Here is a 230,686-nt window from a genome sequence, read left to right as displayed (position 1 = left end):
GATCTCGCTGCCGTGAGATGAACGAGATGATCGGCACCGGTCGGTCGGGGTTGGCGGACTCGATCAGCTTGACCAGCTTCTGGATCTCGTCGTTGACGAAGGTCCGCTCCCGCATCCGCGCTTGGAGCCACAGGATGAGCTCGTCCAGGAAGAGCACCACACCGTCGTAGCCGAGATCGCGTGCGTGCTTGCTGATCGCGCTCAGCCCGTCGTCCAGCGACACGAAGGAGGCGGCGACGCCCTGCGCGTTGCTCGTGTACGACTTCATTGGCCCGTTGACCAGTGCCGCGACCAAGTTTTCGCGGCGCTGGTCGCCGGGAGGCGCGGCGAAGGCGGCGTCAAGCAGCTCGCCTGTCCAGGCTGCGGCGGGGACGGAACCGATCGGCGTGAGGTCCCCCTCGTCGTCGTCGGTTGCGACGGGCTGAGGGGCGGCGGGCGCCGCGGACGGCAGCAGAGTGACGAACATGTCGTCGCCGAGGGTCTCCCGCATGGCGCGGGCGTCGGCGAGCAGGAAGTCCGCCTTGTGCACGGGCGGGACCGGGGCACCGGGATGCAGGGCCCGCACCGTTTTCACGTAGCCGTCGAGCAGCGCGGAGTCCAGGTTCACGGCGCCGACCAGGTGGTACGGCACCATGAGGAACTTCTTGCCCGGCAGCCAGTCGTCGTGCTCGGCGACCGCCTCGCGCAGCCGCGGCTTGGCACGTACCGCAGGCTCCCCGTTGAGCACCGCGTGCAGCACGGTGAGGAAGTGGCTCTTACCCGCACCGAACGATCCGTGCAGGTAGGCGGCGTGCGACTTGTTCTTCTTTACCGCGCTGCGGACCAGGCGCAGCGCGGTGTCGAACTCCCTCCGCAGCTGCTCGGTGACGACATACTCCTCGACCGAACCCGCGGCGGAACCGCTGAAACCCCTCGACAGTTCGACCTTGAAGTCGCCGGCGAGGACGTCCTCCTTGATGTCGAGGACGTCCCTCAGCGTGATCTCACTGCCCCTGGCCATCAGCCGCTCCCACTATTTTGCCCGCCGTGCACCACCGGCCGTCCAGACCGGTCACAACTGTTCCATCTTGCCAGCTCAGCAAGGTGGGCGCGGGTGGGTGACGAGATCAGCCGCCGGTGGATCCGCCACGGAACCCGCGCTTCTTCTCCGGCCGCCACGCGGACAGGTCCGCATCCGAGAGGTGGCGGTCGGCGCGGCCCTTCTCCAGGGCGGTCCGGAATTCCTCGGCCGGGTTGCCGTCCCACTCCTCGTCGTGCGCGTCGTACCACTGCTCTACCCACGGCATGAGCTCCCGCAGGCCCGCCAGGAGCGGCACGTAGCGGGGGTCCTCTACTGGCCAGCCGTCCTGCTCGTTGCGGTCCTGGACCAGGTTGACCAGGGCTTCGGCCTGCTCGCGGCGGTTCCAACCGGCCCAGCCGAGCAGCATCGAGGGATCGGTGTCGGTGGACGCCCCCGGGTAGGAGACGAACCGCTCCTTGGGCACGTCGAGCTTGCCCCGGTTCGACCAGTAGGAGTGCCGGAGGAAGTCGGCGCCGCTGTACTTCGGCGGTGGCTTGATGCCCAGCCGCTCCCCGGTCCGGTCCTCCTCACGCTGAAGATGCCAGACCTGCTCCCACTGCTCGCGCTTGCGCAGACCGGAGTCCTTGTAGCGCAGAGCGGCCAGGTAGGGCACGTGCTCGGCCTCCACGGCGGCTTTCAGGACGGTGGCCAGTGAGGCGTCGCGGTCGTCGAGGTGGTCGGCGGCGTACAGCGCGGCGACCGCCTGCACCTCTTCGTCGCCGCGGAGGGCGTCCGCGAGCTGGTTCACAGTGAGGGCACGCGGCGCGTCGTAGCCGTTGCGCTCCTCGTACCAGAGCTCCCTTCGCTCGGTGGCGTCGAGGAGCCAGGAGCGTACGGCGGTGGCTTCGCGCTTCGACCACTCCACCAACTGCCAGCGCCGCTTGTACTCGGGGCGTTCCAGGAGGCGGATGTTCTTGTTCGCCTCGATCAGATCGAGGCGTGCCTGGACGATCTTTTTGTACGTCTCCGGCCAGGTGTCCGGAATCACGTACGCCGGCCTCGAACCGTGCCGCTCGAACCACGCGGTCTCGTCGTTCTCTGCGAGGACGCGGCGGGCGAGCGCGATCTCGAAGGCACGCTGACCGAGGGCGAGGTCGGCGGGGGCGTCGGCAGGCGCCGAGCTCGGATCGGCCAGCTTCGCCAGCACGTCCGCCAGGTCCCCGGGAAGCGTGGTGCGGGCGACCTCAGAAGGCGAGAGTAGCCCGTAGGACCCGTACACGTACCAGTCCAGCTCCTCCTGGATCAGAATCATGCGGGCACGGATGGCCTCCTGGGTGTCACTGGCGGCATCGAGGGCGGCGCGGGTCGGGGGAGGGCCGGGGGCGGCGGCGAGGGTGGAGGGCTCGTGGGTGGCGAACAATTGGGCGAGAGTGTCGAGGGCGCGGGGGTGGGGCAGGGGGAGGTTGTCCGGGAGGGGGAATTCCTGGAGCTTGGTGCCGGTGAATTCGTAGTGAGAAATCCACGCTTCAGGAGCCCAACGATTACCACCCCCGCTGGAATTATCTGCGCCACCCTTGGCCTGACTCACCTGCTTAAGCCAGAAACAGGCCGACGAAGAATTTAGCACCCCCAATAGTTCGAGATGATGTTCCTCGCTCGCCCCCTCAGGCAGCTTGATCACCGGGGCGGACTGTTTGAACACCTTCCCGCCCCGGTCTAGGACGAAGTGGTTATGGGTGGCGACGAATGAGAAAGTCAGGGAAAGAGGGTTTCGAAGTTTATTCGGGTAGATCTCCTGCCACTCATACCAAGACATTCCACGTTCGAGCATGGGTGTGCCGAATCGCTTTCGTGAAGAAATTGAGATTCGGTACGGGGAGAGTGCCTTTTGCGTCGTTCCGATGGAGCTGAATGGCAGTGTTTTGAAATCGCTGTCATACACCCAGATGGAATCGAACTCTGGCTCCAGTGAGAAATCCCGGATGACGTCGCCTGTAATGAGCGGAATTGTGGACTCCACTCCGAGTCGTGCCGCTGCGCCGTTGCGTGGAAGCAGGAACAGGTCGTCTTCTCCTGTGACGGAGGTGATTCCCATGGAGTCCGCACGGTCGGACAGCCTCTGGCGTCCTGCTGACTCGATGGCTGCCATCGTGGCGCCCGCGCCGCCCCCGCTCAGCGACCAAGGGAACGGAGCGAAGCGCCCCCGCTCCGCATCCTCGACGCTCACCCACTCCGACTCGCTCCCTGGCTTTCCGACCAGCTCCGTAATGGAAACCCAGACCGGCCCCAGTGCCCCGTCCTTCGGAATGCTCGCCTCGCCCCGCACTCCGAGGACTGCCCGAATCGACTTCCCCTGCCTTGCGAACTGGTTCCTGCCGGCCAGAATCACCGTCGGAGTACCGTGCCCCGGAATGTACGCCCCGGACGTGTCGATGATGTGTGAAAGCTCGACCCCAGGGAAGTCCCGCTTGCGCTTGTTTTTGGGATCCTTGTACGTTCCCCCGTGGAAGTACGACTCGATCAGGACCTTCCCAAATTCTCTCTTCATGAACGAATTCGCCGTGATCTGCCCCGTGAACCCGCCGTCCCGCCCGCTGCCGCTCGCCCGCTGCGCCAGTTCGAAGATGCGCTGCGCGAACGGGACGGACAGCGCATACTTCCCGGAGCAGGCCCAGTACACATTCCGGTAGTTCTGGTTCTCCTGCTTGTCCTTGACCGTGATGTACGGCGGGTTTGCCACGACCACGTGGTACGAGCCCCGGCCGAGCAGGTCGACCTCGGCCTGGTACTCCTTGATGTCCTCGGTCCGGTACGTGAAGACCTCACCCCGTTCCGCCTCGTCAAGCGTCGCGTCCGCCTCCTGTCCGGCGTCCCGCCCGTGAAGGAGCGAGTCGCCGATCGCCACCCGGATCGGCAGCTTTGGCGCCCCACGGAGGCCCCGTACCCCACACTCCTGCAGTGCGGCGGCGAGTAGCCGGAAGCGGGCGATGGAGGCGGCGAACGGGTTCTTGTCCGCGCCGTGGACGGACTCCAAAGAGCGCCGGATCAGCAGCATGTCCTCGGTGCCGGGCTCCTCGTCCCGCCATTTCGCGAGGATCCGCTTGAAGAGGCCGAGCAGAAAGTGTCCGGATCCGCAGGCAGGGTCGATGCAGCGCAGGCCCCGCACTTCCGCGTCCGCGCCATCCCCGTAAAGCTCCCCCGTCCAGCCGTCCGGCCGGTGCTTCCACGCCGGGGCGAGCCCGAACTCCTCGATGGCCGGTTCCAGAGTGAGGTCGAGGATGAACTTCTCGACAAATGGGGGGGTCTGCAGCAATGCGTACGCCTTGCGGGCGTGCTCCGACAGGTGCTGGTACAGGTCGCCGAGGAAGCGGGTGTCGAGGTCGTCGCTGCTGAAGTCATGGCGGATCGTGCCGTCGGCGCCGCGCTCGCGCCAGAAGGCGAGGAGGCGGGTGGCGGCCCCGTAGGAGGGGGTGATCTCCCAGAGCGGGTTGTGGGACCGGTCGAAGAGGCCGGCCGCCGTGGGGTGGGCGTCGGCGAGCGTGGTGAAGGCGTGCAGCAGCCAGTCGCGGTCGTTGCGCTCGGGGTTGGTCCGGAAGTACGCGTCGTGGTGGTCTTGGGCCTCGGTGAGGCGGTCTCCGGGGCCGGAGAGCAGGGCGTCGGAGATCAGTCCGTTGTCCTCGCTGAACCGGACGAAGACACAGGAGAGGACCCAGGCCGCGGCGACCTGGACCACCCGGTCCTCCAGCCACGTCTCGTACATGGCGCCCGTCGTCCGCTCGGACTCGACGGCTTCGTCGTACTCGGCCCGCAGCGCCGTCGCGAACTCCGTTTCTTCCCCCGCGCGCTTCCGCAGGTCGTCCTGGAGGAGGGCGACCTGCTTCTGTAGATCCTTGAGCAGCGCTTCGTGATCCAGCAACGTGCCTGACGTGCGGACATCCTCGGACGACACCTGCGGGACCTCGTTCCTTCGTTCGGGAGACGCCTGCCGTGTTGCTCCCACGGCTTCGGCCTCCCCCATCCTGCCAGCAGGGCGAACCCGACATCGGCCCGAGCCGTCTCAGGGCGCCTTGCGTACCCCGCCCAGGCGGCCGACCCCCAGATAGAGGCGGAAGATGTCGGGCATGTCGACACGATTCTCGCTGCGTTCCGACATCAGACCGAGGTCGACCAGTTCGTTGATGAGGCCGTCAAGATCGTTGGGGTCGCGTGGGCCGGTGCGCGGTTCCTGTTGGTCACCGGCGGTCGCGGAGCGAGCCATGTCCTCGCGCAGCAGGTCCGGCAGTCCGGCCTCGGTCCAGTGGTGGCGGACCCAGTTCCGCCCGATGGGTACCTGGAGTCCTTTGAGGAGTGTCACCGCCCTCGCGGTCCAGGGGAGATCCTCGGCTGCCTCTCGGACCCGTACTTCGGACGCCTTCTGGACTCCCTTCTGGATCGCCTCGTAGTGCAGTGCCCAGTCGTGCGTGGCGTACTCGTCACGGGTCACGGCGGCCGCGACGGCGAGGGTCTTGAGGAAACTGCGGGGGCTGATCACCTCCTTGCCGTCCATGAGGTGATTGGGCAACCAGCTGTAGGTGGAGCCCTTGCGGAAGTTGCTGCCCATGTAAGGTCCGGCAATCTGGGTGAAGAGATCGGCTTGCGCCTTCCTGTCGCCGCTGAGGCCGGACGGCGGGGTGTACCGGAGGCCGTCGGTATCGGGCTGCCAGCCACCGGTGACCGTGCGGAAGCGGCGTGCGATCTCGCTGTCCTGGTTGCCGAGGGTATGGAAAAGGAGCCCGTACAGGTTGACCGGGGCCCAGGGCAGGTCGGTGGCGGTTCCGGCCAGCTTCGAGGCGTCGGGGAAGAGCAGTGTCGCGTTGCGGAACATGTCAGGCCGCAGGAAGACCTTGAAGCGGATGTTCCGGGTGCCGATCCGCATCTCCAGGGCGAGCCGCAGCAGCGCCGCGACCATCTGGTCCCGTTCGGCGGGCTGGGGGTGCAGATGTTCCAGGGCATCGAAGAGCAGCAGCCGTACGGTGTTTTCCCTGTGGGCCTCCCGGTCGGCCTGTTCCACGGTGAGCTGTGCGGGGCCGGGGTGGCTGTGCACCCAGGCGGCCCGGTCCCGCCAGTCGGTCAGCGCGCACACCTCGGGTTGGCCGAGCGCGGTGAGCAGGACCGCGTACCAGAGCGTGTACGGGTCGGTGCCGTCGTCGATCAGCCGGCTCAGGAGCATCCGGCTGGGGTAGCGGGCCGAGTCCATGTCCGCGCCGTGTCCTGGCGAGACGGTCAGGCGGTTCAGACGGTTGATCCGGTACTCCTCGGCGGCGTAGGCGCGCAGCCGGTCGTCGAGGAGCGAGCGGTACCAGAAGGTCTTCCCGACGCCACGGCCACCGAGCACCACGGTGTTGTCGACGTAGAGCGCCGTGCGGTGCGAGTCCGGCATGAAGAGGGTATTCGGGGTCGGCGGGCTGGTGTCGGCGTCCACGGCCTCGTCCAGCGCCTCGGACAGCAGCTCGCGGTACTCCTCCGTCTGGATCGGTTCGGTCACGGAGCCGTTCCCTCGTCCTCGGAGTCGATCGCGCCGACGCGGCCGTCCGTGACCAGAGGCGTTGCGACTCGCAGGAAGTCGCGGTAAGCGGCCTGCACGAAGGCGCGGTTCTGCCAGGAGGGGGATTTGAGTGCGTCCATGCTGACCAGGCCGGGTTCGAAAAGGATCGGGATCGCGTAGTGCGGAGCGGCTTTGTCCTTTTCCGACGGTGCGAACACCTCGGAGGCCGAGCCGGCGTCGTCCGCAGGAAGCTCGTCGTACAGCGTCGCGCTGAAGTGCTCGAAGGCGTGGCCGCGGAACGACTGGAGATAGGCGTCCATGGAGTGGTGGGCCGAGTCCGGCACCATCGAGGCGACCATCTTCAGCCGCTCACGGATCCGCTCCGCCTGCCCCGAGGTCTGCCAGGCGGTGAACAGATCCCGATAGCCCGTCCACGTCTGGGAGTTGTCCGCGCCGAAGAGCAGCGCCAGATCACACAGTCGCGAGATGGTGACTGCGGCGACATCGTGGATGCCGGCCCGGCTGTCGAGCAGCACGACGTCGGGGCGCCGCTCGCTGTCACCGCGGGCCACAGCTGCTTCGCAGGCTTCCACGGAGCGCCGCAGCCGATCGGCGAAGGACGCGCCAGGAATATCAGCGTACACACGATTCAGTTTGTCGACGTAGCTGTACGGGGCGGCGTCGGTTCCCCTGCCGCGAGCCGGAGCTACCCACAGCTCGCCAAGTCTGTTTCGCGCGTTGTAATTGCTGTTGGCCACCAAGTCGAGGTCATCCGGGTCGGAGACCGCCGACTCCACCAGGTGATCCACCAGCCCGTACGTCGGGAGCTGGTCTTTGGCCAGTAGTAGCGGGCCCACCCCGGGGGATTCCAGGTCGAGGTCCACTACGAGGACTACGAGTCCCTGGTCGGCGAGGTGGCGGGCCAGCATCGCGGTCGCGGTGGTACGTCCTACCCCGCCCTTGAACCCGTACATGGCCGTGCGATATGGGCGGGAGTCGGAAGGTGTGTCGTCCGGTGCGGACACCTTCGCCCAGTCCTCGCCGACCACCGTGTTGTCCAGGAGCCGAACGCTTCCCGCACCGCCCGGGGGACGCAGCGCGTCCGGAACGGCACGCGGCGAGGCCAGCAAGGTGTCGGCGGCGAACATCGTGGAGGCCAGGGTGAGCGGCTGGGAGGTGATGTATGCGCCAAGGCGATCGGCCAGTGCGCTGTGCCAGCGTTCCTGTGTCTCGTCGTCCACCGGCTGTCGGCGGTCGTCGACGATGAGGGTGAACCGGCCGAGCACATCCCGTACGAGCAGGACGTCGAATCCTTCGTCACCCGTGGAGCGGGCCAGCGCGAGGGCGCGGGGGCCGGCTTCGTCGAAGCGGACCGGAGCGCGGCCGGGGGCGTCAGAGGCGTTCATGGAAGACTTCCAGGGTTCCGGTGATTCGAGCGGACTCGTGCAGGGCGAGGATGAACTGGGCAGCGTCGTGCAGCGCGGTGACGGTTGCCTCGGTGATGTGATCGCAGTGGTGGTAGCGATCCTGCTCCGTCCAGTTAGCGAAGGCGGAGAGTTGGTCACCGAGGGCGGTCAGCAGGTGCTGCCCCCGGCGTCCGGTTGCGAGAACTGCCAACTCCGTTTCGGACCAAGGGAGATGCCCGTACTCTTGCACTCCGCCTGTCGGCTTGGGTATCCAGGGCCTGTTCGCCTGCTTCCCCTTGGGTGGTTTCGGCTTCATGCTTGCCTCGGTGTAGCGCAGCAACAGGCTCTTCAAGGCGCACTCCGCCGCGAAGCCGAGATGGTGGTCGGCGTTGGGCCAGCGCTTGCGTTTGCAGAGGTACCGGGCGTCGTCGTAATGACGTCGTGCGGCGCTGGCGTAGTGGTCCTCGGTCGTCATCTCGGGCACACAACGGATCATAGGACGCGTTCGTCGGCCGGGGAGCGTAGGTCACGACAACTCAGCAGTCCTGAGCTCCGCCCTCGCATCGTCACTTGACCGCCGTCTGCAGCTCCTTCAGGAACAGTCCTTCAAGGACCACCCACTCGCTGACCCGGTCCACCACATCCACCGTCCGTCCTTCCAGCGCCGGTGTCGCCCGCGGATCCTCCATGGGAACCAGGAGCCACAGCCCGTGCGGAAGGTCGGCGGGACGACGCGCGGCTTCCTGCAGCGCGACCAGGAGCTCCCGTCCGCCTGCCTCCCAGTAGCGGGCGATCAGGGCACTCTCGTGCGCCAGGACGACCGTGCGCGGTTCCGCTCGTTCGGCCAGGGCGACGACCTGTGCGGTGACACGTTCTGCAGCGAGCCGGGTGTAAGAGGCGAGCCCGGCGCCGAGCGAGCCCGACACGGAGAACTTCGCGTCAGCCTTGAGCAGCGCCTGCCACTGCACCCCCTGTTCCTCGGCCAAGTCACGGAGTGAAGCCAGGAACAGGTCGCCGAGCGAGACCATGTTGACTCCGAAACGGTTGGCCAGGCTCGCGGCGATGCCGGGCATCTCGGCCCCCTTGAGCGTGAGGGCGACGAAACCGCCCCGGCGGCGCGCCGCCGCCAGGCGTGCGGCGAGCACCTCGCGCGGGTCCAGGCCCTGGGCGAGATCGCGCTGCGCGGCGGCGATCAGACTGCCCGTGCTGGTCAGCGCGGAGGCAGTGAGCGCGAGCCCAGTGCTGCCCGCTTCGGGTACCCGCGGCAGGAACCGCTTGCGGTCCTGGTCGTACTCAAGTGGGAAGCCGGCCTTGGTGAGGGCCTCAGCCACCTCGATGTACGTGATGCCGTGGAGCGCGGTGAGCCCGGGGAAACGGGCCCGCACCCGGACGAGCAGCTCGTCAGTGCTTATGCCTACACCCGGCCGCACCCCGGCAGGGGCCTGGGAAATCAGCAGAGCACGCGACAGACCGAGGGCCAGCGGGAAAAGCTCAAGGCGCGGAGAGGACCCGACCCGGACCGCCATGGACGCGGCCAGCTCCACGAGCCGGGTGTCAGCGACCGGCACCATGCCCTCGGGCGCCGGCACGGCTCGCAGTTCGCGCAGCACCGTTGCCCGGCCGGGCAACGGATCCCGTGTGGCGATATCGGTTGCCACCTCACCGAGCCGGGCGGCGTAGTCCGCGAGTTCGGCGGGAGTGGGATCGTCGGCCCCGGGCTGGTCCTCCAGTGCGAGCACGACGTGACCACCACGCCGCAGAATAGCGAGCCGAGCAGCGGGCTCCAAGTCGCCTTCGACGTGGGTCGTGGTCTCCGGACGCTTCCGGGCCTCGGTGTCGGCCGCTGCGCGTACGACGGCGAGGGCCTTGCCCAGCGTCTCGGCGGGATCCGCGCCCGCGCTCGCGCCGTGCCGGACGCGCAGCTCGGCCGCGAGCTCAGCGGCGGTTGACACCCGTCCCTGCCCCAAAAGGAGGACCACCAGCTCGTCGCGGACCTTGCAGAGCCACGGCTGGGCGGCCCATTGGTCGTTCGCGGCGACCAGGTGCTGGGAGACAGTCGGTTGGCTGATTCCCAGGGCTTTGGCGACAGCCGACTGCGCGGGCCAGGTCTCCAGCGGCACGCATCCGGGCAACTGGAGAGTGGCCGACACGACGTCGGGGCGGGGTTTCTTCGCCCGGCGACCGGAATCCTGGGGGGTCAACCGGGCAGCCAGAGTATCCACGGACTCCAGGAACTCCTCGGGGGAGTCCGGGGGCAACGGTACGGGCGCCGTGGCTGCCGGCCGCTTCCGCAGGTCCTGGGTCCACTGCCGGTGGCGCCGGTTGAGTTCCTTGCGGATCACGTTGCCCGCGCCGCGCGCACGCGAAATGGTGTGCGGCGCGATGTCGAGCAAGGCACCCACGGTGGCGGCGCCAAGGGAGGCCGCGACGGACACCGCGCGCGGTGAGAGCCCAGCCGCGTCCAGGGGGGTCTTCAATGTGGCTGCGGCCGCGGCTTGCTCGCGAATGTCCTCGACGTCCTCGCCCTGGGAGCCGAGGGTGGCGGGCGTGGTCGCCGGAGGAGTCGAGTCCGCCTGGCGGAACACCTGACGCCAGCCCTCCTGCAGATCACGCAGGCTGTCGAACCTCTGCTCCACATCACGGTGCAGAGCGCGTTCGAAGAAACGGGTGAGGCCCTCGCTGAGGGCCGGTTCGAACAGCTCGCGGGCGACGTAGAGGTCGGCGGTCGGCACAGTCAGCGGAGAGCTCTGCCCGTCGCCCCAGGTCGGACGCACCCCCGAGGCCATCTCGTGCAGGGTCACAGCGGCGGCGTACCACTCGGCGTGGTCGTCGTACCTGGCGCGGCTCCCCCCGCCGAGGAACGGATCGAGGTAGCCGCGGGTGCCGGCGTGCACATCCTGATCGGGGGCGTCGGCCAGCGAGAAGTCGAACAGCATCAACTGCCACGAGCCGTCGTTGCGCTTGAACAGGCCGAGATTGTCCGGCTTGATGTCGCGATGGCGTACTCCGCGTGCGGCCAGGCTGTCTAGGGCGTCGAAGAGGTCGTTGCCGAACCGCTCCAACTGGTAGTAGCTGAGACGGCCCTCGCCACGCAGCCGTGACCCCAGGCTCACCGCTTCCCGGTCCCCGGCGGCACGGAAACCGCCCGCGAACTCGATCTCAAGGACGGTCCGCGGACCGATCTCCCGCGGCGGGGCGAGCAGCTTCACGATGCGCCCGCCGCCCACCTCCTGGAGCGCCTTGGCCTCGGCGTACAGGCGTGCGTCCTTCTGCTGATCCAGGGCGATCTTGAAGACCCGGGGGGAGTCCTGGTCACTCGCAGGTGCCTCAGCGGTCACGGTGCGGCGGACCAGCACCGCGCGGGCCGTGGCACCGGTGCCGAGGACGCGTGTCACGGTCCAGGTTTCGTCCAGAGGCTGGCCCGGTTGCACTGAGAGCGGGTCGGTGACCACCGTCCCGGGGCGGTCCAGCGGGGTGGCCTCGGCCTCCGCGGCGTCGAGCAGTCCCAGGAAGTCGTCCACGGACGCCAGCCGGTGCTGCACGTCGGCGGCGGTCGCCCGGAACACCATCGAGTCCAGCGCGGTGGAGAGACCGTCGGTCACCGCGTAAGGATGCAAGCCGCCGTCCGCTGTCAGCCGGTCCACCAGCGCACTACGGCGATCGGCGGGGGGACGCCCGGTCAGCAACAAATAGGCCAGGCTGCCGACGCCGAAGACGTCGAGATCGACTGGATCGGCGAACTCCTGGTCGGTCTCGGGAGCCAGGTACACCTGGGCGACATCCGCGATCAGACCCGAGTCCAACGGAGTGTCGCCGAGCGACCGGTGCATGGTCGTTTCGAAGTCGCGAGCGGCGGTTTGCCAGTCCGCGATGTGCAGAGTGGGGTCGGTGCCGTCCTCGCGTGCCGAGACGTACACCGAGCGGGCCGAGAGCGCCCGGTGGTAGAGGGAACGGTTGTGGGCGTATCGCAGGGCTTCTGCCAGCTGACGCACGAGGTCCAGTCTGAGCGCAGGTGTCAGACGTCCCCCGTACGCATCCAGGTACGCGTCGAGCCGTAGATCCGTCTCCCGGTGCCGGAAGAGAATGGCCGGCCCGCCCTGGTGCTCCCGGATCTGCGTGGCCTGCACGATGCCCCGGTGATTGATGCCTTGCAGTACCTGGTACTCGCGGCGGGCCGCACGGTCCACCTTCTCGCGCTGCTGCTCCGATGCGGCCTGCCCGGCCAGGTAGATACGGACCCGGCCATTCTCCTGGACCAGTCCGTCGACCCGTACCGCCAGCCGGTCCTCCCAGCCCGGGCCCGCATCCAGGAGACGCGGTTCGAGCTTCCAGCCGTCGCCGAACCGCAGGTGCGCGGTCGAGTGGCTGATGCCGATGTGCTTCATCAGCTCTTCGAGCAGCTGAGCCGTGTTTGGGGTGACGCGCCAGCTGTCCCGCTCCGGCGGCAGCCCGAGCAGGCCGTCCCAGATCTTCGGCAGGCCACTCGAACCGCCGTTGCGGCCGTAGACGCCGGTGCGCTGCACTTCGTCCAGTTCGCTGACGAGATTGGCATCGTGGAGGAAGACGGCCGGCCTGATGAAGGGAATACGCCGCGGGTCGATCTTCCGTGCCCGGGCCGCACGTTCCAGCTGACCCTTGAGCTCCTTGGCTTTCATATCGGTCAGGTGCAGTGGGTTCTTCAGAGTCCGCACCCGGTCCGCGTGAAACTGCCAGGTGTCCCCATGATTGACGACCCGGCCTGGATGCCCCTTCAGCTCCACCAGGTAGACGCCGCCCGGCGCCGCGATGAGCAGGTCACACTCGTTGACCCGTCCGGAGGCTGCGGTGAACTGGAATGTCGCCCACGCCCGGTACGGCTCGGCGTCCGGTAGCAGCTGCCGCACATGGTCCAGTCCGTCCTGCTCCCACTCGTAGCTGGACTTGCGCGGCTGGAACCAGCGCTCCCGCCGCGGCGGAGGGCCGGGCCGGGGCGCAGACGGCCGCGGAGCTGATGTCACCGGGAAACCTCCGGATCTGGGGCATCGGTATTCGACATGAAGGTCTTCGGACAGTGGGAAGCCGGATCCTGGCTCGCACTTTTACTCCGCCCGGCCAGTCATCGTAGTCGGGCCGGCCGGATGGCCGTGATCAGTGGCCAACCCCATCTTGCTCGTGAGATTGCCGGTACCGCTACGCAGAAACGGCAGCGTCGTGGCCTCGCCATGATGGCCCGGGCGCTCCACCGCCGGCTCCCTCTACGGCGAGGCAGATCGTTGCGCAATGCAGGGTGCTTGGAGGGCAGGCTGATCGTGAGCGGTGCGCCGGCGGAAAGCGCGGGCTCTGGACCGTTTGTGTAGCCCGCCCGTTTCCTTGCTCTCTGGATGCGGGGATCGATGTCGGCCGGCTGCTCCGTGCGTTCTGCGCGGCCTGCCACGCCTCGCTGATCCGTGAACGCCTCAGCAGCGCCTCCAGTTTGGCTTCAGCGGCGATCTGTTCCGAGGCGATGTCGACATCGATCGCATGCACCAGCACGGTGATCGCCGCGTCGGTGGCGATCAGCGCGGCCTGACCCACATGATCAGGGACTTCCTTGAGGATCTGGAAGGACGCTGTGCGCGTCTCGAATCCCTCGTCGGTCATGTGCCCGACGTCGTGGTGGAAGGCACGGTCGCGTTCTTCGGTGTTGATCAGCCGCTCGGTCACCCAGCGGGCGACCGCCCGGTACTCCTCCCCCGTCCGCTCCGGCAGCTGCAGGGCGGCGAACTCGGCCACGTGTTCCACGACAGCGTCCTGCCGCACGGCCGAGGTCATGTCCGTGCGCAGGGTCACGAAGTCAATGGCGGCCAAGGCCAGCTCGGCCATGCGGTATCGGTTCCACCCGCGTTCCTTTTTGGCCTTGCTGCTGTCCAGGGCCACCAGCGGGGAGCCCACGGCCAGGGCCCGGATCCGCAAGGTGATGCTCTCGTAAACTGTCGACGGCTCTTTGAAGATCACCAGTTCTGTCCCCCCAAGTTCATTTCTGGCGCGCTGAGTTCAAGCTAAAACACGGCACTGACAATGGTCATGGAATTCGAACGCATGGCATATTCCCTGCGGGGATATTGGCGGATGTATTGGAGCCCGGGGGCACGCTTCAGGTCGAGTGTGAAGCTGGCGACTCCGTCGGTGCTGTCGGTCGGGGTGAGCGTGTAGCCGTTCCCGGAGTAGGTGTCTGGTCCGGAGCGGGTGAGTGGGTCCCTTGTGCCGCGACGCCAGAGGCGACGCGGCTCCAATTTCCGCTTCCGTGAGCGCTTCGGCTCCCGCTCAACGATCACGGTCTGAGGCGCGGCAGGCACCTCGTCGACAGATGCCGGGTCGAAGTGTCCTGGGGAGCTCCTGCGCATCGCCTCGACGTACACGGCCGCGGGGTCGCGCATGCGGCAGCTGAGGATGTCTTGGAAGTTCATCGCGACCGTCTCTGACGGCCATGAAGCCCAAGTACGCCTCTCTGTGCCTGACGGGCGGAATAGAGCAGGTGCTTAGAAGGCACCTGCTCTATCCACTGTGCTACGGAGGCTGACCCACGCGAAGGCAGCTTCCGCGGAGGCGCGAGGGGGCCTATGGGCGATCGTAGAGTCCCGTTCGCCGGAGGACACGAGCGCTCCTTGATCGAGCCGTACCCAGGGTTTCCCTTTGGTTGCGTGCCTTCAGTTCCTCCCGAAAAAACCCTTCACCTCATCGGCATTGGCGATTCTGGCTGAAGAGGCGAAGGTGTCGTGCCTTAAGTTACTCCGCAGGGTAACGATGAAGGGCGTCATTACCGAGGCCATGCCGCGTCTCGCTGAGCCCGGTATCTGGAGCGCTGGAGACGGGGTGTTTTAGGAGTACGGACGAGTATCCGCTTGCGTCACATGAGTGCAGACCGCCTCGAGGTTCTATGCATGAGAACCGCTCCGCCGCATCGGTTGAGGAGACGCTCGGCTCGCGCCAAATCTTCCGGCGTGTCTATCGCCACACCGTCGTCCAGGACGGGAACCATGTGTACGGCGTGACCGTGCTCGATGAACCGCAGCATCTCCACACCCTCGGCGCGCTCCAGGGGCCCCTGCTGGAGTTGTAGGAAGTATTGGAGAGTTGGGCCGGTGAAGCCGTATAGACCCAGTTGGCGTAGGTACCTCGGGCGGTCTCCTTTGGGATAGGGGATGGGCTGGCGCGAGAACATCAGGGCCTCGCTGCGGGCCGTGACGACGACCTTGACGACGTTGTGGTCCAGGACGGCGCCGACGTCGACCAGCTCGGTGTAGGCGTTCACGGCGAAGGTGCCCGGCGGCCTGTACTCCAGGGCCTCGGAGACGTCGTCGATGGCGGTCGGCGAGATGAACGGTTCGTCTCCCTGGACGTTGATGTACCCCTCGGCAGGCAAGCGCTCGGCGACCTCCGCTACGCGGTCGGTGCCGGTGAGGTGCTCTCCGGTGCGAATGCAGTCGATGCCCAGTTGGCGGCACGCGGCTTCGATGCGTTCGTCGTCGGTCGCCACGATGGCTCCGTCGAGGCGTTTGGTCTCCAGGCAGCGCTGGTGGACGTGCCAGAGCAACGGCTTGTCGCCGAGGAGGGCCAGTGGTTTGCCGGGGAAGCGCGAAGCGCCCCAGCGGCAGGGTATGACGGCGACGTGTCGGCGCGGTTTGGCGCCGGTCGGTTTGGCTGTGGTGGCGGCCACGGCGTCCTCCTGGTGGTCGGGTAAGAGCGGGGCTTCAGACGAGCTGGGCGAGCTTCGCGCGGACGGTGAGTGAGGCGGCGTTTGCGAACGGCCGCCACTGGTAGCCCTCGACCTCCTCTTCTTGAAGCGCTACCGCGTGTTCTGCCCCGAGTTGGAAGGCCCAGCGGAAGTCCACGTGGTGGTGGGCCGGCTCGTTCTTCGACGGGTTCGCGTCGATCGTGTGCTCGTCGATGTCGAGGGGGAACGTTCTCGTAGCCGGCGAGGGGGACGACAGCGCTGGGCGGAATGCCGGCCTCCTCGTGCAGTTCGCGCAGGGCGGCATCGCGCAGGTGCTGGTCAGCCGGTTCGTTGTGTCCGCCGGGCGCCAGCGGTTTCCCGGACGCCTTGTGTGCGATGTGCAGCACGTGCCGTTCGCCGTTGATGAGGATGGCGCTGCAGGTCACGTGGGCGGGAAAGGTCTTACGGCTGGTGGGAGCTTCCGTTCCGGCGAGCGCGGCGAACAGCAGGGTCAGGGAGTCACGTTCGTTGGGGTGGCGGGCGAGGTACGCCTCCGTGACGGCGCGGATGTGGTCGGTGGAGGGAGGCAACGAAGTCACCTTTCGAAGTGGCGGAGCCAGATTCTGGCGATGGTGTCGCGGTCGGCCGCCGGCATCTCGTGCAGTCCGGGCTGGAAGCGGGCGTGGCTGAGTGCGGCGGTGGCGGCGAGTATCTCGGCCTGGACGAGGTGGATGTAGGTGCCGACGGCGGCGCCGTGCACGAAGTTGACTGCACCCCCGTCGGCGAGAACGTAGAAGTAGTGGCCGATGACCTCGTATCGCGTCAACTGGGGTCCGACGGGCTGGCGTTCGTAGAGGTCGTGGAGGCTGCCGAGTTCCAGTTCGTCCTCGGAAGAGGTCACCGATCCGAGGTACGCGCCGTTCCGCAGGGCGGCGAAATCCTCGTGCCGAAGGGCGAGATTGCCGGTGGCGCACAGGACGAGTTCCGCGTCGTGGACGGCCGCGGTGGTGGACGCGCTGGTGCGGAAGCCGAGGGAGTGCGCCTGTACCCGCTTCACCGGATCGTTGTCGTACACGGTGACGCGCAGGTCCTGGGCGCGCAGGGTTTGTGCGATGGCGCGGCCGATTTTGCCGAAGCCGATGACGCAGGCGTTGCGGCTGGTCAGGATGTCCCCTCGGGCGCGGACGAGGGCGTCGGTGGAGAACACGATCGACCGGCCGACGAGGTGGTCCTCGCAGTCCTTGAGCGGCGAGCGGGCCACGGACACGACCGGACACGGCAAGGAGCCGAGGGCTGCGTACCGCTGGTGACCGTTCTCGGTGTCCTCGACGACGCCGAGGATGCGGCCGGAGAACTTGCTCATGAGAGTGTCGAGGCTGGCCGCGAAGTACCCGCCGATGTCCACCAGGACGACGTCCTGGCCGCCGGCCGTGTCCTCCAGGTAATCCAGGGCTTGCGTCTTGTCGGTGAACCGCTCCCGGGTCAGGTTGTGGATCGGCAGGGTGCGCCGGACGGCGTCGAGGGTCGGCTGGTGGATCGACCGGGGCTTGGGCAGTACGGCGCCCACCGTGGAGACCGCGGTCATGGCGCGCAGGAATGCCGGTCTTTCCGGGAGCAGGTGCGTGATGACCAGCGTCGTGATCGTTTCGCCGGCGGGGAACTGCGCGGTGATCTGCCGGAAGAAGGCGTCCAGCCGCGCTTGCTCGGGAGTTTCCACTACCACTCCTCTCGGGCTTCGAGGCGTAGGGTTACGCGGCCCGGCTGTAATCCGGAACCTGGGCAGCCAGCGCCTGCATGTGTGCGCGCAGCCCGCTGTGGAGGTCAATTCGCGGCTGCCAGCCGAGGACTTCTCGGGCACGGCCGGGGTCGGCGCGGGTAACGAGGACGTCACCGTTGCGCGCTTGGTCCTGGTGGAGCTGGATGTCGCGGCCGGTGAGGCTGGTGGCGATGTTGATTACGTCCAGCAGCGATGCGTTCGATCCGCCGCCGACGTTGATGGCGCCGTGGGCGGTCGGCACGACGGCGGCGGCGATCGTGGCGGCGACCACGTCGTCGATGTAGGTGAAGTCGCGACGCTGGTGGCCGTCTCCGTACAGACGCAGGGGTTGTCCGGTGAGGGCGGCGTGCAGGGCGCGATGGGTGAACATGTCGGCGCGCTGCCGGGGGCCGTAGACGGTGAAGTACCGCAGGGCGACGACGCTGGGGCCGCTGGGGCGCTCGGCGTAGGCGAGGCAGAGCTGTTCCTCGGCCAGTTTGGTTACGGCGTACGGGGAGGCGGGCTTCGGGCGGTCGGTCTCGAGGCTCGCTCCGCCCTCGGCCGGACCGTAGACGCTGGAGGAGGAGGCGACGACCAGTCGGGGGACGCCGATCCGGGTGGAGGCGTCGAGGACGCGGTGAGTGGCCAGCACGTTGGACGCGAGGTAGTCGCCGAACTGCGGTCCCCAGGAGGGCCGTACGCCGGGGATGCCGGCGAGGTGGAAGATCGCGTCCGCGTCGATCAGGAGAGGGTCGATCGCGCAGTGGAGGAGGTCGGCCGTGACGTGGTGGTATCCCGGGCGCCCCCGCAACGCAGCGAGGTTGGCGGCGGCCGTCGGGTCGGTGGACGGGTCTCGGCGGTCCACGCCGATCACGGTGGTGCCGGCCTGGACGAGGGCGTGTGCGAGGTGGGACCCGATGAATCCGGCGGAGCCGGTCACCACGGCCCGTCGAGGGGCAGCGTTGGTCGGGGGCTGCTCGTGCTGCGGCACGGGGATCTCCAGAGAGGTGTCGTCGAAGAAGGGGGTCAAGTGAGCCGGGACAGGACGGTTCTCCCGTGCGCGCTGAGAGTGGAGTCGCACTCCTGGTGGCCCTTGACCAGGGCCGTGGCCGCCTCGATGGCGCCGAAGGACTCCAGGAGGCGTCGCTCGGTGTCGTTCGGCGGCCGCCCGTAGCCGTCGAAGAAGGCGGTGCGGAGGTGGGGTGCGGCTTGCCAGCGCCGGAATTCGAGCCGGGCGAAGTCACGGACGCGGGCGTCGCGTCGCATGTGCTCGAAGTCGAAAATGCCGAGGGTGTCGCCTATCAACCAGTTACGCGGCTGGTAGTCGAGATGGCAGACCGCACTGTCCATGTGGCTGGTGCCCAGGATCGCCGCGTGGTGCTTCAGCAGGTGCTCCTCGGCCGCGTCGATCAGCGCAGCGTGGGCGGCCCGGTCGATCCACCACTGGAAGCGCTCGGCGAGTGCAGCGCCGACGGCACCGCCCTGGGGCATGGAGGTAGCCCGGTGCAGCCTGCCGAGCACGAGGCCGGCCTCGTGGTGGGCCAGTTCCTCCTCGGGTGAGCCCGGGGCCACGGTGTCCGCCCGGTCGCCTGTGAGCGCGGTGAGCAGCAGGGTGAAGGTGGCGTCGTCGCGGCCGACCAGCTCCGGCGCATGGCCGGTCAGATGGGTGCCCCACGCGCCGTAGGCACCGAGTTCTCCGGCGTACCGGTCCCGCTTCGCGTGCTGCTTGGCGATGAAGTGACGTCCGTCGTCGGCCACCAGGCGCATGACCCGGGGCGGAAGCCGGGGGTCCGGTGCGATCTCGACGGTGCCGAGGCAGTGGTGCGCCAGTCGGATCCGGGGGTCGTCCGAGGTCGCGATCACGGGGTCGGCTCCGGAGTGAGGAGGCTGAGGTGCTCGGTGTCGTTGTGACGGTCGAGCATCCAGCGGTTCTGGCCCAGGCGGTTGCGGTGGTGTTGCCAACGGGTGATGGAGGCGTGGTTGTGGGTGAAGCCGGCCGGCGAGCCGATCGGGATGCCGAGCAGCAGGGTGTGTGCGGTGATCACCGTCTCTCCGTGGGCCGCGAAGACGACGCGCTTGCCGTGGTTCTCTTCGATGAGCTGGTTCAGGTTCCTGCTGGCGCGCTTCAGGAACCCGTTCCAGGTGTCGGAGCCGGCGGCCCAGGGCGTGTCGGGATGCGCGTGCGGTCCGCCGTCGGCCGCCGTCTTCACCGCGTCCCAGGGTTGGCCGTCGGCATCGCCGTGGACCGGGCCGTCGAGACGGTCGTCGTGGCGCACCGGGATCTGGAGCGTCTGGGCGATGATCTCGCCGGTCTGGACGAGACGGATCCGTGGGCCGGTGTAGACGACGTCGAAAGGCTTCTTCAGGTGTTCGGTGGCCAGGCGGCGTGCGGCCTGTTCGGCTTGGGCGTACCCGAGGTTGGTCAGGCCGGTGCAGGTGCGCGGGCCCCCGACGAGGCCGTCGGCGTTGCACTGGGCCTGGCCGTGCCGGACGAAGACGAGTTCGGTGGTGATCATGAGGCTCCTCGGTGGCTGAAACGGAGGTGCAAGCTGTAGCGGTAGCCGTTGCGGCCTACGTACGGGGCGGTGAGCACGGCGTGCAGGCCCAGGAAGCTGTCGAGCTGGCCTCGGTCCGTCGTGCCCAGCCGGGCGTCGTGGCGTAGGGCTGCCGCGTTGTACGCGAGCAGGGCGGTTCTGACGGCTCGGTCCGAGAGCGGACCGTAGGTCAGGTGGAGTGTCGCGATGAGCTTGGCGAGGTCGTAGCCCATCGGGGCGAGGGACAGGTCGTCGGTGTCGACGGCGACGATGTCCTGCGTGTTCGTGACGATGAAGTTCCGCGGGTTGCTGTCCTTGTAGAAGGCCCACGGTCCCTGGGCGGTTGCTTCCAGCAGGCCGAGCATCGCGTGCAGGGCTGCCTTGTTCCGCAGGTAGCCCTGGTCGTGGCGTCGCCGTAGGGCGAGCTTCCGGGGGCCGAGGTAGTCGTCGAACGTCATGCCGTCCTGGAAGTGGTGCGGGGTATCCAGCGACGCGGACCGCAGGTCGCTGGCCCAGGCGGCACCGTGGGCGTGGCCCAGCAGTTCCGCCATGCGCGGGAGGTCCTCGGGGCGTACGGAGCGGCCCTCGATCCGTTGGAACGTCAGGGTGTCCGGTCCGGCGGTGTGGAGTGTCGGCTGCCGCAGCGGCTTGGCGTGCTCGGTGATCCACCGGTAGTGGCGCACAGCCGCCGCAGCGCGCTCCGGTGTGGCGTAGTGCTTGGTGAAGGGCGTGAGGGTCATGCCGGCCGTCCCTCGATCGGCTGGGCGACGACGAAGGTAATGCGGGACCGGGTGGTCAGCGGCTGGTCGGGAAGGAATTCGTGCAGGGTCGCGGCCAGGGCCCCGGGGTTGCCGTACAGGCCAGGCGCGAGGTCGTACTTGGGGTTGGTGGCCAGGTACTGAGCCGTATGGTCATGGCCCTCGAAGGTGAAGACGTGCTCCTCGTCCAGGACGGCGATCACGTCGAGCGAGGAGGAGGCCAGGTCGGCGAGGTTGCCGCTGTGGACTGAGGTATAGAGGCTCTCGTGCTGGGCGGCTCGCGGATCGAGGCCGGCGGAGGCGACCAGCTGGTCCATCTCCTGGTAGCTGTCGACGCCCTTGGTGACGAGCACGGCCAGACCCCCGGGGGCGAGGACCCTGGCGATCTGCGCGACGACGTCCTCGGGGTGCGGCGAGTGGTAGAGGCAGAACGCGGCGACTACGACATCGCTCGACCCGGCGGGCAGCGGGAGGTCGTGGAAGTCGCCTTCGACGAAGTCCACCGTGCTGTCGGGCAGCTCCTTGGCGCGCTCGCGGGCCTGGGCGAGCAGGGAGGAAGCGGCGTCCAGGCCGACGACGCGCTGCGGCCGGAGCCGCTCGGCGATGACGAGGCTGCTTGTGCCGCGACCGCAGCCGATGTCGAGCACCACGCCGAGCCGTTCCGGCTTCGGGTGGTGGGTCTGCACCAGGGTGACGATCGTCTCGGGCACGGGGCGGCCGACGGTCTTGGCGCGCATCAGGGTGCTGGTCCGCCCGGCCAGCCGCGAGGCATGCCCGTACAGCTCCCGTTGCCGGGCGGGGTCCAGGAACGCGTTGGGCTTGTTCATGCCGCGCCCCCTGACCGGGGGCGCGGGCCGGTCAGGACTGCTCGGCGGCCACATTCCGCAGCCAGCGGCGCGTCTGGCGCCGGTTGGCCAGCAGCACCACGTCGGCGCCGGAGCCGAACTCCTCGATCTTCGCCATCACGCGCGGCCGCATCTTGCGCCGGTACGTGGCGACGTACTTGATCACGCCCCAGTGGATGCGGTTGTGCACTCCGTTGCCCTTGTGCCCGGCACCGTGCCGGATCTGGCGGGAGAAGATCCCGTACAGCGCCGCCACGGTCGACACGTCCATCAGGACCACCGTGTCGCAGGCTTCGAGCCGTACCTGCAGCGTCGAGTTGTAGTTGCCGTCGATCACCCACCGCGGCTGCGCGACCAACTCGCGCTGCACGTCCGTGAACTTGTCCATGGGCAACGCGTTCCACTCGTCGTCGTAGAACGCGGCGTCCAGGTGCGTCACCGGGGCGTCGAGGATCGTGCCCAGCTCGCGGGCCACGTGGGATTTGCCGCTGCCTCCGCAGCCGACGATGGCGACCTTCTTCATGGTGCTCCAGCGTAGAGAGATTCGAGTGTTCGGCGGACCCATCCTCCGGGACACGCCCGGATGCTCTGGGCGCCGTGGCCTGTCGAGCGGTCTGCATCAGCCAGCTCCCCGCTCGGTCCTGGGGGCCTGGACGAGGCCGTGCATGACGGATTCCAGGGTGTTGACCTGCCTGTTCAAGCCGAACAGGCGCAGGCGGTCCACACACCCGGCGATCAGGTCGGCATGCTGCGCGGTGCCGGCGATCTCGCGCAGGTAGGAGAGGCGTTCGAGCACATCGCTGCCGGAGTGCACGACCAGTTCCTGCGGGACGAACCGGTCAGCGAAGCGGATGTCCGCCGGGGCCAGCGGCAGGCACCCAGCGAGTACGGCCTCGAAGATGCGCTGGGTCATCTGCCCGACGGCGGCGTACCGCTGAGGCAGCATGAGCACCGTGGCCAGGGACCGGCCGTAGACGCCGACGGCAGCCTCGAACGGGATCCGGCCCACGAAGCGGACGTGCGGCCAGCGGTCGGTCTTCGTCCACTTCCCGGCGACCAGGTGCTCGACGCGGGCGGCGGCCGGGGCGAAGAAGCGGTCGAAGGGATCGTCGCGGTCGTACTGGTTGCCCACGTAGCCGAGCACGAGGTCCCGCCGCTGCGCCGCGAGGGCCGTGGGGTCGGCCTGGGCGACGAGGTCCTCGGCCACGGGGAAGAGGAGAGAGCGCGCGCCGGGGGTCGGCGCGAGGGCGGCCTCGCAGACGCGGGTGTGGGCCGTACGGCGCCACACGCTCTCGGCGCGTAGGGTCCGGTCCTTGTCCCAGATCACGGTGGGCGTTCGGTGCCGGACCGTGTAGTGGTTGATGAGCTGTGCCTGCCGGTGGAGGTCGCAGGTGTGCCCCTCTGTCCCGCAGACCGTGGTGTTGCGCCCGGGGATCGCCCAGCGCCACTCCAGGAACAGGGCGTCGATGCCCGGGAGGCCGTCGTCGAAGGTGTACGCGTCGCCGAGGTCGTCGCCGGCTTCGAGGCGATCGCGGTCGGCCTGCAGGAAGACGATCTCGTGACCGCGGGCGAGGAGGGCGTCGATGAAGGGGTGGCGGTGGCTGCGACCTCCGTCCGGGGTGTCGGTGACGCCGTTGCCGAGGAAGCCCCAGAAGCTGTATCCGATCTTCACTTGGTGATCCACCGCCCTTCGAGGAGCAGGGCGTCGAGTCCGGAGTTGGCCAGGCAGTCCAAGGCCATTTCGGGTGTACCGCAGATCGGCTTGCCCTTGACGTTGAGGGACGTGTTGATCAGCACGGGTACGCCGGTCCGATGGCCGAAGGCGGTCAGCACCGCGTGCATGAACGGGTTCTGTGACCTGGTGACGGTTTGCAGGCGGGAGGTGCCGTTGGCGTGCACGATGGCCGGCACGCGCTCGCGCGTCTGCTCCATCACCCCGGAGGCCATGGACATGTACGGCGCCGGCTGACCGAGCGTGAAGAACTCGGCGGCGCGCTCGGCCGGGACCATGGGGGCGAAAGGCCGGAACGGTTCGCGGAACTTCACGGTGGCGTTCAGCCGCTCGACGACGCCGGGTTCCAGCGGGGAGGCGAGGATCGAGCGGTTGCCCAGGGCACGCGGCCCGGCTTCGACGCCTCCCTGGAACAGTCCGGCGATCGTGCCGTGGGCCAGCTGGTCGGCGAGGAACTCCGCGGACTCGATGCCCAGGGTCTTCTGGTGGAGGCCGGGCCAGGGGGTGAGGTCGAGGGACTGCTCCTCGTAGGAGGGGCCGAGGTAGCAGTTGCGGGCGATGCCGGCGACCGGGCGCGGGCTGCGCCCATCGAGGTGCACGGCGAGGGCTGCCCCGATCGCGGTTCCGGCGTCACCCGGTGCCGGCGGGACGAACACCTCGTCGAAGATGCCAGCCTCGATGATCTTCCCGATGCTCACGCAGTTCGTGGCGACTCCGCCTCCCACGCACAGGCGCCGGGAGCCGGTGAGCACACGGGCGCGACGTGCGAGGTGGACCATCACCTGTTCGGTCCGCTCCTGGAGGGCAGCCGCCAGGTCTCGGTGGACGTCGGTGAGCGGTTCGCTCGGGTGCCGCTCGGGGCAGGTCTCGGCGACGAACCGCCGGGATGTCCTCGGGTATCCCGACGTGAGGGTGCGCGTCGGGAAGTAGCCGGGGTCGATGCGGAAGCCCGTGACCGTCGTACGAACGGCTCTTGCGAACAGGTGGCGGAAGCGGGCGGGGTCACCGAGGGCGGCCAGAGCCATGACGGTGCCTTCCTCGTCGCCCCGCCGCCAGCCCAGGTGCTCGGTGACGGCGCCGTACACGTACCCGAGGGAGGCCGGGTCGTTGATCGCTTCCAGGGACTGGACGCGGGGGCGACGAGTGCCGTGGCCGTGGGCGATGGTGGTGGTCTGCCGCTCGCCGAGGCTGTCGACCACGAGCACGGCGGCTTCCTCCCAGCCGGAGGCGGTGAAGGCCGTGAGCTGGTGGGCGCGGTGGTGCAGAACCGGTGTGACGTGGGCCGAGGGGAACTGGCTGCCGAGGACACGCAGCCGCCGCCGGGTACGCAGGGCGACCTTGGCGAACCCCTGGGCGCGGGCCAGGCTCCGGTCGCGGGTCGTCGGCGAGAGGGCCATGCACAGGGCGGCGGGCGACTCGGCGAGGTAGCGGGCGGGCTGGAAGTTGTAGGCGACGGCATGCACGTCGGTGGCGCGCAGTTTGGCCTGGTCTAGAAGCCACCCCACGGCGCGGGCCGGGTAGAGCTTGGTGTGCTTCTGCTCGGAGAGGCGCTCCTCCTCGACGAAACCGACGAGTTCACCGTCCACGAGAAGGGCGGCCGACGAGTCGTGGGTGTACGAGCACAGGCCCAGGACGATGGAAGGTGTGCGCTTCATGGCGGCGGTCACCTTGCCCCGGCCGTCGCGGCGCGCTTGGCCGAGCGCCGCTTCAGCTCTCCGTACCAGGCGGTGAGGGCCTGGCCGAGGGGTCCGTCGATCGTGTCGGCCGCGCGCCACGCCTGCTCGTGCTTGCCGTCCTTCCACAGCCGGTAGCTGCGCAACGTCTCGGCCATCGCGTCCCAGCCGGGGTGGCCGGTCACGTCGCGGGCCTCGACCTGGGCGAGTAGACCGGCGAAGCCCGTCCAGGGCGTACGCAGGTCGGGCATGATCGGGCTCGCCGAGAGCGAGGTCAGCGCGTCGGCCAGCTCGACGTGTTCGTCGTAGATGTGCATCGAGCCGATGTGCAGGTGGAACTCGCCGAGTTCCGCATCGAGCCACCCGGCGACCAGCTCGTGCAGCACGGTGTAGAAGAACACGTCGTACGGCATGCCGATCCACACGTCCTGGCCGCGCATCGTGGTCGCCATATGCAGGCGGCCGGCGCGCAGGTGGAACCGGAAACCGAGGGTGCAGGGCACGTCCTTGTGCCCGGAAGAGTCCTGGACCGGGTCGTAGAGCTGGATCAGGGCCCGCCGGGAGTCGGGGTCCGCCTGGAGGATCTCCACGACGCGGGCCAGCTGGTCCACCTTGCCGGCCCAGTTCCGCATCCTGGGTCCGTACGCACCGAGGAGGACGCCGTCGTCGGCGAACTGCCGCAGCCGGTTGTTGTAGTCGAAGATCCACGAGGCGTCGGATCCGGACAGATGCCAGACCGTCTCGGCTACAGCGAAGGCCGGATTCACGATTCGGGACGGCGGTGCGTAGAGCAGGCGGGCGCGCGGCTGGGTGAGCAGCAGGTGGACGTCACGTACTTCGCGGGTGGCCATGCCCCGTGGGCTGACCTTCTCGCCGGACTTGGCCAGCGTGACAGCGCCGGCGAACAGCTCGGCCATGCTGTCGGCGGTGAGGTGTGTCATCGGACGGATACTCCTTCGTCCTGAGGCGACGCAGAGGCGCCCGCATTCTGGTGGTTGAAATCGGCGGCCTTTGGGACGGATGCGGCGCGGTCGGTGATGAGGCGAGCGATCCGAGCCGCGCTGTCGCCACGCCACCGGCACACCGCGTCCAGGGCCGCCTGCCTGTTCGGCGTACGTGCCTCGCGTACGCCGGAGAGCACTTCGGCGACGTCACCGGGGTCTTCGCACCGGGTCGCGAGTCCGTGACCGGCCAGGTCCAGCGTGCGTTCGCCCGGCGGGCCGATTTCGAGTACGGGGACGCCGAGCAGCGCGGCTTCGATCCCGCATGTCGAGTACGCGCTCGCCAGGGCGTCAGCGCCGGCGAGGCAGCCTCGTGCCCCGACCCGGGGATCGGCCACCGCGACGGGCGGCCCGCCGTTCCGCTTCACCAGAGTGGCGAAGGCGTCGGCTCCCTGCGCCGGGTGTGGAGCGATGACGAGACCCCAGTCGCCGTCCGCCTCGGCGAGCCCGTCCAGGAGGAGGCCCGCGTGGGACTTGAGGTGATCGGGGTTGAAGGGCTGGCAGGCCCACACCGCGATCCGGGTCGGCGCGCGCCGGCCCCCCCGGAGCGAGCAGCTTCTCCAGGTACCGCCGCTGCGCCTGGCGGCTCAGGCCGGCGAGGACGTCGAAGCGGGGCTGCCCGAGTACGTGCACCTCGGCCTCGGGGTGGCGGGCCCACCCTCGGCCCAGGGCGAGGTCCCGCTCGCCCATGACGATGATGTCGCGGCTGTGCAGGGCCGGCCAGGCGACCGATTCCGCCGTCCACGCACCGTGCTGGACGTACACCGAGTTCGCCCCGTGCCGCTCGGCGGCGTGTGCGGCCAGCACGCCCAGGGGGCTGGTGTCGTTGCTCAGCAGGACGGTGTGCGGCCGGGTGGTCGACAGAATGTCGTCGAGCCAGCTCTCCGCCCGCACCACCGTCCGCCACGACGGCTGGGTGCAGCCCCCGCTGGTCTCCAAGAGCACGGACAAGAGCCGGACGAGCCGGGCGAGTTGGACGCCGTGGCCTCCCACCTGGACGACGTGCTCGTCGTCGGGACGGTGGAGGCCCTCGGCGGTGCCGGAGAGGGTGAAGAGGTCGCTCGGAGCCGAGCGCAGCTCCATACTCGTTACCGGTCCCGCGCTGCACCGCTCGGTGGCATCGGTGGCGAGATCGAGCAGGAGACTCTTCTGCCCGTCGCGCGCCAGTTCGGCGAGAACCGGGGTCAGCGTGGCAGCGTGGCGGGAGGTCCACGACAGCGCCAGAACGTCCTGCCGTCCGAGGTCCGAGGGGAGTGGACTCGGCTCCGTGTTCGCCGTACTCGTCCGGGCGCGGTTGCGGAGCTGGGCGGAGCGGGTCGGGTTGTGCGGTGCCGCAGCACCGAGCACGTACGCGACGCCGGACCACGTCACGGTGTAGGCCAGGTACTCACGCGAGCTGCTCGAACGCAGTCCCACGAGTCCTTCGTAGGGGGCCAGGGTCAGGGGCCCTGGGGCCGAGGCGAACGGCGCCCATGCGTTCAAGGCCAAGAGCTTGCGCACGATCTCGGCGACGAAGCGTCGCACGGGGACGTGCTGGATGTGGAGCCAGCCGGCTCCGCCCGGGGTGGAGGCCAGCGTGGCGCTGTAGCGGTCGACGGCATCCATGACGTCTTCGACGCCGGAGCGCAGTAACTGCTTGTCGACGGTCGTCGCTTCCAGGTCCGTGGTGTGGATGTGGTCGGTTCGCGCCTGCGCCAGGGCGCCGGTTCCGACGAGAGTCCACGTCGGCTTGCCGGCGTTGGAGGACCGGACCAGGCCGAGGCCGCCAGTCGTGCGGGGACTCACACCGTGCTCCCCTCGACGAGCTGCTTGGCGGGTAGGAGGAGGCTCAGCAGTTCCTTGGGCGAAGCGGCCGTCTCGGGGGTGGGAGCCGTCGGCTGCCCGTAGCCCCATGCAGCGTGTACATAGGGGACGCCGGCGCGTGCGGCGGACTCCTGGTCGACTGCCATGTCACCCACGTAGACGGCGGCGGCGGGGTCGACTCCCAGGTCGACCAGCGCCAGGAGGAGCGGGTCCGGGGCCGGTTTCGTCCGGCCCGCTCCGGCAGGCGTGCGGATGGTCGCGAAGGGACACCCGAGGCGCGCAAGGAGCGGGGCCGCCCGGTCGACGTGCTTGGACGTCACGACGCCCAGCCGCCAGCCGGCGGCCACGAAGGCGTGGAGCGTCTCGACGATGCCATCGAACTCCTGCGCGAGGTGCGCGGTGGCGACGGATTCCGCTTCGTACGTCCGGCGGACTGCCTCGGTGTCGGTCACGCCCAGTCGCCGCATGATGTCGCCGAACTCGCGCCCCAGGTGGCGCTCGTAGTAGCGAAACGGAAGGGCGATGCCGTGCAGCTCTTGGACTTTGCGCCACGCCTTCCGCATCACCGGACGGGTGTCGAGTAGGACGCCGTCGAGATCGAGAAGAAGAGCGCGCGACGTGCTGTCGCTGGTTGGGATGCTGCGCGTGGGCGGAGCTGGTGGCGATTCCGGAACGGGAACGGTCATGGTCGTCCTTGTCGTCAGGGATGGCATCCGTGCTTCAGAGGGCCGAAAACGGGTCGAGTTCGCACTCGGAGTACTGGTCCGGTCCGTCGGCATCCTCGAAAACCGCATTGAGCAGCGCCACATGTATGCGGTCGTGCTGGCCTCGGGACCGCAGAGCGCGTCCGTGGCCGAAGAGGTGGTCCACGCCTTCACGGCCGTGGGGTCCTTCATGAAGCTCTTCGCGTCCTGCCGCAGCACGGCCGGTGTGAACAATCCGAGGTCGAGGCCGGTGCGCCAGAGATCAAGCCACTACTGGCACATCGGAAGAGGACCCGATTTCTCCTCCTTGGCGTGATCAGAATGGTTGCGCACCCAAGTCGGATTCACGGGGTGTCAATGCGTCGAAGCCAAGGTTGGCTGCGTCGTGCGGCGACTTGGGGGTGCCTCCGTACGGATGGGGATGACCGCGTATGTAGTCCGGCCGCCGTCGGCCACGCCCCACCGAAGTCACACACGCGACGAGGAGCAGTCCTCGCCCGCCGTGGTCGTTGGCGCCTGTACGTCGCCGTCTGGCCGGGGCGAAGCTGCCGTCCTTGACCTCGATCAGGAGCTGGTAGTGGTCGTGCCGTACCCGCAACCGAACATCCCCAGAGCCGTGGCTGATCCCGTTGGTCACCAACTCTGAGACGACGAGCAGGGCGTCTTCCGCCGGGCCGTCCGGCAACGCCCACTGCCTCAGCGCGGTGGCTGTGGTGCCTCGTGCTTGAGCGACGTGGACACTTGCCGGCTCCATGACCATCTCGAAGACGCCAGACGTCAGCGGACACCCCGAGGGTGGGGTGCCGGCGACGGTGATCCCGCCGGCGTTTCTCTCAGATCGGGGCGACGGTGCTGCCCGGTGCGTGGTCATGTGCCCATCGCACCGCGGCCTCGGGATTCGGAACAGGGGAAACCTGAGGGGGGAAAACTTGTCAAGGGGGGAAAGGAAGCGGGGAGTTGGGGAGAGGATTGGGCTGCGCCCACAGATAGAGGTCAGACTCATGGCAGCAGATCCGTTCGCCGAGCTACTCCGTCAGCTGCGTCGTAACGCGGACCGATCGCAGGACGAGCAGGCGGATGCGATCAACGCGGCTTCCGGCCGGGCGACGGTGACTCGCCGAGAGGTGAGTCGGTACGAGAACGGCGAGAACGTCCCTACAAATCACACACTGGGACATATCGCCGCTGCCTGCGGCGTCCCGTTGGATCTGCTGCTGCACGAGGCGAAGGCCGCCCGAGCCAGGCGGCGGCGGAGGAGGGACGAGGTTGAAGGGGAGGACCTGGACGACGTGAAGCGCCGAACGCTGCTGGGGGGTGCCGTCGTGGGTGCAGCTGCGGCTGCTGAGCCGTGGGGTCGACTCGCCTACGCACTCAGCAAGGGGGCCAGGATCGACCCCGAGTCGGCGGGCGTGCTCATCGATCATGCGGCCCGGTTGCATGTGGACGAGCTGAGCGAAAGCGCGCGCAGTCTGCAGAATCGGGTCGAGTCGCACCTGGACGCGATCACCGCGGCTCTTCCCCGTGCCGGCACTCGTGAGCGAGCGCTGACCATTGCAGCGGGGGAAACCGCAGCTCTTGCCGGGTGGGTCGCTTGGGATCTTGGGGAGCATGACAGGGCTGCCGCCTATTACGGGGTGACCTCGCAGTGCGCGAAGACGGCCGGGCATCCCCCGCTGCGCGCCTTGGCGCTGGGCTACGCGAGCTACGGTGCCGCCGCTCCGGCCAAGGCGCTGGAGATGCTGTCTCAGGCAGCTCAGGATGTGCGCGGGCGCGGTAACGCGACCGCTGCAGCGTGGGCCTTGGGACGGTACGCGGAGGAAGCGGCTCAATCAGGGGACGACGCCGGCGCTCTCCGAGCCCTGGAACAGGCGCGATTCGCTTACGACTTCGCCGACCATAGGAGTGAGCAGGCGTGGGTCCGTTTCGTGACGCCGTACCGGATGGACTCATTGACGCTCTCGGTGTACGGCGAACTCAAGCGCCAAGAGCTGACGGCCACAGCCGACTCCGCGGTCGAGCGTCTGGGCAAGGAGCTGCCCGACTCCGGAGTGGTTGTCCTCGGGGACTTGGCGTCTGCCCTTCTGCGCGGTGGCGACGTAGACCGCGGGGCCTACGTCGCGCACCAATTTGCAGCGGCAGCGGAGTCCAAGCCGAACACCATGGGGCGTCAGCGGGCGCAGGCCATCGTCGCCTGGCTCCCCGACACAGAGCACGATCTGGGCAGCCATCTGCTGGCGTTCGCGTCGTGAGCCGTCCTGGCGTGCAGGCTCGCAGAGGGCGAGGCACTGGGTGGCGTGCCCGCCCTCCTACTGCGGGTGCGTCTCGTCGACCACCCAGGACAGGTACGCCTCCGACCCTCCGGTCACGGGGAGCGTGACCCACTGGGGGACGTCATACGGATGCTTCTCGTGCAGCCACGCCTCCAGTGCTGGGAGGCGGTCCGCTGACGTCATGTACGAGATGCGCCACTCCTGCGCCGCTTCGACCTTGCCCTTCCACCAGTAGAAGGCGGTTATGGGCGCGTCGATGTGAACGCCCGCTGCCAGCTTGCTCTCAACCGCGCCGCGGGCGAGAGCCTTCGCCTGATCTTCGTTGTCACTGGTCGTCTGCGCGATCACGATCTCGTGGTCCATGCGGCTACCTCTCCAGCTGGGGTACCGCGACCCTATCCAGATGTCCGACACAGGCCGGCGGGTGGTAGTCACCAGGTGCATGTCATGCACTTCCGACACCCAGGGGATGAGCCCCGCGTCGGCGCTGTGAATGCCCCGCAACATGACGAGGCTTCGGTCCGGAAAGGGTGGCGACCTTCGCTCCATCACGAGACGTCATCCCGGTCGGGGCACGCCGAAAGACCGAACAGCGTTGTGACGCAGGGCCCCGAGTCAGACGGCAGTGCAGGTCATGGTTGACGTCTCGACCTTCGAGAAGGTCGTCGGCCCGGTCGGGCTGCCGTTGCCGGTGCGATGGGGACGCCGAGGGTGGCGTTTGCGCTGGTGGACAGCTCTGCGACCCGGCGTAGTCGCCATACGAGTACGTCGCTTACGGAGTCCGCCGTGCCGAGTTCCCGTCGTGCCGCGGCGTCGGTCAGGAGGGCTGCCGGGTCGTGGCCGGCTGCTTCGGCGTCGGTGAGGGTGGCGGCGAGGGCGTACCAGCCCGGCTCGGCGAGGATCCGGCTGGCCAGTTCGGGCACGGCCTCGTGCACCACCGTGCTCTGCTGGTTCAGCCGGGCGCGGCTCAGCTGTCGGCCGCGCCGGTACATGCTGTCGAGGGGTTGGGCGGCGGCGGTCTGGTAGGCGGCGCGCAGGTGTTCCGCAGCGCGGTGTGCGGCGGCAGCCTGCTGGGCGTGGCCCTGCTGGGCGTGCCAGTGGCCGGCCGTGGTGATGAGGAAGAACAGCATGTCGATCGCCATTGCTGTCGTCGCGCCGTCTTCGCCGCGGCCGAGGGCGGGGCCGCCGTGGACGAGGTCGCGGGCGGCCTGGCGCAGGGCGCGGTCGTGTCCGCGCTCGGCGCGGACGTGGGAGCGGGAGGCCCGCTCGAAGGCCCGGGCGGCGTCGCGCAGTGCGTGGCGGGTGTGGGCGGCGGACGTCTGCGCCAGTGCGTCGAGGACCTCACCGGCTGCGGCGATGTGTCCGGCGGCCAGCGTGTCCTCACCGTGCTCGACGACCAGGATGGCTCGCCAGGCGGCGGTGGCGGTGCGGCGGCGGGCGGCAGCTGCGGTGGGCGGTGTCTTGCGTCCGGTCGGGTCGGTCGGGCTGGGGGAGGTGGCAGCGTCTCGGGCGGGGGCGTCGGTGGTCCAGCGTTCTCGGATGCGGGGGAGGGACAGGTCCGGCGCGAGGCGTGCGCCGGGGTAGAAGACGGGTTGGCCGTCCTTGTCGCGGTCGTCGGGGAGGGCGACCTTGTAGCCGAGCAGGTCGCCGGAGGGCGCGGCTCGCTTGCGGATGAGCAGACCGGCGGCGGCCAGCCGGTCGAAGAACTCCTCCTCGCCTGCTGTGCCGGCCACCGCTCGGCGTGCCGTCTCGCGCAGTTCCTCCCGCGCGGTGCGTTCCCGACCCAGGCGTTGAGCCTTGTGGCGCTCGGCGCTGGTGGGCCGCTGGGCGGCGGTACCGTCGCCGGGTGTGACCCGGTGGAGGCCGTACTCCTTCTCGATCAGCCGACATTCGGCCTGGGCGCGTTTGCCGGAGCGGTAGTCGTCGGGGCGACTGCCGTCCTCGCAGACCAGGGTGGCGATGATGTGGATGTGGTCGTCGGCGTGGCGCACGGCGGCCCAGCGGCATCCGGGCCGGCCGTCACCGGGGTCGATGCCGGTGGCGGCCACGATGCGCCGGGCGATCTCCCCCCACTCTTCGCCGCTGAGTATCCGGTCGTCCGCCGTCGCGCGCACAGAGGTGTGCCAGACGTGCTTGGCGGGGCGGCCGTGCTTCGGCAGCGCATGGACGGGCTGGTCGAGCACGGCTTGAAGGTCCTTGAGCGTGGCGTTCGGGGCCCGGCCGGGATCGGGGGACATGCCGTCGAAGGAGGCGACCAGGTGAGGGTCGGTGTGCTCCTCGCGTTTGCCGGGGCCGTAGAGGTAGGTGAGCAGGCCGATCGTCCGGGAGCCGGGTGCGTGTACACGGGGGATCACGAAGTGCGCCGCTCGATCAGCCGGGTACAGGCGTCGTGGTTAGCGTCGGCGGCGTGCCGCGTCGCGGCGATGGCTGCCCAGAGTTGTGGGGTGGGCTCGGCACCGGAATTGAGGGCCTTGACCGCCTGGTTGAGGTTGCTGCCGATCCAGCCGAGCTTGCGACGGCTGTCGAACAGGGCGGTGATCACTTCTCGCTCGTCGGCTATTTCTGCGCTGGTGCGGTCGAGGTCATGGGCGGCGGCGAGGGCGGCGCGGGCGAGGAAGCCGGCGACGGACAGGTTGCAGCGGGCGGCGGCAGACTTGATCACGGCGAACTCTTCGTCGTTGAAGCGCGTGTTGGGCTGGTGCAGGCGCTTCTTATTGCGCGGCTGACGTGGACGCTGACGGGCACGGGCGGCGCGCTCGCGGTGACTGCGGCGCTCGGTCTGCTCCTTCTCCTGCCCCGGCTTCGATCCGCCCTCGGTCGAAGCCCGAACCTGCGCCTCCCGGTGCAGGTCCCCTCCCGCCCCTTCGGGGACGGGGTCGGCGGAAGCTACGCTTCCGCCCCAACTTGCTGCGCCTGGGGCTGGGATGGCCGTGCTGTGCTGCTCGTCGTCGGGGGTCTGCGGATGCGGTTGATGCATGGAGTCCTCCGAAGAGTGTCTGTGCTGGCGGTGAAAGGCGCGAGGGTGTGGGGGCGGGCGGGACGGTCCTCGGGTGGCTGGCGGTATCACGGGGCTCAGGGACCGCGGTCCCCACTGCGTTCCTCAAGGCGCGGGCGCGAGGGGACCGTGGCGCCAGCCCGGTCCCCGGTCCCCGGTCCCCGGTCCCCGGTCCCCGGTCCCCGGTCCCCGGTCCCCGGTCCCCGGTCCCCGGTCCCCGGTCCCCGGTTGGGGAGGACGGGGAGGTAGTTTCGGTTCCCTTAAGCGGCTGGTGTTGGGTCGTGTTCCGGGGACCAGCGCGCTCTTGGGCCGTTGGCCTGCTGTTGTCCGGTGTCTGGTCCCCGGTGTCCGATCGGTCCGTTGGGGACTGGTCCCCGGTGGCTGCTTGCGGTCCCTGCGTGGTGGTCGTGTTCGGTCCCGGGACGGTCCCCGCTGTGATCGGCGATCGGTCCCCAGTGAGGGATGGGACGGTCCCCGATGCTGACGGCGGTCGTTCCCCGGGACCGGTCCCCACTGTGGCCGGTGACCGGTCCCCGGCCTGCGGTGTTCGGTCCGCGAGGGGGCTCGGAGCTTGTTGCGGCTTGCTGGGAAGCGGAGCGTTCCGCTCGGAACGGGTGGTTCACCCGAGGGTGCGGCGTCGGCGGTCGGGGCCGGTGAGGATGACGCGTTCGGTCATTTCGGCGAGGCGGGAGGCGACGCGGTCACCGAGAGTGGCGCGGAGGTCGTCGGTGGGAAGGTTGGTGGTGATGAGGGTGGGGAGCAGGTGTTCGTAGCGGTGGTTGATGAGCCGGTAGGTCAGCTCCTCGGTCCACTCGCTGGACTTGGCCGCGCCGAGGTCGTCCAGGAGCAGCAGCGGGGAGCGGGCCAGAGCCTGCATCTCGCGCTCGGTGTCATGGCCAGCGCGGGGGCGCAGGCGGGCGTGGAGGTCGGCGCTGGTGATGGCTTCCCAGCGCAGCCGGACGCCCCGGGAGAGGAGGGCGCGGATGGCGCCGTATGCCTGGTGGGTCTTGCCGGTGCCGGTGGGCCCGACGATCAGCAGGGAGCCGCCCTCGGCGATGCCGGGTGCGCCGGCCGGGCCTGGGCGCCCTGCCCGGGCGATCCGGTCGGCCCAGGCGGTGATCTGGGGGTGGTCGGCGAGCGCGCCGCGGTAGCGCGCGGGTATGCGGGTGTCGGCCAGCTCCAGGGCGGTGACCGGTTCGTCGGGCGGGGCCACCGCCGTGGCTGCCGGGTCGATGCCGCGGGCGGTGAGGAGCGTTTCAAGGCGGGCTGCGACGGCACCGACGGGCTGCGGTGGGCGTCTGCGGCTGCCAGTGGCGGTGTTCAGAGCTGCCCTCCGTAGGCCGAGGCGGTGTCGGCGGGGTTGGTCCACGCCTGGCGTGGGGTGCTGTGCGAGGGGCCTGCGTTCATGACCTCGTTGACCAGGCTGGGCAGCAGGCTGACGTCCAGCCCCTTGATCCGCTGTCGGGTCAGCGCGGCGCGGACATCGTCGGTATCCATACCGTCGGCGAGCAGGGCGCGGACCTGACGCTCGAGGCGGGTCAGGAAGGCGGAGGGCGGCTTCTTGGCGCACACATCGACGTACTCGCTGATGAGGACCTCGGCCGAGACGGGCGCGGGAGTGGGAGCGGGGACGCTCCCGCTCCCCGATCCAGATCCTAGATCCATGATCCTAGGTCCTAGATCCGGACCGTGAGGGCTCACGGAGCCCTCCGTGAGCCCTCCGTGAGTCGACGATGAGGACTCACCACATCCCGTCTGACCTGTGGCTTCCTCGGCGGGCGGGCCTGCCGTGCCGCCGTGAGTGCTCATGGAGTGCTCCGTGAGACCTCCGTCAGTCCTCGGTGCGGGCCTACGGGCGAGATCGTGGTGCGGGCAGTCGGGATGGCGTAGGCCGCTGGGCCGGTTGATCTTCTGGTGGCGGGCGAAGGTGACGATGTGCAGGTAGCGCTTGCCGTCGCCGCCCTGGTAGCGGCAGATCAGGCTGGCGTCGTGGAGCTGGGTGAGGTCCTCCTCGACGCCGATGGGGCCGTGGTCGGGGCGCAGCGACCACAGCAGGCCGGCGATGACCGCGGCTTGGTCGCGGAACCGGCCGTGGTCATCGGCCTGCGTGAGCAGCCCGAAGAAGGTCCGCTCGGCGGAGAGGGACACCATCGCCAGCGACTCGGAGGAGAACGCTTCGGGCTTGATGGTGCGGATACGGGCGATGTCGATCGACCACCTTCGTCGCGATGTGGAATGCTTCCCGGCATCGTGCCGGGGCGTGTGGACAACACAGCCACACCCACGGCGCATAAGTCCAGAGTTGACTCTAGAACTCTGTACTACTCGCGCCCGGGGCCGGAAAACCATAACCCCGAAACAGCAGCCGGAAACAGGGGGCGGATTCCGACCCCTCCCCCGTATCGCTCACGGCAGACACCGAACCGCTTCCCTCGCTCGGGAAAGCAAGCTACAACACACCAATGCCGCCACGCCCTCTCGAAATCGGCCCCGCCGGACAAGCCGCCGCACAGGCCATAACGCGCCTGCGCGCCACTCGCGGCTACTCGCAGCGCCGACTCGCCGACCGCGTCACCGACCTTGGTCGGCCTCTCACCTTCACCCAGCTTTCGCGTATCGAACGCCAGGTCAGACGCTGCGACGTCGACGACCTCACGGCCATCGCCGCCGCCCTCGGAGTGGCCCCGCAGGCACTCCTTGGTCATGCCGACGCACCCCTCCAAGGCGGAAGCGGCGGAATATAGCCGACGATCGCCGGTTGGCCAAACCGGCGATCCTCCGGACCATTAAGAGCTCCGGAAATACTCGTCCGCGCTGGCCTGTTATGCGCCGATCCCTTAACGGAAGGATGTCGCTCCTTGCGTACCCAGCACTCGATATTCTCGCCCCGCCGCATGAGGGAGATCCGTTTAAGGTGTCCTTTCTCGCCAATGCCGAGTGGTCGGTTCTCTGAGAGTGCTGCCGTGCTTACGTCAGTCGGCCCATGACCGCCAGCGCCCTCCGCATGCTTACTTCCCTCAGTCTCGTCCCTTTCGAAGGACTCGCCCATGCCTTCTCGTCTGCTGTCCGTGCCTGCCGTCGCTGACCTTCTGGACGTCGACCGGCGCACCGTGTATCGCCTCATCTCGGCCGGAGAGCTTCCGGTCGTCGACCTTCGCACCGGAGCCGAGCGCTCCAGAGTCCGTATCCCCGTATCTGGCCTAGAGGACTTCCTCACCAGCCGCTCCGTCGCGAAGCCCCCGGCGAGCAGTCGTTGACAGCAGCCGCACCGCACCCGCGCCCCTTCTGAGAAAGAGGTCCCCACGTACCTGCGCAAGCTGTCCTCCGGTAAGTGGCAGGCGACCGTACGGAACCGCGCGGGAGACCGATTCAGTGAATCGTTTCCCTTGAAGTCGCAAGCGCGCGCCTGGGGTCTGGAGCTGGAGACTCAGTTCGCCCGCGGAACCTTGAGGGATCCGCGCGCCGGCGAGATCACCTTCCGCGAATGGCACGACCGCTGGTGGAAGGCTCGCATCGTCGAGCCGCACACTCTGCGTGGCGACGCGTCCAGCATCACGAACCACGTCCTGCCCTACCTCGCCGATTGGGAGATGCATGCCCTGACCCGCATGGACATCCAGAGCTGGATACGGTCCCTGACCGACAAGGGCACAGGCGCGGCGGCGATCAAGAGGGCCTACAACCTGACGTCATCCATCATGCGTGCGGCAGTCGACGACGACATCATCGCCGTTAGCCCCTGCCGCAGCATCGACCTTCCGGCCCTCGCGGTCAAGCCACCCCAGTGGTTCACCGTCGACCAGGCGCAGAGTATCCTCGACGCTCTGCCGGGAGCCTGGCGGACCGTGTGTCTGCTCGGCTTCTACACTGGCCTCCGCTGGGGTGAACTCTCCGGGCTTCATCATCACCGCATCGACCGACGCCGCTCCCGCGTGTTCGTGGTCGAGGTCAACACCAAGAGCGGCATCAAGGAGTATCCCAAGAGTTCGAAGAGCCGCCGCGAGGTGCCGCTGCCGCCGCACGTGCTGGAGGCACTGGAACGGCATGTCCACGGGTTGCAGCGAGACGCGCTGGTCTTCACCACCGTCACCAAGGGCCGGGCCGGACGCCGTCTCGACGACGGCAACTGGCGCCGCCAGACGTGGTGGCCGGCACTCGGCAGCGCCTACCACTTCGACACCGACGGCGAACTCCGCCTCGTTCCACACCACCCGCCTCACTCCATGCGTCATACCTGCGCGTCGTGGCTGGTGCAGAACGGAGTATCGCTCTACGAGGTCCAGCACCTCCTTGGGCACGAGAGCTTCCAGACCACGCAGCGGTACGCCCACCTGCAGCCGGACGCGCACAAGGCCGTCCTCGGTGCTTGGGAGCGTCTGGATACTCCGTTGACCATTGCCGCATGAATACGTCTTCGCCCCGTCCTGCACGGACGGGGCGAAGACGTCTGTGTGTTTGCAGGATGAACAGGTCAGGGACACCCGTCGGTTGGCTCGTCTTTCCTGGATGGGGCAGAGTGCGACCGGACATTGGACTGCTGGTCGGGGGTGGCGGCGGCTTGGTGGCCGTGGAGTCGGTAGACCATGTCGTCGGGACTGCGATACAGGCGGGCTTGGCGCCAAGCAGCGTCGTAGGACAGAGGGGTTGTGCTGCGCTGTTGAATGAGCAGGGCTCGGAGGCTGGTCAGGGGGGCCAGCAGTGCCCGCCACAGGACGAGCTTCATGGATGCGCCCTTCGATACGCCTCGTCGGACTCAGGCATGTCCACCGGTCCGGTGCTGTTGGGCAAACTGCCGCCGTTGAGCGCCTTGAGAGAGTCGGACAGCACGACCATGGCTTGCTGGCGCTTCTCGATGTTTGTGAACCCTTGGCCGACCTGCTCCCACTGCGCCAGGAGCGGGAACCACCAGCGGTCGCAGGAGTAGATCAGTCGAGCAAGGCGCTGGAGCTCGGCGACGTGTTCGTCGCCCAGGGTGTCGGCGGCGCGGTGTTCGAGTCGGTCCAGGACGACGAGGTCCGGATGATCGTAGAGGTTCTGCTTCAAGAAGCGCAGGCGGCGGATGCGCTGCTCGTCCGCCATCCTCTGTGCCAGTAGCTCGTGTGCTGCCCTGGGCAGCCTGAGAGCCGCGTAGACCTCCAGCAGGCGGTAGTTCGGGGCGCGGCGAGGCAGACAGCTGAGGGCGGCGTTGACGGCGTCTTGCGCGGCCGACACATCCGTGGCTTCCAGACGTGCCGCTGTCTCACTGGCCTTCGCATGCACGGCGGTGCGCACTGTCTCCTCCACATTGGGAGGCACACGCCAGAGCGGTCGCCAGGTGATTGTGTACACGGCCTCAAACACGATGCCATCGGTGGCACTGTGCAGCAGACGCGGCTGGACAGACCGACTAGTCTGGCCTGCGCGGAGCCATGGCCACCTCATACGAGGTTCTCTTCGAGCGGGAACACCGTGCGCAGACGGCTGTCAACGAGGTGGTTGTAGAAGTCGTCGGCCACGCTGACGCCCTCAGCAGTGGAGACGCCGCGCAACTCGTTCATGAGCTTCATGCCGGCCTCGAACATGTTGTGGCCGCGCAGAGCAGGCAGGAGTTGGTCGCGCAACTGTGTGTAAGCGCTAGGATCGTCGGCGCAAGATCGGATCCAGTCCGTAAGCCGTGAGATGACTTCGGAGGCGGTTTCCGATGAGGAGAGCAGGTCGTGTACGGCTCGCTGTACGTTGATGTCCGTGGGAGGGGAGCAGACGAGCTGGGGTGTGCCGTCGTGGCGCACGGTCATCAGTGCGAGGAAGGCCAGCGCGCCACTCCGGGCGGAAGAGCCCTTGCCTTCCTGCCAGCCCTGGACTTCCCGGACCAGACGATGGGCCACGGTGGGATTTTGGGCCAAAGCGTCGAAAGCGGACAGGATCTGGCTGGCTACGGTGGTGTCAGTGTTCTTGTGTGCGGCGCGGCGCAGGCGCACCATTGCCCGCTTGGCCAGTGAAGTGTCGACGGAGGACTCCTCAAGGACGCGTCGGCACAGTGCAATCACGGCAGGCGCGTAACTCTTCTGCTCCGCCCACCCGTACAGCGCCTGCCACGCGAGGCGTCCGACGTGTTCGTTGCGCACGGCGCTATCCATGACCGCGCCGAGTACCTTTGGATGACTGCTGCCAACGAGTTCGCCCAGAGTGGTGAGGTAGTCCACCGTTCCGTGCCGTACAGTCAGCTCGGCCAGCGCAGCCACTGCGTGGTCTTCGGGGTCGTCGCCTTGGGCTGTCGCGACGAGCCAGCTCAGCAACGGCTTGCGCATGACGTCGTAGTTGTCCCAGACGTACTCCAGGACCGCGCGTCCGTAGGCGGGTCGGTCGAAGACCACGGTGTCATGCAGGTCCACCCGGCCCCCGACATCTTGGATGCGCCGGCGCGTTCCCCGTCCGGCCAAGGCGCTGAGGGCCGGTGAGGATCCTGCCGCGGCGCCCGGAGCGTCGGGGACGTCCTCGATGGCTTTCAGCAGGGCGGCCGCACTGCGTGCGACTACGGGCATGGGCGCGGACTGCTGCACGGCCATGGCCAGCAGCAGACAACGGTCCTCCACCGGGAGCGAGGGGTTGTCGCGGGTGTGCGCGCTGTTCATTTCGCCGAACCTGCTGTCGAGTTCATCTCGCCAGTCAGTCAGAGCCGCGACGATGCGGTCTTCCAGGGTGACCGAAGCTCCGTCCTCGCCGTCGATCTGTACAGGCGATTGCCGGGAACCGGCTTCGATGTGCTCCTTCCAGGCCATCGCGGCAGCGTGAGCGGCCCGTACGGCCGCCACTGCCGTCAGCCCCCGCAGGGAAGCAGTGGCTTTGGAGAGGGAGCGCAGCGATGTGACCAACTGCCCGTAGCCGGAGGCGTTCAGATGCGCCTCGACCAAATTCCCCGCATCAGGTGCTTCCCGCAGACGAACTACTTGGATGCCGTCACGATCGCTTAGGCGATGATCCTTCCAGAGGTCCTGTGCCACGGTCAGTGCCAGATAGGAACGGCAGTTCCGGAGGTTGGTGGCGTGCTCCGACAGGGCGTCGAGGAAGTCGATGGATACCTGATCATTCTCTGGATGCTTGAGGTCAAGCTGGTATGCGTAGCCCCTCTCCAACGGCAGGCGCCCTTTGCTGGGGGTCTGCCAGTCCGCGTCGAGTTTGACGACAGCGATGTTGCTGGCGGTGTGCTCGGCCAGCAGTCGCAGAGCGAGGGTTGTGGAGCCGCATGAGCGGGGCGCCACAATGATGATCACGGGTTGGTGGGGGCGGCTCGTAGTGGGATTGATGATCTGCTCCCAGACCGTCTCCCAGTGCGCGCTGCGAACGAAAGGCTGATCGAGCAGCTGCTCGCGGCTTTGCTCGATGCCCTCCAGCAAGTCCCGCTTTCGGGTCTCCAGGATCAACTGTTCGATGACGTTGGCGACTACTTCGGGGTCCCCGTACACGTTTGTTGCTGCACCGTCGGTCTCGTACAGGCGCGGTGTGGGTGGCACAAAAGCCGGTGATGGGTGAGCCGCGGAGTCGGCTGGGGCGTCGGGGTCCGCGTCCAGCCGGTCGGTAGCGCCGATACCGGGACGCAGCCGATGCAGCCAGCCGACTGAGCCATTGGAACGGTTCTCGCCAGCCTCGCTGGTCGGCGGGGTGGTGTCGGAGCGCGTGGGGTCGAACGGCGCGTCAGACATATGGGAACTCCATGGTGAGTGTGTGAAGAACGGCAGGGCGGGTAGTAGGACGCCTCACCGCTGGCGACGGTCGATCCGCACGGTGTCGATGCGATCGGCGATGGTTGCGTCGCTGACCTGACCGTGGAACTGGAACGTGCCACCGCGGCTGGGAGCCGGTGTCGCCGGGCCATCGCTCGGTTGGGGGATAGGGGCGGGAGCGGCAGTCGGCGCCACGGCGTCGGTGAGGTAGGGGCGTACGGCAGGTCCGGTCAGGCCCGGCACGTGGATCCGGCAGGGTTGCTCGAATTCGGACTTGCCGCTGACGTGGGCAACCGCCTCAAGGAAGTTATGTGGCCCCAGGTCCGGCGTGCGTCCAGCGTGAACGGTGCGCTGATAAACCATCTCGGAGAGCGCGGCCGCAAGGAAGGCGCCGCTGCCCTTCGCGGCGAACAGCGCCTGGCGGGTCGCCTGGCAGTCGAGCAGCCGGGCGGTGTCATTGATGGCGTCACCGCGATGGTCGGGCAGGGACAGCGGGCCGGCGTGCACACTGGCCCGCAGCCGCAGGACGGGACTACTGGCCAGCCGCTGCTGCTCATAGCGCACCAGCGCCGCGTTGAGCCGGCCCAGCAGTGGATCCACGAGCCGTGCCAGCACCGAGGGCGGAAACAGCAAGATCGCCCCGTCGCCGCTCTCCTTGTAGCCGCCGGGCCGTTCCTGTGGGTCGGGCAGCCCGCACTCGGCAAGCACGGTCGCCAAGATGTCGTCCACGTCGCACCGGGCGGCGGCCATTTTCGCTTCGGGGATCTGGCTGTATTTCTCCATGTCGACTGCTACGAGGGCGACTTCGGCGGGAACGTCCAGAGGGTCTGTGTGCAGCGGCGCATTCATTGGCCACCGTCCTTTCAGCACGGGCTGTCAGAGAAGTGCCCATGCTGATCGGGCGGAACGGCCGTCGCTGCCCAATAGTGGGCACACCCGACGTGCGGCCTGTCACGCCTGCGTACGTGCGTGCGACTGAATCGAATGGATGTCGCGAACGAGGAGCCCGCCACCAGAGGTGGTGCGGACCCAGTCCTGCTCGCGCCAGGGCTTGAGGGCGTTGACCACCGCATTGCGGGAAGCGCCGATCATCTGGGACAGCTCTGTCTGTGTCAGCCGTACGGCGAGATCCGACGCGGAGGTGGATGCCGTGTCGACCAGCCGGGACAGGGCTGAGGCCAGGCGCAGCGGAACAGAGGCAGTGGCCAGTTCGAGCCGGACGGCCTCCGACTCCCTGACCCGGGCGATGGCATGGCGTAGCAGAGGGGCGAGCAGATCGTGCTCTTGAACGAACGTGAGGAAGGCGGCGGCCGGGATGATGCGGATTTGGCAGGTCTCGGCGGCGATGACCGTGGCGGTGCGAGGCTGGGAGTCCAACACGGCCAGCTCCCCGAGCAATTCGCCGGCGCCGCGCACGGCAAGAAGCGCTCTCTCCCCGCAGCCCCCGGACAGAGTGATCAGTGTTGACCCGGATTCCAACACGATCACGTGCGTTGCTGGATCTCCCTGGCGGAGCATCACACTCCGAGCGGGCCTGATCCGCTGCGGTGCAAGCGTCGTCAGATGCGTCCACAACTCGTCGCCGATCACCCTGGCATGCGACCGATACACACGTCCCCCTACTGCGCGGCCCCGACACACTCAGGCGATCGTCTCAACTAACCAGAATATTGCTCAATAGGCATATTCCAGCCATCACGAGGGCTGCCAGGGCAAAGTCGGCGGCCAGGCGGGCTGCTCGCAGCTTCCTGTCCGCCAGCCAGGCAAGCACGTGAAGTCGGCGGGCCTCGACATGCTGTTCAAGCTCCACGCGGGCGATCGCACTCACATCGATCCGGTGGTCTACTAACGCCTCGCCAACCAATTCGGCATGCAGTCCCACTCTGGGTACCACGGGACGCAGCGTGACCAGCGCAGCCGCGATCGAGGCCATCAGCAGCAGGCACATCAAGACCAGAGGGAAGATTCCGATCAGGGGCATGCCGCGTGTACTGGACAGGACGGCGACCCCGGCAGCCAGCAGGCCGCCGGCGATTCCGCACAAGGCTGTCGCTTTAGTGTCCGCCCGTTGCACCTCGACGAAGGCGCGTTCTGCGTGTCCCTGTAATCGCTCCGTCTCCGTCGGAACATTGCTTGGCTCGTGCATACCGCCCCACACCCCTCCGTAGCCGTCGTACGCTCTTCATGGCAGTGCCAGCCTGCTCGCAGTTGCCGGGCGGCGATGCCTACCGCAGGGCACGAGGGGTGGTGGGTGCCTCACTCCGCGGTCTTCCGCGGCCAGTCACGTAGGTGAAGGTCGGTGTCGGCAAGGCAGCGTCACTGTCCTGCCCAGCAGTACATCCATCGGTGGTGACGTTTCTGGAGGGCGCAATGGTGTAGGTGGTCACCACTGGCTGGGCGTTGGCGGGCGGAAGCCGGCACATGCTTCGGGTGTGACGCCCGTCTGACGCTCTGGGTGTCCGAAGGACCGTTTAGTGCGGCTCTAAAAGGCTCCTGACCTGCCAGTATGTCAGGCCCACCTCCTCCTGACGTCGTTCCGATGACGCACCATGTGGAGTGCGTGGCGATCCTGGAGCCGGTGGGGAAGGGTGCCTGAACTGCGGTTTTGCCTGTGCTCGTTATGTGCGGTGTGGCCGTCACGGGCGATATCTTGACGCTCATTTTGACGCTCGTTCTGATGGGCCGTCAGTCGTTTTGAGCCGCTGGTCAGCCGGTCTGTTGACGGGGTCGGCGTGGCGGGTTGTCGAGAATTTCGTGGTGCCAAGCGGCCTTACCCAGCCACATGTATGGAGGGCCCAGCAGATTCTTGGTCTGCGGGTGATGCAGGGCTGGTGTGCAGGTTGACCTGCTTAATTGCTCAACTTGGATGTGGATGATGGCTGCTTGGTCCGTGCATGGTTCGGATCTTGGTCCGCACTCTGGGCTTGGACGAGGATCCAGGGGCGCGGACAGCTCTGCTTGCAGAGCGGCTTCCGTGTAAAGGGGCCCAAGGCCGCCGAGTGGCTCTGGTGCGAAATGGCTGGGTTGTGGGCTCTACGTACCCCCGAGTTTTCGGTGTGCTGATGGCCCCGTGGCTTCAGCCGGTACTTCAGCAGGCAGGTCTGGCATTATGAGTGGTGATGTTGAGAGATGGCAGTCAAGGAATGGCAAAGCGCCTCTGAAGCCGCAGGTCGGGAAGAGTGCTTCCCGCGCGAGCGGGGGTGAACCGTAGCTCATCAACGGTGCTCCGGGTGTTGGGTGGTGCTTCCCGCGCGAGCGGGGGTGAACCGTGGCGCAGGATCACGGCGTATCGATCCGAGATGTGCTTCCCGCGCGAGCGGGGGTGAACCGATCTCTATGTCCGTTCCGGGCTCGATCCTTGTGTGCTTCCCGCGCGAGCGGGGGTGAACCGGCGATCTCGAACCCCAGCGGGGCCGCGCCGAGGTGCTTCCCGCGCGAGCGGGGGTGGATCGGTGCATTGGGGTATTTGAGGTACGAGAGGCATGTGCTTCCGTCTGGGGCGGGGCAGCTATTGCGTCGGCGTTTTCTCTTCTCCCTCTGGGGCTCTGAACTCAACGAGTGTCAGTCCGTCGAAGTCGACCGGTACTCGTCGTCGGTCGCCGACTGTGTGGAGTGTGAAGCCTTGTTCGTTGGTTTCCGGGTGGATGAGGGTTGCGGCGCCGGGGCCGATGGAGGCTTGGACGATGGACCAGAGTTCGTTGCGGACGCGGGCGGACAGGGTTCCCACGTAGAGCCCGGGTGTGGGTTCGAGCATCCAGCGGGTGAGGGCGCCGCGGACGTGGTCGGGGATGGCGGTGGTGGAGAGCACGGTCATCGACGGCATGGTGTTTGCCCCTCGCAGAAGCTGGAGTTGTCGGTCATCGGCTCACTCCTCGCTGACGGCGTAGTTCGTTCCGGCTGGTACGGATCCCACTTCGGGGTCCCAGAGGTTGACCAGTTGGGCCGTCTGGCCTTCGGGGACGGCGTCCGTCTCTTCTGGTGCGAGCAGTGCCTGTACGTCGTGGACGATGCGCGGGAGGAGTTTGAACAGGCGTAATTCCTTGCGGAAGGCTCTGCGTGCGTCGCGCTCCGGTTGGGGCGAGTCGTGGAGGGAGAAGGCCAGCGGGATGGTCAGTTCGGCTTGTACAGGTCCGCGAGGTCGTAGACGAAGGCGTGTTGTTTTCCTTGGTGGACGAAACCCAGTGCGGGGGAGCAGCCGAGTGCGACCAATGCGGAGTGCACGATTCCGTAGAGGCAGGTGTTCGCTGAGGAGGGGGCGAGGCTGACCGGACTCCACGACGGAGAAGGGTGTGGACTCAGTACTCAGGCGTTGGGTCGACTTCGCTTGCGCCGGAGAGGTTTGCAAGACTTGAGGTAAGACGTAGCTGTAGTGGGGAACGCATGGCCGTGCGGAGAGCAGCCAGCCAGCGGGTCATCGCCATCATGTAAGAGGTGACGGACCCCTGGGATCCGTCACCGTTGGCTCAGAAGAGCCGGCTGACGACTTCGTTGATCAGAACACGGAGTACCGCGCTGACCACCACGCGTGTGACCTCAAAGAGGACCTCGCGTCGCAGGACGAACTTCCGCAGGAACCTGGACACTGTTTCTCCAGAGCGCGGTACTAGGCCGAGGTTGCGCCACGTCCCTCGGGAGGGTCGTGCGTTCGTCTCGATGTGCCGTCGGCCGGAGAGCCAATGGGATTCCGCAGACCTCCCAGGGAGGCGTGCAGCAGCAAGTATGCTACAGGGAGAATAAGTTGGTGTACCTGCGGTTGGCTGAATTCCCCTCCGCCGGTCTTCAACGGGACGAGGCCAGGCGACGAGGCGTTGCAGGCCAGGCTTTTTCTGTTGCGTTCTTCTGAAGCGCATCTGCACCGAAATGCGAGACGATGAGCAGTATGTCTCTGGACTCCCGCCTCTGGGGCAAGGCTGCCCGGCTGGGCAAGGCTGCCCGGCTGGGCAAGGATGCCCGCGGTGCAGCCCATACGCACCCTCTGATCTGTCACCTGTTGGACACGGCGGCCGTCGCTGAGGTCGTCTGGGATGAACTGCTGACCGCGCACCAGCGGAGCATGGTGGTGACGGCGCTGCAGGTTTCGGATGAGCAGGCGCGGGCGCTCGCGGCATTCTGGGCGGGGCTGCATGACATCGGGAAGATCAGTGTGTCGTTCCAACTGCACAGGGATGGACCGAAGTACGAGGACGGGCAGCTGCTGACTCAGGAGCTGAGTGGTGAACCAGGGTACGGATTCGGTGCCGACGCCGCCCAGGACAGGCAGTCGCACGAAGCGGCGGCGCACTGGTGGCTGGTGGGTATCTTCAAGGAGATCGGCTATCCGTCGTCGAGGCGGCGCCCGCAGTCCCGGCTCAGTCATGCGGTGGCCCAGTTGCTCGGTGGTCACGGTGGTCGTTTCCACCCGAAGGTCTACGACAAGGACTTGAGGTGCCCTGCCGCGCGTCACCCGGGTATGGGTGTGGGAAGTTGGGAGGAGCAGCGGCGTATCCACTTCGACGAGGTGCGCAGAGTGCTCGGGGTGAAGTCGGTTCCGCACGGACGAATGACGCCAGGAGCGGCTGTTGTCCTGACGGGGTTGGTGACCTTGTCGGACTGGCTGGCCAGTATCGAAGAGGAGATCCGGACCCGGCTCAGGGAAGAGGGATGGGCTGGAACTCCTGAAGACCTGGACTCCTACTGGCAGATCGCCCGCACGGCGGCTCCTCGTCTGTTGCTGCAGACGGATCTACTCGGGACGGGTTTCGCCCGTCCGTCGGACTCTTCTCAAGCCGTGGAGGAGACCGGTCTTGGGGCGAGCGTGGCTCGCCAGGCGCCTGATCTGGTGACTGAACACGGGCCGGGCATGGTGGTCGTGACGGCCCCGCCGTCAGAGGACCGTACGGAAGCGGCCCTTAGCGCAGCGGCAATCCTTGGGCACGCAGCGAACGCGCGGGGCCTCTTCTACGCACTGCCGACCGGTTCAGCGGCTGACAGCCACATGGCACAGGTGCATGCCTTCGCCGAGCAGGCACTGACCGGCCCTTGGCGGTCACTGCTGCTTCACAGTTCTTCCCGGTTGAAGCCGGCGGAAGCCGCGGAGTGGTGGGCGCATGCCAATGCAACCGACGGAGTCAGCGCGGAGCCTGGTGAGGAGTGGGCCCCGACAGCGAACAGTTGGCTCAACTCTCATCATCGCGCGCTTTTGGCTGCGCTCGGCACGGGGACGGTGGACGAACTTCTGCAGGCTGTCATGCCGGTGAAGTTCAACGTCATGAGGCTCTTTGCGCTTTCCGGCAAGGTCGTCGTGGTGGACGAAGCCCATGCCCGCGGCGCCTGGGGGCAGAAACTCATGCTCCGGTTCCTGGAGTGGGCCGCTGCATTGCGGATCCCAGTGGTCCTGGCGGCGACGGCTGCGGATAAGTCGGTGGACGCGATGCTGGCAGCCTACCGCCGGGGTGCAGGAGGGGGTAAAGAGCCAGTTATGCAGCCTCGTCGGTTGCCAGGATGGTCGTTTGTGGATGCTCAGTCCGGAGGCGGGCACCTGCCCCAGCAGCCTGCCGAGGCAGCTCGTGCCAGCACGCTCAGCATCAGGGTCGTTGAAGGTACGGCGTATGACGAGATCCAGGCGGCTCTTGCACCGATGATCGCAGCCGGCAACGGACGGGCCGCCGTCTACCGATCGACGCCTGCGGACGCCATCCGCACGTTCCAGCAGCTCTCACAGGATCTGCCCGGCCTCGACGTGACCCTGGTCCATGAACAGATGCGCAACAAGGACCGATGGCAGCGTCTCGCAGCCTGCCGGAGTACCTTCGCCCCTAACGGTGGAGTCTCCGGCCCCTCCGCGCTGGTGACGACGTCGATGCTGGAACACGTCCGGGGCCTGCATTTCGACCTCGTCATATCCGGACCGGCACCGCTCACGGACTTGTTGGCCCGTGCGGTGCAGAGCGTGGGTGACCGGTCGAGGCTGGTGGTGCTCCGAGCGGACGACGCGTCCGAACTGGACGACGCCGCGCTGGTGCGGCGCACTGACATGGTCCTGGGGACCGGCAGGAGGGTTTCTCTGCCCGAAGAACTGCCCTTGCTGCTGGACGAGGTGTACACCGACGAGCTCGTCGATAAGCTGGGGTGGCCTGCGGCAAGTGAGCTCCAGCAGCTCGACAACCAGCGCACGGTTCGTGAACGCAGAGCCAGCGGTACTGCTGGTTGGCTGGAGGTGCCTGGACCACGGGAGCTCGATGGCGACCTCGGCCTGCTGAGCCGCGACCACCCCGGTGTGGAGCCCGAGCTGCTCTCCTCCGTGCTCGGTGAGGAGATGGTGCATGTGGTCTGCCTGTACCCTGGGCACGACCAGCAGGGGAAGCCGGTACATCTCCTGGAGGACGGCGTCCTGGAGCAGAAACTTGATCGCAATTCTAAAGGGAGACCGAAGCCGGGCCAGCTCGTCCCCTACCTGATACCGGTACCGAAGCGACTCGTCGAGGCCGTGGAGGGCGATGCCAACCGTGCCTGGCGCGATATGGCAGCACTCAAGACCGTCCTCCGGCTGAACCTGAGACGGGAAGACGGAAAGTGGGTGTACACCAGCCCGAAGCACCGATTCTGCATGAGTGAAATCGGCCTGACGATTGATCAATTGGAGTAACCGCCCACGCCGTCCCCGCTCGTCCTTCTAACATTCGGTGGACGTCCGACCACAGGGGGGAGGGGCGTGGCCACACCTGCGTCCAATTTGATCGACCAGCCATGGATTCCGGTCGCATGGCTGGACGGGAAGGCAGGACCACCGCAAGTGGGCCTGAGGAGTCTGTTCCTGCATGCCCGAGAGATTCGCACGCTGCTGATCCCGGAAGCTCCGGCTCACTCGGCGCTGCTCCGCTTGCTGTACGCGCTCACCGCCCGGATCACCGCTCTGGACGAGGCCGGTCCCGGAAGCTGGGGCGACCGGCGGGAGGAAATCCTCGAGCGGGGCTTTCCTGAGCAGAGCACCGAACTCCCTGACGGTCGAAAGGCCGGCATCGCCGGTTACTTCGACCAGTGGAGCCACCGCTTCGACCTGTTCGATCGCGATCGTCCCTGGCTCCAGGACCCTCGCCTCCCCGAACAGTGCGACAGAAATCAAACTGCCGGGGTCCACAAGCTGGTCATGAGCCGGTCAGCGGGCAACAATCACTCCTGGTTCGGGCATTGGAGCCATGACAAGCTCGTCTTCCCCGGCCTTTCGCAGACGGCACTGTCGCTGCTGACCTGGCATTACTGGGGAGCCCCCGGTGCCCTCTCGAGGCGTGCAGTCGGCAATGTGAGCCACCACCACGCGAAGGCTTCACCACTACGAGCTGCGCTGTCGTATCACCCGGAGTGCGACAACCTCTTCCTGACACTGCTGGCAGGTCTGACCCCGCCGGATGGCCACGTCAGGCGGCAGACCGACCTGTGCCCGTGGGAGCGCGAGGACCTCCCGGACCCGCTCAAGCCGATTCCGGAGCCACAGGGCCCCTGCTCACGGCTCACCGCCACTTCACAGCACGCTCTCTATCTCGTCCCCGCCCAGGACGGCGAGCACACCGCCGACGCATACACCACCTGGGCTTACAACGCCGAGCGGATCCGTCCGGAAGACGACTACCTGATCTGGAGCATCGACAAGGACGGGAAGACCTCTCCCCGTCTCGCACGCTCCTCCCGTTCCCTGTGGCGAGACATCGACGCCCTTCTGCTCAAACAGATGGACGACTCCAGCCCCGTCCAGCCGAAGGTCATGGACCACGCCTTTGACGTCAGCGAGTACTTGCGAGTACGCGCGCTCGGCTTCGAACAGGACACCAGTCAGGCCGCCAACCACCAATACGTCGACTCCACGACCCCGGTTCTCCTTTCCCGAGTAGAGGAGGACGCGGCGAGCACCGACCTGCCCGTACGCCAGCTCCGCGAACTCGGCGAGCTCTTCGGGGACCGACTGGAGCAGGCCACGAAGGAAGCCTGGCTGAGGTTCACGAATGACAAGAAGAATGATCCAGGGGCCTGGCTGGACGCGGTCACGGCACGGTACTGGCCTTCGGCGGAGGACGAATTCTGGTCCAGGTTCCGGCAGCTGACCCGCTCTGACGGCAACGTGGGCTCCGGCTTTGACTTCGAGGCCGCATGCCGGGCCTTCGGACGGCACGCGCTCGACGCGTACGAGACGGTGACCGACTCCGTGACACGCACAGCACGGGGCGCGAAGGCCGTCGCCACGGCGAAGGCGATCATCCTCGCCGCCCTGAACGACCCGCACAAGGCGATGGAGCAACCGAAGACGAAAAGGACGGCCAAGAACAAGAAGTCGTGACCGTCGCCCACCGACCCGAGGACAGGCAGTGACCTTCCAGGCCCCTGAAGCGAGCAAGCGCAAGACGAATCGTGCCTCGTATACCGCTTTCACCGTGAGTATCGAACGCCTGTGCCGCGCGGACCCCGGTGCCCGTGCGGCGCTGCGCGCGGGACTGCGCCGCGATCTGGACCACCCGCGCGCCCGCGCCATGCACCGGCTGCTGACGCCGCGACTGCCGGAAGGGTGCGATGACAAAACAGCGCAGGCCCATTACACGGTGGCCTCGCTGATCGCGGCCCAGCCCCGACACGCCTTCGCGACCGACCAGGAAGACGACAACGACACCGCAGACGAACAAGGGGTGGTGAAGGAAAAGGTCCTTCAGGGGGACGGAGACCCGGACGAGGAGGCCGCCCCGCCCGAGCCCACCCCATACGGCCCGTCGTTCGGCGCCACTCTGGGCCATGCCGTCATGGCGAAGGGCGCCTCCATGCGGATGAGTGCCGCAGAGAGCCGCATCAACCTCCTCACGCGGCAGAGCCTCCGCGGCATCCACCTGCACCTCCCTGCTGCGGTGAATCAGGCGCGCGCCACCGGCGCCTCGATCGATTGGGGTCAGTTGCTGGCAGACCTCGTCAACTGGCCGTACAGGTCAGGGCGTATCAGTCGCCGCTGGCTGCAGGACTTCTACCGGATCACCGCCCGTGCCGACCGGGACTGACCCTCACCCATAGGAGATCCTGATGGACCTCAAGCCACGCTTTCTCGATATCCACGTCGTCCACCCCGTTCCCTACGCGAACCTGAATCGGGACGACACCAACTCGGTGAAGACCATGCTCTACGGCGACGCCCTGCGTACCCGCGTGTCCAGCCAGTCCTGGAAGCGGGCCATCCGCGAGCACCTTCAGGACACGCTCGGCGACAACGCGCTGCGCACGCGCCGCATCGGCGAGCGGGTCGCCGAGGTCCTCCGCGCTCGTGGCTGGGATGAGGCGCTTGCCGAACGTGCGGGTGCGCACGTTGCGGCGGGGAGCAGCATCAAGTGGGAGGTAGCCAAGGGGAAAGACAAGCAGCCCGTCACGAACAAGGTCTTGACCAACGCGCTCGTCTACCTCCCCGAAGACGCTGTCGAGGAACTTGCTGACATCGCCGAAGCCCACAAGGACGCGCTCACGAGCGACTTCACCGGAAAAGGAACGAAGAAGCCCGAGAGTGCCCTGAAAGGGAAGATCGACAAGATCCTTCTCAAGAAGAACGGCGTCATCAACCTCTTCGGCCGCATGCTCGCCGAGGTCGACCAGGCCGGTGTCGATGGTGCCGTCCAAGTCGCGCACTCCTTCACCACGCACACCACCGAGGTCGAACTCGACTACTTCGCAGCCATCGACGACGTCACCGCGGCGAAGGGCGATGAAACCGGCAGCGGCCACATGGGCACTGCCGAGTTCAGCACCGGCACCTTCTATCGGTTCGCCACGGTCGACCTCCGGGAACTCACCAAGAATCTGAGCGACGACAACGACATCGCCGTCGACGCCGCCCGTCAACTCGCCGGCCAGTTCCTGATCTCCTTCATCGAGTCACTGCCGCAGGCGAAGAAGAACTCCACCGCCCCGCACTCACTCCCGCACCTGGTCCACGTGGCGGTCCGCTCCGACCGGCCACTGTCGTTTGCCGCAGCCTTCGAAGAACCCGTACGGTCCGCCCAACACGGCGGCTACGTCGCGCGCTCCGTGGAGGGTATCGACGCCTACTCCAAGGCCGCGAACACCCTCCTCGGCCTCGACCGTGTCCTGTACGCGGCACATGCTTCCCTCCATTTCGACAAGCTGGAGCACCTTGGGGAGCGTCACTCGTCATTCGAAGCTCTCGTCACCGCCGCCGTCGACGTTGCTCTCGCCGAGGCTCCGCAGTGACCGAAAAGCACGCCCGCGGGCTGTTGTTGCGTCTGGCAGGCCCACTTCAGTCCTGGGGCACGCACAGCAAGTACCTGTGGCGTGACACAGCCCGATTCCCCACCAGGTCCGGCGTCGTGGGCATGCTCGCCGCAGGTTTCGGGCGAGTGCGCGAGGCGCCCTTGGACGACCTCACGGCGCTGTCGATGACGGTACGAGTCGACCGACCCGGTGTTGTGCTGTCCGACTTCCACACCGTAGGCGGTGGGCTACCGGCCGATGAGACGGTGATAACCGTTGATGGGAAACGCCGGACCGGGGGCAAGGGCACTCTGGTATCCAAGCGCCAGTATCTAGCCGACGCTGCTTTCACCCTCGCACTCACCTCCGATGACGCAGAACTGCTGCACTCGTGCGCTGCTGCCCTGCGTGACCCGCACTGGCCTCTCTTTCTCGGTCGCCGGTCCTGCCCGCCGGAGGGCCCTATCCTCATGGGATTCGTGCAAGATCCGCTGCGCCACCTGGTACGGATGCCCCTCGCGGCCAAGAGGCCGCGCAGCGGCCCGCAGCCGATCGAGTTCTACAGCGACAGACCGCTAGGTGTGCTCCCCTTGGACTCTGGCGCCGCAGACAGGGGTGATGGTGACCACCACAGCGGCGAAGTCACCGACGAGCCGCTATCGTTCGCACCGTTGGAGCGCCAGTATCGGCCCCGGCCGCTGTACCGGCGTGCCGTGCACCTTCCGGATGCCTCGTACGAAGGCTTCGGCACCGGCTACCTGGAGAAGCTCCAAAGCTATATTGACACCCACTTCGTCAAGCCGGAGAGGAGCACTCGGTGACTTTGTGGTTGACCCGTATCGCGCCCTCGCCGAGTTCTCGCGAGGCCCGTAGGGACCTCGGTGGCAGCGACCAAGGCATCCGACTGCACCAACGCATGCTGCAGATGTTCCCCGACGGTGTCGAAGGCCCGGCCCGGGCCGCATTCGGAGTGTTGTTCCGTGCCGAGGAAAGCCCACGTGGACCGCAGATCCTCCTGCAGAGCCACATGGAACCCGACTCCTCACGCCTGCCAGACGCCTACGGCAGCGTCGAAACGCGCTCCCTCGACGCCTTGTTGTCGAACCTGCACAAGGGGATGGTCGTCCACTACCGCTGTGTGGCCAACCCGGTGCGCAAGCCGGGGGCCACCTCTCGGGAAGCCTATGGGCTTCCGCCGGTCGTGGCCTTGAACGGCAATGCCGCTGTTGAATGGTGGGAACGCCAGGCCAACGCAGGCGGGTTGGAACCGTGGCACATCAGCGCCCACCCGCTCGCCACGGTACGCGGCCACCGGAGCTCCAAAGGCCCCGCCGCAAGGCAGCGAATCCAGCATGCCCGCACGCAATTCGATGGGACGGCCCGAGTCCTTGACGTCGAACTGCTTCGCGAGAAGCTCGCTACAGGCATCGGGCGTGGCAAGGCATACGGATGCGGGCTTCTCAGCATTGCTCCCGCTCGATGATTTTATCCGCGCGCTGAACGGCGCCTTGCCGCACCTATAACTGTGATGCTTTCGCGCGGCCAGGACCTCTGTCTTTTCCCCGTCGCGGCCCCTGCACGAGGGTGGGGATGAGCCGTCCACCAGGGCGGTATCGGCGAGGGCGGCGTCGTGGTCCCCGCGCGAGCGGGGGTGAATCGGCCGGGCAAGGTGGCCACCGTGGCGACATCGGGCCTGGACGAGTACCTGACCCGCACGGAGAACGGCAAGACCCAGGTCTACCTGACGGACGCGCTGGGCACGGCGGTCGGCCTGGCCGACCCGGACGGCACGGTGGCGACCCGCTACACGTACGACCCGAACGGCCAACCCACCTCTTCCGGAGCCGAGTCGACCAACCCGTACACCTTCACGGGCCGCGAGAACGACGGCACGGGCCCGCTCCACTACCGCAACCGCTACTACGACCCCGAGACCGGCCGCTTCATCTCACAGGACCCCATCGGCTACGCAGGCGGAACCAACCTCTACGAGTACGCACTCAGCTCCCCGACCACGTACACCGACCCGAGCGGCAACAACCTGATGATCGCGGGCTGCGCGGGCGGTGGCCTGCTCGACGGCGGCATGCTGGGTGCCGCGGGCGGAGCGAAGTGGGCGGCGCGCGGCGGATGCCCAGGCAGCCTTCTGCCCGATAGCTTTGCGGCCGACACCCCGGTCCTGATGGCGGACGGCACCCAGAAGTCCATCAAGGACGTCAAGGTCGGCGACGAGGTCCGCGCAACAGACCCGGAGACGGGCGAGAGCAGACCACGCAGGGTCACGGCACTCATCGAAGGCGCCGGCGACAAAAGCCTGACGGACATCACCCTCACCACCAAGGAGAACGGCAAGCCCAACAAGATTACTGCCACAGATGGTCACCCTTTCTGGGTCCCCGAACTGAATTCCTGGATCGAAGCGGGCAAGCTCCAGCCCGGCCAATGGCTCCGCACAAGCGCAGGTACATGGACCCAGATCAAGGCGGTCAGCCGCCACGCTGAGTCGACCACGGTCTACAACCTTACCGTCGATGACCGATGAGCCGGATGAGGTAGTGATTGTGCTGACTGGTGATGAATCGTGGTAACCCAAAATTTCTGGCCATTAACCCAATGGATTCGCTTGGGGAAGCATTGCGTCGAAGAAGTGTGCTTTTTTCTGCCTCGGCAGTAGGAATAGCTGCCGTAGGAGCCGGTCTTTACACGGTGCGCTATGTTGATCCACTCGGCACGAGAGAGTCCGATGCTGGCGGTCCGCAGAGTCCAGTTCGGCAGCGCGGATTTCAGCCGGCGGGACGGGTTGTGCCGGTGGCGTTGGACCGGCGGCCCGGAGCGGGCGAAGGGGCCAGTTTGCGGCGGGAGTTGGTGTCAGGGGTTCGACGTGTTGAGGGGCGTGGCGTATCCGTCGGAGTGGCGTTGGGAGGCGGACTGTTTCGAGCCGCCGCTGAACGGCCACGGCAACTGGTCGAGATGCCAGGGTTTCGCAGGTGATTTGCTGGATCCCGGTCAGTCGCATGGTGCTGGTGCTGGTGCTGGTGCTGGTGCTGGTGCTGGTGCAGGTCGCGGGGGAGCGGACCGCTGATGTGCGCGCGTCCGTCGAGCGGTTGGCGAGGGGCCTGTCCGGATGGGCAGAACGGTGGCGGATCGAGGGGTTTCGGGCGGAGAATCGAGTGGAGGGCGGCCGGGGGCTGGCCCGGAGCCGTTTCATTTCACCGAGGGTTTCGGGAATCCGGCTGAGGAGCGGGAAGTCCTGGACCGTGCGCTCGTACGGGATGACCAGGGCGAGCCCGCGTGGGCTGTCGGCGGGAGTTACCAGGTCGTGCGGATCATCCGGCTGGCGACCGAACTGTGGGACAAGGACTCCGTGCACGAGCAGGAGCGGATCATCGGGCGCCGCCGGGACGGACGCTGGCTCGACGGGACGCCTGTGGACGAAGAGCCGAATTACCGTGCCGACCCCCGGGGTCGGCTGACCCCGCTCGACTCTCATGTACGGCTCGCCACGCCGGATCGCCGCAATCCTGCACCTCTCGTGCGGCGTGGATACAGCTACGACCGGGGTGACGGAGACACCGGGCTGGTCTTCTCCTGCTTCCAGCGCGACCTGGCCCAGGGGTTCGAGGCCGTACAGATGCGTCTGGAGGGCGAAGCGATGGCCAAGTATGTGCTGACCACCGGGGGCGGGTACTTCTTCGTTCCCCCACCCGGCGACGCGTGGGTGGACGCGCTGGCGCCCCGCTGAAGGCTGTGGGCGGTATCGACGAAAGCGCCTGCTGTTCGCGCCTATCTCCATCCCCAGCGCTGCTCCTACTCCCCAGGGCCGGTTCTTCGCTGACAGGTCAGGACAACTTGAAAGCCCGGCTGGCCCGCGGAACGGGCTAGGCACGGTGAGTCACCGTCACGAACGGGGCCGTCACAGCATCAGCAGTTTTTCGTCTGCCGGTGGTACAGAGGCAGTGAGTGCTGATCTGAGCATATGGTGGCCATGGGCTGCTTGTTCGTGACGTCGGCCCGGGGATGGTCCGGATCTTGGTTTGCTGGGCCAGGCGGTCGTACTGGGCTTCCAGCCGCCATTCCCTTCCGCCGCTGCGACCGAGCTGGACAGCTCGGGCTGCCCTCGCGGCGGCGAACTGTCTGGGAGGACGTACATGGAGATCGCCGCTGAGACCGCAGGAAGTGCGGTGCGGATCCGATCCGAGATGCGCGCAATGTTGGCGACGAGCTGGGAGGGAGCGGCATTGACTGCAGCGACGATGCTGTCGTCGGAGGATGAGCGTGCGTCGCGCCGGATACTGCGGATGGTGGCGAGCGAGATGTGCGTGGCTCGGGCCAGGCCAGCCTGGGTGAAGTGGTGCGTGCGCCGATGTGTCACATTCCGCGGTCCTTAAATCACCCTCTCGGCTATTTCGGCATCGTATCGTCCGGCAGCGCGGGTGACGATCTCCGTTAGCTCATCAGTCCGTCGATCTGCCGGTCCGCAGCAGCAGGCCGGTCGGCCCATATGCAGCCCCACGGACCGCGGTGCAGGTGCGCGTAAGGAGACCGGCGGAACGCGCGGGCCGCCGTCGTTGGCGGGATGGTCGCCGACGTACAGGGTTTCCCAGGAGGCCGCGCCGCCGGATGCGTCGAGGTCCCGCGCGAAGAACTCCGGTGACCGCTTCGCGACGCCCCACTCGCCAGAGGTGGCGATGAAGTTGGAGGGCAGGTCGAGATTGCGCGCAGTAGTTCGCCGACGCGGACCGTCTGGTTGCCCGCGATGACCACGCGGACGTCGAGCTGCTTGAGGGCAGCGAGGGCCGGGCGTACGTCGGGATAGAGGTCGGATACGTCGAGCCGTTCTCCGCGGTCGGCGTCTTCGGCGGCGATGTTGATGTCCGGGCGGATTAGGCGGAGCGCGTCCGCATTGTTCCGGCCCTGAGTAAGGGGATCAGGGGGCCGTGGCCGATCAGCCGATCAGATGTCGCGGAAGAGACTGGGCGGCTTCCTGACCCGCTGTGATGGCTGCTTGAGCGGCGCTGACCTGCGCGTACTCTCTTTCCCGTCCTTTAGCTCTCGTGCCCGCTGATGTAGCTGAAAGTCCCAGAGAAGTCCCAGGAGGCGCATTCGCTTCCTGCTGCCAGGTGCGATTTTGGTCGCCCCGCAGGGCGACCACCACGAGCGCGGACAGCCGCTCGATCGCAACCCCCACGCTTCCGCCGGCCGTGTACGTAGGGGCCGGACGTGGTGGTTGCCCTTCGTTGTGACCGAGGCCCGCAACGGCTCCACGGTGAGGCCAAGGCGGATGTGGAGGGCTTCGTCGAGGGCTGGCCAGGTAGATCAGCCTCGGCGCGCTCCACTGGTCCGCGTCGCTGTTGGTGTGGAGGAACGTTCTGCGCCTGGATCGCCGGACAACACCCGCTCTTCTCGTTCGACGTCGTCCAGTCCGGCGGATCGCCCAGCAGCGGGACAGTTGCGGCGTACGGGTGTATCGGACAAGGCCAGCCCTTTTCCTGAGCGCGCCGCCGGCCGACAGATCGAGACGGGAAGGAAGCCCTTGAAACCTTCCCTGTACCTTTCGCGATTTTCAAGAAGTCACGCCACCCCGCTTCCACGCGCCTCTGCGATACATCACGCTCATGTGCGAGGTGGTTGAGGAGGGCCGTGTCGAGTTGCGTGGTGCGATGTCCCCGCCGAGACGGTGGGCCGCTCCGGGTGGCGGCCTGGCGTCGGCTTCGGGACTGGACCGAGGCCGGTGTCCGGCCACGCCTGCACACGGCGCTGACCGAGATGCGCCGCGCAGGTCTGCTGGACCTGGACGACTGCTCCGTGGACGGGTTGCACGTCCGGGCTCTCAAGGGGGGATCATGTCGGCCCCTCGCCCGTCGATCGCGCCCGTTCCGGTTCCAAGCGCCGCCTGATCGTCGACAGCTCGTACCTTGATCTCTTCGACGATCACGCCCAAGGGTTCGCAAGGACGTTGGCGTCGGCAGGATGACCAGCAGGCCAGGGCGGAACGCGAGCTTCGTTGGCAAGCAGCCATGGGCGTGGCGAAGGGACAAGCCGGCGAACGACTTGCCCAGGTGCTGCACGAAGAGGCCGGGTGCTGAAGGTGGCGCTTCTTCGGGGGTGTGGGGGAGTCAGGGGGCGTGCCGAGGTGGTGGTGTTCGTCCGCGGGCTCCGGGAGTCGATTCTGCCGACGCGGCTCTCATGGGTGGGGCGTCGTGGAGGGCCCGCTTTCGCGTAGAACGAGGTCGAGCAGACCGGGGAATCGCCGGTCGAGTTCCTCGCGGCGCAGCGAGTTGCCCAGCTTGTTGCCGTCCTCCCACTGCCGAATCAGGCCGGCTTCGCGTAGGACCCGGAAGTGGCGTGTGGCGGCTGACTTCGAGACCTGCATGTCGATGGCGCCGCACGGCAGGCGGTCGTGCTGGGCGAGGGCGAGGACGACACGGCGACGGACTGGATCGGCGAGGGCGGCCATGACCCTGAACAGATCAAGGTCTTCCTCGTCAGGGGTGGCGAAGCCCGACGCCGTACGACTAGCCATGGCATTCATCGTAGCCGACATGATGTACGCGCTGTTGCGTACATGAAGTAGAGTCGGCATGCCCATTGGCCGCAGGCGGTGTTGACGTTTTCCGGCGCAGCCCGTCCGGCCCCGCAGAGAGAGTCTGGAGCGAGAACGTGACCGCATCGTCCGCGCCGCAGCGTGCTCACATCGGGTTCACTTCCCACATCGGGGCCATGTGCGCCCTCGACGGCCTGAGCACTCCGGACGCGCAGAAGCTCGCGCGTGACATCGAGAACATGGGGTACGCCTCGTTGTTCTTCCCCGAGGGCGGCGGGAAGGAATCGCTGACCCAGGCCGCTGCTCTGCTGGCGGCCACCGAGCACCTTGTGATCGGGACCGGGATCGCCAACATTCATCTGCGCGACGCCGTAGCTGCCGAAGCGGGCGGCCGAGCGCTCAGTGCGATGTACCCGGGGCGGTTCGTCCTCGGTCTCGGCGTCAGTCACCAGCCGATGGTGGAAGGCCGGTTGAACAAGATCTACGAGAAGCCGCTGGCCACCATGCGGAACTATCTTGAGCGCATGGCGTCCGTCCCCGAAAACATCGACCAGGAAGCCGGGCGTCCCCCGCGAATCCTGGCGGCGCTGGGCCCGAAAATGATCGAGCTCTCGGGCTCGGACGCAGACGGCGCGATGCCCTACCTGGTCACCCCTGAGCAGACCCGCTTTACCCGTGAACGCCTCGGCCCGGAACGATGGGTGATCTCCGAGCAGGGCGTCACCGTCGGCGGCGACGCCGAGCAGCAACTGCGGCGGGCTTACAACCACCTGCACATCTACGACGGATTTGAGAACTACCGCGCGTCCTGGCGGCGCCAGGGCTTCCATGACTCCGACTTCGCCCCCGGCCCCTCGGAGCATCTCGCTCGCTCCATGGTCGCCATGGGGGGCGCGGAATCGGTGGTGGCCATCGCGAACGCGCACCTCGATGCCGGAGCTGACCATGTTGTGCTCCAAGTCATCGGAGACGGCCTGTACTCAGATCCTCGACAGGCGCTCGACGAGATCGCCGCAGCCTTGGAACTCGAACGCGTATGAGCTGAGCGGCCGGCGGCCGACCGGATCTGCTGAGAACCCGTCTTCACAAGTCGCTGGTGTTCCCGTCCGTGTTGGTGAAGACGAACGGGCGCCCCCGGGTATCGCGTTTCAGGTGAATCTTGCTGGTCGGACCGGGCCCCGGCAGCGTGCTGGTGGGCACGGACCACGGTCGGTCGGCAAGGGCGGGCAGGGGGAATCGACTGCCCGCTCCGCCGCTGACACATCCGGTATCACCCCACGTCCTGCAACGACCCGTGAGGCTCAACCACGCTCATGGGAACGGACCATCACTGAAAGGAATCCTCTTGCCCGCCACACCTTCGCCCTTTTCAGACGTCATGCGCTCCCGGTACTCCGTTCGGAAGTTCCTGCCCACTCCGCTGTCCCCGTCGGACATCCGCGGCGTGCTGGAAGACGCCCAGTTCGCTCCGTCGAACTGCAACACCCAGCCGTGGACGACGCATGTCGTCTCGGGTGCAGCACGCGACGCCCTGAGCAAGGAACTGCTCAAGGCCCATGATGAGGAACGCTTCTCCTACGATTTCACCTTCGACTACGCCGACTTCGGCGACGGCGCTTACTACGAGCGGGCGCAGGACCACGGCGCGACCCTCTACCAGGCTCTGAAGATACCGCGCTCGGACCGGTCGGCGAGGAACGCGCATGCCCGAGCGAACCTGGAATTCCATGGCGCTCCCCACGCCGCCTTCCTCTTCATGCCGGTGTTCGGGGACGGGGTACGGGTAGCTGCCGACATCGGCATGTACGCGCAGAACTTCCTGCTCTCACTGACGGCCCGCGGGTTGGGCGGAATCCCGCAGACCATGCTCGGAATGTACGCCGACACCGTCCGCGAGTTCCTGGGTGTTCCCGAAGAACACAAGCTGCTGTTCGGCATCTCCTTCGGCACAGCCGATGTGACCGCACTGGCCAACAGCTTCCATATGGGACGCGCCCCGCTTGAACAAAGCGTCGTTGTGCACGACACCCCCGGAGTTCTCGACGAGCAGTAGTTCTTCGCCGGCGCCATCCGTTCCGCCACTGTCCGTCAATGAATGATCCATTTGCCATCTCAGTTACAGGTGACATGGACGGGGTGACGGGACTACGGAGCATCTGAGACAGGGCTTCTTTGCCGCCCTTGCCGGGTCGGGCTCGTGATTCAGCCGAGGGCCGGCATGGCCGGGGCGAAGGCGATGAGCAGGGGCAGGAGCGGAGCGAGGGCCGCGGCTGTGGAGGCGGTGGCGCGGTGGGTGAGGGCGAGGCGTGGCGGGGGTTCGAGAAGGCGCTGGACGCGGTCGCCGAGCAGACGTCGGGTGGAGTCGCAGGACAGGAGGCCGCGGTGTCGGTTGAGTTCGATCAGGGCGACGGCGGTGGTCAGGTGGCCGCAGTGGCGGGAGGCCGTGTCATCGGCGGCCAGCTCGACCAGGCGGTGGGTCTGGTCGCGGAAGTGGGTGAACAGGCGGATTCGGGGGAAGCCCGTCGCCAGTGCGGTGGACAGATGGAGGAGCCAGTGGTGGCGGGCTCGGATGTGGCCCAGCTCGTGGGTGAGGACGGCATTGAGCTGGCTGTCGGTCAGGCGGCGCAGCGCGCCGGTGGTGACGACGAGCTGGGGCCTGGTGCCGGGCATCAGCCAGGCGTCGGGGTATTCGTCTTCCAGAACGAGCAGGGTGCCGTGCGCGTCCGGCAGGCCGGCGGGCAGGTCGGGGGAGCGTTCGCGTAGGTGGGCGCGGCGGAGGCGGCGGTGGTGCCGGGCGTGGACGAACTCGCGGGTGAGCGCGGCAGCGGTCCAGGCGGCTCCGCAGGCCAGCAGCAGGGTCAGGGCGGCGACCAGCGGTGGTGCGGCGGCGGAGCCGTACGCGGCGGTGACCGCCGGTGGCGCGGGGGCGAAGAGGTGCGTGCGGCCGGCCTCGGAGACGGACGCGAGGCCCAGGAGGAGGGCTGCCAGGCAGCAGAGCAGGACGGTGGCGACCAGACACTGCCACGCCCAGAGCGCGACAACCGGTTCCTTCCCGGGCCAGGCCGCCCGGGTCAGTGCGCGGGGGGCCGGCACGGCGGCCGTCAGGGCGACGGCCGCCAGCAGGAGCAGACAGACGGTCACGCGGCGGGCTCCTTCTCCGGAACCACCTGGGCCCGGGCGGGCAGGGCGAGGCGGCGGGCGGTGAACACACTGCCAGCGATCAGTGCCGCGGCGGTGATCAGCAGAGTGAGTGTGTAACCGTGGTCGAACGCGTTGCGGGCCGCGGCCAGCAGTGGGTCCGCCCGGTCGGCGGGCAGTTCTGCGGCGGTGGAGCGGGCTGCGTCCAGACTGTCCTTCGCCAGGTCCGGAACGCCGGAGGGCAGGTGGACGGTACTGGTGTAGAGGGCGCCGAGGACACTGCCGAGGACCGCGACCCCGGACAGACTGCCGAGTTCGTACGAGACCTCCTCCACGGAGGCGGCCATCCCGGCCCGATGGGCCGGCGCGTTCCCCATGATCGCGGCCGACGCGGCGGTCATGGCGAGGCCCATCCCGGCTCCGGCGACCATGAGGCCGGGCACGATCCACCCGGGGTGATCGGGGTGGACGGCGACCAGCGGCACCACGCCCGGGGTCAGGAGCAGGGTGAGCAGGACTCCGGCCGCGCCGGTCAGCAGGCCGCCGGCGATCAGCGGTCGGGGGCCGGTGCGGTGGACGAGTGAGCCGGCGACGGCTCCGGAGGGCAGACAGCCGGCCGCGAACGCCGCGACCAGCAGCCCCGCGTGCAGCGGGGTGAGGTCGAGGACGAGCTGCAGCCGCTGCGTGAGCACCAGTTGGATCCCGGCGGTCGCGAACATCGCCAGCGCGGCGGCCACCATGCCGGACAGGATCCGGGGGTCCCGCAGCAGCACGAAGTCGAGCAGCGGATGCGTCCGGCGGCGCTGGCGGCGTACGAACAGGGTGAACCCGGCGGCTGCGGCCAGGAGCGCGATCACGATGTGCAGCGGATCAGGGCCGGGCTTGGTGGCTTCCTTGACCGCGTGGACGAGACCGACGAGGCCGACCATGATCTGTACGGACGCGATGAAGTCCCAGGGCTTGTCCGAGCGGCCCGACGCGCCGGGCGCGAGTACGGCGCCGGCGATCAGGGCGAGGACCACCACGGGCACATTGATCAGGAAGACCGAGCCCCACCAGAAGTGTTCGATGAGCAGGCCGCCCAGGATCGGGCCGAGCGCGGTGCCGACCACCGACATCGTGCCCCACACGCCGATCGCGACGTTCCGCTCGTGCTCGTCCTCGAAGGTGGTGCGGATCAGCGACAGGGTGGCCGGCATCATCGCGGACGCGCCCACCGCGAGGAAAGCCCGTGCCCCGATCAGCACGTCGGCCGAGGGCGCGAACGCGGCCACCGACGAGGCGACACCGAACAGAGCCAGTCCGGCGAGGAACATGCGCTTGTGCCCGACGCGGTCGCCGAGCGTGCCCGCGCCCAGCAGCAGCCCGGCCATGACCAACGGGTAGGCGTTGATGATCCATAACTTCTGGGAGGCATCCGCGTGCAGTTGCTCCGTCAGCGTCGGCAGCGCGGTGTAGAGCACGGTCATGTCGACCGAGATCAGCAGCAGCCCCACCGCCACGGTCACCAGCAGCCACCAGCGTTTCGTGCCGCTCATGTATGCGCTCGTCTTTCGTATCGCGTTGATCAACTGGGCCATGAAGGTGGAGCGCCCCCGGCGAACACGGCCGGGGGCACGGGGGAGTGCCGGAGGGGCACGGCCGCCGAGGTCAGGTGGCGTCGGTGTCCTCCGCCTCGGTCAGGGCCATCAGCCTCTGCCTCAGGGCTTCCCGGACCGGCCCGGGCACGGGGACGCCGCTGGTGGCCTCGTACAGCCACAGCCCGTCGACCGCCAGCCGGGCCAGGAACAGGTCGACGTCCCGCGCTTCGGCCGAACGGGTCGGCGGGGCCCAGCGGTTCATCAGGTCGTTCCACACCTGGGCCAGCTCCGGGTGGGTCACCGACTCGACCATGAAGGCGAGATCGGCCTTGCTCGCCCCCGCCTCGCTCCCCACCCGGGCGTAGGCGGCGGTGGTCTCGCGCGCCGACGCCTCTCCGAGCGGCTTGCCCAGCTCGGCCGCGAGCCGCTCCTCCCACGCGCCGGTCAGGTGCCGCTGGATCGCGAGCAGCAGCTCCTCCCGCGTGCGGAAGTGATACATCAGCCCGCCCTTGGTGACACCGGCCTCCTCGGCCGCCGACTCCAGCGTCAGGCCGGTGATGCCTGCGCGCTCCGTCACACGGATCGCGGCATCCAGGATCAGATTCCTCGAACTCGGTCGCATGCCCAAACTATACCATCCAGAAGGTATAGTTATTGGGGTCGCGTGCCGGACGGAGGGGAAGGGGAAACGTAGGGCAGGGCTGTCCTGTCAGCTCCGGAAGGCACCGGCGTTTTCGGAGACCCACTGGGCGAAGGGGAGCGCGGGGCGCCCTGTCACGCGCGGCACCGTGTCGGTGATCCGCCGGGTGCGGTGCACGGCGGCGAGGTCGCCGAGGACGGCGTCGGCGATCTCGCCGGGCAGACCGGTGGCGAGCATCGCTGCGCGGGCGTCCTGCGGGCTGATCTCCTCGAAGCGCACCGGACGCCCGGTGACCTCGCCGATGATGCGGACCCGGTCCCTTTCGGTCAGCCATTCAGGGCCGGTCAGGCTGTAGTGCAGGCCGCCGTGGCCATCCTCCAGCAGTGATCGCGCGGCCACGGCGGCGATGTCCCGCGCGTGGATCACCGCCGTGGCGGCGTCGGCGTAGGCGCCGTGCACCACGTCGCCGGCCCGCAGGTGCGCCGCCCACTCGAAGAGAGCGTTGCCGGCGAAGTCGTCGGGCCGCAGCGAGGTCCACTCCAGACCCGATGACTCGACCATCTGCTCCTCGGCCCTGTGCTTCCTGGCGACGGCGCCGGGCTGCTCGTCAGGGGTGGCACCGTCACGGACGTAGCCCGACGACAACAGAACCACCCGGTTCGCCCCCTGGTGGCGGGCCAGTGCGAGGAACTCGGCCACGTTGTCGCCGAGGGCCATCGTGTTGAGGAACACCGCGCTCACGCCGTCGAGGGCATCGGCAGCCCGCATCGGGTCGCTTGCCAGGTCGGCGACGACCGGGACGGCGCCTGCCCACCCGAAGTCGCCTTCGCCGGTGCCACAGCCGGCTCCTGCAATCTGATGGCCTTCGTCGTCTGCCGCGACAGCACCACGATGTACCGCTATCTGAGTACCACACTCGGCTCACTTCGGAGATTTCGCGCCGTTCTCGTCAGCCTTCACCAGGGGTTCTGTCAGCCTCCCCGCCCGAGCGCCGAGGCGAGAGGGTGACGGGCCCGTCCCCCGATCCGCGGCGGCTGACGCGGGGGTCGGAAGGCTCGCGCGGAGTGGCCGGAACCAGGCGCCCACGACCGCAAGATATATAACGATGCGGTAACGCACCGGGTGTAGGGCCGGTAGTGTTCATCTCGGGAAACGCCTTCCGTCGCATGTCTTCCGTCGCGCGCTCCATGACCTGACCTGTCCCAGCGTCAGCTCATGCGTCGGAGACTTCGCGGCGTCATGGGTGTCGCTCGTGTCCTGTGAAAGCGGGAAATCACTGTGAGCCATCCCTCCACTTCCGTCGGCGAGTATTCGCTCGTTGTCGCGGAACGGGTCGAATCCGCCGACGACGTGGTCTCTCTCGTCCTCCGCCACCCTGATGGCGAGTCGCTCCCGGAGTGGCAACCCGGCGCCCACATCGACCTGTTGCTCGACGGCGGCCTGGTCCGCCACTACTCGCTGTGCGGTGACCCCGGTGACCGTTCGTCGTGGCGCATCGGGGTGCTGCGCGTCCCGGAGGGGCGCGGTGGATCAGCGTACGTGCACGGCAAGCTGCACGCCGGAACGCCGGTGCGGGTCCGGGGGCCGCGCAACAACTTCGCGCTCCGGCCGGCCGGGCGCTACCTGTTCGTGGCGGGCGGCATCGGCATCACGCCCGTGCTGCCGATGATCGCCGCGGCCGAGGCCGCGGGGGCGGACTGGCGGCTGCTGTACGGCGGCCGGTCCCGCTCCTCGATGGCCTTCCTGGACGAACTGGCCGCGTACGGGGACGCGGTGGCCGTCCGGCCCCAGGACCGGTACGGGCTGCTCGACCTCGACGGCTACCTCGGCGAACCGGCCCCCGGAACCCTGGTCTACTGCTGCGGCCCCGAACCGCTGCTCGCCGCGGTCGAGGAGCGATGCCGCGCGTGGCCGCCCGGAGCGCTGCGCGTGGAACGGTTCCAGGCCAAGGAACAGGAAGAGGCGGCGGCGGACGCCGGGGCGTTCGAGGTGCTCCTCTCCCGGTCCGGACACTCCCTTCAAGTGCCTCCAGGGAAAAGCGTGTTGGAGACGGTGCGGGCGGCCGGGGTCTCCGTGCTCTCCTCCTGCGCCGAGGGGATCTGCGGCACCTGCGAGACCGAGGTGCTGGAGGGCGAGCCCGACCACCGGGACTCCGTGCTCAGCGCGGAGGAGCGGGAGTCCGGCGAGACGATGATGATCTGCGTCTCCCGCGCCCGCGGCCCCCGGCTGGTCCTCGATCTGTGACGGCCCTGTCGCCCTCTTCCGCCACATCTGCGCGACGCACACCTACCCGGAGACTTCCATGCCCGTCCCTGAAAACGTCGACTTGAGTCATCTCAGCGCCCCGGCGGGCGGCTCCCAGCGGCTGACCGGGCACCTTGGCCCGGCCCGAGGGGCCGGGGCCGTGGCCCGGCGTCGTCGTCGTGCACGAGGCCCTCGGCGTTGACGACGTCATGCTGCGGCAGGCGGAGCGGCTCGCCCGAGCCGGTTATCTGGCCCTGATGCCGGACCTGTTCACGCAGGGCGGCGTCCGGCGCTGTCTGGTGCCGACCATGCGGGCATCGCGGTCCGGCCACGGCCGGGCCTACCAGGACATCGAAGCGGCCCGGACCTTTCTCACCGAGAGCCCGGACTGCACCGGAGCGGTGGGCATCATCGGTTTCTGCATGGGCGGTGCCTTCGCCCTGATGTCCGCGGGGAAGGGGAGCTTCGACGCGGCCTCCGCCAACTACGGGATGCTCCCCGCGCAACTGGACCGGGTCCTGGCCGGGGCCTGCCCGGTCGTCGCGAGCTACGGCGGACGGGACCGGATGCTCAAGGGAGCCGCGGCGGAACTGGACTCGGCGCTGGAGCGGCTCGGCGTCGTACACGACGTGAAGGAGTACCCGCGGGCCGGGCACGCCTTCCTGAACGACGCGGAGGTCGGACCGCGCCCGCTGCGGCCGCTGCTCCGCGTGACCGGTATGGGACCGCACCCGGAGGCCGCCGCCGACGCGTGGCGGCGCATCGAGACCTTCTTCGGCACCCATCTCAAGCAGCCGACGACTTCCGGGTGACCCACGGGCACGTGCCCGTATCCCCGATGTCCTCGGCACCACCGGAGCGCCCGATCGTCGGGCGTTCACCTCACACGAGAGTGGAGTTCATGAGCACCACACAGTCAGAGCAGGCAACCCAGGTGGCGGACGGCGAGAAGGGCTGGAGCGTCGACGACCGCTGTCTGAACTGCAACATCGCCCGGCAGATCGCCCCCGGCATGATCGGCTTCAAGGAGGGCGGGGAGTACGGCGGTCTGTCGACCGTCATCCGTCAGCCGGAGACCGAGGCCGATGTCGCGCTGATGTACCAGGCCGCGCACGCCTGCCCCACCCGGTCCGTGCACCCGCCGGCCGATCAGTGGGACGAGGACTCGGACCCGTACCCGATGGCGCTGGACGAGGACGCGACCGTGTTCCTCTGCGGGCACGCCTCCCCGCAGACGTACGGCGCCACCTCGTACCTTCTGCGCCGTCCCGACGGTACCGGGATGATGATCGACACCCCGCGCTGGCGGCCCGCCCTGGCCCGCCGCTACGAGCAGAAGGTCGGGAAGATCACCGACGTTCTGATCACCCACCTCGACCATGTCGCGCACGCCCGTAAATACGCCGACGCCTTCCAGGCCCGGCTGTGGATCCACGAGGGCGACCTGCACTCCCTCCCCTCGGCCGACCAGGTCATCCGCGGCACGGAACCCGTCGAGATCGGGCCCGGCGTCATCGCCCACCCGTTCCCCGGGCACACGGCGGGCTCCACGCTCTTCATAGCGGACGACAAGTTCTGCTTCACCGGTGACGCGTTCTTCTGGTCGAACGGCCAGCAGACCCTCGAAGTGGCGCACAGCGTCGTCTACGACTCGATCAAAACCCTTGCCGAGTCGGTGGCCCGTGGGGCCGAGGAGCTGACCTTCGAGTGGGTCCTGCCGGGCCACGGCGATCTGCACCACCTCCCCGCCGACGAGATGCGGGAACGGATGCGCGGCCTCGGCCGCCGCGCCGCGACCTACCCCGCCGAGCCGATCGACTACGGGGCCGTCCGCTACTGACCGGCTGAACACCGAACCCGTACGGGGGCTCAGGGGCGTCCGCGACCACGCGTACACGCCCCTGAGCCTCCCCCGATCGAGCGGAAACCAACAGTGAGGCAGGGGACATGACAGGGAGTGGGCAGGGGCCGCGCACCACCGGCCCGTGGGCGGCGCTGGCCGCCCTGTCGCTGGGACTGTTCATGATCGTGGTGGACACGTCGATCGTGTCGGTGGCCGTGCCTGCCATGGTGCGCGGCCTCGGCACCGGTCTCAACGCGGTGGTGTGGGTCACCAGCGTCTACCTGCTCGCGTACGCCGTCCCCATGCTGTTCACCAGCCGGCTCGGCGACCGCTACGGCCCCCAGCGGGTCTTCGTCGCCGGGCTGGCCGTGTTCACCGCGGCCTCCCTGGGCGCCGGGCTCTCCACGGGCGTGGAGACGCTGATCGCCGCCCGCGCGGTGCAGGGTCTGGGAGCGGCGTTGCTGACCCCGCAGACCCTGACCCTCATCACCCATCTCTTCCCGGACGGCGACCGCGGCCGGGCGATGGGGATCCTCGGCGGAGCCTCCGGGCTGGCCACCGTCACCGGCCCGCTGCTCGGCGGGGTCCTGGTGGACGGCCTCGGCTGGCAGTGGATCTTCTACGTCAACGTCGTGGTCGGCACCGCGACCCTGGCCCTGAGCCTGCTCGTCGTACCCGACGTCCGCCCGGCGCGCGCACCGCGCTTCGACCTGCCCGGCATCCTGCTCTCCGGCGCCGGACTGCTCCTGATCGTCTTCGGCATCCAGAACGGCCGGACGTACGGGTGGGGCGAGATCCTCGGGCCGGTCACGGTGTTCCGTGTCATCGCGGTCGGCGTGGCGCTCCTCGTCGCCTTCGTGATCTGGCAGCGCGTCCACCCGTACGAGCCGCTGGTGCCGCTGCGCGTCTTCGCCGACCGTGACTTCTCCATGGGGTCGCTGACCACCGCGGTCCTCGGCTTCACCCTGACCGGCATGTTCCTGCCGCTGGTCATCTACACGCAGTCCGCGCTCGGCCTCTCGCCGACCGACGCCGGGCTGGTCACCGCGCCGATGGCCCTGGTGTCCGGGCTCATGGGCCCGTTCGTGGGCCGCTTCTCGGACCGTGTCCCCGGCAAGTACCTGGTGATCTCCGGGCTGCTGGGCATGGCCGCCGGCCTGGGCGTCGTCGCTCTCCAGGCCAGGGCGGACCTCCCGCCCTGGCAGCTCGTCCCCGGGCTGCTGGTGTGCGGGCTCGGCATGGGGTGCGTCCTCGTCCCGGTGAACAACGTCGCGATGGGCACCGTCCCCGCCGAACTCCGCGGAGCCGCCTCGGGCATCTTCTTCACCGCCCGCCAGTTGGGCGCGGTCCTCGGCAGCGCGACGATCGGCGTCCTGCTCCAGATCCGTATCGCGACCGCGACGGCCGAGGCGGCGCGGACGGCCTCCGTACATCTGCCCGCCCCCCACCGCCAGGACTTCCTGGCGTACGTACGGGACGCGGCAGGCCGGGCGACAGGCGCCGCCGACCCGGGGACGACCCCCATGGCCCTCCCCGGACACCTGGCCAGCCGAGGACACCAGCTCGCCGAACAGGCCGTCCACCAGGGCCTGACCCAGGCCGCGAGGGAGACCCTGATCCCCCTGATCGCGGTCCTTCTCCTGGGCACGCTGGCCGGTGCGGCGATGCGCCGCACCGGGACGGCCCAGAGCCTCTCGCAGCCGACCGACCACCCTTCCCCACGCATACCCATTGCCCTCAGGAAAGGCTCCTCATGACCTCCCCCAACGGCTCAGGCCCGCGCATCGCCCTCGTCACCGGCGCCAACAAGGGCGTCGGCCGCGCCGTCGTCGAGCAGCTCGCCGACCTCGGTACGACCGTCTACCTCGGCGCCCGCGACGAGCAGCGCGGCCGCGCGGCCGAGAACGAACTGCGCGCCGACGGCCGCGACATCCGGTTCCTCCGGCTCGACGTCACCGACGACTCCGGCGTCGCCCTCGCCGCCAAGCGCATCGAGGAGGAGAGCGGCCGGCTCGACATCCTCGTCAACAACGCCGGGATCAGCACCCCCTGGCGGGTCCCCAGCCAGACCCCGATCGACGAGGTACGGCACGGCTTCGAGACCAACGTGATCGGATACCTCACGGTCACCAACGCCATGCTGCCGCTGCTGCGCCGCTCGGAGGCCGCCCGCATCGTCAACATCAGCAGCGTGCTCGGCTCGCTCACCGCCGCCGCCGAGAACCACGACCCGACCGGTGCCTTCCCGGACGGCGGCTTCCCCGTCATCCTCGGCTACAGCCTCTCCAAGACCGCGGTGAACGCCCTCACCGTCATGTACGCCAACGAGCTGCGCGCGGAGGGCATCCTCGTCAACGCGGTCTCCCCGAACTGGGTGCCCACCGACGCCAACGACCACTCCGGCATCCTGACGCGGGAACAGGGCGCCGTCATGCCCGTACGGATGGCCACGCTCCCCGACGGCGGCCCCACCGGCACCTTCACCTGCTCCGACGCCACCGGAGCGGGCCAGCACCTCCCGTGGTGACGGGAACCCCCGCCGCATGACCGTGGTACCGGCGCGGACACCGCGCCGGTACCACGGATGCCGGGACGCGTCCGGACCTCTGTGAAGAGCGCACGTATGACAGGAAGGGCGGCTCGACCGAGTGAGAGACTTCATCGCCATCAAAGGTGCCCGTCAGCACAATCTTCGTGACATCTCCGTGGAGATTCCCCGTGACGCGCTCGTCGTTTTCACCGGGGTGTCCGGTTCGGGCAAGTCGAGTCTGGCGTTCGACACCATTTTCGCCGAAGGGCAGCGGCGGTATGTCGAGTCACTCTCGGCCTATGCGCGTCAGTTCCTGGGGCAGATGGACAAACCTGATGTCGATGTCATCGAGGGCCTGTCGCCCGCCATCGCCATCGACCAGAGGACGACCGGCCGTAACCCGCGTTCCACGGTCGGCACCATCACGGAGCTCTACGACTACCTGCGCCTGCTGTACGCCCGTATCGGCCTTCCCCACTGCCCGGTGTGCGGAGCGCCGGTCAGCCGCCAGACCCCGCAGAAGATCGTGGACCGGCTTCTGGCCACGGAGGAGGGCACACGTATCCAGGTGCTGGCCCCGGTCGTTCGTGGACGCGAGGGCGAACATGCCGAAGTCTTCCGGCAATTGACGGCCGACGGCTTCAGCCGGGTGCGGGTGGACGGCACCGTCCTCCGACTGACCGCACCGCCGGCGCTGGACCAGCGCGAGAAGCACTCCATCGACGCCGTCGTGGACCGGCTGGCCGTCACACCGGGCGTCCGGCAGCGCCTGACCGATTCCGTCGAGACCGCACTCGGCCTCGCGGGCGGTGTCGTCCGCGTCGACTTCGTGGATCTCGACGCGGAGGACGCCCGACGGGAGCTGACGTTCTCGGAGAAGATGGCGTGCCCGCAGGCTCACGACCTTGATCTGGACGTGCTCGAACCTCGGCTGTTCTCCTTCAACGCCCCCTGGGGCGCGTGCCCGGAGTGCGAGGGGCTCGGCTCGCGCACGGAGACCGATCCCGAACTCGTCGTACCGGACCAGGAGAAGTCTCTTGCCGAGGGAGCCATCGCTCCCTGGATCCATACGAGCGGTGCCGAGTATTTCGCCCGGCTGCTCGAAGCGCTGGCGTCGGAGGTGGGCTTCAGCACCAGCACTCCGTGGCGGAATCTGCCCTCCGCGGTGAGAAGGATGGTGCTGCACGGGACCTCGCGGCAGCTTCACCTCACGTACCGGAACCGGTTCGGGCGCGAGCGCTCCCATCCCGCCCGGTTCGAGGGCGTCCTCCCGCACATCGAGCGGCGCCATGCCGAGGCCGTCGCCGACGGATCCCGGAGCCGCTTCGACGGGTACATGCGCGAGCTGCCCTGCTCCGCCTGCTCCGGGGCGAGGCTCCGGCCCAGCGTCCTCGCGGTCACCGTGGGCGGACGCGGCATCGCCGAACTGACCACCCTGCCGATCGATGAACTCGCCCTCTTCACCACGGGACTGGAACTCGTCGGCTGGCAGCGCCGGGTCGCCCAAGCGGTCCTCAGGGAGATCGGCGAGCGGCTGCGGTTCCTCCTCGACGTGGGCCTGGGCTACCTGTCGCTGAGTCGGCCCGCCGCGAGCCTCTCCGGCGGAGAAGCACAGCGGATCCGGCTGGCCACCCAGATCGGAGCCGGGCTTGCCGGGGTCCTCTACGTGCTGGACGAACCGAGCGTCGGGCTGCACCAGCGGGACAACCAGCGGCTGATCGAAACCCTGCTGCGGCTGCGGGACCGGGGCAACACCGTGATCGTCGTGGAACACGACGAGGACACGGTGCGAGCGGCCGACTGGGTGGTGGACATCGGGCCGGGGGCGGGTGAGCACGGCGGGCAGGTGGTGCACTCGGGGACGCCGGGGGAACTGATGGCCCACCCCACCTCCCTCACCGGGGCCTATCTCTCCGGCCGCCGGGAGATTCCGCTGCCGGAGCGGCGCCGGCCGAGGGCGGACGGCCGTGAACTGACCGTGCACGACGCCACCGAGCACCATCTCAAGAACGTGACGGTGTCCTTCCCACTGGGACAGTTCGTCGCGGTCACCGGTGTCTCCGGCTCGGGCAAGTCCACCCTGGTCAACGACATCCTCCACACGGCGTTGGCCAGGCACTTCCACCGGGCCCACAAGGTGCCCGGCCGGCACCGCACCCTCACCGGCGTCGAGGAGATCGACAAGGTCGTCCAGGTCGACCAGTCACCGATCGGCCGCAGCCCCCGCTCCAATCCGGCCACATACACGGGGGTCTTCGACCACCTGCGCAAGCTGTTCGCGCAGACACCGGAGGCCAAGGTACGCGGCTACCAGCCGGGCCGGTTCTCCTTCAACCTCAAGGGCGGCCGCTGCGAACCGTGCCTCGGCGACGGCACCGTCAAGGTCGAGATGAACTTCCTTCCCGACGTCTACGTCCCGTGCGAGGTCTGCCAGGGAGCGCAGTTCAACCGCGAGACCCTCGAAGTGCACTACAAGGGCAAGTCCATGGCCGACGTGCTGGCCATGACCATCGAGGAGAGCCTGGACTTCTTCGACGGGCACGCGGTCATCTCGCGCCACCTCAGGGCCCTGTACGGCGTGGGACTGGGGTACGTCAGACTCGGCCAGCCCGCCACCACGCTGTCCGGGGGCGAGGCCCAGCGCGTCAAACTCGCCGCCGAACTGCAACGGCGTACCAAGGGCCGCACCCTCTACCTTCTCGACGAGCCGACCACCGGCCTGCACACCGCCGACATCCGCCAACTGCTCTCCGTGCTCCACCAGCTCGTCGACACGGGGAACACCGTTGTGGTCATCGAGCACAACCTCGACGTGATCAAGACCGCCGACTGGCTCATCGACATGGGCCCCGAGGGCGGCCGTGGCGGCGGCACCGTCATCGCCCAGGGAACCCCGGAAGAGGTCGCGGCCCACCCCCGTTCCCATACCGGGCGATTCCTGCGCCCGCTTCTGGACGGCGGCTCGTCGTGACGGTGGCATTGTGTACGAGGCGATCGGGATCCACCGGCTGGAACAGGAGTCGCCGCGCCGCTCCGGGTGTCACGGGGTGAGGAGGACCTTGAGGGCTTCGCGCCGGTCCATCGCGCGGTAGCCGTCAGGGGTCTGCTCCAGGGTGAGGGCGCGGTCGAAGACACGGCCGGGTTCGACGGTGCCGTTCAGGACGGCGGGCAGCAGTCTCTCGATGGAGGCGCGTACGGGGGCCGGGCCGCCGGTGAGGGTGATGTTCGGGCCGAAGAGGCTGCCGAAGCCGACGGGGGCGTCCTCGTACTGGGGGACGCCGACGCGGCTGATGACACCGCCGGGGCGGACGGCTCCGACGGCCATCTCATAGGCGGGCATGTGGCCGACGGCTTCCAGGACGGCGCGGGTGCCATGGCCGCCGGTGAGGTCGCGGACCTTGGCGATGCCCTCGTCGCCGCGTTCGGCGATGACATCGGTGGCACCGAAGTACCGGCCCAGGTCGGTACGTTCCTTGTGGCGTCCCATGAGGATGATGCGCTCGGCGCCGAGCTGTTTGGCGGAGAGCACGGCGAGCAGGCCGACGGCGCCGTCGCCGATGACGGTGACGGAGTCGCCGGGCGCGACCCTGGCCTGGTGGGCGGCGTGGTGGCCGGTGCCGTAGACGTCGGCGAGGGTGAGCAGGGAGGGCAGGAGCGCCTCGTCCACGTCGCGCGGGAGCTTGACCAGGGTGCCTTGTGCCTGGGGGACACGGACGGCCTCGGCCTGGGCGCCGCCGACGCCGGCGGCGAAGAAGCCGCCGTTGGGGCAGGAGGTGTGCAGTCCGGCGCGGCAGAACGCGCAGGTGTTGTCGGCGAAGGCGAAGGGCGCCACGACCAGGTCACCGCGCCGGAGGCCGGAGACCTCGGACCCGGTCTCCTCGACGGTGCCGAGGAACTCGTGGCCCATGGGCACCGGGCCGTCGGCGGCCGTCAGGGAGTGGTACGGATGCAGGTCGCTGCCGCACACGCAGGAACGCAGGACGCGGACGATCGCGTCGGTGGGCTGCTCGATGACCGGGTCGGGGGCGTCCTGGACGCGGACATCGCCGGCTTCGTACATGAAAGTGGCCCGCATGGGGTCGACTCGCTTTCTCGTCGGTGGGTTCTCGGTGCCGCCGAAGGTCAGGGCACCGTGAGGATGACCTTGCCGTGGGCCTGGTGGGAGCGGAGCCGGTCGGCGGCCTCGGCTGCGGTGTCGAAGGACAGGGTGGTGTCGATCAGGGGCCGTACTCGTGCGTCGGCGACAGCGGCGAGCAGTGCCTGCCCGGCGGCGGCGATGACGGCGCCGAGCTCGGCAGGCCGGGTGAAGCCGAAGGAGACCCCCGCGACGCGCAGATGGCGGTAGGCGAGGGCGTCGAGGTCGATGGTGGACTCGGCAGTGTCGAGGCGTCCGATGTTGACCACGGCACCGTCGGTGCTGGTGGCGGGCAGGCACGCGGCGAAGGTCCGTCCGCCCACGTGGTCGAGAGCCACATCGACGCCTTGGCCGCCCGTGGCGTCCAGCACCGCCTTGGCGAGGCCCTGCTCGCCGGCGACCACGACGGTGTCGGCTCCGGCCCGGGTGAGCAGGCCGCGCTTGCCGGCGCCGCGGGTGGTGGCGATGATCCGACCGGCGCCGAGTGCCTTGGCGACCTGTACCCCGATCAGGCCGATGCCGGAGGTGGCTCCGGTGATCAGTACCGACTGTCCGGGCCGGAAGCCAGCGACCGTGAGGGCGCCGTGTTCGGTGAGCAGCCCGGTGGGCAGCGCGCACGCCTCCTCGTGGCCGAGTCCGTCGGGGACGGGCAGGACGTGGCGGTGGTCGGCCAGGACGTACTGCGCGAAGCTGCCCGGGGAGGTTCCCATGACCCTCTCGCCCACCGCGGGCGCGTCCACGCCGTCGCCGACCGCGGTGACCTCACCGGCGAACTCGTAGCCGGCCCGGTACTCCTTGCCGGTGCCGCCGGAGGTGGGGTCGGCGCCGGCGAGCTGGGAGATGTCGGCGTTGTTGAGCGCGTTCGCGCGGGCGCGGACCACGATCTGCCCGGGACCGGGGTCGGGTACGGGGAGTTGGCGCGGGGTCCAGTCGGGGCCGGCGCCGCCGAACAGGGCGGTCATCGTCTCGGGCATGGGCGGGAGTTCCTTCGCGGGGTTCGGTCAGCGGCTGTGGCTGTGGTTGTGGCTGCGCGTGCGCTCGGCGTTGTACTGCTCGTCGGTGACGTGCTCCAGCCAGGTGGTCTCGGGCCGATCGTCGTCGGGGGCGGTGCCGTCCCACAGGGCGAGGTGCTGCATGAAGCGGTCCTCGGTGGCTCCGTGCCAGTGCTCCTCACCGGGCGGGCAGGTCACCGTCTCGCCGGGGTGGGCCTCGTACACGACCCCGTCGCGGGTGCCGATCAGGGCGGTGCCGGCGGTGATGTGGAGGGTCTGGCCGACGGCGTGGTGATGCCAGGCGGTGCGGGCGCCGGGGGCGAAGCGCACCATGTTGGCGCGGATACGGGACGGTTCCTGGCCGGCGCGGATGACGTCGAACCAGACGTCTCCGTTGAACCAGTCGGCGGGTCCCTTGCCCGTGGGCCGGGGCTTGACGAATTCCATGCGGGTCCTCCTCGGAAGGGGCGAATTCGAACTGCATTGCGCGACCACAAGCTCATGACGTGTCCTGCGGCCCGGTCACGCCATCAACATTCACCGATAGCGCCGCGCCCGCAAAGAGGAGGATTTCCTCCCGGGAGGGAAACATCCTGGGAGAGATTCCTCCCCCTCACGCGGCCCGCTTCCGCTGCCACACTGGAAACATGAGCCAGACACCGCGTCTCAACGAACTGGGCGAGTTCCTCAAGGCACGCAGGGCCGAGCTGACCCCGCGCGCGGTGGGCCTGCCCGACAGTTCCGGACCGCGTCGTGTGGCCGGGCTGCGGCGTGAGGAGGTCGCGCAGCTCACAGCGATCTCCACGGACTACTACACCCGGATGGAGCAGGGCCGCATGGCGCCCTCGGCCCCGGTTCTCAAGGCGGTGGCCGACGCCCTCCACCTGGATGAGGACCAGCGCCGCTACCTCTTCGGCCTGACGGGCATGGAGACCGCGGGGCCCCGCCGCCGCGCACTGCAGAAGGTGCAGCCGCAGCTTCGCCGAGTCCTGGAAGACTTCACGTCCACCCCGGCGATCGTGATGGGCCGGCGCATGGACGTCATCGCGTGGAATCCGCTGGCGGCGGCGCTCATCACCGATTTCGGCGCCGTACCGGAAAAGCGGCGCAATTACGTGCGTATTCTCTTCGCGGATCCGGCGATGCGCACGCTCTACGCCGACTGGAAAAGCGTGGCACGGACCGCGGTCGCGCAACTGCGGATGGAGGCCGCGAAGTATCCGGACGATCCCCGGCTGACCGCGCTGGTCGGGGAACTGTCCGTACAGGACGCCGACTTCCGGCAGTGGTGGGCCGCCCACCACGTCGCCACCCTCAGCGTGGGCACCAAGGTCCTCCACCACCCGATCGCCGGTGAACTCTCCCTCGACTGGGACACCCTCACCGCCAGTACCGATCCCGACCAGCAGTTGGTCGTGTGGACCGCCGAGGTCGGCTCTCCCACGCACGACGGGCTGCGCATCCTGGCTTCCTGGGCCGCCGGGCGGAGTCCGTCCGGCGTCCCCGGGCACCCGTGATGCTCTCCGCGGAGACGAACGCCGGCCGTGCATCTCACTCCGGGGCCATGATCTGGGCCAGGCGCGCCTCCTCCGCGTCCAGTTGCCCCTGCACGCGCAGGAGGACGGCGTCGTCGATGCGGTGCCGGTCGCGCAGGCCGATGACGGCGGAGCGCTTGTGTTCCAGGAGAGCCAGGCGCAGGGCGGTCTCCTGCTGGTGGCGTCGTACGAGTGCTCCCGACCCCGGGGCGTCCGCGGCGCCGGTGGCGTTCAGGGTGCGCAGGTGGGTTTCGTACTCGGCCCGCAGCCGCTCGGCGACCTCGGCGTCGGTACCGAGGTCGGCCGCCACCGCGGGGAGGGCGTCGAGTGCGGCCTCGGACGCCGTGGTCCGGGCCAGACCGAGTTCGCGCTCGGTGTCCGTGTCGCGGGGCAGCCCCGCCCGGCGGGTGACGGCCGGAAGGACCAGCCCCTGCACCACGAGGGTGGCCACGACGACGCCCGCGGTGACGAAGACGATGGCGTCCCGATCGGGGAACGGAGCGCCCGAGCCGACGGTGTACGGCACGGACAGCGCCAGCGCCAGGGAGACGGCCCCCCGGAACCCGGCCAGGGCGCTCACCACCCGGGCCCGGTGGCTCATACGGCGTTTCCGCTGCTGGGGACGCCTGTCCAGTGCTCTGATCGCGTACACCGAGACGAACAGGAACAGGAACCGGACGGCGACCAGAGCGCCGTAGACCGCTACCACCATGAGCAGCGCCTGGGGCAGGGCGGTGCCCGAGAGGCCCCGTACCGCTGCCTGCGCCTCCAGCCCGACCAGGACGAACAGGGCGCCGTTGAGCAGGTACATCGCCAGCGACCAGAACGCCTCCGTCTGCCGCCGGGCCGCTGCCCGGCCCAGGCTCGGCCCGGCCTGGCTCATGATCAGCCCGCACACCACCACCGCGAGCACCCCCGACGCCTCGATGAACTCGGCCAGCAGGTAGGCGGTGAACGGGATCAGCAGAATCGTGAGGTTGTCCAGCAGCGCGTCGCCCAAGGCGCTCACACGGCGTCTGACCCTGACGCCGAGCCAGGCCACCGCCACGCCGACCGCGATCCCGCCCCCGTAGGACAGCGCCACGAGAGCGCTGATGTGAGTGGTGGTGAGGTGTTCGGAGCCCACGGTGACGCCGACCGCCAGCCCGTAGACGACCAGGGCCGTGCCGTCGTTGATCAGCGACTCGGCGCGCAGCAGCGTGATGTTGCGGTGGGGCAGGAGGCGGGAGACCACGCCGACCGCGGTGGCGTCGGTCGGTGCGACGGCGGCCCCCAGCACCCAGGCCGGCCCCCAGGGCAGGCCGAGCGCGTGGGCGAGGGCCGCGACGGCCCAGGCGGTGCAGGCCACGAGGAGCGTGCCGGTCAGGACGATGCCGCGCAGATCCCGGCGGATCGTCCGCAGCGACGTGGTGACGCTCTCCCAGTACAGGATCACCGGCAGGAAGACCAGCAGCAGGATGTCCGGCGGCAGCTCCGTCCCGCGCAGCGCCGGTACGAACCCCAGCAGGATCCCGGCGGCCAGTTGCAGGACGGGAGCGGCCACCCGCAGCCGGTGGGCGAGCACGCCGCTCACCAGCAGCGCGCAGGCGAGGATCACGACGAGCTCAAGCCCTGCCACTACTCGTCCTCCTTGCTCGGACCGTCGGACGGCCGGACCCTCGGACGGCCGGCGTGCGCGGTGGCCGGACCGTCGGACGGCCGGACGTGCGCGGTGGCCGGACCGTCCGTCACTGCCCGGCCGGGCAGTCCGTCGACCGGGCCGGACCGGGTCGCGCGGCATACGGTGCCGGTGCTCTAGGGGGTGTACTCACCCTGCGGCAGCCGATGGGGCGGCGCGACCCGGCGGTGTGCCGACCACCTCAGGCTTCGGGGATGGCGCGGCTGAATGTGGCGAGGGTGACGTCCTCCGGCTCGGGTCCGCCGCGGCGGCCGGTCTCCAGGGCGTCGAGGGCCTTCAGCTCGTCCGCGGTGAGTTCGAAGTCGAAGACGTCGGCGTTCTCGGCGATGCGGTGGCGCTTGGTCGACTTGGGGATCACCGAGCGGCCGTGCTGGAGGCCCCAGCGCAGCAGCACCTGGGCCGGGCTCTTGCCGTGTGCCTCGGCGACGCCGGTGACCACCGGATCCTTCAGGACGCTCGTGCGGTTCTCGCCGTACCCCGGGTAGAAGGTGATGCCGCCGATGGGGGACCACGCCTGGTTGAGGATGCCGTGCGCGTCATCGAAGTCGAGGACGGCGCGCTGCTGGAAGTAGGGGTGGATCTCCAACTGGTTGACCGCGGGGACGACGGTGGTGGCGTCGAGCAGTGCGGTCAGGTGGTCGACCATGAAGTTGCTGACGCCGACGGCCCGGACCTTGCCGTCGGCCAGGAGCTGTTCCAGGGCGCGGTAGGCGGCGAGGGTCCTGTCGAAGTCCGACGGGAGGGCCTGGTGCAGGATGAGCAGGTCGATGCGGTCGACGCCCAGCTTGGCGGCGCTCTTGTCGAAGGCGTGCAGGGTCTCGTCGTATCCGTAGTCGTTGATCCAGATCTTCGTCTCGATGAAGATGTCGTCGCGGGGCACCGCCGAGGCGTGGATGGCCTGGCCGACCTCGCGTTCGTTTCCGTACGCGGCGGCGGTGTCGATGTGCCGGTAGCCGAGGTCGAGCGCGGCCGTGACGGCGGCCCGGGTCTCGTCCGGCGGGGTCTGGAAGACGCCGAGCCCGAGGGCGGGCATCTCGACGCCGTTGTTGAGGGTGAGGGTCTGCATCACAGGGACCTTTCGGTGCGGGTGGCCCGCGAGGGCACGATGAGGGTGACGACGGCCGGGGCCGCCAACGCGAGCAGGACGGCCGATCCGGTCAGCGCGGCGCCCGGGTCCGCCGACGCGACGCCGTCGACATCGCCGGCGGTCGTCGGGGCCGGGGCCGGCCCCTGTCGGGCGCCTACGAGCACCATGGGCGGTGCCACTCCCGTCATGTAGGGGGTGTGCCGGTCGAGGCGGCTGAGCCGGGCCAGGGGCCGTGGTCGGGGCGACCCCGGTAAGCAGCACTTTCGGCCCGCTCACGCGCTCCGGCAACCGCACGGTGCTCCCTTCGGATCGGTCTCCGGTCCGGCTCGGTCCGGCTCGGTCCGAGCCGGTTCGGGCCCGGTCGTGGTCGGCCGGGACCTCGGCCTTTTCCAGGGAACCGTGCCTCGGCCCGTACGTGGGAGTCACTGCTCTTCCAGGTAATGGCAGTACCTCGCAGCCACGCGCCGACGGATCTACGGTGAGGAGACCGGCAGGGATGCGCGACGATCAGGCCGGCACAGGATCACGACGATCAGGACGATCAGGACGATCAGAAGGAGCCATCGCATGTCCGCCCTCGCCGCCACCGCAGGAGCTCCGGGGCCCGAGCATGGCTGACACCGGCAGGAAGACACTGGCCGCCGAGGTCCGTGACTTCCTGAGCACCCGGCGGGCTCGGATCACCCCGGAGCAGGCCGGGCTGCCGGTCTACGGCGTGAACCGTCGTGTCGTCGGCCTGCGCCGCGAGGAGGTCGCCCTGCTCGCGGGCATGAGTGTGGACTACTACATCCGGCTGGAGCGGGGGAATCTCACCGGCGCTTCGGACTCGGTGCTCGACGCCCTCGCGCACGCACTCCAGATGGACGAGGCCGAACGTACCCACCTCTACGACCTCGCCCGCGCGGCGACGCCGCGCGGCCGACGGGCCACGGTGACCGCGTCCCGTGTGCGGCCCACGATCCTGCGGCTGCTCGACTCGATGGCCGATGTGCCGGCGTACGTACGTAACGCGCGCTTCGACATCCTGGCCGCCAACAGGCTGGGGCGGGCGCTGTACGCACCCGTCTTCGACTCGCCGCTGTTCGCCCGGCGCGGTCCGGTCAACAGCGCCCGCTTCATGTTCCTCGACCCCGCCGGCCCGGAGTTCTGGGTGGACTGGGAAAGGGGCGCAAACGACGCGGTCGCCTTCCTGCGCACCGAGACGGGCCGGGCACCCCACGACAAGGCGCTCACCGATCTGATCGGAGAGCTGACGACCAGGAGCGACGACTTCGCCCGCCGGTGGGCCCGCCATGACGTGAAGTTCCACCGTTCCGGCGTCAAGAACCTCCACCACCCGCTGGTCGGCGATCTCGCGCTGCCCTACGAGGCGATGGACCTGCCGGCCGATCCCGGCCTGCGTCTCAACTTCTACACCCCCGAGCCGGACTCCCGGGAGCGGGAGGCCCTGGGCCTGCTCGCCAGTTGGGCCGGTTCCGGCACCGTCGTTCCCACCGTGAACGACCGACCACATCCGAGGAGAACAGACTGATGCAGTACCGACCGCTCGGCCGCACCGGCGTCCAGGTCAGCCCGCTCTGCCTGGGCGCGATGATGTTCGGCCCCTGGGGCAACGAGGACGAGGCCGACTCGATCCGGATCATCCACCGCGCCCTCGACGCGGGCGTCAACTTCGTCGACACCGCGGACGTGTACTCCGCCGGAGTCTCGGAGGAGATCGTCGGCAAGGCCCTGAAAGACCGCCGCGAGGACGTTTTCCTGGCGACCAAGTTCTTCATGCCGATGGACCAGGACGACCCCAACCAGCGGGGCGGATCGCGGCGTTGGATCATCCGCGAGGTCGAGAACTCCCTGCGGCGGCTCGGCACCGACCACATCGACCTCTACCAGGTCCACCGCCCCAGCCCCGACACCGACGTCTCGGAAACCCTCGGCGCTCTCTCCGACCTGGTCCACCAGGGCAAGATCCGTTACATCGGATCCTCGTCCTACTCCGGCTCCCAGATCGTCGAGGCCCAGTGGGTCTCGCGCGAGCGGAACCTGGAGCGGTTCGTGACCGAGCAGCCGCCGTACTCGATCCTGGTCCGCGGCATCGAGGAGGACGTACTGCCCACCGTGCGCCGCCACGGGATGGGCACCCTCACCTACAGCCCGCTGTCCGGGGGCTGGCTCTCCGGCCGCTACCGCAAGCACGCCACCGAGGGCCCTGCCTCCGCGGCCCGCCCCCAGGCCCGCTTCGACATGAGCACCCCCGCCAACCGGCGCAAGCTCGACGCCGTCGAACAACTCGCCGTCCTGGCGGAGAAGGCCGGTCTCACGCTCATCGAGCTCGCCGTCGCCTTCGTCGTCAACCACCCCGGCGTCACCTCGGCGATCATCGGGCCCCGCACCATGGAACAGTTGGAGGCGTTCCTGCCCGCCGCCGATGTCACGCTCTCGGCCGACGTGCTCGACGCCATCGACGAGATCGTCGCCCCCGGGGTCACGGTCAACCCGGTCGACAACAGCTACGGCGACTTCGAACTCCGCGCCGACCAGCGACGGAGGTGACACGGGACGGCTCGGCAGGTCAACGGCACGCTAGCGGCCCCGGTCGGCGCTCCGGTCCCAGCCCCGGTCCCGGCCGAGTGTGGGGGAGGCCGGGGCAGCGGCTGTGCGACAGTGGGGAACATGCGTCCGGCGGGAGGGAAAGAGGCCATGCGAATCGGCGAGGTGGCCGCGGAAGCGGGGGTCAGTACGCGGGTGCTCCGCTACTACGAGCAGCAGCGTCTGCTCGTCTCGACCCGGACGCCGGCCGGGCATCGCGCGTACGACCGCACCGCTGTGGAGCGGGTCCGGCTCATCCAGATGCTCTACGCCGCCGGGCTCTCCAGCAGGACCATCCGCGGGGTGCTCCCCTGTGTGGAGAGGGGTGAGGCGACCCCGGAGCTGCTTGAGCTCCTGGCCACCGAACGTCAGCGTGTGGAACAGCAGATCGCCGGCCTGCTCACCGCGCGCAGCCGCTTGGACGACGTGATCGAGGCCGCGGGCAACCCCCACCACGACTGTGTCGAGCGTGCCCTGACCCGGTGAGGAACCCGGCGCTTGCACGTGACACCGGTGTCAAGCCTTAGCGTCCGGAGTCATCGGCAGGGTGCCGACACCATGGGGCCGTCCAGCGTCGGCGCCCGTGGGGTGTGGTTCAGGAGATGACGATGAGTGAGGCGTTCGGGTTCCGCGCGTTCGGCGGGCCGCAGGTCCAGGAGTTCTTCGACCGGCCGGATCCGGTGCCGGAGCCGGCGGAGGTCCTGATACGGGTCACCGCCGCCGGCGTCAATCCCCTTGATCACAAACTGCGTTCCGGCGTCGTACCGCACTTCTACGGCGAACGGCCGTTCCCGCAGGTGTTCGGGGCGGAGGCCACCGGTGTCGTCCTGGCCGTGGGAGCGGAGGTCGAGGGACTCGACGTGGGCGACACCGTGTTCGGCTGCGCGATCACCGGGGCCGGAACCTACGCGGGGACCACCGTCCTGGTCGGCGCCAACACCGCGCGCAAGCCCGCGGGGCTCCGCGACGACTGGGCGGCCACCATCCCGGTGGCGGCCACGTCCGCCCTGAACGCGGTAGACCAGCTCGACCTGCCCCGCGGCGCGACGGTACTGATCAACGGTGTCGGCGGAGGCGTCGGGCTCGTGACCGCGCAGGTCGCTCGCGAGCAGGGCCTGAACGTCATCGGCACGGGTGGCACCGCCAAGCGGACGCTCGCCGAAGCTGTCGGCGCGAGGTTCGTCGACTACACCGACGGCGATGTCGTCGACCGGGTGCGCGCGCTCGTACCGGACGGTGTCGACGGCCTGGTGGACCTCGTCGGCGGCGCCTCCCTGCGCACCGTCGCCCCGCTGGCCCGCGAGCCCGGAAAAGTGGTGTCCGTCGCCGACGGAACCGTGGCCGAGCTGGGCGGCGAGATGGTGCGCCGCCGCGTGGACCGGGCCGACCTGGAACGCGCGGCCGCACTCATGGTGCAGGGGCGCCTCGACCCGTACATCGTCGGGACGTACCCCCTCGCGCGGGCGGCCGAAGCCCTGGCCCTGGTGGAGAGCGGCCACGCTCTCGGCAAGGTCGTCATCGACCTGACCCGCGGCCCCGGCGTCGGGGCCGCGGAGTAGGCGGCGGGCGGTAGCCCCTCGTCAGGCGTCCGTCAGGTCCAGCAGGACCTTCGAGGCGACCGCCCGGTCGTGGGCGATGTCGAAGGCGGCGTGGGCGTCGGCGAGGGGGAAGGTGTGGGTCACGATCGCGTCGACCGGGAGACCCTGGGCCAGTAGGGTGATCGCCTCGTCGAACTCGGCGTCGAAGCGGAAGGCGCCCCGGAGGTTCAGTTCGCGGGTGACGGCGATGTTGCCCAGGAGGGGGACCTCACCGGGGGGCAGCAGGCCGAGGAGTACGACGGTGCCGCCGCGGCGTACTCGTTCGACGCAGGTGCGCAGGGCCGGGGGTGCCCCGGATGCCTCGACGGCGATGTCGAACGGCTCGGCCCAGGCGTCGGAGTCGGCCCCGGCGTCGTCCGCGCGGAGTGTGCGGGTGGCTCCGGACGCGGTGGCGATGGACAGAGGGGTGTCGAGGAGGTCGCTCACGACGACCTCGGCGGCGCCCCTGTGCCGCAGAACGGCGGTGACCAGGCAGCCGATCGGGCCCGCACCGGTGACCAGGACCCGTCGGCCGGTCACGTCGCCGGCCCGGTTCGCGGCGTGCACCGCCACCGACAGGGGTTCGGCCAGTACCGCGCGGCGCAGGTCCAGTTCCGGAGGCAGCGGGCGGATCTGCGCCGCGGGCACGGTGACCAGTTGGGAGAATCCGCCCTGGACGTGGGGCGTACGGGCGGCGCTGCCGAGGTAGCGGGTGTCGGCGCAGATGTTGCGGTGGCCGGCCGCGCAGTCGGCGCAGCGGTCGCAGGGGGTGGCGGGGTGGACGGCCACCGGGGTTCCGACGGCCGGTCCCTCGGAGCCGGGGCCCAGGGCGGTGACATGACCGACGACCTCGTGTCCGAGCACCATCGGCTCCTGGACGGTGAAGTCGCCGACCCGGCCGTGGCGGTAGTAGTGCAGGTCGGAGCCGCAGATTCCGCCGAGGGCGACGGCGACGGTCACCTGACCGGCTCCGAGCGGGGCGGGGGAGCGGTGCTCGACCCGGAGGCCCCCCGCGGGGTGGACGACGCAGGCTCGCATGGTGGGTTCCTTCCCTCGGGGGTGTCCGTCACAGGCGCCCGTCACAGGGGTCCGTGGCAGGGGTGTCCGTCACAGGTGCCTGTGACGGGGCTCTGTCGCAGGGGTCCGTCGCAGGTGTCCGTGACAGAGGCTCGTCACAGGGATGCGTCACAGGACGGAGAGCATGCCGCCGTCCACGTAGAGCACCTGGCCGTTGACGAAGTCGGACGCGGAGGAGGCCAGGAAGACCAGGGCTCCCACGAGGTCGTCGACGGCGCCCCAGCGGCCGGCCGGTGTGCGGGTGCGGACCCAGGCGCTGAACTCCTCGTCGGCCACCAGGGCCGAGGTGAGTTCGGTGGCGAAGTAGCCGGGGCCGATGCCGTTGACCTGGATGCCCAGCGGGCCCAGGTCGGCGCACATTCCCTTGGTGAGCATCTTCAGGCCGCCCTTGGTGGCGGAGTAGGCGGCGATGCCGGGGCGGACCGCCTCGCTCTGCAGCGAGCAGATGTTGACGATCTTGCCGTGGCCCCGGGGTGCCATGCGCCGGGCGACCTCGCGTCCCACGAGGAAGGCGCTGGTGAGGTTGGTGTCGACGAGGCGGCGCCAGTCGGCGTCGGTGAACTCCAGTATCGGGGTGCGGTGTTGGGTTCCCGTGTTGTTCACGAGGATGTCGATCGGGCCGGTCTCCTCCTCGATGTGCGCGACACCGGCGGCGACGGCCGCCGAGTCCGTCACGTCGAAGGCGGCCGTCCGTACCCGGTCCCCGAAGGAGGCCGCGAGTTCCGTGCCCGTCGCTTCCAGGGCCGCGGCGTTCCGTCCGTTGAGGACGACCGTACAGCCGGCCTCCAGCAGGCCCTTGGCCAGTGCCTTGCCGATACCGCGGCTGGAGCCGGTGACCAGGGCCGTCCTGCCGGTGATGTCGAACAGCGGGTGGCTCATGAGCGTGCTCCGGCGGTGCCCGCGGGGGTGCCCGGCACGGCGGGACCGCCGGGGAGCGGGGTACGGGCGGGGCGTTCGGCGAGGACGTCGAGGAGGTTGTCGACCGCCAGGTCGACCATGGCGGCCCGGGTGGCCTCGGTGGCCGAGCCGATGTGGGGCAGCGTGATGACGCGCTCCTCCGCCACCAGGGGCGACAACTCCGTCCCCATCGGCTCGTGTTCGAAGACGTCGAGCCCCGCGGAGTGCAGCCGCCCCTCCTGGACGGCGTGCAGCAGGGCCTCTTCGTCGACGACACCGCCCCGGGAGGTGGAGACCAGGGTGGCCGTGGGCTTCATCCCGGCCAGTTCGCGGGTCGAGATCAGGTGCCGGGTCTCCTCGGTGAGCGGCACGTGCAGCGACACGATGTCGGACTCGGCCAGCAGCGTGGCCAGACCCACCGAGGTCGACAGGGCGTCGTCGGGGGCGTACGGGTCGTGGTGGAGCACCCGCATGCCGAACCCCTGGGCCCGGCGGGCCACCGCGCGGCCGATCTGGCCGTAGCCGATCAGGCCGAGGGTGGCCGAGTGGATGTCCAGGCCGAGGTAGTCGTGCATCCGGAACAGACCCCAGGAGCCTTCCGCGAGGCTCGCTCCGGCGGCGCCGAGCCGGCGGCGGGCGGCCAGGATCAGGGCGAAGGTGAGGTCGGCGGTGGTCTCCGAGAGCACGCCGGGGGTGTGGGTGACGACGATGCCCCGCTCGGCGGCGGCGGCCCGGTCGACGTTGTCGAAACCCATGCTCGCCAGCGAGACGACGCGCAGCGAGGGGCCGGCCGCGTCCATCAGCGCGCCGTCCACCGGGTCGTTCCCCAGCGCCAGCACGCCACTCACCCCGGAGGCGAGGGCGGCGAGGTCGGCGGGTCCGGGCTTCCCCGTCCCGGGCCAGGCCACCACGTCCACGGCCTCGGACAGGCGCTCCAGGCCGTGGCCGGGCAGGTTTTCACGGGTGGTGAGGACACGCTTTTTCATCGGGGTCTCCAGTGACGAGCCATGCGGGGGCGGCCGGGCGGCTGGTTTCGAGAAAACTAGCCGGGGCGGTCACCGGAGACAAATAGCGGTTCTGTGTGACGCTATCGGCGATTCTTATTCTCACCGGGATTCTTGTCAGGAGTCTCGCCGGGATTCTCGGCAGGATCCTCACCGGGATTCGGGGCTGGATCCTCGCCGGGATTCCTGTCGGGAGCCTCGCCGGAACCCTCGCCGAGGTTCGTGTCGGGATTCTCGTCCGGGGACCCGTCGAAGGCGGTGACCAGTTCGAGGAAAAGATCGTGCACCGCCAGGGCGGGTTCCCCGAGGGGCTGATTGTCCGAGGTGACCAGGGACAGCTTGACCTGGATGACGGGATCCACGATGCGGCGTACGGACAGGGCGCGGACGTCGAGGATGGCGCGCGCCGCCGACCAGGGCAGGATCGTGGCGCCGAGGCCCGCGTCCACGGCGTTGACGAGCGTCAGCGCGGACTCGACCTCGCCCACCACGTTCAACTGGAGCGACGCCTGCTGGAAGGCGGCGTCCACGACCTGCCGGATCGTGTGGATGCGGCTGGGGAGCAGCAGGGGCACGCTCGTGAGCTCCTCCAGGTTCACCTCCCCCTGTCCCGGCGGGGCCGTTTCGCCGGGCGCGCCGATCAGGAACAGGTCCTCCGTGCGTACGGGCTCGAACTGCACGCCCCGCAGCGGGCCGGCCCCGTAGATGAACGCCATGTCCATCCGGCCCGTCATGATCGCCTCGCTGATCACACCGCCGAAGTTCTCGTTGATGTGCAGCAGGATGTCCGGATAGCGCTCGCGCACGCTCTTGAGCAGCGGCAACGCGAGCGCCGCACCCAGGCTGTACGGGGCGAGCCCCACCGACACGCTGCCGGCGGGGGCCCGGCCGGAGACCTCGACGGCGGCGTGGGCGAGATCCACCTGGCGGAGGATGAGCTGCGCGTGCCGGTACAGCGCCCGGCCCGCCTCGGTCGGGGCGACCCCGCGTTTGCTGCGGATCAGCAGTTGCTGCCCGAACTGCGCCTCCAGCGCGGACAACTGCTGGCTGAGCGCGGGCTGCGCGATGTGCAGGATGTCGGCCGCGCGCGTGATGCTCCCCGCATCGATGATCTTGATGAACGAGTACAGACGCCTGGTGTCCATGCGGGGCCTTCCGTGGGGAGCAGGGCCTCATCGTAGGGAGGGGGCCGACCCGAAGCGTAGCTTCGGCGGGCCTCCGGTGTGAGGTGGGTCATAACGGTTCGTGATAACGCCAGACCGAACGCATATTGGCGGTCATGCGACCAGGAGATTAAGTTGAGCGAATCATCCACCCGGAACCGACCGGCACATTGAATTCGAGTCGGCCGCCAGGGGCTCTTCCTGGTCGGACCCTTCCTGCTCGCGATCCGCTCTCGCTCTGCCCGCGATCGTTTTTGTGCCCGAGGAACGCGGATTCTTTTCCGGATATCACGAAGACGTGGTGGCCCTCTCCTTCCCAGAATTTCCTCCCGGAGGACGTCATGACTCCCATGGTTGATCTCGTCGCCGATCTCGGTGAGGGATTCGGTGCCTACTCGATGGGCGACGACGAAGCCCTTCTGGAGATGCTGACCTCCGCCAATGTGGCCTGCGGATTCCATGCCGGTGATCCGCGCATCATGGACGCCACCGTCCGGCACTGCGTGGAGAAGCGGGTGGCCGTGGGCGCCCATCCGAGCTTTCCCGACCTGGTCGGCTTCGGCCGCCGCGCGATGGACCTCACCCCTGAGGAGGTCCGTACGGACGTGCTCTACCAGGTCGGCGCCCTCCAGGCGTTCGCCGTGGCGCACGGCACCCGGGTGCGCCATGTCGCCCCGCACGGACGCCTCGGCAACCTGGTCGCCGTACGCGCCGACTACGCCCGTGCCGTCGTGGACGCCGTCGCCTCCCTGGACGAGTCGCTGATCATCCTCGCGCAGGACGGCGAGCTGGCCGACGCGGCCCGCGCCCGCGGACTGGGCGTGGGCATCGTCGGTATCGCCGACCGCGCGTACCGCGCCGACGGGACGCTCGTCCCCCGCTCCGAGCCGGGGGCGGTGATCCACGACCCGGAGGAGGTCTCCCGGCGGACGCTGCGGATGGTCACCGAAGGCGTGATCCGCAGCGTCGACGGCACGGACATCTCCGTCACCTGCGACACCGTCCTGCTGCACGGCGACAGTCCCGGGGCCATCGCGCTGGCCGGCCGTATCCGCGAGGGACTCCTCGCCGCCGGAGTCGCGATCACCCCGCTCGACCGAGTGCTGAGCTGTAAGGGCGCCTGACATGAACAGCAACGCCATGAACAGCAATGCCATGAACGGCGATGTCACGAACGACGTCATGAACAGCGACGTCACGAACGGCAATGTGGTGATCGCGGACTGCGGTGACTCCGCCCTGGTCGCCCAGGCCGTGGGCCTGGGCGCAGAGGACGCCTGGCGGCTCGTCCACGCCCTCGCCGACGCCCTGGACACCGTACGGCTCAGTGGTGTCCACGACGTGGTGCCCACCTACGACGCCCTGCTCGTGGAGTTCGACTGCGCCGCCACCGACCACGGCACCGTCCGGCGGGTCCTGGCGCACGAGGCGGCCCGCCTCGGACCGAGCCCCGCGAGGACGGCGCCGCCCCGGCGTTTCCTCGTACCCGTCGTGTACGGCGGTGAGTACGGCCCCGACCTGCCGGAGGTGGCCGCCCAACTCGGCCTGGCCGAGAGCGAGGTCGTCGCCGTCCACTCCGGATCCGATCTCACCGTGCGCTGCCTCGGCGCGCCCGCGGGCGCGCCGATGATGGACGGGCCGCCCTTCCCCGGGCCGGTGCCGCGGCTGGCGTCGCCCCGCACCCGGGTCGACCCCGGATCGGTCGCCGTCGCCGGCCGGCAGGCGGTGATCTGCCCGATGCCCTCGCCCGGCGGCTGGCCGCTCCTCGGGCGGACCCCGCTGCGCGTCCTCGACCCGCACCGCGACCCGATCACCGCCTACCTGCCCGGCGACACCTTCCGCTTCGTCCCCATCACGCCCGACGAGTGGGACGACCACGCCGGCAAGCCCCTGGCGGCGTGCCATGGCTGACACCCTCAGGATCAGGACCGCGGGCATCGTCACCGTGCAGGACCTCGGCCGGGTCGGCCGCTCCCGCTACGGTCTGCCCGCCAACGGGGCTGCCGACCAGCACTCGGCGCGCGTCGCCAACGTCCTGTGCGGCAACGACGAGCGCGCCCCGCTGCTGGAGATCACGGCGCTCGACTTCGCGTGCGTCCCCTCCAGCGACATCCTCATCGCCGTGACCGGCGCCCCCGCCGACGTGATCGTCGACGGGGTGGCCCGCCCGCAGTGGGAACCCGTTCCCGTACGCGCCGGCGAGACCGTCCGTATCACCGGCATCCGGCGGGGACTCCGCGTCTACCTGGCCGTACTCGGTTCGTTCGAAGCCGAGTACCTCCAGGGCAGTTGCGCCCCCGACACCATTCTGGGGTTCGGCCCCGCCCTGCGCGGCGGCGACGAACTCGTGCTGCGCACCGCCTGCCCGCCCATCGATCACCCCTTCTCGCGGATCCCGCTGTTCCGCCTGCACGCGCCCGTCCCCGCCTTCCCCGCCACCTGGACCATCGACGTCACCGACGGTCCCGACCGGGCCGAGTTCGGAGACACGGGAAGGCGCCTGTTCGACGCCCCCTTCACCGTCAGCCCGCAGAGCAACCACATCGGCCTGCGGCTGAGCGGTGAGGTGCCCCGCCGGGTCACCCGGGGCGAGATGCTCTCCCGCGGTGTCCCCATCGGGGCCGTCGAGGTACCCGCGGGGGACGAACTCCTCGTACTGCACCGCGGTCGCGGTGTCACGGCCGGCTACCCCGTCCTCGCCGTCGTCACCGCCACGGGCCTGTCCGACCTGGGGCAGGTGCGCCCCGGGCAGACCATCCGCTTCCGCCACCGCACCCTCGACCAGGCGGTCACCGCCCACCGCGCGCGACGTCACGCCATCGACGCGCTGCGGACCCGGGTCCGCACGGCCTTCGACACCCTGCGTATCCGCGCCCCCGCCGCCGGTACACCCGCCGCCGGTGCCTCCGCCGGTCTCGGCACCGGCTGAACCCCGCCCCGCTCAGTACCCCCTTCGCCCGCCCGCACGGAGCCGAACACCCCTCATCCCCAGCCTGCTTGCCAGACAGGAGAGCCATGACCACCGTGGCCGCTCAGCCGACACCCAACACCGTCGACCCCAAAACAGCCCGTAAGGTCACCCTCGCGGGGTGCGTCGGGATCTTCGCCGAGCTCTACGACAACGGCATCTTCGGCTTCATGGCCGGAACGCTCGCCGCCGTCTTCTTCCCCGGCTCCGACAACGCCATCCAGCTCGTCTTCCTCGGCTACGCCGTCTCCTTCTTCTTCCGCCCCCTCGGCGGCATCATCTGCGGACACCTCGGCGACCGCATCGGACGTCAGAAGATGCTGGTCTTCGTGGTGATGCTGATCAGCGTCGCCACCGCGGCCATCGGCGTCCTGCCCACCTACGCGAGCATCGGCATCGCGGCGCCCATCCTGCTGATCCTGCTCCGCGTCGCGCAGGGCTTCTCCGTCGGCGGTGAGGCGTCGGGCGCCATGAGCTTCCTCGCCGAGCACGCCCCGGAGGGCAAGCGCGGCCTCTACACCAGCTACGCGCAGATCGCCTCGTTCCTCTCCCTGCTCACCGGCACCCTGGTCGCCGCCGGCATGACCAGCGGACTCGGCACCGAACGCATGGAGTCCTGGGGCTGGCGCATACCGTTCCTGCTCGCCGTCCCCCTCGGCGTCACCGGCATCTACATCCGCAAGCGCATCAGCGACACGCCCAACTTCATGCGCCTGAAGGAAGAGGGCGGCCTGTCGAAGAACCCCCTCAAGGAAGCCTTCACCTCCGCCGAGCACCGCCGCGCCATGCTGCTGGCCCTGTTCATCCCCCTGATGAACGGCTCCGGTTACTACGTCCTCTTCAGCTACATGCCCACCTTCATGAGCAGCGAGCTCAACTTCGGCAAGGTCCAGGGGCTCCTCGTCACGGCCTCCAGCCTGGTGGCCATCTGTATCGCCATCCCGTACATGGGCCGGCTCTCCGACCGGGTCGGGCGCAAGAAGGTCATCGCCGGCGCCGCGATCGCCATGGCCGTCGTCGGCGTTCCCTGTTACCTCCTGATCGGTACCGGCAACGTCGCCCTCGCCGCCCTCGGCGCCTGTGTCATGGCCATCGTGTTCGCCGGGCACACCGGTGTCATCCACATCCTGCTCGTCGAACTCTTCCCCACCCGGGTGCGCTACTCCGCCTACGGCCTGGGGTACAACGTCTCCTCCGCACTCTTCGGCGGCACGGCCCCCCTGCTGATGACCTACCTCATCGACCGCACGGGCAACGTCAACATGCCGGCCATCTACGCCGTGGTCACCGCGCTCGGCACCCTCATCGCCGTGTCCCGGGTGAAGGACCGCGCCCACCTCCCCCTGCGCGACGTCTGACCCGCTGCGCCATCCGCACACCCCCCGCATCAAGGAGCACACCACCATGCCCATTTCCGACTACAGGACGGCCCTCGTCACCGGAGCGTCGACCGGCATCGGAGCCGTGGTCGTCGAGCGGCTCGCCAAGCGCGGCCTCGAAGTGCACGCCGTGGCCCGCAACGCCGAACGGCTCGACGCCCTCGCCGCGGCCACCGGCTGCATCCCGCACGCCGTCGACATCACCGACACCGAGGCGCTCACCGCCGTGCTGGAGGGCCTGGAGATCGACGTCCTCGTCAACAACGCGGGGGTCTCGCGCACCGGCAACATCCTGACCGCCGACGAGTTCGCCATCGACGAGCAGGTCGCCGTCAACATCCAGGCCGTCCTGCACCTGGTGCGCCTGCTCATGCCCGGCATGGCCGAGCGCGACCTCGGCCACATCGTCAACATCAGCTCCATCGCCGGCGTCTACAACTTCGGCGGCAACACCATCTACCACGCCACCAAGGCGGCCGTGCACACGCTCTCCCGCCAGTTGCGCGTCGACGGCTACGGCCGCCGGATCCGCGTCACCGAGATCTGTCCCGGACGCGTGGAGACGGAGATCTTCGGCCGCCTGCTCGGCGACATGGAAGAGGCCCAGCGGCAGTTCTACGACGGTTACGAGTCCCTCAAGCCCGAGGACATCGCCGACGCCATCGAGTTCGCCGTCGACACGCCCCGGCACGTCAACATCGGCCACGTCGAGATCCTGCCCACCTTCCAGGTCCCCGGCGGACTCAACTTCGAACGCCGGGAGGGCTGAGACGATGAGCGGCCTCCCCCCTGCCACCGCGGCACGCGTACGCCGTATCAACCCCTCGCCCAGTACGGCGGCGGCGCAGCGTGTACGCACGCTCAAGAGCCAGGGGCTCACCATCCTCGACCTGACCGTCGGTGAGCCGGACTTCGACACCCCCGAACACGTCAAGGCCGCCGCGATCCGGGCCATCGAGGCGGGCGAGACCAAGTACACGCCCGTGAACGGCACCCCGAAGCTGCGTGCCGCGATCGCCAGGAAGCTCCGCGAACGCCACGGGCTGGAGTGCGGCGACGCCCGGATCACCGTCGGCGGCGGCGCGAAGCAGGTCATCTTCCTCGCCCTGATGGCCACCCTGGACGAGGGGGACGAGGTCATCGTTCCCGCGCCCTACTGGGTGTCCTACCCCGACATGGTCCGTGCCAACGACGGCACCCCCGTGATCGTCGAATGCCCCGAGACGGACGGCTTCAGGCTGACCCCGGAGCGGCTCGGGGCCGCACTCACGGAACGTACGCGCTGGGTCGTCCTGAACACCCCCGGCAACCCGACCGGATCCGCGTACACCGTCGACGAACTGCGCGCGCTCGCCCAGGTGTTGCTGGACCACCCCCATGTACGCGTCCTCACCGACGAGATCTACGACGAGATCTGGTACCGCGAGGAGGACACCCCGAGCCTGGCGGCCGTCGAACCCCGCCTGGCCGACCGGGTGTTCCTCACCAACGGTGTCTCCAAGACGTACGCGATGACCGGGTGGCGCATCGGCTACGGAGCGGGTCCCGCCGACCTGGTGACCGCGATCAACACGCTCCAGTCCCAGACCTCCTCCTGCCCCTCCTCCGTGAGCCAGGCCGCCGCCGTCGCCGCCCTCACCGGACCGCAGGACTTCGTCCGGGAGACCGTACGCGTCTACCGCGCACGCCGCGACGCGACCGTGAAGCTCATCAACGACGTTCCCCTGCTCCGCTGCACCGTCCCCGACGGCGGCTTCTACCTCCTGGTGAACTGCCAGGACGCCCTGGGGCGGTTCACGCCCGCGGGGGAGCGGATCGAGAACGACGAGGACTTCGCCCGCCACCTGCTCGACAGTGAACAGGTCGCCGTGATCCACGGAGCCGCGTACGGGGCGCCCGGCTACTTCCGTATCTCCTTCGCCACCTCGACGGAGATCCTCACCGACGCGTGCGCACGCATCGCGACGGCCTGCGCCGCGCTCTCCTCCGCCCCGCCCCTCTGATCCGCCCCTCTGATCCGAAAGGCCATCATGATCCGCGTCAGCACCACGTTCGAGCGGCCGGAGCCCGCCGTGATCGAGCGACTGAGCGCCTTCTCCTCCGCGACCATCCACGAGGCACAGGGCCGGCTCGGCGCGCTGGACTCGGCCATCAAGCCGGTCGACCACCGCATGTCCCTGTGCGGCCCCGCCTTCACGGTCCAGTGCGCGCCACGCGACAACCTGATGCTCCAGACGGCCATCGCCTACGCCCGCCCCGGGGACATCGTGGTCGTGTCCGCCGGCGCCTACGAGGAGGCGGGCTCCTTCGGGGACGTACTCGCCAACGCCTGTCAGTCGAAGGGGCTCGGCGGCCTCATCACCGACACGGGCGTCCGGGACACCGAGGACCTGCGCGCCCTGGGGTTCCCGGTCTTCTCCCGCAGTGTGTCCATCAAGGGCACGGTCAAGGAGACCGTCGGCCCGATGTGCGAGCCGATCACCATCGGCGGCGTACTCGTCCGCCCCGGCGACGTGATGCGGGCCGACGCCGACGGTGTGGTCGTCGTCCGCCGCGAGGACGCCGCCGAGGCGGCCACCGCCTCGCAGGAGCGGGTCGACACGGAGGCGGAGTACATCGCCGCGTACCGGGCGGGCAGGACGGTCGTCGAGATCTGCAACCTTGAGCCGCTTCTGGCGGCCAAGGGCCTGGTGATCGAGGACTAGGGCCACCAGGGCCCTGGGCTGCGAAGCCCGAGCCTCAAGCCGTTGTGACGGCTGTTGTACGGCGCCGAACCCCCGGGCTCGGCGCCGTACTCACGCGCACGCCCACGCCCACGCTCACGTCAGGACGGCGGGCTCCCAGGCGCGGTCGACCACCCGTACCAGCCCCAGGTCCGTCAGCTTCACCTGCGGGGAGACCGGCAGCGTCATGGTCGAGATGGACATGAACGCGTTCCGGTGCGCCCAGCCCCAGCGGTGCAGGGCGTCACGGATCGCGGCCGCGCCCCGCGACACCTCTTCGGCGGGGCGGTCGGAGAGGACTCCGGCCACCGGCAGCGGCAGATGCACCGGCTGTTCGCCCGCGGCGATCACGCAGATCCCGCCGTGCGAGCCGATGACCCGGTTGGCGGCCTCACGCAGCGCCGCGGACGTGGTGGCGATCACCGTCAGGTTGTGGCTGTCGTGCGCGTACGTGGTGGCCGCGGCCCCGTCCGACAGGTCGAAGCCGACCACCGGGGCGGTCGCGCGCCGGCCGCTGCGGTGGTGGCGTTCGAACACGGTCAGTACCGCCGTCCGGCCCTCCCAGCGCACGACACCGTCCCGTACGGGGAGGACGACCTCGGCCGGTTCGGTGAAGGTGTCCACCGGGTTGACCCGCAGGGCCCGGAAGACATGGTCGCCGTCCGGCAGGTCCACCACCCAGTCGTGGCCGTCCGCCTCCAGCGGGTCGAGGTGGACGGAGTCGGCGAACGGGTTGCCGGACAGCTCCGCGGGGGCGCTCTCCCCGACCGGCTCGCCGCCGCAGACCACCATGACCGGGGTGAAGTCCGCCAGTTCGCGCAGCAGCACCAGGTCGGCGCGGCGGCCGGGCGCCACCACGCCGCGGTCGTCCAGACCGAGCCGGCGCGCGGGGTGCAGGGTCAGTGCGCGCAGCGCCGTCAGCGGGTCCATACCGGCGCCGACGGCGACCCGCGCGATGTGGTCGAGGTGGCCGCGCTCCACGATGGCGTCCGCCGCGAGGTCATCGGTGACCAGGCAGAAGTCGGGCAGGACGGGCAGCGCGGCGAGGCTGCTCACCAACTCCGGGGTGAGGCACTTCTCCTGGAGCATGAGCAGCATGCCGAGCCGGGCCTTCTCGACCGCGACCTCGGGGGAGTTCTTGGTGTGGTCGGAGTCGATGCCCGCCCACAGGTACTCGCCCAGGTCGTCGCCGGAGAGGTTCGGGCAGTGTCCGTCCAGCCGTACGCCCTTGGCGCGGGCCGCGGCGACGATCTCCCGCATCCGCCGGCCGCCGTCGACGACGGCCCGGTAGTCCATCACCTCGCCGAGGGTGGTGACACCCTCCCAGTCCAGCATCTCGGCGATGTCGTCGGCGCCGAGCGCGGCGCCCGCCGTCTCGAACCCCTCCAGGGCCGGTACGCAGGAGGGCACCGCCCAGTGCATGGACTGCTGGGCGCCGCGGCCCTGTTCGATCATCCACGCCATGGCCTCGCGGCCGGCGACGTTGACGATCTCGTGCGGGTCGGCGAGCACCGTCGTGGTGCCGCGGGGCAGGGTGATCCGGGCGAACTCGCGCGGGGCGAGCAGCGAGCTCTCGATGTGCATGTGCGCGTCGATGTAACCGGGCGCCACCAGCAGGCCGTCGGCGTCGATGACACGCGCGGCGTCGATCCGCGTGCCGGGGCGCAGCAGGGCGCGGATCCGGTCGCCGGTGATCGCGACATCGGCGGCGGTCAGCTCCCCGGTGTGTACGGAGACCACGCGGGCTCCGCGGATCAGCAGGTCGCAGTGGCTGGGCGCAGGCATCGGGGGTTCTCTCGTTCGGTCGTCGGCTTCGGGGCGGGTGGCGAAGGTGTCGGCGTGGGGCCGGTCAGGCTGGGCGGTTCAGGTCGGGCCGGTCGGGCCGGGCCGGTCACGGGTGCGCGGGCGCCCCGTACGTGTGCAGCAGCCGGGTGATCAGGAAGGAGCGGAAGGCGTCGGCGTCCACACCGGTGGCCACCCGGGCGTTGTGGGGGAGCCCGGTGCGGCCGTGCACATCGGCGATCAGCTTGCCGCGGGAGAACTCGCCGCCGCACTCCACCGTCACCCAGGCGTCGGTCCACTCGATCAGGTCCGGGCGTACGGCGGCGGCCACCGCCAGCGCGTCGTGGACCGCGCAGGCGTCGATGCCGTGGCGCCGCTCGTACCGGGTGGCCAGATGGTCGAGCATCCGGCCCGCCGCGCCGGTGACCGGCGCGCCGTCGGCCAGGAGCCGGTCGATGTCGGCCCGGGTGGTCAGCGCCGCGCGGGTCACGTCGAGTCCGACGATCCGCAGCGGCACCCCGGCCTCGGTCACGTACCGGGCCGCCTCGGGATCGGCGAAGAAGTTGAACTCGGCGGACGGGGTGACATTGCCGGGCGCGAAGGCCGCCCCGCCCATCACCACGATCTCCTTGATCGCGGGGGCGGCGTCCGGATGGGTGTGCAGCAGCGCCGCGATGTTGGTGAGCGGTGCGGTGGCGATCAGGGTGAGGCCGCCGGCCGGGCGGGCGCGCAACCGCTCCGCGAGCCAGGCGACGGCGTGTTCGGGGTGCGGCGTCCGCGCCGACGGGGGGAGGGTGACGCCGCCGAGTCCGCCCTCGCCGTGCACGGGTTCGTCCGGGATGCGGACGGCGCGGGCGAGCGGTCCGGCGTGGCCGCGCGCCACCGGCAGGCGCGGGTCCGTACCGATCAGGTCGCACAGGCGCAGCGCGTTGTCGACGACCTGTCCGATGCCCACGTTCCCGGCGACGGTGGTGATGCCGGTGACGTCGAGTTCGGGCGACGCGAAGGCCAGCAGCAGGGCGACGGCGTCGTCGATACCGGGGTCGCAGTCGATGACGACGGGCTCCGGGGAAGCCGTCTCCGGGGAGGGCGTCTCCGAGTAGGGCGTCTCCGGACGGTTCACCCGGACACCTCGCGCTGGAAGCGGTCGACCCACTCGGCGTTGTTCTTCGCGGCCAGCTCCAGATCGGGGGTGGTGAAGCCGTTCGCGGCGGGGTCGGCTGCGGCCTCGCCCACCACCTTGCTGATCTCCTCCGGGATCGCGGCGTCCTTGTTGACCGGCTTGTCGTGGAAGGTCGCCGCGGCCTTCTCCTGGACCTCCGTCGACAGCAGGTAGTCGATGAACTTCTCCGCGCCCGCCTTGTTGTGGGCGCCCTTCACCAGTTGCGCGGTGTTGGAGACCACGTAGCGGCCCTTGTCGAGGGGCGCCCAGGCGATCGGCTTGCCCGCGGTGACGGAGTCGATGGCGAAGAGGTCGAGCGCCGGGGCCATCTCCACCTCGCCGCGGTCGAGCAGGCTGACGAGTTCGGTGCTGCGGCTGAAGTACTTCAGTACGTTGGGGGAGTTGGCGGCGAGCTTCTTGAACGCCGTGTCGGTGTCCCCGGGGCCCGAGCCGTAGGTCGCCGCGGTGCCGTAGAGGAAGGGCACTCCGGCGCTGGTCGAGATGTCGGGGACGGCGATCCGTCCCTTGTTCCCGGCCTGCCACAGGTCCTTGATGCCGGGCGCCTTGTCGACCTTGTCGGTGCGGTAGAGCATGCCGAGCAACTGGTAGGTGTACGCGGGGGCGTAGCCGTCCTTGTCCTTGGCGAAGTCGTGGATCTTCGCCAGGTTGGGCAGGGCCGACGCGTCGACCTTGTCGAACAGCCCCTGCTCGCGGCCCATCCGGGCGAACAGGTCGGAGATCATGACGACGTCGACCGTCGGGTTGGAGCGGTTGATCCTGAGCTTGGTGAGCCGCTCGGCGTTGGCCCCGCTCTCGATCTCGACCTCGATGCCGGTCTTCTCCTCGAACGGCTTGACGATGTTCTTCTCGAACAGGTCGGCGCCGAAGCCGAAGGTGGAGACGGTCAGCTTCTTGGGGTTCTGCTCCCCGGCGACGGATCCGGCGCAGCCGGCGAGCGGCAGGATCAGCAGGGTGGCGGCGGTGGTGACGGCGAGTCGTCTCATGACGTGGGAGTCTCCTGGCTCTGAGGGAGGTCTACGGCCCGCTCCGCGGGGAGGTCCACGGCGTGGGCCGCGGGGAGATGGAGGCGCACCCGCTGTCCGGCGGACAGGGCGAAGTCGGTGCTGGTGGCCAGGACGGTGCGGCCCTGGGATTCGGCGGTGACCACGCAGTCGGTGCCGCGGAACCGTACGGCGGTGAGGTCGGCGTCGACCGTGGTGCCGCCGGCGGGTACGGGGGATTCGGGGGCGAGCACCTCGACGTGCTCCGGCCGGATGGTGACCGTACGGCCGTCCGGCAGCTCGACGAAGTTGTCGTAGCCGAGGAACTCGGCGACGAAGCGGCTGGCGGGCGCGCGGAACACCTCGCGCGGGGCGCCCTGCTGGGCGACGGTGCCCCGGTTGAGTATGACCATGCTGTCGGCGAGCTCCAGCGCCTCCTCCTGGTCATGGGTGACGAGGATCGCGGTGAGCCCGGTCTCCTTCTGGATACGGGCGAGTTCCTGGCGCATCTGGATGCGCAGCCGCGCGTCGAGGTTGGACAGCGGCTCGTCGAGCAGCAGGACGGAGGGGCGTACGGCGATGGCGCGGGCGAGCGCGATGCGCTGCTGCTGACCGCCGGACAGTTGCTTCGGCTTGCGCCCGGCGAGGTGGGACAGGCCGACCATCTCCAGCGCCTCGCCGGTGCGGGTGCGCTGCTCGGCGTCGGGGACGCCCCGCATCCTGAGGCCGAAGGCGACGTTCTTCTCCACGGTCATGTGCGGGAAGAGCGCGTACGACTGGAAGACCATGCCGATGTTGCGGCGTTCCGCCGGCAGCCTGGTGGCGTCCTCGCCCTCCAGCAGGATGCGTCCCGCGGTGGGCTCCAAAAACCCGGCGATCATGCGCAGGGTCGTGGTCTTGCCGCAGCCGCTGGGGCCGATGAGCGCGGTGAACTCCCCACGCTCCACGGTCAGATCGAGGTTCTCGACCGCCACGGTTCCGCCGAACTCCCGGTGGACCGATTCGAGTTGAACCACTGGCTTCATCGTCGTACCCCTCTTGCTCCTGTAGTGGCCCGCCGCGCTCATCGGCCGAAGACCTTGTTGAATCCGACGAGGCGTTCCGTCAGCAGGGCCGCGCCGACCGTGGCGGCGAGCAGCAGGGTGCTCACCGCGGCCACCACCGGGTCGTAGGAGAACTCGACGTAGTTGAGCATCTCGACGGGCAGTGTGGAGATTCCCGGTCCCTTGAGCAGCAGCGAGAGCGGGACGTTGTTGAACGAGGTCAGGAAGGACAGCACGGACGCCGAGACGATGCCCGGCGCCATCACCGGCAGGGTGATCGCGAAGAACGTCCGCAGCGGTCCGGCGCCGAGGCCGCGGGCGGCCTCCTCCAGGGCCGGGTCCGAGAGGGCGAGCGAGGCGCCGGTGACGCGGACCGCGTACGGCAGCAGCAGGACGGTGTGGCCGATCAGCAGCGCGCCGAGGGCGGTGATCCGCAGGGTCACCATGAGCTGCTGGAAGAGCGCGAAGCCCAGGACGAGTTCGGGGACGATCGCGGGGGAGAGGAAGAGGTTCTCCACCGCCTTGCGGCCACGGAATTTGTGGCGCTGCACGGCGAGGGCCACCGGGATGCCCAGCACCAGCGCGAGCAGCGTCGACACGGCCGCCACCAGCAGACTGGTCAGCAGGCCCTGCTGGAAGGCGGTGTTGGAGAGCGCCAGCTCGAACCAGCGTGTGGAGAGGCCGGACGGCGGGAACTCGACGGTGTCCCCGGCGGAGAAGCCGATGGCGACGACCAGCAGGATCGGCCCGAGGAGGAAGGCCATCGCCAGGGTCGACAGGAGGGTGAGTACGGGGCGTCGGCGTTTCACGACGTGGCCACCTTCGCCGATATCCTGCCCGAGGCCCAGCCGACCACGAGCACCAGTACGGTCATGAGCAGGGCGACGGCGCCTGCCCCGTTCCAGTCGAGCTTCACGTTCGCGTAGTCGTAGAGCAGGGTCGCCAGGGTCCGGTTACGGGAGCCGCCGAGCAGCAGCGGTGTGGTGAAGGCGGTGACGGCCCCGGCGAACACCAGGGTCGCCCCGACCAGGACACCGGGCACCGCGAGCGGCAGCACGATCTGCCGGAAGGCCCGGCCGGGGCTCGCTCCGAGGCCGCGGGCGGCGTCCTCCAGACCGGGATCGATGTGCGACAGCGAGCTGTACGAGGTAAGGATCATCAGCGGCATGAAGAGCTGGGTGAGACCGGCGACCAGGGCGAACTCCGTGTAGAGCAGCTCCGGCGGGCTGTCGGTGAGCCCGGTCGCCAGGACGACGTCGCTGATGATGCCGTTGCGGCCGAGGATGACCAGCCAGGAGAAGGTCCGTACCACCGTGCTGAGCAGCAGCGGGAAGACCGCGAGCGCGAGCAGCAGGCCCTGACGGCTCTTCGGGGCCCGGGAGATGAGATAGGCCGTCGGGAAGCCGAAGAGCAGACAGACGAGGGTGACGGTGACGGCCACGCGTACGGTCCGGGCGAGGACGCCCAGTACGTAGCCGTCGGTGAGCAGGGAGCCCAGGGTGCCGACGACGTCGGGGTCCTCGGCCGCGGGCGGCGCGAAGAGCGTCGTGACGAAGGGGAACGCGAAGCCGAAGGCCAGCAGGGCCAGTCCGGGCGCGAGCAACAGCCCCAGGGTGGCCTTCCGGGACACGGCCACGCCTCCTCTCGTGAGTCTTCTGTCGGAGTTTCCTACAACCGGTTGCTGCAACCGGTTGCAGCAACCGGCAGTGGGGGACGATACTCACGCTGGAATCGAAGCGTCAACGCGCTCGTGTAAAGATCCCGTTACGCACACCCTGGGGGCGAGATGGTGAGGCTGTCGGACGTCGCACGCGCGGCGGGGGTGTCCACGGCGACCGCGTCCCGCGCGCTGAGCAGACCCGGCATGGTCGCGGCCGGCACGCGCGAGCGGGTGCGGGCGGCGGCCGAGACCATGGGGTTCGAGTTCAACGCCAGCGCCCGCGCGCTCACCACCGGCAGGACCGGCCTGACCGGCGTCCTCGTCCCGAGCCTCGCCAACCCGTACTTCGCCCCCATCGTGACCGGTGTGCAGCGGGCGCTGTCGCAGGACGGTGACAACATCCTGCTCGCCGTCTCGGAGGGGTCACGGGGCAGCGAGCTCGAACTGGCGGGGAAACTCGCCTCCCGCGTCGACGGGCTCGTCTTCATAGCGCCGGTGAGCCCGGACCCGGTGATCAAGGGGTTCACCGCGAGACTGCCGGTCGTCACCGTGGACCGTACGGTGCCCTCGGTGCCCGGCGTCCTGATCGACACCCCCGGCGGCGTCGCCGACATCGTGACCCATCTGGCGGGCCTCGGCCACCGGGCCATCGCCTACGTGGGCGGCCCGGACGGCTCCTGGATGGCCGAACGGCGCACCACCGCGGTCCAGGAGGCGGCCCGCAGGGGCGGCGTCGACCTCACGGTCCTCGGCCCCGTCGCCCCCCGCATCGACGCGGGACTGGCCGTCGCCGAACGGATCGCCGCCGAACGGACCGTCACCGCCGTGGTCGCGTACAGCAGTTACCTGCTGATCGGCCTGCGCCTGGGGCTGCGCGACGCCGGCGTACGGGTCCCCGCCGACATCAGTCTGGCCGCCTCGGACGACCTGACCGCGATCAGCACGGACCGCCCCGACACCACGGCGCTGCGGGTCCCGCTCGAAGAGGCGGGCGCCGCGGCGGTCCGGCTGCTCCAGGAGCCGCACCCGCCCAAGCGCGCCCGGCGGGTGCGCGTCGCCACCGCACTGATCGTCGGCGCCTCCACGGCACGGGTCGCCGGGGCCGCGGAGGCCGCCGGAGCCGCAGACGTCGCCGGGGCCGCGGATCCCGCCGACGGCGCGGTGTGACCGGCGGTCAGTCACCGGACAGGCTCTGCTCGGCCCAGATCGTCTTGCCCGTGTACGTCTGGCGGGTGCCCCAGCCCTGGGTGAGCTGGGCGACCAGGAGCAGACCGCGGCCACCCTCGTCGAAGGTGCGGGCCCGGCGCAGGTGGGGCGTGGTGCTGCTGCCGTCGGACACCTCGATGACGAGGTTGCTGTCGCGGATCAGCCGGAGCTCGATGGGGGCGGCGCCGTACCGGATCGCGTTGGTGACCAGTTCGCTGACCACCAGTTCGGTCACGAACGCCGCCTCGTCCAACCCCCAGGCGGTCAGTTGCAGGCAGGCGTTCTTACGGGTCTCCGCGACGGCGGCGGCGTCGCACGGCACCTCCCAGGTGGCGACATGGGCCGCGTCCAGGGCGCGGGTACGGGCCATCAGCAGGGCCACGTCGTCGGCCGGGCGGTCCGGGAGGAGCGCGCCGAGCACCGCGTCGCACGTGTCCTCCAGGGAAGCGGCGGGACGGGCCAGCACCTCGCGCAGCGTGCCGAGGCTCTCGTCGACGTCGCGGTCACGCGCTTCGACGAGACCGTCGGTGTACAGCACGAGGACGCTGCCCTCGGGCAGTTCCAGCTCGGCGGCCTCGAAGGGCAGGCCGCCGAGGCCCAGCGGCGGACCCGCGGGGATGTCGAGGAACTCCACGGCGCCCTCCGGGGTCACCAGCGCGGGTTCCGGATGGCCGGCGCGGGCCAGGGAGCAGCGCCGGGAGACCGGGTCGTAGACGGCGTACAGGCAGGTGGCGCCGGTGTCGCCGGAGACGCTGTCCTCGTCGTCGGCCTCGGCGGACAGGTGGATGACGAGGTCGTCCAGATGGGTGAGCAGTTCGTCGGGCGGGAGGTCGACGTCGGCCAGGGTGCGCACGGCGGTGCGCAGCCGTCCCATGGCGGCCGACGCCTGGACGCCGTGGCCGACCACGTCGCCGACGACGAGGGCGACCCGGGCGCCGGAGAGGGGGATCACGTCGAACCAGTCGCCGCCGACGCCGACCTGGGTGCTGGCGGGCAGGTAGCGGGACGCGACCTCGACGGCGGCCTGCCGGGGCGGCCGTTCCGGCAGGAGGCTGCTCTGCAGGGTGAGGGAGGTACGGCGCTCGCGGCTGTAGCGGCGGGCGTTGTCGATGCACACCGCGGCCCTGGCGGTGATCTCCTCGCCCAGGAGCAGATCGTCCCGCGCGAAGGGCTCAGGGCGCCGGTGGCGGGAGAAGATGGCCACGCCGAGGGTGATGCCGCGGGCGCGCATCGGCACGGCCAGGACCGAGTGGATGCCGTACCGCCGCACCCGCTCCGCCCTCTCGGGGGCCTCGTGCTCCCATACGGTCATCCCCCGGGCGGTCACCTTCCGGATCAGCGGCCGGCCCGTGGCCAGGCACTCGGCCGCCGGCGAGGCGTCCGGGTAGACGGCCACCACTCCGCGCGGGACCACCGCCTCGGGGCACCCCTCCAGTACGGACCGGGCGGCGACCCGGCGCAGCTTGACGGGGCTGCTCGGCACCCCTGCGCGCGGGTCCTCGCCGCCCTCGATGGAGGGGAGCAGGTCGACGGTGACGAAGTCGGCGAGCTGCGGGACGGCCACCTCGGCCAGCTCCTCCGCGGTACGCACGAGGTCCAGGGTGGAGCCGATCCGGACGCTGGCGTCGTTGAGCAGCACCAGCCGCTCCCTGGCCAGGTGTTCCTCGGTCGTGTCGCGCGCGGAGAGGAGCACGCCCCGCACCGTTCCTCCGGCGTCCCGCACCGGGACGAGGGAGAGCGCCCAGACGCTCTCCCGCTCGTGGCCCGCCAGCCGCAGGGCCGCCTGCCCCTGCTGCCGCGCGCCCGTCTCCAGCACCCGGCGCATGAGCTGTTCCGTACGGTCGCCCTGCGGGTCCGCCACGATCTCCGAGACGCGCAGGCCCCGCATCGCCTCCTCGGGCAGTCCGAGCACGCGTTCCATGTCCTTGTTCGCCAGCCGCAGCCGCAGGCTGGTGTCGTAGAGCGCCATCGTGGCCGGGGACTGGGCGAACGCCCACATCACCAGTGCCTCGTCGTCCCGGGGTGACGACGGCGGGCCGGGCAGGGCGGAGACCAGGAGCCATCCGCCGTCCCCGCTCCCGTTCCCGCCGCCCCCGCCGTCCGGTGGGCGCCGGTGGGCCAGCAGGTTCACCGGGAGGCTGCGGCCGTCCCGGTGGAGCAGCGTCACCCTCCCGTGCCACCGCGGCAGCGTCTCCAGGGCACGCACCGTCGGGGCGTGCGGTTCCCCGGCGAGCAGTGCGGCGGCGGGCCGGCCGACGACCTCGGAGGACCGGTACCCGAGGAGCCGGCGCGCCCCCTCGCTCCACCCCGTGACGATGCCGCGCGGATCCACCGTGGCCCTGGCCGTGGCGGCCCCCGCGGCGGGATCCTCCGGCCGCGGGGGCCGGTCGTCGCCGGTGGTTCCCGATCGCGTCATCGTGCCCAGCCCGCCCTCACCTCGGTCTTTCCACCATGGGCCGTGGCCGGGTCACCGGCAACCGAGAGCGGAGTCCGGCGGCGCGAGCGCCCCGGGGGATCCCGCCGCCGGATCCATCACCGCAGACCCATTGACCCCGTGGGGCTCACCTATCTAGCCTCCGTTCTTGTACGTGGACGATGTCTCTGTATGGAGACGAGCGCTGATCACGCTCCGCCGCGGGACGCGCCTCGCCCGCGTACACGCCCTTTGCTCCACCGCACGGTTCATCCGCTTGTCCGGTGCACAGTTCAAAGGGGAACCGACCCATGCCACTCGTCGTCGTCGGGATCAGCGTGCTGGTCCTGCTCTTCCTCATGACACGGCTCAAGCTGAACGGTTTCGCCGCACTCCTGCTCGTCGCCGTCGGTGTCGCCCTCGTCCAGGGCATTCCCCTGACGAAGATCCCGGACATCCTCTCCGAGGGCATCGGCGGGCAGATCGGCGACACGATGCTCACCATCGGGCTCGGCGCCATGGTCGGCCGGGTGATGGGGGACTCCGGCGCCGCCCAGCGCATCGCCACCCGGCTCCTCGCCGTCTGCGGCACGCGCGGGGTGCAGGTGGCCATGGTGGCGACGGCCATGCTCATCGGCGTCACGATGTTCTACGAGGTCGCCTTCGTCATCATCGTGCCCGTCGTCTTCACCCTCGTACGGGTCACCCGGTCGAACCTGCTGTGGGTCGGGCTGCCGATGTCCATCGCCCTGTCCACCATGCACAGCTTCCTGCCGCCGCACCCGGGACCGACCGCGGTGGCCTCGGCCTTCCACGCCTCCGTCGGACTGACCCTGTTCTACGGCCTGTTCATCGCCGTCCCCATCGGCGCCCTCATCGCTCTGGTGTGGCCGCGGCTCGCGTTCATCCGGGCCATGAACCCCTCCGTACCCAAGGGCCTGGTGAGCGAACGGGTCTTCGAGGACGAGGAGATGCCGGGCACGGCCTGGTCGCTGGCGGTCGCCCTGCTGCCCGTCGTGCTCATCGCGGGCGCCGCCGTCACCGACATGGCCACCTCGGCGGACACCCCGGTCACCCACTTCGTCGCCTTCATCGGATCCGCGCCGATCGCCCTGCTGCTGACGCTGGTTGTCGCGATCTGGGCGTTCGGGCCGCGGATCGGCCGGGACCTCGCGGAGGTCAGCGCCTCGTGCCGGGGAGCGGCGCAGGCGATGGCGATGATCCTGCTGGTGATCGGGGCCGGCGGTGCCTTCAAGCAGGTCCTCGTCGACGGCGGGATCTCGGACTACATCAAGGACGTCACCGACGGCTGGTCCGTCTCACCGGTCGTCCTCGCCTGGCTCGTCGCCGTGATCCTCCGGGTGGCCCTGGGGTCGGCGACGGTCGCCGTCGTCACGGCGTCCGGCGTGGTGCTGCCGCTGCTCGCGGACAGCGGGGTCCCGCCCGAGATCATGGTGCTGGCCGTCTCCTGCGGCTCGGTCGCCTTCTCGCACGTCAACGACCCGGGCTTCTGGATGTTCAAGGAGTACTTCAACCTGTCGGTCGTCGAGGCGATCAAGACACGTACCACCTATACGACCGTGCTCTCCGTCCTCGGCCTGGGCGGTGTACTCCTCATGGAACGCGCCCTGGACGTCCTCAATCTGTGAACTCCCCACCGTCCCCGGGCCGTACGGCCTTCTCCGGGGCGTACGGCCTTCTCCGGGCGTACGGCCCCACCGGCACCCCCGGTCACCCCACCGGCACACCCCCGGTCACCCTCCTCGGTCACCTCCCGGTCACCGATCCTGGAAGGACTCCTCCCATGAGCCAGCCCGTCGTCACCGGCTTCTCCGTGTATCCGGTGGCAGGCCGTGACTCCATGGCGCTCAACCTCTCCGGCGCGCACGCCCCGTACTTCACCCGCAACGTCCTGGTCGTCCAGGACTCGCAGGGCCGGACCGGCGTGGGTGAAGTGCCGGGCGGTGAGCGCATCACCCGGACGCTGCGCGAGGCGGAGCCCCTGGTCGTCGGCGCGCGGGTGGGCGACCACAAGCGGGTGCTGCGCGCCCTCGGGGAGCGGTTCGGCGGCCGGGACGAGGCGGGGCGCGGCGAGCAGACCTTCGACCTGCGCACCACGGTGCACGCCGTGACGGCGGTGGAGTCGGCGCTGCTCGACCTGCTGGGGCAGCATCTGGAGGTGCCGGTGGCGGCCCTGCTCGGGGACGGCAAGCAGCGTGACTCGGTACGTTTCCTCGGGTACCTCTTCTACGTCGGCGACCCCGGCAGGACGGATCTGGAGTACGTCAGGGAACCCGGCGCGGACGTGGAGTGGTACCGCCTGCGCCGTGAGGAGGCGCTGACCCCGGAGTCGATCGTCCGGCAGGCCGAGGCGACCTACGCACGGTACGGCTTCCGGGACTTCAAGCTCAAGGGCGGTGTCCTGCCCGGCGCGGAGGAGGTCAAGGCCGTACGGGCGCTGAAGGAACGCTTCCCCGAGGCGCGGATCACCCTCGACCCCAACGGGGCCTGGTCGCTGCGGGAAGCCGTCGAACTCTGCCGGCCCCTGGTCGGCACGCTCGCGTACGCCGAGGATCCGTGCGGGGCCGAGGACGGCTTCTCCGGCCGGGAGATCCTGGCGGAGTTCCGCCGGGCCACCGGTCTGCCCACCGCGACCAACATGGTCGCGACGGACTGGCGTCAGCTCATCCACGCGATGGCGTTGCAGTCGGTCTCCATCCCGCTCGCGGACCCGCACTTCTGGACCATGCGGGGGTCGGTGCGGGTGGCCGAGCTCTGCCGTGCGGCGGGCCTGACATGGGGCTGCCACTCCAACAACCACTTCGACATCTCGCTGGCGATGATGGCCCAGTGCGGGGCCGCCGCCCCGGGGGAGTACAACGCCCTGGACACCCACTGGATCTGGCAGGAGGGCATGGAGCGGCTGACCGTGGAGCCCCCGCGGATCACCGCCGGCGAGATCGCCGTCGACGACACCCCGGGTCTCGGCGTCGAGGTCGACATGGACCGGCTGCTCGCGGCCCATGAGCTGTATCGGGAGAAGAAACTCTCCGGGCGGGACGACGCCGCAGCGATGCGCTTTCTGGTGAAGGACTGGGAGTTCGACGGCAAGCGCCCCTGCCTGGTGCGGTGACCCGGCCCGCCGGAAGGGACGCGTGAATCGACATGCCGTCAGAAGAATGAACGGCACGGAGAATTCGGTGGCGCCCCCGGTCAATTCCCGCGGACTGTCCGCAGTTGTCGGGGCGTCGGGTGGAGGCGTGCCGGATCCCGCAACCCGACGGCAGCCCGACGGCAACTCGGCGCGACCCAATGATGGGTCTTTGTCGGAATTGACCGTTAGGCGGATATAGGCATGATTAATGTGCCTTGACACCTCTAACGCCTTTTGCCTGTCCGATAATTCCGTTACGTTCGTGACCTGCGTCATACCCCCGGCGACGGGCGGGCGGGGCGAGGTGGGCGCTTTCTCTCACAGGGGAGGAAAGTTGAGTTCCCGGAACCTCTCCGGAAAGGCGATTGCGCCGCCTTTGCGGAACTTGTGCGGCCCTGATTTCTCGCTTACGTTCACGTCCATCCGGATGGACCGCCAAATCCTGCCGCCGTCCGGAATCCCACACACCTATCCGTCAGAAGGCAGGAGCGGGGGACCCAGGTAAGTCGCCGGTCCGGAATTCCGGACCGGCTCGGGGTGAAGCCGTACGCACCGTCGTACGGCCGGGCATCTCCAGCCCGAACCCGACAGCTCACCTCGCAGGCGACGGAGAGGAATTCGTCGTGCCCAGAAACGCCAAGCACCGCCGTTCCAGAGCTGGCTCCATCGCCCGTCGCCTCGTCGCGGTGGGCACCGGGGGCGCCGCCCTCGCGATCCCGCTGGTGTCCGCGGCCACCGCCCAGGCGGCGGAGGCCCCCGCCGCCCCGGCGAAGGCCACCACCTACGTCGTGGTCTCCGGCGACTCCCTGTCCAAGATCGCGCACGCGCACTCGGTCAGCGGCGGCTGGAAGAAGCTGTACGAGGACAACCGGAGCGCCGTCGGCGCCGACCCGTCGCACGTACGCCCCGGCCTGAAGCTGACCCTCAAGGGGACGGCCCCGGCCACCGCCGAGAAGACGGCCACCAAGGCGAGCACGAAGTCCGGTACGAACGGCTCCGTCACCCAGGCCGCCGCGAAGACGTACAGCGACAACCTGGACGGCTGGATCCGCGAGTCGCTCGACGTCATGGCCCAGCACGGGATCCCCGGCACGTACGAGGGCATCCACCGCAACATCATCCGTGAGTCCGGGGGCGACCCGAACGCCATCAACAACTGGGACATCAACGCCCAGAACGGCGTTCCGTCCAAGGGCCTGCTCCAGGTCATCGCCCCGACGTTCCAGGCGTACCACGTGCCCGGTACGTCGACGGACAGCTACGACCCGGTCGCCAACATCACGGCCGCGTGCAACTACGCCGCCGACCGGTACGGCTCGATCGACAACGTGAACGGTCCCTACTAGACCGGACCGGCGTCGCCCTCGCGCGCCCCGCACACCGGCCCCGGCCCCGCCGTCCTACGACGGCGGGGCCGGGGCCGGTTCCCGTACCCCACGCGGCACCCGTGTCACACGCGTCGCGCGCGCAGCTCCCGTACCCCCGCCACCGCGAGCACGAGCGCCGTCGCGCCCAGGGACCACAGGAGCTGCGGGCGGGCCGCGTCATCGGTGAGCATCAGGACGAACACCGTCGCGATCGCGGCGAGCGTCGCCCAGGTCAGGCCAGGGAAGAGCCACATCCTCAGGACCAGGCGCTCCGGTGCCTCCCGCTCGATGCGCGGGCGCAGCAGGAGCTGCGACACGGCGATCATCGCCCAGACGAAGAGCAGCACCGCGCCGACCGCGTTGAGCATGTACAGGAAGACCGTGTCGGGCCACTTCAGATTGAGCAGTACGGAGACGAACCCGAACGCCACCGACGCCAGCACCGCCCGCCGCGGCACACCCGCGCCGCCCACCTTCAGCAGGGCCTTCGGCGCCTCGCCCCGTTCGGCCAGCGAGAAGACCATCCGGGACGAGCCGTAGAGGTTGGCGTTGAGCGCCGAGAGCAGTGCCACGAAGACCACGATGTTCATGATCTGTCCGGCCGACGGGATACCGATCGCGTCGAGGACGGTGACGTACGGGCTGAGCCCCGCCTTCTGCGCCGTCCAGGGCAGCACGGTCACGATGACCGCCATCGAGCCGACGTAGAAGAACAGGATCCGGAAGACCGCGCTGCGCACCGCGCGGGCCACCGAGCGCACCGGGTCGTCGGACTCGGCCGCCGCGATCGTGACGACCTCCAGACCGCCGAAGGCGAAGATCACGGCGAGCACCCCGGAGGTGACGCCCTGCCATCCGTTCGGGAGGAAGCCGCCCTGTCCGGTGAGGTTGGCGAGACCGGCCGGGCCGGTGTCGGGCAGGACGCCGAAGATCGCGAGCAGCCCCAGAACCAGGAACGCGACGATCGCGAAGACCTTCAGGGCCGCGAAGTAGAACTCGAACTCGCCGAAGTTCTTCACGGCCGCGAGGTTCGCGCCGGTGAAGACCACCATGAAGACCAGGACCCAGGCCCACTGCGGTACGGAGGGCAGCCAGCCGTTCGCGATCTGCGCCGCGCCCGTCGCCTCCACGGCGAGCACGACGACCAGCAGGAACCAGTACAGCCAGCCGACGCTGAACCCCGCCCACCGGCCGAGCGCGCGCTCGGCGTGCACGGAGAACGAGCCCGACGCGGGCATCGCGGTCGACATCTCGCCCAGCATCCGCATCACGCACATCGCGAGCACGCCCGCGATCAGATACGAGACGACGATCCCGGGACCGGCCAGCGCGATCCCGGCGCCGGAGCCGACGAAGAGCCCGGCGCCGATGACACCGCCGAGCCCGAGCATGGTGAGGTGGCGCTGCTTGAGCCCGCCGGCCAGTGGTTCGCCGGACGGGGACGCGGCCCGCGTGGCCGGGGGAGGAGGGGGGAGTCGGTCGTGCATGGGGTGGGTTCAGACTGCTTTCCGGGCTGGTGGGGACGGAGACGGTGCGGCCCTGGCAGTCTCTCCGGACGGCCCCCGTCCAGGCAAAACGATTCCGGAGGCCGGACTCCGGAGGCCGGACGCCTGCCGCCTGGCGACCGCCTCGTACCCGCGGAGGTCCCGCTCAGTCCAGCCACGCCTCGTACGACATCACGGAGCCCGCCGGGACCCGGTGGCGGGCGAGGTCCCGGGTGTACGTGATCTCGATGCCGAGCACCCGGCCGTCGCGCGGTTCCAGGATCACCATGCGCCGCAGGGGCTCCCCCCGGTCCGCGGGGGAGTCGTACACATACGCCAGGCCCGTTCTGCCCAGCCGGTCGGTGACCGTTCCCGCGGGGCGCAGGCCGGGCTCGGCGGCCAGGACGCCGACGAGCGCGGCGGTCTCCCGGGGGCCGGGGGTCCACGCCTTGAGGTAGGCGGAGACGGCGCCCAGCAGCGCCGGAAGGCCCGGAGGGTCCGGCAGGCCCGCGCCGCGCAGCAGATAGGCGCGCAGCCCGGTCACGGTGTGCGGCGGGCTCCCGGGGTACGACGTGTCCGGCGCGTTCCCCGCGAGCCGCGTGGTCCGCTCCTCGGCCACGGTGACCGGGGCGGCGCGGCCGTCGTCCCGCGGCCCCATGCTCCAGGTCCGGACGTCCGTTCCCGGGAGGGGCGCGGCCGTACGGTCCGCCGCCGCCCGGCGGGCCCGCTCGGCCAGCTCGGCCAGCGGGACGGCGGGCGCGCCGGTGTCCACCGTCAGCGGGGAGGGCCCGGCCACCGCGCCCTTCGTGGCCGCCCCGCCGAACAGCACGGCCAGCACGGCCAGCACCACGATCGTCGCGGTCGCCGCCGTCGCGAGACCCCACGCGGTACGCCGCCGGCACCGCGCCCGGCCCTCGCGCAGCAGCCGGTTCAGCCGCCGCTCCGCCTCGGCGGACAGCGGGCGGTCCCGCCAGGGCCCCTCGTCGGCGGGCGCCGGGTCGGCGGCCCGCAGCAGGTCGATCTCGTCGGTCATGGGCGCTGCCTCTCCGCGGCGTCGGGAACGGTGGTGGTCGCGGCGGGAACGGCCCGGTGCACGGGCAGCGCGTCGATGCGCTCGCGCAGCCGCCGGCGCGCCCGGTGGACGCGCATCGTCGCCGCGTGGGTGCTGCAGCCGACGACTATCGCGATGTCGCGCGCCTCCAGCCCCTCCCAGGCGGTGAGCCGCAGAACCTCCTGGTCCGCCTCCGGAAGCTGGGCCAGCGCCTCGTGCACCCAGTCGCCCGGTGTTCCGGCGGCCGGGCTGTCCACGACGTGCGCGCGGTGCGCCACCGTGTGGTGGCCGATCCGCTGGAGGAGCCGCCGGTGACGGCCCGCGCCGCGCACGGCGTTGGCCAGGCAGTACCGGGCCACTCCGTACAGCCAGGGCAGTGGTTCGGCCGGCAGTTCGTGGCGGCGTCGCCAGGCCACCACGAAGGCGTCGGCGACGATCTCCTCCACGTCGGCTCTCTGGCCGCCCAGTCGCCGGGCAACGAAGCGGCTGACCGCCCAGTAGTGCGCGCGATAGGCAGCGGCGAAAGGCTCTTCGTCGCTCATGTCCGTCCTGTGTCCGGGCGGCCCCACGTCCTCACCGACCCCTCATGGGTGTGACCCAGGTCTCATCTCGCCCGTTCCGGTGAGGGGCGGCCGGGCACCGGACATGACCAGGACATGAACAGCTCCGTAGGACGCCAACAGCCGGGCAATGCGGTCATGCGGTGGTTAACCACCACGGGTCGCGGGACGAGCGGCACGACAGGTCCGAACGCGGTGGCAGGGTGACGGCGAAGGACGCGGCCGAACCCTCGCCGCCCGAGGAGACCGCGACGGGCCTCCGGCAGATCGAGGGGTACCTCCTGCTGACCGCCGCGCACACCAAGGGCGAGGAGCGGGCCCGCAGGATCGCCGACCGGCTGGAGTGGATGACGGCGGATCAGCGCCGGATCTTCGAACAGCTCTATCTCCAGGACCACATGGAGATCACCCAGGAGTCGCTGTGCCGCGTCACCCACCGCTCCGCCGAACTGCGCGCGGAGTACGAGCGGCGCTACACCCGTCTGCGGCGGCGGCTGGTCGCCGGTCATCTGGTGGCGCTGGCGGTCTGTCTGTTCGTGCTGTTCTGACGGTCCGCCGGTCGCCAGCCCCGGCCGCCCCGGTCTGAGGGTCCGCCGCTCACCCGCCCCGGCCGCCCCCCCCGATCAGGCATCTGGCATCAGCCGTCAGCCATCGGCCGTCAGGCGGAGCGGCCGGGCCGGTGAGTCCTACGCGTCGAGCGGCGGCCGGTGGCCCGGGGAGTCGGCGATGCTGCCGCCGGTCCTGGTGACCGTGGGGTCGAACTCGGTGATGGTGAGCTGGAATCCGACCGGACGGCGGGCGGCGAGCGGCTCCAGATGCTTCTCCGCCGCCGCGAACAGCTCGTCCGCTATCCGGCCCCTGACCTCCTCGGGGCGGCCGGGTGCGATCGTCAGTCTGATCTGCACATGGCCGTTGTCCGGCCCGGCGTCCGGACGGTCGCCGACCCGGGCGGCGGTCGCCGGCATGGCGAGGGTACGGGTGCCCCGGCGGGGGAAGACGCCCAGGCCGAGGGCGGTCTCGTGCAGGACGTCGAGGAGGGTGTCGACGTCCAGCTCCTCGGCCAGGTTCGGGGTGTACTCGACGATGATGTGCGGCACCTTCGGATCTCGCTTTCGTATCCGTACGGGAGACGCCGGCGCCCCGGCGATACCGTGAGTCTGCACGCCTCGCGTACGGACCCGCGTACCGCCGGGGCGAACCGGGCCACCGGAATTCCGCGCCGCTCAGGCGAACTTGTCGCTCACCGACTCGTAGACCGCCTTCGCCCCGGCGCCGAGGTGCGGCCCCGCCAGCCAGGTCTGCTCGCTCGGACCGATCGACGTGTTGCTCACCAGCGCGGGCAGCCCCTTCGCGTCCTCGATGAACCAGCCGCCGCCGGAGGAGCCCCCGGTCATGGTGCAGCCGATCCGGTACAGCGAGGGCTGGTCGTCCCTGACGGAGAGCCTGCCGGGGCGGCCCCGGCAGGTGAACATCCGCTCGCCGTCGAAGGGCGGCGACGCCGGATACCCCCAGACGCCCATCCCCGCGATCTTCGTCGCCGACGGCGCGTCGAACATGACGCGGGACGCGCCGCCGACCGTCTCCTCCAGCGACGTGAAATCGCTCCCCGCCGGCTTCTTCACATGGAGCACGGCGAAGTCGAACGGCGAACCCTTGCCGCCCGACGGGGTCCCCTCGGAGATCCACTGCGGCGAGGTCTGCGCCCAGTCCGCCCACCAGATCCCGAACGGCGCGAGCTGACTCTTGCGCACCCCCGACAGGGCCGCGCCCTCCAGCCCCTCGTCGTTGTAGGACGGGACGAAGACGATGTTGCGGAACCAGCCGCCCTCCGCCCCCGCGTGCACACAGTGCCCGGCCGTCCACACCAGGTTCGAGGCGCCGGGGTTCGCCGGGTCCGTCACCACCGTCGCGGAGCAGACCGAGGGCCCCTCGGGGGTGTCGAAGAAGAGCTTGCCGACCATCGGGGCGTTGTCGCGGTACGAGACGGGCGCCGGCTCGGCGGCGACGGGCTCCGGCTCCGGGTCGGAGACGCCCGCGTCCTCGAACTCCCCGTCCACGGGTTGGTCCGTACTGGTGCCCTGGAGCATCCGGCCCGGAAGCCACAGCCCCTCGATGACCGGGTTGAAGAACGCGGCGGCCTCCCGGGCCCAGTCCGCGGCGTCCCAGTCGCGCCAGCCGCCCTCGCGCCACCCGTCCGGCGCGTCGGAGCCGACGGCCCCGGCGGGCCCGGTGTCCCCCGCGGACCCGGTGCCTCCGGCGGACCCGGAACCCGTGCTGCCGGCGGGCGCGGAGCAGGCGGTGGCGCAGATCGCCAGTAAGGCGAGCAGGCAGGCCATGAGCATCGCCGGGCGGTGCCTGGAGCGCATGGATCGTTCCTCCGGTCCCTCAAGTGCGTCGAACGGTGTACGCACGGGGCCCGGGTTGGTACGGAGTCCGGCGACAACCTGTCTTGAGGAGGTAGTACGTGGTGGAGCCCGCCCCGGTTCAAGACACCGCCGCGCGGCGGCCGGAGCCCCTTCGCGAACACGCCCCGGGCGGCCGGAGGTTACGGCGCGGGGGAGGACGCGGGGCGCGGGAACGACGGCCGGGACTCCTCCAGCCGTACGAAGGCGATCCGTTCGCCGGCCGCCCGGTACCCCTCGTCGCCGTCGGCCTCCGGGGCCGGGTCCAGCGACGCGCGGAGCGTTCTCGCCGCGCGGGGACGGACCCGCGCGTACCGCTCCATGATCCGGCCGGACTCCTCCGGAGGGACGAAGTGGGCCGTGACGGCGTGGTAGCGGCGGCCGGTCTGGATGGTGACCTGGGGGGTGTGCCGCAGGTTCCGGTACCACTGCGCCGACGCGGCGGATCCGGCGGCGACGGTCCAGCTCCGGGGCGCCGTGTCCTGCTCGACGACCTCGATCACGTCCTGCCGCGACAGCCCCGAGACCCGCCCGGTGTGGATGAGCAGCAGCGTCCGCCGGCCGAACAGCGGTCCGAGGCCCGCGCGGTAGAGGAGGATCGGCAGCCGGGTCAGCTTTCTTCGCCATCCGGTGGGGGGACTCGCGCGCGGCGGCGGGGACGGCTGGTTCACAGCCCTGCACCTCCTGGCACCGGAGAGGCCGGATGACGGCGTCGATTCGATAACGACGAGACGTTCATGGAGCTTTCACGATGCTTTGACAACAGAACCTTTGCATAGTCTAAACATGGGCGAGGCAGGAGCGGGCATGGTGCGGGAGGGCCGATCGGGAGGCCGGTCCGGCGCACCGTCCGGCGCGCGTACGGACATCGGGCGCACCACCGCGGGTGACGACCTCTCCACCCCCGTTGTCCTGGGCGTTCTGCCGTTCGCCGCGCTCGCCGTCGTCGCCCTGGTGGAACTGCTCGCCGGGCCCAGGATCGGTTTGCTGCCGCTCTTCTCGCTCGGCCCGGCCTTCGCCGGGCTCGTCGGCGGCTGGCGGCGTACCGCCTTCATCGGCGCCCTCGCCCTGGTGTGCTGTCTCACCCTCGGGCTGTACGACGGGCTGGTGCAGAGCCGCCGCGGTTACGCGGCGTTCGGCTCGGTCGCCGGGGCGACCGCGGCGAGCCTGGTCGCCGTCGGGATGCGCCGGCGCCGCGAGGCCGAACTCGCCAGCGTGCGCTCCATCGCGGAGGTGGCCCAGCGCGCGCTGCTCCGCCCCGTACCGCGCACGGCGGGGCCGCTGCGCGCCGCCGTCTCGTACACCTCGGCCGTGGCGGAGGCCCGGATCGGCGGGGACCTGTACGAGGTGGCCGTCGGGGAGGGGCGCGTGCGCGTGATCGTCGGCGACGTCCAGGGCAAGGGGCTCGAAGCGGTGGAGACCGTCGCGGTCGTCCTCGGGGCCTTCCGGGAGGCGGCGCACGACGAACCCGAACTGACGCGGGTCGGCGCCCGGGTGGAGCGCGCCATGAGCAGGGAGCTGGACGGCGAGAAGTTCGTCACCGCGCTGATCGCCGAGATCGGCGGGGACGGCGGCGCCGTCTTCCTCAACTACGGGCATCCGTCGCCCATGCTGGTCCGCGCCGACGGAGCGGTGGAGTTCCCCGAACCCGACCAGTACGCGCTGCCCCTCGGCCTGGAGGCACACGCCACCGAGGGCCCCCGGCCCTTCCGGGCCGAGTTCGCCCCCGGCGACCAACTCCTCCTCTACACCGACGGGGTGACGGAGGCGCGCGACGCGGCCGGGACCTTCTACCCGCTCGGCGAGCGCGCCCCGCTCCTCGCCCACCCCGACCCGGCCACCGCGCTGGAGGCGCTGCGCAGGGATCTCGTACGCCATGTGGCGGGGCCGCTGCACGACGACGCGGCCACCCTGCTGCTCCGGTACGCACCGGAGCGGCAGGGGACCCCGGCCAGGGTTCAGGACGCCGATCTCAGCGGGCCAGTTCCTTCGTGACGCGGTCCAGCATGAACGCGGACGACTCCTTCGCCCGCTCCTCCCACGCGAAGACGCAGACCGTCGCGACCCCGTCGAAGTTCATCTCGCGCAGGGTCGAGAAGAAGGTGTTCCAGTCCACCTCGCCCTGTCCGATGTCGAGGTGCTGGTGGATCCGGGCGGCCGTGCCCGGCGGGTTGAGGATGTAGCGCAGTCCGGACGAGCCCTTGTGGTTGAAGGTGTCCGCGATGTGCAGGTGCTGGAGCTTGTCGCCCGCGTACCGCAGCATCTTCGCGATGTCCGCGCCCGGGTCGCCGCCGGAGAGGTGGAAGGTGTGCGGGGCGCAGTACAGGTAGTTCACGTACGGCTTGTTGATCGCCCGGACGAGATCGACGGCCGGGTCGTTCTCCTCGCAGAAGTCGTCCGGGTGGGCCTCCAGGTTGAGCGCGATGCCCTCCCGCTCGAAGACCGGCAGCAGCTCCTCCATCGACCGCCAGAACGCGGCCTCGCTCTGCTCGGCGGCCTCGGGGCGGCCGTTGAACTCGGAGTTCATCAGCGTGCAGCCGAGCTGGGAGGTGATCTCGATCATCCGCTTCCAGTAGCGGACGGCGGTCTGCCGCTCGGTCTCGTCCGGGCTGGACCACTTGTAGAGCGGCAGCACGCTGGAGAGCTGTACGCCGGTCTCGTCCAGCGCGCTCCTCAGCTCGGCCACCCGCTCGTCGTCGGCGCGCGGGTGGAGGAAGAAGGGCATGAAGTCGTCGCGCGGCGACAGTTCGATGTACGAGTACCCCAGGTCGGCCACCGTGCGCACCATCTCCCGGATGGGCAGCGCGCGGAGCATGTAGGGGTCGAGTGCGATCTTCATCGTGCGTCTCCTCCGTAGAATGCGGGTCGCTTCTCCAGCGCGTCGACCCGTACGATCGCGCCGGACTCCAGCGCCTCGACGAGCGCGCCGGTGATGACGGTCGCGGCGTAGCCGTCCCACGCCGAGGGGCCGGTGGGCTCGTCGCCGGCCGCGACGGACGCGGCCCACTCGCGGAACTCGGTGTCGAAGGCGCTCTCGAAGCGGCCCTTCCAGTCCTGGAGGACCCCGGTGGAGTGCCGGCCCGCGCGCCGTACGGAGACCGCCGCCGGGTCGGGGAGGCGCACCAGCCCCTCCTCGCCGACGGTCTCGCACTGGATGTCGTATCCGTACTGGCAGTTGACGAAGACCTCCAGGTCGATCCTGACCCCTTCGGCGGTCTCGAAGAGCATGATCTGCGGGTCCTGGAGGTGTGCGTGCCGCTTGCTCGTCCTGCGCGGTGTCAGCACCTGTACGGAGCGGATCTCGTCGTCCAGCAGCCAGCGCAGGACGTCGATCTCGTGGACGGCGGTGTCCTGCGCGGCCATCGCGGAGGTGTAGGACTCGGGGACGCTCGCGTTGCGGTGGGCGCAGTGCACCATCAGCGGCTCGCCGATGGCACCCGACTCGATGACCTTCTTCATCTCGCGGTAGCCGGCGTCGTAACGGCGCATGAAGCCGACCTGGACGAGCCGGGAGCCGTGGGCCGTCTCCGCCTCGATGATCTTGAGGCAGTCCTCGGCCTCCGTGGCGAGGGGCTTCTCGCAGAAGACCGGCTTGCCCGCGGCGATGGCGCCGAGGACGTGCTCGGCGTGGGTCGGGCCCCACGAGGTGACGACGACGGCGTCCACGTCGGGCGCGTCGATGACCTCCCGCCCGGTGGCCAGGGCGCGGGCGCCGACGGACGCGGCGACCTCCTCGGCCCGCGCGGTGTCGATGTCGAACACCGCCGTGACCCGGGTGCCGGTGATCACCTGGGTGAGCCGGCGGATGTGGTCCTGGCCGATCATGCCGGTGCCGATCACACCGATGCGCACAGTCATGGGGGTTGTTGCCTTTCGGAGGAGAGGAGGTCGGCGAGGTTCAGGAGGTCGGCAGGGGTCAGGAGGTCGGCGCGGGCGCCGGGTGGTCGGCCGGCTTGCTGTAGCGGGTCCGCAGCTCGCTCTGGAGGGTTTCGAGCGACCGGCCGCGCGTCTCGGGGACATGGCGTTCGACGAAGACGATCGCGGCGACGCCGAGCACCGCGAAGACGAAGAACGTCGCGGAGATCCCGATGGCGTCGACCAGGACCGGGAAGGTCAGCCCGATCGCGAAGTTGACCATCCACAGCACCACCCCGCAGACCCCCATGCCGAAACCGCGCATCCGCATCGGGAAGATCTCCGCGAGCATCAGCCAGGTGACCGGCGAGATCGCGCCCTGCTGGAACGCGAGGAAGGTGACGGTCATGGCGAGGACACCGAACGCGCGCCCGCCGCCCTCCGGCAGCACGATCGAGAAGACGCCGATCATCAACAGGGCGCAGGTGGTGCCTATCTGGCCGACCATCAGCATCGGACGGCGGTCCACCCGGCCCAGCAGCCAGATCCCGAAGAAGACGGCGAGCACCGAGATCACCCCGTTGGCGATGTTCGCGGTGAGCGCGCTGTCGGCGGCGAAGCCGGCGTCGGTGAGGATCTGGGTGCCGTAGTACATGATCGTGTTGACACCGGTGATCTGCTGGCAGATCGCGATGCCGATCCCGACCCAGACCAGCCGCCGGATCCACGGCGTCTGCCGCAGATCCGCCCAGCCGCCCGCCTTGGCCCGCTCGTCGGCCACCGCGAGCCCGGTGACCTCCTTCAGCTCGGCCCGCGCCCGCTGCTCCGACCTGACCTGCCTCAGTACGTCGAGCGCCTCGGAGTACCGGGTCTGCGAGGCCAGCCAGCGCGGGCTCTCCGGCATCACCAGCATGCCGAACCACAGCACCACGGCCGGCAGGGTCGCGATCACCAGCATCCAGCGCCAGATCCCGGCGCTCTCGCCGCCGAACCCGGCGATGACCGCGTTGAACGTGAAGGCGGCGAGCTGGCCGACCACGATCATCAGCTCGTTACGGCTGACCAGCCCCCCGCGCTTCTCGGCGGGCGAGATCTCCGCGAGGTAGACGGGCACGGTCACCGAGGCCCCGCCGACGGCGAGACCCAGGACGAACCGGGCCACCACCATGAACTCCGTGTTCGGGGCGAGCGTGCACCCCAGCGCCCCGAAGAAGAAGACCAGCGCGAGGAGCATGATGTTCCCGCGCCGCCCGCGCCGGTCGGAGAGCCGGCCCCCGAAGAGCGCGCCGAGCGCCGCCCCGAACAGCAGTGAGCTGGTGACCAGTCCCTCGGTGAACGGGGTGAGCCCGAGGTCGTCCTTCATGTACGGCAGAGCGCCGTTGATCACACCGGTGTCGTAGCCGAAGAGCAGTCCGCCGAAGGTGGCGACCAGGGTGATCACCCGGAGCCGGCGCCTGACCGCCGGGGGCGGATCGTCGGCCGGTGCGGTCGGCGAGGCGGGTGAGGCGGGGGGTCCTGGCATGGAGGAGGCTGACGTCTTTGTCATGGGAGGTGGCTCTTTCCAGCGGCGAAAAAGAGGGGAAGGCGGCCCCGATCAGGCGGTTCCGGTCACTCCGAGGTGGGGAAGTTGAAGCCCGCGGTGGTCGCCACCGCGCGCTGCGGCCAGCGGGTGGTGACGACCTTGGCGCGGGTGTAGAAGCGCACGCCCTCGGGGCCGTGGACGGGACTGTCGCCGATGAGCGAGTCCTTCCAGCCGCCGAAGGAGTAGTACGACATCGGCACCGGGACCGGCACGTTCACCCCGATCATGCCGACCTTGACCTTGCGCTGGAAGTGGCGCGCGGTCCCGCCGTCCGAGGTGAAGACGGCCGTGCCGTTGCCGTACGGGTTGGCGTTGATCAGCGCGATCGCCTCGTCGACGGTGTCGACGCGTACCACCGCGAGCACCGGTCCGAAGATCTCCTCGCGGTACGCGTCCATCTCGGTGGTCACCCGGTCCAGCAGCGACGGGCCGACGAAGAAGCCGTCCTCGTGCCCCGCCACCTTCAGCCCGCGCCCGTCGACCACGACGGTGGCGCCCTGCGCGGCGCCCCCGGCGACCGCGCCGATGACGCGCTCCTGCGCGGCGGCCGTGACCAGCGGGCCCATCTCGCTCGCCGGGTCGTCGCCGGGGCCGACCGTGATCTCGCGGGTCCTGCGCTCCAGGACCGCCACCAGCGGATCGGCGGCGGCGCCCACGGCCACGGCGACGGAGATCGCCATGCAGCGCTCACCGGCCGAGCCGTACGCGGCGGCGATCAGGTGCTTGGCGGCGAAGTCGAGGTCAGCGTCGGGCATCACGACACCGTGGTTCTTGGCGCCGCCGAGCGCCTGGACGCGCTTGCCGTGGGCGGTGCCGCGCTCGTGCACGTACCGGGCGATGGGCGTCGAGCCGACGAACGAGACGGCCGCGACGTCCGGGTGGTCGAGGATCGCGTCGACGGCGGTCTTGTCACCGTGGACGACGTTGAAGACGCCGTCGGGCAGCCCGGCCTCCGCGTACAGCCGCGCGACGAAGTTCGCCGCCGACGGGTCGCGCTCGCTGGGCTTGAGGACGAAGGTGTTGCCGGTGGCTATGGCGACCGGGTGCATCCACAGCGGCACCATCGCGGGGAAGTTGAACGGGGTGATGCCCGCGCACACGCCCAGCGGCTGACGGAAGTTGTGCACGTCCACATCGGTGGACACCTGGTCGGAGAAGGACCCCTTGAGGATGTCGCCGAGCCCGCAGACGTACTCGACGACCTCCCGGCCGCGGACGATCTCGCCGCGCGCGTCGTCGACGACCTTGCCGTGCTCGGCGGAGATGATCCGCGCGAGTTCGTCCTCATGCCGCACCAGCAGCTCGCGGAAGGCGAACATCACCTGGATCCGCCGGCTGAGCGAGGTCTCGCTCCAGCTCTCGAAGGCGCGGGCGGCGGCGGCCACCGCGGCGTCCACGTCGCCCGCCTCGGCGAGCCGCACCCGCGTGGTGGACGCGCCGGTGGCGGGGTTGAAGACGGGGGCGGTACGGGAGGAGGCGCCGGGGGTGGGCGCTCCGTCGATCCAGTGGTCGATCGTGGTCATGTCAGGTTCCTCGGAGGTAGGGGTGCCGGCGCCGCGAGCGGCGTCAGAGGTAGTGGCGCTGGGAGCGCTTGGCGTCGCGGTACGTCCCGTACGCCTGCCGGGTCGAGTCCAGCTCGGAGACCTCGCTGACCGGGACGTCCCACCAGGCGCTGCCCGGCGGGTTCGGCCCGTACAGATCCGTCTCGACATGGACGACCGTCGTCCGCTCCGAGGCCCGGGCCTTGGCCATCGCCCGGCCGAACTCCTCGACCGTGGTGGCGGGGAGGACGTCCGCGCCGAGCGAGGCGGCGTTGGCGGCCAGATCGACGGGGAGGACATCGCCGTCGAGCTGCCCGCTCTCGCCGTCCCGGTAGCGGTAGCGCGTACCGAAGCGCTGCGAGCCCAGCGACTCCGACAGCGCGCCGATCGAGGCGAAGCCGTGGTTCTGGACGACCACGATGATGACCTTGATCCGCTCGGAGACCATGGTGACGATCTCCTGGGCCATCATCAGATACGAGCCGTCACCGACCAGGACGACGACCTCGCGGCTCGGATCGGCCATCTTCGCGCCGAGCCCGGCGGCCACCTCGTACCCCATGCAGGAGTACGCGTACTCGACGTGGTACGCCTTCGGATCGCGTGAGCGCCACAGCATCTGGAGGTCGCCGGGCAGCGATCCCGCCGCGTTGATCACGACGTCCCGGTCGTCGAGCGACCGGCGCAGCGCGCCCAGGATCTCGGTCTGTGCGGGCAGCGGCCCGTGGCCGACGGAGAAGCACTCCTCCGCCGTACGCCGCCACTCGGCCGCCAGCTCCAAAACCCGCTGCCGGTAGGCGTCGTCGGTCTTCCAGCCGTCCAGCTCCCGCTCCAGCGCCTGGAGTCCGAGCCGGGCGTCGGCGACCAGCGGTTCGGCGGAGTGCTTCACCGCGTCGAGCCGGGCCACGTTGAGGTTGACGAACTGCACGTCCGGGTTGCCGAACACGGTGTGGCTCGCGGTGGTGAAGTCGCTGTAGCGGGTGCCGACCCCGATGACGACATCCGCCTCGGCGGCCAGCGCGTTGGCCGCCGCCGTGCCGGTCGAGCCGATGCCGCCGACCGCGCTCGGATGGTCCCAGGGCAGCGCGCCCTTGCCGGCGTGGGTGTCCGCGACCGGGATGCCGGTGGCCTCGGCGAAGTGGCGCAGCGCGGCCTCGGCGCCGGAGTACACGACCCCGCCGCCCGCGACCAGCAGCGGCCTGCGCGCGGTGCGCAGCAGTTCGGCGGCGCGCCCCAGCGCGGCGGGCTCCGGCACGGGGCGCCCGATGTGCCAGACGCGGCGGCGGAAGAACGTGAGGGGCCAGTCGTACGCCTCGGCCTGCACGTCCTGCGGCAGACAGAGCGTCACCGCGCCGGTCTCCACCGGGTCGGTGAGCACCCGCATCGCGGCGAGCGCGGCGGGCACGAGCTGTTCGGGCCGGCTGATCCGGTCGAAGTACTTCGACACCGGACGGAAGGCGTCGTTCACGGTGACGTCGCCGCCCCGGGTGTCCTCCAACTGCTGGAGCACCGGGTCGGCGGCGCGGGTGGCGAACATGTCGCTGGGCAGCAGCAGCACCGGCAGCCGGTTGGTGGTGGCCAGCGCGGCGCCCGTGATCATGTTGGTGGAGCCGGGCCCGGTGGACGCGGTGCAGGCGTACGCGGAGAGCCGGTCGCGCATCTTCGCGAAGGCCACGGCGGCGTGCACCATGCCCTGCTCGTTGCGGGCCAGATGGTACGGGAGGTCGGCCTCGCCGGTACGGTCCGCCTGGAGCAGCGCCTGCCCGATGCCCGCCACGTTGCCGTGCCCGAAGATGCCCCAGACGCCCGGGATCAGCCGCTGTTCCCGGCCGTCGCGCTCGCTGTACTGGTTCGCCAGGAACCGTACGAGGGCCTGCGCGGTGGTGAGCCGTACGGTCCGCGTCGACATCACAGCTCCTTCGGGGTGCCGGCGCCGAACGGCAGCCGGGGGTCGGTGGCCTGGTCCTCCCAGGTGGCGCGGACCCAGCCGTGCGCCGGGTCGTCGCAGATCAGCCAGGCGCGGTCCTGCCCGGGGCCCGCCATGACGTTCAGGTAGTAGAGGTCGTAGCCGGGGGCGGCGATCGAGGGGCCGTGCCAGCCGTGCGGGATCAGCACCGTGTCCCCGTCGCGCACCTCGGCGAGGACGTCGAGGGGCCGCTCCGCCGTCCCGTACACCCGCTGGTAGGCGAGTCCGGGGCCGGCGGGTCCCGGCGCGATCTCGAAGTAGTAGATCTCTTCGAGCTCGCTCTCGACGGGGTTCCCCTGCGCGTCGTGCCGTACCTCGTCGTGCTTGTGGGGCGGGTACGAGGACCAGTTGCCGCCGGGCGTGAGCACCTCGCAGACGAGGAGCTGCTCCGCCTCGAACGTGCCGGGCAGACAGTAGTTGTTGACCTGGCGCGAGCAGTTCCCGGCGCCGCGCAGCTCGGCGGGTACGTCCTTCGCGGGGCCGTACCGTACGGTCAGCCGCCGCTCGCAGCGCGCCGACGGGAGGGCGAACCGGCCGCCGCGCTCGCTGCGGACCACGGCGTCGGTGTCGCGGGGCAGGTACGCGAAGTCGGTGACCGCGTCGAAGACGCCGTCCCGGCCCGCGAGGAGCAGCGTCGTGCCGTCGGCGGCGACCGTGCAGGACCCGGCGAGCGGCAGCACCAGGTACTCGCTGTCGCCGGTGGCGAGGGAGACCTCCTCGCCCGCGGCGAGTTCCACGACGCGCAGCCCGGAGTGGCCCCAGCGCGCCGACTCGGGGGTGACGACGGTGGTGAACGGTCCCTCGGCGGTGGAACCGGCGGGCAGATGCAGGGTGTGGTCACTCACCACGGACTCCTCGTCGTCCTTGTCGATGGCGCTGTCCCTGTTGTCGCTCACAGCAGGCTCACCGCGCGGTCCACGGCGCCGGCGACATCGCCGTCCGCGGGGTAGAGCAGCGAACGGCCGACGATCAGACCCTGCACGGTCGGCAGGGCAAGGGCCTTCTGCCAGGCGGTGAACGCCGCCTCCGCGTCCTTGACCTCGCCGCCGAGCAGCAGCACGGGCAGCGTGGAGGAGGCGAGGACCCGCTCCATCTCCTCGACGACCGGCAGCTTGAGCCAGGTGTAGGCGCTGCGCCGGCCGAGCCCGGACGCGATGGTGATCGACTTGATCACCGCGTCGGGGGAGAGGTCGTTACGGATCTTCCCGTCCACCCAGCGGGAGAGGAACGGCTCGACCATGGCGATCAGTTCGCGCTCGTTCAGCTCGTCCACGGCCCGCGCGGTCTGCTCCAGCACGGAGGGCGTGGCCGGGTCGTCCAGGCAGATACGGGTGAGCGTCTTGCCGCCGTCGAACCGCATGGCGGCGATGGTCTCGGCGTCGTACCCGGTGAACCGGTCGTCTATCTCGAAGGCCGAACCGGCCAGCCCCGCGCGGTTCATGGAGCCGAAGACGCTCTTGCCGTCGAGCACCCCGAGCAGCAGCAGGTCTTCGAGGATGTCGGCGGTGGCGAGGACCCCGGTCACCCCGGGGCGCTCCAGCGCGGTGCACATCCGGTCCAGGAGCCGGCTGCGGTCGGCCATCGCGGTCGGGTCGGAACCGACCGTGTTGGCGCCGCGCGCGGGATGGTCGGCGGCGATGATCATCGCCCGGCCGTTGTCGCCGAGCGGCGAAGTGGCCCGGACCCGCCGGGCGGCGGCCTCGGCGATGGCGCCGGGGTTGTTGACCCGCGTCTCGACGATCCGCCGGATCCGGTCAGACACCCTGGACTCCCTGGACACCCTTGCTCTCCTCTTCGATCGTGCTCTCGGTGCTCTCCGCGAGCTTCGCCGTGACCGCCGCCGCGTCGGGCATGGCGTCCGAACAGGCGAGCTCACCCGCGACGATCGCGCCCGCGGCGTTGGCGAAGCGCATCATCCGGGTCAGGTCCCAGCCGGCCAGCAGGCCGTGGCAGAGCGCGCCGCCGAACGCGTCGCCCGCGCCGAGGCCGTTGACGACGTCCACGGGGACGGGCGGCACCTCGACCGCGGTGCCGGAGCGGTCCATGGCCAGCACCCCCTTGGGGCCCTGCTTGACGACGGCGATCCCGACGCCGAGTTCCAGCAGCGCGCGGGCGGCGGCGTACGGCTCGGTCTCACCGGTGGCGACCTCGCACTCCTCCCGGTTGCCGACGGCGACGGTGGCGTGGGCCAGGGCCTCGCGGTAGTACGTACGGGCCTCCGCCATCACCTCGCCCGGCGGGACGTCGCGGCCACCCGCGTACGCGCCCTCCCAGAACATCGGCCGCCAGTCGAGGTCGAAGACGGTGATGCCCGCCCGGTCGCGGTGCCGGAGCGCAGCGAGCGTGGCGGACCGGCTCGGCTCGGCGCTCAGCCCGGTGCCGGACATCCAGAAGATCCGGGCCGACGCGACGGAGTCGAGGTCCAGCTCGTCGGGGCGGATGTCCAGGTCGGGGGCGAGGGGCAGCCGGTAGAAATAGAGGGGGAAGTCGTCCGGCGGGAAGATCTCGCAGAACGTCACCGGGGTCGGCGCGACGCCGGAGACCCCGACATGCGTGGGGTCGACGCCGTACTCGGTCAGCGCGCGCCGTACGTACTGCCCGAAGGGGTCGTCGCCGGTCTTGGTGATCACCGCCGCGTTCCGGCCGTAACGCGCCGCGGCGACGGCGACGTTGGTGGGGCTGCCGCCCAGGTACTTGCCGAACGAGGTGACATCCGCCAGCCCGACGCCGGTCTGCAGCGGATAGATGTCGACTCCGACCCGTCCCATGGTCAGGACGTCCAGGACTGCCATGTGTGGGGACCTCCAGCACCTGGCACGCTCTACTAGCGCGCTCTAGTTGCGAGTACGATGCTCGATGTCCATATGTCCTGTCAATAGTTTGTTACATGCGGTTTTCCGTGAAGGGACGGGGAGGTGAGCGAGGAGATGGGCGGCCACATGGACCCGGCGGACCCGGTGGGCTCGGTCGGGAAGGCGCGCGGGACGCGGCGCCCCACGATGGCCGATGTCGCGCGGCGGGTCGGGGTGTCCCGTGCCCTGGTGTCCCTGGTCTTCCGGGAGCAGCCGGGCGCCAGTGACGAGACCCGGCGGCGGGTGCTGGCCGCCGCCGACGAACTCGGCTACCGGCCCGACAGCGCGGCCCGGCTGCTGGCGCGTGGCCGCAGCCGCACCATCGGCGTCGTCCTGGCGGTCCGGCAGACCTTCCAGGCCGACCTGGTCGAGTCCATCTACCCGGAGGCCGAACGCCTCGGCTACGACGTCCTGTTGTCGGCCGGCGCCCCCGGCCGCGACGAACGCAAGGCCGTCGAGGCCCTGTTGAGCCACCGCTGCGAAGCCCTCGTCCTGCTCGGCCCGCTCGCCGGCACCGCCCGCCTGGACGAACTGGGGCGCCGCAGCGCCGTGGCGGTCGTCGGGCGCGCGGCCAGGGGCGCCCGGGTGGACAGTGTGCGCACGGCGGAGGCCAAGGGGGTCAACCAGGTCGTCGGCCACCTCGTGGGCCTGGGCCACCGCCGGATCGCCCATGTCGACGGCGGCCGGGGCCCGGGGGCCGCCGAGCGCCGTCAGGCGTATCGCACGGCCATGCGCCGGCACGGGCTGGCGGACGCGATCCATGTGGTCCCCGGCGCGCACAACGAGGAGGCGGGCAGCGCGGCCGGACGGCTGCTGCTCGCCGGGGACCATCTGCCCACCGCGGTCTTCGCGGGCAACGACCGCTGCGCGATGGGGCTGATGGACACGCTGGACCGGGCCGGGGTCGCGGTGCCGGGCGAGGTCTCCGTGGTGGGCTACGACGACAGCCATCTCTCGCACCTCTCCCACATCGACCTCACCACGGTCCGCCAGGACGCCGTCCGCATGGCCGAACACGCCGTGCGCTTCGTGGTGGAGCGCCTGGACGACGCGGCCCTCGCGCCCCGGGAGGCGGTCCTCGACCCGAAGCTGGTGGTACGGGGGACGAGCGCGGCGCCGTCGGCCCCGCGCTGACCGCGGCGCTCGCCCGCCCCGTACCGGAACGGCGGTCAGACGGGGCCCAGGGCCCCGCGCCGGCCGTCCCCCTTCGGCGCCTTGCCCCTGCCCGTGGTCTTGCCCGCCGGTGTGCTCTTCGTCGCGGCCGTGCCCTTCGCCGTCGCCGTGGCCTTTCTCTTCCGCGGGGCCTTTCCCTCGGCCTTCGCCCCGCTCTCCTCGGCGGACTCGGCCTGCCGCATCCGCTCGCCCTGTGCGCGCGCCCGGGCGATCAGGGCCGGCGCGTCGCACTCCGGCTGGAGCGCGGTCAGGAGCAGCAGCCACAGATCGTGCAGCCCCTCCTCGATCTGACGGCGCCCCTCCAGCGCGTCGGAGACGGTGTGCAGTCCGAAGAACGCGCAGACCAGTCCGTGCGCGGCCATGTCCGGGGCGATCCCCTCGGCGAGCGCCCCCTCCTCGCGCGCCTCTTCGAGCAGTCGGGTGACCGTCTCCAGCCACCCCACGAAGGGGCGCGGCAGCGTGACGTCGATGGCGGAGCGCTCCGCCCAGAGCCGGGATCCGGCGCGGATCACGACATCGTCTCGGAAAGCCCTGGCCACATCGAAACTCAGTGCGACCAGTCGCTCCAGCGCCGGAAAGTCGGCCGTCCGGTAGCGTCCGATCAGCGCGGGCCAGGCGGCGAAATGCTCCTGGACGATGGCCAGCGCGAGATTCTCCTTACTGGAGTAATGAAAATAAATAGCTCCGCTCGTACGACCTGATTGTGTGCTGATATCGCTGATACTGGTTCCGACATATCCGCGTTCGTCGAACAGACGTGCCGCTGCCTCCAGCAGAAACCTCCGTGTCGTTTTCGCCCGCACCTGCTCCGCCCGTACCTGCACATCTACCCCGAATTTCCGTTCCGTCACCTGACACTGAGCAATCTAGCGCCTTTACCGGCGGCCTCAGGGGTGCTGCCGCAGGACAGGAGCGGGTGCGCAGGCATGAGAATTACGATGTTCTGGTCGCATGAACACATCGGTTGATATCGACGGGCACGACCGACCGCTGTCCTGGTCGCGCACCGTCGCCCGCGAACTGGTGCACCGCGCCTCCGTCGCCGAGGTACTGCTCACCGACGTACGGCGGGCGAAAGGCGGCGGATTCGAGGCCGCGGCCTCCTGGCCGCGCTCCCATCCGACCTTCCCGCGCGGCGGCGGCGACCTGCACAGCCCGCTGATGATCGTCGAGACGCTGCGCCAGCTCGGTATCTACATTCCGCTGCGGTACCTCGCGATCCCGCAATCGGCGAGCCTGGTCATCACCGATCTGTTCTTCGAGATCGACCCCGCCGCCGAACCGCGGCTGGTCTCCGGCGCCACCGGTGTCACCTGCCGGGTGGCCGTGAGCGGCCTGCACCACGACGCCGACGGCGCGGTCGACGGGGTCCGGCTGGACGTCGACTACCTGGCCGGCGGGGTGTGCTTCGCGCGCGCCGGGGGCGGCGCCCGGTTCTTCCGTCCCGAGCAGTACGACGCCGTACGGGCGGGCCGTGCGACGGCCACCGCGCCCGCCGCCCCCGCCGACCGGATCCGCCCCGAACCGGGCGGGGTCGGGGTGAGCGGTGCGCACGACGTCGTGATCGGGACCGACGGGGCCACCCTCCTGGTGGAACCCGCGGACATGAGGCACCCGTACTTCTTCGACCACGCGACCGACCATCTGCCCGGCATGATCGTTCTGGAGGCGGCGCGTCAGGCGGCGGCCTTCGTGAGTCGCGGCAGACTGCTGCGCCCTACCGCCGGTCGGCTGAAAACGGCGCGCTTCATCGAATACGCGCCGCCCGCCCGCGTGCTCTGTGTTCCGCACCATGCGACCTGCGTTTTCCGCTTTTTCCAGGACGGTCAGCAGAAGGCTTTCGGGGTGCTGCGTTACCAATAAGCAGATAGCGATACTAAATGCGATCGCTTGACTGCTCAATGTTTCCCTCTCTAGCGTAGCGATCGTTATGTTCTTCGGTGGTCGTTGGATCCGGCCTCCATTCCGAGGTCGCGCCCGCCTGGAACCACACCCGCCTCGTCGCGGGTGACCCTCGCGCCCGAGATGTATTCACATCGATGCGGTGGCCAGCGCTACCGCTGTCAGGGCTCTCCTGAACGGAAACAATCGGATGACAGCTCAACGCATCCTTTCCTGGACACCCGCCGCCATCGTCTTCGACTGTGACGGCACTCTCATGGACACCGAATGCCACTGGCAGGACGCGCGCCTCCGCGCCCTGCGCGAGTTCGGATTCACCCCGGCGCCGGGCTTCGCCGAGCGCGCCAAAGGGCTGCACTACACGGAGTGCGGCGTTCTCATGGCCGAGGAGGCGGGCCGTCCCGAGCTGAGCGAGGACCTGACGGAACGGTTGCTCGCACACTTCGGCGCCCTGGTCGCCGACCGGCCCCTGACCATGCCGGGCGCGCGCCAACTCGTCGAACAGACGGCCAGTTTCGCCCCGCTGGCCGTCGCCAGCAACTGCCCGAGAGAGGTGGTGGAGTCCTCGCTCGCCACCGCGGGACTGCTCGACCGCTTCGCGCACGTCGTCGTCCCCGACGACGACCGGGGCATCAGACCGAAGCCGCACCCGGACGTCTATCTCACCGCGGCCGGGCTCTGCGGCGCGAACCCCTCCGACACCCTCGCGGTCGAGGACTCCCACTGCGGGATCGAGGCCGCGGAACGGGCCGGGATGCGCATCCTGGGCGTCGGCCCGTGGCCCGACGAGCGCACCATGGCCCTGGTCGACCTGTGGGTGCGCTCACTGGACGAGCCGGAGGTGTGCGGCTGGGCGGGCGACCGCGTGCCCGCCCAGATCCCGTGGAATCGGCCTACCATGAAGCCCTGAGGACATATCTCTCCTAATATCCGCCGCACAGGGAGATGGCCATCGGATGGACGAGGAACGTGCCGGCCGTCTCGTGTCGTCGCTGCGCGCCCGGGGCGTACCGGCCCATCTCGCGCACCTGGGCGTGTACCAGTGCGGCGTACGGGTCGTCCTCTTCGACGGCGGTGAGGCCGTCTGGGACATCGACGGAGAGCTGGGACTGCGGGCCGAGGTCGTCGAGGACGGGGTGCTCGTCGGCTTCGTCCCGCATGTCCGGGACTCCGAGGACTTCGACGAGGAGCGGCTCGTGGAGGTGATCGCGACCACCCGGTACGACAAGGAGGGCCTGCGCCTTCCGGCCGACACGGGCACCGGCACCGCCGACGGGCCCGGCGGCTCCCGGCCCCCCGGAGCGGGCCCGGCTCCCCCCGGGCGCCGCCCCCGCCGTACCCCCCGATGGCCCCGGTGGCTGCGCCGCCGGTGACCCCGGTTCCGTCGCGCTCCACCCGTACGGGTGTACGGGGGGAGTGGTTCGTACGCGGACGCGCGGCCGCACCCGGGGACGGGGCGGAGGACCGGACCTCACGGCACGGCAACGGCCCTGTCAGCAGCGCGCGTTGACGTGCCCCGGCTCGCCCGCCGGTACGACGTCGAGGTCCCGCAGCACGATCGACAGCCGCTCGCCCCACTGCTCGCACGCGGTGGTGAAGTCCGCCCGCCGGTACTCGACCACCAGCACCTTGTCGTCGTACGCGTCCGCGTACTCCCCGCACTCTTCGTAGCGCCCGCACTCCTCGGCGACCGCGAAGTCGAAGCCGATCTCGTCCCGCGCCCCGCTCATCTCCACCGCGTTCTTCTGGCCGATCGCCAGCCCCGCCCGGTGGGCGCGCGCCGCCAGCAGGTCGGCGAAGGCGACCGCCTGCTCGCGGTCGAGCAGGGAGTCCGACCGCAGATACGAGTCCAGGTTGTCCGCCTCGACGGCGTCGAAGCCGTCCCGCGCGCAGCCGTCGATCCACCCGCCGACGATGCCCGCCAGCCGTTCGCGGCGGTCGGCGGTGGAGACGTCCAGCAGCGGCTCGTCCCAGTCCTCGTCGATGACGGTGTCGCCGTCCGTGTCCCGCAGCAGCAGGTCCGGATGGTTCTCCTCCCACCAGTCCACGGCGTCCGGCTGCGCCTGATAGGCGTTGACGTAACAGATGTTGTACGCCCCGGGCGCGGGCTGCGCCGTACGGTCCCTGATCACCGTACGCACCCCGGCGGGCGGCTCGTACGCCCCGCCGAGCTGGTAGTCGAAGGGTTCGTTCGCCTTCGGCTGCTTCGGCTGCTTCACCTGCGGGGCCGAACTCGCGCTCTTGGCCGGGGAGTTGTCCGACGAGCCGCCGGGGGAGTCCTCGGTGGTTCCGCAGCCGGTGAGCGCGAGCGCCAGGGACAGGGCGAGCAGAGGAGCCGCCGCCGCGCGGGCGGCCGGTGCGAATGGCAAGGTGGTGCCTCGATCTCGGTGCGGAGCTGTGCGGTGTGCGATGTGGCGCCGGGTGGTGCGGTGTGACGGCGCCATTCTCCCACCGCCTCCGCCCGGACACGGCTCCGCCCCTGGTCGGAGGGGGTCGCACGGCCGCCCGGCGCGCACCGTGCGACCGGCCCGTTCACCCCGTCAGCAGGCTCGGCCTCGCCGCCCCGGCGACCGGCAGGAAGGCGTCCGGCACCGGGTACTGCCCCAGCATGAAGCGCAGGACGGCCGCGTGCATCGCCTCCACGGGCGCGATCGTCGCCGCCGTCCCGGTCACCGCCTCGTTCCGCACGCTGTAGGTCGAGAGCAGATACGTCCGCGCCGCCTGATCCTCCAACTGAAGCGCCAGCGCCGCGACGTCGCCCACACTCCGGGCCTTGCGCAGCGCGGTGGCGACCTCCTCGCGGTCGGAGAGCGGCACCCCCATGACCGCGGGCCTGTCCGCACCCGCCAGCACCGCGTTCCACGCCTTCGCGTGGTCGGTGTGCTGGGCCATCGCCGTGGTGACGAAGGCCGACACCGCGGGCGGTACGGAGCCGAGCCGGCCCGCCCCGGCCGCCGCCAGCGCCGTCCGGTACGTCTCGACCGCCTGGTTCTCCAGCGCGGCGGCCAGCGCCACGGTCCGCAGATCACCGGGGTACGTGGCCGTGTCCGCGACGGGCGCCGCCGCGGAGCCGGAGGGCGGCGCGCCGTTCCGCCCGCCCGAGCAGGCCGCCAGAGCGAACGCCGCCCCGGTGCCCCCGGCGCCCCGCAGGAACCGGCGGCGCCCGGCGTCCGCGGGCCCCTCCCGCTCCGTACGGCCGGCCCGGAAACGTTCCGCCAGCTCCGCGGCCGACGCCCGCATCGCGGGCAGGGTCTCCCGGTGTGCCTCGACCGTCTCCCGGGTGAGACGGTCGAGCTGGTCCTCGCCGATGGGCAGCTCCCAGCCGCCGCGCGCCGTACACGAACCCGTACCTGAACCCGAACCCGTACCCGAACCCGTGTTCATCGGACCGCTCCTTCCGAGACGGGCGATGCGTCGGCCGTCGGCTGGAACGCGTCGGGGAAGCCGACGGAGCCGACCGCCGCGGGCACCTTCGCGACCTCGGTGGGGATCGCGATCAGCCGCTCCTCCCCGGCGGAGAGCAGCGCCCGTACCGCCAGCAGCGTCGCGCGGTGCTGTGCCTCGACCGGGGCGACGGAGCCGAAGAGCCGGCGCAGCGATGCGCTGGTGACCTGGCCGACGTTCTTCGTGTACGTCTGCGCGGCCACGTCCTCCAGGGAGATGGCCAGCCCGACCACGTCCCCCGGGGTCCTGAGGGTCGGCAGCGACTTCCCGACCACGGCCGCGTACTTCGGGTCGGTGCCGGTCTGCGGCTTGCCGCCGGCCCGGACCGCCGCGTCGTTGAACGCCTTGGCGTGCTCCTCGTGGTGGCGGGCGGTCCTGGCGATGAACGTGGCGACGGTCGTGTTGCCGTTCCTGATGAACGGCAGCCGGGCGGCGCTCCGGTAGACGCTCACCGCCAGGTTCTCCAGCGACGCCGCCGTCTGCAGCGCCATGATGTCCTCCTCGGAGACGACCGGCGCCATCGCCCCGCCCGTGACGCGCCGTGCGCCGATGCGTTCCGTGCCCATCACGCCCCCTCTCGTCGGGGCCCGCACGGCCGCGGGCACCCCCACGACACCTTCGCGAGAGGGACACGGGCGGAACGGGGGACGCCACCGGCCGGGCGGCGGTGATTCACCGGATCGGCCGATTACGCGCCCCCGCCGGCGCCCGCGCTACTCCTTGACGGCCCCCGAGTTGGCGCCGCTGACGAAGTACCGCTGGAAGCAGAAGAACAGCGCGGCCACCGGCAGGGTGGAGAGCAGCGCCGCCGCCAGCTTCAGCGGATACTGCGTACCGCCGCCGAGCCCGCCCGAGACGAAGCGCGCCAGACCGGTGGTGAGGGTCTCGTACTGCGCGGACTGCGTGGCGACCAGGAAGTGGGTGAACTCGTTCCACGACCCCTGGAACGACAGGATCGTCAGGGTGATCAGCGCGGGCCGCGCCATCGGCAGCACGACGGACCAGAAGATCCGGAACACCCCCGCCCCGTCGACCCGCGCGGCCTCCTCCACCTCGCGCGGCACCGATTCGAAGAACTGCTTCATGATGAAGATGCCCGCCGCGTCCACCATCAGCGGCAGGATCATGCCGGTGTACGTGTCGAAGATCCCGAAGGTGTTGAGCACCAGGAACTTCGGGATGAGCAGCGCCACCCCGGGCACCGCCATCACCGCGAGGACGAAGCCGAACAGCAGTTTGCGGCCCCGGAAGCGCAGCCGCGCCAGCGCGTACCCCGCCATCGAGTTGAACAGCACCCGCCCCGCCGTCACCAGGACCGCCACCAGCGTCGAGTTGGAGAGCCAGCGCAGGAACGGCACCCCGTCCCCGGACTCGCTCAGCCCGAACAGCCGCTGGTAGGCGGCGGTCGTCGGCGTCGTGGGCAGCAGCGCCAGCGGATGCGCGGCGGCGTCCGGGTCCGTCTTGAACCCGGTCACCAACTGGAGCGCGAACGGCAGCAGATAGAGCAGCCCCATCCCGACCACCAGCGCGTACCCCACCACGCGCAGCGGCACCGGGAACCGGGGCAGTACGGGGCGGGCCCGGTCGCGCACGCGCGTGCCCGAGGCGGTCATGGGTTCCTCCTGGTACGTCGGTTCCCCCTGGTACGGGCGCCGCGCTCGCGCAGCACCCAGCGCTGGAAGGCGGTGAGGCAGAGGATCAGGGCGAGCAGGATGAACGCGATCGCCGAGCCCTGGCCGAAGTCCGCGTTGTCGAAGCCCGCGGAGTACGACAGGAACGCGGGCGTCAGCGTCGTGTTGCCCGGGGCGCCCTGGCCCATCACGTACACCTGGTCGAAGACCTGCCAGGTGGCGATCAGCCCCAGGGTGAGGACCAGGAAGAGCACGGGACGCAGCGCGGGGAGCGTCACGTACCGCAGGAGCTGGCGCCGGTTCACGCCTTCGAGCGCCGCGGCCTCCTCCAGCTCCCTCGGGATGTCCTGGAGCGCCGCGAGGAAGATCAGCATGAAGGTGCCCGAGGTGGTCCACACGGACAGCAGGATGATCGTGCACATCGCGACCGACGGGCCCGACAGCCACTCGAACCACGAGAGCCCCATGGCGGTGTGCTCGGCCAGCATCCCGGTCGGGTGGTCCGGGTCGACGACGCCCAGGGCGCCGAGGAGCAGGGAGAGCACCCCGCGCGGGTCCGCGAACCAGTTCGGTCCCTTGACCCCGATCCACGACAACAGGGAGTTGACGGCCCCGCTGCCCTGGAAGAGGAAGAGGAAGACCGTGGAGACGGCGATGGAGCTGGTGACCGACGGGAAGAAGAACGTGGTGCGCAGCGCGCCGCGCCCACGCAGCATCTTCTGGTTGACGACCAGCGCCAGGGCCAGCGCCAGGCCGGTCTGGAGCGGCACGGTCAGCACCACGAAGTAGGCGTTGTTGCGCAGGGCGGTCGCGAAGAGGGTGCGGTCCAGACCGTCCTGGGTGAGCAGCGTCCGGTAGTTGTCCAGACCGACGAAGTCGGCGTCGGCGGAGAACGGGTTGGACTGCCCGTCCCAGTGCAGCAGGCTCACCCACAGCGCCATCAGGATCGGCAGGACGAGGAAGAGGCTGAGGACGATCACCATGGGGCTGACGAAGAACCAGCCCCAGGCGCCCTCCCCGCGAAGGGCCACGCGCGGGGCGCGGCCCTTCGCGGTCGTACCGGCCGCGCCGGGCGTGTCAGGTTCGCCCGGCGCGCCGGCGGATCGGGGTGCGCGGCTCGCGCGCACCGTACGGGGTGGCGTGGTGCGGAGGGGCATGGTGCTCAGTTGCCCTTCGCGATCGCCTGTTCGCCGTTGCGCTGGAGGTCGGCGAGGATCTTCTTCGGGTCCGCGGTACGCAGCGACTGGAGGTCGGTGTTGAACTGGCTGAGCACCTTGTCGAACCCGGCGATGGTCACCGGACCCTGCGCGTAGGCGCTGCCGTCCACCCACGCCTTGGCCTGGGGCTCCTGCGCGGCGTACGTCTTCAGCGCGCTGGTGCGCGTGGGCATGACGCCGAACGCGTCGGCGAAGGCGATCTGCTGGTCGGCGGAGGTGAGGTACTTTACCAGGTCGACCCCGGCCGTACGGTGCGCGCTGTCGGCGGCGACGCCCCAGCAGTTGCTGAAGGCGAGCGTGCCCTGGCCGGCCGGGCCCGCGGGGAGCGGGGCGACGGCGTACTTCACGTCCGGGTAGTCGGACTTCATCCCGCCGTCGAGCCAGTTGCCCTCGATGGTCATGGCGGCCTTGCCCTTGCCGAGGGCCTCGCCGCCCCAGCTCGTGTCCACCTGCTTGGCGAACTTCATCGAGCCCGACTTCAGCAGGGACCGCACGTAGGAGAGGCCCTCGGCGTTCTGCGCGGTGTCCGCCGTCATCTTCGTCTGGCCGCTGTCGGTGATCCAGCCGCCCGCCTGCTTCATGAAGACGCCGAGGCGCTGGAACTCGTCGCTGGTGACCAGGCCGGTGACGCCGTCGCCGGTGAGCTGGTCCGCGACCTTCTTCAGGTCCGCCCAGTTCTTCGGGTAGTCCTGCTCCGTCAGCCCGGCCTTCTTCCACAGGTCGGTGTTGATGGCGAGGCCGAGCGTGGAGGTGTCCTTGGGCAGGCAGACGAGCTTTCCGTCGTACGAGAAGGACGTGCGGAGCTGCTGCGAGAAGTCGTCGGCGTCGGATATCTCGTCGCCGTACGCGTAGAGCGAGCCGCCCTTGGCGTAGTTCGCGAACTGGTCGGAGTTGACGTAGAAGACGTCCGGCGGCTTGTGCCCGGCGAACGACTGGGCGAGCTGCTGGTTCATGTCCTTGGCGACCTGGACGTCCACCGTGTTGCCGGACTTCTTCGCGTACGCCGCCGCGGCCTTCTTGACGGCCTGGGTCTCGGCATCCCCCGACGTGGCGATCAGCACGGTCAGGTTCTGCTTGCCGGTGGTGTCCTGGGCGGGCGCGTTGCCGTCGGCCTTGTCGAAACCGGACGAACAGCCGGTGGCGGTCAGCAGCGCCGCGCAGGTGGCGAGGGCGGCGACGGCCGTGCGGGTGACCATGTATTCCTCCAGAAAAGATGAAATGTGCTGCTCAAGTTCGGCTGTGGACGCCGCCCGCCCGATGCGGGCGGCCGGCCGGGGAAGGTGCGTACAGGTACGTACGAGTACGTACGAGTACGTACGGTGCGTACGGGAAAAGGCCCGGGGCGGTGACGGGGCGGGCCCGCCCCGGGGGTTCGGGGCCGGGCTCAGCCGCCCGGCGGGGGCGTGCTGTCACGGATGACGAGGGACGGTTCGAGCAGGACGCGCTCGGGCGGCGCGTCGGGGGCCGCCATCCGGGCCAGCAGCAGCCGGACACACTCGCGCCCGACGGCCTCCAGGGGCTGGGCGACGGTGGAGAGTCCGGGGGAGAGGAGCGCGGCGGCCGGCGAGTCGTCGAAGCCGACGACGGCCACGTCCCGGCCGGGTACGGCGTCGCGTTCGCGCAGCGCCCGGTAGCAGCCGAGCGCGAGCATGTCGCTCGCGGCGATCACGGCGGTCGCGCCCGCGTCGAGAAGCGGCCCCGCGGCGGTGTGCGCGGAGTCCAGGTCGTCGACGCTCTGCGCCCGGCGGCCCCGTACGGGCAGACCGTGCCGGCGCATGGCGCGCTGCCACCCCTCGGCGCGGTCGTCACCGACGCCCGAGCCGCGCGGCCAGCCGAGGAACGCGATCTTCCGGTGGCCCAGGGCGACCAGGTGCTCGACCGCGGCGTCGGTGCCCGAGGCGCCGTCGACGTCCGCCCAGTCACCGATCTGCCGGCCCGACCACATCCGGCCGAAGCCCACGAACGGCACGCCACGCCTGGCCAGCCACGCCTGCCGGGGGTCGCCGCGGTCGGTGCCGCTCAGCACGAAACCGTCGACCCTGTGCAGGTCGAGCAGTTCCTCGTGGCCGTCGAGTCCGGGGCTGCCGGGCGGTGAGGCGAACAGCAGGATCCGGTAGCCGGCCTCGTCGGCGGCCCCCGACAGGGCGTGCAGGAAGCGGTCCATGACCGGGGCGGTGCTGCCGGGGGCGGTGGGGCGGATGCCGTACCCGATGAGCTTGCTGGAGCGGGTGCGCAGCGTCTGCGCGGCCCGGTGCGGGCGGTAGCCCATCGCGTCGATGGTGGCGCGGACCCGCTCCAGGGTCTCGGGCTTGAGCAGCCCCGGTGCGTTGAGGGCGTTCGAGACGGTCTGCGGGGAGACCCCGGCCCGCCGCGCCACCATGGCCAGGGTCACGGGACCCGGCTTGGACGAAGGGGGTTTGGTGGAGCGGGGCATGGCTGTCTCCGGAACCGTTCTCACGCATCGACGGGTGAATCTGGCGGGTGGATCTGTGGATCTGTGGATCGGCGAATCTGTGGATCTGTGTGGGTCTGGCGGGTGGATCTTCTGGTGACTCTACGAGTTGATTGGAGCGTTCCAATGCCATTGTCAACGAGCTGAAGTCGTCGTTAGGGTTCTTGGAACGCTCCAATGACTGAGAGGTTCTGCTCTGTTGTCCACCACTGTCAAGACCCACGACACTATGAACTCCGTCGCAGCGGCCCTCCCGGCGGCCGAAGGACTGCAACCGTTCCTGCACGACGCCTGCGTCACGCTGTACGCGCCGAGCTTCGCGATATCCCACGCGGACGGGCAGGTCCACGGCGGTGCCGACGGTTTCTACCACGGCGACAGCAGAGCCCTCGCCCGGCTGACCGTCGAGGCCGACGGCATCGGGATCGCGCCGGTACGGGGCGCCCTCGAAGGAGCGGACCGCGCGTCCTTCCGCGCGGTGCTGCGCGGTCTGGGCGAGGACACCCCGGACCCCGCCGTCACCCTGCGACGGCGCCGCCGCATCACCCCGGGGAGCCTGGAGGAGACCCTCGAACTCGCCAACGCGGGGCGGCAGCACGTCCGCGTCACCCTGATCGTCACGGCGGCCACCGACCTCGCCCTGATGGAGCGCGTCAAGCAGGGCGACGCACAGCCCGCCCTCGCCGCCACCGCCACGGACGCCGGGCTCGACTGGGCCAGGGACACCTTCTCCGTACGGCTGACCAGCGCCCCGGAGCCGGCCGCCGTCGACGCGGCGTCCGGACGGCTGACGTACGACGTCGAGTTGGCGCCCGGCACCGGATGGACCGCCGTACTGCGCTGCGACGCGGCCCACGAGGACGGCGACCAGTTCCCCGCCCCGTCGCCGGAGAGCGTGCCGTGGCGCACCCCGGTGCTGCGCAGCGCCGACCGCCGCTTCGACCAGTGGCTCGGCCAGTCGGCCGCCGACCTCGACCGGCTGCGGCTCACCGACCCGGAGCGCCCCACCGACCAGTTCCTGGCCGCCGGAGCCCCCTGGTTCCTCACGCTCTTCGGCCGCGACTCCCTGTGGGCGGCCCGTATGCTGCTGCCGCTCGGCACCGGACTCGCCGCGGGAACGCTCCGTACGCTCGCCCGCCGCCAGGGCGTGCGCACCGACCGGGAGACCGAGGAGCAGCCCGGCAAGATCCTGCACGAAGTGCGCCGCGCCGCCCAGACGTTCCACGACAGCTTCGCCCTGCCGCCCAGCTACTACGGCACCGTCGACGCCACCCCGCTCTGGATCACGCTGCTGCACGACTCCTGGCGCTGGGGGCTCGCCCCCGAGGAGGTCGAGGAGCTGCTGCCGCACGCCGAGGCGGCCCTCGGCTGGATGGCCGACCAGAGCGACGCCGACGGCGACGGCTTCCTGAAGTACGTCGACAGCACCGGCCGCGGCCTGGCCAACCAGGGCTGGAAGGACTCCGGCGACGCGATCCGGCACCGCGACGGACGCCTCGCCGCCTCGCCGATCGCGCTCTGCGAGGTGCAGGCGTACGCGTACGAGGCGGCCCGCGGCGGCGCCGCCCTGCTGCGCGCCTTCGGCCGGCCCGGCGCCGACCGCTGGGAGGAGTGGGCGGAGCGGCTGCGCGACCGGTTCCGCAGCCACTTCTGGGTGGAGGACGAGCGCGGCCCGTACCCGGCCGTCGCGCTCGACCGGGACCGCAGGCCGGTGGACTCCGTCACCTCCGGCTTCGGCCACCTGCTCGGCACGGGGCTGCTCGACCACGCGGAGAGCGCGCTGCTCGCGGCCAGGATCAGCGCGCCCGACCTGGACTCCGGGCACGGGCTGCGCACGCTGAGCAGCGACTCCGTGGGGTACAACCCGTACGGCTACCACATCGGTTCGATCTGGCCGCACGACACCGCGATCGCGGTCCACGGACTGGTCAGGGCCGGTTTCCCGGACGCGGCGGCGCCGCTCGCGGCCGGGCTGCTCACCGCGTCCGCGGGGTTCGACGCCCGGCTGCCCGAGCTGTTCGCCGGGCACGGCGCGGCGATCGACCCGGTGCCGTCGCCGTACCCGGCGTCCTGCCGTCCGCAGGCGTGGGCGGCGGCCTCGTCCGTGCTGGTCCTCCGGTCCGCGCTGGGGCTCGACGCCGATGTCCCGGGCGGCACCCTGACCGTCGCGCCCACGTTCACGGAGGCGTACCGGCCGCTGAAGGCCGAGGGGTTCGACGTCGCGGGCGGGCGGCTCGACATCGCCGTCGACGCGGACGGTACGGCGCACATCGAGGCGCCCGCCGGCCTTGAGGTGAGGAGGGAACACCTCCCGTCCCGTTGAGACGAGGGCGCGCGCGATGTGAGGATGGGCCCTGAAGGGGTACGGGGGCGGGGGCCCATCCCTCCGGATTCCTGTCCGGTGGAGCCCTGGAGCCCGGAGCCCTTCAGGGCCCTGGAGTCCGGGGGAGTCGATCGTCACACAGTCGTGGACAGCCGTGTCGCTGATGGGCCGAACGGGTGAGACGCGGGAGGATGACCTGATGCAGACAGAGCGTGCGGGCAGGGTGGTCCGGTGAGCAGGTACGGCCGTTACGACGGATATGACGCCACCGATGAGCAGTGGGAGGGCCTGGCGCAGGTCGTTCCGTTGCGGGGCCGCAACGAGTGGCCCTCGCGGGTGGACCACAGGACCGTCCCCCGGGAGCCCGCCGAGGAGCACCGGCGCTTCATCGTGCTGCGGGTCCAGGTGTTCGCGGACGCGCGGGAGGTGGCCGACCATCTCATCGCCCGGATCCCGGTGCTGCTGGATCTGACCGGCGCCGAGACCGATGTGGCCAAGCGCATCCTCGACTTCAGCAGCGGGGTGGTCTTCGGCCTCGGCAGCGGGATGCACCGGGTCGACAAGAACGTCTTCCTGCTGGCCCCGATCGGCACCGAGGTCGAGGGGATCGCGGCGGACACCATCCCCCGATCGTAGGAAGGTCCCGCAGGCGGAACGGTTCGCCGCCCGGGCCGCCGCATACGGTCCGGCCATGGAAGCCATCCGCCCCGTCCTCCTGAGGTCCGCCGCCGCCCGGCCCCGCCCCGTCGTCACCGAACTCCGGCTCTCCGCCTACACCTCGCACCGCGGGGCGGCCTTCCCGCTCGGTCCCGTGACCCTCTTCACCGGCGCGAGCGGCAGCGGCAAGTCGACCGCGCTCGCCGCGTACGAGTCACTGGCCCGGCTCGGCGCGGGCGCCACGCTCGGCGAGGTCTTCCCCGACCCGGCGGCCTGTGTCCCCGAGCGGGCCGCGGCCGACGCGCAGGGGCGGCGCGGCTTCCGGATCGGCTGCACCGTCGACGGCCCGGCCGGCCCCGTACAGCTCGACCTCGCCGTCCAGGCCGAACCCGAACTCCGCATCGTCGGCGAGCGGCTGACCGGCGGCGGGCAGACCCTGCTGGCCACGGCGCTGCGCGATCCGGGGCGGCCCTCCGTGCAGGCGGCCTGGCACACGGCGGGCGCGGTGCCCGTGACCCGCGCCCCGCTCCCCGACGACCGGCTGGGCACGGCGTTGCTGCCGCTGCGCGTCGCGGGGCGCACGGAGGGGCAGTTGCGGGTGCTCGCCGCCGCCGAGCAGACCGTACTCGCGCTGCGCTCCGTCTTCGCCTGCGACCCGCAGCCGCAGCTCATGCGGGTGCCGGTGGCCCGCGGGCAGGGGCGGCTGCGCCGGGGGTGCGGGAATCTGGCGGCGGTACTCGACCGTACCCTGGAGCACCGACAGGACCGCTGCGCCGGGCGGTTGGCGGCGGCGGCGCGCGCGGGGTGCGCGGGCCCGGTGACGGAGCTGGCCGTCGAACGGTTCGCGGACGGTACGGTACGGGCGCTGCTGGCCAGGGACGCCTCGGGCGTCCGCCCCGCGACCCCGGTGGACCGGCTCGGTGAGGGCGAACTGCGGTATCTGGCGCTGGCGCTCGTCCTGTTGACGGGCCCCGGCGTGCTGGCGGCGGACCAGCCCGCCGAGGTGGATCCGGCGCTGCGCTCCCTCACCGTCCTCGCGGACGGCTTCGACCGGAGCCTGGACCGGCGGCAGACCGGCGAACTGCTCTCCCTGGCGGCGGCGGTCTGCGCGGAGGACCGGCTCAGGCTGGTGGGGGCGGTCTCGGACGCGTCGTACGCGCGCGGGGCGGCCGGCGTGACGGTGGTAGACCTGAACCCGTGACCGAACTCGATGTGGTGGAACTGCAACGGAGACTGGCCGCGTTCGCGGCGGCGCGGGAGTGGGAGCCGTACCACACCCCCAAGAACCTGGCGGCGGCGCTGAGCGTCGAGGCGTCGGAGCTGCTGGAGATCTTCCAGTGGCTGACGCCCGAGGAGTCGGCGCGGGTGATGGCGGACCCGGAGTCGGCCCACCGGGTGAGGGACGAGGTCGCGGACGTGCTCGCGTATCTCCTCCAGTTCTGCGGGGTGCTGGGCGTCGACCCGCTCGCGGCGCTCGCCGCGAAGGTGGAGCGGAATGAGGTCCGCTTTCCGCCCAAGAGGGCTGTCGATCATGATGATTGAGGGCGATTGTCACTCTCCGGAGTGGCCAAGTTATGCACAACGAGCCTGCTGTCCACAGATTTCCGCAATGCTCTAGCTTTTTTGCTCCGATGCGCTCACTCTGGGTAGTGGAGTTCATGGGCAGGATTCTCGCGGGAATGGGGACTGCGGATGGATGCGGAACGGCTCATCGGCGTGAGCCGGCATGCCCTGGCGGCGAGCGCGGAAGAAATGGACGTCATCGCGGAGGCGTGGCAGGCACAGGCCCTCGCGCAGGCGATCGGCCATCAGTTGGCGTTGAGAGGTCCGAAGGAACTGCGAGGCGAGGCGCGGGATCTGCGCGATCTGCGCGATCTGTACGGGGACGGCGGGGGCGGCTGCGTTCCGCCGGAGATACCGGGGCTCGGCGTCGGAGCGATACGGGCGCTTCAGCTCTCGGGGGTACGGGACGTGCGGGCGGCGCTGACCGGACTCGGGGCGTTGCTGGGTGAGGTGGGCATCGCGCTGGTCGCGGTGGCGTGTGCGACGGACGAGGAGGCTCTGTACTGGCAGTGCATCGAAGCGATCGACGCGGCGGACGAGTCGAACGACCGGGTGGGTGGGATGCTGCGTCGGCTCCTCACGCAGGAGCGTGAGAGGGAACGGGTGATCGAGCGGGAGCGGGACCGGGAGGAGGAGCGCGTCTGGCCGAGCGAGTGGCGGCGCGAGCGGGGATGGGACGGGATGCCGGCCGGAGGCCGTGACCGGGGACGTGCCGGGGATCACATTCCGGAGCGTGTCCCGGACCGAGTCGGGGACCGGGGCGCGGACCATGGCGGGGATCACGGACGGGAGCGGGGCAGAGGACGCGGCAGGGAGGAGGCGGCCGACTCGCCGGTGGGGCCGCTCTGACGAGGGACGTCGGAGAGGCACCCCGCGCGAAGGTGCAGGATGGAGCCATGGATCTGCGCATCTTCACCGAGCCCCAGCAAGGGGCGAGCTACGACACACTGCTGACCGTGGCCAAGGCCACCGAGGACCTGGGCTTCGACGCCTTCTTCCGGTCCGACCACTATCTGCGGATGGGTTCCGTGGACGGTCTTCCCGGGCCGACCGACGCCTGGATCACCTTGGCGGGGCTGGCCCGGGAGACCAAGCGGATCCGGCTGGGCACCCTGATGACGGCCGGGACGTTCCGCCTCCCGGGCGTCCTGGCCATCCAGGTCGCCCAGGTCGACCAGATGTCCGGCGGCCGGGTCGAACTGGGGCTGGGCGCAGGCTGGTTCGAGGAGGAACACAAGGCGTACGGGATCCCGTTCCCCAAGGAGAAGTTCGCCCGGCTGGAGGAGCAGCTCGCCATCGTGACGGGGCTGTGGGCCACCGAGGCCGGCCAGACCTTCTCGTACGACGGCACGTACTACCAGCTCACCGACTCGCCCGCGCTGCCCAAGCCCGCGCAGCGCAAGGTGCCGGTGCTGATCGGCGGGCACGGCGCGACGCGCACGCCTCGGCTCACCGCTCAGTACGCCGACGAGTTCAACATCCCGTTCGCCTCCGTCGAGGACACCGAGCGGCAGTTCGGCCGGGTGCGGGACGCGGCCGAGAAGGCGGGGCGCGCGGCGGACGACCTCGTGTACTCGAACGCGCTGGTCGTGTGCGTGGGCAAGGACGACACGGAGGTGGCCCGCCGGGCCGCCGCCCTCGGACGGGAGGTGGAGGAGCTGAAGGCGAACGGGCTGGCGGGCTCGCCCGCGGAGGTGGTCGACAAGATCGGACGGTACGCGGCCGTCGGTTCCTCGCGGATCTACCTCCAGGTGATGGATCTGGACGATCTGGACCATCTGGAGCTGATCTCCTCGCAGGTCCAGTCGCAGTTGAGCTGAACCACCCGTACACGCCGGTGCGCCCGGCCGGGGGCGCCCCCGGCCGGGCCCGGCCCGCCCGATCCGTCCGGCCCTCCCGGCCCGCCCGATCCGCCCGCCCGCCCGCCCGATCGTCCGACACACCTGAGTCCTGGAGCCACCGTGAAGCCCGCCCGCACCCTCGCCGCCGCACTCGCCGAGGGGACCGTCGTCCTCGACGGCGGTCTCTCCAACCAGCTCAAGGCGCAGGGCTGCGACCTGTCCGACGAGCTGTGGTCGGCGAGGCTCCTCGTCGACAGCCCCGAACAGATCGAGGCCGCCCACGCGGCGTATGTGCGTGCGGGCGCACAGGTGCTCATCACCTCCAGCTATCAGGCGACGTACGAGGGGTTCGCACAGCGCGGCGTGGGCCGGGAAGAGGCGAGCGCGCTGCTGGCCCGCAGCGTGGAGCTGGCCCGCGACGCGGCCGAGGTGGATCCGCGTGAGGTGTGGGTGGCCGCCTCGGTGGGCCCGTACGGCGCCATGCTCGCGGACGGCAGCGAGTACCGCGGGCGGTACGGGCTGTCGGTGGCGGAGCTGGAGCGCTTCCACCGGCCGAGGATCGAGACCCTCGCGGCGGCAGGCCCCGATGTGCTGGCACTGGAGACCGTGCCGGACGCCGACGAGGCGCAGGCGCTGCTGCGCGCCGCCGAGGGGTGCGGGGTGCCGGTGTGGCTCTCGTACTCCATCGCGGGGGAGCGCACCCGCGCCGGCCAGCCGCTCGCCGAAGCCTTCGCCCTGGCGGCCGGCAACGCGGCGGTGATCGCGGTGGGCGTCAACTGCTGCGAGCCCGGGGACGCGGACCGCGCCGTGGAGATCGCCGCCGAGGTGACGGGCAAGCCCGTCGTCGTCTATCCGAACAGCGGCGAGGAGTGGGACGCGGTGGCGCGGGGCTGGCGCGGGGACCCGGCGTTCGACCCGTCCCGGGTGCGCTCCTGGCAGGCGGCGGGCGCGCGACTGGTGGGCGGGTGCTGCCGGGTCGGCCCGGCCGAGATCACCGAACTCGCCGGATTCACCGGGCGCTGACGGCGGAGGGCGAGCGGCCCCGGCGGGGGAGGGGGCGGTGGCGCCCGCGGGGAAAACCCCTCGTGGTGGCGGGCCGACCGGGCAATACTCGATCGGGTGTTCCTGACGATCAGTACCACCGGCACCCCAGAACGCCCCGCTACCGACCTCGGGTTTCTGCTGCACAAACATCCCGACCGGGCGCAGACGTTCTCCACCTCCCATGGCACCGCCCATGTGCTCTACCCCGAGGCGTCCGCCGAGCGCTGCACGGCGGCGCTGCTGCTGGAGATCGATCCGGTGGCGCTGGTCCGGCGGGGCAAGGGGAAGGGCCGGGGCGGCGCCCCCGACGCGGCGCTCGCGCAGTACGTCAACGACCGCCCCTACGCGGCCTCCTCGCTGCTCGCGGTCGCGCTGGCCACGGTGTTCAAGAGCGCGCTGCGCGGCGTCTGCGCCGCGCTGCCCGAGCGGGCCGCGAGCCCGCTGCCGCTGCGGATCGAGATCCCCGCGGTGCCCGCGAGCGGCGGCGCCGAACTGGTCGGCGCGCTCTTCGGACCGCTGGGCTGGACCTCGGTGGAGGCGCGGCCGGTGGCGCTGGACGAGCGGTTCCCGCAGTGGGGCGAGTCCCGTTACGTACAGCTCGTCCTGGAGGGCGAACTGCGGCTCGCCGACGCGCTGCGCCAGCTCTACGTACTGCTGCCGGTGCTCGACGGCGCCAAGCACTACTGGGTCGCGCCCGACGAGGTGGACAAGCTGCTGCGGGCGGGCGAGGGCTGGCTGGCCGGCCACCCCGAGCGGAAGCTGATCACCAGCCGTTATCTCGCCCGCCGCTGGGGGCTGACCCAGGAGGCCATGAACCGGCTCGAACTGGTCAGGCTCGCCGAGGCCGACGACATCGAGGTCGAGGCGCTCGACAACGCGGTCGAGGTGGACGTCCCCGCCGAAACCCCTGACGAGGCCGCCGCAGTCGCCGCAGACGACGCCGGTGGTGAGGTGGCCGAAGCCGGCGACGCCCTCGCGAAGGCGCCCTCGCTCGCCGCACTGCGGCGCGCCGCGATCCTGGCCGCCCTGCGTGACGCGGACGCGAGCACGGTGCTCGACCTGGGGTGCGGCCAGGGGCAGCTTGTCCAGGCGCTGCTGAAGGACCCGCGGTTCACCCGTGTCGTCGGTGTGGACGTGTCCGTACGGGCGCTGACGGTGGCCGCGCGCCGGCTCAAGCTGGACCGCATGGGGGAGCGCCAGGCCGAGCGTGTCTCGCTCGTCCAGGGCGCTCTCACGTACACCGACAAGCGGATCGCGGGCTACGACGCTGCCGTGCTGAGCGAGGTCGTCGAGCATGTCGACCCGCCGCGGCTGCCCGCCCTGGAGTACGCGGTGTTCGCCGCGGCCCGGCCGCGCACGGTCGTGGTCACCACACCGAACGCCGAGTACAACGTGCGCTGGGAGACCTTGCCCGCCGGGCACGTGCGCCACAGCGACCACCGCTTCGAGTGGACCAGGGCGGAGTTCCGGGCCTGGGCCGAGGAGGTGGGGCGGCGCCACGGCTACGGGGTGACCTATGTCCCCGTCGGGGACGACGACCCGGAGGTGGGACCGCCCACACAGATGGCCGTCTTCGCCGGGAACACGACGAACGAGAAGGAGGGGAAGACCGGATGACCGGCGAGAACGACAGTCCCATCGAGAACGCCAGCGGGAGCGACAGTGGGAAGGGGAACGAGAACGGGATCGACGGTGGGACCGTGGCCACCGGCGGCCCGCGCGCACCTCGCCTCCTCCCCGTGCCCGACCTCTCCCTCGTCGTGCTGATCGGGGCCACCGGATCCGGCAAGTCCACCTTCGCCCGCAGCCGGTTCAAGCCCACCGAGGTGGTCTCCTCCGACGTCTGCCGCGGCCTGGTCGCCGACGACGAGAACGACCAGAGCGCGAGTGGCGACGCCTTCGACCTGCTCCACTACCTCGTCGGCAAGCGTCTCGCGGCCGGCCGGCTCACCGTCGTCGACGCCACGAACGTGCAGGCCGACAGCCGCAAGCGGCTCGTACGGCTCGCCCGCGAGCACGATGTGCTGCCCGTCGCGATCGTGCTCGACCTGCCCGAAGAGGTGTGCGCCGCGCGCAACGCGGCCCGTCCCGAGCGCGCCGGGATGCCCCGCCGGGTGATCAAGCGTCACCGCGGCGAGCTGCGCCGCTCGCTGCGCGGACTGGAGCGCGAGGGCTTCCGCACGGTGCATGTCCTGCGCGGCGAACGGGAGGTGGAGGGCGCCGAGATCGTCCTCGAACGCCGTTACAACGACCTCCGCCACCTCACAGGCCCCTTCGACATCATCGGTGACATCCATGGCTGCCGCTCGGAGCTGGAGACGCTGCTCGAAAAGCTTGGTTACGTCGACGGCGTCCACCCGCACGGACGGACGGCCGTCTTCGTCGGCGACCTGGTCGACCGGGGCCCCGACAGCCCCGGGGTGCTGCGCCGGGTGATGGGCATGGTCGGATCGGGCAGCGCCCTGTGCGTCTCCGGAAACCACGAGAACAAGCTCGGGCGCCGGCTCAAGGGGCGGAAGGTCCAGCTCACGCACGGACTCGCCGAGACGGTCGAGCAGTTGGGGACGGAGGACGACGCGTTCCGCGCGCGGGTCGGGGAGTTCGTCGACGGGCTCGTCAGCCACTACGTACTGGACGGCGGCGCACTGGTGGTCTGCCACGCCGGGCTGCCCGAGAAGTACCACGGCCGGACCTCGGGCCGGGTCCGCTCGCACGCCCTGTACGGGGACACCACGGGCGAGACCGACGAGTTCGGCCTGCCCGTGCGCTACCCGTGGGCCGAGGACTACCGGGGCCGGGCGGCTGTGGTCTACGGCCACACCCCCGTACCGAACGCCTCGTGGCTCAACAACACGCTCTGCCTGGACACCGGAGCGGTCTTCGGCGGCCGGATGACCGCGCTGCGCTGGCCCGAGCGTGAGCTGGTCGACGTACCGGCCGAGCGGGTCTGGTACGAGCCGGCCAGGCCGCCGGCCACCGAGGCGCCCGGTGGCCGGGAGGGCCGGCCGCTGGACCTCGCCGATGTGCACGGCCGGCGGATCGTGGAGACGCGCCACATGGCGCGCCTCGCGGTGCGCGAGGAGAACGCGGCGGCGGCCCTGGAGGTGATGAGCCGTTTCGCGATCGACCCACGGCTGCTCGCCTATCTGCCGCCCACCATGGCCCCGACGGCCACGTCGCACGAGGAGGGCTTCCTGGAGCACCCGGCCGAGGCGTTCGCGCAGTACGCCGCGGACGGCGTCGCGCGGGTCGTGTGCGAGGAGAAGCACATGGGTTCCCGCGCGGTGGTGCTGGTCTGCGAGACCGCGGCGGTGGCCGAGGCGCGCTTCGGGGTGCGCGGAGCCACGGGCGCGCTGCACACCCGTACCGGGCGGCCGTTCTTCGACGACCCCGAGGTCACCGAGGAGATCCTGGGCCGGCTGCGGACCGCCGTGACCGCCGCGGATCTCTGGCGAGAACTGGACACGGACTGGCTGCTCCTGGACGCCGAGCTGATGCCCTGGTCGCTGAAGGCGACCGGCCTGCTCCGTACCCAGTACGCGGCGGTGGGCGCCGCGGCGGGCGCGGCGTTCCCCGCGGTCACCGGCGCCCTCGAAGCCGCGGTGGCCCGGGGCGTACCGGCGGCCGGACTGCTGGCGGCCCAGCGCGAACGGGCCGCAGACGCCGCCGCGTTCACCGAGGCGTACCGGCGGTACTGCTGGACCACGGACGGTCTGGACGGTGTGCGTCTGGCGCCCTTCCAGCTCCTGGCCGCGCGGGGCCGCAACCTCGCCGGTGAGCCGCACGACCGCCAGTTGGCGTGGCTGGACCGGCTGGTCGAGCACGACCCGGCCGGGCTGCTCCAGGTCACCCGGCGGCTGCTGGTCGACACGGGCGACGCGGACTCGGTGCGCGGCGGGGTGGACTGGTGGCTGGAGATGACGGAGCGCGGCGGCGAGGGCATGGTCGTCAAGCCGCTCCAGGCACTGGTGAAGGACGCGAAGGGACGGCTGGTCCAGCCGGGGATCAAGGTCAGGGGCCGCGAGTACCTGCGGATCATCTACGGTCCCGAGTACACCCGGCCGGAGAATCTGACGCGGCTGCGCGGCCGGTTCCTCGGCCACAAGCGCTCCCTCGCGCTCAGGGAGTACGCCCTCGGCCTGGAGGCCCTGGACCGGCTGGCCGACGGTGAACCGCTGTGGCGGATCCACGAAGCGGTCTTCGCCGTGCTGGCCCTGGAGTCGGAACCGGTGGACCCGAGGCTCTGAGCCGCGGGAGGACCGAGGCTCTGAGCCGCGGCGACGCAGGTTGTCCACAGGGAGGGGGAGGCACTGTCAGTGCCTCCCCCTACGGTGTTTTCCAGGCACGGAGGCGAACACGTGTACCACATTCACCGCCGTCCTGAAATCGATCCTGCCATTCCGTCGGTAACAGGAGGTTTTGAGGAGCATCATGGTCGAGTTGACGGGGCTGTGACGAGGTCCTAACGTTTCGTCCCCGTCAGTTGACCCGTAGTCAAAAGTCTTACGGTCAAGGCGACTTGGCGCAAAACAAAGGCACCTTGTGGCGGCTGTTACCGGTGTGACGGCTGTCCGGAAAATGCAATTCTCACGGGGGTGAGTATGAGCCTGTTCGAGCGTAATCGTTCCTTCCTTGACGCCCTCACCCCCCAGGACCGTGCCGCCCTGCTCGCCCTCGGCTCGCTCCGGACCTACGCCCCGGGCGAGGCGATGCTCAGGGAGCGGGACACGACGACCTTCGTCCTGGCCCTGCGGTCGGGCTGGTCCGTCGTCTCCGTCGACACCGACCGGGGCGCCCGGCTCATCCTCGCGCTGCGCGGCGCGGGCGAAGTGGTCGGCGACCTGGCCGCGTTCGACCAGGGGCCACGCAGCGCGACCGTCACCGCGCTCGGCCGGGTGGAGGCCACGGCCGTCTCCGGCGAGCGGTTCCGCAGCTTCCTCGCCGCGCGACCGCACGCCACCTCACTGATCATGCGCCAGCTCAGCGCCCGGCTGCGCAGCGCCGACGTCGAACGCCGCTCGCTGGCCTCCGGCTCCGTCCTGCAACGCCTCGCCGCCCGGCTGGTGGAGCTGACGGAACGGGTCGGGCGCCCGGGCAGCGACGGCACCGTGGTCGAACTGCCGCTGCCCCAGCACGACCTGGCGGCGGCGATCGGCGCCACCCGGGAGGCCGTCGCCAAGGCGCTGCGCCTGCTGCGGGAGCAGGACGTCGTACGGACCGGCAACCGGCGGCTCACGGTCACGGACATACAGGTGCTGCGGCTGCTCGCCGACGGGCGGCAGTCGCAGCGGGCTCGTGCGGAACGGCCGGAGAAAACTCCTCCGGCTGTGTAAACGGCTACATCGCCCGCCGCGTTTCGCGGCCAGGCTTGATCTGTCACCACGGCACAGGGGGAACAGTGAGCAGTGTGGGAGCGGTCAGCAGACTGGTGGTCTTCGGCGACGTCAGTGGTTCGGGCACGCTGGGGATGGAAGCCAAGAAGCGGATGCGGAACGCCCTGTACGGCGCGTTCGACGAGGCGTTCGCCGCGGTGGACATCGATCCCCACGGCCTCCACCAGGAGGACCGCGGGGACGGCATCCTCGCCGCGCTCGACCCGGGCACACCGTCGTCGCTGATGGTCGGGGGCTGGCTCGAAGCGCTGTACCAGTACCTGCGCGAGCACAACGAGGGCAGCGCGCATCGGCTGCGGCTGCGGATCGGGATGAACGCGGGGCCCGTGTTCGACGACGGCAGGGGGCTGGTGGGCCGGGCGGTGGACCTCGCCTGCCGGCTCTGCGACAGCCCGACGGCCAAGCGGACCATGGCGGACGCCTCCGGCTCCGACCTGCTGCTGGTCGTCTCCGACTGGCTGTACGTGAACGTGGTGGCGGAAGGCGGGCGCCAGGTGGAGCCCGAGCACTATGTGAGGACACGGGTCCGGTTCAAGGAGACGGACGAGACCGCCTGGTTACACATCCCGCGATTACCCGCGTCCGCGCTCTCCGGCCTGGCCGGGGTGTCGGGAGCGCCCGACGGGGGCGCGCCTCCGGACGGCGGGGGCGCGGCGCGGCACCAGACCGGCGGTGGGCCGACACCGGGGGACGGCCCACCGCCACCTTCCACGGGGAGGGTCATCACCGCCCAGGGTGACCTCCAGTACTTCGAGAACAACGTGATCCACGGATTCACCGGCATCCGCAAGAGCCGGGGCCCCGCCTCTCCGGAGCCGGGTGAGCCCGCATGAGCGACCTGGACGAGGCACCGGACGTACCGGATCCCCAGGACGAGTCCGAGGACCGGTCGTCCGAGAAGAACGCGGCCGACAAGAAGTCCGACAAGAAGGCCGACAAGCCCGAGAAGGGCGCCGACCGGCGGACACCGGGCGAAGGCCCTGAGCCCCCCGAGCCCAACCCCTTCGACCAGGCGGGCCGCAACCCGCTCGGCAGCTCGGGCGGTACGGGCGGCTCCGGTACGGCGCACGCGGCCCTCCAGACCTTCGCGGCCGGCAAGACGGGGCGCGCCATCGGATTCGGCGCGGACGGCCAGTACTACGAAGGCAACACCTTCATCGGCCGGCTCGGCATCGGCGCCGGACACGCCATGGTCCAGGGCCCGGTCCCGGCCGAGGAGCTGACCCGCCTCGCCGGTGTGTACTGCGAGGCCCCGGAGTACGAGGAGATGGAGAAGCGGCTGCGCAAGCGCGGACTGCTGGTGCTCTGCGGAGAGCGCAACAGCGGCCGTACGGCGACGGCGCTCACCCTGCTCGCGGGTGTGGCGGGGGACAAGGTGACCCGGCTCGACCCCGGCGTCAAGGTCCACGAGATCGAGGAGATCCAGCCGGGCCACGGCCATCTCCTGGCGATCGAGTCCGAGGACACCGGATGGCAGGAGACGGAGCAGGTCAACGGTCGCGCCAGGACCCGGGTCCGGCGGGCGGAGCCGACCGAACTGCACCTCGACGGCCTGCGCAGCAAGCTCGTCAAGGCGGGCGCCTTCGGCGTGCTCCTCGTGGAGAACGGCGAGCTCGCCGACCGGCTGCTGCGCGGCCGGTACGGAGTGGTCTGCGCCTCGCCGTCCTCCGAGAAGGTCCTCCTCCAGCACCTCCGGGTGCTTCTGGAGGACGCGCCCGACGGCGCCCTGGACGAGGCCCTGGCGCTGGCCGCCGAGGAGGACGTCACCGCCGCGCTCGGCCTGGACGAGCTGCGGCCCGGCGAGGCCGCCCGGCTCGCCGACCGGCTCGCCCGCCGTCAGAAAGGAGAACTGACCCACCGTCAGCTCCTCGCCGACTGCGCGACCTTCGTCGACGCGCAGGCCAGGACCTGGTTCGCGGGCGCGGACCGCCCCGGCACCCTGCCCGAGGCCCTGCCGACCCTGAGCGCCGCAGCGTTCCGTATCGCCGTCGCCGTCTTCAACGGTTCGCCGTACAGCCTCACCGCGGAGGCGGGCGAACAGCTCGCCTGGGAGCTGGCGGTCACCCTCGACCCCGGGACCCCCGCCGGACGCAGACTGTTCGGCACCCACGCGGTGGCCAGGCCCGTCGCCGCCAGGTCCGTGCTCCAGAACGGCGAGCTGGACCTCGGCTACGCCAAGGTTCCGGTACGGGCCATCCGCTTCCAGGGCGAAGCCCTCGCGACCGCGGTGCTCCGGGAGGTCTGGGACGGCTACCACAACGCGCGCGGCCCCCTCGTCCGCTGGCTGCGCACCCTGTGCGACGACCCGCGGCCCGTCCTGTGGGTACGGGCGTCCATCGCGGCCGGGGTGCTGTGCTCCTGGGACCTGCCCTACGTGTCGGGTGAACTGGTCGTGCCCATGGCGGCCTCCGACAGCCCGTTCCAGCAGATGTCGGCGGCGACCGCGCTGGCGGAGGCGGCGCGTGAGCCGTCCGTGCAGCCCGCGGTCGCCGCCCTGCTCAAGGAGTGGACCAAGAGCGGTCACGAGGAACTGCTGACCACCGCGGTCCTGGCGCACGGCTACGGGATGGCGGCCGGGTCCGTCGCCGCGTCGCTCGACGCCCTGGCCAAGGTGGCCGTCCGCGCGAACGACGACACCGACTCCGCCCGTGACACGGACATCCTGAACGACGCGTCGTTCAGCGTCGCCCGGCTGCTGGCGGGACCGGAGCCGGAGGTCGTCGTCCACCGCCTCGACACCTGGCTGCGCGGCACCCGGCGGGGGCCCGCCAACCTCGCCCTGATGACCGTGATCAAGGCGCTGCGCACCCGTACGACCTTCCTGTGGGGCCTCCATGACATGCCCGACTTCGAAGCGCACGGCAAGCGGATGCTGGTCTCCGCCCTGCTGGAGACCAACCCCGAACTGACCGGGCGGCTGGCCTCCCTGGTCCGGCGGGCGCTGGCCACCCCGCGCGCCGGCGCCGCGACCCAGGACGCCCTCGCCCTGCTGCTGCCCCAGGCCGCCGCGGACAGCCACCAGTTGGACTTCGTCTGCCGCTTCCTGGTCCGGCTGGCCGAGGAGCGCAGGGACCGCGACCGACTGCGCCACCTGCTGGCACGACTGGTCAAGGACCCGGACGAACCGTTGGACAAGAGCGCGGCCCGCACGATGTGGGACGCGGTGGGAGAGGGGGCCGAGGCATGAGCCCGTCACCGTACGAAGAGCGATCCGCGGAGGGGAACCGTGATCGCCGCGGCGAAGAGCAGTACGCGCAATGGCTGCACGAGGAGCGGCCCCGCCGGCGCGCCGGCGAACAGCGGGCCGACGGCCCGCGCGAGGGGGAACGACGCAACGGGGAGCAGCGGTACGGGGAGCGGCGCCCGGAGTACGGGGCGCCCGACCGGCGGGGCCCCGACCTGACGGAACAGCCGGTGGACGGCGACGAGGTGGAGCAGTACCGGGACAGCCCGGTCGGCCCGCTGGTGCGCGAACGCAGGCCCCCGTACCGGCGCGAGAGCGGCCAGATCGCCGCCGTACTGCTGTACCAGAACGGCGGGCACAGCGTGGTGTGGCCCGACCGCAGGGACGACCACGACAAACCCAGACTCCGGCCCCCGTACACCGTGTTCGAGGTGCTGCTCGGCCGGAACGTGACCTCGTTCGAACTGGCCCTGCCCGCCGCGGGCGACGCGCAGTTCTTCGACGCCAGGGCCGAGGTGCACTGGGAGGTCGAGGAGCCGCACACGGTCGTCATGAAGCGCGTCTGGGACGTACGCGAACTCCTCCACGGCGAACTCCTCCTCGCGCTGCGCCAGCTCTCCCGCCGCTTCCGGCTCACGGACGCGCAGCGCGCCGACGAGGCGGTCCAGGAGGAACTGGCCAAGGGCCGTATCGACCTGGGCCGCGATCTCGGACTGCGGCTGCGCATACACGTGTTCATCGATCTGAGCGATGTCGTCCGACAGCGCAAGAGCGAGCGCGACGACATCGACTTCGACATGTCCAGGGACGAGGCGCAGGCCGAGGCCGACCGCCGCAAGGACGCGATGGAACGCAGGCTCGTCAGGGAGCGCGCGGCCGAACTCGAAGCGGTGTTCCGGCGCGGCCAGGAGGCCGAGATCATCCACCTCATGGCGCGCAACCCCGCCAAGGAGTGGGAGATCCGCGAGGCCATCCGGGAGCAGAAGCGCGAGGGACAGACCGACCTCATCAACCTCTTCAACCGGCTGCTCGACACCGGACACCTCGAACGCCACGACATCGGCGACCAGATGTTCGAAACGCTGCGGCTGCTCCGGGAGAGCGGGGGAGCGGTGCTCGGCGGCGTCACGGACCAGATGCTCCTCGGACAGCGGCCGAGGCACGAGCTGGAGGAGGGCCCCGCCGCCCGCCGCCGGCGCGAGGAGGCACCCCGCGCCCACCGGACGGACGACGGGGACGGCTTCGGCGACGACACGCGGAGCGGCTACCGGGACGACCGGGCGAACGGCTACGCGGACGACCACGGCGAACCGGACCGCCCCCCGTGGGACGACGAACCGCGGGTCTACCGGCCGACCAGGGTCGAGTCGTCCGCGGAACGCGACCGCGACGCGCGCCGCGAGCGCGCCGACCGGGACGACGAGCACGGCGGCGCACGGCGCGGCTCCAGGCCCAGCGCCGACTTCGACGACTGGGGGGACGAATGAGCGGCGGAGTCCCGGCCTTACGGCCGGAAGGATCCGACAGCGCCGATGTCAGATATCTGGCCGAGCGCCTGGTCGTCTCGGTCCGCGAGGACATAGGGAGGGCCGACACGAAGGCCGCGATCCTGCTCTCCGGGGCCATCGCCTTCTGCGCCGTCGCGTTCACCAAGGACGGACTGCGGGAACCCCTCGCGCCGGTGAGGCTCTCCCTGCTCTCCGCCGGCGGAGTCCTCTGCGTCGCCGGACTGCTGATGCTGATCGCGGTCGTCCTGCCCCGCACCCGGATAGGAGCGGAGAGCACCTTCCTGCACGACCTGCTCTCCGGCACCCCGTCCGACGAACTGCTGGTCCGGCTGAACACGACGGGCGAGGACGTCGTGGGCTGGCTGCTGAGCCAGGCGTCCGTGCACGCCGCGGTGCTGGCCGCCAAGTACCGCTGGCTGCGCATGGGGGGCTGCTCCCTGATGCTCGGCGCGGTGCTGGTCCTACTGAGTGAGCTGTGGTGAGAGACGGTGCACATGAGAAACACAACGCGCGCGACACATCGGGCCGGAGTGAGACATCTGGCCGGAGTCCTGCTCGCCCTGGCCGGACTGCTCGCCGCCACGGGAGCGGCCCCGGGCCACGCCACCGGCGCGCCCGGCCGGGTCGGGGCGGTGGCCGAAGGGGCTGATCCGATCGACTTCGCCGTGGTCGTCGACCAGTCGGACAGCCTCTCCGAGGACGACCGAAACCGTGAGGTGGAGGCCGCGGCGCTGATCGCCCAGGGAGAGATCTCGGACCGCTCACGCGCCACCGTCATCGGCTTCGGCAGCTCCGAGAAGCCCGGCCAGACCCCGGTCGACGAGGTGTGCCCCCCGACCGTCGCCGACTCCTCGGGACGCTCGTACCTGAACGGCTGCGTCAAGGAACTCTCCCGCCGCGACGCCACGATGGGCCCCGGCACCGACTTCCCGGCCGCCCTGCGCCAGGCGCTGACCCGGCTCACCGAGGAGGGCGCGCCCGACGCGCCGAAGGTGATCTTCCTGCTCACCGACGGCAAGCTCGACGTCCGGGACAGCCCGGAGTACGGCGCCGACGCGGCCAGCCGCCAGACCGACGCCGCCCGCCAGCTCGGCGAACAGCTCGCCCGCGCCCGCGAGGAGTCCGTGCAGATCTGGCCGCTCGGCTTCGGCGACGCCATCGACCGGGACGCCCTCAAGGCGATGGCCGAGGGCGGCTTCCGCAACGGCTGCGCCGAACTGGCGTCCGCCACCCCGCGGCTGCGGGTGGTCGACAGCGCCGCCGGGATCGACAAGGCGCTCCAGGAGACCTTCGCCGCCGCCCGCTGCGCCCAGGTCGTCCAGGGCACGGAGGGCAAGCCGCCCGCCGACCTGTACGTGACCATCCCCAAGATCGCCACCGACGGTTCGATCACGGTCAGCAAACACGACCCGAAGGTGAGCGCGACCTACTACGACCCGCGCGGCCGGAAGGTCGTCACCGACGGGTCGTTCGACGGCTCGACCTTCGAGATCACCGGCCAGAGCGGCCCCGTCGAGGCGCTGCGGGTGAAGAATCCACGCCCCGGACGCTGGCGCGTCCACCTCGAAGCGCCCGAGGGACACCGGGAACGCGTCGTCGCCGTGCGCGCCATCTGGCAGGGCCGGCTGCGCTCCTCCGTCATCCTCGACCCCGCGTCCCCCCGCCCCGGCGAGAAGACCTCCGTCGAGGTGCGAATGCAGACCCGGCGCGGCGTCGTCATCGACGACCCGGACGAACTGAAGGGCATCACGGTCGCGGCCCGGCTCTCGGGCAGCGGCTTCGAACCGGTGTCCGTACCGCTCAAGGACGACGGCAAGGCGCCGGACGCGCACGCGCGGGACGTCCGGTTCACCGGGACGCTGACCGTACCGGCCGGCGCCGACGGGGACCTCGCCCTGACCGCCGAGATGTCGGCGCCCGGAGTCACGGGCGACCACCGGCCGTTCAACGCGCGCATCACCTCGGGGCCCCCGCCGGTCACCGCCGCGCTGACCGTGGAGCGGGACACCGTGCACCCGGGCGAGTCGGTCACCGGCCTGCTGAAGGTGGACAACAAGAGCAAGGAGACGCGTACGGTACGGCTCGCCCTCGCCGATCAGCCGCCCGGCAAGGAGCTGACGATCAGCCCCGCGCAGGTGGAGGTCCCCGCGGGCGAGGGCAGGAGCGTCCCCTTCCGGGTCGGGATCGGCTCCGGCACCGCGCCCGGCGAGATCGACGCCCGGATCACGGTCGCCGACACCGACGACGGGGGACGTGTCCTGGACAACACGTTCCTGGAGATCGACGTCGACCCTGTGCCCACCTGGTGGGACCTGTGGTGGTGGGTCGTCGCCGTGGCGGGCGCCGTGCTGCTGGCCGTCGCCGTGTTCCTGGCGGTGCGGTACGCGGCACGGCGCCGCCGCCGCGATCTCGTCGGCGTGAAGCTGGAGTTGCGCGGTGAGGGGATCCGGTCCGACGAGCTGACGGTACGGGCGGGACAGAGCCCCGGCGGAGAGTTCCACTTCGTGATCGACCGTGCCCGGGGCGGCTCGCCCTCGCTCCAGCGCGGCGGCCCCGGCGCGGCGGCCTCCCACCGGCTGCGGCGCACCGCGGCGGGGGAGTTCCTGCTCAAGCCGCCGCAGGGCCGTGAGCGCGCGCTGCGTCCTGAGGAGGCCGCCGCGCTGGGCGACGGGCTGGAGCTGGTGGTCCACGACCGGCGCGCCGCCGCCGGCCGGGGCCGCAGCGGCCGTGACCGGACCAGGGACGGCAGGGGAACCCGTACCGGCGACAGGGACCGGGACAGGGACCGGGATCGGGACCGGGACAGGGACCGGGATCGGGACCGCAGCAGGATCCGGGGCAGGAACCGGGACCGTACCGAAGGCCGGGACGGCGCCCGCGTCAGGCCGCCCCGTACGTCCGCCGGAGGAGAGAACAGACCGTCGGGCGACGGCGGCGCTCCTTCCGGGGAGGGGGAGCAGCGGGCGGGCGCGAGCCGGTTCGACCCGAATTTCTGAGTTCTGAGTGACGACGGGCCGTCGTCGCGACGCGGCGACGGCCCTACGGGAGACGACATGAAGATCTACCAGCCCATGCTGTTCGTCGGTCTGGGCGGCACCGGAGGCAGAATCGGCGCCGAGCTGGAACGCGGTCTGCGCCGGGAGCTGTGCGGCCCCGACGGTACGAAACTGGTGTCGGACGGCCGGCGCGCGCCTTTCCAGCTTCCGGACTGCCTCCAGTTCGTGTACGCCGACTTCAGCGAGTCCGAGCTGAACCGGCTGCCGCACCTGAGCGCCAAGGGCACCGAGGCCGCGGCGTACGCGCGTACCGCGCGCGTGATCCACGACCTGCTGCCCGCCAACTACGACAGTTCGCCCGAGGTGACCCGCATGCTGCGGGTCGCCCTGCACGACGAGACCCACGACTGGCTGCCGCCCCAGGACCGGCAGCCGCGCGTGGCGCCGCTGCACAACGGCGCCGGACAGCTCCCCACGGTGGGCCGCGCCGCGCTCTTCGCGACCCTGCGCAGCGGCCTGGAGCCGGTCCTGCGCCAGCTACGCGCCGCCATCGGCACGATCTCGGGATCGGCCGGTGATCTGCGCGAGATGGGCGGCCGGCAGATCCGCGGCTGCGACGTGTTCGTGGCGTTCTCCGTGGCGGGCGGTACCGGCGCCGGTATCTTCTACGACTTCCTCCACCTCATCGGGCACGAGTTCCGCAAGTCCAAGGTGCCCGGGGTGAAGATCTACCCGCTGGTGGTCATGCCGTCCGCGTTCCCGCCCGAGGCCGGCGGCGGCCGGGAGGCCGAACTGAACTCGGCCCGTGCGCTGGTGGACCTCTCCCGGCTGGTCGACGACCAGAACGTGCCCGACGCGCAGGACGACCTCGGCGATGTCGCCCAGCGCGGTGTGCTCGGCGTCCGCTACCCCGGGGACGGTTTTGTCGCGCTGCGCCCCTCGACCGTACAGACCGCGTTCCTCTTCAGCCGGCCCTCCGGCATCCGGCCCGAGGACCTGCGCCGGTCCATCACCGCCATGGTGCTCTCCCTGATCGGCACGGAACTCGGCGACGAGAACAGCCAGGGGCGCGCGGAGGGCGACCACCAGTCGTTCGCCGCCGGATTCGTCAACAAGAGCGTCGAGCGCTCCACCCCGTCCCGCTCCGGCATCGGCTACCGGGGCATGTCCACGAGCCTGGCGGCCTCCCTCACCGTCCCCGTCGACGACCTCGCGGAGATCGTGGCGGGACGGCTGCTGGCCCAGGCCGTACGCGGCATGGCCGAGGACGCCCGGCGCCACGACGAGGACGGCACTCAGCTCGTCAGGGACCTCTTCGACCGGTCGGGCATCGGACGGCTGTGGACGCGCGAGGCGCCCGAGGTGCCCGCGCCCGACCCGCTGCCCAAGGGCAGCCGGGCGATCAGCCAGGCGCTGCGCGACCGGATCGGCGACATGGAGGACGGGCTCGGCCGGCTCGACCGGGAGCTGGACCGGGAGATCCCCCGGCTCGTGGAGGACTTCAAGCCGGGCACCGGCGCCCGCGAACTGCTGGGCCTGCTCGGCCCGTTCCGGCTGGAACGGGTGATCGCCGGGCTGCCGGGACACCCGCAGCGCCCGGCCGAGGCCGGGTTCGCCGGGATGCTGGACAACCGGAAGAACGACCCGGAGCGCCCCGAGGGCGTCGAGCCCTCCGCGCCGCAGATCCCCCGCATCAGGCGTTCGGCGGGCGGCATGGTCCCGGCCCGCTGGGGCGACCCCGACGTACAGGACGCGGTGGACGAGCAGGACGCCTGGTACCGCTGGCGGGCCAACCGGCAGTGGCACCGCGGCTGGAAGGAGCACGAGGCCCGCTGGCGCCCGCCGCTGATGCGCTCCATGAAGGAGGTAACCGAACTGGTCCGGGCGCTGCGGGCGCACGAGGAGGACGAGCGCAAGCTGTTCGCCGAGCGCCGCAAGGAGCTCTACCGCGACGACCGCACGGGCGTGTCCTACCTGCTGCCCCCGCAGAACAACCTCCGGGCCTTCTACGACGACGTCTTCGACCGGCTGGCCCAGCACGAGAGCCTGCCGGAGAACGCCGACGCCGCCGGGCTGCTGAGCAGGCTGGTGAACGCCGATGACTGGCAGCGCGCCCTGGACGCGGTACGCCGCTCCCCGCGTGCCGCGGTGAAGGAGATCAAGCAGGTCGTGGAGCGCCGCGTCAAGGCGCTGTTCGGCGAGGCGAGCGTGCTGGACGACCGCCCCCTGCTGCCCTCCCTCGGGGTGCTGCTGCGCGCCGCCGCCGGGGACGAGGACGCGGTGGCCACGGTCGACGGCCGCTGGCTGGAGCAGTTCCGCTCACAGCTCGCCGGGCTGCTGCCGGTGGGCTTCACCCCGGACGGCAGCGGCCCGCTCAAGGTGCTCATCGTGCACCCGCAGAGCGAGGCCGACGGGCGCGCCGCCCGCTACCTCCAGCAGGAGCTGAACCTGCCCAGGGACCCGGGCATCGCCCCGGAGTTCCGGGCCGTGGAGGCGGAGGCCATCACGGTCGTGCTCTTCCGCAGCGGCATGAGCCTCACCGACGTCTCCGAGGTCCGGCACGCGCTGCGGCTGTGGGCGGAGGCGCGCGAAGCCTCCGGCGGGGACGACTTCCTGCACTGGAGGCAGCGCCTCGGCCACCGCGACGACTGGCTGGCCAGTACGGAGGAGGACCGCACACGCATCCTGCACCGGCTGCTGTGCGCGATGTGGAACGACCGGGTCGACTTCGAGGGCGACCCGGCCTCGCCCGGGCTGATCCGTATCCGGCTCCAGGAGGGCGACTCCGCGACAATGACGCTGCGGCTGGACTCGTTCGACGGAAACGTGTCGAGCTGGGCGGGGCTGCTGCGCGCGTACGAGCAGTGGGCCCTGCTGGACGAGGGGCAGATCATCGAGGACTTCTGCGACCGGCTGATGCGCACCCAGCCCACCGGCCTCTCGACGACGCCCGCGCCGCCCTCGCGCCTCTTCCGCAGGCTGGTGCACGAGGTGGCGCCCCGGCAAGTGGCCCTGCTGAACGAGTTGTCGGGGCAGTTCACCGCGGAGGACGAGGAGTGGCTCGTACCGCTGCGGCACTTCTGGGAGGAGACCTTCGCCGCCGCGCTCGACCTGCGCTTCCCGGGCGCGCAGCGGCCCACACGGCCCACGCTGCGCGCGCTCGACCAGCGGCACACCCAGGGCCCGGGGGCGGGCAGGGGAACCGCCGCCAGGACCAACGGCCACCGCCGCGCGGCGCCGTCCACGGAGCGGCGCGAGGACGAGCCGAGGATCGTCAGGCCGCGCCACGAGGAGCCATTGCGCCGCGAGGAGCCACCGCGCCGCGAGGAACGGCCCCGCCGCGCGGAGCCGGCCCGGTACGACGAGGAGCCGCGGTACGCGGCGGACCCGCGGTACGACGATCCCCGGTACGACGAGGGACCCCGGTACGACGACGCGCGCCACGAGCCGCCGCGGTACGACGATCCGCGGTACGACGACACGCGCCACGAGCCGTCGCGGTACGACGACGCGCGGCACGAGGACACGCGGAGCGAGTCACGGCGGTACGAGGACCCGCCGTACGAAGACCCGCCGTACGAGGAGCCCCGTTACGAGGAGACGCGTCATGAGGAGCCGCGTGACGAGGAGCCGCGTGACGAGCGGCCCCGGCGCGCGAGGGCCCGCAACGACGCGTCGCGGTACGAGAAGCCGGCCAGGCACCGGGAGCCGAAGGCCGACGAGCGCGGGGGCGCGGCGGCCCCGGCACGCGGGGCGGACCCGTGGGACGACGACGAGTGGGGCGACGGCGAACCCGACGACGCGGGGCGGGGCGCGCCGCGCCGGCGCGACGACGGACAGGAGGGGACCAGGCTGTGATCACGGACCGACTCCAGGCCGGGGTGGTCTGCCTCGACCTGCGCCACCGCGGCGATCCGGCCGACGCCCCCGCCGCCCTCCACGGCGAGGTGGGCGACGCCCTGGCGCGTACGCGGCAGTCGGACGTACGGCGCTTCCTCGTCCTCGACGACGCCGCCGAACTCGTCGCGCACCAGCTCCTCTACGAACGGCTCTACGCGTACGGACCGGCCCAGGTGCTCTGTCTGGCGCAGGGCGGTGGGGGCGACCGCGCCCTGCGCCGCCCGCACGCGCTGAGCCCGCCGTCCGCCGGAGTGCTGTGGATCCCCGACGTGTTCGCCGGGGCGGGCGGCCGGGACGGCGGACCCGTACCGTCCCCCGGCGAGACCGACGAGGCGCTGCGCCCGCTGGTCGAACTGCTCGCCGACGCCTCCCTCTTCGACACCGTCCTCGGTGAACTGGGTGAGGTCCTGCACAGCGTCGCGGTGCCCGCCGCCCAGGTCCTCGAACACGATCTGACGGAGGAGGCCAGGACCCGTACCTGGCGGCGGACGCTGGAGAACCTGGCGGGCCAGGACATTCCGGCGCCCGTCCTGGTCACCGACGGCTCCCGCTCCGGCGCGGGCGACTCCGTCCCCGCCGAGCTGGCCCGCTTCCTCGGCGACGTACCGGCGGGGACCCTGGCCGACGGCTCCTGCCTGGTGCCGGGAGGACCGGCCGAAGAGGCGCGACGGGACGGCGACCGGGCGCTGCGGGACGCCGAGGACGGATACGAACAGGTGCGCCGCCCCGCCTCCCTGTTCACCCCGCGCGCCCGCGCGGTGGACCTGCCCGAACGGCTGGAAGCGCTCTCCGAGGCGCTCGGCTCGTACCGCGACACCATCGCCGGCGCCCTCAGCGACGGGGGCGGCGACCGGCTCCGTCCTGAGCAGCGCGGCCGTCTCCTCAAGCGGGGCATCCGGCTGCCCGAACTCCCCGAGGCGCCCCGCGCCGATGTCGGCCCCGGCCTGCGTACGTACACCGAACGGCTGCTGGCGTACGGGCTGCCGCTGCGCTCCGTCGCCGCCCGGCTCGGCGCGCTCTCGGACCTGTCCGCCCCGGCGGGCAGCGCGGCGCGGCTGGCCAGGCTCGACGAGATCTGCCCCGGCCGCCGCGTGGCGGAGCTGGCCGTGCCACCCCCGTTCACGGTGCGCGGCTCGCCCTTCGCGCACGCGGCGCCCGTCTTCCTGCTGGCGTTCGTCGCCGGGCTGTGGCCGCTGCTCGGCTGGGTGCTGGGACCGCTGACAGGGTTCGCCGCCGCGGCCCTCACCCTGCTCATGGTGCGGCGCAGGCCGAGCCGCTCCTACGACGGCCGCCTCGACGGCGGCGGCAGCACCCGCTCAGGACTCCGGCTGATCGCGGGCCTGGTGGGCGGTGCCGGCGGCGCGCTGACCGGCCAGTTGCTCGATCTGCCGCTCTGGGCGGGAGCGGCCGGACTGGGCGTGGCGCTGATCGCGCTCGGGCTGCTCGTGGCGCGGGACTGGACGGACGCCGTCGACCTGTGGTGGCGGGAGACGGAGGCGGAGTTCGCCGCGGACGCCCTCTCCGCCGTCGACGGGCTGCTGACCGAGACCGTCCTGCACGACTGGCTCTTCGCCGACGCCCGCTACCAGTGCTCGGACGGGGCGCGCGCGGTCTCCCTGATGGTCCGGGGCCTCGCCGAGACGGTCGAGGAACGGCTGATGACCGCCGCCGCGCCCTCCGCCGCCCGGGGCGGAGCCGACCGTACGGCAAGTCGACCGTCGTACCCCACGACCCAACACCCCACCACCGAGGGCGCCTTCGGCCAGGACGGTCCGGCCCATCATCCCGGCGACGCCTGGAACTGGGACAGTTGGGGCGACAGCTCCGCCGACGACGGCTGGTCGGGCAGCGTGGCGGGTACGGAACCGGCGGCGGGCCCCCTGGAGTACGACCTCCCCGAGGACCCCTGGCACCCCGCCGCACCGGCCGATCCGCCCTGGCTGGAGCGGGAATGGGGCGACGGCGGCCCCGCCCTCGTGGACACGCTCCTCGCCGACCTCGCCCACGGCGTCCGGGGGATCCTCGCCGGACGGTGGGCGGCCGTCGAGCGCGACCCGGCAGAGGCGGGCCGGGTCTCCCTGCGCCGCCCGCTCCTCGACGTGCTCGACGAGGAGCACTCCGTCCTGCTGCGCGACGGCGGCACCTCGGCACCGCACTTCGCCCGCGACCCGGAACTGCGCCCGGGAGCGGCCGAGTTGCTGGGCGTGGAGGCCGACCACGCGGCCCGGCTGATCGCCACCGCAGACGAGGAGGACGAGGTGGTGCCGTTGTGCGCCGCCGAGGACCGCAGGATGCTCTCCAGGGATCCGACGGGGATACGCCGGGTCGGATTCGCCCCCGAGGCGATGCGCCGGGGCACCGAACAGGATCCCGCGCACGACGGCGGAGCCGGGGCGGGCGAGGACGTGGTGTGGACACCCGGCGGCCGGCACGCGGGTGTGCTGCGGCTGGTCCCGCTGCGCGGAGAGATCGTCAGGACCGTCCGGGCCGAGCAGAGGGACGCGCCATGATCACAGGCAACGACGGCACGAGGAAGGGCAACGACCCCACGGCCGGGGGGCCCGGCCGCGCAGGCCCCCGCGACCACGGAGGCGACGGAGGCGACCCCGGCGGAGGCGGGGCCGGCTCCACCTGGGCGCAGGGCGACTCCATGGAGCTGGAGTTCTTCACCCACGGCGGAGAGGCCGTCCGCTTCGCTGCCCGGCTGCACGCCGACCTCCGGATGCCCGAGCCCGCACCGCTGCTGGCCCGTCCCGTCACCCTCGGCGAGGGCTGGCGCGTCCTGCAGTACCGGCTGCCGTTCGGCGCGCAGAGCGACCCCGCCGCGTACAGCGCGCTGGAACGGCAGGTGAGCGCCGGGGTCGCGATGGAGCGGCGGTACGGCTCCGAGCGGTACGGCGAGGTCTTCACCCGCATGATCGGCTTCGACCTGGAGGCACCGGAGCCCTTCGTCCTCTACCGCGTCCCCGACGGCGAGCCGATCGCCCGCCGCCAGGGCACGCTCACGGTCGAGGAGCAGGGCAAGGTGATCGCCCAACTCGTCCTCGCGGTACGCCTGCTGGACGAGGTGGGACTGGTCCACCGGGCCATCACCCCGTACACCGTCCGCTGGGACGGGACCCACGTCCGGCTCGCCGAACCGTACGGCGCGCTGCGCGCCGACGAGCCCCGGGAAGCCTACGGCGCCGCGCCCTGGGCCTCGCCCGAACAGCGGGAGGGCACCGGCAGGACCGACCCCAGGGACGACCTCTGGTCCGTCGCCCAACTCGTCTACTTCCTGCTGGCGGGGCGCCCGGGACCCGGCTCGGGGCCACCCGCGGACCTCGGGGAGTTCCGCCGGCTCGCGGCGCTCCACGAAGGCGGCGCCTTCGCCCCGCGCGCCGACCAGCGCCCCTCCGCCGGTGAGCTGATGCGGCTCCTGAACGTCCCCGACCCGCTCGCGCACGCGCCCGGCGGCGCCGACGTACTCAGCCGGGCACGCGCCGAGTTCGACATCCAGCGCACCAAGAAACGCCAGGACACCGGGCGGGACGACCCGCCCGAGGAGGCGGCCGATGACCGGACCTACTACGAGTCGCCGCCCCCGCGCCGCTCCCTGCGCTCCTGGCTCACCGGTACGGCCCCGGTCCCGCCGCCCCGGCCCGTCGAGCACACCCCGCGCCCCGCGCAGCCGCTGCGCCGCCCCACGCTCTGCCCGCACTGCCTGCTCCCGGTCTCCTTCGACCAGAGCCGGCTGGTCACCCTCGACTCCAAGAAGGTGGCCAAACCGCTGGACCTCAGCGCGGAACGGCGCCCCATGCACTACCAGGACGCGCTGCGCCAGGCGTACCAGGCATGCCCGCACGCCCCGGCGGCGGCGCCGCACTACCTGCCCGTGCCCTACCTCAACAGCGGCGAGCCGCTCACCATCGCCCTCGTGGGCAGCTCGGCGGCCGGCAAGACCCATCTGCTCGCCGCGATGCTCGGTGAGATCGAGCAGGGCGGCCTCGAACCGTACGGACTGAAGTGCCTGCCCCTCAACCCCGACACCCACCGCGAGTTCCTTCAGGAACGGGTCCAGCGGCTGCACCGCGGCAAGGTGCTCGAATCCACCGGACACGCCTCCTTCGCGCACTTCACGGACGGACTGCTGGTCACCGGGGCCGACGGCACCCGGCCCGTCGTCTTCTTCGACCTCGCGGGCGAGGACCTCGCGCAGAACGGCGAGGTGACCAGTTTCCTCATGGGCGTGGGCGCCTTCATCTTCGTCCTCGACCCGCTGCGCGCCCTGCGGCTGCCGTCGCTGGACCCCGTCCGCGCGCGGACCAGGCTCCAGCAGCGTGACCTGGGCGACGAGGCGTTCACCACCGTCCTCAACCGGATCCCGCGCCTCGGCGCCTACATCGAGGCGCCCGCCGCCGTCGCCCTCAACAAGAGCGACCTGATCCGTTTCGACCCGTCCGCCGACCGCTGGCTGAGCCGCGCCCTGCCCGTGGAGCTGGACGAGGAGACCCTGCGCGCGGAGAGCCGTGACGCCTACGCGTTCGTCGCCCACCACGGCAGCCCCGCCTGGCTGAAGCCGTTCGACGACTGCGCGCGCTGCACGCTCCACTTCGTGGCGGCGACCGGGGCGCAGGAGCGCGGCGACGTCTACCCCCACGGCGTCAGACCGCGCCGGGTCCTGGCACCACTGCTGTCGATCTTCGCCATGTGCGGGCTCCTCCCCGGAGCGGAACTGAGAGAGGTGGGGACCTGATGGCCCTGATCGCCCGTCAGGAAGACCTGGTGGACCAGATCGTCTTCCGCTGGGACACCGAGAACAGCCTGGGCACCACCGGATTCGGCCCGGTGGCCTGGTCCTGCCAGCGGGACACCGCCGAGAGCCTGTTCAACAGCGCCGCGCCGCTGCTGCGCACCACGGCCTCCGAGACGGTCCCGGCCCTGGTCAAGCTGGAGAGCCGGGGACAGGTGCTGCTCGTGCGCCGAGCCCCCGTACTCGACCTGGACGGGCACTCGGGGGCGGTGTGCCACGCGCTCTTCGGCCCGGCCAAGACCCTCGACCCCGAGACCTGCCTCGGACTGCACGACTGGGCATGGGAGGGCGGTGGGCTGCCGCTGGGCGAGGTCAGGGGCGTACTGGAACAGGTGCGCGTGGCCGGGTTGCTGGCATCGGCCGAGGAGGGACAGCGCGCGCTGCTCGCCGGACTGCCCGAGCTGGCGGAGCCCCTGACCACGATGACCGCGGAGCTGCTCCGCCACCCGGGCCAGCGGTTCACGGTGCTCGACCGGCACGGCGGCGACGCCCCCTGCCGGACGCTGTGGGGGCTGTACGGCATCTTCAGCGGGCTGTTCCCCGAGGGCTGGACGTTCGCGACACACGACACGGTCGAGACCCCGGCGACCCGCTTCGTCTTCGTACGGCGCTGGCCAGGACCGGCCCCGCAGTCCACGGAGCGGCTGCGCACGGACCCCGAGGAACGGACCGACGACCGCGCCCAGGCGCTGGCCGCCGGGCTGGTCGGGCACTACCTGCGCCGGGTCGAACGGGGCGAGGGCCGCGAGTACGAGGTGGCCGAGGCCCTGGCGGCGATCTCGGGCCCGTGGCCGCCCGCCGCCCGCGGCACCCTCCTGGACACGGCGGAGGACGCGCTCGCGCGCCTGACCGAGCGGCAGCCGCGCGGAAGGGGACGGGACCCGAGGGAACGCGACCCACGGGTACAGGACCTGCGGGAACGCGACCCGAGGGAACGCGACCTGAGGGAGCGGGATCCGTACGAGGAGCGCCCGCCGTCCCCGAAACGGGTGCCGTACGACCGCGGTCGCCCGGACGAGCCGCGGGCCCCGTACGAACCGGGCGACGCGTACGACCGCCACCGCGGCGACCGGTACGGCGATGACGGCCGGTACGGCGATGACGACCGATACGGCGACGAGCGGTACGGCGATGACGACCGGTACCGGGCCCCGTACCGCGACCGGCGGGATGACCGGCACGACGACCGACACGAGGGCCGTTACGCGCCGTCGTACACCCAGGCGCCCCCCGTACAGCAGGCGCCCGAGCCACGGCGGCAGGGACGCCGGATGTTCCGGCCCGTTCCCCCCGAGTGGCCGGTCTCGCCCGACTCGGCCGGGTTCTTCGCGACCCGCCGCAAGATCACCGTCGAACTCGACCACCTCCTGGCCGTGCTGCACACCTTCCAGGAACCGAACGCCTCGTCGCGCAACGTCAAGGAGGCACTGCGCGGCAGCGGCAGCAAGAGCCTGATCGCCGCCGTGGGGGAGGACGGGCTGCACTACGCGGCGGTCACGGCCCTGGTGGGCGAGATCGCCACGCGGTACGCCGAGTGGCCGCGGAACCGACGCCAGGAGCTGTGCGAGGCCGTGCTCAAGAGGGAGCTGTTCGTGGGGGACCGGGCATGGCCGGCCGCCGTGGGCGTGCCGTCCCGCGAGACCCGCGCGGCCAACGCCGCCGCGCTCTACGGCTGGGCGGTGGGACCGCTGGCGGGCATGGCGCCGGTCAGGGCCAGGCTCCTCGAACTGCTGCCGCGGCTGAGCGGCGACGCGGGCGGCGCCGGCCGGGCCGCGGTCGAACAGATCCTGGAGGGGGAGAAGGCCCCGGGGCTGGGCAAGGACGTCTGGCTGGCGATCGTCAGGTCCGGATGGCGCGACAGCGGCTCCTCCCCGGTCGCTTCCTTACCGCCCACGCCACCCGGTGCGCCTCCGGACGCACCACCACCATCGCCACCACCACCATCATCGCCACCACCGTCGTCGGCACCGCCGTCATCGCCACCGAACTCGCCGCCCCCGCCCCCGCCCCGGCCGGAGACCCGTCCGGGTGTCGCGGCCGGCCCCGGTCTGCCCGGCCCTCCTCCGTACGAGCCGCCCCGGCCGGAGCGGCCCCCGGGCCGTCCTGCGGGCCCTCCCCTCCTGCGCCGCCTCGCCCGCTTCTTCGGAGCCGACGCCACCGCCGGTCCGGACGACCGGCGCGAGCCGGGGCCCGAGCCGGGGCGGCGACCGCCGGACGGCCGGAACTTCGTGGCCGGGCTGATCATCGTCTTTGTCGTATTCGTCGTATGTCTGGTGATAGCGCTGTTCCGCTGATCAGGCGACGATGGGGGCATGGGATTCCATGTCGACTCCGAGACCGGGCGGCTGCGCCGCGTCATCCTGCACCGCCCCGATCTGGAGCTGAAGCGCCTCACCCCCGGGAACAAGGACACGCTGCTCTTCGACGACGTGCTCTGGGTGCGCCGCGCCCAGGAGGAGCACGACGCGTTCGCGGCGGTCCTGCGTGACCGGGGGGTCCAGGTCCATCTCTTCGGGGATCTCCTCGGCGACTGCCTCGACCTGCCCGAGGCGCGCGGCCTCGTACTGGACCGGGTCTTCGACGAGAAGGAGTACGGCCCGCTCGCCACCGGCCATCTCCGGGAGATCTTCGACGGGCTGCCGACGGCCGAACTGGTGGAGGCGCTGGTCGGCGGCGTGACGAAGCGGGAGTTCCTGGAGCGGCACGAGGAGCCGACCTCGGTCCGGTTCCATGTGATGGCGCTGGACGACTTCCTGCTCGACCCGCTGCCCAACCACCTCTTCACCCGCGACACCTCCGCCTGGATCTACGACGGCGTCTCCATCAACGCGATGCGCTGGCCCGCCCGGCAGCGCGAGACCGTGCACTTCGAGGCGATCTACCGGCACCATCCGCTCTTCGCGGCGTCGTCCGCCGGGGCCTTCCACCACTGGTCGGAGGGGCAGGACGACTACCCGTCCACCATCGAGGGCGGCGATGTCCTGGTCATCGGCGCGGGCGCCGTACTGATCGGGATGAGCGAGCGCACCACCCCGCAGGCGGTCGAGATGCTGGCCCGCGGGCTGTTCGCGGCCGGTTCCGCCACCACCATCGTGGCGCTGGACATGCCCAAGCGGCGGGCGTTCATGCACCTCGACACGGTGATGACGATGGTCGACGGCGAGACGTTCACCCAGTACGCGGGGCTCGGCATGCTCCGCTCGTACACCATCGAACCGGGCGGTGACGGTACGGAGCTGAAGGTCACCGACCATCCGCCGGAGCACATGCACCGGGCGATCGCGGCGGCGCTGGGGCTGCCGGAGATCCGGGTGCTGACCGCGACCCAGGACGTGCACTCGGCGGCCCGGGAGCAGTGGGACGACGGCTGCAACGTGCTGGCCGTCGAGCCCGGTGTCGTCGTGGCGTACGAGCGCAACGTCACGACCAACACCCATCTGCGCAAGCAGGGCATCCAGGTGATCGAGATCCCCGGCAGTGAGCTGGGCCGGGGCCGCGGCGGCCCCCGTTGCATGAGCTGCCCCGTCGAGCGGGACGCCGTGTAGCGGAGCAGGCGGTCTGTATAGCAATACAGGTCATCGTATAGAGTTCCAGTCTCCATCATGCCCATCCCTCACGATTCGCGCCCCAGGAGCAGCCACCATGGCCATACACCTCGAAGGCCGCCACTTCCTCAAGGAGCTGGACTTCACGGCCGAGGAGTTCCGCGGCCTGATCGAACTGGCAGCCGAGCTGAAGGCCGCGAAGAAGGCCGGTACCGAGGTGCCGCGGCTCCGCGGCCGGAACATCGCGCTGATCTTCGAGAAGTCCTCGACGCGTACGCGCTGCTCCTTCGAGGTGGCGGCGGCCGACCAGGGCGCGTCGACCACGTACATCGACCCGGCGGGCTCGCACATCGGCTCGAAGGAGTCCGCGAAGGACACGGCCCGTGTCCTCGGCCGGATGTTCGACGGCATCGAGTTCCGCGGGGCGGACCAGACGACGGTCGAGGAGCTGGCCGCGTACGCGGGCGTCCCCGTCTTCAACGGTCTGACGGACGACTGGCACCCCACGCAGATGCTCGCCGACGTGCTCACCATGACCGAGCACAGCGCCAAGCCGCTGCCGGAGATCGCCTTCGCCTATCTGGGTGACGCCCGTTTCAACATGGGCAACTCGTACCTCGTCACCGGCGCCCTCCTCGGTATGGACGTACGGATCGTCGCGCCGCGCGCCTACTGGCCCGCCGACGAGATCCTGACCCTGGCCCGGGAGGCCGCCGAGGTCAGCGGCGCGCGGCTCACCCTCACCGAGAACATCGCGGAGGGCGTGGCCGGCGCGGACTTCGTGGTCACGGACGTCTGGGTGTCGATGGGCGAGGCCAAGGAGGTCTGGGACGAGCGGATCGCGGCGCTCGGTCCGTACGCGGTGACCATGGACGTGCTGCGCGCGACCGGCAACCCGGACGTGAAGTTCCTGCACTGCCTGCCGGCCTTCCACGACCTGGGGACGGCGGTCGGCCGCGAGATCCACGCGCGGCACGGGCTGACCGAGCTGGAGGTCACCGACGAGGTCTTCGAGTCGGCGCACTCGGTCGTCTTCGACGAGGCCGAGAACCGGATGCACACCATCAAGGCGGTGCTGGTCGCGACGCTGGCGAAGGACGAGGGCGAGGGCGCGGCCTAGACCGGGAGCGGGACCGCGGGCAGCGCCTGGACCGAGGGCGGAGCCTCCATCGAGGCCGGGCGCGCCCCCGGCCTCGGTGGCGCGCTCCCCGCCTCGGTGGCGCGCTCCCGCTCAGACCGCGGGCAGCGTGAACCAGACCGCCTTGCCCTGGTCCGTGGGGCGGTGGCCGCAGGCCGAGCTGAGCGTACTGATCAGCAGCAGGCCGCGGCCGTCCTCCTGCCAGGGGTCCGGCATGGATCCGGGGTGCGTCAGATTGCCCGGCGGCGCCGGGTCGCAGTCGTGCACCTCGACCTGGCAGCCGGTCGGCAGCAGCTCCACGACCAGCTCGATGGGCTCGTCCCCGTCGGTGTGCTGGATGGCGTTGGCGACCAGCTCCGCCGTGAGCAGCTCCGCCGTGTCGCTGTGGGTGGGCTCGGCCAGGTGCGCCAGCGCCGAGCGGACCATGGCGCGCGCGAGCGGCACAGCTTCGACGCTGTGCGGCAGCGTGACCCTCCAGGGGGAGGATTCGGCGGCTTGTGGCATGCGGGGCGTTCCGATCGGGGCACGGTGGGGGCCGTGGTGGGGACGAGGGAAATTGCTATCGCGTTCAACCATACGGAGCGTGAGCAGGTTAACAAGGGGCGGCGGCCTGCCGGACTTGGGACCTATGTCCTGTGTCGCCCGGGACCTTTGGCAGCCTACGGGAGGGATGTCGCGGTCACGTCACGGGTCTATCGCGCACTCGTGACGGAAGTCACGTAGGAGTGATACGGTTCCGTGGCGAGGCTGTGACACGGGCCGTACATCGGTGGTGGCCGCCACCGCGAGCCCACGGCGCTCGCCGAAGGAGGCCGCTCCATGAGCCCGTTCTCCGGTTCCGCGCCCCGCACCCAGGACTGGCGCCACCTACGGCTCACGCGCCGTGACGACGGGGTCGCCACCGTCACCCTCGCCCGCCCCGCCAAGCTGAACGCGCTGACCTTCGGCGCCTACGCCGACCTGCGCGACCTGCTCGCCGAGCTGTCCCGGGAGCGTTCCGTACGCGCCCTGGTGCTGGCCGGCGAGGGGCGCGGCTTCTGCTCGGGCGGCGATGTCGACGAGATCATCGGCGCGACCCTCGGCATGGACACCGCCCAGCTTCTCGACTTCAACCGGATGACCGGACAGGTCGTCCAGGCGATCCGCGCGTGCCCCTTCCCGGTGATCGCCGCAGTGCACGGGGTGGCGGCCGGCGCGGGCGCCGTCCTCGCGCTCGCCGCCGACTTCCGGATCGCGGACCCCTCGGCCCGCTTCGCCTTCCTCTTCACCCGGGTCGGTCTCTCCGGCGGCGACATGGGCGCGGCCTATCTGCTGCCCCGCGTCGTCGGCCTCGGCCACGCGACCCGGCTGCTGATGCTCGGCGAGCCCGTGCGCGCCCCCGAGGCCGAACGCATCGGGCTGATCAGCGAGTTGACCGAGGAAGGTCGGGCCGACGCGCGTGCCAGCGAACTGGCGGGACGGCTCGCCTCGGGGCCCGCGCTGGCGTACGCGCAGACCAAGGCGCTGCTCACCGCCGAACTGGACATGCCGCTCGCCGCGGCAGTCGAACTCGACGCCGCCACCCAGGCGTTGCTGATGCACGGCGAGGACTACGCCGAATTCCACGCCGCGTTCACCGAGAAGCGGCCCCCGAAGTGGCAGGGGCGCTGACCATGTATCCGACGCCGACACAGACCAGTGACATGCGGAGCGGTGACACACAGGGCCGCGACACACAGAACAGCCCCCGGAGTGTGACGCGTGTCGCCGTCATAGGCGGCGGGCCCGGCGGCCTCTACGCCGCGGCCCTGCTCAAACGGCTCGACCCCGCCCGCGAGATCACCGTCTGGGAACGGAGCGCCCCCGACGAGACCTTCGGCTTCGGGGTCGTCCTCTCCGACGAGACCCTGGGCGGTATCGAGGAGGCCGACCCCGTCGTCCACCGGGCGCTCCAGGCCGAGTTCGTCCGCTGGGACGCCATCGACATCGTGCACCGCGGCCGTACGCTCACCTCCCGCGGCCACGGCTTCGCGGCCCTCGGCCGGCGCCGGCTGCTGGAGATCCTGCACGAGCGGTGCGCGTCCCTCGGCGTACGGCTCCTCTTCCGTACGGAGGCCCCGCCCGCCGGTCAACTGGCCGCCACCCACGACCTGGTGATCGCCGCGGACGGAGTGCACAGCCGCACCAGGGAGACCCGCGCCGAGGTCTTCGGACCCACCGTCACCACCCACCGCTGCCGCTACATCTGGCTCGCCGCCGACTTCGCGTTCGACGCGTTCCGCTTCGAGACCGCCGAGACCCCGCACGGGGTGATGCAGCTCCACGGCTACCCGTACTCCCCGCACCGCAGCACCGTCATCGTCGAGATGCGCGAAGAGGTCTGGCGGGCCGCGGGCTTCGACGGCCTCGACGAGCGGCAGTCCACCGAACGGTGCGGCCGGATCTTCGCCGACGCCCTCGGCGGACGCCCGCTGCGCTCCCACGCCTCCGCCTGGACCGCGTTCCGTACCGTCACCAACGCCCGCTGGAGCGACGGCCGTACGGTACTGATCGGCGACGCCGCGCACACCGCCCACTTCTCCATCGGCTCCGGCACCAAGCTCGCCGTCGAGGACGCCCTCGCGCTCGCCGCCGCCGTCGAGGAACACTCCGACCTCCCGGCCGCGCTCGCCGCGTACGAGAGCGAACGCCGCCCCGTCGTCGAGTCCACCCAGCGCGCGGCGGCGGCCAGCCTGCGCTGGTTCGAGGAGCTGGCCACCTACACCGGACAGCCGCCCCGCCGGTTCGCCTTCGGGCTGCTCACCCGCAGCCGCCGCGTCACCCATGACAATCTGCGGCTGCGCGACCCCGGCTTCACCCGGGACGTGGAGCGGGACTTCGGCTGCCCGCCCGGCACTCCACCGATGTTCACGCCCTTCCGGCTGCGCGGACTGACCCTGCGCAACCGGATCGTCGTCTCGCCCATGGACATGTACGCGGCGCGCGACGGAATGCCCGGCGACTTCCATCTCGTCCACCTCGGCGCCCGCGCGCTCGGCGGCGCGGGCCTCGTCATGACCGAGATGGTGTGCGTCAGCCCCGTGGGCCGGATCACCCCGGCGTGCACCGGGATCTACACCCGGGAACAGGGCGACGGCTGGCGCCGTGTCACCGACTTCGTCCACGCGTCCTCGCCGGGCACCGCCATCGGCATCCAGCTCGGCCACTCGGGGCGCAAGGGTTCCACCCGGCCGATGTGGGAGGGCATGGACGAACCGCTCCGGACGGGCAACTGGCAGGTGTGGGCCGCCTCCCCGCTGCCCTACCGTCCCGGAGTCAGCCAGCTCCCCAAGGAGTTGAGCATCCGCCAACTCGACACGGTACGCGAACAGTTCGCCTCCGCCGCCCGGCGGGCCCGGCGCAGCGGCTTCGATCTGCTCGAACTCCACTGCGCCCACGGCTACTTGCTCTCCGGCTTCCTCTCCCCGCTGACCAACCGGCGGACCGACGCGTACGGCGGCTCGCTCGCGGGCCGGCTCCGCTTCCCCCTCGAAGTCTTCGACGCGATCCGCGCGGACTGGCCCGACGACCTGCCCATGACGGTACGTATCTCCGCCACCGACTGGGCGCCGGGCGGCACCACCGCCGAGGAGGCCGTCGAGATCGCCCGCGCCTTCACCGCGCACGGCGCCGACGCGATCGACGTCTCCACCGGTCAGGTCGTCGCCGACGAACGCCCGGAGTTCGGCCGCTCCTACCAGACGCCGTACGCCGACCGGATCCGCAACACCCTGCACGTCCCGGTGGTGGCGGTGGGCGCCATCTCCTCCTGGGACGACGTCAACTCCCTGCTCCTGGCGGGCCGTACGGACCTGTGTGCGCTCGGGCGGCCCCATCTCCACGACCCGCAGTGGACCCTGCACGCGGCGGCGGCCCAGGGGTACGCGGGACCGGGCGCGCCCTGGCCGCTCCCGTATCTGGCGGGCAGCCGCCCGCCCCCGACCGGCCGGACCGACCCACCGCGGCCGCGTCTCACCCCGCGCTGACGGGCGGCTGCACGAACGCGAGCCCCGCGTCCCGCAGCCGTGCGTGCAGCCGGGCGAACACCTCGGCGGAACGTTCCCCCGGCCAGTCCTCCGGCAGGAGTTCGGCGGGCAGACCAGGGTCCGCGTACGGCAGGCGCCGCCAGGAGTCCAGGGCCAGCAGATAGTCCCGGTAGGCGTCCCGCGGCGCGTCCTCGGCCGCCCCGGGGGTCCCGTTCTCCCAGCGGCGCAGCACCGGCTCGTGCGCCGCGAGGAACTCCTCGTGCCGGCCGGCGATCGCCGGCAGGTCCCACCAGCGCGCCACGGCCTCGGCCGTCGCCTCGAAGCCCAGATGCCGGCCGCTGAACAGATCGACGTACGGGGCGAGTTGGAGCCGCTCCAAGGTGTGGCGCGTCTCCTCGTGGAGCCGCGCGGGGGCGATCCAGACCCCCGGCGCTGCCGTCCCGAAGCCGAGCCGCCCCAGCCGTGAGCGGAGCAGATGGCGCTTGTGGCGCTCGGCCTCGGGGACGGTGAAGACCGCGAGCACCCAGCCGTCGGCGAGCAGCGGCGCGGGACGGGCGTAGATCCTGCAGTCCCCGTCGTCGAGGAGCTGCCGCGCCTCGTCCGACAGGACATAACCGGCCGCGCCCGCCGCCGTACGCTCCGGGACCAGCAGGCCGCGCCGCTTGAGCCGGGAGACCGCCGAGCGCGCCGACGGAGCGTCCACCCCGACCGCCTCCAGCAGCCGGATCAGCTCAGCGACGGGGAGCGGCGCGTCGTCCGGCGCCCGGCCGTACGCGCCGTACAGGGTGACGATCAGGGATCGGGGGGTGTGCAGGTCGGCCACATGGTCACTTTAGGCCAGGGGCCGGCGGCGCGACCGGGTCCGGGGTGCGCAGCAGGTAGCGCTGGAGTTTGCCGGTGGGGGTACGGGGGAGCGCGTCCCGGAAGACGAACACGCGCGGGCACTTGTACGGCACCAGCCGCGCCGTGACGAACTCCCGCAGCACCGCCGCCATCCCCTCGTCGCGCGCCGCCCCCTCCCGCAGGACGACGTACGCGGCGACGATCTGGCCGCGCAGTTCGTCAGGGCGGCCGACGACCGCCGCCTCCAGCACATCGGGATGGGCCAGCAGGGCGTCCTCGACCTGGGGCCCGGGGATGTTGTAGCCCGCGGAGATGATCATGTCGTCGGCGCGGGCGACATAGCGGAAGTAGCCGTCGGGCTCGCGTACATACGTGTCGCCGGTCAGATTCCAGCCGTCCCGCACATACTCCGCCTGGCGCGGATCGGCGAGATACCGGCACCCCACCGGCCCCCGTACGGCCAGCAGCCCCGGCTGCCCGTCGGGCACCGGCGCCCCCGTCCCGTCCACCACGCGCGCCTGCCACCCGGGCACCGGCACGCCCGTGGTGCCCGGTCTGATCGCCTCGTCCGCCGCGGAGATGAAGATGTGGAGCAGTTCGGTCGCCCCGATGCCGTTGATGATCCGCAGCCCGGTGCGGCGCTGCCAGGCGTGCCAGGTCGCGGCGGGCAGATTCTCGCCGGCCGAGACACACCGCCGCAGACTGGACACGTCGTACGGCCGCTCCCCGGCGCCGTGGGTCGTCTCCGCCGCGTCGAGCGCGTCGAGCATCACCCGGTAGGCGGTCGGCGCGGTGAACAGGACCGACACCCGGTGCTCGCCGATCGCCGCCAACAACGCCTTGGGCTGGGCCTGTTCGAGCAGCAGCGCGCACGCGCCCGCCCGCATGGGGAAGATCACCAGACCGCCGAGGCCGAAGGTGAAACCGAGCGGCGGGCTGCCCGCGAAGAGATCGCCGGGCTCGGGGCGCAGCACCTCGCGCGAGAAGGTGTCCGCCACCGCCAGCACATCGCGGTGGAAGTGGACACACCCCTTGGGCCGCCCCGTCGTCCCCGAGGTGAACGCGATCAGCGCCACATCGTCCGCCGCCGTCTCCACCGCCGCGTACCGCTCCGGCTTGCCGCGCGCCCGCCGCAGCAGATCGTCCGGCGCGTCCCCGCCGTACGCCGTGATCCGCAGCCCGGGTACCCGCGCCCCGGCCAGATCGTCCAACGACCGTACGTCGCACAGGGCATGGCGGATCCGGGCGATCTCGCACATGGCGGCGAGTTCGGGCGACCGCTGCTGGGCGAGGACCGTCACGGCCACCGCGCCCGCCTTCAGCACCGCCAGCCAGCACGCCGCCAGCCAGGGCGTCGTCGGACCGCGCAGCAACACCCGGTTGCCGGGCACCACTCCGAGGTCGTCGGTGAGCACATGCGCGATCCGGTCGACGTGGCCGCGCAGTTCGCCGTACGACCAGACCTCACCCGTGGCGGTACGGAAGACGGGGCGGTCCCGGCCGGACCGTTCGGCCGTACGGTCCAGCAACTCGACCGCGCAGTTGAGGCGTTCGGGAGTGTGCGTCCCCTGCGAGAAGGGGAGGAGCCGGGGCCACTGCTCCGCCGGGGGCAGATGGTCGCGGGGGAAGGTGTCGGTGTGGGCGGACGGTGTCAGCTCCATGGTTCGCCCCCTGGTGATGTGTGGGGTCGCCCATCGAGCGTATCGTGAACTTGACGACAGTCAACGGCGCGTCATAGGCGCGCTGGAGGTGGTGCCCGGATGTCCGTGTTCTCGCTCGATCCGGTACGGACCGCGTGGTGCGCGGAGCTGCGCGCCCTGACCGCGCGGCGGCTGCGCCCGCTCGCGGAACGGGGCGGGCCGGGCCGGGTGAACCGCCCTCTTGTCATGGAGCTCGGTCGACTCGGGCTGCTCGAACGGATGCTCACCTCTTCGGCGCTGGACCTCTGTCTGCTCAGGGAATCCCTCGCCCAGGAGTGCACGGAGGCCGAGACCGCGCTCGCGCTCCAGGGGCTCGGTACGTACCCCGTCGTCCTGGCCGGTACGGAGCGGCAGCGCGACCGGTGGCTGCCGGAGGTGTGCGCGGGGCGCGCGGTCGCCGCGTTCGCGCTGAGCGAGCCGGGCGCCGGGTCGGACGCGGCGGCGCTCGCGCTGCGGGCCGCACCGGACGGTGGGGGCTGGCGGCTCACCGGGGAGAAACGGTGGATCTCCAACGCGCCCGAGGCGGACTTCTACACGGTCTTCGCACGAACGGGCGAAGGCGCGGACCCGGGCGGGTTCCCGGCTCACGGCACGGCACCGGCCCCGGCCCCGCGCTCCGGGGCCCGGGGTGTGACGGCGTTCCTCGTCCCCGCCGACCGTCCGGGGCTGACCGGATCGCCCCTGGAGATGCTCTCCCCGCACCCGGTCGGCGCCCTCGCCTTCGACGCCGTACCCGTGACCCGCGAGGACGTGCTCGGCGAGGTGGGCCGGGGCTTCCGAACCGCGATGACCACCCTGAACCTGTTCCGTCCCAGCGTCGGCGCGTTCGCCGTCGGCATGGCGCAGGCGGCCCTGGACGCGACGCTGGAGCACACGGCCACCCGTACCGCGTTCGGCGGCCCGCTCAAGGACCTCCAGAGCGTCGCGCACCAGGTCGCGGAGATGGCGACCAGGACCGAGGCGGCCCGGCTGCTCGTGTACGCGGCGGCCTGCGCGTACGACACCGGAGCCCCGGACGTGCCCGCCCGCTCGGCCATGGCCAAGCTGTACGCCACGGAGGCCGCGCAGTACGTCGTCGACGCGGCCGTCCAGCTCCACGGCGCCCGCGCCCTCCAGCGCGGCCATCCGCTGGAACACCTCTACCGGGAGGTCCGCGCGCCACGGATCTACGAGGGCGCCACCGAGGTCCAGCGCACCATCATCGCCAAGGAGTTGTACGGATGAGCCCGGAGCGCGTCAACCCCGCCGGCCTCGCGCCCGCCACCGGCTTCTCGCACGCCGTGGTCGCCACGGGCGGCCGGATCGTCCTGCTGGCCGGGCAGACCGCGCTCGACGCGGACGGCAGGATCGTCGGCGCCGACCTGCCCGCGCAGTTCGCCACCGCCCTCGGCAACCTGCTGACCGCGCTCGCGGCGGCGGGCGGCGCGCCGGGCGATCTGGCCCGGGTCACCGTCTACGCCACCGATGTCGCGGACTACCGCGCGCACACGGCCGAACTCGGCCGGATCTGGCACGGGTTGGCGGGCCGCGACTACCCGGCGATGGCGGTGATCGGAGTCGTACGCCTGTGGGACGAGCAGGCGCTGGTGGAGCTGGACGGCATCGCGGTCCTGCGCTGAGCCGGCCCGTACCGCGAGCCCGGCGCCGTACCCCCGCGCGCCCTGAGCCGGCCCCTGACGGCGACTCCCCGACCGGAACCGGGGCGCGGTCCCGGTCGGGGAGAGCCATCCGCCGTCACGAGTCGATCGGCGTGGTCTTCGTGCAGTTGGTGAACGGGACCCAGGGGCGTCCGCCGCCGCTCTGCGGGCCCGTCGCGTACGTCGGGTTCCCGGTGATCTTCTGGTTGCGCTCCTCGTGCGTGATGTCGATGCCGAAGAGCTTGAAGCCGAGGGTGAACTGCCCGGCGGAGACGCCGAATCCGATGCCGAGCGAGGCGTTCCACCAGTCGGTGTTGGCCTCGTAGTCCAGCCGGGTGAGCTTCCCCTTGTCGTGCAGCAGCCGGTCGATCGGGCCCGCGTCGTCGGTCAGCGGCTCGGCCGCCGAGGTGGGGGAGGGGATGGCCTTGCCGGCCGGGTTGTCACCGCGCCCGCGCAGCCAGTCCTCCACCGCCTGGCTGTCCGCGTCGTTGTCGAGCTTGACCTCGGCCGACTCGGTGTGGACCTGCGACTTGATGGTGCCGCCCCCGCCGCCGACGTCGATCGTCACCGGACCCGCGTTGGCGCCCGCGCCGACCTGGACTCCGGGGCCGTCGCCGCTCTCCTGGCTGGAGGTGATGACCAGCTTCTCCGGGTGGTGCGGCTGGTCGTCCTTCTCCTCCTGGTCGTAGGCGGCGGCGTCGTACGTGACGGCTATCTGCTGCATCCGGCTGCCCTTGGCCTGCGCGACCGCGCCGACCGTACCGTTCAGGGAGAAGGTGTAGATGAAGGTGATCTTCCCGGCGTCGGGCCCGGTCTTGGTGCGCATCACCACCACGTCGTTGCTCATCGCACCCGCCAGCCCGTCGGCGGAGACATTGCCGACGTCCTTGGTGTCCTTGGCCGAGCCGATGACGCTCTTGCTCTGGGACTCCTTGATGAGCTTCTCCAGCGCCTCACCCTTGACCTTCGGGTTGTTCTTGGTGACCTCCTTGGCGATGGTGTCCTTCAGGGCCTTGACCCCCTTGTCGTCCTTGGCGAACGACTTGCCGAAGCTCACCCCGCCGGACAACTCCGTGGACGCCTTGGTGATGTCGACGTCCGGCGCCTTCTCCGGATCGATGTCCGGCCTCTTCTTCTGGGCGCCGGCGTTGCATATCATCCCCAGCTCGGCGGAACGGGCCCCGGCGGGACGGCTCTGGCACTTCTCCGCCGCCTTGAGGAATTCGGCGAACTGCTTGGCGTCCTCAAGGTTCGCCTCCAGGTCCGCCTGCGGATCGTCGCTCTTGTTCCCGTTGAACAGCCACTGGCCGCCGCTGCCGCTGCTCTTCATGTAGCTGCCGCTCAGCGAGGCGCTGCCGCCCCAGTCCTTCAGCCCGGGGATGCCCGCCGAGATGCTCGCCGTGACACCGCCCCCGGTCTCGGTGACGCGCTCCAGGGTGACGGTGCCGTCCGACCACTGGCTGACCTTGATCTGCTCCGAGCTGCTGATCTTGATGAAGAGGATCTGCACCACGACGGTGGTCTTGGTCTGGTCGACGGAGAGCAGGCACTTCGTGGGCTGGAACGGATCGTCCACGGGGACGACCGGGTCGTCGCCCTTCCCGTCCCCACCGCCGTCGTCGTCCTCGCCGTCCCCGTCCTTGCCGTCCTTGCCGTCTTTTCCGTCCTTGTCGTCCGAGACATCGACCTTGGCGCAGGACTCGGCCCCGCCCCACGGATTCATGGCACGGCACGCCGCGTACTGCAGGCCCTCGTTCTCCGCCCTGGACAGGGCCGCCACCGAGATCCCACCGATGAGCAGGACCACCACACCGAGGAGGGCGAGGTACTCGATCCCGGTCTGGCCTCTGCTGTCGCGATAGGGGTGACAGGCCGAATATCCCGGATATCCGTCCTGCGTGTGCCTCTCGCGCACCCCTCGGGAGCGCCTCATCCGTACTCCTCACCCGTGCCGTCGCCATTCCCCCGAGCGCCGGTAGCCTAAAGATGAACGTGGGCCCAACGGCAGGGTCCGGGGGCCCAGTTCAGGGCCCAGGTCCAGACCTATGACAGGGTGTCGCATAGGCCCTGAGCTGCCCGGCGAGGGCCGGCGGCGGCGCGGAGGGGCACGGGACGGTGTGGGCCCGTGCGGGTCGGCGCGGCGAAAGAAATTCGGATCCGGGCACTCCGCGAATGAACCGGCCGGGGCCAACTCCCGTCTTCCGGGCCGATCCGGGTTGGTCGAATCTTTACTTCATCTCTTTACTTCATCATTGGGGGAGAGTTGCACCGAAGCACACGCAGAGCCGGCGCGGCCATGGTCGCGGCACTGCTCACCGCGGGACTCACGACGGGGGCGGCCGCGGCCGGCCAGGACACGGCGGGGACGGCGGGGAACACCGCCGGGGACACCACCGCCGCCCAGGCGTTCGAGGCGAAGGCCCGCCAGGCACAGCGCGGTTCGTCCGTGGTCACCCTGATCACCGGGGACCGGGTGCATGTGGACGCCAAGGGCCGGGTGGCCCGTATCGAGCCCGCGCAAGGGCGCGAGGGCATACGGATATCCGTCCACCGGGTCGCCGGTGCCACCTACGTCGTCCCGTCCGACGCGAACGCGCTGATCGCCCAGGGCACCCTGGACCGGCGGCTGTTCGACGTCACGGGGCTCATCAAGAACCAGTACGACGACGCGCACCGCTCCACACTGCCGCTGATCGTCTCGTACACGAAGGACAAGGCGCGGGCGAAGTCGGCCATCTCGGCCGCGGACGTCTCGGTCCGCCGGAACCTGCCCGCCGTCAAGGGTGAGGCGGTGACCGCGCCGAAGACGGACTCCGCCGACGTGTGGCACGCGCTCACGGCGTCGCCCACCGCGCGCCGCGGCGCCGACCGTACGGTGGCGACCGGCATCGAGCGGGTGTGGCTGGACGGCAAGCGCCGGGCGAGCCTGGACAAGAGCGTCCCGCAGATCGGCGCGCCCACCGCGTGGAAGGCCGGCTACGACGGCAAGGGCGTGAAGATCGCCGTCCTGGACACCGGGGTCGACCAGACGCACCCGGACCTCAAGGGTGTCGAGATCGCGGAGAAGGACTTCTCCGGGTCGGGCAACACCGTCGACCACGTCGGCCACGGCACGCATGTCGCGTCGACGGCCGCCGGTTCCGGCGCCAAGTCCGGCGGGAAGTACAAGGGGGTCGCGCCCGGCGCGAAGATCCTCGACGGCAAGGTGCTCGACGACGCAGGCTTCGGCGACGACTCCGGCATCATCGCCGGTATGCAGTGGGCCGCCGACCAGGGCGCGCAGGTGGCCAACCTCAGCCTCGGCGGCGGGGACACGGCGGAGGTCGACCCGCTGGAGGCGGCGGTCGACAAGCTCTCCGCCGAGAAGAACATCCTGTTCGTCATCGCTGCGGGCAACGACGGTCCCGACGCCAGGACGATCGGCTCGCCCGGCAGCGCGGCCTCCGCGCTCACCGTCGGCGCGGTCGACCGCAAGGACGCGATCGCGGACTTCTCCAGTGTGGGGCCGACGGCCGACGGCTCGCTCAAGCCCGATCTCACCGCGCCCGGCGTGGACATCGTCGCCGCGAAGGCCGCCCAGGGCCAGCTCGGCGACCCGGCCGCCGACGGCTACGTGGCGATGTCCGGTACGTCGATGGCCACCCCGCATGTGGCGGGCGCCGCGGCGATCCTCGCCCAGCAGCACCCGGACTGGAGCGGGCAGCGGATCAAGCAGACGCTGACCGCCTCCGCCAAGCCCGGCACCGGCCTGACCGCGTTCCAGCAGGGCACCGGACGCACCGACCTGACCAAGGCGATCACCCAGACGGTGGTCAGCGAGCAGACCTCGGTGAACTTCGGCGTCCAGCAGTGGCCGCACACCGACGACAAGCCGGCGACCCAGCAGATCACCTACCGCAACGGCGGCAAGGCGCCGGTCACCCTCGACCTGTCGGTGGAGTCCACCGGCCCCCAGGGCAAGCCCGCCCCGGCCGGCTTCTTCACGACGGGCGCGGACCGCGTCACCGTCCCCGCCGGTGGCACCGCGACCGTCGCGCTGACCTCGGACACCCGGGTCGGCAGTCTCGACGGCACGTACTCCGGCGCGCTCGTCGCCCAGGCCACCGAGGGCGGCCAGAGCGTCCGTACCTCCTTCGGTGTGAACCGTGAGGTCGAGTCCTACGACCTCACCATGAAGTTCATCGACACCAAGGGCAAGCCCGCCGTGTCGGCGGCTTCCGTCTACGGCCACGACGGCGTCGTCTGGGAGAACACCCCCGGCAAGGGCAGCGTCAAGGTCCGGCTGCCGAAGGGCACGTACCTGATCGAAGCCCCGGTCGAGACCCCGAAGGCCGGCGGCGACCCGGACCTGGCCGTGATGGCGCAGCCGAAGTACTCCGCCACCAAGAACGGGACGGTGACCTTCGACGCCCGCAAGGCGAAGCCGGTCTCCATCACGGCGCCGGAGTCCGCCAAGTCCACGGACGCCTTCCTCAACTACGCCCTGGAGACGCCCGACACCAGCTACGGCGCCACCTTCTTCCTGGGCGGCTTCCAGGGCATCCGGACCGGTCAGGTCGGTGCCGCACTGCCCGCGAAGCAGTTCGACGCCCAGGTCGGCGGCCTCTGGCAGAAGGGCAGCACCAGCTACAACCTGCTCTACACGCGCACCGGTTCGCTGTACACCGGCTTCAGCCACAAGACGGCCACGAGTGAACTGGCCCGGCTCAACCTGAAGATCGGGGCCTCCGCCAAGAGCCGCTACGGTGTCGTCAACCCCTTCTGGTCCACCCCGTCGTACGGCATCGGCACGGTGAGCGACCCGTTCGCGCTGCCCGCCACGGCGAAGACGTATGTCACCGCGCCCAAGGGCATCAACTGGGAGTTCTTCGTCAGCCAGCAGGGCCGTACGGAGGACGGCGGCGAAGCGTACCTCGGCGCCGACCCGGCCAGGACGTACGCCCCGAAGAAGACGTACGACCGGACGTACAACGTCGGTGTGTTCAGCCCCAAGGTGGACGCGACCAACCTCGCCCAGCGTCTCAACAACGAGATGATGGTCTGCGTCGATGAGTTCACCGACGGTGCCGGGCACTCCGGATCCTCGCCGGTGACCAAGCAGCAGACCGCCATCAGCGCCGACGGCAAGAAGCTCGTCGACGTGAAGGCGCCGCTCTGCCAGTACACCGACGCGCTGCCCACGAAGTCCTCCCGCTACGTGATCAGCACGGACGTCTCGCGCTCCACCAAGGTCGCGGGCGTCACGAGCCGCCTCACCGCCGCCTGGTCGTACACCTCGAAGAAGCCCGCCGCCGACACGATCGTGGACCTGCCGCTCTCCACCGTCCGCTTCGCCCCGAAGCTGGACCTGGCGAGCACCGCCGCGGCGGGCAAGAAGCTCACCGTTCCGCTGTCGATCCAGGGCCCCGCCGCCGGGAAGGGCTTCAAGTCCCTCGCCGTGCAGGTCTCCTACGACGGCGGCGCCAAGTGGACCAAGGCGCCGGTCACCACCGCCAAGGACGGCAAGAAGAGCCTGTCGCTGACCCACCCGAAGAAGGCCACCTCGGTCTCCTTCAAGGCGAAGCTGACGGACAAGAACGGCAACACCTACGACGTGACCGTCCTGAAGGCATACCTGCTCAAGTAGTCAGGCCGCACAAGGAAGTTACGTCACCACCCGCGCCCGGGGAACGAGCACCGTTCCCCGGGCGCGGCCCTTTTCCGGCCCCGCCGCCCGACCTGAGTACGGGTACTCAGCGGCCCGGCGCCCGAGTTGAGTACGGGGGCCGTGCCGCCCGGCCTCCCCTGCCGCGAAGCTGAGGCCATGGAGCTGAACGCACGTTCCCTCGCCGCGGCCACTCCGGCCGGCCGGGACCGGTACATCGACCTGCTGCGCGTGGCCTCCCTGGGCACCGTCGTGCTCGGCCACTGGCTGATGGCGGCGGTGACGGTCGACGCGGACGGCCGCGCCGGGGTCGGCAATCTGCTGGCGGTCGAGCCCTCGTTGCAGCTCCTGACCTGGCTGCTCCAGATCATGCCCGTGTTCTTCTTCGTGGGCGGCTTCTCACACGCCCTCTCCTACCGCTCACTGCACCGCAGGCTCGAAGGACAGGGCGTGTACGCGGCCTTTCTGCGGGCCCGGCTGCGCCGGCTGCTGCGGCCGGTCATGCTGTTCGTCACCGTCTGGGGCGTCACCGCCCTCACGCTCCAACTCATCGCTCCGGACAGCCAGTTGGCGAACATCGCGGCACGCCTGGTCGCCCAGCCGCTCTGGTTCATCGGTATCTATCTGGCGATGGTCGCGCTCACCCCGCCCCTGCTGAGGCTGCACGAGCGGTACGGATGGGCCGCGTTCGGCGCGCTCACCCTCGCCGCCGCCACCGTCGACCTGCTGCGCTTCGCCCTCGCCGTGCCCTACGTCCCGTTCCTGAACTTCGCGTTCGTGTGGCTCGCCGTCCACCAGCTCGGCTTCCTCAGGGCGGACGGCCGGCTGCGCGCGCCCCGGCTCCCGGCCGCGCTGGCCGCGACCGGGCTGGCCGCCGCCGCCGCGCTGGTCGCCCTCGGCCCGTATCCGCTCTCCATGGTCGGCATGCCGGGGGAGAAGATCAGCAACATGGCCCCGCCGACGTTCGCCCTGCTCTGCCACGGCCTCTGGCTGGTCGGCGCCGTCGAACTGCTCCGCGCCCCCGCCGCCCGGCTGCTGGCACGCCCTCGGGTGTGGCGTGGGGTCGTCGCCGCCAACGGCGTCGCGATGACCGCCTTCCTCTGGCATCTCACCGCGATGCTCGGGGTGTACGCGCTCGCCCTCGGGCTCGGCGCGCCCTTCCCGGCGCCGGGGACCGGGGCCTGGTGGGCCCAGACCCCGGTCCGGCTGACGGTCGCGGCCGTACTCACCGCCCTGCTGGTCGCCGTCTTCCGCGCCGCGGAACGCCCGCCGGGCCCGGTCTCCGCCCGTACGGTCGCGGTGTCCGGCCGTACCACCGCGGAGCGCGCCCGGACCGTCCGGTGGGGCGGTCCGGGCGCGGCCCTCGGTGTCACCCTCACCCTGTTCGGTGTGCTCGGGCTGTCGGCGGTCGGCTTCGCCGGGCTGCTGGAGGGGCACTCCGCGGTGCTCGTCGCGGTCCCGGTCACCGCTCCCGTCGCCGTGGCCATGACGGCGGCGGGGTGGCTGCTGGTCGAAGTCGCGGGCCGACAGCCGTCACCCGGAGGGACCTCAACCCACGGCGCAGGCCGAGCCGTTCAGGGTGAACGCCGCGGGCTTCCCGTTGGTCCCCGTCCATGAGGCCGTGAACCCCACGGCGACCGTGGCGTTCGGTGTGATCACCGCCGTGTAGGAGGCGGCGGCGACACTGACCGCGGACCCGCTCTGGGACGCCGTACCGCCCCACAGGTTGGTGATCCGCTGCCCGTTCGGGAAGGTCCAGCCGAGCGTCCAGCCGTTGACGGTGGAGGCGCCGGTGTTACGGATGACGATCTCCCCCTGGAACCCGCCGCTCCACTGGCCGCTGACCGTGTAGGCGACCGCGCACGACGCCGTCGACCCGCCGCCCGGCGCGGTGGTCACCCGGACGGTCGCCGACCGCGCCGACCGGTTGCCCGCCGCGTCCCGCGCGTAGACGGCGAAGTCGTAGGCCGTGGCGGCGGACAGACCGGTCACCGTCACCGAGGGGGTGGCGGAGCTCGCCGCGCCGGTCTCGGCCGTCCCGCTGACGCGGACCACGTCGTACGCCGTCACCCCCACCGCGTCGGTGGACGCGGCCCAGGACAGGGCGACCGAGGTGGCGGTGACGCCGGAGGCGGTCGGCGTCCCGGGGGCGGTGGGCGCCGTGGTGTCACCGCCGGGCGAACCGCCGTACACCGTCGCCTGCTTGGCGGTGGCGGCGATCCCGTTGGCGCCCCGGAAGATGCGCTGGCCCCACGTGCTCAGCGCGTTGGGGTCGAAGCCGGTCGCCATGTCGAGATACTCCACACCACCGCTGTTGCCACTCCACGACCAGCCCAGATAGCCGAGGCCCAGGGACTGGGTGGTGGACATGATGGCGTCCTCGTCCGGGTCCCCGTCGGAGTGCAGTTGGCCGAACTCGCCGACCAGGATGGGCAGTCCGGCGCCGACGAAGGTGTTCAGATACGAGGAGATCTCGGCCGCCGTGTCGAAGACGCCGTACATGTGGATCGAGAACATGGTGTTACGGGCGGGGTCGGCGGCGAAGACCGACGCCGCGTTGTCCCGCATGGTGAAGGACCAGTCCTGGCCCCAGTTCGGCGCGTCGACCATCAGGGTGTGCTCGAAGCCGGCGCTCCGCAGCCGCTGGATCGCCGCCTTGGTGTCGGCGGTCCAGCCCGCGTAATTGGTGTTGCCGTACGGCTCGTTGCCGATGTTGACGACGACGTAGTTCTCCTGGCCGGTCAGCGCGCTCCGCACACTGATCCAGTAGTCGGCGGCGCGGGCGAGGGAGACCGCGGCGCTCTGTTCGCCGTAGCCGGTGGTGTCATGCGCCTCCAGCACACAGATCAGCTTGTTCTGCTTGCACTGCGCGACGATGTTCGCCACATCGGTGGCGTCGTTCCTGGTCCACTGGTCGCCGGTGCTGAGCACCACCCGGACGGTGTTGGCGCCGAGGGCCTTGATGTCGCTCAGCGCGGCCGTGGTCCGGCTCGGGAACCAGGTGTGGGCGTGGTTGACGCCCCGCATGACGAAGTCGTTGCCGTTGCCCTCCAGCAGCCGCCCGCCGCTGATGTGCAGACCGGTGGCCCGGACGGCCGCCTGGGCGGGCGTGGCGGCCAGGCAGGGAGCGAGCAGCGAGAGGACGGAGAGGAGCAGGCCGAGGAGTGTGGCCGTGGATGTCCGGGTGGGGGGTCGTGGACTCATGGGGTGTGGACGCATACGGGTCTCCTGGATACGTGGATCTCCTGGACACGTGGACGGTGCGGGTGTGCGCGGCTCAGCCGGCGGTGCAGCCGCTGACCTGCGCGGCGGGTGTGGCGGTCCCCGGCCGGGTGGCGATGAAGCCGAAGGCCGTGGAGGCGCCGGGGGCGAGCGCGCCGTTCCAGGACACATGGCCGACCGTCGCACCACCGGTGGCCGTGGTCAGCACCCCGTTCCACACCTGGGTGATCGTCTCGCCGCCCGGCAGTGTGAGCCCGACGGACCAACCGCGCAGCGCGGAGGCGCCGTTGTTCACCACGGTCACCTCCGCCTGGTAGCCGCCCTGCCAGGACGAGACGGTCCTGACCGACGCACCGCACCCGGCGCCGCCCGGATCGCTCGGGGTCGGCGTGGGCGTCGGTGTCGGGGTGCCGGGCGTCAGCAGCGCGGTCAGCGCCGGATACCAGCGCGCGGCGATCTTGGTGTCGCCGGAACTGTTGGGGTGGACGCCGTCGTTGGTGTCGGCGGCGGTGCTGAAGCCGGTCCACTGGTCCACGGGGATCACCGGCGAACGCTCGGTGCTCCGCCCGGCGGCCCAGGCGGGGATACGGCTGTTGAGGTCCACCACCCGCTGGGCGCACTCGGCGCAGGAGCTCGGATTCATCGGGATGAGCTGGGCGACGAGGATCTTCATGTCGGGGTTGCTCGCCCGCATCTGGCCGACGAGCGTGTCGTACGCGGCCAGGATCCGGTCGGGCGCGATGTTGCTCCACACGTCGTTGGTGCCGAAGTGCATGACAACGATGTCCGGGTGAGTCGCGTCCAGCCAGCCGGGAAGCTGGTTCTGCGCGGCCACATTGGTCGCCAGGAAGCCTCCGTGGCCCTCGTTGTCCCCGTCGTACGGCTGCCCGCACCCCTGCGGGCCGAGCGTGCCGACGAAGTCGACCGAGGTGTAGCCGGAATCCTGGAGACGGTTCCAGAGCACGGAGCGCCAGCAGCCGGGAGACCCGGTGATCGAGTCGCCGAGCGGCATGATCCGCACCGGATCGGCCGCCGCGGAGGCGGCGGTGCCCGGGTGCGTGACCAGCGCGGCGAGCAGGGCGACGGTGAGCGCGAGGACGGCCAGGAGCGCCCGTGGGGCTGTGCTGTTCCGCATGGCCAAGGTCCCTTCTCGTGGATGCGGAGCGAGAGGACGGCGGCCCGCCGAGAGACATGGGAGCGCTCCCACTCGCGGCCGGAGTGGTCCGCGTTCCGTTCGGGGGCCTGGGCACATCAATGCACCGTTGTCGAAGGCACGTCAAGAGTTCCGGCACGCATGGCCGCCGTCGGACGCCGGCCCCGCGCCGCCGGGTACCGGCTCCGAGCGCCGCCGGACGTCGGCTCCGCGCGGCGGCCATGCCTGAAGGCGCGCTCAACCCGCCGAGGCGATCAGGGTGTTCAGCAGAGCCAGCAGGGCCCGGCGCCCAGGAGCCTCCCGGAGATAGAAGTGGCCCCCTTCCACCACGGTCGTCCGGCTGGGACCCGTGGTGTACCGCGCCCACTCGGAGAGCAGGCCCGGGTCGAGGTCGTGGGCACCGCCCATCACGTACAGGGGGCAGTCCGGTACGGGTCCCGGCGTGGGCCGGTAGGTCTCCGAGACCGACACGTCCGCGCGGAAGGAGCGCATGAGCAGGGCGCGTACGGTCTCGTCCAGGAGGAGTTCCGTGGGAACGCCGCCGCCGTACCGTTCGTCGATGGCCGTGAGCAGTTCGGCGTCCGGCAGATCGCGCAGTCCCTCGTCCCGGGGGTGGTGGGGCGGGGCGCAGGACGAGACCACCAGGAAGCGCGGTCCGGCGCCGCCCCGCGCCACGATCCGCCGGGCCGTCTCATAGGCCAGCAGGCCCCCCATGCTGTGGCCGAAGAAGGCGAAGGGCGGGGCGAAGTCGACCTGGTCGAGCACTCCGTCCAGTACCTCGGGCAGGGTGGTCAGCGCCGCCGCGCCCGCATGGGAGCCCCGCCCCGGGAGCTGGACGCCCCGCAGGGCGGCGCCCGGCAACTCGTCGGCCCAGCGCAGGAATTCGCCCGGTGATCCGCCGCTGTGCGCGAAGCAGTACAGGGTCAGGCCGGCATCGGCCGGTGTCCTGCGGCCCACCAGCCAGGGGGTGGCGGGTTTCCTTCCGGTGGTGGCGCGGTTCATCGTGGGGTCCTCCGTCGGTAAGGGTCGGCCGACAACCGGACCTCCGTGCCCGCGCCTTCGGCCCGCGCGCGCCGCAGGACGGACCGTGCGGCGACGACGTCCTGTACGGCCAGGCCGAGCGAGGCGAAGACGGTGATCTCCCGCGCGGAGGTCCGGCCCCGTACCGTGCCGAGCAGCACCTCGCCGATCTCCGCGCGCAGGTGTTCCTCGCCGATGAGCCCCTCCCGGATCGGGACGAGCAGGTCGCCCGCCTCCGCGAGGGCGGAATCCCGGCTGTCGGTGAAGACGCTGGAGCGGGCGACCAGGGCGCTCGTCAGTTCCCTCCGGGAGGGGAAGACGGCTCCCACGGCGTTGATGTGGGCCCCCGGCGCCACCGCCGCCACGTCCAGCACGGGCTCGCTCGCGGCGGTGACGGTGCAGATCAGGCCGGCGCCCGCCGCCGCCTCGGCCGCGTCGGGGAATGTCACCACGGAGGGGTGCCGTCCGCCGTCGGCCAGGAACTTCCGGCAGTCCTCGGCGAAGGCGCGCGCGTGGCCGGGCGTGCGGCCCCAGATACGGATCTCCCGGCACGGCCGTACGAGGCAGAGGCTCTCCACATGGCTTCGGGCCTGGGCCCCCGTACCCAGCACCGCGAGGACGTCGGCGTCCGGCGCGGCGAGCAGATCGGTGGCCACGGCCGAGGCAGCCGCCGTACGGATCAGGGTGATGCTGGTCGCGTCCACCAGCGCCTCGGGGGCGCAGGTGTCGGCGTCGAGCAGCAGGACCACGCCCGGGTGCGGGTCGAGCCCCCGCGCGGGGTTCGCGGGCTGTACGGCGATCGCCTTCAGCCCGAACCCCGCCAGGTCCGCGCCGGGCACGTCGCCGGTGCCGGGCATGGCGGGCGCACCCGGTGCGGCGGGCGTCCCGGACGGGGCGGGCGTCCCGGATGCGGCGGGCGGCGGCAGATACGCCGGCATGGCAGCGAGCACCTCGCCGGATCCCTCCCCCGGGGTCATGACACGACGGGGCTGGGACGCCCGTCCCGAGCTGTAGAGCAGGAAGGCGGCCCGCATGTCCTCGATGGCCCGGGACATGGGGTAGAGCGCCCGCACCGCGGTGTCGTCGATCACGATCATCGTCGCCTCCTCAAGGGCTGTACGCGGCCGGACCGGGCCCGGACCAGGTCCGGCACCCGCTCGTACCGCGTCCGGATCCGACCGCTACAGGGGCAGGGACTGCCCGATGATCTCCTTCATGATCTCCGTGGTGCCGCCGTAGATGGTCTGCACCCGCGCCTGGGCGTAGACCCGGCCGACGAGGAAGTCCGTGGTGAAGCCGTACCCGCCGTGCAGTTGCAGGCACGTGCCCACCACGTCGTTGCAGAGTTCGGAGTTCCACCACTTGGCCATGGACGCCTCCTCCACGCCGAGTTCGTCCCGGTCGAGGGCGCGGACACAGGTGTCCGTGAACGCCCGCGCCACCCGCACTGCCGTGGCCATCTCCGCCAGCCGGAAGCGGTTGTGCTGCATGTGCCCGATCGGCTGCCCGAAGGCCCGCCGCTCCCGGCAGTACGCCATCGTCACCTCCAGCACGCGTTCGGCGAGCGCCAGGGAGGTGACGGCGATCGACAGGCGCTCCCTGGGCAGGTTCTGCAGCAGGTAGAGGAAACCCATGCCGGGCCGCCCCAGGACATCGCCCGGCTCCACCCGTACATCGGTGAAGGACAGCTCCACCGTGTCCAGGGAGTGCAGGCCGATCTTCGCCAGGGGCTTGCCGACCAGCAGGCCGTCCACCGGAGGGCGCAGCACGACAAGGGTGCACGCCGGGGGGCCGTTCGGCCGGCGGGCGCCGGGGTCGAGCGCGGCGACGATGACGAGCCCGGCGAGCGAACCGTGGGTGACGAAGCTCTTCCTGCCGTTCAGCAGGAAGGAACCGTCGCCGCTCGGCGTCAGCCGGGTGCGGATCGCGGCGACATCGCTGCCGGCCTCGGGCTCGCTGATGGCCACGGTGCTGATCAGCTCGCCGGAGCAGAAGCCGGGGAGCCAGCGGCGTTTCTGCTCCTCGGTGGCCAACTGGGCGAAGTAGCCCCCCGCCACCTCGCTGTGCAGGTTGAAGGCCGGGCTGAGGGTTCCGGCCCGCGCCAACTCCTCGCCGCGCACCACGTGGTAGCGGTAGTCGCTGACCCCTCCGCCGCCGTGGGCGACGTCCATGTCGGGCGCCAGCAGCCCGTGCTTGCCGGCCGTGCGCCACACCTCGGGGCCGACGCTCCCCGCCGCCTCCCAGGCGGCGAGGTGCGGGGTGATCTCCCGCGCGACGAACGTCCTCACCACCTCGCGGAACGCCTCGTGGTCCGCGGTGAACAGATCACGCGCCACCGGGTCCCCCCGCGTCGGGTACGGACGCCGCGGCTTCCCGCCCCGGCAGGCAGACCGGGAGCAGGGTGCGCAGACGCTGGATCATGACGTGGCAGTACCCGGCGTTCTGTTCCATGGTGCGGTGCCGGGGTACGGGCATCTTCCCCTGGCCGGGGTGCTCGAACCGCAGCTCCGACGGGGCCGGCGAGCCCTCGGGGAGCAGGCCCAGTTCCACCGGGAGGTGCTCCAGCCCCGGGGGCAGCCCGATCGTCAGCGACGTAGGCGTGGCGCCCGTCAGCCGCGCCTCGGCGAGGGCCAGCCCGGGGCGCTGGACGGGCTCGCGGTAGATGTACGGACGCGCCACCAGATCGAGGTCGAGGGCGAACCGCGCGGCGGGATCGGACCACCAGGGCTGGGCACGGGCGAACTCGCCCAGCAGCCGGTCGAATGCGGCACGGTCGGAGTGCAGGACGAGGTGAGCCGCCTTGCCGATGTTCAGCAGGTCGTAGTTGTCCGCGGTGGAGACGCTGTCGGCGACGAAGCGGCTGAGGGCGTTTTCGGACCGCTGCCAGTACCGGGTCGCCGCGGCGAAGAACTCGTCGTACGGCTGGATCCCGGAGCGGTCCAGGTAGCGGGCCAGCCAGAAGGCGCCCCGCGCGTTGTAGAGGCTCTGCACGAGGTAGTAGAACCACGCCCCCTCCTCGCAGTCCGCCCGGTCGACCCAGCGGGTGGCGACGACGACGTCCGCCTCCGCCGCGGGATCGGGCGCGCGCTCCGTCTCCACACCGAACGTCTCCCGCTGGTCGTACAGGGCGGTGTTGTGCAGGAGGAGCTGCGGGTACACCGTCAGGGTGTCGGCCTCCATGCGGCACAGCCGTGCGATGCCCTGCTTGAAGGTGGTCAGACTCTCCCCGGGCAGCGGCCAGATCAGCTCGATGAAGGAGCTGATGTTCTTGGCGTTCAGGCTGCGCTGAAGATCCGTGTACGTCGTCTCCCGGATGTTCTGGCGGTCGATCAGGTGCAGCGCCTCGGTGTTGACGGTCTGCAGGGAGATGGGCTGGCTGGTCACCAGCCCGCCCCGGACCAGGATCTCGGTGATCTCCGCCACCCGTTCCGGCCGGTTCTTCGCCGCCGCGATCACCATGGAACTCGGGAAACCGTGCTCCTCCTTGCAGCGCACGATGTGCCGGCTCAGGTCGACGTCCCTCGGTGACAGGCCCCAGTTGGCGTCCGCGATGAAGACGCTCGACACCCCGTGCTCGGCGATCCACTCGATGTCCCCGCGGACGCGGTCCTCCTCGAACTTGTAGACCTTGGAGTTGGTCGCGGCGCCCCAGAAGCAGAATCCGCAGTGGAAGGGGCAGCCCCGGTTCGTCTCCAGGACGGTGAAGGTGTACTCGCCGTCGTCGAAGAGCTTCTGGGCGAAGGGGGAGGGCAGTTCGTCCAGCGTCCTCATCCGGGGCGGCTGCTCGGTGGTACGCAGCTCCCCGTCCTCCCCGCGGTAGCTGACGCCGCTGACCTGGGAGAGGTCGGGGCGGTCCGAGACGACCTGGTGCAGGAACTCGTAGAAGGGCTGCTCGCCCTCGCCGTTGCAGACCACGACGTTGCGCACGTCCGGCCCGATGTACTGCCGCGCGTGGTTGATCACCTGCGCCCCGCCGAGGATGATCCAGGCGTCGGGCCGCCGCGCCACGAGCTGGTCGAGCAGGACACGGACCAGCCCCATGTTCCAGATGTAGCAACTGAACGCGTACACATCGCTGTCCCGGGCCAGCAGGTCGTCCAGCAGCTCGCCGGGGTCGGTGCGCAGGCCCCGTGTGAAGAACTCGAACGCGCAGGATCCGGCGATCCGGCTGTCCTGGGTGGCGTACGCCTGCAAGTAGCCGGAGACCAGAGGGACCGTGTTCTCGTAGACGCTCAGCTCGACGAAGGTGACGCGGCGCGGCCTGGCGGGGGCGGTGAGGGTCACGGGGATGCCTCCTCGGGGGCGGAGTGCGGTGCCGGAGTCCCCTCGGCGGAGGGAGCGACGGCGCGGGCGAGATCGGCGAGTACGGGATGGGCGTACACGTCCTCGGGGCGCAGCCGCAGGCCCTGTCTGCGTGCCCGGCTCACCAGACGGATGACCCGGAGCGAGTCACCACCCACCTCGAAGAAGTCGTCCCCGGGCACGGCGGCCGGGGTGCCCAGAACCTCGCACCACAGCGGTTCGAGGACATCGAGGACCGCCGCCGCGCCGTCCGCGCCGGGGGAGTGCGCCGGGTACCCGAGGGGCGGCGGAGCCTCGGGGGAGTGCGCCGCCGCGAGGGGCCGCCGGGAGAGCGCGGCCCGGTCGACCTTCCCCTGCGGGGTGAGCGGAATCTCCGGGACGACCGTGACGAGGGAGGGCAGCAGGAACTCCGGCAGGCGGCGGGCGGCCCAGTCGTGGATCTCCCGCGTCCCCACGCCGTCCCGGAGCGTGGTGACGAAGGCGGCGAGCCGCGGCTCCGGCTCGTCCGTACCGACGACCACCGCCTGCGCGAGGGCCGGATGAGCCCGCAGTACGGTCTCGGTCTCGGCGGGTTCCACCCGGATCCCCCGGATCTGGATCTGGTCGTCGCCCCGGCCGAGGTAGTGCAGAACCCCCTCGGCGTCCCGCCGGACCAGGTCCCCGGTGGCGTACAGCCGGGCACCGGTACCGGGCCGGAAGGGATCGGGCCGGAAGGCGCGGGCGGTGCCGGCGGGGCGCCCCGCGTAGCCGTGGGCGAGCTGCGGGCCACCGAGATGGAGTTCCCCCGTGGTACCCACCGGGACCGGGGTCCCGTCCGGGCCGAGGACATGGGCCGTCACCTGGGGGAGCGGCCTGCCGATGGGCGGGGGCTCCCCACCGGCGGCACCGCCGGCGGGGGTCACCGGGCGTTCGTCGGCGGGTGACACCAGCCAGCAGGTGGCGACGACGGTGCATTCGGTGGGGCCGTAGTTGTTGTGCACCCGGAAGGGCAGTCCGGCGGGTGGCCTGCGGTGCATCCGGTCCCCGCCCACCAGCAGGTCGCGCAGCGCGCACGCCGCCCCGGGGGCCGGCCAGTCCAGCGCGAGCAACTGCTCGGCCAGCGGAGTGGGGACGAAGGAGAGGGTGATACCGGCGTGGCACAGCCAGTCCCGCAGCAGTTCGGGGTCCTTCAGCGCCTCGTCCGGTGTGATGTGCACCGAGGCCCCCGCGCACAGCCCCGTCCAGGTCTCCAGCACGAACGCGTCGAAGGTCGGCCGCGCGAGCTGGCTCAACCGGTCGCCGGGACCCGCGTCGTACCGCTCCTGGAACCAGTCGACGAGGTGGGAGAGGCCCTCGTGCCCGACGACCACTCCCTTGGGCCTGCCGCTCGAACCGGAGGTGTAGTTCACGTACGCCGGAGCCGCGCCCCCGCCCGGCGGGCGCGTGGGCGCGGCGGTGCCCGGTTCGGATCCGGCCCCGAGGGAGCCCAGTTCCACGAGGGGCGGCGGCCGTCCGGGCCCGCCCCGTACGGCCGGCGGGACCGCGCCGACGACCGCCCGCGCCCCGCTGTCGTCCAGCAGCGCCCGCAGCCGCTCGGCCGGGTGGGACGGGTCCAGTACGAGATAGGCGGCGCCCGCCGCCATGACGCCCGCGCAGGCGGCCACCGTCTCGACGGAGCGCTGCCCGCAGACGGCGACGACATCGCCGGGGCGCACCCCGCGCGCGCCCAGCCGGCCGGCCGTGGTCCGCATGGAGGAGAGGAGACCGCCGAAGCTGAGGGTCCGTGTCCCGTCGACGAGGGCCGGGGCGTCCGGTCGCCGCGACGCCCGCGCGGCGATGCGCTCGGCCACCGTGGAGTGGGGGAACGGGGGAGTCGTCGTGCCTGGAGTCGCGTCGAACACTCCGGTGCCTCCTCGGGTGAGATCTCCTCTTCGGGCTTCGCCGCGGTCGCCGTCGACCACGCCTTCCCCGCTCGGCACCACAGGGGACGCACACCTGTGCCCGCCGGCACGACAGGGAGAAGGAACAGCGGGCACAAGTCTGAGCCGCGACCGGGACCGCCCGCCATGGGACCCAGGTCCCGGGTGGCCGTTGCGCGTGCCGCACCCACCTCCCCCGGGTCTGTATGGCTCACTCCGTACTGGTGTGACGGCGCCGATCCCTATAGGCAGGAGTGGTGGTTCCGTCAGCGCGAGCCGGGGGTGGTCGTGGTGTACGCGTCAGGCATGCCGGGGGACTGGTTTCCGCGAAGGGGCCGGCCCGGACCACCGGCCGCGTCCGGAGTACGGAGCAGCGCGCACGCTCCTCCCGAACTCCCCCCGGCGGTACGGCTCTTCTGCTTCCCCCACGCCGGAGCGGGGGCCGCCGCCTACGGGCGGTGGGCACGCGCCGCTCCCCCGGGCGTCGAGGTACGCGGGGTGGAACTGCCGGGCCGGGGTTCGCGCTTCGGGGAGCCACCGCGCCGCAGACTCCACGAGGCCGTTGACGCGCTCACCGCGGAGCTCCCGCCCCTCCTGGACGCACCGTACGTCCTCCAGGGGCACAGCATGGGCGCGCTCCTCGCCTTCGAGACGGCCCGCCGGCTGCGTGTGCTCGGGGAGCGGGACGGAACCCGGCAGCCCTCGGGGCTCGTGGTCTCCGGCATGCCGGCCCCGCCCCAGTGGCCGAACCGGCCACCTCTGCACCGCCTCGGCCGGTCCGCCCTGGTGCTGCGCGAGACGGAGCTGGGGATCCCCGCCGAGGTGCGCGAGGACACGGATCTGCTGGATCTCCTGCTGCCCGCCCTGCTGGCCGACCTGGAACTCACCGAGACCTACCGCTACCGGCCGCCCGCCGAGGGGCGCCCCCTGAACCTGCCGCTGACCGTGCTGACCGCGACCCGTGACCCCCGTGCCCCGGCCCGGGGAGCGGCCGCGTGGGCGGCGATGACCGAAGGCGCCCTCGACATCCGCACCTTCGAGGGCGGGCACTTCTTCCTGCACGAGCACGACGGCGTACTCGGGGCGGTCCTCGCCACCCCCGGTCTCGCCGAGGCCGGCCGGTCCCCGAGCCCCGGCGAGCGGTGAGGCGGCGTGGACGGCGAGGCGGCAGCGGAACTCCACGAGAAGACCCCGGCGGACGACGCCGGCCCCCACCGGGACCGGGCGGTCGCCTTTCCCGAGCGGTTCGACCACTGGCTGCGCCTGGCGGGCCTCGAACGGCTGAAGCTGGCCGTCCGGATCGCGGAGAGCGAGGGGCGCGGGCTCGGGGACGGCGAGGGCGACCCCGACTCGGTCGGCCAGGCGGTGCGGTGGCTGTGCGAGGGGCGCGACGAGGTCGTACCGCCCCTCGTGCTGGAACACATCGCCACGTACACCAGGACCGTCGACGACGAGGCGAGGCGCCACACCCGCCGAGCCTCCCAGCTCACCGCCGCCACCGCCGCCCTGATGGAGAGCGCCGAGGCGACCCGCGCGGACCGGTGCGGCGACCCCCTCGGGACCGGTCACCCCGCGAACCTCACGGCCCGCGAGTACCAGGTGCTCCTGCTCATCGGCGCGGCCCTGAAGAACCGTCAGATCTCGGCGTCCCTGCAGATCTCCGAGAAGACCGTCAAGAACCACATCACGTCCCTCTTCGCGAAACTGGGCGTCTCCGACCGGACGGAGGCCGTCATCACCGGGCTGCGCGAGGGACTGCTCACCGTCCCCGACGACGGGCGGACGGCTGAGGAAGGCGACGAGGTACGGCCACGCCGTCGGCGCGGCCACGGCGCGCGGTGACCAACCCGCCCGGGTGGGCCCGGGGTCCCAGGCGGGCGGCCACCGGGCCCGTCGCCGGGGGGCGGCGGAAGCCTCGTCCGGGACTTTCAACCCATGGTCGCCCTGTCCGCCCTTCCCACACACTGAAGCTCGATCCGGTGCCGCCACGAAGCGGGAACGGCGTGCCGCGCCGCAGGAGATCCCCCGTCGGGAGCTCCCACCCAGGACGGAGGAACCCCCTTGCCAGGCGATCAGCGATACACGGGCGATCAGCGGTACACGGGCGATCAGCGATACATGGGCGATCAGCTCTGCACGGTCGTGATCAACGAGGAGCTCCAGTACGCCACGGTCCCCGCCACCTGGCCCGTACCGGAAGGGTGGCGGCAGACCGGCGCGAGCGGCACCGAGGAGGAGTGCGTCCGCTATGTCGAGACCCACTGGACCGATATGCGCCCCCTCTCCCTGCGCCGGGCGATGGAGGAGGACACCGTGACGCCCCGGGAACACCGATGACCGCGTTCGCCCGGCCGCCCGCCGCGCGGGTCCTCGCCGGCGGACGAACGGACGGTGAGCTGTGAGCACAGCACTGCGCTTCGGACAGGGCCCGCTGCACGACATCGATCTGAGCAACCCGGTGGTCCACGCCGAACGCGACCTGCGCCCGGTGTGGCGGCTCCTGCGGGAGCGGACCCCCGTCGCCTGGCACCCGCCGACGCGGGGCGGGCCCGGCTTCTGGGTCGTCACGCCCTACCGCCTGGCCATCGAGGTCTTCGGCGCGACCGACCGCTTCACCTCCGGACGCGGCAACAACATCGCCACCCTCCTGCACGGGGGCGACCCGGCCGGCGGCCGGATGCTCGCGGTGTCCGACGGACCCCGGCACAAGCAGTTGCGCAGAGAACTCGGGCGGGGCTTCACCGCGGGGGCCCTCGCCCCGTACGAGCGGCGGATCGCCGCGAACATCGACGGGCTGGTGCGCGACGCCGTCGCGCGCGGGGACAGCGACTTCGCCCGGGAGGTGGCCCGGCCCGTCCCCATGGCCGTGGTCTGCGACCTGCTGCGCGTTCCCGAGGCGGACCGCCCGGCCCTGTACGAGGACGCCAGTGCCGCCCTGGCGTCGGAGGCACCCGTCGCCGCCGACCTGGACACCCGGCTCGCCCGCAACCAGATCCTGCTGTACTTCGCCAAGCTGGTCCGCTCCTACCGGAAGCAGGAGGACGACCTGCTGGGACTTCTGGTCCGCCTGACGGAGACGGCGGTCGAACTCAGCGAGGACGAACTGCTCTACAACTGCTACAGCGTGCTCCTCGGCGGCGAGGAGACGACCCGCTTCGCCATGAGCGCCTCCGTCCAGACCCTCGCCCAGTGGCCGGGCGAGTGGCGCCGTCTCGTGCGAGGCGAGGTGACGGTCGCCTCGGCGGTGGAGGAACTGCTGCGCTGGACCACCGTGTCGATGCACTCGGGCCGCACCACGCTGCACGACACCGAACTCGGCGGTGTCCCCATCGCCAGGGACGACATCCTCACCGTCTGGAACAGCGCCGCGAACTTCGACGCCGAGCAGTTCCCCCACCCCGACCGCCTCGACCTGGGCAGGGAGCCCAACCGGCACCTCAGTTTCCTGCACGGGCCGCACATCTGCCCAGGCGCGCGGCTGGCCCGTCTCGAACTGACGGCCCTGCTGCGCGCACTCCTCGACCACGCCGACCACTGGGAGCTGACCGGTGAGCCGACGCCCGTCTACTCGACGTTCATGAAAGGGCTGTCGGGCCTGCCGGTACGGTTCACTCCCCGCCGGGGCGCCCGTACGCGGGCGGTACAGGCGGCTTCGCCCACGTCGCCCGAGCCGAGCACGTCGCCCATGTCGCCCACGGAGGGAGCCCGGTGACCGCGGACGTGTCCACCCCCAGCCCCAGCCCCAACCCCGGTGCCGGCGTCGGTGCCGGGGAGCCACCGCCCCTGCTCCTCCACGAGCGGTTCGCCGCGGTGGCCCGCGCCCTGCCGGACGCCCCCGCGATGACCTCACGGGAGGGAACCGTCGGATACGCCGCGCTCGCACGGCGCGCCCGGCACCGCGCGGCCTGGCTGCGTGCCGCCGGGGTGGGGCCGGAGGCGATCGTCGGTATCCACCTGGACCGCTCCGCCGAGGCCGTGGTCACGATGCTCGCGGTACTGCGGGCGGGCGCCGCCTATCTGCCGCTGCCGCTCGACTACCCCGCCGCGCGGCTGGCCCTCATGGCCCGGGAATCACGGATGCTGACGGTGGTGGCGCGCAAGGAGGCGCCCGGCCCGTTCACCGACGTGGCGGCCCTCTTCCTGGAGGAGGAGCCGACCGCCGATCCCACCGCCGAGCCGGCCGAGCCGCCCGAGCCCGTGGTGATCCATCCCGACAACCTCGCCTACCTCGTCTACACCTCCGGCAGCAGCGGCGCCCCCAAGCCGGTGGGCGTCACCCACCGGGGAGCGGTCAACCTCGTCGACCCACGCCAGGACTACGTGGACTTCCGCCCCGGCGAGACCTTTCTCCAACTCGCGCCCCTCGCCTTCGACGTGGCCGCGTTCGAGATCTGGGGCGCGCTCACCAACGGCGGCCGGCTGGTGGTCCCCGCCCCTTCCTACCAGGCCGTCGAGGAGCTTCCCGATGTCCTGGTCCAGGAACGGGTCACGACCATGCTGATCACCACCACGCTCTTCAACGTGCTGTGGGACGCGCGTCCCGAGGCCCTGGACAGCGTGCGGCGGCTCATCGTCGGTGGCAGCGTGATGTCCGCCGACCGGGCCAGGCAGTTCCTCGAACGCCACCGCCGACGAGGCGCGGACAACCGGCTCATCAACGGGTACGGACCGTCGGAGGCGACGACGCTGGACAGCGCGTACTCCATGGAGACGCTCCCGGAGGACGAGGACAATCCGCCCCTGGGCACCGCGATCGACGGCGTCTCCCTGCGGCTGCTCAACGAGCGGCTGCGCCCGGTCCGTACAGGAGAGGAGGGGCAGATCTTCATCGGCGGGACCGCCGTCACCCGGGGCTATCTCCACCGTCCTGGCGCCACCAGCCTGCGCTTCGTACCCGACCCGTACGCGGTCGGGGCGCGGATGTACGCCACCGGTGACAAGGGGCGGCTCCGGCGGGACGGGCTGATCGAATTCACCGGCCGCTTCGACGACCAGGTCAAGGTGCGCGGGTACCGGGTGGAGCTCGGCGAGGTCGAAGCCGCGGTACGGGACCACGCGCGCGTACGCGACGCCGCTGTCGTCCTGGTCCGGGGGGACTCCGGCGCGGAACGGCTGGTGGCCCACCTGGTCCCGCGCACCCCGGGCGCCGACCTCGGCGCCGCGGTGGCCGCCCATGTCGCGGACGTACTGCCGGAGTTCATGCGGCCGGCGTCGTACGTCCACCACGAGGTGATGCCCCGAGGGCTCACCGGCAAGATCGACCGCGAGGCGCTCGTCCGGCTGAGCGTCCGTGCGCGGGACGGCGGCGGGGGAACAGGCTCCGTCGGGCGGATGTCCCGGACCGAGGCGGTGCTGGCCGGGATCTGGGCGGAGCTGCTCGGGGTGGAGGAGGTGGGCAGGGACGACGACTTCTTCGATCTCGGCGGTGACTCGCTGCTGGCGGTGCACGCGGTGCTGAAGGCCGAGGAACGGGGCGTACCCGTCACCCTGGCCCAGGTGTTCACCCGCACCGGCCTGGGGGAGCTCTGCGAGGAACTGGAGAGGAACGAGGCCGCGGGGACGGGCCGCGAGGGCACGCCCTCCGGCTGACGGCCCGATCGGGTGACGGAGCCGGATCCCGGGCACGGGAGCCGGGACCGACGGGCCGCAGGTCCCCGCCGGTCCCGGCTCCCGTGCCGGGTACGGGTCGTCCGGCGCGGCTCAGGAGTCCGCGAGCGTACGGAGTTCGTACTCCTCGCCGTACTCACGGTGCGCCCAGCGGTTGAAGGCCACCACGCACAGATCGCGGAACCCGCCGCTGCCATCGGTGCACGCGATGTCGGTGGCGTGATGCCACATGGCGCTGTCGTCGAAGACCAGTGCCTGCCCCGGCTCCAGCGTGATCTCGAAGAAGGGCTCACCGCCGCCCGTCGGCAGCAACTGGCTGACGCCACCGGAGACGTTCTGCCGGCCGAGCACCGCGATCATGCTGAAGTCATGACCGTCGCGGTGCGGCCCTTCGGGCACCGCGACGCTCGTCTCCCCGGGGAAGGCGAGCAGCCGGTTCTGATGGACGTTCAGTTGCCAGCTCTCGTCCCGGTCGAGCTGGAGCGCGTCGGCTCCCGCGGTGATCAGCGGGGCGAGATCCACCCGGATCGGCTCGAAGTGCCGGCGCACACCACCGGCGAAGCCGTTGACCCGGGCGGACTGCACGAACGGCCGGTGCGGCAGCAGTTCGAGCGCCCAGCCGCCCTCGGTACCGGCCTCGGCCTCCATGCGGAACTGCGAGAACCGCCGGTGCCGCTGCCGGCCCCCGGCGTACGGATCGAGGGGCAGCGTCGCGTAGTCGGCGAGCGTGCCGGGCTCGGGCAGCGGCAGATCGATCACGCGGTGGAAGCGGTCCGGGGACGGTGTCATGGTGCCTCCTTGTCGAGGTCGCGCACGCGGGTGGAGCCGGGGGAGACCAGCCGGGGGACACCCCGGCTCACGAGCCACAGAACACAGCCCAGGCCGATCAGGACGCCCGTCCGCACGTACACATCGGCGGACCGCCCCACCAGAGGGCTCGCCAGACACAGACAGGTGAGGACCCCGATCACCGGAAGTGCGGTGGGCGCCCGGTAGTGCCGGTGGGCCACCGGATCCGCGCGCAGGACCAGCACGGTGGCGTTGAGCACGGCGAAGACCGTCAGCAGCAGGAGCACACTGGTGTCGCCGAGCCCTTCCAGCTCACCGGTGGAGACCAGGACCAGGCCGATCGCCGCGCTCAGCAGGATGCCGGTCACCGGGGTACGCCGTACCGGCAGCACCGTGCCGAGCGCACGCGGCAGGACCCCCTCCCGGGCCATGCCGTAACAGAGCCGTGAAGCCATCATGAGGTTGATCAGCGCCGAATTGCTCACGGCGCAGAGCGCCACCAGGGCGAACAGCCAGCCGGGGAAAGCGGATCCGGCCACCTCCATCACATGGAGCAACGGCGCCGACGAGCCGGAGAGTTCGCGGGCGGGCACGAGGACCGAGGACACGAGCGCGATCAGTACGTAGAGCAGGCCGGTCAGCGTCAGCCCGAGCAGGATGGCACGCGGATAGTCCCTGACCGGATCTCTCGCCTCCTCCGCCATGTTGACCGAGTCCTCAAAGCCCAGGAAGGAGAAGAACGCCAGGGCGGAGGCGGAGAGCAGCGCGGGCAGGAGCGCCTGGCCGGAGGGGGCCGCGAAATCGGTCAGCCGGGAGGGGTCCCCCGCTCCGCCGGCGACCGCCACCGCGCCGACGCCGAGGACGGCGAGCAGCCCCAGCACCTCGACGACGGTCAGTACGGTGTTGGCCTTGACCGATTCCGAGACACCCCGCAGACAGAGGACCGCGAGGCCGACGACGAACAGGAGCGCCACCAGCGTCGGGGACACCCGCACCAGTCGCTGCATGTAGTCGCCGCCGAAAGCGCGGGCGGCGGCGCTCATCGAGGCCAGCCCGGAGCAGTACACCATGAAGGCGATGAGGAACGTGACGAACGGCCGGCCGAAGGCACGCTGTACGTACACCGCGGCCCCGCCCGCACGCGGGTACTTCGTGACCAGCTCGGCGTACGAGACGGCGGTCAGCAGCCCCACCGCGTACGCCACCAGGAAGGGCAGCCACAGCGCTCCGCCGGAGCGCCCGGCGACCTTCCCCATCACGGCGTAGACGCCGGCGCCCAGGATGTCGCCCACGACGAAGAGGACGAGGGTGCGCCGCCCCATGACGCGTTTCAGACCACCCGGTCCGCTCTGTCCGCCCGGTCCTTCCCGCTCTCCCCGCCGCTCTTCCCGCTCTCCCGGCTCTTCCGGCTCTTCCCGCCCTCCGCCTCCCTCGGACCCTCCGGACCCGACAGCACCCACAGCGCTCCTCCTTCGTCGGCCGTGACCCGTGGTGGCTTCGGCACCAGGGGCTGAGACCGGCGCGGGCCGACGCGCCGTGGAGGTGATGACTTCCCCGGCCCGGGGCGGCCTAGCCGGGACGGGTCGGCGAAGTCCGGAACTGTACGGGTTCCGTCCTCACGTGAGCGCGGCCATGAAGGTCCCGAGCCGGGCGATGCCTTCCCGTAGCTCGTCCGTCGACGCCGCGTACGAGAGACGGACGTGGGTGTCGGCGGTGTGCGTGCCGAAATCCCGGCCCGGGGTGAGAGCGACCCCCGCCTCCTGGAGGGCGCGCTCGCAGAACTCCCAGGACGTGAGTCCGGTACGGCCGACGTCGAAGTAGACGTAGAACGCGCCGTCGGGCGGGACCGGGACCGGCAGCCCGATCCGGTCCAGGCCGTCGAGGACGAGCGCGCGCCGCTGGGCGAACTCGACGCGGCGGGCCTCGCCGACCGCCAGGGATTCCGGGGTGAAACAGGCCAGAGCCGCGTGCTGCGCGGGCGCCGAGGCGCAGAGGAAGTAGTTCTGGGCCAGACGCTCCATCGCCGGTACGAGCGCGTCCGGGACGACGCACCAGCCCAGCCGCCAGCCGGTCATGCCGAAGTACTTCGAGAAGCTGTTGACGACGATCGCGTCCGGGTCGTACGACAGGGCGCTCCGCGGCGGCCGGCCCCGGTCGTCGTGGTCGCTCAGGTCGAGATAGATCTCGTCGATGAGGCGCCACGCCCCGCGCTCGCGTGCGAGGCGGCAGATCGCCGCCAACTCCTCGGACGGAACCGAGGTGCCCGTCGGGTTGGACGGGGTGGCGACCATGACCCCGCGCGTGTTCTCCGTCCAACTCGCCCGCACCGACGCCGCGTCGAGCTGGAAACGGGTCTCGGCGGTGGTGGGCACGAGAGTGACGCGGGCGCCGAAGCTCTCCACGATCTGCCGGTTGCAGGGATACGACGGGTCGCCGATCACCACCTCGTCACCGGGGTCGACGAGCGCCGCGGCGGCCAGCACCAGCGCGGCCGAGGCCCCCGCGGTCACGACGACCCGGGAAGGGTCGACATCGACGCCGTGCCGGTCCCCGTAGAACCGCGCGATCGCCTGCCGCAACGCGGGGAGCCCGAGCGCCGCCGTGTACGTCAGGGGCCTGCCGTCCATGACCTCGCGCATCGCGGTCAGCACGGCCGGGGGCGCGCCGAAGTCCGGTTCGCCGATGCTGAGTTTGACGACACGGTGCCCCCGCGCCTCCAGAGCCGCGGCCTGCTTGCCGAACTCCATGGCGTAGAACGGGGACACGGCCTGGGCGCGTCGCGAGATCCTCATGCTCCGGCCTCCGGTTCGATCGCGGCGAGAAGGGCGAGAATGGACCGGTTGGCCGGGACGTCGATGCCATGGCGTTCGGCGGCCCGGACCACGGCTCCGGTGAGTGCGTCGTATTCGAGGGGCCGGCCGGCGAGGCGGTCCTCCCGCATCGAGGTGGTGCTGCCCTCGGGGACGTGCTGGAGCCAGTCGACGGCGCGGTCGATGTGCGCCTCGGTGAGCGCCGCGCCCTCCGCCCGGCCGGCCAGGACGGCTTCGGTCATGAGACGCCGGGCGACGCGCTCGATGCCGGGGTCGCGCATGACGTCGGCGCGCCGGCCGGTCAGGGCGGTCAGGGGATTCGCGGTGATGTTGGTGAGCAGCTTCGTCCACGCGACGGTCTTCAGGTCGGCCTCGGTGGAGGTACGCATTCCACCGGCCTCCAGCTCGGCGGCGAGGGCGGCGCCGGCCGCGTCGTCGGGCAGGGCGATGTCGAGCGCGCCGACCCGCCGGAGCCGCGCGCGTCCGGGCGCGGTGCGCTCGACGTTGAGATAGACGACGCTCGGCACGATGTGGGCCGGCCCCACATGGGGCAGGACGCGTTCGCGCTGCTCGACGCCGTTCTGCGCGACCAGCACCGTCGAGCCGGGCCGTGCGAGCGCGCGCAGCCACTCCGAGACCGCCGCGGTGTGGTGCGCCTTCACGGCGACGATCGCGGTGGTGTGCCCGGCGATCCCCGCCGGGTCGGTCACGTGCCGGACGGGCCAGGTCTCCGGTGTGCCGTCCTCGGTGACCTCGATCCGGTCGACGGGCTCGCGCCCACCGCAGACCGTGATCGACCGGCCTGCACGGGCGAGCGCGGAGGCCAGGGAGAGGCCGATGGCGCCCGCGCCGATGAGCGCCACGGGGGGTTCGTTCGCGGATGGTTTCATGTCGTCTTCCCGGTTGGATCCCTCTAGGAGGGAAGATAGGCGATTCACGCGCGAAGGTGTTGCCGTATTTCCCCTGGATTCCTCAGGCATCGAGGACAATATTCTCCATGGATAACGTGGACCGGAAGATTCTTGCCGAGCTGCAGATGGACGGCCGTCTGACGGTGACCGAGCTGGCCGCCCGTGTGAAGCTGAGCGTGTCGCCCTGCCACCGGCGCGTGCGCGACCTGGAACGGACGGGCGCGATCCGCGGCTACCGCGCCGTCGTGGACCCGGCCGCCGTCGGCCTGGACTTCGAGGCCCTGGTCTTCGCCACCCTGCGCTGGGAGGACCGCGACACCGTCGCCGCCTTCGAGCGGGCCGTGGAGGCGGTCCCGTACGTGGTGCAGGCCCAGCGCCTGTTCGGAGAGCCCGACTACCTGCTGCGCGTGGTGGCCGCCGATCTGCCGGCTTTCCAGCAGCTTTACGACGGGCAGTTGGCCACGCTGCCGGGCGTCCAGCGCCTGACCTCCACCATCGTCATGAAACACATCGTCGGCGACCGCCCGCTGCCGGCCCGCTGACCGGGCTCGTGCGCCGGTGGTCCGCCGTGACCGGACGGCACGCCGCCCGTTCCGGTGCTCACCGGTGTGCGCGGAAGAATTCGGTGAGGTCGTCCGCGAGGAGTCCGGGTTCCTCGTGGGCGGCGAAGTGCCCGCCACGGGGCATGAGGGTGTACCTGGTGACGTGGTACGTGCGCTCGGCCCAGCTCCGGGGCGGCCGGCTGAGGTCGGCCGGGAACAGGGCGACGGCGGTGGGTACGTCGACCCGCTCGACCCGCCTGGTCAGCCGCCGGGCGTAGGCGTAGTAGGGCTGGAACGAGGTCGAGATGGAGTGGGTGAACCAGTAGAGCGATGCCTGGGTGAGGAGGAAGTCGTCACTGAACCGGGACGACAGGTCCCCGCCGCAGTCGCTCCACGCGCGGTACTTCTCGACGATCCAGGCGAGCAGTCCGGTCGGCGAGTCGGCCAGCCCGTAGCTCAGTGTGAGAGGGCGGGTGCTCTGCTGGTGCATGTACGCGCCCTCCTCGGCGGACCACCCCGCGACGGAGTCGAGGTACGCCCGCTCCTCGGGGGTGACACCGGCGGCGTCGTAGGCGGGCGGGCCGGCGACCGCCGTCAGGTGGATGCCCACCACGGCCTCGGGATGGGCCTCGGCGAGCCGGGAGGTGATGCCGGCGCCCAGGTCTCCGCCGTGGGCGCCGTAGCGGGCGAAGCCGAGTTCGTGGTGCATGAGCCGGTGCCAGATCTCGTGGGTCTGCGGCGGCTCCGTGAGGGAGGGGCGCTGCGGTGAGAACGTGAATCCGGGCAGTGAGGGGACGATGACGGTGAACGCGTCGGCCGGGTCGCCTCCGTACCGCGACGGCGTGGCCAGTCGGCGGGCCAGGGCGGTCAGTTCGAGGAAGGAACTGGGCCACCCGTTGGTCAGGACGATCGGCAGGGCGCCGGGATGTTCGCCGTCGAAGCGGAGGTAGTGGACGGGCGTTCCGTCGATGTCCGCGTAGTGGGACGGCAGGGCGTTGATGGCGGCCTCGTGGACCCGCCAGTCGTAGGCGGACGCCCAGTGGGTGACGAGGCGTCTGAGCTCGCCGGGGTCGGTGCCGGCCTCCCACCCGTCGACGGGCCAGGGCGTCGGCCAGCGGGTGTGGAGGAGCCGTGAGCGCAGTTCGTCCAGCTCGGCATCGGTGACGGCGATCAGGGGCGGGTGGTGGGTCACGTAGGTCTCCGGAGGTCTCGTTCTCGCAGGACAGCGGTGCGTGCCTGAGCGATGCCGGAACGGGGGTGCCTGCCGGGGGCGGAGGCGGCCGTGCCCGTCACGACGGGTGCCGGCCCGCCGGGCCGAGCGTCCGGTCGATCGCGTCCCGCGTCGTCGCGCGCGACTTCGGCGCGGTCGTGAGCAGAGCATGCATGATCATCCCCTCCAGGAGCGCGTCCAGGCGCGCGGCGCTCTCCGGATCGGTGAAACGAGCCGGCACGCTGCGGCTCTCCTCCGTCCACGCCCGCGTCAGGACCCGCAGTTGGGGGTTGCGGAGCGCCGCCAGGCGCAGTTCGAAGCCGAGGACCGCACTGCGGTGCCTGGCAGGACCTCCGTGTACGAGATCGACCAGGACCTCGACGAATCGCTCACGCGTCGCGACCCCGACGAACAGCTCCTGGAACACCGCCGGCCGCTTTCTCGGCCGTGTCGCTTCCCGGAGGAGCCGCCGGCGGCGGTTCGATGCGCTGCATACGGACAAATGCACAAGCCGTAAGAACAGATGTACAAAGCGGTGGGTGACGGCACGGCACATGACCCGGGCGGGGCGCTGCCGTCGGCCTGGTCGCCCGACGGCCGCGCCATCGGCCGGTCAGATGTCGCGAAAGATCTCGATCTGCGCGCCCACCGAGTTGAGCCGTTCCGCCAGGTCCTCGTACCCCCGGTTGATGACATAGACGTTGCGCAGGACGGACGTGCCCTCCGCCGCCATCATCGCCAGCAGGACGACCACCGCGGGCCGCAGCGCGGGCGGGCACATCATCTCGGCGGCGCGCCAGCGGGTCGGGCCCTCCACCAGGACGCGGTGGGGGTCGAGGAGTTGGAGACGGCCGCCGAGGCGGTTGAGGTCCGTGAGGTAGATGGCGCGGTTGTCGTAGACCCAGTCGTGGATCAGTGTCTGGCCCTGGGCGACCGCCGCGATGGCCGCGAAGAACGGCACGTTGTCGATGTTGAGGCCGGGGAACGGCATCGGGTGGATCTTGTCGATCGGCGCCTCCAGCTTCGAGGGCCGTACGGTCAGATCCACCAGCCGGGTGCGGCCGTTGTCGGCGCAGTACTCGGTCGTACGGTCGTGGTCGAGGCCCATCTCCTCCAGCACCGCCAGCTCGATCTCCAGGAACTCGATCGGGACGCGGCGGATCGTGAGCTGGGACTCGGTGACCACGGCGGCGGCGATCAGGCTCATCGCCTCGACCGGGTCCTCGGAGGGGGAGTAGTCCACGTCCACGTCGATGGAGGGCACACCATGGACGGTCAGGGTGGTCGTGCCGATGCCGTCGACCCGTACGCCCAGCGCCTCCAGGAAGAAACAGAGGTCCTGGACCATGTAGTTGGACGAGGCGTTGCGGATGACGGTCGCGCCGTCGTGGCGCGCGGCGGCCAGCAGGGCGTTCTCGGTGACGGTGTCCCCGCGCTCGGTCAGCACGATCGGGCGGTCCGGCGAGACGGAGTGGTCCACCTGGGCGTGGTACAGCCCCTCGGTCGCCGCGATGTCGAGACCGAAGCGGCGCAGCGCGATCATGTGCGGCTCGATCGTGCGCGTACCGAGGTCGCAGCCGCCCGCGTACGGCAGCCGGAAGGCGTCCATCCGGTGCAGCAGCGGGCCGAGGAACATGATGATCGAGCGGGTGCGGCGGGCCGCCTCCGCGTCGATGGCCTCCATGTCCAGCTCGGCGGGCGGCACGATCTCCAGGTCCACGCCGTCGTTGATCCAGCGGGTGCGGACGCCGATGGAGTTCAGCACCTCCAGCAGCCGGAAGACCTCCTCGATGCGCGCCACCCGGCGCAGCACCGTACGCCCCTTGTTGAGCAGCGAGCCGCAGAGCAGCGCCACGCACGCGTTCTTGCTCGTCTTGACGTCGATGGCCCCGGAGAGCCGCCGCCCGCCGACCACGCGCAGATGCATCGGGCCCGCGTACCCGAGGGACACGATCTCGCTGTCGAGTGCCTCACCGATGCGCGCGATCATCTCAAGGCTGATGTTCTGGTTGCCGCGCTCGATGCGATTCACGGCGCTCTGGCTTGTGGCCAATGCGTCGGCGAGTTGGCTCTGTGTCCACCCCCGGTGCTGCCGGGCGTCACGGATGAGCTTGCCGATGCGTACGAGGTAGTCGTCTGCCATGGCGACAGGTTATCTCACATGTGAGATAACTGCCCTCCTGGGGTGGGCCGTCGGAGTGTCACCCGCCTCATCGTGCGGCCGACCGCACGATCCGGCCACCGGGGTGCGGCCGTACGGGTGAGGAGCCCCGTCGGTGAAGCGACAAGGACCCGACGAGGCTCCTGGGTGTTTGAAGTGAGGGCGAGGTCAGCCGCCGTACTCCTCGACGGCCCGGCGACGAGCCTCGCGCCGGCCCGCGTGGCGTTCCTTGCGGGCGTCGGCCTTGGCCCACCGCTGCCGCTCCTTGATGTGGGAGCGCGTCTTGCACCCCGAGCAGCAGGTGCCGCCGGACAGCAGCAGAGCGGCGGGGTCCTCCCACCGGCAGTGTGTGCCGGTGGCCTTCCGGGCCGGCTTCGGCGGTAGATCGCACACGCCGTGACGGTGATCGTGGACCGGCCGGGGGTCGTGCTCGGCATGGCGCACCCACAACGGCTTCGTCCTGTCCGTACGGGACATCTCGTTCCTTCCGGAACCGCCGCCCCGGCCCGGACCTTCCGGGTGGGCGGCTGGGTTCGCCACTTCACGGCGACCCCCTCCTTCCTCTGTCCGCGACCCCGACCGGGCCTGGCGCGGACGGCAGTTCAGGCGCTCTTCCACTCCCCATGTCTCCATGGAATCTGGAAAACCTGCAAGGGTACTGACCGGCACCGGTGGTGCACAAGAGCGTCGCCCCGGGACGAGGCCGCTCAGCGCTGCCGCCATACGAGCGTGTAGCGCCAGAACAGCCTGCGCCGCAGGCGTGCGCCGGGCAGGACCGCACGGGCCTCGCGGACGATGTCGGGGAAGCTCATGTCCGCCGGCCTGGTCGCGGCCGTCATCGAGACGGGACGCGGTGCGGTGCGCCCCCTGTTCCTGACCCAACCCGTGGCGGCGTTGAGCGGGGCGGCCACGGCTCCGAGCAGGTGGTCGCCGGGCGTCGTCGGGCGCGACAGTCCGAGAACCACGAGGGTTCCACCGGGCGCCAGATGGCGGCGGAAGGCGCTGAGCGCGTCGGTGAACGGCAGGTGGTGGATCGCGGCGACGCAGGTGATGACGTCGTAGGAGGCCCCGGGGATCCCGGTCGGCGCGTCCGCGGTCGTGAAGGTGACGGGAGCTGCCGCAGGGGTCAGTTCCCGGGCCCGGGCGGTGATCCGCGGGTCGGAGTCGACGCCGAGCACCGTGTCCGCGCGCGTGGCCAGGAGCCTGGCCAGGTCGCCGGCGCCGGAGCCGATGTCCAGGGCGCTGCCGAAGCGCCGGGGGAGCTGCCGCAGGATCCAGCGGTGGTAGTGGGCGTTGTGGTCCCACGGGTGGGCGGCGTTGAACCGCTCAAGGGCCACGAGGACGCGGTGCGGCAGTGTCGTCATGTCGTCACTCCGTCAGGATGCTCGTACCCGCCGACGAAGGTGTGCGTACGGGTGTATGTGGTGAAGCCCCCGGATTCGTGGAGCCGCACGGGCGCCATGCTGCCGACGGCTCCGTGCGCCATGCTGCCGGACGGCGCCCGACCGGGCAACGGAGGAGCACCCGGAGGCGAGCGGCTCACGCGACCCGATGTCAGTCCTCGGCCGTAGCGTGTGCGGGTGACCCAACTCGTGCAGAGCTACTCCTACTTGCGCCCTTCGGCCGTGCGCGATTCCACCGCCGGGCGCACGCTCGCGCTGGAGACGTCCGGCGGTGCCACCCCGGCAGGGGAGGCGGCCAACCCCTGTTTCTTCAGCGGGTCCCTGACCGCGCCGGAGCCTCGCTCGACCCGGTGGTGACGGCCGACGGTGACCGGCTGCGCCTGGAGTCCTTCTCCGGATGCTGCGGCGTCCACGCCCGGCTCGATGTCCTCGCGCCAGGTCTCGACAGTGACGGCATCGGGCACGGCACCACGAACGTGGACGTCAACCTGCCGCTGCGGCGGGCGCTGGCCGGGATCGGTGGGCTCGACCCCCTCCATCTGGCCGTCGGCCCGAGGAGTTGGCGGTCCGCACCGTCGACGGCGCGTTCGTGGAGAAGAAGGTCCCGCTGCCGGAGCGCCGGCTGCGCGGCTTCACCGAGGCCCAGGTTCTCGCGGCGGGCCTCGCCCCGCGGGCCGAGGTGCCCGCCGCGGAGGTGCCCGCCGCGGAGGTGCCCGCCGCGGAGGCGGCCGCCGTGCTGCGGGCGCTGCCCCGGCCCACCCACCGCACCGGTGCCCGCACCACACGCTGGGCGGTGCCCACGGGCCGCACCCTGCGCCCCACGACCAGACCGGCGCCGTGCGCCGTGCGCCTGCCGGGTATGCGCCTGTCGCCGCCGGGTGGCCACCTACGCCCAGGAGGTCCTGAACGGCGTGGACGAGGCCGGGCTGCTGGAGCCCGACGTGCGCACCGAGATGTGCGAACGCCTCCTGCTCCGCCCGGAGAAGAAGCTGGTCCGCGCTGAAGCCGGTCCTGCGCAAGGAACCGCTCGGCGTCCGACTGCGCCCATGCCGACGTGTACGACGTGGCCGCGGCGCTGCACGGCCGCGAGTCGAGGGAGTTCTCCTCCACCGTCCGCCTCAGGTACGACCGCTTCTCCCCGGCCGAGGAGAAGCTGAGGGCGCGCCTGGCCGGGGCCACCGGCAGCGCCGCCCGCGGCCGGGCCCGTCCGGAGAACCGTGCGCGGTCCGCCCGGCGTCCCTTCCGGGAACGGAACCGGAACGTACAGAAAGCTCGACCCCATGCGCACACAGCACACACAGCACGACCGTACGGTGCGACCGCCGAGCGGGACTGCGCAACGCGGCCCGGCCGCCACGACCTTCGCCGTCCTGCGGCTCCACCGGGGCGTTCTGGCGCGTGCGACGGCACGCGTCGTCGGCCTGTCCGGACTGGCCGGGCTGCTGATGACGGCCGCGATATTCGCGCTCGCCTGGCCCGTCTTCACCCGGATGCGGAACCAACGCATCTGGTACCACCACATCGAGGACCCCTACCTGCACGACCTCACCGACCTGGTCCTGGTCGCCCTCGGCACTCTCCCGCTCTTCCTGCTTCTCCTCGGCACCGGCGGCGCGGCCCTGCAGAGCGTGTGCTCGCGGGCGGTCGCGGCGGGGTCCCGCGCGCCCTCGCACGGGGACCGGTCGGGTGCCACGGCGCCCGCGCGGCTGCGATCGGTGCTCGCCGTGTACACGCTGCGCGGCCTGATCGTCTGGCCCCTGCCGCTGCTCGTCGCGTTCGTGGCGGACCGCCTCACCGGCCTCCATCTCGACACCGAGGAGCAGCTTCTGGAACGCGGAACGTGGCCCCACACACTCATCGAGGTCTCCCCGGTGGTGGCCGCGTTCGCCGCCGTGCTGCTGCGCCTCGCGCTGGCCCTCGCCCCGGCCGCCGCGGCGGAGGGCCTCGGCCCCCGCGCGGCTCTGCGCCGTTCCTGGTCCCTGACGCGGACGCGCGCCGGAGCGGCCCGCGTCCTGGCCCTCGCGCTCCCGCTGGCCGTGCTCACCGCCGGGGTGCTCCGGCTGGTGGTGCAGCTCGCCCTGCCGCTGCGGCCCCTTGTACGAACCCTCCTCGAACAGGCCACGGGTAACTTCTTCGCCGCGTACTACGCCGGCATCCTCGCTCCCGTCATCGTCGGCATCCTGGTCACCGCGGCCGTGACCCTCCCCGTCACGTTCACGGCCTTCGCGGTCCTCCAGGACCGGCTGCGGTCGCTCCGTACCTCTCCCCGAGGTGCCGGGGGCGAGAGGGACATGGCGGGCTCCGCCACCTGACGCGGGGCCTTCGCCGACACTTCGATGAAACAGCACGACCGGGCCTGGGCATGACCGAGCAGCGGTCATGTACTAGAGTTATCTCGACATCGAGATATCTGCCCGAAGGCGTACCGCGGCCGCCAGCCGGTAAGGGTTACCTAACTAAGCCTTACCTTAGCGGATCGGTGAGGAGCCGTGGCGGCAGCATGACGTAGTACGTGCACATTGATGAAGGAGACTGTCGTGTCGGCGAACAGCTTCGACGCCCGCAGCACGCTGCGCGTGGGCGACGAGTCGTACGAGATCTTCAAGCTGGACAAGGTCGAGGGCTCCGCACGCCTGCCTTACAGCCTGAAGGTGCTGCTGGAGAACCTGCTCCGTACCGAGGACGGCGCGAACATCACCGCCGATCACATCCGCTCCGTCGGCTCCTGGGACTCCCAGGCGCAGCCGAGCCAGGAGATCCAGTTCACGCCGGCCCGCGTGATCATGCAGGACTTCACCGGGGTGCCCTGTGTGGTGGACCTCGCCACCATGCGTGAGGCCGTGAAGGAGCTGGGCGGCGACCCGGCGAAGATCAACCCGCTGGCGCCGGCCGAGCTGGTCATCGACCACTCCGTCATCGCCGACAAGTTCGGTACGCACGAGGCGTTCGCGCAGAACGTCGAGCTGGAGTACGGCCGCAACCGCGAGCGCTACCAGTTCCTGCGCTGGGGCCAGACCGCCTTCGACGAGTTCAAGGTCGTCCCGCCGGGCACCGGCATCGTGCACCAGGTCAACATCGAGCACCTGGCCCGTACGGTCATGGTCCGTAACGGCCAGGCGTACCCCGACACCCTCGTCGGCACCGACTCGCACACCACCATGGTCAACGGCCTGGGCGTGCTGGGCTGGGGCGTCGGCGGCATCGAGGCCGAGGCCGCGATGCTCGGCCAGCCCGTCTCGATGCTCATCCCGCGCGTCGTCGGCTTCAAGCTGACCGGTGAGCTGCCCGCCGGCACCACCGCCACCGACCTGGTCCTCACGATCACCGAGATGCTGCGCAAGCACGGCGTCGTCGGCAAGTTCGTCGAGTTCTACGGGGAGGGCGTCGCCGCCACCTCCCTCGCCAACCGCGCCACCATCGGCAACATGTCGCCGGAGTTCGGCTCCACCGCCGCGATCTTCCCGATCGACGACGAGACGCTGAAGTACCTGCGCCTGACCGGCCGGGACGAGCAGCAGGTCGCCCTCGTCGAGGCGTACGCGAAGGAGCAGGGCCTCTGGCTCGACCCCGCCGCCGAGCCCGACTTCTCGGAGAAGTTGGAGCTGGACCTCTCCACGGTCGTCCCCTCCATCGCTGGCCCGAAGCGCCCCCAGGACCGCATCATCCTGGCCGAGGCCAAGGCGAAGTTCGCCGAGGACGTACGCAACTACGTCTCCGAGGACGAGGAGTCGGGCAAGGAGTCCTTCCCGGCCTCCGACGCCCCGGCCTCCGCCAACGGTGTGCCGACCCGCCCGACCCTGGTCACGGCCCCCGACGGCTCGACGTACGAGATCGACCACGGCGCCGTCACCGTCGCCGCGATCACCTCCTGCACCAACACGTCGAACCCGTACGTGATGGTGGCCGCCGCGCTCGTCGCGAAGAAGGCGGTGGAGAAGGGCCTCAGCCGCAAGCCGTGGGTCAAGACCACCCTGGCCCCGGGCTCGAAGGTCGTCACCGACTACTTCGACAAGGCGGGTCTCACCCCGTACCTCGACAAGGTCGGCTTCAACCTCGTCGGTTACGGCTGCACCACCTGCATCGGCAACTCGGGCCCGCTGCCCGAGGAGGTCTCCAAGGCGGTCAACGAGCACGACCTCGCGGTCACCTCGGTGCTCTCCGGCAACCGTAACTTCGAGGGCCGGATCAACCCCGACGTCAAGATGAACTACCTGGCGTCCCCGCCGCTGGTCGTCGCGTACGCCCTCGCCGGGTCGATGAAGGTGGACATCACCAAGGACGCCCTGGGCATCGACCAGGACGGCAAGCCGGTCTACCTCCAGGACATCTGGCCCACCGAGGCCGAGGTCAACGACGTCGTGGCCAACGCCATCGGCGAGGACATGTTCAACAAGTCCTACGCCGATGTCTTCGCGGGCGACGCCCAGTGGCAGGCGCTGCCGATCCCCACCGGCAACACCTTCGAGTGGGACCCGCAGTCCACCTACGTCCGTAAGCCCCCGTACTTCGAGGGCATGACGATGGAGACCACGCCGGTCGCGGACATCTCCGGCGCGCGCGTGCTGGCCAAGCTGGGCGACTCGGTCACCACCGACCACATCTCCCCGGCCGGCGCGATCAAGGCCGACACCCCGGCCGGCACGTACCTGACGGAGCACGGCGTCGAGCGCCGCGACTTCAACTCGTACGGTTCCCGGCGCGGCAACCACGAGGTCATGATCCGCGGCACGTTCGCCAACATCCGCCTGCGCAACCAGATCGCGCCGGGCACGGAGGGCGGCTACACCCGCGACTTCACGGTCGACGGCGCCCCGGTCTCGTTCATCTACGACGCCTCGCGCAACTACATCGAGCAGTCCATCCCGCTCGTCGTCCTGGCGGGCAAGGAGTACGGCTCGGGCTCGTCCCGCGACTGGGCCGCCAAGGGCACCGCGCTGCTCGGCGTGAAGGCCGTCATCGCCGAGTCGTACGAGCGCATCCACCGCTCGAACCTGATCGGCATGGGTGTTCTCCCGCTCCAGTACCCGGAGGGCGCCTCGGCGCAGTCCCTGGGCCTGACGGGCGAGGAGACCTTCTCCTTCACCGGCGTCACGGAGCTGAACAACGGCACCACCCCGCGCACGGTCAAGGTGACGACGGACACCGGCGTGGAGTTCGACGCGGTGGTCCGCATCGACACCCCGGGTGAGGCGGACTACTACCGCAACGGCGGCATCATGCAGTACGTGCTGCGCAGCCTGATCCGCAAGTAGGCCCCCGCGGCTCACGCCACGCCGTCACTCCACCAGGGCCGTGCCCCGTACGTATCCGTACGGGGCACGGCCCTCGGCGTTGGCGGGAACTTGCCCCTGCCGTACGTTGCTCTCCGTAATCAGCCGCATATACAATAGATAGCGGTTGTATGCTCAACCAAACTGAGTGGAGGCAAGGATGCAGCGTGCCTGGGAGGCCGACCCGTCCGCGTTATTCTCCCGTCGGCTCGGGAAGTCGGCGAAAGAATTAGGCAATTCCGACGGCCGGGACCAGTGCCCGGACATCTGGCAGCTCGACAACGGCGATATCGCCGTGATCGGCAGGGACCTCACGGCCCATTACGCGCCGCGGCTTCCGGAGGGCGTCGCCCTCGCCGCGGACGAGCGGCTCGTCGTCATCCCCGGAAACATGCTCCGGGCTGCCAAACCGGACATCGCCGATGCTTGACCTCAGCGCCCCGGCCCTGCGCCGCGAGCAGGGTGTGCGCCTCGTACGGGAGGCATACAAGCGGGAGTTCTGGCAGCGGGACGCGGCGGTTCGTGACCGTGACTCGTGGAAGCTGGAGCGACGTCAGCACTTCGAGGAGCAGGGCAGCCCCAGTCGCGACGCGCTGTCCCGGGGCGACTGGACGGAGTCGCTGCGGCTCATGGAGGAGCGGCGCGAGCGATTCCTCGCCGACGCCCGCGAGGACGAGCTCCGCAACTCCACGTTCCACCGGGTGCGCGTGGTCGAACAGCCGCTGACCCCGTATCTCCAATGGGAGCTGCATTCCCTGCGGCAGCAGGCGGAATGCGGAATGCCGGTACGTGTGGTCGGTGTCGAGCACGTAGCCGCGTCGGAGAGCGACGGCCTCCTGCCGGAATTGGTCATTCTCGGCGGTGACGTGCTGTTTCAGGTGCTCTACACCGAATCCGGTGTTCCGGACGGCGCGATCAGCTATACCGACCCCGGTGTCATCGGGGCCTGGGAAAGCTACATCAAGGATCTCTACCGGACGGGCGAGGACGTGAGGAGCTACTTCGACCGCGAGGTGGCCCACCTTCCCCCGCCGACGACGAAGGCGGATTGAGCGATCAACGAGTCCAGCAGAAGCGAGGATTACCCCGCCAGGTCGCGGAACGACCTGTCGGGGAATTCCCGTGATGTCGTACAGGCCGGCCAGGTCACCGGCGGAATTCACTTCCACGAACGCGGTGCACCGGACGGGGACGGCTCCAGGAACCCCACTCCACGGCAACTCCCCGCCGACATCAGACAATTCGTGAACCGTACGGACGAACTCGACCAGTTGAACGCCGTGCTGGCCGACGAGGACGGCCGTCCGCTGGTCATCTCGGTCTGCGTCATCGCGGGGACCGCCGGTGCGGGAAAGACCTCGCTCGCGCTGCGCTGGGCCCACCAGGTCCAGGAGCGCTTCCCCGACGGGCAGCTTTACGTCAATCTCCGCGGCTACGACCCGGGGGAGCCGGTCACCGCACAGGAGGCGCTGCACCGGTTCCTGCCCGCTCTCGGCGTACGTCCCCGCTCGGTGCCGCAGGATCCCGACGCCGCCGCCGCGCTGTACCGCTCCCTCCTGGCCGACCGGCGGATACTGATCATCCTCGACAACGCCGCCACGGTCGCCCAGGTCCGCCCCCTGCTCCCCGGCAGCAAGGACTGTCTCGTGGTCGTGACCAGCCGCAGCAGACTCTCCGGGCTGGCCGTCCGCGACGGGGCGCGCCGGCTGACCCTGGGCACCCTGCCCCAGCCGGAGGCCGTCGCCCTGCTCCGCGCGGTCACCGCCGGGTACCGGCCGGAGGACGACGCGGACAAGCTCACCGAACTGGCCGAACTCTGCGCCCGACTGCCGCTGGCGCTGCGGATCGCCGCCGAACGCGCCGCGAGCCACCCGCACATGCGGCTGGACGACCTGATCGCCGACCTGCGGGACGAGAGCGCCCTGTGGGACGCCCTCAGCACCGGGGACGACGAGGAGGCCGAAGCGGTCCGTACGGTCTTCGCGTGGTCCTACCGCGCCCTGGCCGACCAGGCCGCCCGGCTGTTCCGGCTGCTCGGTCTCCACCCGGGACCCGAGTTCGGCCTGCACGCCGCCGCCGCGCTCGCCGCGCTGACCCCCGGCCGCAGCAGGCAACTGCTGGACTCCCTCGTCGGCGCCCATCTGCTGGAGCAGACCGGCCCCGACCGCTACCAGTTCCACGACCTCCTGCGCGCCTACGCCACCGACCAGGCGACGCAGGAGGAACCGGCCGAGGAGCGGGAGGCCGCGCTCCACCGCGTCCTGGACTGGTATCTGCACACCGCCGACGCGGCCCAGAGCTGGATCAGCCCCGCCGAACCCCACCTGGACCTCGCACCACCGGCCGCCGGGGCGCGGCCGGCGTCCTTCACGGACTACGACGCCGCCGTGGACTGGGCCGAGCGCGAGCACACCAACCTGCTCCAGGCCGTACGTACCGCCGCCTCCGCCGGACACGACGAACGCGCCTGGAAGCTCGCCGCCGTGCTGGCGAACGCGCGGTTCCCGTCCTCCCCGACCGCGGACTGGCTGGCCGTCGGGCGTATCGGCCTGGCCGCGGCGCGGCGGCTGGGCGAGCGCGCGGGGGAGGCCCAGCTCCTCACCGAACTGGGCATGAGCTACGCCCAGATCAATCACCTCACCGAGAGCCAGGAGAGCCACCGGAGCGCCCTGGTGATCTGGCGTGAGCTGGGCGACCGGCTCGGCGAGGCCCATTCGCTCAACCTGATCGGCCTGTTCCATCTCCGCAGCCGTCAACTGGCGTCGGCCGCAGACCACTTCGAGCAAGCCATCGCCGTCTTCCACGAGCAGGACTCCGCCCACTGGGCGGCCACCGCGCTCTCCAACCTCGCCAGCACCCACTACGAGGCCGGGCGGCTGCCGGAGGCCGCCGCCGTCACCCGGCAGGCGCTGGAGGCCCACCGCTCCCTGGAGAACCAGCGGGGCGAGGGCAACATCCTGCGCCTCCTGAGCCAGATCGAGTGCGAGCGGGGTGAGACGGAGCAGGCCCTCGCCTCGGCCCGTGCCGCCCTCGACATCGCCCTCGCGCTGCGCGACCACCGGCTGGAGGGCTACTGGCTGCTGCCCCTGGGCGCCGCCCAGCGCGCGAGCGGCGCGCTCGCGGACGCCCTGGAGTCGTACCAGCGCTCCGCCACACTCCAGCGCCGCCTCGGCAACCGCAGCCGCGAGGCCCAGGCGTGGTACGGCGCGGCGCTCACCTACCGCGCCCTCGACCGGGCCGAGGAGGCCGCGCGCTTCCACCTGCTGGCGGCCACGGTCCACCGGGAACTGGGCGACACCTGGGACGAGGCGCAGGCCCTGGACGGGCTCGCGGCCACGCTCCTCGGGGACGATCCGGCGGGCGCGGTGCGTCACTGGACGCGGGCGCTGGGGCTTCTCGGCGGATACGACGATCCCCGGGCGGCGGCCCTGCGCGACCGTGTCGAGGGTGAGTTGGCGGCGGCCCGGCCGGAGTGACCGTGCCGCGGTGACCGTACGGCGTGGGGCGGGTCACCCGGTCTTCACCGGGTGCCCCGCCCCTCGCCGTAGCTGAGTCGTCAGCGCAGCAGCTCCACCTCCGCCAGGGTCGCCGGCGCGTTGCTCACCAGGCGGTACTTCGCGTACGTCCCCGGCTTCGCCACCGTGAAGACGCGGGTCTGGCGGTCCCAGGTGAAGGACTGTCCCGACCGGGTGTCCAGGGTCCGCCACGTCGTACCGTCCGTGGATCCCTGCAACGACCACCCCGCCGGGGCCCGGGCCGCCGTGGCCGAGGTCAGCGTGTACTGGACGGCCTTCGTCGCCGACGCGACCGGCAGCTCCACCGACTCGACGGGCGCCTCCGTGCGCGAGGTGTTGTCGAAGAGCGGGCCCGCCCCTGTCAGGGCGTCGGTGCGCGGCGAGGGCACCTTGTCGTCCCGCGTGATCGAGACCGGCGCCGCGTCCCGGCCCGCGCCCTTGCCCTTGCCGGTGCCCCAGGACGACGGCTTCGGGCCCATGGCGAACTCCACCGTGCCGCCCCGCGCCAGGACCTCGTGCGGCAGCGCCGTCGAGTTCCAGCTCTTCCCGTTGACCTTCAGGCCCTGCACGTAGATGTTCTTCGCGCTGTTCTTCGGCGCCTTGACGACCAGCGTGCGCCCGTTGTCCATCCGTACGGTCGCCTTCGTGAAGAGCGGCGAGCCGACCGCGTACTCCCCGCTGCCCATCACCAGCGGATAGAAGCCGAGCGCCGAGAAGAGGTACCAACCCGACTGCTCGCCGTTGTCCTCGTCACCGTGGTAGCCCTGGCCTATCTCGCTGCCGGTGTAGAGCCGGCCCAGCACCTCGCGGACCTTCTCCTGTGTCTTCCACGGCTGCGCCGCCGCGTCGTACATGTACGGGACGTGGTGGGCGACCTGGTTGGAGTGGCCGTACATGCCCATCCGTACGTCGCGCGCCTCAGTCATCTCGTGGATGACCCCGCCGTACGACCCGACGAACTCCCGCCCGGCCGTCTCCGGCGTCGCGAAGTACGTGTCCAGCTTCTGGGCCAGGCCGGCGCGTCCGCCGTACAGGTTGGCCAGCCCGCGCGAGTCCTGCACGGCCGTGAACGCGTAACCCCACGCGTTCGTCTCCGTGTAGTCGTAGCCCCAGACCCTCGGGTCGAAGGTGTCGGAGGGGACCCGCCAGTCGCCCTTCAGGTTCCGGCCCTGGAAGAAGCCCGCCTTCTTGTCGAAGAGCGAGACGTAGTGCTGGGCGCGGTTGAGGAAGTACGCGGACTCCTCCTTGTACCGGGCCTTGCCCGTCTTCTTGTACAGCGCCTCGCCCATCTTCGCGATGCCGTAGTCGTTGAGGTAGCCCTCCAGCGACCAGGACAGGCCCTCGTGGGTCTCCGTGGAGGCGTAGCCGAGGAACGGCGAGGTCTCCGTGCCCTTGCGGCCCACGCCCGCGCTCGGCGGCGCCACCGTCGCGTTCTTCAGCGCCGCGTCGTACGCCGCCTCCGCGTCGAAGCCGACCCCCTTGACGTACGCGTCCGCGAAGGCCACGTCCGAACTGGTACCGGTCATCAGGTCGGCGTAACCGGGGGAGGACCAGCGGGAGATCCAGCCGCCGTCCTTGTACTGCTGGACGAAGCCGTCGACCAGCGACCCCGCCTTCTTCGGGGTGAGGAAGGAGTACGCGGGCCACGTCGTCCGGTACGTGTCCCAGAACCCGTTGTTGACGTACACCTCACCGTCGACGATCTTCGCGCCCGTCCGGGTCGGGGTGTCCGTCCCGGTCTTCGGCGAGAAGGGGCTCGCGTACTGCTGCTTCGGCCGCGCGAGCGAACCGGTGTTCTCGAAACCCGAGTTGGGGTAGAGGTAGAGCCGGTAGAGGCTGGAGTAGAGCGTGGTGAGCTGGTCGTGGTCCGCGCCCTCCACCCGCACCCGGCCCAGGATGTCGTCCCAGGCGCGCTGCGCCCGGTCCTCGACCCGCTCGAAGCGGGTGCCGGCCGGGATCTCGTCGGCGAGGTTCTTCTTCGCCTGGTCGACGCTGATCAGCGAGGTCGCCAGCCGCAGGGTGACGGTACGGTCGGCGCCGGCGTCGAAGCGCAGATAGCCGGTGACGTCCGCGCCCCCGCCGCCGGGCAGCTTGCCGCTCGCGGTGACCGGCGCGTCGAAGACGCCGTACACGAAGAGACGGGTCGCGCCGGTCGACAGCCCGCTCCGTACGTCGGAGTAGGCGGTGAAGGAGCGCGTCTCCGGATCGAGGGTCAGCCCGCCCGCGTTGGAGACGTTGTCGAGGATCATGCTCGCGTTGTCACCCGGATAGGTGGTGCGCACCATCGCCGCGTGGTCGGTCGGGACCATCTCGGTCTTCAGACCGTTCTCGAAGGTCACCCCGTAACGGTGCGGCTTCGCGCTCTCGTTCTCGTGCCGGAAGGGCAGCGCGCGCGCCGTGCGGGAGGCGTTCGGGGCGCCCTCGGCCACGGACGGCATGAGCTGGAAGGTCTGCCGGTCGCCCATCCACGGGCTCGGCTCGTGGCTCGCGGCGAACGCCTGGAGGGTGGGCAGGTTGTCGGCGTTGTTGCCGCGGCTGTACTCGTAGAGCCAGCTCGACGAACCGGCGTTGGTCACCGGCGTCCAGAAGTTGAACCCGTTCGGCACGGCCGTCGCGGGGAAGGTGTTGCCGCGCGAGAACGAGCCGCTGGAGTTGGTGCCGCGTGTGGTGGACGCGTAGTCGGAGAGGCGGGCGAGCGGTTTGTCCGCCGCCTTGGGCGCCAGGATGATGTCGTCGATCCACCCCTCGAACTCCCCGGGGCCGGTACGGGAGTCGTACGCGACCAGGATCCGGTCGACGGTCCTGCCCCGGGCGACCTGGCCGATCCGGGCGTCCACCTGGTTCCACTGGTTGACGTAGAGCCGCTTGGCGTCGCCCTGGCCCTGCGGGGTCAGCGCCCCGCCGTGGGAGTCGCGCGCGTTCAGGTCGCTCAGATAGGTGCCGTCGGTGAAGGCGAGATCCACCGACACGTTGGTGGCGGGGTAGTTCAGATCCGTCCCGGTCATCGAGGGGTGGATCCGGTACGAGAGCGCCGTGTCCCGCCGTACGGCCACATCGACGTCGAAGATCTTGTTGTACGAGTAGGCGCGCCCCTCCGCCTTGTGGGTGCCCGCGTACTTCAGCGCCCGCTTCCCGGTGAATCCCGCGCCGGACTTGGCGGTGGGGGAGCCGACGGGACCGCGGTCGACCTGGGTGCGCATGTCCTCGGGGGCGGGGGTGCTCGTACCGCCGTCGGAGAACTGGACATCGGCCAACTGGGTGGCGTCGGAGGCGCCGTTGTTCTTCCTGATGTCCAGCCGGTAGTGCCGGTACGCGCCGGCCGCGGCCGCGTCGATGTCGTAACTGACGGTCCGGAAGCGCTCGGGGAAGGTCTGGCCCTCGCGGGTGTCCAGGTCCTTCCACTCCTTGCCGTCGGTGGAGCCCTGGAGCGTCCAGTCCCGGGGGTCGCGCTCCGCGTGGTCGTTGGCCGAGGTCAGGGCGTACGTGACGACCTTGACCGGCTCGTCCAGGTCGAACTCGACCCAGGCGGTGGGCGTGAACGCCAGCCACTTCGTGGCGGAGCGCACGTCGACCAGGTTCTCCTTGGTCTCGCCGCCGCCGGTGTTCTCCCCGCTGGCGCGCAGGTCCACCACCCGGTCGGTGACGCCGCCCGGAATTCCGCCGGTGAGGCCCCCGTCGACACCGGACGACCGCTTCTCGCCGTCGGGTCCCACCTCGACGGTGTTGCGCCAGTCCGGCGGGGATTCATCCTGTTCGAACGACGACGTGAATTGTCTTTCCGCCGATGCCGTACGCGGTGGGGCGGGTTGTGCCGCGGTGGCGGACTGGGCGGTGACGACGAGCAGTGAGGCGGCCGCCACCAGGGCGGCCGAATGCCATGGTCCGGGACGGAGTCCGGGTCTGAGCTGCATACCGGGCTGCATACGAAGCTGCATACGGAGCTTTCCTCCTGCGTACCGAGCTGGACAACGTTGTCAAACCAGAGGCGCAGGGTCCAGTAGGAGGCAAGTGCACAGTGGTGTCAAGGGTGTTGGCGGGGCAGCGTGTCCGGAAGTAGACGTGGGAGAAGCACCGGTGCGGTCGAATGCGGCAGGCGACCGGCGCGGATATCCGGGAGGTCTCAACTAGGGAAAGACTGCCGGGCAAACTCCCTTTTGATCTTGCTCAGTTGACAGGAAATGGACTATACCTGTCGGCGTCCGCCCCTGATGGCCGAACATGATCGAGCACGACATTCCTGCACGACCCAGCTTCATTCGACCGCGGTGGCGGAGCCCTTCTCCTCAGGCGAGAAGGACGGGCGACCGGTACACCGCCTGAGTCCTGGAGAAGGCGAGGACTTGAGCATGGGATCCACCTCCGCTCGGAACGACAACGCGGGCCTCGGCCGTCGTGATGTGATCAAGCGGTCCGCCGCGATCGGTCTGATCACCGTCCCGACGATGAGCTTCCTCGCCTCCTGCGCGAGCAGCGACAGCGGGAGCGACAAGAAGGTCGAGAAGGGCAAGACGTCCGAGAAGAACCCGCTCGGGGTGAACGAGAGCGCGCCGCTCGACTTCGTCCTCTTCAACGGCGGGTTCGGCACGGAGTACGGCAAGGACGCGGCCAAGCGGTACGAGACGGCCTTCCCTAAGGCGAAGGTAAAGATCGCTTCGACTCAGAAGATCCAGTCCGAGCTGCAGCCGCGCTTCAACGGCGGCACTCCGCCCGACCTGATCGACAACAACGGCGCCGAGCAGATGGACATGGGCGTCCTCGCAGGGAAGAAGCAGCTCGCCGACCTGACGCCGCTCTTCGACGCCCCGTCGTACGACGACCCTTCCAAGAAGGTCCGCGACACACTGCGCCCCGGCGTCGTGGAGATGGGCCAGCTCGACGGCGACCCGGTGTGGATCATGTACTACGCGTACACGGTCTACGGCGTGTGGTACTCGCAGACCGCCCTCGACCGGCTGGACGCCGAGTACCCCGAGGACTGGGACGGGATGCTGGCCCTCTGCGCGAAGGCCAAGAAGAAGGGCATCGCCGGATGGACGTACGCCGGCAAGTACCCGTACTACATCCCCTTCTCGCTCTACCCGTTCATCGGGAAGATCGGCGGCCGTGAGGTCCTGGACGCCATCGACAACCTGGAGCCGAACTCCTGGAAGCACCCGGCGGTGAAGGCCGCCTTCGAGGCGTACTACGAGCTGTTCAAGAAGGGCTACATCCTCCAGGGAACGCCCGGTCTCGACCACACGCAGTCGCAGACGGCGTGGACCGAGGGGGAGGCGCTCTTCATCCCCAACGGCTCCTGGGTGGAGAACGAGGCGGCGAAGACCACGCCGAAGGACTTCCAGATGAAGGTGTCCGCGCCGTCCGGTCTGGACAGCTCGGACAAGCTGCCGTTCGGCACGATCTGGGCCTCCGGTGGGGAGCCGTTCATCGTGCCCGCGAACGCCAAGAACCCCGACGGCGCTATGGAACAGCTCCGCATCATGCTGAGCGAGGAGTCCTCGAAGAACTTCACCGCCAAGGTGAAGTCCCTGACCGCCTTCAACGGCGGCACCGACGGCCTCGCGCTCTCCACCGCGCTCCAGTCCGGGGTCGACGCGCTCGCCAAGGCGGGTGACAACGCGCTCAACCCGCGGCTCCAGGACTGGTACGTGGAGCTCCAGAAGCAGAAGATCGGGGTGGGCGTGCTCGGCGAGCTGATGGCCGGACGCATGACGCCGGCCGAGGCCGTCAAGAAGTGCCAGGAGTTCTCGGATGCCGCGGCCAAGGACAGCTCCATCAAGCACTACAAGCACCAGTAGACAGGTAGCAGGTACCTAGCAAGGCAGCAGCAGCGGAAGCGTCCGGAGGCCCCGGTTCAGGGGCCTCCGGGTCACGGCCCGTCGTACGGGCCCCCAGAGCGGCACGGCGCCACCCGCCGGAGATTCGGGGTCGGGAGACATGCAGCACGGCAAGTACCGTTTCATCGTGGGGTTTCTGGTATTCCCCCTCGCGCTGTACGCGCTTTTCGTCATTTGGCCATTCGTCCAGTCCATCTACTACTCGTTCACGGACTGGACGGGTCTGAGCCCCGACTTCTCGATGGTCGGCTTCGACAACTACAGCCGGATGCTCGACGACGACACCTTCTGGAGCTCGCTCCAGCACAGCCTGCTCTTCGCGCTGCTGCTGCCCGTCGTCGTCCTCGGCCTGGCACTGTTCTTCGCGTTCATGCTGAACGTCGGCGGGCGGAGCCGTAAGGGAGCGACCGTCTCGGGCGTCCGCGGCTCGTCCTTCTACAAGATCGTCTACTTCTTCCCGCAGGTGCTCTCGATCGCGATCGTCGCGCTGCTCTTCCAGTTCGCGTACAACCCGAACAGCGGCGCCATCAACTCCGCGCTCACCGCGGTCGGTCTGGACAGCGTGAAACCCGACTGGCTCGGCGATCCGAAGCTCGCGCTGTGGTGCGTGATGGCCGTCCTGGTCTGGAGCACGACGGGGTTCTTCGTCGTCCTCTTCTCCGCGGGCATGGCCTCCATCCCGAAGGACTTCTACGAGGCGGCGCTGCTGGACGGCGCGAGCCGTGTCACGACCTTCTTCCGCATCACACTGCCGCTGCTCTGGGACACCGTGCAGTCCGGCTGGGTCTACATGGGCATCCTCGCGCTCGGGGCGGAGTCCTTCGCGGTCGTCCAGATCATGACCGTGGGCCCCGGCGGGCCCGCCGATTCCACCAACGTCCTGACCCTGCTCGTCTACCAGAAGGCGTTCCGTGACGGTCAGGCGGGCTATGCGACCACGATCGGTGTCGCCCTGCTCCTCGTCACGCTGGCCTTCGCCGCCCTCGTGATGCGGCTGGGTCGACGTGAGCGGCTGGAGTACTGATGAAGACCACCGACACCCCTCCGCCGGCCGATCTGCCCCCCGCGGCGGACCCTGCGGCCAGGACCGCCGTGACCAAGACCGACACGCCTCCCGCCAAGGAGAGCGCGACCGGCGGCGTCCTCAACGTCTTCTCGCACGGCGTCCTCGTCATCTGGGCGTTCCTGGTCGTCATGCCGCTGCTCTGGGCGGTCATGACCTCCTTCAAGGACGACCGGTCCATCTTCACCAGCCCCTGGGCGCTGCCGGACCGGCTGCACTTCGAGAACTGGTCGCGCGCCTGGACCCAGGCGCACATGAGCGACTACTTCCTCAACACCATCCTGGTGGTGGCCGGTTCGCTGGTCGGCACGCTGCTCTTCGGCTCGATGGCGGCGTACGTCCTGGCCCGCTTCGAGTTCCCGGGGAACCGCTTCATCTACTACCTGTTCATCGGCGGGATGAGCTTCCCGATCATCCTGGCGCTGGTCCCGTTGTTCTACGTCATGAACAATCTGGGCCTGCT

General features: G+C 70.6%; 180 protein-coding genes, 6 pseudogenes, 1 CRISPR repeat array and 1 riboswitch (2 of these 188 only partly in view). Of the genes and pseudogenes, 86 read left to right on the top strand and 100 right to left on the bottom strand.

The genetic code is table 11. The features are described from left to right. The 21 genes and pseudogenes from ACIO3P_RS09900 to ACIO3P_RS09800 form a co-directional block, all read right to left on the bottom strand. Window positions 1–1,000, bottom strand: the beginning of a protein-coding gene (locus ACIO3P_RS09900) for a hypothetical protein (RefSeq protein WP_401848164.1). 2,927 nt of this gene lie to the left of the window's left edge; the window shows 1,000 of its 3,927 coding nt (coding positions 1–1,000); it begins with the start codon at window positions 998–1,000; the stop codon falls past the left edge of the window. Between the two features lie 106 nt (window positions 1,001–1,106). Then, window positions 1,107–4,916, bottom strand: a complete 3,810-nt coding sequence (pglX, locus tag ACIO3P_RS09895) for a BREX-2 system adenine-specific DNA-methyltransferase PglX (protein ID WP_401848166.1) — start codon at window positions 4,914–4,916, stop codon at window positions 1,107–1,109. A 141-nt stretch (window positions 4,917–5,057) separates the two neighbouring features. Then, window positions 5,058–6,524: a hypothetical protein gene (locus ACIO3P_RS09890; protein WP_401848168.1), complete on the bottom strand. Its 1,467-nt coding sequence runs from the start codon at window positions 6,522–6,524 to the stop codon at window positions 5,058–5,060. After that, window positions 6,521–7,930 (bottom strand): KGGVGR-motif variant AAA ATPase, encoded by a 1,410-nt coding sequence (locus ACIO3P_RS09885; protein ID WP_401848170.1) that lies wholly within the window; start codon window positions 7,928–7,930, stop codon window positions 6,521–6,523. The genes ACIO3P_RS09890 and ACIO3P_RS09885 overlap by 4 nt, the downstream gene beginning before the upstream one ends. Continuing rightward, complete coding sequence (locus tag ACIO3P_RS09880; protein WP_401848172.1) at window positions 7,917–8,414, bottom strand: hypothetical protein; 498 nt, start codon at window positions 8,412–8,414, stop codon at window positions 7,917–7,919. Before ACIO3P_RS09880 ends, ACIO3P_RS09885 begins: the two co-directional genes overlap by 14 nt. An 82-nt stretch (window positions 8,415–8,496) precedes the next feature. After that, window positions 8,497–12,927 (bottom strand): BREX system serine/threonine kinase PglW, encoded by a 4,431-nt coding sequence (gene pglW / locus ACIO3P_RS09875; protein ID WP_401848174.1) that lies wholly within the window; start codon window positions 12,925–12,927, stop codon window positions 8,497–8,499. Window positions 12,928–13,099: 172 nt separating this feature from the next. Further along, on the bottom strand, window positions 13,100–13,903 hold the full coding sequence (locus ACIO3P_RS09870; RefSeq protein WP_401848176.1) for a hypothetical protein: 804 nt from the start codon (window positions 13,901–13,903) through the stop codon (window positions 13,100–13,102). Window positions 13,904–14,795: 892 nt separating this feature from the next. Next, window positions 14,796–15,605, bottom strand: coding sequence for a 3-deoxy-manno-octulosonate cytidylyltransferase (locus ACIO3P_RS09865; protein WP_401848178.1), 810 nt, complete (start codon window positions 15,603–15,605; stop codon window positions 14,796–14,798). A gap of 278 nt (window positions 15,606–15,883) precedes the next feature. Further along, window positions 15,884–16,009, bottom strand: a pseudogene (locus ACIO3P_RS09860) (NUDIX domain-containing protein); the annotation flags it as partial. A 188-nt stretch (window positions 16,010–16,197) separates the two neighbouring features. Further along, the gene (locus tag ACIO3P_RS09855; protein ID WP_401848179.1) at window positions 16,198–17,319 is read right to left on the bottom strand and encodes an adenosylhomocysteinase; all 1,122 of its coding nucleotides are present in this window, start codon (window positions 17,317–17,319) and stop codon (window positions 16,198–16,200) included. Window positions 17,320–17,350: 31 nt separating this feature from the next. Beyond that, window positions 17,351–18,301: an NAD-dependent epimerase/dehydratase family protein gene (locus ACIO3P_RS09850; RefSeq protein ID WP_401848819.1), complete on the bottom strand. Its 951-nt coding sequence runs from the start codon at window positions 18,299–18,301 to the stop codon at window positions 17,351–17,353. 83 nt (window positions 18,302–18,384) lie between these two features. Continuing rightward, window positions 18,385–19,221 carry an aminoglycoside phosphotransferase gene (locus ACIO3P_RS09845; protein ID WP_401848180.1) on the bottom strand — a complete coding sequence of 279 codons (837 nt, stop codon included), beginning with the start codon at window positions 19,219–19,221 and terminating at the stop codon, window positions 18,385–18,387. After that, window positions 19,218–19,874, bottom strand: coding sequence for a histidine phosphatase family protein (locus tag ACIO3P_RS09840; protein WP_401848182.1), 657 nt, complete (start codon window positions 19,872–19,874; stop codon window positions 19,218–19,220). Before ACIO3P_RS09840 ends, ACIO3P_RS09845 begins: the two co-directional genes overlap by 4 nt. Next, the gene (locus ACIO3P_RS09835; protein ID WP_401848183.1) at window positions 19,871–20,632 is read right to left on the bottom strand and encodes a phosphotransferase; all 762 of its coding nucleotides are present in this window, start codon (window positions 20,630–20,632) and stop codon (window positions 19,871–19,873) included. The genes ACIO3P_RS09840 and ACIO3P_RS09835 overlap by 4 nt, the downstream gene beginning before the upstream one ends. Next, window positions 20,629–21,477: a class I SAM-dependent methyltransferase gene (locus ACIO3P_RS09830; RefSeq protein WP_401848185.1), complete on the bottom strand. Its 849-nt coding sequence runs from the start codon at window positions 21,475–21,477 to the stop codon at window positions 20,629–20,631. Before ACIO3P_RS09830 ends, ACIO3P_RS09835 begins: the two co-directional genes overlap by 4 nt. A 31-nt stretch (window positions 21,478–21,508) precedes the next feature. Beyond that, complete coding sequence (locus ACIO3P_RS09825) at window positions 21,509–22,018, bottom strand: topology modulation protein (RefSeq protein WP_401848186.1); 510 nt, start codon at window positions 22,016–22,018, stop codon at window positions 21,509–21,511. A gap of 96 nt (window positions 22,019–22,114) precedes the next feature. Beyond that, window positions 22,115–23,167, bottom strand: coding sequence for a hypothetical protein (locus tag ACIO3P_RS09820; RefSeq protein ID WP_401848187.1), 1,053 nt, complete (start codon window positions 23,165–23,167; stop codon window positions 22,115–22,117). Further along, window positions 23,164–24,882 (bottom strand): carbamoyltransferase, encoded by a 1,719-nt coding sequence (locus ACIO3P_RS09815; protein WP_401848188.1) that lies wholly within the window; start codon window positions 24,880–24,882, stop codon window positions 23,164–23,166. Before ACIO3P_RS09815 ends, ACIO3P_RS09820 begins: the two co-directional genes overlap by 4 nt. Window positions 24,883–24,890: 8 nt before the next feature. After that, on the bottom strand, window positions 24,891–25,841 hold the full coding sequence (locus tag ACIO3P_RS09810; RefSeq protein ID WP_401848190.1) for a thymidylate synthase: 951 nt from the start codon (window positions 25,839–25,841) through the stop codon (window positions 24,891–24,893). Window positions 25,842–26,192: 351 nt separating this feature from the next. Beyond that, complete coding sequence (locus ACIO3P_RS09805) at window positions 26,193–27,686, bottom strand: hypothetical protein (protein WP_401848192.1); 1,494 nt, start codon at window positions 27,684–27,686, stop codon at window positions 26,193–26,195. Continuing rightward, the gene (locus ACIO3P_RS09800; RefSeq protein WP_401848194.1) at window positions 27,683–28,390 is read right to left on the bottom strand and encodes an HAD family hydrolase; all 708 of its coding nucleotides are present in this window, start codon (window positions 28,388–28,390) and stop codon (window positions 27,683–27,685) included. The genes ACIO3P_RS09805 and ACIO3P_RS09800 overlap by 4 nt, the downstream gene beginning before the upstream one ends. Between ACIO3P_RS09800 and ACIO3P_RS09795 the strand changes: the two genes are divergently transcribed. After that, window positions 28,389–28,724, top strand: coding sequence for a hypothetical protein (locus tag ACIO3P_RS09795; RefSeq protein WP_401848196.1), 336 nt, complete (start codon window positions 28,389–28,391; stop codon window positions 28,722–28,724). The two genes, ACIO3P_RS09800 and ACIO3P_RS09795, sit on opposite strands and share 2 nt — an antisense overlap. Here the strand turns inward: ACIO3P_RS09795 and ACIO3P_RS09790 are convergent, their stop codons facing one another. Then, entirely contained in the window at window positions 28,725–29,162 is a 438-nt protein-coding gene (locus tag ACIO3P_RS09790; protein WP_401978135.1) for an ATP-binding protein, read from the bottom strand. It lies immediately after the preceding gene. Between the two features lie 247 nt (window positions 29,163–29,409). On the opposite strand from ACIO3P_RS09790, the gene ACIO3P_RS09785 reads away from it, so the two are divergent. Beyond that, window positions 29,410–30,657 carry a helix-turn-helix domain-containing protein gene (locus ACIO3P_RS09785; RefSeq protein ID WP_401848199.1) on the top strand — a complete coding sequence of 416 codons (1,248 nt, stop codon included), beginning with the start codon at window positions 29,410–29,412 and terminating at the stop codon, window positions 30,655–30,657. Between the two features lie 57 nt (window positions 30,658–30,714). Here the strand turns inward: ACIO3P_RS09785 and cutA are convergent, their stop codons facing one another. From cutA to ACIO3P_RS09760, 5 genes are all read right to left on the bottom strand, one after another. Further along, window positions 30,715–31,041 carry a divalent-cation tolerance protein CutA gene (cutA, locus tag ACIO3P_RS09780; protein ID WP_365813520.1) on the bottom strand — a complete coding sequence of 109 codons (327 nt, stop codon included), beginning with the start codon at window positions 31,039–31,041 and terminating at the stop codon, window positions 30,715–30,717. 269 nt (window positions 31,042–31,310) lie between these two features. Next, a complete protein-coding gene (locus ACIO3P_RS09775; RefSeq protein WP_401848201.1) occupies window positions 31,311–33,032 on the bottom strand; it encodes a relaxase/mobilization nuclease domain-containing protein in 1,722 nt (573 codons plus the stop codon). Beyond that, entirely contained in the window at window positions 33,029–33,655 is a 627-nt protein-coding gene (locus ACIO3P_RS09770) for a plasmid mobilization protein (protein WP_401848203.1), read from the bottom strand. Before ACIO3P_RS09770 ends, ACIO3P_RS09775 begins: the two co-directional genes overlap by 4 nt. 637 nt (window positions 33,656–34,292) lie before the next feature. After that, window positions 34,293–34,997 carry an ATP-binding protein gene (locus ACIO3P_RS09765; protein WP_401848820.1) on the bottom strand — a complete coding sequence of 235 codons (705 nt, stop codon included), beginning with the start codon at window positions 34,995–34,997 and terminating at the stop codon, window positions 34,293–34,295. Next, window positions 34,994–35,878: a hypothetical protein gene (locus ACIO3P_RS09760; RefSeq protein ID WP_401848822.1), complete on the bottom strand. Its 885-nt coding sequence runs from the start codon at window positions 35,876–35,878 to the stop codon at window positions 34,994–34,996. The genes ACIO3P_RS09765 and ACIO3P_RS09760 overlap by 4 nt, the downstream gene beginning before the upstream one ends. Window positions 35,879–36,135: 257 nt before the next feature. Between ACIO3P_RS09760 and ACIO3P_RS09755 the strand changes: the two genes are divergently transcribed. From ACIO3P_RS09755 to ACIO3P_RS09745, 3 genes are all read left to right on the top strand, one after another. Next, the gene (locus ACIO3P_RS09755; RefSeq protein ID WP_401848204.1) at window positions 36,136–36,417 is read left to right on the top strand and encodes a helix-turn-helix domain-containing protein; all 282 of its coding nucleotides are present in this window, start codon (window positions 36,136–36,138) and stop codon (window positions 36,415–36,417) included. 303 nt (window positions 36,418–36,720) lie between these two features. Further along, the gene (locus tag ACIO3P_RS09750; protein WP_401848206.1) at window positions 36,721–36,930 is read left to right on the top strand and encodes a helix-turn-helix domain-containing protein; all 210 of its coding nucleotides are present in this window, start codon (window positions 36,721–36,723) and stop codon (window positions 36,928–36,930) included. A 129-nt stretch (window positions 36,931–37,059) separates the two neighbouring features. Then, window positions 37,060–38,079, top strand: a complete 1,020-nt coding sequence (locus ACIO3P_RS09745; protein ID WP_401848207.1) for a tyrosine-type recombinase/integrase — start codon at window positions 37,060–37,062, stop codon at window positions 38,077–38,079. A gap of 313 nt (window positions 38,080–38,392) precedes the next feature. Here the strand turns inward: ACIO3P_RS09745 and ACIO3P_RS09740 are convergent, their stop codons facing one another. The 7 genes and pseudogenes from ACIO3P_RS09740 to ACIO3P_RS09710 form a co-directional block, all read right to left on the bottom strand. After that, window positions 38,393–38,944, bottom strand: coding sequence for a hypothetical protein (locus ACIO3P_RS09740; protein WP_401848209.1), 552 nt, complete (start codon window positions 38,942–38,944; stop codon window positions 38,393–38,395). Window positions 38,945–39,090: 146 nt separating this feature from the next. Further along, window positions 39,091–41,352, bottom strand: coding sequence for a hypothetical protein (locus ACIO3P_RS09735; protein WP_401848210.1), 2,262 nt, complete (start codon window positions 41,350–41,352; stop codon window positions 39,091–39,093). Window positions 41,353–41,406: 54 nt separating this feature from the next. After that, window positions 41,407–42,222 carry a hypothetical protein gene (locus ACIO3P_RS09730; RefSeq protein ID WP_401848212.1) on the bottom strand — a complete coding sequence of 272 codons (816 nt, stop codon included), beginning with the start codon at window positions 42,220–42,222 and terminating at the stop codon, window positions 41,407–41,409. A gap of 102 nt (window positions 42,223–42,324) precedes the next feature. Next, entirely contained in the window at window positions 42,325–42,963 is a 639-nt protein-coding gene (locus ACIO3P_RS09725) for a Crp/Fnr family transcriptional regulator (RefSeq protein WP_401848214.1), read from the bottom strand. A 64-nt stretch (window positions 42,964–43,027) separates the two neighbouring features. Continuing rightward, window positions 43,028–43,519, bottom strand: coding sequence for a hypothetical protein (locus tag ACIO3P_RS09720; RefSeq protein WP_401848217.1), 492 nt, complete (start codon window positions 43,517–43,519; stop codon window positions 43,028–43,030). A gap of 1,033 nt (window positions 43,520–44,552) precedes the next feature. Further along, window positions 44,553–44,825: a CRISPR direct-repeat array (repeat unit 29 nt; unit sequence GTGCTTCCCGCGCGAGCGGGGGTGAACCG). Window positions 44,826–44,881: 56 nt separating this feature from the next. Then, the gene (gene cas2e, locus ACIO3P_RS09715) at window positions 44,882–45,196 is read right to left on the bottom strand and encodes a type I-E CRISPR-associated endoribonuclease Cas2e (RefSeq protein WP_401785058.1); all 315 of its coding nucleotides are present in this window, start codon (window positions 45,194–45,196) and stop codon (window positions 44,882–44,884) included. A gap of 42 nt (window positions 45,197–45,238) precedes the next feature. Continuing rightward, window positions 45,239–45,651 (bottom strand): annotated as a pseudogene (locus tag ACIO3P_RS09710) (type I-E CRISPR-associated endonuclease Cas1); the annotation flags it as partial. 601 nt (window positions 45,652–46,252) lie between these two features. Between ACIO3P_RS09710 and ACIO3P_RS09705 the strand changes: the two are divergent. The 8 genes from ACIO3P_RS09705 to ACIO3P_RS09670 all read left to right on the top strand — a co-directional run bounded on the left by ACIO3P_RS09705 (window position 46,253) and on the right by ACIO3P_RS09670 (window position 56,323). Continuing rightward, complete coding sequence (locus ACIO3P_RS09705) at window positions 46,253–48,997, top strand: CRISPR-associated endonuclease Cas3'' (protein ID WP_401848219.1); 2,745 nt, start codon at window positions 46,253–46,255, stop codon at window positions 48,995–48,997. A gap of 66 nt (window positions 48,998–49,063) precedes the next feature. Continuing rightward, complete coding sequence (casA, locus tag ACIO3P_RS09700; RefSeq protein WP_401848220.1) at window positions 49,064–50,680, top strand: type I-E CRISPR-associated protein Cse1/CasA; 1,617 nt, start codon at window positions 49,064–49,066, stop codon at window positions 50,678–50,680. Window positions 50,681–50,708: 28 nt separating this feature from the next. Then, window positions 50,709–51,383: a type I-E CRISPR-associated protein Cse2/CasB gene (gene casB, locus ACIO3P_RS09695; protein WP_401785067.1), complete on the top strand. Its 675-nt coding sequence runs from the start codon at window positions 50,709–50,711 to the stop codon at window positions 51,381–51,383. 22 nt (window positions 51,384–51,405) lie between these two features. Next, window positions 51,406–52,581 (top strand): type I-E CRISPR-associated protein Cas7/Cse4/CasC, encoded by a 1,176-nt coding sequence (cas7e, locus tag ACIO3P_RS09690; protein ID WP_401848222.1) that lies wholly within the window; start codon window positions 51,406–51,408, stop codon window positions 52,579–52,581. Then, window positions 52,578–53,402 (top strand): type I-E CRISPR-associated protein Cas5/CasD, encoded by an 825-nt coding sequence (gene cas5e, locus ACIO3P_RS09685; protein WP_401848224.1) that lies wholly within the window; start codon window positions 52,578–52,580, stop codon window positions 53,400–53,402. The genes cas7e and cas5e overlap by 4 nt, the downstream gene beginning before the upstream one ends. After that, window positions 53,399–54,064 (top strand): type I-E CRISPR-associated protein Cas6/Cse3/CasE, encoded by a 666-nt coding sequence (cas6e, locus tag ACIO3P_RS09680; protein WP_401785074.1) that lies wholly within the window; start codon window positions 53,399–53,401, stop codon window positions 54,062–54,064. Before cas5e ends, cas6e begins: the two co-directional genes overlap by 4 nt. Before the next feature lie 186 nt (window positions 54,065–54,250). Further along, window positions 54,251–55,123 (top strand): RHS repeat-associated core domain-containing protein, encoded by an 873-nt coding sequence (locus ACIO3P_RS09675; protein ID WP_401848225.1) that lies wholly within the window; start codon window positions 54,251–54,253, stop codon window positions 55,121–55,123. Window positions 55,124–55,705: 582 nt separating this feature from the next. Next, on the top strand, window positions 55,706–56,323 hold the full coding sequence (locus tag ACIO3P_RS09670) for a Dyp-type peroxidase (RefSeq protein WP_401848227.1): 618 nt from the start codon (window positions 55,706–55,708) through the stop codon (window positions 56,321–56,323). Window positions 56,324–57,027: 704 nt separating this feature from the next. Here ACIO3P_RS09670 and ACIO3P_RS09665 read toward each other — a convergent pair. Beyond that, a pseudogene (locus tag ACIO3P_RS09665) lies at window positions 57,028–57,504 on the bottom strand (HAD family hydrolase); the annotation flags it as partial. A 748-nt stretch (window positions 57,505–58,252) separates the two neighbouring features. Between ACIO3P_RS09665 and ACIO3P_RS09660 the strand changes: the two are divergent. Beyond that, window positions 58,253–58,504 (top strand): annotated as a pseudogene (locus tag ACIO3P_RS09660) (IS5/IS1182 family transposase); the annotation flags it as partial. A gap of 261 nt (window positions 58,505–58,765) precedes the next feature. Here ACIO3P_RS09660 and ACIO3P_RS09655 read toward each other — a convergent pair. Continuing rightward, window positions 58,766–59,104 (bottom strand): helix-turn-helix domain-containing protein, encoded by a 339-nt coding sequence (locus ACIO3P_RS09655; RefSeq protein ID WP_329823757.1) that lies wholly within the window; start codon window positions 59,102–59,104, stop codon window positions 58,766–58,768. 137 nt (window positions 59,105–59,241) lie between these two features. Between ACIO3P_RS09655 and ACIO3P_RS09650 the strand changes: the two genes are divergently transcribed. Continuing rightward, on the top strand, window positions 59,242–60,165 hold the full coding sequence (locus ACIO3P_RS09650) for a TIGR03620 family F420-dependent LLM class oxidoreductase (protein ID WP_401848230.1): 924 nt from the start codon (window positions 59,242–59,244) through the stop codon (window positions 60,163–60,165). A 305-nt stretch (window positions 60,166–60,470) separates the two neighbouring features. Next, window positions 60,471–61,178: a nitroreductase gene (locus ACIO3P_RS09645; RefSeq protein WP_329823755.1), complete on the top strand. Its 708-nt coding sequence runs from the start codon at window positions 60,471–60,473 to the stop codon at window positions 61,176–61,178. Window positions 61,179–61,327: 149 nt separating this feature from the next. Here ACIO3P_RS09645 and ACIO3P_RS09640 read toward each other — a convergent pair whose 3' ends face one another. The 4 genes from ACIO3P_RS09640 to ACIO3P_RS09625 all read right to left on the bottom strand — a co-directional run bounded on the left by ACIO3P_RS09640 (window position 61,328) and on the right by ACIO3P_RS09625 (window position 65,338). Then, window positions 61,328–62,266, bottom strand: coding sequence for a M56 family metallopeptidase (locus ACIO3P_RS09640; protein WP_401848232.1), 939 nt, complete (start codon window positions 62,264–62,266; stop codon window positions 61,328–61,330). Further along, window positions 62,263–63,801, bottom strand: a complete 1,539-nt coding sequence (locus ACIO3P_RS09635; RefSeq protein ID WP_401848233.1) for an MFS transporter — start codon at window positions 63,799–63,801, stop codon at window positions 62,263–62,265. Before ACIO3P_RS09635 ends, ACIO3P_RS09640 begins: the two co-directional genes overlap by 4 nt. Window positions 63,802–63,913: 112 nt before the next feature. Next, window positions 63,914–64,465, bottom strand: a complete 552-nt coding sequence (locus ACIO3P_RS09630) for a TetR/AcrR family transcriptional regulator (RefSeq protein ID WP_401848235.1) — start codon at window positions 64,463–64,465, stop codon at window positions 63,914–63,916. Window positions 64,466–64,552: 87 nt separating this feature from the next. Continuing rightward, window positions 64,553–65,338: an NAD(P)H-binding protein gene (locus tag ACIO3P_RS09625; RefSeq protein ID WP_401978133.1), complete on the bottom strand. Its 786-nt coding sequence runs from the start codon at window positions 65,336–65,338 to the stop codon at window positions 64,553–64,555. Window positions 65,339–65,761: 423 nt separating this feature from the next. On the opposite strand from ACIO3P_RS09625, the gene ACIO3P_RS09620 reads away from it, so the two are divergent. The 6 genes from ACIO3P_RS09620 (at window position 65,762) to uvrA (ending at window position 74,071) form a co-directional block, all read left to right on the top strand. Further along, on the top strand, window positions 65,762–66,727 hold the full coding sequence (locus ACIO3P_RS09620) for a PDR/VanB family oxidoreductase (protein WP_401848237.1): 966 nt from the start codon (window positions 65,762–65,764) through the stop codon (window positions 66,725–66,727). Between the two features lie 134 nt (window positions 66,728–66,861). After that, complete coding sequence (locus tag ACIO3P_RS09615) at window positions 66,862–67,539, top strand: dienelactone hydrolase family protein (RefSeq protein ID WP_401848238.1); 678 nt, start codon at window positions 66,862–66,864, stop codon at window positions 67,537–67,539. A gap of 89 nt (window positions 67,540–67,628) precedes the next feature. Next, window positions 67,629–68,567, top strand: coding sequence for an MBL fold metallo-hydrolase (locus tag ACIO3P_RS09610; protein ID WP_401848240.1), 939 nt, complete (start codon window positions 67,629–67,631; stop codon window positions 68,565–68,567). 107 nt (window positions 68,568–68,674) lie between these two features. Beyond that, window positions 68,675–70,327, top strand: coding sequence for a DHA2 family efflux MFS transporter permease subunit (locus tag ACIO3P_RS09605; RefSeq protein WP_401848242.1), 1,653 nt, complete (start codon window positions 68,675–68,677; stop codon window positions 70,325–70,327). Beyond that, window positions 70,324–71,097 carry an SDR family oxidoreductase gene (locus tag ACIO3P_RS09600; RefSeq protein WP_329823747.1) on the top strand — a complete coding sequence of 258 codons (774 nt, stop codon included), beginning with the start codon at window positions 70,324–70,326 and terminating at the stop codon, window positions 71,095–71,097. Before ACIO3P_RS09605 ends, ACIO3P_RS09600 begins: the two co-directional genes overlap by 4 nt. Before the next feature lie 121 nt (window positions 71,098–71,218). After that, window positions 71,219–74,071, top strand: a complete 2,853-nt coding sequence (gene uvrA / locus ACIO3P_RS09595; RefSeq protein WP_401848243.1) for an excinuclease ABC subunit UvrA — start codon at window positions 71,219–71,221, stop codon at window positions 74,069–74,071. A gap of 69 nt (window positions 74,072–74,140) precedes the next feature. Here the strand turns inward: uvrA and ACIO3P_RS09590 are convergent, their stop codons facing one another. The 3 genes from ACIO3P_RS09590 to ACIO3P_RS09580 are packed head-to-tail and all read right to left on the bottom strand — an operon-like array spanning window position 74,141 to window position 76,674. Continuing rightward, a complete protein-coding gene (locus ACIO3P_RS09590) occupies window positions 74,141–75,175 on the bottom strand; it encodes an alcohol dehydrogenase catalytic domain-containing protein (protein WP_401848245.1) in 1,035 nt (344 codons plus the stop codon). A 47-nt stretch (window positions 75,176–75,222) separates the two neighbouring features. Next, window positions 75,223–76,209: a zinc-binding alcohol dehydrogenase family protein gene (locus ACIO3P_RS09585; protein WP_401848246.1), complete on the bottom strand. Its 987-nt coding sequence runs from the start codon at window positions 76,207–76,209 to the stop codon at window positions 75,223–75,225. 27 nt (window positions 76,210–76,236) lie between these two features. Then, window positions 76,237–76,674: a cupin domain-containing protein gene (locus ACIO3P_RS09580; protein WP_401848248.1), complete on the bottom strand. Its 438-nt coding sequence runs from the start codon at window positions 76,672–76,674 to the stop codon at window positions 76,237–76,239. A 200-nt stretch (window positions 76,675–76,874) separates the two neighbouring features. Here ACIO3P_RS09580 and ACIO3P_RS09575 point away from each other — a divergent pair, with 200 nt between their 5' ends. After that, on the top strand, window positions 76,875–77,744 hold the full coding sequence (locus ACIO3P_RS09575) for a helix-turn-helix transcriptional regulator (RefSeq protein WP_329823743.1): 870 nt from the start codon (window positions 76,875–76,877) through the stop codon (window positions 77,742–77,744). A 34-nt stretch (window positions 77,745–77,778) separates the two neighbouring features. Here ACIO3P_RS09575 and ACIO3P_RS09570 read toward each other — a convergent pair whose 3' ends face one another. The 3 genes from ACIO3P_RS09570 to ACIO3P_RS09560 form a co-directional block, all read right to left on the bottom strand. Then, window positions 77,779–79,380, bottom strand: a complete 1,602-nt coding sequence (locus tag ACIO3P_RS09570; protein ID WP_401848250.1) for a Na+/H+ antiporter — start codon at window positions 79,378–79,380, stop codon at window positions 77,779–77,781. A 241-nt stretch (window positions 79,381–79,621) separates the two neighbouring features. Beyond that, window positions 79,622–80,506, bottom strand: a complete 885-nt coding sequence (locus tag ACIO3P_RS09565) for an aldo/keto reductase (RefSeq protein ID WP_401848252.1) — start codon at window positions 80,504–80,506, stop codon at window positions 79,622–79,624. Continuing rightward, complete coding sequence (locus ACIO3P_RS09560) at window positions 80,506–80,694, bottom strand: hypothetical protein (protein WP_401848254.1); 189 nt, start codon at window positions 80,692–80,694, stop codon at window positions 80,506–80,508. The genes ACIO3P_RS09565 and ACIO3P_RS09560 overlap by 1 nt, the downstream gene beginning before the upstream one ends. A 443-nt stretch (window positions 80,695–81,137) precedes the next feature. Here ACIO3P_RS09560 and ACIO3P_RS09555 point away from each other — a divergent pair, with 443 nt between their 5' ends. The 4 genes from ACIO3P_RS09555 (at window position 81,138) to ACIO3P_RS09540 (ending at window position 84,672) form a co-directional block, all read left to right on the top strand. Beyond that, the gene (locus tag ACIO3P_RS09555; RefSeq protein WP_329823739.1) at window positions 81,138–82,058 is read left to right on the top strand and encodes a helix-turn-helix transcriptional regulator; all 921 of its coding nucleotides are present in this window, start codon (window positions 81,138–81,140) and stop codon (window positions 82,056–82,058) included. After that, window positions 82,058–83,077, top strand: a complete 1,020-nt coding sequence (locus ACIO3P_RS09550; protein WP_329823738.1) for an aldo/keto reductase — start codon at window positions 82,058–82,060, stop codon at window positions 83,075–83,077. The genes ACIO3P_RS09555 and ACIO3P_RS09550 overlap by 1 nt, the downstream gene beginning before the upstream one ends. Window positions 83,078–83,224: 147 nt before the next feature. After that, window positions 83,225–83,599: a MerR family transcriptional regulator gene (locus tag ACIO3P_RS09545; RefSeq protein WP_401848256.1), complete on the top strand. Its 375-nt coding sequence runs from the start codon at window positions 83,225–83,227 to the stop codon at window positions 83,597–83,599. Window positions 83,600–83,721: 122 nt separating this feature from the next. Then, window positions 83,722–84,672, top strand: a complete 951-nt coding sequence (locus ACIO3P_RS09540; protein ID WP_401848259.1) for an NADP-dependent oxidoreductase — start codon at window positions 83,722–83,724, stop codon at window positions 84,670–84,672. A 21-nt stretch (window positions 84,673–84,693) separates the two neighbouring features. Here the strand turns inward: ACIO3P_RS09540 and ACIO3P_RS09535 are convergent, their stop codons facing one another. The 4 genes from ACIO3P_RS09535 to nac all read right to left on the bottom strand — a co-directional run bounded on the left by ACIO3P_RS09535 (window position 84,694) and on the right by nac (window position 88,813). Then, a complete protein-coding gene (locus ACIO3P_RS09535) occupies window positions 84,694–85,728 on the bottom strand; it encodes an L-idonate 5-dehydrogenase (protein ID WP_401848261.1) in 1,035 nt (344 codons plus the stop codon). A 147-nt stretch (window positions 85,729–85,875) separates the two neighbouring features. Beyond that, a complete protein-coding gene (locus ACIO3P_RS09530) occupies window positions 85,876–86,646 on the bottom strand; it encodes an SDR family oxidoreductase (RefSeq protein ID WP_401848262.1) in 771 nt (256 codons plus the stop codon). After that, a complete protein-coding gene (locus tag ACIO3P_RS09525; RefSeq protein ID WP_401848264.1) occupies window positions 86,643–87,650 on the bottom strand; it encodes a 2-hydroxyacid dehydrogenase in 1,008 nt (335 codons plus the stop codon). The genes ACIO3P_RS09530 and ACIO3P_RS09525 overlap by 4 nt, the downstream gene beginning before the upstream one ends. Window positions 87,651–87,751: 101 nt before the next feature. After that, window positions 87,752–88,813, bottom strand: a complete 1,062-nt coding sequence (nac, locus tag ACIO3P_RS09520; RefSeq protein WP_329823718.1) for a nitrogen assimilation transcriptional regulator NAC — start codon at window positions 88,811–88,813, stop codon at window positions 87,752–87,754. A 359-nt stretch (window positions 88,814–89,172) separates the two neighbouring features. On the opposite strand from nac, the gene ACIO3P_RS09515 reads away from it, so the two are divergent. The 7 genes from ACIO3P_RS09515 (at window position 89,173) to ACIO3P_RS09485 (ending at window position 95,883) form a co-directional block, all read left to right on the top strand. Then, window positions 89,173–89,955, top strand: a complete 783-nt coding sequence (locus ACIO3P_RS09515; RefSeq protein WP_401848266.1) for a LamB/YcsF family protein — start codon at window positions 89,173–89,175, stop codon at window positions 89,953–89,955. A 1-nt stretch (window position 89,956) separates the two neighbouring features. Beyond that, entirely contained in the window at window positions 89,957–90,742 is a 786-nt protein-coding gene (locus ACIO3P_RS09510) for an allophanate hydrolase subunit 1 (RefSeq protein ID WP_401848268.1), read from the top strand. Beyond that, window positions 90,735–91,760: a biotin-dependent carboxyltransferase family protein gene (locus ACIO3P_RS09505; protein WP_401848269.1), complete on the top strand. Its 1,026-nt coding sequence runs from the start codon at window positions 90,735–90,737 to the stop codon at window positions 91,758–91,760. The genes ACIO3P_RS09510 and ACIO3P_RS09505 overlap by 8 nt, the downstream gene beginning before the upstream one ends. A gap of 86 nt (window positions 91,761–91,846) precedes the next feature. Further along, entirely contained in the window at window positions 91,847–93,157 is a 1,311-nt protein-coding gene (locus tag ACIO3P_RS09500) for an MFS transporter (RefSeq protein WP_401785175.1), read from the top strand. Window positions 93,158–93,203: 46 nt separating this feature from the next. Beyond that, a complete protein-coding gene (locus ACIO3P_RS09495) occupies window positions 93,204–93,947 on the top strand; it encodes an SDR family oxidoreductase (protein WP_329823713.1) in 744 nt (247 codons plus the stop codon). 4 nt (window positions 93,948–93,951) lie between these two features. Beyond that, complete coding sequence (locus ACIO3P_RS09490; RefSeq protein ID WP_401848271.1) at window positions 93,952–95,181, top strand: aspartate transaminase; 1,230 nt, start codon at window positions 93,952–93,954, stop codon at window positions 95,179–95,181. Window positions 95,182–95,208: 27 nt separating this feature from the next. Next, window positions 95,209–95,883 carry a 4-carboxy-4-hydroxy-2-oxoadipate aldolase/oxaloacetate decarboxylase gene (locus tag ACIO3P_RS09485; protein ID WP_329823711.1) on the top strand — a complete coding sequence of 225 codons (675 nt, stop codon included), beginning with the start codon at window positions 95,209–95,211 and terminating at the stop codon, window positions 95,881–95,883. 114 nt (window positions 95,884–95,997) lie between these two features. On the opposite strand, the gene ACIO3P_RS09480 is transcribed toward ACIO3P_RS09485, so the two are convergent. From ACIO3P_RS09480 to ACIO3P_RS09455, 6 genes are all read right to left on the bottom strand, one after another. Then, a complete protein-coding gene (locus ACIO3P_RS09480) occupies window positions 95,998–97,686 on the bottom strand; it encodes an adenine deaminase (protein ID WP_401785182.1) in 1,689 nt (562 codons plus the stop codon). Window positions 97,687–97,792: 106 nt separating this feature from the next. Beyond that, entirely contained in the window at window positions 97,793–98,806 is a 1,014-nt protein-coding gene (locus tag ACIO3P_RS09475) for a nucleoside hydrolase (RefSeq protein ID WP_401848272.1), read from the bottom strand. Further along, a complete protein-coding gene (locus ACIO3P_RS09470) occupies window positions 98,803–99,849 on the bottom strand; it encodes an ABC transporter substrate-binding protein (RefSeq protein WP_401848274.1) in 1,047 nt (348 codons plus the stop codon). The genes ACIO3P_RS09475 and ACIO3P_RS09470 overlap by 4 nt, the downstream gene beginning before the upstream one ends. Then, window positions 99,846–100,871, bottom strand: coding sequence for an ABC transporter ATP-binding protein (locus tag ACIO3P_RS09465; protein WP_401848275.1), 1,026 nt, complete (start codon window positions 100,869–100,871; stop codon window positions 99,846–99,848). Before ACIO3P_RS09465 ends, ACIO3P_RS09470 begins: the two co-directional genes overlap by 4 nt. A 38-nt stretch (window positions 100,872–100,909) precedes the next feature. Then, a complete protein-coding gene (locus ACIO3P_RS09460) occupies window positions 100,910–101,698 on the bottom strand; it encodes an ABC transporter permease (RefSeq protein ID WP_329823706.1) in 789 nt (262 codons plus the stop codon). Next, a complete protein-coding gene (locus ACIO3P_RS09455; protein ID WP_329823705.1) occupies window positions 101,695–102,519 on the bottom strand; it encodes an ABC transporter permease in 825 nt (274 codons plus the stop codon). Before ACIO3P_RS09455 ends, ACIO3P_RS09460 begins: the two co-directional genes overlap by 4 nt. Window positions 102,520–102,675: 156 nt before the next feature. Here ACIO3P_RS09455 and ACIO3P_RS09450 point away from each other — a divergent pair, with 156 nt between their 5' ends. Further along, the gene (locus tag ACIO3P_RS09450; RefSeq protein WP_329823704.1) at window positions 102,676–103,716 is read left to right on the top strand and encodes a LacI family DNA-binding transcriptional regulator; all 1,041 of its coding nucleotides are present in this window, start codon (window positions 102,676–102,678) and stop codon (window positions 103,714–103,716) included. A gap of 7 nt (window positions 103,717–103,723) precedes the next feature. Here the strand turns inward: ACIO3P_RS09450 and ACIO3P_RS09445 are convergent, their stop codons facing one another. Then, entirely contained in the window at window positions 103,724–106,171 is a 2,448-nt protein-coding gene (locus tag ACIO3P_RS09445) for a SpoIIE family protein phosphatase (RefSeq protein ID WP_401848277.1), read from the bottom strand. Between the two features lie 308 nt (window positions 106,172–106,479). Between ACIO3P_RS09445 and ACIO3P_RS09440 the strand changes: the two genes are divergently transcribed. From ACIO3P_RS09440 to ACIO3P_RS09430, 3 genes are all read left to right on the top strand, one after another. Beyond that, window positions 106,480–107,817 carry a gluconate:H+ symporter gene (locus ACIO3P_RS09440; RefSeq protein ID WP_401848279.1) on the top strand — a complete coding sequence of 446 codons (1,338 nt, stop codon included), beginning with the start codon at window positions 106,480–106,482 and terminating at the stop codon, window positions 107,815–107,817. A 155-nt stretch (window positions 107,818–107,972) separates the two neighbouring features. Further along, entirely contained in the window at window positions 107,973–109,301 is a 1,329-nt protein-coding gene (locus ACIO3P_RS09435) for an enolase C-terminal domain-like protein (RefSeq protein ID WP_329823701.1), read from the top strand. 476 nt (window positions 109,302–109,777) lie between these two features. Continuing rightward, a riboswitch (cyclic di-AMP (ydaO/yuaA leader) is annotated at window positions 109,778–109,941 on the top strand. A gap of 4 nt (window positions 109,942–109,945) precedes the next feature. Continuing rightward, the gene (locus ACIO3P_RS09430) at window positions 109,946–110,668 is read left to right on the top strand and encodes a transglycosylase SLT domain-containing protein (RefSeq protein ID WP_401785198.1); all 723 of its coding nucleotides are present in this window, start codon (window positions 109,946–109,948) and stop codon (window positions 110,666–110,668) included. A gap of 104 nt (window positions 110,669–110,772) precedes the next feature. Here the strand turns inward: ACIO3P_RS09430 and ACIO3P_RS09425 are convergent, their stop codons facing one another. From ACIO3P_RS09425 to ACIO3P_RS09415, 3 genes are all read right to left on the bottom strand, one after another. Continuing rightward, window positions 110,773–112,176, bottom strand: coding sequence for an amino acid permease (locus ACIO3P_RS09425; protein ID WP_401848282.1), 1,404 nt, complete (start codon window positions 112,174–112,176; stop codon window positions 110,773–110,775). Between the two features lie 163 nt (window positions 112,177–112,339). Continuing rightward, the gene (locus ACIO3P_RS09420) at window positions 112,340–113,206 is read right to left on the bottom strand and encodes a hypothetical protein (protein ID WP_329823698.1); all 867 of its coding nucleotides are present in this window, start codon (window positions 113,204–113,206) and stop codon (window positions 112,340–112,342) included. Further along, the gene (locus tag ACIO3P_RS09415) at window positions 113,203–113,766 is read right to left on the bottom strand and encodes an RNA polymerase sigma factor (protein ID WP_329823697.1); all 564 of its coding nucleotides are present in this window, start codon (window positions 113,764–113,766) and stop codon (window positions 113,203–113,205) included. Before ACIO3P_RS09415 ends, ACIO3P_RS09420 begins: the two co-directional genes overlap by 4 nt. A 221-nt stretch (window positions 113,767–113,987) precedes the next feature. Here ACIO3P_RS09415 and ACIO3P_RS09410 point away from each other — a divergent pair, with 221 nt between their 5' ends. Continuing rightward, window positions 113,988–114,332, top strand: a complete 345-nt coding sequence (locus ACIO3P_RS09410; protein ID WP_329823696.1) for a hypothetical protein — start codon at window positions 113,988–113,990, stop codon at window positions 114,330–114,332. A 138-nt stretch (window positions 114,333–114,470) separates the two neighbouring features. On the opposite strand, the gene ACIO3P_RS09405 is transcribed toward ACIO3P_RS09410, so the two are convergent. From ACIO3P_RS09405 to ACIO3P_RS09395, 3 genes are all read right to left on the bottom strand, one after another. Further along, a complete protein-coding gene (locus ACIO3P_RS09405) occupies window positions 114,471–114,881 on the bottom strand; it encodes a hypothetical protein (RefSeq protein ID WP_329823695.1) in 411 nt (136 codons plus the stop codon). Window positions 114,882–115,007: 126 nt separating this feature from the next. Beyond that, window positions 115,008–116,150 (bottom strand): hypothetical protein, encoded by a 1,143-nt coding sequence (locus tag ACIO3P_RS09400; RefSeq protein ID WP_329823694.1) that lies wholly within the window; start codon window positions 116,148–116,150, stop codon window positions 115,008–115,010. 179 nt (window positions 116,151–116,329) lie between these two features. After that, the gene (locus ACIO3P_RS09395; RefSeq protein WP_329823693.1) at window positions 116,330–116,857 is read right to left on the bottom strand and encodes a nitroreductase family deazaflavin-dependent oxidoreductase; all 528 of its coding nucleotides are present in this window, start codon (window positions 116,855–116,857) and stop codon (window positions 116,330–116,332) included. Window positions 116,858–116,972: 115 nt separating this feature from the next. Between ACIO3P_RS09395 and ACIO3P_RS09390 the strand changes: the two genes are divergently transcribed. Continuing rightward, window positions 116,973–118,181: a PP2C family protein-serine/threonine phosphatase gene (locus ACIO3P_RS09390; protein WP_401848285.1), complete on the top strand. Its 1,209-nt coding sequence runs from the start codon at window positions 116,973–116,975 to the stop codon at window positions 118,179–118,181. Here ACIO3P_RS09390 and ACIO3P_RS09385 read toward each other — a convergent pair. The 8 genes from ACIO3P_RS09385 to iolC form a co-directional block, all read right to left on the bottom strand. Further along, window positions 118,159–119,025, bottom strand: coding sequence for a sugar phosphate isomerase/epimerase (locus ACIO3P_RS09385; protein ID WP_329823691.1), 867 nt, complete (start codon window positions 119,023–119,025; stop codon window positions 118,159–118,161). The two genes, ACIO3P_RS09390 and ACIO3P_RS09385, sit on opposite strands and share 23 nt — an antisense overlap. Next, window positions 119,022–120,044: a Gfo/Idh/MocA family oxidoreductase gene (locus ACIO3P_RS09380; protein ID WP_329823690.1), complete on the bottom strand. Its 1,023-nt coding sequence runs from the start codon at window positions 120,042–120,044 to the stop codon at window positions 119,022–119,024. Before ACIO3P_RS09380 ends, ACIO3P_RS09385 begins: the two co-directional genes overlap by 4 nt. 58 nt (window positions 120,045–120,102) lie before the next feature. After that, on the bottom strand, window positions 120,103–121,563 hold the full coding sequence (locus ACIO3P_RS09375) for a sugar porter family MFS transporter (RefSeq protein WP_401848826.1): 1,461 nt from the start codon (window positions 121,561–121,563) through the stop codon (window positions 120,103–120,105). Between the two features lie 86 nt (window positions 121,564–121,649). Then, entirely contained in the window at window positions 121,650–123,146 is a 1,497-nt protein-coding gene (locus ACIO3P_RS09370) for a CoA-acylating methylmalonate-semialdehyde dehydrogenase (protein WP_401785222.1), read from the bottom strand. Between the two features lie 43 nt (window positions 123,147–123,189). Next, window positions 123,190–125,073, bottom strand: coding sequence for a 3D-(3,5/4)-trihydroxycyclohexane-1,2-dione acylhydrolase (decyclizing) (gene iolD / locus ACIO3P_RS09365; RefSeq protein WP_401848287.1), 1,884 nt, complete (start codon window positions 125,071–125,073; stop codon window positions 123,190–123,192). Beyond that, window positions 125,073–125,978: a 5-deoxy-glucuronate isomerase gene (iolB, locus tag ACIO3P_RS09360; protein ID WP_401848827.1), complete on the bottom strand. Its 906-nt coding sequence runs from the start codon at window positions 125,976–125,978 to the stop codon at window positions 125,073–125,075. The genes iolD and iolB overlap by 1 nt, the downstream gene beginning before the upstream one ends. Before the next feature lie 44 nt (window positions 125,979–126,022). Then, complete coding sequence (locus ACIO3P_RS09355) at window positions 126,023–126,892, bottom strand: aldolase (RefSeq protein WP_329823687.1); 870 nt, start codon at window positions 126,890–126,892, stop codon at window positions 126,023–126,025. Then, complete coding sequence (iolC, locus tag ACIO3P_RS09350; protein WP_329823686.1) at window positions 126,885–127,922, bottom strand: 5-dehydro-2-deoxygluconokinase; 1,038 nt, start codon at window positions 127,920–127,922, stop codon at window positions 126,885–126,887. Before iolC ends, ACIO3P_RS09355 begins: the two co-directional genes overlap by 8 nt. Before the next feature lie 207 nt (window positions 127,923–128,129). Between iolC and ACIO3P_RS09345 the strand changes: the two genes are divergently transcribed. Continuing rightward, complete coding sequence (locus ACIO3P_RS09345; RefSeq protein WP_329823769.1) at window positions 128,130–129,116, top strand: LacI family DNA-binding transcriptional regulator; 987 nt, start codon at window positions 128,130–128,132, stop codon at window positions 129,114–129,116. 35 nt (window positions 129,117–129,151) lie between these two features. Here ACIO3P_RS09345 and ACIO3P_RS09340 read toward each other — a convergent pair whose 3' ends face one another. Continuing rightward, window positions 129,152–129,958 (bottom strand): ScbR family autoregulator-binding transcription factor, encoded by an 807-nt coding sequence (locus ACIO3P_RS09340; protein WP_401978131.1) that lies wholly within the window; start codon window positions 129,956–129,958, stop codon window positions 129,152–129,154. 148 nt (window positions 129,959–130,106) lie between these two features. Between ACIO3P_RS09340 and ACIO3P_RS09335 the strand changes: the two genes are divergently transcribed. The 3 genes from ACIO3P_RS09335 (at window position 130,107) to ACIO3P_RS09325 (ending at window position 132,430) form a co-directional block, all read left to right on the top strand. Next, window positions 130,107–131,018 (top strand): ScbA/BarX family gamma-butyrolactone biosynthesis protein, encoded by a 912-nt coding sequence (locus ACIO3P_RS09335; protein WP_329823685.1) that lies wholly within the window; start codon window positions 130,107–130,109, stop codon window positions 131,016–131,018. Between the two features lie 229 nt (window positions 131,019–131,247). Continuing rightward, window positions 131,248–131,967: an HAD family phosphatase gene (locus ACIO3P_RS09330; RefSeq protein WP_329823684.1), complete on the top strand. Its 720-nt coding sequence runs from the start codon at window positions 131,248–131,250 to the stop codon at window positions 131,965–131,967. 46 nt (window positions 131,968–132,013) lie between these two features. After that, window positions 132,014–132,430 carry a hypothetical protein gene (locus ACIO3P_RS09325; protein WP_329823683.1) on the top strand — a complete coding sequence of 139 codons (417 nt, stop codon included), beginning with the start codon at window positions 132,014–132,016 and terminating at the stop codon, window positions 132,428–132,430. Between the two features lie 120 nt (window positions 132,431–132,550). Here ACIO3P_RS09325 and ACIO3P_RS09320 read toward each other — a convergent pair whose 3' ends face one another. From ACIO3P_RS09320 to ACIO3P_RS09290, 7 genes are all read right to left on the bottom strand, one after another. Further along, window positions 132,551–133,426 carry an endo alpha-1,4 polygalactosaminidase gene (locus ACIO3P_RS09320; protein ID WP_401848290.1) on the bottom strand — a complete coding sequence of 292 codons (876 nt, stop codon included), beginning with the start codon at window positions 133,424–133,426 and terminating at the stop codon, window positions 132,551–132,553. A 163-nt stretch (window positions 133,427–133,589) separates the two neighbouring features. Next, on the bottom strand, window positions 133,590–134,441 hold the full coding sequence (locus tag ACIO3P_RS09315) for a ferritin-like domain-containing protein (RefSeq protein WP_401848292.1): 852 nt from the start codon (window positions 134,439–134,441) through the stop codon (window positions 133,590–133,592). After that, window positions 134,438–135,067 carry a ferritin-like domain-containing protein gene (locus tag ACIO3P_RS09310; protein WP_401848295.1) on the bottom strand — a complete coding sequence of 210 codons (630 nt, stop codon included), beginning with the start codon at window positions 135,065–135,067 and terminating at the stop codon, window positions 134,438–134,440. The genes ACIO3P_RS09315 and ACIO3P_RS09310 overlap by 4 nt, the downstream gene beginning before the upstream one ends. A 147-nt stretch (window positions 135,068–135,214) precedes the next feature. Beyond that, the gene (locus ACIO3P_RS09305) at window positions 135,215–136,114 is read right to left on the bottom strand and encodes a carbohydrate ABC transporter permease (RefSeq protein WP_329823679.1); all 900 of its coding nucleotides are present in this window, start codon (window positions 136,112–136,114) and stop codon (window positions 135,215–135,217) included. Continuing rightward, on the bottom strand, window positions 136,111–137,289 hold the full coding sequence (locus ACIO3P_RS09300; protein ID WP_329823678.1) for a sugar ABC transporter permease: 1,179 nt from the start codon (window positions 137,287–137,289) through the stop codon (window positions 136,111–136,113). The genes ACIO3P_RS09305 and ACIO3P_RS09300 overlap by 4 nt, the downstream gene beginning before the upstream one ends. Before the next feature lie 5 nt (window positions 137,290–137,294). After that, window positions 137,295–138,545 (bottom strand): extracellular solute-binding protein, encoded by a 1,251-nt coding sequence (locus ACIO3P_RS09295; RefSeq protein WP_401848296.1) that lies wholly within the window; start codon window positions 138,543–138,545, stop codon window positions 137,295–137,297. A 188-nt stretch (window positions 138,546–138,733) separates the two neighbouring features. Further along, window positions 138,734–139,783 (bottom strand): LacI family DNA-binding transcriptional regulator, encoded by a 1,050-nt coding sequence (locus tag ACIO3P_RS09290; protein ID WP_401848298.1) that lies wholly within the window; start codon window positions 139,781–139,783, stop codon window positions 138,734–138,736. Window positions 139,784–140,030: 247 nt separating this feature from the next. On the opposite strand from ACIO3P_RS09290, the gene ACIO3P_RS09285 reads away from it, so the two are divergent. From ACIO3P_RS09285 to argF, 21 genes and pseudogenes are all read left to right on the top strand, one after another. Next, window positions 140,031–142,124, top strand: a complete 2,094-nt coding sequence (locus ACIO3P_RS09285) for a glycogen debranching N-terminal domain-containing protein (RefSeq protein WP_401848300.1) — start codon at window positions 140,031–140,033, stop codon at window positions 142,122–142,124. 231 nt (window positions 142,125–142,355) lie between these two features. Beyond that, complete coding sequence (locus tag ACIO3P_RS09280) at window positions 142,356–142,760, top strand: cell division protein SepF (RefSeq protein ID WP_329823673.1); 405 nt, start codon at window positions 142,356–142,358, stop codon at window positions 142,758–142,760. A gap of 55 nt (window positions 142,761–142,815) precedes the next feature. Continuing rightward, window positions 142,816–143,982 (top strand): ATP-binding protein, encoded by a 1,167-nt coding sequence (locus tag ACIO3P_RS09275; RefSeq protein ID WP_329823672.1) that lies wholly within the window; start codon window positions 142,816–142,818, stop codon window positions 143,980–143,982. Then, the gene (locus ACIO3P_RS09270) at window positions 143,979–144,323 is read left to right on the top strand and encodes a nucleotide pyrophosphohydrolase (RefSeq protein ID WP_329823671.1); all 345 of its coding nucleotides are present in this window, start codon (window positions 143,979–143,981) and stop codon (window positions 144,321–144,323) included. Before ACIO3P_RS09275 ends, ACIO3P_RS09270 begins: the two co-directional genes overlap by 4 nt. Before the next feature lie 150 nt (window positions 144,324–144,473). Continuing rightward, window positions 144,474–144,962, top strand: a pseudogene (locus tag ACIO3P_RS09265) (DUF6099 family protein); the annotation flags it as partial. 278 nt (window positions 144,963–145,240) lie between these two features. Continuing rightward, a complete protein-coding gene (locus ACIO3P_RS09260; protein WP_329823669.1) occupies window positions 145,241–146,164 on the top strand; it encodes an LLM class F420-dependent oxidoreductase in 924 nt (307 codons plus the stop codon). A 141-nt stretch (window positions 146,165–146,305) separates the two neighbouring features. Continuing rightward, complete coding sequence (mmuM, locus tag ACIO3P_RS09255; protein ID WP_401848303.1) at window positions 146,306–147,208, top strand: homocysteine S-methyltransferase; 903 nt, start codon at window positions 146,306–146,308, stop codon at window positions 147,206–147,208. A gap of 96 nt (window positions 147,209–147,304) precedes the next feature. Next, the gene (locus tag ACIO3P_RS09250; protein WP_401848305.1) at window positions 147,305–148,846 is read left to right on the top strand and encodes a 3' terminal RNA ribose 2'-O-methyltransferase Hen1; all 1,542 of its coding nucleotides are present in this window, start codon (window positions 147,305–147,307) and stop codon (window positions 148,844–148,846) included. Beyond that, window positions 148,843–151,476 (top strand): polynucleotide kinase-phosphatase, encoded by a 2,634-nt coding sequence (locus ACIO3P_RS09245; RefSeq protein WP_401848307.1) that lies wholly within the window; start codon window positions 148,843–148,845, stop codon window positions 151,474–151,476. The genes ACIO3P_RS09250 and ACIO3P_RS09245 overlap by 4 nt, the downstream gene beginning before the upstream one ends. Before the next feature lie 354 nt (window positions 151,477–151,830). Beyond that, a complete protein-coding gene (locus ACIO3P_RS09240; RefSeq protein WP_329823664.1) occupies window positions 151,831–152,562 on the top strand; it encodes a Crp/Fnr family transcriptional regulator in 732 nt (243 codons plus the stop codon). A gap of 65 nt (window positions 152,563–152,627) precedes the next feature. Further along, complete coding sequence (locus ACIO3P_RS09235) at window positions 152,628–153,455, top strand: hypothetical protein (RefSeq protein ID WP_329823663.1); 828 nt, start codon at window positions 152,628–152,630, stop codon at window positions 153,453–153,455. Then, window positions 153,452–155,809: a hypothetical protein gene (locus ACIO3P_RS09230; RefSeq protein ID WP_401848309.1), complete on the top strand. Its 2,358-nt coding sequence runs from the start codon at window positions 153,452–153,454 to the stop codon at window positions 155,807–155,809. The genes ACIO3P_RS09235 and ACIO3P_RS09230 overlap by 4 nt, the downstream gene beginning before the upstream one ends. Then, window positions 155,806–157,293 (top strand): hypothetical protein, encoded by a 1,488-nt coding sequence (locus tag ACIO3P_RS09225; RefSeq protein ID WP_329823661.1) that lies wholly within the window; start codon window positions 155,806–155,808, stop codon window positions 157,291–157,293. Before ACIO3P_RS09230 ends, ACIO3P_RS09225 begins: the two co-directional genes overlap by 4 nt. Next, entirely contained in the window at window positions 157,290–157,796 is a 507-nt protein-coding gene (locus tag ACIO3P_RS09220; RefSeq protein WP_329823660.1) for a Pycsar system effector family protein, read from the top strand. Before ACIO3P_RS09225 ends, ACIO3P_RS09220 begins: the two co-directional genes overlap by 4 nt. Before the next feature lie 12 nt (window positions 157,797–157,808). After that, the gene (locus tag ACIO3P_RS09215) at window positions 157,809–160,310 is read left to right on the top strand and encodes a VWA domain-containing protein (RefSeq protein ID WP_401848311.1); all 2,502 of its coding nucleotides are present in this window, start codon (window positions 157,809–157,811) and stop codon (window positions 160,308–160,310) included. Between the two features lie 57 nt (window positions 160,311–160,367). After that, complete coding sequence (locus ACIO3P_RS09210) at window positions 160,368–164,168, top strand: tubulin-like doman-containing protein (protein WP_401848312.1); 3,801 nt, start codon at window positions 160,368–160,370, stop codon at window positions 164,166–164,168. Next, window positions 164,165–166,720 (top strand): hypothetical protein, encoded by a 2,556-nt coding sequence (locus ACIO3P_RS09205; protein ID WP_401848314.1) that lies wholly within the window; start codon window positions 164,165–164,167, stop codon window positions 166,718–166,720. The genes ACIO3P_RS09210 and ACIO3P_RS09205 overlap by 4 nt, the downstream gene beginning before the upstream one ends. Further along, the gene (locus ACIO3P_RS09200) at window positions 166,717–168,945 is read left to right on the top strand and encodes a hypothetical protein (RefSeq protein WP_401848317.1); all 2,229 of its coding nucleotides are present in this window, start codon (window positions 166,717–166,719) and stop codon (window positions 168,943–168,945) included. The genes ACIO3P_RS09205 and ACIO3P_RS09200 overlap by 4 nt, the downstream gene beginning before the upstream one ends. After that, the gene (locus ACIO3P_RS09195; protein ID WP_329823653.1) at window positions 168,945–171,296 is read left to right on the top strand and encodes a hypothetical protein; all 2,352 of its coding nucleotides are present in this window, start codon (window positions 168,945–168,947) and stop codon (window positions 171,294–171,296) included. Before ACIO3P_RS09200 ends, ACIO3P_RS09195 begins: the two co-directional genes overlap by 1 nt. Window positions 171,297–171,314: 18 nt before the next feature. Then, complete coding sequence (locus ACIO3P_RS09190; protein WP_329823652.1) at window positions 171,315–172,547, top strand: arginine deiminase; 1,233 nt, start codon at window positions 171,315–171,317, stop codon at window positions 172,545–172,547. Between the two features lie 97 nt (window positions 172,548–172,644). Continuing rightward, the gene (argF, locus tag ACIO3P_RS09185; protein WP_401848319.1) at window positions 172,645–173,667 is read left to right on the top strand and encodes an ornithine carbamoyltransferase; all 1,023 of its coding nucleotides are present in this window, start codon (window positions 172,645–172,647) and stop codon (window positions 173,665–173,667) included. A 111-nt stretch (window positions 173,668–173,778) separates the two neighbouring features. On the opposite strand, the gene ACIO3P_RS09180 is transcribed toward argF, so the two are convergent. Next, complete coding sequence (locus ACIO3P_RS09180) at window positions 173,779–174,189, bottom strand: ATP-binding protein (RefSeq protein WP_401785284.1); 411 nt, start codon at window positions 174,187–174,189, stop codon at window positions 173,779–173,781. Window positions 174,190–174,504: 315 nt separating this feature from the next. Between ACIO3P_RS09180 and ACIO3P_RS09175 the strand changes: the two genes are divergently transcribed. Then, on the top strand, window positions 174,505–175,335 hold the full coding sequence (locus ACIO3P_RS09175) for an enoyl-CoA hydratase family protein (protein ID WP_329823649.1): 831 nt from the start codon (window positions 174,505–174,507) through the stop codon (window positions 175,333–175,335). A 32-nt stretch (window positions 175,336–175,367) separates the two neighbouring features. Further along, window positions 175,368–177,689: a bifunctional salicylyl-CoA 5-hydroxylase/oxidoreductase gene (locus tag ACIO3P_RS09170; protein ID WP_401848322.1), complete on the top strand. Its 2,322-nt coding sequence runs from the start codon at window positions 175,368–175,370 to the stop codon at window positions 177,687–177,689. Here ACIO3P_RS09170 and ACIO3P_RS09165 read toward each other — a convergent pair. Then, on the bottom strand, window positions 177,676–178,512 hold the full coding sequence (locus ACIO3P_RS09165; protein WP_401848324.1) for a PaaX family transcriptional regulator C-terminal domain-containing protein: 837 nt from the start codon (window positions 178,510–178,512) through the stop codon (window positions 177,676–177,678). The genes ACIO3P_RS09170 and ACIO3P_RS09165 overlap by 14 nt on opposite strands. 4 nt (window positions 178,513–178,516) lie before the next feature. Continuing rightward, a complete protein-coding gene (locus ACIO3P_RS09160; RefSeq protein ID WP_401848326.1) occupies window positions 178,517–180,193 on the bottom strand; it encodes an AMP-binding protein in 1,677 nt (558 codons plus the stop codon). Window positions 180,194–180,292: 99 nt separating this feature from the next. Here ACIO3P_RS09160 and ACIO3P_RS09155 point away from each other — a divergent pair, with 99 nt between their 5' ends. Beyond that, complete coding sequence (locus tag ACIO3P_RS09155) at window positions 180,293–181,456, top strand: acyl-CoA dehydrogenase family protein (protein WP_401848327.1); 1,164 nt, start codon at window positions 180,293–180,295, stop codon at window positions 181,454–181,456. After that, on the top strand, window positions 181,453–181,851 hold the full coding sequence (locus ACIO3P_RS09150; RefSeq protein WP_401848328.1) for a RidA family protein: 399 nt from the start codon (window positions 181,453–181,455) through the stop codon (window positions 181,849–181,851). The genes ACIO3P_RS09155 and ACIO3P_RS09150 overlap by 4 nt, the downstream gene beginning before the upstream one ends. Before the next feature lie 115 nt (window positions 181,852–181,966). Here the strand turns inward: ACIO3P_RS09150 and ACIO3P_RS09145 are convergent, their stop codons facing one another. Beyond that, window positions 181,967–183,802, bottom strand: coding sequence for a hypothetical protein (locus tag ACIO3P_RS09145; protein WP_401848330.1), 1,836 nt, complete (start codon window positions 183,800–183,802; stop codon window positions 181,967–181,969). Between the two features lie 330 nt (window positions 183,803–184,132). On the opposite strand from ACIO3P_RS09145, the gene ACIO3P_RS09140 reads away from it, so the two are divergent. Both ACIO3P_RS09140 and ACIO3P_RS09135 read left to right on the top strand, forming a co-directional pair. Further along, a complete protein-coding gene (locus tag ACIO3P_RS09140) occupies window positions 184,133–187,495 on the top strand; it encodes a S8 family peptidase (RefSeq protein WP_401848332.1) in 3,363 nt (1,120 codons plus the stop codon). A gap of 177 nt (window positions 187,496–187,672) precedes the next feature. Then, the gene (locus ACIO3P_RS09135) at window positions 187,673–189,130 is read left to right on the top strand and encodes an acyltransferase family protein (RefSeq protein WP_401848334.1); all 1,458 of its coding nucleotides are present in this window, start codon (window positions 187,673–187,675) and stop codon (window positions 189,128–189,130) included. On the opposite strand, the gene ACIO3P_RS09130 is transcribed toward ACIO3P_RS09135, so the two are convergent. From ACIO3P_RS09130 to ACIO3P_RS09100, 7 genes are all read right to left on the bottom strand, one after another. Continuing rightward, the gene (locus ACIO3P_RS09130; protein WP_401848336.1) at window positions 189,062–190,717 is read right to left on the bottom strand and encodes a cellulase family glycosylhydrolase; all 1,656 of its coding nucleotides are present in this window, start codon (window positions 190,715–190,717) and stop codon (window positions 189,062–189,064) included. The two genes, ACIO3P_RS09135 and ACIO3P_RS09130, sit on opposite strands and share 69 nt — an antisense overlap. 73 nt (window positions 190,718–190,790) lie before the next feature. Continuing rightward, window positions 190,791–191,870 (bottom strand): cellulose binding domain-containing protein, encoded by a 1,080-nt coding sequence (locus ACIO3P_RS09125; protein WP_329823638.1) that lies wholly within the window; start codon window positions 191,868–191,870, stop codon window positions 190,791–190,793. Between the two features lie 255 nt (window positions 191,871–192,125). After that, a complete protein-coding gene (locus ACIO3P_RS09120) occupies window positions 192,126–192,890 on the bottom strand; it encodes a thioesterase II family protein (RefSeq protein WP_401848338.1) in 765 nt (254 codons plus the stop codon). Continuing rightward, window positions 192,887–194,005 (bottom strand): ornithine cyclodeaminase family protein, encoded by a 1,119-nt coding sequence (locus ACIO3P_RS09115; protein WP_401848340.1) that lies wholly within the window; start codon window positions 194,003–194,005, stop codon window positions 192,887–192,889. Before ACIO3P_RS09115 ends, ACIO3P_RS09120 begins: the two co-directional genes overlap by 4 nt. 84 nt (window positions 194,006–194,089) lie before the next feature. Continuing rightward, window positions 194,090–195,244 (bottom strand): acyl-CoA dehydrogenase family protein, encoded by a 1,155-nt coding sequence (locus ACIO3P_RS09110; protein WP_401848341.1) that lies wholly within the window; start codon window positions 195,242–195,244, stop codon window positions 194,090–194,092. After that, complete coding sequence (locus tag ACIO3P_RS09105) at window positions 195,234–197,192, bottom strand: cobalamin-dependent protein (protein WP_329823633.1); 1,959 nt, start codon at window positions 197,190–197,192, stop codon at window positions 195,234–195,236. The genes ACIO3P_RS09110 and ACIO3P_RS09105 overlap by 11 nt, the downstream gene beginning before the upstream one ends. Continuing rightward, a complete protein-coding gene (locus tag ACIO3P_RS09100; RefSeq protein ID WP_401848343.1) occupies window positions 197,189–199,090 on the bottom strand; it encodes a non-ribosomal peptide synthetase in 1,902 nt (633 codons plus the stop codon). The genes ACIO3P_RS09105 and ACIO3P_RS09100 overlap by 4 nt, the downstream gene beginning before the upstream one ends. A 165-nt stretch (window positions 199,091–199,255) precedes the next feature. On the opposite strand from ACIO3P_RS09100, the gene ACIO3P_RS09095 reads away from it, so the two are divergent. The 5 genes from ACIO3P_RS09095 (at window position 199,256) to ACIO3P_RS09075 (ending at window position 204,697) form a co-directional block, all read left to right on the top strand. Next, window positions 199,256–200,254: a thioesterase II family protein gene (locus tag ACIO3P_RS09095; RefSeq protein WP_401978129.1), complete on the top strand. Its 999-nt coding sequence runs from the start codon at window positions 199,256–199,258 to the stop codon at window positions 200,252–200,254. 6 nt (window positions 200,255–200,260) lie between these two features. Next, window positions 200,261–200,950 carry a response regulator transcription factor gene (locus ACIO3P_RS09090; protein ID WP_401848348.1) on the top strand — a complete coding sequence of 230 codons (690 nt, stop codon included), beginning with the start codon at window positions 200,261–200,263 and terminating at the stop codon, window positions 200,948–200,950. A 276-nt stretch (window positions 200,951–201,226) separates the two neighbouring features. Next, window positions 201,227–201,445 carry an MbtH family NRPS accessory protein gene (locus ACIO3P_RS09085; RefSeq protein WP_329823629.1) on the top strand — a complete coding sequence of 73 codons (219 nt, stop codon included), beginning with the start codon at window positions 201,227–201,229 and terminating at the stop codon, window positions 201,443–201,445. Window positions 201,446–201,506: 61 nt separating this feature from the next. Further along, entirely contained in the window at window positions 201,507–202,820 is a 1,314-nt protein-coding gene (locus ACIO3P_RS09080; protein ID WP_401848350.1) for a cytochrome P450, read from the top strand. After that, window positions 202,817–204,697, top strand: coding sequence for an amino acid adenylation domain-containing protein (locus tag ACIO3P_RS09075; protein WP_401848352.1), 1,881 nt, complete (start codon window positions 202,817–202,819; stop codon window positions 204,695–204,697). Before ACIO3P_RS09080 ends, ACIO3P_RS09075 begins: the two co-directional genes overlap by 4 nt. A gap of 111 nt (window positions 204,698–204,808) precedes the next feature. On the opposite strand, the gene ACIO3P_RS09070 is transcribed toward ACIO3P_RS09075, so the two are convergent. The 4 genes from ACIO3P_RS09070 to ACIO3P_RS09055 form a co-directional block, all read right to left on the bottom strand. Continuing rightward, window positions 204,809–205,504 (bottom strand): 2OG-Fe dioxygenase family protein, encoded by a 696-nt coding sequence (locus ACIO3P_RS09070; protein WP_401848353.1) that lies wholly within the window; start codon window positions 205,502–205,504, stop codon window positions 204,809–204,811. Next, a complete protein-coding gene (locus ACIO3P_RS09065; protein ID WP_401848355.1) occupies window positions 205,501–206,826 on the bottom strand; it encodes an APC family permease in 1,326 nt (441 codons plus the stop codon). Before ACIO3P_RS09065 ends, ACIO3P_RS09070 begins: the two co-directional genes overlap by 4 nt. A 294-nt stretch (window positions 206,827–207,120) precedes the next feature. Continuing rightward, window positions 207,121–208,296 carry a pyridoxal phosphate-dependent aminotransferase gene (locus tag ACIO3P_RS09060; RefSeq protein WP_329823624.1) on the bottom strand — a complete coding sequence of 392 codons (1,176 nt, stop codon included), beginning with the start codon at window positions 208,294–208,296 and terminating at the stop codon, window positions 207,121–207,123. Next, window positions 208,293–209,204 (bottom strand): 2-dehydropantoate 2-reductase, encoded by a 912-nt coding sequence (locus ACIO3P_RS09055; protein ID WP_401848358.1) that lies wholly within the window; start codon window positions 209,202–209,204, stop codon window positions 208,293–208,295. Before ACIO3P_RS09055 ends, ACIO3P_RS09060 begins: the two co-directional genes overlap by 4 nt. 107 nt (window positions 209,205–209,311) lie before the next feature. Here ACIO3P_RS09055 and ACIO3P_RS09050 point away from each other — a divergent pair, with 107 nt between their 5' ends. After that, window positions 209,312–209,767 carry an Lrp/AsnC family transcriptional regulator gene (locus ACIO3P_RS09050; protein WP_329823622.1) on the top strand — a complete coding sequence of 152 codons (456 nt, stop codon included), beginning with the start codon at window positions 209,312–209,314 and terminating at the stop codon, window positions 209,765–209,767. Window positions 209,768–209,825: 58 nt separating this feature from the next. On the opposite strand, the gene ACIO3P_RS09045 is transcribed toward ACIO3P_RS09050, so the two are convergent. The 5 genes from ACIO3P_RS09045 to ACIO3P_RS09025 form a co-directional block, all read right to left on the bottom strand. Continuing rightward, window positions 209,826–210,959, bottom strand: a complete 1,134-nt coding sequence (locus tag ACIO3P_RS09045; protein WP_401848360.1) for an epoxide hydrolase family protein — start codon at window positions 210,957–210,959, stop codon at window positions 209,826–209,828. 97 nt (window positions 210,960–211,056) lie between these two features. Further along, on the bottom strand, window positions 211,057–211,404 hold the full coding sequence (locus ACIO3P_RS09040; protein WP_401848363.1) for a TetR/AcrR family transcriptional regulator: 348 nt from the start codon (window positions 211,402–211,404) through the stop codon (window positions 211,057–211,059). A 186-nt stretch (window positions 211,405–211,590) separates the two neighbouring features. Continuing rightward, window positions 211,591–213,120, bottom strand: a complete 1,530-nt coding sequence (locus tag ACIO3P_RS09035) for a UDP-N-acetylglucosamine 1-carboxyvinyltransferase (RefSeq protein ID WP_329823619.1) — start codon at window positions 213,118–213,120, stop codon at window positions 211,591–211,593. A gap of 186 nt (window positions 213,121–213,306) precedes the next feature. Further along, the gene (locus ACIO3P_RS09030) at window positions 213,307–213,615 is read right to left on the bottom strand and encodes a hypothetical protein (protein ID WP_329823618.1); all 309 of its coding nucleotides are present in this window, start codon (window positions 213,613–213,615) and stop codon (window positions 213,307–213,309) included. Window positions 213,616–213,845: 230 nt separating this feature from the next. Then, entirely contained in the window at window positions 213,846–214,502 is a 657-nt protein-coding gene (locus ACIO3P_RS09025) for a class I SAM-dependent methyltransferase (protein WP_401848366.1), read from the bottom strand. 216 nt (window positions 214,503–214,718) lie between these two features. Between ACIO3P_RS09025 and ACIO3P_RS09020 the strand changes: the two are divergent. The 6 genes and pseudogenes from ACIO3P_RS09020 to ACIO3P_RS08995 all read left to right on the top strand — a co-directional run. After that, window positions 214,719–215,400, top strand: a pseudogene (locus tag ACIO3P_RS09020) (SWIM zinc finger family protein); the annotation flags it as partial. 421 nt (window positions 215,401–215,821) lie between these two features. Then, a complete protein-coding gene (locus ACIO3P_RS09015; RefSeq protein ID WP_401848368.1) occupies window positions 215,822–216,853 on the top strand; it encodes a hypothetical protein in 1,032 nt (343 codons plus the stop codon). Window positions 216,854–217,078: 225 nt separating this feature from the next. Beyond that, the gene (gene acnA / locus ACIO3P_RS09010) at window positions 217,079–219,793 is read left to right on the top strand and encodes an aconitate hydratase AcnA (RefSeq protein ID WP_329823608.1); all 2,715 of its coding nucleotides are present in this window, start codon (window positions 217,079–217,081) and stop codon (window positions 219,791–219,793) included. A gap of 178 nt (window positions 219,794–219,971) precedes the next feature. Further along, window positions 219,972–220,241: a hypothetical protein gene (locus tag ACIO3P_RS09005; RefSeq protein WP_329823607.1), complete on the top strand. Its 270-nt coding sequence runs from the start codon at window positions 219,972–219,974 to the stop codon at window positions 220,239–220,241. Further along, window positions 220,234–220,863: a DUF6879 family protein gene (locus ACIO3P_RS09000; RefSeq protein ID WP_401848371.1), complete on the top strand. Its 630-nt coding sequence runs from the start codon at window positions 220,234–220,236 to the stop codon at window positions 220,861–220,863. Before ACIO3P_RS09005 ends, ACIO3P_RS09000 begins: the two co-directional genes overlap by 8 nt. Before the next feature lie 192 nt (window positions 220,864–221,055). After that, complete coding sequence (locus ACIO3P_RS08995) at window positions 221,056–223,287, top strand: ATP-binding protein (protein WP_401848373.1); 2,232 nt, start codon at window positions 221,056–221,058, stop codon at window positions 223,285–223,287. Window positions 223,288–223,367: 80 nt separating this feature from the next. Here ACIO3P_RS08995 and ACIO3P_RS08990 read toward each other — a convergent pair whose 3' ends face one another. After that, a complete protein-coding gene (locus tag ACIO3P_RS08990; protein WP_401848829.1) occupies window positions 223,368–227,249 on the bottom strand; it encodes a GH92 family glycosyl hydrolase in 3,882 nt (1,293 codons plus the stop codon). 423 nt (window positions 227,250–227,672) lie between these two features. Here ACIO3P_RS08990 and ngcE point away from each other — a divergent pair, with 423 nt between their 5' ends. The 3 genes from ngcE to ACIO3P_RS08975 all read left to right on the top strand — a co-directional run. Further along, on the top strand, window positions 227,673–229,121 hold the full coding sequence (ngcE, locus tag ACIO3P_RS08985; protein WP_401848375.1) for an N-acetylglucosamine/diacetylchitobiose ABC transporter substrate-binding protein: 1,449 nt from the start codon (window positions 227,673–227,675) through the stop codon (window positions 229,119–229,121). Window positions 229,122–229,260: 139 nt separating this feature from the next. Next, entirely contained in the window at window positions 229,261–230,184 is a 924-nt protein-coding gene (locus tag ACIO3P_RS08980; RefSeq protein ID WP_329823602.1) for a sugar ABC transporter permease, read from the top strand. Beyond that, window positions 230,184–230,686, top strand: the 5' portion of a protein-coding gene (locus ACIO3P_RS08975) for a carbohydrate ABC transporter permease (RefSeq protein WP_329823601.1). The gene runs 430 nt beyond the window's last position; only the first 503 of its 933 coding nucleotides appear in the window; the start codon lies at window positions 230,184–230,186; the stop codon falls past the right edge of the window. Before ACIO3P_RS08980 ends, ACIO3P_RS08975 begins: the two co-directional genes overlap by 1 nt.

Origin of the sequence: Streptomyces sp. NPDC087310 (genome assembly GCF_044744405.1) — a bacterium.
Classification (GTDB): Bacteria; Actinomycetota; Actinomycetes; order Streptomycetales; family Streptomycetaceae; genus Streptomyces.
Note: the sequence above shows the minus strand (reverse complement) of the source record. Positions and strands in the feature narration are given on the sequence as shown.

Bases quoted from the DNA above. Each gene is read 5' to 3' on its own strand.
- ACIO3P_RS09885 (WP_401848170.1), bottom strand. From the start codon at position 7,930: ATGAACGCCTCTGACGCCCCCGGCCGCGCTCCGGTCCGCTTCGACGAA.
- ACIO3P_RS09840 (WP_401848182.1), bottom strand. From the start codon at position 19,874: ATGATCACCACCGAACTCGTCTTCGTCCGGCACGGCCAGGCCCAGTGC.
- ACIO3P_RS09835 (WP_401848183.1), bottom strand. From the start codon at position 20,632: ATGACCCTCACGCCCTTCACCAAGCACTACGCCACACCGGAGCGCGCT.
- ACIO3P_RS09830 (WP_401848185.1), bottom strand. From the start codon at position 21,477: ATGAACAAGCCCAACGCGTTCCTGGACCCCGCCCGGCAACGGGAGCTG.
- ACIO3P_RS09825 (WP_401848186.1), bottom strand. From the start codon at position 22,018: ATGAAGAAGGTCGCCATCGTCGGCTGCGGAGGCAGCGGCAAATCCCAC.
- ACIO3P_RS09815 (WP_401848188.1), bottom strand. From the start codon at position 24,882: ATGAAGCGCACACCTTCCATCGTCCTGGGCCTGTGCTCGTACACCCAC.
- ACIO3P_RS09810 (WP_401848190.1), bottom strand. From the start codon at position 25,841: ATGACACACCTCACCGCCGACAGCATGGCCGAGCTGTTCGCCGGCGCT.
- ACIO3P_RS09795 (WP_401848196.1), top strand. From the start codon at position 28,389: ATGGTCGTCCTTGTCGTCAGGGATGGCATCCGTGCTTCAGAGGGCCGA.
- ACIO3P_RS09800 (WP_401848194.1), bottom strand. From the start codon at position 28,390: ATGACCGTTCCCGTTCCGGAATCGCCACCAGCTCCGCCCACGCGCAGC.
- ACIO3P_RS09790 (WP_401978135.1), bottom strand. From the start codon at position 29,162: ATGGAGCCGGCAAGTGTCCACGTCGCTCAAGCACGAGGCACCACAGCC.
- ACIO3P_RS09785 (WP_401848199.1), top strand. From the start codon at position 29,410: ATGGCAGCAGATCCGTTCGCCGAGCTACTCCGTCAGCTGCGTCGTAAC.
- cutA (WP_365813520.1), bottom strand. From the start codon at position 31,041: ATGGACCACGAGATCGTGATCGCGCAGACGACCAGTGACAACGAAGAT.
- ACIO3P_RS09770 (WP_401848203.1), bottom strand. From the start codon at position 33,655: ATGCATCAACCGCATCCGCAGACCCCCGACGACGAGCAGCACAGCACG.
- ACIO3P_RS09755 (WP_401848204.1), top strand. From the start codon at position 36,136: ATGCCGCCACGCCCTCTCGAAATCGGCCCCGCCGGACAAGCCGCCGCA.
- ACIO3P_RS09750 (WP_401848206.1), top strand. From the start codon at position 36,721: ATGCCTTCTCGTCTGCTGTCCGTGCCTGCCGTCGCTGACCTTCTGGAC.
- ACIO3P_RS09735 (WP_401848210.1), bottom strand. From the start codon at position 41,352: ATGTCTGACGCGCCGTTCGACCCCACGCGCTCCGACACCACCCCGCCG.
- ACIO3P_RS09730 (WP_401848212.1), bottom strand. From the start codon at position 42,222: ATGAATGCGCCGCTGCACACAGACCCTCTGGACGTTCCCGCCGAAGTC.
- ACIO3P_RS09720 (WP_401848217.1), bottom strand. From the start codon at position 43,519: ATGCACGAGCCAAGCAATGTTCCGACGGAGACGGAGCGATTACAGGGA.
- cas2e (WP_401785058.1), bottom strand. From the start codon at position 45,196: ATGCCGTCGATGACCGTGCTCTCCACCACCGCCATCCCCGACCACGTC.
- ACIO3P_RS09705 (WP_401848219.1), top strand. From the start codon at position 46,253: ATGTCTCTGGACTCCCGCCTCTGGGGCAAGGCTGCCCGGCTGGGCAAG.
- cas7e (WP_401848222.1), top strand. From the start codon at position 51,406: ATGGACCTCAAGCCACGCTTTCTCGATATCCACGTCGTCCACCCCGTT.
- ACIO3P_RS09670 (WP_401848227.1), top strand. From the start codon at position 55,706: ATGGGCAGAACGGTGGCGGATCGAGGGGTTTCGGGCGGAGAATCGAGT.
- ACIO3P_RS09655 (WP_329823757.1), bottom strand. From the start codon at position 59,104: ATGGCTAGTCGTACGGCGTCGGGCTTCGCCACCCCTGACGAGGAAGAC.
- ACIO3P_RS09635 (WP_401848233.1), bottom strand. From the start codon at position 63,801: ATGAGCGGCACGAAACGCTGGTGGCTGCTGGTGACCGTGGCGGTGGGG.
- ACIO3P_RS09630 (WP_401848235.1), bottom strand. From the start codon at position 64,465: ATGCGACCGAGTTCGAGGAATCTGATCCTGGATGCCGCGATCCGTGTG.
- ACIO3P_RS09610 (WP_401848240.1), top strand. From the start codon at position 67,629: ATGAGCACCACACAGTCAGAGCAGGCAACCCAGGTGGCGGACGGCGAG.
- ACIO3P_RS09605 (WP_401848242.1), top strand. From the start codon at position 68,675: ATGACAGGGAGTGGGCAGGGGCCGCGCACCACCGGCCCGTGGGCGGCG.
- ACIO3P_RS09600 (WP_329823747.1), top strand. From the start codon at position 70,324: ATGACCTCCCCCAACGGCTCAGGCCCGCGCATCGCCCTCGTCACCGGC.
- ACIO3P_RS09590 (WP_401848245.1), bottom strand. From the start codon at position 75,175: ATGCGGGCCACTTTCATGTACGAAGCCGGCGATGTCCGCGTCCAGGAC.
- ACIO3P_RS09585 (WP_401848246.1), bottom strand. From the start codon at position 76,209: ATGCCCGAGACGATGACCGCCCTGTTCGGCGGCGCCGGCCCCGACTGG.
- ACIO3P_RS09580 (WP_401848248.1), bottom strand. From the start codon at position 76,674: ATGGAATTCGTCAAGCCCCGGCCCACGGGCAAGGGACCCGCCGACTGG.
- ACIO3P_RS09575 (WP_329823743.1), top strand. From the start codon at position 76,875: ATGAGCCAGACACCGCGTCTCAACGAACTGGGCGAGTTCCTCAAGGCA.
- ACIO3P_RS09565 (WP_401848252.1), bottom strand. From the start codon at position 80,506: ATGCAGACCCTCACCCTCAACAACGGCGTCGAGATGCCCGCCCTCGGG.
- ACIO3P_RS09560 (WP_401848254.1), bottom strand. From the start codon at position 80,694: ATGGTGCTCGTAGGCGCCCGACAGGGGCCGGCCCCGGCCCCGACGACC.
- ACIO3P_RS09555 (WP_329823739.1), top strand. From the start codon at position 81,138: ATGGCTGACACCGGCAGGAAGACACTGGCCGCCGAGGTCCGTGACTTC.
- ACIO3P_RS09550 (WP_329823738.1), top strand. From the start codon at position 82,058: ATGCAGTACCGACCGCTCGGCCGCACCGGCGTCCAGGTCAGCCCGCTC.
- ACIO3P_RS09545 (WP_401848256.1), top strand. From the start codon at position 83,225: ATGCGAATCGGCGAGGTGGCCGCGGAAGCGGGGGTCAGTACGCGGGTG.
- ACIO3P_RS09540 (WP_401848259.1), top strand. From the start codon at position 83,722: ATGAGTGAGGCGTTCGGGTTCCGCGCGTTCGGCGGGCCGCAGGTCCAG.
- ACIO3P_RS09535 (WP_401848261.1), bottom strand. From the start codon at position 85,728: ATGCGAGCCTGCGTCGTCCACCCCGCGGGGGGCCTCCGGGTCGAGCAC.
- ACIO3P_RS09530 (WP_401848262.1), bottom strand. From the start codon at position 86,646: ATGAGCCACCCGCTGTTCGACATCACCGGCAGGACGGCCCTGGTCACC.
- ACIO3P_RS09525 (WP_401848264.1), bottom strand. From the start codon at position 87,650: ATGAAAAAGCGTGTCCTCACCACCCGTGAAAACCTGCCCGGCCACGGC.
- nac (WP_329823718.1), bottom strand. From the start codon at position 88,813: ATGGACACCAGGCGTCTGTACTCGTTCATCAAGATCATCGATGCGGGG.
- ACIO3P_RS09515 (WP_401848266.1), top strand. From the start codon at position 89,173: ATGACTCCCATGGTTGATCTCGTCGCCGATCTCGGTGAGGGATTCGGT.
- ACIO3P_RS09510 (WP_401848268.1), top strand. From the start codon at position 89,957: ATGAACAGCAACGCCATGAACAGCAATGCCATGAACGGCGATGTCACG.
- ACIO3P_RS09505 (WP_401848269.1), top strand. From the start codon at position 90,735: ATGGCTGACACCCTCAGGATCAGGACCGCGGGCATCGTCACCGTGCAG.
- ACIO3P_RS09500 (WP_401785175.1), top strand. From the start codon at position 91,847: ATGACCACCGTGGCCGCTCAGCCGACACCCAACACCGTCGACCCCAAA.
- ACIO3P_RS09495 (WP_329823713.1), top strand. From the start codon at position 93,204: ATGCCCATTTCCGACTACAGGACGGCCCTCGTCACCGGAGCGTCGACC.
- ACIO3P_RS09490 (WP_401848271.1), top strand. From the start codon at position 93,952: ATGAGCGGCCTCCCCCCTGCCACCGCGGCACGCGTACGCCGTATCAAC.
- ACIO3P_RS09485 (WP_329823711.1), top strand. From the start codon at position 95,209: ATGATCCGCGTCAGCACCACGTTCGAGCGGCCGGAGCCCGCCGTGATC.
- ACIO3P_RS09480 (WP_401785182.1), bottom strand. From the start codon at position 97,686: ATGCCTGCGCCCAGCCACTGCGACCTGCTGATCCGCGGAGCCCGCGTG.
- ACIO3P_RS09470 (WP_401848274.1), bottom strand. From the start codon at position 99,849: ATGAGACGACTCGCCGTCACCACCGCCGCCACCCTGCTGATCCTGCCG.
- ACIO3P_RS09465 (WP_401848275.1), bottom strand. From the start codon at position 100,871: ATGAAGCCAGTGGTTCAACTCGAATCGGTCCACCGGGAGTTCGGCGGA.
- ACIO3P_RS09450 (WP_329823704.1), top strand. From the start codon at position 102,676: ATGGTGAGGCTGTCGGACGTCGCACGCGCGGCGGGGGTGTCCACGGCG.
- ACIO3P_RS09445 (WP_401848277.1), bottom strand. From the start codon at position 106,171: ATGACGCGATCGGGAACCACCGGCGACGACCGGCCCCCGCGGCCGGAG.
- ACIO3P_RS09440 (WP_401848279.1), top strand. From the start codon at position 106,480: ATGCCACTCGTCGTCGTCGGGATCAGCGTGCTGGTCCTGCTCTTCCTC.
- ACIO3P_RS09435 (WP_329823701.1), top strand. From the start codon at position 107,973: ATGAGCCAGCCCGTCGTCACCGGCTTCTCCGTGTATCCGGTGGCAGGC.
- ACIO3P_RS09425 (WP_401848282.1), bottom strand. From the start codon at position 112,176: ATGCACGACCGACTCCCCCCTCCTCCCCCGGCCACGCGGGCCGCGTCC.
- ACIO3P_RS09420 (WP_329823698.1), bottom strand. From the start codon at position 113,206: ATGACCGACGAGATCGACCTGCTGCGGGCCGCCGACCCGGCGCCCGCC.
- ACIO3P_RS09415 (WP_329823697.1), bottom strand. From the start codon at position 113,766: ATGAGCGACGAAGAGCCTTTCGCCGCTGCCTATCGCGCGCACTACTGG.
- ACIO3P_RS09400 (WP_329823694.1), bottom strand. From the start codon at position 116,150: ATGCGCTCCAGGCACCGCCCGGCGATGCTCATGGCCTGCCTGCTCGCC.
- ACIO3P_RS09390 (WP_401848285.1), top strand. From the start codon at position 116,973: ATGGGCGAGGCAGGAGCGGGCATGGTGCGGGAGGGCCGATCGGGAGGC.
- ACIO3P_RS09385 (WP_329823691.1), bottom strand. From the start codon at position 119,025: ATGAAGATCGCACTCGACCCCTACATGCTCCGCGCGCTGCCCATCCGG.
- ACIO3P_RS09380 (WP_329823690.1), bottom strand. From the start codon at position 120,044: ATGACTGTGCGCATCGGTGTGATCGGCACCGGCATGATCGGCCAGGAC.
- ACIO3P_RS09375 (WP_401848826.1), bottom strand. From the start codon at position 121,563: ATGCCAGGACCCCCCGCCTCACCCGCCTCGCCGACCGCACCGGCCGAC.
- ACIO3P_RS09370 (WP_401785222.1), bottom strand. From the start codon at position 123,146: ATGACCACGATCGACCACTGGATCGACGGAGCGCCCACCCCCGGCGCC.
- iolD (WP_401848287.1), bottom strand. From the start codon at position 125,073: ATGTCGACGCGGACCGTACGGCTCACCACCGCGCAGGCCCTCGTACGG.
- iolC (WP_329823686.1), bottom strand. From the start codon at position 127,922: ATGGCAGTCCTGGACGTCCTGACCATGGGACGGGTCGGAGTCGACATC.
- ACIO3P_RS09345 (WP_329823769.1), top strand. From the start codon at position 128,130: ATGGCCGATGTCGCGCGGCGGGTCGGGGTGTCCCGTGCCCTGGTGTCC.
- ACIO3P_RS09335 (WP_329823685.1), top strand. From the start codon at position 130,107: ATGAACACATCGGTTGATATCGACGGGCACGACCGACCGCTGTCCTGG.
- ACIO3P_RS09330 (WP_329823684.1), top strand. From the start codon at position 131,248: ATGACAGCTCAACGCATCCTTTCCTGGACACCCGCCGCCATCGTCTTC.
- ACIO3P_RS09325 (WP_329823683.1), top strand. From the start codon at position 132,014: ATGGACGAGGAACGTGCCGGCCGTCTCGTGTCGTCGCTGCGCGCCCGG.
- ACIO3P_RS09315 (WP_401848292.1), bottom strand. From the start codon at position 134,441: ATGAACACGGGTTCGGGTACGGGTTCGGGTTCAGGTACGGGTTCGTGT.
- ACIO3P_RS09310 (WP_401848295.1), bottom strand. From the start codon at position 135,067: ATGGGCACGGAACGCATCGGCGCACGGCGCGTCACGGGCGGGGCGATG.
- ACIO3P_RS09305 (WP_329823679.1), bottom strand. From the start codon at position 136,114: ATGACCGCCTCGGGCACGCGCGTGCGCGACCGGGCCCGCCCCGTACTG.
- ACIO3P_RS09300 (WP_329823678.1), bottom strand. From the start codon at position 137,289: ATGCCCCTCCGCACCACGCCACCCCGTACGGTGCGCGCGAGCCGCGCA.
- ACIO3P_RS09295 (WP_401848296.1), bottom strand. From the start codon at position 138,545: ATGGTCACCCGCACGGCCGTCGCCGCCCTCGCCACCTGCGCGGCGCTG.
- ACIO3P_RS09290 (WP_401848298.1), bottom strand. From the start codon at position 139,783: ATGCCCCGCTCCACCAAACCCCCTTCGTCCAAGCCGGGTCCCGTGACC.
- ACIO3P_RS09285 (WP_401848300.1), top strand. From the start codon at position 140,031: ATGAACTCCGTCGCAGCGGCCCTCCCGGCGGCCGAAGGACTGCAACCG.
- ACIO3P_RS09275 (WP_329823672.1), top strand. From the start codon at position 142,816: ATGGAAGCCATCCGCCCCGTCCTCCTGAGGTCCGCCGCCGCCCGGCCC.
- ACIO3P_RS09260 (WP_329823669.1), top strand. From the start codon at position 145,241: ATGGATCTGCGCATCTTCACCGAGCCCCAGCAAGGGGCGAGCTACGAC.
- ACIO3P_RS09245 (WP_401848307.1), top strand. From the start codon at position 148,843: ATGACCGGCGAGAACGACAGTCCCATCGAGAACGCCAGCGGGAGCGAC.
- ACIO3P_RS09240 (WP_329823664.1), top strand. From the start codon at position 151,831: ATGAGCCTGTTCGAGCGTAATCGTTCCTTCCTTGACGCCCTCACCCCC.
- ACIO3P_RS09230 (WP_401848309.1), top strand. From the start codon at position 153,452: ATGAGCGACCTGGACGAGGCACCGGACGTACCGGATCCCCAGGACGAG.
- ACIO3P_RS09225 (WP_329823661.1), top strand. From the start codon at position 155,806: ATGAGCCCGTCACCGTACGAAGAGCGATCCGCGGAGGGGAACCGTGAT.
- ACIO3P_RS09220 (WP_329823660.1), top strand. From the start codon at position 157,290: ATGAGCGGCGGAGTCCCGGCCTTACGGCCGGAAGGATCCGACAGCGCC.
- ACIO3P_RS09215 (WP_401848311.1), top strand. From the start codon at position 157,809: ATGAGAAACACAACGCGCGCGACACATCGGGCCGGAGTGAGACATCTG.
- ACIO3P_RS09210 (WP_401848312.1), top strand. From the start codon at position 160,368: ATGAAGATCTACCAGCCCATGCTGTTCGTCGGTCTGGGCGGCACCGGA.
- ACIO3P_RS09200 (WP_401848317.1), top strand. From the start codon at position 166,717: ATGATCACAGGCAACGACGGCACGAGGAAGGGCAACGACCCCACGGCC.
- ACIO3P_RS09195 (WP_329823653.1), top strand. From the start codon at position 168,945: ATGGCCCTGATCGCCCGTCAGGAAGACCTGGTGGACCAGATCGTCTTC.
- ACIO3P_RS09190 (WP_329823652.1), top strand. From the start codon at position 171,315: ATGGGATTCCATGTCGACTCCGAGACCGGGCGGCTGCGCCGCGTCATC.
- argF (WP_401848319.1), top strand. From the start codon at position 172,645: ATGGCCATACACCTCGAAGGCCGCCACTTCCTCAAGGAGCTGGACTTC.
- ACIO3P_RS09180 (WP_401785284.1), bottom strand. From the start codon at position 174,189: ATGCCACAAGCCGCCGAATCCTCCCCCTGGAGGGTCACGCTGCCGCAC.
- ACIO3P_RS09175 (WP_329823649.1), top strand. From the start codon at position 174,505: ATGAGCCCGTTCTCCGGTTCCGCGCCCCGCACCCAGGACTGGCGCCAC.
- ACIO3P_RS09170 (WP_401848322.1), top strand. From the start codon at position 175,368: ATGCGGAGCGGTGACACACAGGGCCGCGACACACAGAACAGCCCCCGG.
- ACIO3P_RS09160 (WP_401848326.1), bottom strand. From the start codon at position 180,193: ATGGAGCTGACACCGTCCGCCCACACCGACACCTTCCCCCGCGACCAT.
- ACIO3P_RS09155 (WP_401848327.1), top strand. From the start codon at position 180,293: ATGTCCGTGTTCTCGCTCGATCCGGTACGGACCGCGTGGTGCGCGGAG.
- ACIO3P_RS09150 (WP_401848328.1), top strand. From the start codon at position 181,453: ATGAGCCCGGAGCGCGTCAACCCCGCCGGCCTCGCGCCCGCCACCGGC.
- ACIO3P_RS09145 (WP_401848330.1), bottom strand. From the start codon at position 183,802: ATGAGGCGCTCCCGAGGGGTGCGCGAGAGGCACACGCAGGACGGATAT.
- ACIO3P_RS09135 (WP_401848334.1), top strand. From the start codon at position 187,673: ATGGAGCTGAACGCACGTTCCCTCGCCGCGGCCACTCCGGCCGGCCGG.
- ACIO3P_RS09130 (WP_401848336.1), bottom strand. From the start codon at position 190,717: ATGAGTCCACGACCCCCCACCCGGACATCCACGGCCACACTCCTCGGC.
- ACIO3P_RS09125 (WP_329823638.1), bottom strand. From the start codon at position 191,870: ATGCGGAACAGCACAGCCCCACGGGCGCTCCTGGCCGTCCTCGCGCTC.
- ACIO3P_RS09120 (WP_401848338.1), bottom strand. From the start codon at position 192,890: ATGAACCGCGCCACCACCGGAAGGAAACCCGCCACCCCCTGGCTGGTG.
- ACIO3P_RS09115 (WP_401848340.1), bottom strand. From the start codon at position 194,005: ATGATCGTGATCGACGACACCGCGGTGCGGGCGCTCTACCCCATGTCC.
- ACIO3P_RS09095 (WP_401978129.1), top strand. From the start codon at position 199,256: ATGGGACCCAGGTCCCGGGTGGCCGTTGCGCGTGCCGCACCCACCTCC.
- ACIO3P_RS09085 (WP_329823629.1), top strand. From the start codon at position 201,227: ATGGGCGATCAGCTCTGCACGGTCGTGATCAACGAGGAGCTCCAGTAC.
- ACIO3P_RS09070 (WP_401848353.1), bottom strand. From the start codon at position 205,504: ATGACACCGTCCCCGGACCGCTTCCACCGCGTGATCGATCTGCCGCTG.
- ACIO3P_RS09065 (WP_401848355.1), bottom strand. From the start codon at position 206,826: ATGGGGCGGCGCACCCTCGTCCTCTTCGTCGTGGGCGACATCCTGGGC.
- ACIO3P_RS09060 (WP_329823624.1), bottom strand. From the start codon at position 208,296: ATGAGGATCTCGCGACGCGCCCAGGCCGTGTCCCCGTTCTACGCCATG.
- ACIO3P_RS09055 (WP_401848358.1), bottom strand. From the start codon at position 209,204: ATGAAACCATCCGCGAACGAACCCCCCGTGGCGCTCATCGGCGCGGGC.
- ACIO3P_RS09050 (WP_329823622.1), top strand. From the start codon at position 209,312: ATGGATAACGTGGACCGGAAGATTCTTGCCGAGCTGCAGATGGACGGC.
- ACIO3P_RS09035 (WP_329823619.1), bottom strand. From the start codon at position 213,120: ATGGCAGACGACTACCTCGTACGCATCGGCAAGCTCATCCGTGACGCC.
- ACIO3P_RS09030 (WP_329823618.1), bottom strand. From the start codon at position 213,615: ATGTCCCGTACGGACAGGACGAAGCCGTTGTGGGTGCGCCATGCCGAG.
- ACIO3P_RS09025 (WP_401848366.1), bottom strand. From the start codon at position 214,502: ATGACGACACTGCCGCACCGCGTCCTCGTGGCCCTTGAGCGGTTCAAC.
- ACIO3P_RS09015 (WP_401848368.1), top strand. From the start codon at position 215,822: ATGCGCACACAGCACACACAGCACGACCGTACGGTGCGACCGCCGAGC.
- ACIO3P_RS09005 (WP_329823607.1), top strand. From the start codon at position 219,972: ATGCAGCGTGCCTGGGAGGCCGACCCGTCCGCGTTATTCTCCCGTCGG.
- ACIO3P_RS09000 (WP_401848371.1), top strand. From the start codon at position 220,234: ATGCTTGACCTCAGCGCCCCGGCCCTGCGCCGCGAGCAGGGTGTGCGC.
- ACIO3P_RS08990 (WP_401848829.1), bottom strand. From the start codon at position 227,249: ATGCAGCCCGGTATGCAGCTCAGACCCGGACTCCGTCCCGGACCATGG.
- ngcE (WP_401848375.1), top strand. From the start codon at position 227,673: ATGGGATCCACCTCCGCTCGGAACGACAACGCGGGCCTCGGCCGTCGT.
- ACIO3P_RS08980 (WP_329823602.1), top strand. From the start codon at position 229,261: ATGCAGCACGGCAAGTACCGTTTCATCGTGGGGTTTCTGGTATTCCCC.